This window comes from Crocinitomicaceae bacterium, assembly GCA_016708105.1.
Classification (GTDB): Bacteria; Bacteroidota; Bacteroidia; order Flavobacteriales_D; family Crocinitomicaceae; genus JADJGJ01.
Window position 1 is genome coordinate 634,386 of the sequence record JADJGJ010000001.1, and the last position, 230,686, is coordinate 865,071.

Annotated in this window: 186 protein-coding genes, 2 tRNA genes and 3 pseudogenes (2 of these 191 only partly in view); 112 read left to right on the top strand and 79 right to left on the bottom strand. The window is 37.1% G+C overall.

The features are described from left to right. The 5 genes in view from IPH66_02630 to IPH66_02650 are tightly spaced (at most 4 nt apart) and all read left to right on the top strand, a layout consistent with a single transcriptional unit that may run on beyond the window. A protein-coding gene (locus IPH66_02630; protein ID MBK7128247.1) for a Glu/Leu/Phe/Val dehydrogenase crosses the window boundary here: on the top strand, window positions 1-417 show its final stretch. The gene continues 858 nt to the left of window position 1, outside the view; 417 of the gene's 1,275 nt are visible here — the last part of the coding sequence; its start codon lies off the left edge, out of view; the stop codon is at window positions 415-417. 2 nt (window positions 418-419) lie between these two features. Next, window positions 420-1,538, top strand: a complete 1,119-nt coding sequence (locus tag IPH66_02635) for an NAD(P) transhydrogenase subunit alpha (GenBank protein MBK7128248.1) — start codon at window positions 420-422, stop codon at window positions 1,536-1,538. Window positions 1,539-1,542: 4 nt separating this feature from the next. Beyond that, window positions 1,543-1,857, top strand: a complete 315-nt coding sequence (locus tag IPH66_02640) for an NAD(P) transhydrogenase subunit alpha (protein MBK7128249.1) — start codon at window positions 1,543-1,545, stop codon at window positions 1,855-1,857. A 2-nt stretch (window positions 1,858-1,859) separates the two neighbouring features. After that, entirely contained in the window at window positions 1,860-3,257 is a 1,398-nt protein-coding gene (locus IPH66_02645) for an NAD(P)(+) transhydrogenase (Re/Si-specific) subunit beta (protein ID MBK7128250.1), read from the top strand. Next, the gene (locus tag IPH66_02650; GenBank protein MBK7128251.1) at window positions 3,258-3,659 is read left to right on the top strand and encodes a GreA/GreB family elongation factor; all 402 of its coding nucleotides are present in this window, start codon (window positions 3,258-3,260) and stop codon (window positions 3,657-3,659) included. It begins immediately after the preceding gene. 323 nt (window positions 3,660-3,982) lie between these two features. Here the strand turns inward: IPH66_02650 and IPH66_02655 are convergent, their stop codons facing one another. Then, on the bottom strand, window positions 3,983-4,552 hold the full coding sequence (locus tag IPH66_02655; GenBank protein ID MBK7128252.1) for a hypothetical protein: 570 nt from the start codon (window positions 4,550-4,552) through the stop codon (window positions 3,983-3,985). 504 nt (window positions 4,553-5,056) lie between these two features. On the opposite strand from IPH66_02655, the gene IPH66_02660 reads away from it, so the two are divergent. From IPH66_02660 to IPH66_02675, 4 genes are all read left to right on the top strand, one after another. Next, the gene (locus IPH66_02660) at window positions 5,057-5,638 is read left to right on the top strand and encodes an RNA polymerase sigma factor (protein MBK7128253.1); all 582 of its coding nucleotides are present in this window, start codon (window positions 5,057-5,059) and stop codon (window positions 5,636-5,638) included. Further along, window positions 5,628-6,614, top strand: coding sequence for a hypothetical protein (locus IPH66_02665; protein ID MBK7128254.1), 987 nt, complete (start codon window positions 5,628-5,630; stop codon window positions 6,612-6,614). Before IPH66_02660 ends, IPH66_02665 begins: the two co-directional genes overlap by 11 nt. Before the next feature lie 11 nt (window positions 6,615-6,625). Further along, window positions 6,626-8,053, top strand: a complete 1,428-nt coding sequence (locus tag IPH66_02670; protein MBK7128255.1) for a beta-lactamase family protein — start codon at window positions 6,626-6,628, stop codon at window positions 8,051-8,053. Between the two features lie 367 nt (window positions 8,054-8,420). Beyond that, window positions 8,421-9,185, top strand: coding sequence for a hypothetical protein (locus IPH66_02675; protein ID MBK7128256.1), 765 nt, complete (start codon window positions 8,421-8,423; stop codon window positions 9,183-9,185). A 49-nt stretch (window positions 9,186-9,234) separates the two neighbouring features. Here IPH66_02675 and IPH66_02680 read toward each other — a convergent pair whose 3' ends face one another. Then, window positions 9,235-9,423 (bottom strand): hypothetical protein, encoded by a 189-nt coding sequence (locus IPH66_02680; protein MBK7128257.1) that lies wholly within the window; start codon window positions 9,421-9,423, stop codon window positions 9,235-9,237. A 517-nt stretch (window positions 9,424-9,940) separates the two neighbouring features. Here IPH66_02680 and IPH66_02685 point away from each other — a divergent pair. From IPH66_02685 to IPH66_02740, 12 genes are all read left to right on the top strand, one after another. Next, on the top strand, window positions 9,941-13,543 hold the full coding sequence (locus IPH66_02685; protein ID MBK7128258.1) for a S8 family serine peptidase: 3,603 nt from the start codon (window positions 9,941-9,943) through the stop codon (window positions 13,541-13,543). Between the two features lie 3 nt (window positions 13,544-13,546). Beyond that, complete coding sequence (locus IPH66_02690; protein MBK7128259.1) at window positions 13,547-15,265, top strand: T9SS type A sorting domain-containing protein; 1,719 nt, start codon at window positions 13,547-13,549, stop codon at window positions 15,263-15,265. A 103-nt stretch (window positions 15,266-15,368) separates the two neighbouring features. Then, a complete protein-coding gene (locus IPH66_02695) occupies window positions 15,369-16,184 on the top strand; it encodes a T9SS type A sorting domain-containing protein (protein ID MBK7128260.1) in 816 nt (271 codons plus the stop codon). Window positions 16,185-16,199: 15 nt separating this feature from the next. Continuing rightward, window positions 16,200-16,934: a T9SS type A sorting domain-containing protein gene (locus IPH66_02700; GenBank protein MBK7128261.1), complete on the top strand. Its 735-nt coding sequence runs from the start codon at window positions 16,200-16,202 to the stop codon at window positions 16,932-16,934. 454 nt (window positions 16,935-17,388) lie between these two features. Beyond that, window positions 17,389-20,937, top strand: coding sequence for a S8 family serine peptidase (locus tag IPH66_02705; protein ID MBK7128262.1), 3,549 nt, complete (start codon window positions 17,389-17,391; stop codon window positions 20,935-20,937). Between the two features lie 11 nt (window positions 20,938-20,948). Further along, on the top strand, window positions 20,949-21,638 hold the full coding sequence (locus IPH66_02710) for a T9SS type A sorting domain-containing protein (GenBank protein ID MBK7128263.1): 690 nt from the start codon (window positions 20,949-20,951) through the stop codon (window positions 21,636-21,638). A 158-nt stretch (window positions 21,639-21,796) separates the two neighbouring features. Further along, complete coding sequence (locus IPH66_02715) at window positions 21,797-22,900, top strand: AAA family ATPase (protein ID MBK7128264.1); 1,104 nt, start codon at window positions 21,797-21,799, stop codon at window positions 22,898-22,900. 10 nt (window positions 22,901-22,910) lie between these two features. Beyond that, the gene (locus IPH66_02720; protein MBK7128265.1) at window positions 22,911-23,390 is read left to right on the top strand and encodes a 3'-5' exonuclease; all 480 of its coding nucleotides are present in this window, start codon (window positions 22,911-22,913) and stop codon (window positions 23,388-23,390) included. Between the two features lie 44 nt (window positions 23,391-23,434). Beyond that, entirely contained in the window at window positions 23,435-25,345 is a 1,911-nt protein-coding gene (locus tag IPH66_02725; GenBank protein MBK7128266.1) for a DUF262 domain-containing protein, read from the top strand. Between the two features lie 14 nt (window positions 25,346-25,359). Beyond that, window positions 25,360-26,277 carry a WYL domain-containing protein gene (locus IPH66_02730; protein ID MBK7128267.1) on the top strand — a complete coding sequence of 306 codons (918 nt, stop codon included), beginning with the start codon at window positions 25,360-25,362 and terminating at the stop codon, window positions 26,275-26,277. 306 nt (window positions 26,278-26,583) lie between these two features. Continuing rightward, the gene (locus tag IPH66_02735; GenBank protein MBK7128268.1) at window positions 26,584-27,090 is read left to right on the top strand and encodes a hypothetical protein; all 507 of its coding nucleotides are present in this window, start codon (window positions 26,584-26,586) and stop codon (window positions 27,088-27,090) included. Between the two features lie 267 nt (window positions 27,091-27,357). Continuing rightward, window positions 27,358-28,035, top strand: coding sequence for a hypothetical protein (locus IPH66_02740; protein MBK7128269.1), 678 nt, complete (start codon window positions 27,358-27,360; stop codon window positions 28,033-28,035). Between the two features lie 46 nt (window positions 28,036-28,081). Here the strand turns inward: IPH66_02740 and IPH66_02745 are convergent, their stop codons facing one another. From IPH66_02745 to IPH66_02760, 4 genes are read right to left on the bottom strand one after another with little or no spacing between them, the layout of a single operon-like run. Then, window positions 28,082-28,243 (bottom strand): UvrB/UvrC motif-containing protein, encoded by a 162-nt coding sequence (locus tag IPH66_02745; GenBank protein MBK7128270.1) that lies wholly within the window; start codon window positions 28,241-28,243, stop codon window positions 28,082-28,084. A 31-nt stretch (window positions 28,244-28,274) separates the two neighbouring features. Next, window positions 28,275-28,616 (bottom strand): hypothetical protein, encoded by a 342-nt coding sequence (locus tag IPH66_02750; GenBank protein MBK7128271.1) that lies wholly within the window; start codon window positions 28,614-28,616, stop codon window positions 28,275-28,277. Between the two features lie 52 nt (window positions 28,617-28,668). Next, a complete protein-coding gene (locus IPH66_02755) occupies window positions 28,669-29,601 on the bottom strand; it encodes a hypothetical protein (GenBank protein MBK7128272.1) in 933 nt (310 codons plus the stop codon). Continuing rightward, window positions 29,529-30,089, bottom strand: a complete 561-nt coding sequence (locus tag IPH66_02760; protein ID MBK7128273.1) for a hypothetical protein — start codon at window positions 30,087-30,089, stop codon at window positions 29,529-29,531. Before IPH66_02760 ends, IPH66_02755 begins: the two co-directional genes overlap by 73 nt. A gap of 119 nt (window positions 30,090-30,208) precedes the next feature. Between IPH66_02760 and IPH66_02765 the strand changes: the two genes are divergently transcribed. The 3 genes from IPH66_02765 to IPH66_02775 are packed head-to-tail and all read left to right on the top strand — an operon-like array spanning window position 30,209 to window position 31,538. Then, entirely contained in the window at window positions 30,209-30,775 is a 567-nt protein-coding gene (locus IPH66_02765) for a hypothetical protein (protein ID MBK7128274.1), read from the top strand. Window positions 30,776-30,783: 8 nt separating this feature from the next. Next, window positions 30,784-31,122, top strand: a complete 339-nt coding sequence (locus IPH66_02770; GenBank protein MBK7128275.1) for a hypothetical protein — start codon at window positions 30,784-30,786, stop codon at window positions 31,120-31,122. After that, complete coding sequence (locus IPH66_02775) at window positions 31,119-31,538, top strand: protein-export chaperone SecB (protein MBK7128276.1); 420 nt, start codon at window positions 31,119-31,121, stop codon at window positions 31,536-31,538. The genes IPH66_02770 and IPH66_02775 overlap by 4 nt, the downstream gene beginning before the upstream one ends. Here the strand turns inward: IPH66_02775 and IPH66_02780 are convergent. From IPH66_02780 to IPH66_02790, 3 genes are all read right to left on the bottom strand, one after another. Then, a complete protein-coding gene (locus IPH66_02780; GenBank protein MBK7128277.1) occupies window positions 31,525-32,199 on the bottom strand; it encodes a hypothetical protein in 675 nt (224 codons plus the stop codon). The genes IPH66_02775 and IPH66_02780 overlap by 14 nt on opposite strands. A gap of 35 nt (window positions 32,200-32,234) precedes the next feature. Then, window positions 32,235-32,576: a hypothetical protein gene (locus IPH66_02785; GenBank protein MBK7128278.1), complete on the bottom strand. Its 342-nt coding sequence runs from the start codon at window positions 32,574-32,576 to the stop codon at window positions 32,235-32,237. A gap of 87 nt (window positions 32,577-32,663) precedes the next feature. Next, window positions 32,664-32,840, bottom strand: a complete 177-nt coding sequence (locus IPH66_02790) for a hypothetical protein (GenBank protein ID MBK7128279.1) — start codon at window positions 32,838-32,840, stop codon at window positions 32,664-32,666. Between the two features lie 546 nt (window positions 32,841-33,386). On the opposite strand from IPH66_02790, the gene IPH66_02795 reads away from it, so the two are divergent. Together IPH66_02795 and IPH66_02800 are read left to right on the top strand one after the other, a co-directional pair. Next, window positions 33,387-37,325 (top strand): T9SS type A sorting domain-containing protein, encoded by a 3,939-nt coding sequence (locus tag IPH66_02795; GenBank protein MBK7128280.1) that lies wholly within the window; start codon window positions 33,387-33,389, stop codon window positions 37,323-37,325. Between the two features lie 23 nt (window positions 37,326-37,348). Further along, the gene (locus tag IPH66_02800; GenBank protein ID MBK7128281.1) at window positions 37,349-38,584 is read left to right on the top strand and encodes a T9SS type A sorting domain-containing protein; all 1,236 of its coding nucleotides are present in this window, start codon (window positions 37,349-37,351) and stop codon (window positions 38,582-38,584) included. 186 nt (window positions 38,585-38,770) lie between these two features. Here the strand turns inward: IPH66_02800 and IPH66_02805 are convergent, their stop codons facing one another. Continuing rightward, window positions 38,771-39,913, bottom strand: coding sequence for a T9SS type A sorting domain-containing protein (locus tag IPH66_02805; GenBank protein ID MBK7128282.1), 1,143 nt, complete (start codon window positions 39,911-39,913; stop codon window positions 38,771-38,773). 121 nt (window positions 39,914-40,034) lie between these two features. On the opposite strand from IPH66_02805, the gene IPH66_02810 reads away from it, so the two are divergent. The 8 genes from IPH66_02810 (at window position 40,035) to IPH66_02845 (ending at window position 49,489) form a co-directional block, all read left to right on the top strand. Next, window positions 40,035-40,496 carry a hypothetical protein gene (locus IPH66_02810; protein MBK7128283.1) on the top strand — a complete coding sequence of 154 codons (462 nt, stop codon included), beginning with the start codon at window positions 40,035-40,037 and terminating at the stop codon, window positions 40,494-40,496. Window positions 40,497-40,585: 89 nt separating this feature from the next. Continuing rightward, the gene (locus IPH66_02815) at window positions 40,586-40,726 is read left to right on the top strand and encodes a hypothetical protein (GenBank protein MBK7128284.1); all 141 of its coding nucleotides are present in this window, start codon (window positions 40,586-40,588) and stop codon (window positions 40,724-40,726) included. A 16-nt stretch (window positions 40,727-40,742) separates the two neighbouring features. Then, window positions 40,743-43,043: a hypothetical protein gene (locus IPH66_02820; GenBank protein ID MBK7128285.1), complete on the top strand. Its 2,301-nt coding sequence runs from the start codon at window positions 40,743-40,745 to the stop codon at window positions 43,041-43,043. After that, window positions 43,040-46,198 (top strand): DNA methyltransferase, encoded by a 3,159-nt coding sequence (locus tag IPH66_02825; protein MBK7128286.1) that lies wholly within the window; start codon window positions 43,040-43,042, stop codon window positions 46,196-46,198. The genes IPH66_02820 and IPH66_02825 overlap by 4 nt, the downstream gene beginning before the upstream one ends. A gap of 3 nt (window positions 46,199-46,201) precedes the next feature. Further along, the gene (locus tag IPH66_02830; protein ID MBK7128287.1) at window positions 46,202-47,056 is read left to right on the top strand and encodes a TIR domain-containing protein; all 855 of its coding nucleotides are present in this window, start codon (window positions 46,202-46,204) and stop codon (window positions 47,054-47,056) included. 16 nt (window positions 47,057-47,072) lie between these two features. After that, window positions 47,073-47,360, top strand: coding sequence for a hypothetical protein (locus IPH66_02835; protein MBK7128288.1), 288 nt, complete (start codon window positions 47,073-47,075; stop codon window positions 47,358-47,360). 16 nt (window positions 47,361-47,376) lie between these two features. Further along, window positions 47,377-48,435, top strand: coding sequence for a hypothetical protein (locus IPH66_02840; protein MBK7128289.1), 1,059 nt, complete (start codon window positions 47,377-47,379; stop codon window positions 48,433-48,435). Between the two features lie 4 nt (window positions 48,436-48,439). After that, complete coding sequence (locus tag IPH66_02845) at window positions 48,440-49,489, top strand: hypothetical protein (GenBank protein MBK7128290.1); 1,050 nt, start codon at window positions 48,440-48,442, stop codon at window positions 49,487-49,489. A 55-nt stretch (window positions 49,490-49,544) separates the two neighbouring features. Here IPH66_02845 and IPH66_02850 read toward each other — a convergent pair whose 3' ends face one another. Both IPH66_02850 and IPH66_02855 read right to left on the bottom strand, forming a co-directional pair. Continuing rightward, complete coding sequence (locus IPH66_02850; GenBank protein MBK7128291.1) at window positions 49,545-50,348, bottom strand: zinc ribbon domain-containing protein; 804 nt, start codon at window positions 50,346-50,348, stop codon at window positions 49,545-49,547. A gap of 6 nt (window positions 50,349-50,354) precedes the next feature. Further along, entirely contained in the window at window positions 50,355-51,164 is an 810-nt protein-coding gene (locus tag IPH66_02855; GenBank protein MBK7128292.1) for a zinc ribbon domain-containing protein, read from the bottom strand. Window positions 51,165-51,323: 159 nt separating this feature from the next. Between IPH66_02855 and IPH66_02860 the strand changes: the two are divergent. Both IPH66_02860 and IPH66_02865 read left to right on the top strand, forming a co-directional pair. After that, window positions 51,324-52,531: pseudogene (locus IPH66_02860) on the top strand (IS4 family transposase). Between the two features lie 224 nt (window positions 52,532-52,755). Then, window positions 52,756-52,899: a hypothetical protein gene (locus tag IPH66_02865; GenBank protein MBK7128293.1), complete on the top strand. Its 144-nt coding sequence runs from the start codon at window positions 52,756-52,758 to the stop codon at window positions 52,897-52,899. Window positions 52,900-52,992: 93 nt separating this feature from the next. Here the strand turns inward: IPH66_02865 and IPH66_02870 are convergent, their stop codons facing one another. After that, window positions 52,993-53,805 carry a hypothetical protein gene (locus tag IPH66_02870; protein ID MBK7128294.1) on the bottom strand — a complete coding sequence of 271 codons (813 nt, stop codon included), beginning with the start codon at window positions 53,803-53,805 and terminating at the stop codon, window positions 52,993-52,995. A 463-nt stretch (window positions 53,806-54,268) separates the two neighbouring features. On the opposite strand from IPH66_02870, the gene IPH66_02875 reads away from it, so the two are divergent. Together IPH66_02875 and IPH66_02880 are read left to right on the top strand one after the other, a co-directional pair. After that, a complete protein-coding gene (locus IPH66_02875) occupies window positions 54,269-55,405 on the top strand; it encodes a Fic family protein (GenBank protein MBK7128295.1) in 1,137 nt (378 codons plus the stop codon). A gap of 512 nt (window positions 55,406-55,917) precedes the next feature. Beyond that, window positions 55,918-56,784, top strand: a complete 867-nt coding sequence (locus tag IPH66_02880; GenBank protein MBK7128296.1) for a hypothetical protein — start codon at window positions 55,918-55,920, stop codon at window positions 56,782-56,784. A 179-nt stretch (window positions 56,785-56,963) separates the two neighbouring features. Here IPH66_02880 and IPH66_02885 read toward each other — a convergent pair whose 3' ends face one another. After that, entirely contained in the window at window positions 56,964-60,266 is a 3,303-nt protein-coding gene (locus tag IPH66_02885) for a choice-of-anchor I family protein (protein MBK7128297.1), read from the bottom strand. A gap of 351 nt (window positions 60,267-60,617) precedes the next feature. On the opposite strand from IPH66_02885, the gene IPH66_02890 reads away from it, so the two are divergent. Then, the gene (locus IPH66_02890) at window positions 60,618-60,905 is read left to right on the top strand and encodes a DUF1905 domain-containing protein (GenBank protein ID MBK7128298.1); all 288 of its coding nucleotides are present in this window, start codon (window positions 60,618-60,620) and stop codon (window positions 60,903-60,905) included. 58 nt (window positions 60,906-60,963) lie between these two features. Here the strand turns inward: IPH66_02890 and IPH66_02895 are convergent, their stop codons facing one another. After that, on the bottom strand, window positions 60,964-61,860 hold the full coding sequence (locus IPH66_02895) for a GAF domain-containing protein (protein ID MBK7128299.1): 897 nt from the start codon (window positions 61,858-61,860) through the stop codon (window positions 60,964-60,966). 176 nt (window positions 61,861-62,036) lie between these two features. Next, window positions 62,037-62,240, bottom strand: coding sequence for a hypothetical protein (locus IPH66_02900; GenBank protein ID MBK7128300.1), 204 nt, complete (start codon window positions 62,238-62,240; stop codon window positions 62,037-62,039). A 154-nt stretch (window positions 62,241-62,394) separates the two neighbouring features. Here IPH66_02900 and IPH66_02905 point away from each other — a divergent pair, with 154 nt between their 5' ends. Beyond that, window positions 62,395-63,726 carry an IS5 family transposase gene (locus IPH66_02905; GenBank protein MBK7128301.1) on the top strand — a complete coding sequence of 444 codons (1,332 nt, stop codon included), beginning with the start codon at window positions 62,395-62,397 and terminating at the stop codon, window positions 63,724-63,726. Here the strand turns inward: IPH66_02905 and IPH66_02910 are convergent. From IPH66_02910 to IPH66_02940, 7 genes are all read right to left on the bottom strand, one after another. After that, a complete protein-coding gene (locus tag IPH66_02910; GenBank protein MBK7128302.1) occupies window positions 63,705-64,019 on the bottom strand; it encodes a hypothetical protein in 315 nt (104 codons plus the stop codon). The two genes, IPH66_02905 and IPH66_02910, sit on opposite strands and share 22 nt — an antisense overlap. Further along, entirely contained in the window at window positions 63,992-64,753 is a 762-nt protein-coding gene (locus tag IPH66_02915) for a hypothetical protein (GenBank protein MBK7128303.1), read from the bottom strand. The genes IPH66_02910 and IPH66_02915 overlap by 28 nt, the downstream gene beginning before the upstream one ends. Before the next feature lie 5 nt (window positions 64,754-64,758). Continuing rightward, window positions 64,759-65,709 carry a phosphoribosylaminoimidazolesuccinocarboxamide synthase gene (locus tag IPH66_02920; GenBank protein ID MBK7128304.1) on the bottom strand — a complete coding sequence of 317 codons (951 nt, stop codon included), beginning with the start codon at window positions 65,707-65,709 and terminating at the stop codon, window positions 64,759-64,761. 86 nt (window positions 65,710-65,795) lie between these two features. Further along, on the bottom strand, window positions 65,796-66,461 hold the full coding sequence (locus IPH66_02925) for a response regulator transcription factor (protein MBK7128305.1): 666 nt from the start codon (window positions 66,459-66,461) through the stop codon (window positions 65,796-65,798). 25 nt (window positions 66,462-66,486) lie between these two features. After that, window positions 66,487-67,308 (bottom strand): hypothetical protein, encoded by an 822-nt coding sequence (locus tag IPH66_02930; GenBank protein ID MBK7128306.1) that lies wholly within the window; start codon window positions 67,306-67,308, stop codon window positions 66,487-66,489. Between the two features lie 123 nt (window positions 67,309-67,431). Beyond that, a complete protein-coding gene (locus tag IPH66_02935) occupies window positions 67,432-67,671 on the bottom strand; it encodes a T9SS type A sorting domain-containing protein (protein ID MBK7128307.1) in 240 nt (79 codons plus the stop codon). 12 nt (window positions 67,672-67,683) lie between these two features. Beyond that, complete coding sequence (locus IPH66_02940) at window positions 67,684-68,454, bottom strand: hypothetical protein (protein MBK7128308.1); 771 nt, start codon at window positions 68,452-68,454, stop codon at window positions 67,684-67,686. A 317-nt stretch (window positions 68,455-68,771) separates the two neighbouring features. Here IPH66_02940 and IPH66_02945 point away from each other — a divergent pair, with 317 nt between their 5' ends. Then, window positions 68,772-69,593 (top strand): response regulator transcription factor, encoded by an 822-nt coding sequence (locus IPH66_02945; GenBank protein MBK7128309.1) that lies wholly within the window; start codon window positions 68,772-68,774, stop codon window positions 69,591-69,593. A 266-nt stretch (window positions 69,594-69,859) separates the two neighbouring features. Here the strand turns inward: IPH66_02945 and IPH66_02950 are convergent, their stop codons facing one another. The 3 genes from IPH66_02950 to IPH66_02960 all read right to left on the bottom strand — a co-directional run bounded on the left by IPH66_02950 (window position 69,860) and on the right by IPH66_02960 (window position 77,786). Beyond that, window positions 69,860-75,100, bottom strand: a complete 5,241-nt coding sequence (locus IPH66_02950; protein ID MBK7128310.1) for a PAS domain S-box protein — start codon at window positions 75,098-75,100, stop codon at window positions 69,860-69,862. Between the two features lie 310 nt (window positions 75,101-75,410). Continuing rightward, on the bottom strand, window positions 75,411-75,848 hold the full coding sequence (locus tag IPH66_02955; GenBank protein MBK7128311.1) for a hypothetical protein: 438 nt from the start codon (window positions 75,846-75,848) through the stop codon (window positions 75,411-75,413). A gap of 57 nt (window positions 75,849-75,905) precedes the next feature. Continuing rightward, window positions 75,906-77,786 carry a T9SS type A sorting domain-containing protein gene (locus IPH66_02960; protein ID MBK7128312.1) on the bottom strand — a complete coding sequence of 627 codons (1,881 nt, stop codon included), beginning with the start codon at window positions 77,784-77,786 and terminating at the stop codon, window positions 75,906-75,908. A 463-nt stretch (window positions 77,787-78,249) separates the two neighbouring features. On the opposite strand from IPH66_02960, the gene IPH66_02965 reads away from it, so the two are divergent. Further along, window positions 78,250-78,753, top strand: coding sequence for a helix-turn-helix domain-containing protein (locus IPH66_02965; GenBank protein ID MBK7128313.1), 504 nt, complete (start codon window positions 78,250-78,252; stop codon window positions 78,751-78,753). A gap of 58 nt (window positions 78,754-78,811) precedes the next feature. Beyond that, a pseudogene (locus IPH66_02970) lies at window positions 78,812-79,300 on the top strand (IS630 family transposase). A 15-nt stretch (window positions 79,301-79,315) separates the two neighbouring features. Here IPH66_02970 and IPH66_02975 read toward each other — a convergent pair. From IPH66_02975 to IPH66_02985, 3 genes are all read right to left on the bottom strand, one after another. Beyond that, a complete protein-coding gene (locus tag IPH66_02975) occupies window positions 79,316-79,714 on the bottom strand; it encodes a hypothetical protein (protein MBK7128314.1) in 399 nt (132 codons plus the stop codon). 503 nt (window positions 79,715-80,217) lie between these two features. Continuing rightward, the gene (locus IPH66_02980; GenBank protein MBK7128315.1) at window positions 80,218-80,673 is read right to left on the bottom strand and encodes a hypothetical protein; all 456 of its coding nucleotides are present in this window, start codon (window positions 80,671-80,673) and stop codon (window positions 80,218-80,220) included. A 209-nt stretch (window positions 80,674-80,882) separates the two neighbouring features. Further along, window positions 80,883-81,191 carry a hypothetical protein gene (locus tag IPH66_02985; GenBank protein MBK7128316.1) on the bottom strand — a complete coding sequence of 103 codons (309 nt, stop codon included), beginning with the start codon at window positions 81,189-81,191 and terminating at the stop codon, window positions 80,883-80,885. Window positions 81,192-81,491: 300 nt separating this feature from the next. Between IPH66_02985 and IPH66_02990 the strand changes: the two genes are divergently transcribed. Then, complete coding sequence (locus IPH66_02990) at window positions 81,492-81,767, top strand: hypothetical protein (protein MBK7128317.1); 276 nt, start codon at window positions 81,492-81,494, stop codon at window positions 81,765-81,767. 4 nt (window positions 81,768-81,771) lie between these two features. Then, window positions 81,772-82,140, top strand: a complete 369-nt coding sequence (locus IPH66_02995; protein ID MBK7128318.1) for a LytTR family transcriptional regulator DNA-binding domain-containing protein — start codon at window positions 81,772-81,774, stop codon at window positions 82,138-82,140. Window positions 82,141-82,207: 67 nt separating this feature from the next. Here IPH66_02995 and IPH66_03000 read toward each other — a convergent pair whose 3' ends face one another. Further along, on the bottom strand, window positions 82,208-82,756 hold the full coding sequence (locus IPH66_03000; protein ID MBK7128319.1) for a hypothetical protein: 549 nt from the start codon (window positions 82,754-82,756) through the stop codon (window positions 82,208-82,210). A gap of 258 nt (window positions 82,757-83,014) precedes the next feature. Here IPH66_03000 and IPH66_03005 point away from each other — a divergent pair, with 258 nt between their 5' ends. Continuing rightward, window positions 83,015-83,824: a 2,3,4,5-tetrahydropyridine-2,6-dicarboxylate N-succinyltransferase gene (locus IPH66_03005; GenBank protein ID MBK7128320.1), complete on the top strand. Its 810-nt coding sequence runs from the start codon at window positions 83,015-83,017 to the stop codon at window positions 83,822-83,824. Window positions 83,825-84,652: 828 nt separating this feature from the next. Here the strand turns inward: IPH66_03005 and IPH66_03010 are convergent. The 5 genes from IPH66_03010 to IPH66_03030 form a co-directional block, all read right to left on the bottom strand. Then, window positions 84,653-85,207: a transposase gene (locus IPH66_03010; GenBank protein ID MBK7128321.1), complete on the bottom strand. Its 555-nt coding sequence runs from the start codon at window positions 85,205-85,207 to the stop codon at window positions 84,653-84,655. A gap of 303 nt (window positions 85,208-85,510) precedes the next feature. Continuing rightward, window positions 85,511-85,774, bottom strand: a complete 264-nt coding sequence (locus IPH66_03015) for a hypothetical protein (protein ID MBK7128322.1) — start codon at window positions 85,772-85,774, stop codon at window positions 85,511-85,513. 43 nt (window positions 85,775-85,817) lie between these two features. Beyond that, window positions 85,818-86,549: a hypothetical protein gene (locus tag IPH66_03020; GenBank protein MBK7128323.1), complete on the bottom strand. Its 732-nt coding sequence runs from the start codon at window positions 86,547-86,549 to the stop codon at window positions 85,818-85,820. Further along, a complete protein-coding gene (locus tag IPH66_03025; GenBank protein ID MBK7128324.1) occupies window positions 86,546-86,965 on the bottom strand; it encodes a hypothetical protein in 420 nt (139 codons plus the stop codon). Before IPH66_03025 ends, IPH66_03020 begins: the two co-directional genes overlap by 4 nt. Next, window positions 86,950-87,543: a nitroreductase gene (locus IPH66_03030; protein ID MBK7128325.1), complete on the bottom strand. Its 594-nt coding sequence runs from the start codon at window positions 87,541-87,543 to the stop codon at window positions 86,950-86,952. Before IPH66_03030 ends, IPH66_03025 begins: the two co-directional genes overlap by 16 nt. Before the next feature lie 500 nt (window positions 87,544-88,043). Between IPH66_03030 and IPH66_03035 the strand changes: the two genes are divergently transcribed. Together IPH66_03035 and IPH66_03040 are read left to right on the top strand one after the other, a co-directional pair. Further along, the gene (locus tag IPH66_03035; protein ID MBK7128326.1) at window positions 88,044-88,334 is read left to right on the top strand and encodes a DUF1778 domain-containing protein; all 291 of its coding nucleotides are present in this window, start codon (window positions 88,044-88,046) and stop codon (window positions 88,332-88,334) included. Between the two features lie 4 nt (window positions 88,335-88,338). Next, window positions 88,339-88,836: a GNAT family N-acetyltransferase gene (locus IPH66_03040; GenBank protein MBK7128327.1), complete on the top strand. Its 498-nt coding sequence runs from the start codon at window positions 88,339-88,341 to the stop codon at window positions 88,834-88,836. A 287-nt stretch (window positions 88,837-89,123) separates the two neighbouring features. On the opposite strand, the gene IPH66_03045 is transcribed toward IPH66_03040, so the two are convergent. Continuing rightward, window positions 89,124-89,600, bottom strand: coding sequence for a DUF255 domain-containing protein (locus IPH66_03045; protein MBK7128328.1), 477 nt, complete (start codon window positions 89,598-89,600; stop codon window positions 89,124-89,126). A 57-nt stretch (window positions 89,601-89,657) separates the two neighbouring features. On the opposite strand from IPH66_03045, the gene IPH66_03050 reads away from it, so the two are divergent. The 3 genes from IPH66_03050 (at window position 89,658) to IPH66_03060 (ending at window position 93,078) form a co-directional block, all read left to right on the top strand. Then, window positions 89,658-90,674: an AMP-binding protein gene (locus IPH66_03050; protein ID MBK7128329.1), complete on the top strand. Its 1,017-nt coding sequence runs from the start codon at window positions 89,658-89,660 to the stop codon at window positions 90,672-90,674. Between the two features lie 277 nt (window positions 90,675-90,951). Beyond that, window positions 90,952-92,220 (top strand): TCR/Tet family MFS transporter, encoded by a 1,269-nt coding sequence (locus IPH66_03055; protein ID MBK7128330.1) that lies wholly within the window; start codon window positions 90,952-90,954, stop codon window positions 92,218-92,220. 12 nt (window positions 92,221-92,232) lie between these two features. Then, entirely contained in the window at window positions 92,233-93,078 is an 846-nt protein-coding gene (locus tag IPH66_03060) for a DUF2911 domain-containing protein (GenBank protein ID MBK7128331.1), read from the top strand. Window positions 93,079-93,229: 151 nt separating this feature from the next. Here IPH66_03060 and IPH66_03065 read toward each other — a convergent pair whose 3' ends face one another. After that, the gene (locus IPH66_03065) at window positions 93,230-95,050 is read right to left on the bottom strand and encodes a M23 family metallopeptidase (GenBank protein ID MBK7128332.1); all 1,821 of its coding nucleotides are present in this window, start codon (window positions 95,048-95,050) and stop codon (window positions 93,230-93,232) included. Window positions 95,051-95,181: 131 nt separating this feature from the next. Between IPH66_03065 and IPH66_03070 the strand changes: the two genes are divergently transcribed. From IPH66_03070 to IPH66_03090, 5 genes and pseudogenes are all read left to right on the top strand, one after another. Continuing rightward, window positions 95,182-95,514 (top strand): hypothetical protein, encoded by a 333-nt coding sequence (locus tag IPH66_03070; GenBank protein MBK7128333.1) that lies wholly within the window; start codon window positions 95,182-95,184, stop codon window positions 95,512-95,514. After that, window positions 95,515-95,802, top strand: coding sequence for a cell division protein ZapA (locus IPH66_03075; GenBank protein ID MBK7128334.1), 288 nt, complete (start codon window positions 95,515-95,517; stop codon window positions 95,800-95,802). A gap of 81 nt (window positions 95,803-95,883) precedes the next feature. Next, the gene (rny, locus tag IPH66_03080) at window positions 95,884-97,425 is read left to right on the top strand and encodes a ribonuclease Y (protein MBK7128335.1); all 1,542 of its coding nucleotides are present in this window, start codon (window positions 95,884-95,886) and stop codon (window positions 97,423-97,425) included. Beyond that, the gene (locus IPH66_03085; GenBank protein MBK7128336.1) at window positions 97,415-98,101 is read left to right on the top strand and encodes a class I SAM-dependent methyltransferase; all 687 of its coding nucleotides are present in this window, start codon (window positions 97,415-97,417) and stop codon (window positions 98,099-98,101) included. The genes rny and IPH66_03085 overlap by 11 nt, the downstream gene beginning before the upstream one ends. 264 nt (window positions 98,102-98,365) lie before the next feature. Further along, a pseudogene (locus IPH66_03090) lies at window positions 98,366-99,573 on the top strand (IS4 family transposase). 84 nt (window positions 99,574-99,657) lie between these two features. Here IPH66_03090 and IPH66_03095 read toward each other — a convergent pair. Further along, a complete protein-coding gene (locus IPH66_03095; GenBank protein MBK7128337.1) occupies window positions 99,658-100,557 on the bottom strand; it encodes an NAD(P)/FAD-dependent oxidoreductase in 900 nt (299 codons plus the stop codon). Between the two features lie 69 nt (window positions 100,558-100,626). On the opposite strand from IPH66_03095, the gene IPH66_03100 reads away from it, so the two are divergent. The 11 genes from IPH66_03100 (at window position 100,627) to IPH66_03150 (ending at window position 115,410) form a co-directional block, all read left to right on the top strand. Then, entirely contained in the window at window positions 100,627-101,592 is a 966-nt protein-coding gene (locus IPH66_03100; protein MBK7128338.1) for an SDR family NAD(P)-dependent oxidoreductase, read from the top strand. 211 nt (window positions 101,593-101,803) lie between these two features. After that, window positions 101,804-103,165: a hypothetical protein gene (locus tag IPH66_03105; GenBank protein MBK7128339.1), complete on the top strand. Its 1,362-nt coding sequence runs from the start codon at window positions 101,804-101,806 to the stop codon at window positions 103,163-103,165. Between the two features lie 72 nt (window positions 103,166-103,237). After that, window positions 103,238-104,488: an oligosaccharide flippase family protein gene (locus IPH66_03110; protein MBK7128340.1), complete on the top strand. Its 1,251-nt coding sequence runs from the start codon at window positions 103,238-103,240 to the stop codon at window positions 104,486-104,488. After that, window positions 104,485-105,387 (top strand): hypothetical protein, encoded by a 903-nt coding sequence (locus IPH66_03115; protein MBK7128341.1) that lies wholly within the window; start codon window positions 104,485-104,487, stop codon window positions 105,385-105,387. The genes IPH66_03110 and IPH66_03115 overlap by 4 nt, the downstream gene beginning before the upstream one ends. Before the next feature lie 105 nt (window positions 105,388-105,492). Beyond that, window positions 105,493-106,695 (top strand): hypothetical protein, encoded by a 1,203-nt coding sequence (locus IPH66_03120; GenBank protein MBK7128342.1) that lies wholly within the window; start codon window positions 105,493-105,495, stop codon window positions 106,693-106,695. Further along, window positions 106,688-107,716, top strand: coding sequence for a glycosyltransferase (locus IPH66_03125; protein ID MBK7128343.1), 1,029 nt, complete (start codon window positions 106,688-106,690; stop codon window positions 107,714-107,716). The genes IPH66_03120 and IPH66_03125 overlap by 8 nt, the downstream gene beginning before the upstream one ends. After that, window positions 107,713-108,963 (top strand): O-antigen ligase family protein, encoded by a 1,251-nt coding sequence (locus IPH66_03130; protein ID MBK7128344.1) that lies wholly within the window; start codon window positions 107,713-107,715, stop codon window positions 108,961-108,963. Before IPH66_03125 ends, IPH66_03130 begins: the two co-directional genes overlap by 4 nt. Beyond that, window positions 108,960-110,177: a glycosyltransferase family 4 protein gene (locus IPH66_03135; GenBank protein MBK7128345.1), complete on the top strand. Its 1,218-nt coding sequence runs from the start codon at window positions 108,960-108,962 to the stop codon at window positions 110,175-110,177. The genes IPH66_03130 and IPH66_03135 overlap by 4 nt, the downstream gene beginning before the upstream one ends. A 58-nt stretch (window positions 110,178-110,235) precedes the next feature. Next, on the top strand, window positions 110,236-111,444 hold the full coding sequence (locus IPH66_03140) for a DegT/DnrJ/EryC1/StrS aminotransferase family protein (GenBank protein MBK7128346.1): 1,209 nt from the start codon (window positions 110,236-110,238) through the stop codon (window positions 111,442-111,444). Window positions 111,445-111,481: 37 nt separating this feature from the next. After that, window positions 111,482-112,069: a sugar transferase gene (locus IPH66_03145; protein MBK7128347.1), complete on the top strand. Its 588-nt coding sequence runs from the start codon at window positions 111,482-111,484 to the stop codon at window positions 112,067-112,069. Window positions 112,070-112,269: 200 nt separating this feature from the next. Next, window positions 112,270-115,410 (top strand): SprB repeat-containing protein, encoded by a 3,141-nt coding sequence (locus IPH66_03150; protein ID MBK7128348.1) that lies wholly within the window; start codon window positions 112,270-112,272, stop codon window positions 115,408-115,410. Between the two features lie 74 nt (window positions 115,411-115,484). Here IPH66_03150 and IPH66_03155 read toward each other — a convergent pair whose 3' ends face one another. The 8 genes from IPH66_03155 to miaB all read right to left on the bottom strand — a co-directional run bounded on the left by IPH66_03155 (window position 115,485) and on the right by miaB (window position 123,293). Continuing rightward, window positions 115,485-116,291: a hypothetical protein gene (locus tag IPH66_03155; protein MBK7128349.1), complete on the bottom strand. Its 807-nt coding sequence runs from the start codon at window positions 116,289-116,291 to the stop codon at window positions 115,485-115,487. A gap of 119 nt (window positions 116,292-116,410) precedes the next feature. Next, window positions 116,411-118,066 carry a chaperonin GroEL gene (gene groL, locus IPH66_03160; protein MBK7128350.1) on the bottom strand — a complete coding sequence of 552 codons (1,656 nt, stop codon included), beginning with the start codon at window positions 118,064-118,066 and terminating at the stop codon, window positions 116,411-116,413. 28 nt (window positions 118,067-118,094) lie between these two features. Beyond that, window positions 118,095-118,361, bottom strand: coding sequence for a co-chaperone GroES (locus IPH66_03165; GenBank protein MBK7128351.1), 267 nt, complete (start codon window positions 118,359-118,361; stop codon window positions 118,095-118,097). Window positions 118,362-118,526: 165 nt separating this feature from the next. Further along, on the bottom strand, window positions 118,527-118,865 hold the full coding sequence (gene secG, locus IPH66_03170; protein ID MBK7128352.1) for a preprotein translocase subunit SecG: 339 nt from the start codon (window positions 118,863-118,865) through the stop codon (window positions 118,527-118,529). 8 nt (window positions 118,866-118,873) lie between these two features. After that, window positions 118,874-120,013: a hypothetical protein gene (locus tag IPH66_03175; protein ID MBK7128353.1), complete on the bottom strand. Its 1,140-nt coding sequence runs from the start codon at window positions 120,011-120,013 to the stop codon at window positions 118,874-118,876. After that, the gene (locus IPH66_03180; protein ID MBK7128354.1) at window positions 120,010-120,567 is read right to left on the bottom strand and encodes a hypothetical protein; all 558 of its coding nucleotides are present in this window, start codon (window positions 120,565-120,567) and stop codon (window positions 120,010-120,012) included. The genes IPH66_03175 and IPH66_03180 overlap by 4 nt, the downstream gene beginning before the upstream one ends. A gap of 39 nt (window positions 120,568-120,606) precedes the next feature. Next, entirely contained in the window at window positions 120,607-121,851 is a 1,245-nt protein-coding gene (locus tag IPH66_03185; protein ID MBK7128355.1) for a sigma-54-dependent Fis family transcriptional regulator, read from the bottom strand. Between the two features lie 5 nt (window positions 121,852-121,856). Continuing rightward, window positions 121,857-123,293, bottom strand: coding sequence for a tRNA (N6-isopentenyl adenosine(37)-C2)-methylthiotransferase MiaB (gene miaB / locus IPH66_03190; protein MBK7128356.1), 1,437 nt, complete (start codon window positions 123,291-123,293; stop codon window positions 121,857-121,859). 235 nt (window positions 123,294-123,528) lie between these two features. Between miaB and topA the strand changes: the two genes are divergently transcribed. From topA to IPH66_03230, 8 genes are all read left to right on the top strand, one after another. Then, window positions 123,529-125,952, top strand: a complete 2,424-nt coding sequence (gene topA, locus IPH66_03195) for a type I DNA topoisomerase (GenBank protein MBK7128357.1) — start codon at window positions 123,529-123,531, stop codon at window positions 125,950-125,952. An 11-nt stretch (window positions 125,953-125,963) separates the two neighbouring features. Further along, the gene (locus tag IPH66_03200) at window positions 125,964-127,121 is read left to right on the top strand and encodes a formimidoylglutamase (GenBank protein MBK7128358.1); all 1,158 of its coding nucleotides are present in this window, start codon (window positions 125,964-125,966) and stop codon (window positions 127,119-127,121) included. A 130-nt stretch (window positions 127,122-127,251) separates the two neighbouring features. After that, on the top strand, window positions 127,252-128,235 hold the full coding sequence (locus tag IPH66_03205) for a PorP/SprF family type IX secretion system membrane protein (GenBank protein MBK7128359.1): 984 nt from the start codon (window positions 127,252-127,254) through the stop codon (window positions 128,233-128,235). 103 nt (window positions 128,236-128,338) lie between these two features. Continuing rightward, on the top strand, window positions 128,339-129,967 hold the full coding sequence (locus IPH66_03210; protein ID MBK7128360.1) for an SUMF1/EgtB/PvdO family nonheme iron enzyme: 1,629 nt from the start codon (window positions 128,339-128,341) through the stop codon (window positions 129,965-129,967). Between the two features lie 89 nt (window positions 129,968-130,056). Beyond that, on the top strand, window positions 130,057-130,863 hold the full coding sequence (gene gldL, locus IPH66_03215) for a gliding motility protein GldL (protein MBK7128361.1): 807 nt from the start codon (window positions 130,057-130,059) through the stop codon (window positions 130,861-130,863). Window positions 130,864-130,927: 64 nt separating this feature from the next. After that, window positions 130,928-132,643, top strand: a complete 1,716-nt coding sequence (locus IPH66_03220; GenBank protein ID MBK7128362.1) for a hypothetical protein — start codon at window positions 130,928-130,930, stop codon at window positions 132,641-132,643. 20 nt (window positions 132,644-132,663) lie between these two features. Next, window positions 132,664-133,707, top strand: a complete 1,044-nt coding sequence (gene gldN / locus IPH66_03225; protein ID MBK7128363.1) for a gliding motility protein GldN — start codon at window positions 132,664-132,666, stop codon at window positions 133,705-133,707. Between the two features lie 247 nt (window positions 133,708-133,954). Then, the gene (locus IPH66_03230) at window positions 133,955-135,877 is read left to right on the top strand and encodes an ABC-F family ATP-binding cassette domain-containing protein (protein MBK7128364.1); all 1,923 of its coding nucleotides are present in this window, start codon (window positions 133,955-133,957) and stop codon (window positions 135,875-135,877) included. 53 nt (window positions 135,878-135,930) lie between these two features. Here IPH66_03230 and IPH66_03235 read toward each other — a convergent pair whose 3' ends face one another. After that, the gene (locus IPH66_03235; protein MBK7128365.1) at window positions 135,931-137,043 is read right to left on the bottom strand and encodes an acyltransferase; all 1,113 of its coding nucleotides are present in this window, start codon (window positions 137,041-137,043) and stop codon (window positions 135,931-135,933) included. Between the two features lie 102 nt (window positions 137,044-137,145). Between IPH66_03235 and lnt the strand changes: the two genes are divergently transcribed. From lnt to dnaJ, 3 genes are all read left to right on the top strand, one after another. Beyond that, window positions 137,146-138,753 (top strand): apolipoprotein N-acyltransferase, encoded by a 1,608-nt coding sequence (lnt, locus tag IPH66_03240; protein ID MBK7128366.1) that lies wholly within the window; start codon window positions 137,146-137,148, stop codon window positions 138,751-138,753. A 234-nt stretch (window positions 138,754-138,987) separates the two neighbouring features. Then, window positions 138,988-139,563 (top strand): nucleotide exchange factor GrpE, encoded by a 576-nt coding sequence (locus IPH66_03245; protein ID MBK7128367.1) that lies wholly within the window; start codon window positions 138,988-138,990, stop codon window positions 139,561-139,563. A gap of 14 nt (window positions 139,564-139,577) precedes the next feature. Continuing rightward, window positions 139,578-140,696, top strand: a complete 1,119-nt coding sequence (gene dnaJ / locus IPH66_03250; protein ID MBK7128368.1) for a molecular chaperone DnaJ — start codon at window positions 139,578-139,580, stop codon at window positions 140,694-140,696. A gap of 221 nt (window positions 140,697-140,917) precedes the next feature. Here the strand turns inward: dnaJ and IPH66_03255 are convergent, their stop codons facing one another. From IPH66_03255 to IPH66_03290, 8 genes are all read right to left on the bottom strand, one after another. Then, window positions 140,918-143,023 (bottom strand): OmpA family protein, encoded by a 2,106-nt coding sequence (locus tag IPH66_03255; protein MBK7128369.1) that lies wholly within the window; start codon window positions 143,021-143,023, stop codon window positions 140,918-140,920. After that, window positions 143,020-144,015 carry a PorP/SprF family type IX secretion system membrane protein gene (locus IPH66_03260; protein ID MBK7128370.1) on the bottom strand — a complete coding sequence of 332 codons (996 nt, stop codon included), beginning with the start codon at window positions 144,013-144,015 and terminating at the stop codon, window positions 143,020-143,022. Before IPH66_03260 ends, IPH66_03255 begins: the two co-directional genes overlap by 4 nt. Further along, window positions 144,015-147,743 (bottom strand): gliding motility-associated C-terminal domain-containing protein, encoded by a 3,729-nt coding sequence (locus IPH66_03265; GenBank protein ID MBK7128371.1) that lies wholly within the window; start codon window positions 147,741-147,743, stop codon window positions 144,015-144,017. Before IPH66_03265 ends, IPH66_03260 begins: the two co-directional genes overlap by 1 nt. A gap of 78 nt (window positions 147,744-147,821) precedes the next feature. Then, on the bottom strand, window positions 147,822-148,781 hold the full coding sequence (locus tag IPH66_03270; protein MBK7128372.1) for a type IX secretion system membrane protein PorP/SprF: 960 nt from the start codon (window positions 148,779-148,781) through the stop codon (window positions 147,822-147,824). A 20-nt stretch (window positions 148,782-148,801) separates the two neighbouring features. Then, window positions 148,802-152,281 carry a gliding motility-associated C-terminal domain-containing protein gene (locus IPH66_03275; protein MBK7128373.1) on the bottom strand — a complete coding sequence of 1,160 codons (3,480 nt, stop codon included), beginning with the start codon at window positions 152,279-152,281 and terminating at the stop codon, window positions 148,802-148,804. Between the two features lie 98 nt (window positions 152,282-152,379). After that, window positions 152,380-154,503: an OmpA family protein gene (locus IPH66_03280; GenBank protein ID MBK7128374.1), complete on the bottom strand. Its 2,124-nt coding sequence runs from the start codon at window positions 154,501-154,503 to the stop codon at window positions 152,380-152,382. Further along, window positions 154,500-155,495 (bottom strand): PorP/SprF family type IX secretion system membrane protein, encoded by a 996-nt coding sequence (locus IPH66_03285; protein ID MBK7128375.1) that lies wholly within the window; start codon window positions 155,493-155,495, stop codon window positions 154,500-154,502. The genes IPH66_03280 and IPH66_03285 overlap by 4 nt, the downstream gene beginning before the upstream one ends. A 10-nt stretch (window positions 155,496-155,505) precedes the next feature. Continuing rightward, on the bottom strand, window positions 155,506-159,693 hold the full coding sequence (locus IPH66_03290) for a PKD domain-containing protein (GenBank protein ID MBK7128376.1): 4,188 nt from the start codon (window positions 159,691-159,693) through the stop codon (window positions 155,506-155,508). 185 nt (window positions 159,694-159,878) lie between these two features. Between IPH66_03290 and IPH66_03295 the strand changes: the two genes are divergently transcribed. After that, complete coding sequence (locus tag IPH66_03295; GenBank protein MBK7128377.1) at window positions 159,879-163,286, top strand: T9SS type A sorting domain-containing protein; 3,408 nt, start codon at window positions 159,879-159,881, stop codon at window positions 163,284-163,286. 35 nt (window positions 163,287-163,321) lie between these two features. On the opposite strand, the gene IPH66_03300 is transcribed toward IPH66_03295, so the two are convergent. Continuing rightward, window positions 163,322-165,673, bottom strand: a complete 2,352-nt coding sequence (locus IPH66_03300; GenBank protein ID MBK7128378.1) for a prolyl oligopeptidase family serine peptidase — start codon at window positions 165,671-165,673, stop codon at window positions 163,322-163,324. Window positions 165,674-165,784: 111 nt separating this feature from the next. On the opposite strand from IPH66_03300, the gene IPH66_03305 reads away from it, so the two are divergent. The 5 genes from IPH66_03305 (at window position 165,785) to IPH66_03325 (ending at window position 172,314) form a co-directional block, all read left to right on the top strand. Next, window positions 165,785-166,234, top strand: coding sequence for a MarR family transcriptional regulator (locus tag IPH66_03305; GenBank protein MBK7128379.1), 450 nt, complete (start codon window positions 165,785-165,787; stop codon window positions 166,232-166,234). Next, window positions 166,231-168,633: a 3-hydroxyacyl-CoA dehydrogenase gene (locus tag IPH66_03310; protein ID MBK7128380.1), complete on the top strand. Its 2,403-nt coding sequence runs from the start codon at window positions 166,231-166,233 to the stop codon at window positions 168,631-168,633. Before IPH66_03305 ends, IPH66_03310 begins: the two co-directional genes overlap by 4 nt. Window positions 168,634-168,690: 57 nt before the next feature. Next, entirely contained in the window at window positions 168,691-169,869 is a 1,179-nt protein-coding gene (locus IPH66_03315; protein MBK7128381.1) for an acetyl-CoA C-acyltransferase, read from the top strand. Beyond that, the gene (locus IPH66_03320; protein MBK7128382.1) at window positions 169,869-170,318 is read left to right on the top strand and encodes a GNAT family N-acetyltransferase; all 450 of its coding nucleotides are present in this window, start codon (window positions 169,869-169,871) and stop codon (window positions 170,316-170,318) included. Before IPH66_03315 ends, IPH66_03320 begins: the two co-directional genes overlap by 1 nt. A 187-nt stretch (window positions 170,319-170,505) precedes the next feature. After that, the gene (locus IPH66_03325) at window positions 170,506-172,314 is read left to right on the top strand and encodes an acyl-CoA dehydrogenase family protein (GenBank protein MBK7128383.1); all 1,809 of its coding nucleotides are present in this window, start codon (window positions 170,506-170,508) and stop codon (window positions 172,312-172,314) included. 75 nt (window positions 172,315-172,389) lie between these two features. On the opposite strand, the gene IPH66_03330 is transcribed toward IPH66_03325, so the two are convergent. After that, window positions 172,390-172,803, bottom strand: a complete 414-nt coding sequence (locus tag IPH66_03330; protein ID MBK7128384.1) for a hypothetical protein — start codon at window positions 172,801-172,803, stop codon at window positions 172,390-172,392. Window positions 172,804-172,939: 136 nt separating this feature from the next. Here IPH66_03330 and IPH66_03335 point away from each other — a divergent pair, with 136 nt between their 5' ends. Continuing rightward, the gene (locus IPH66_03335; protein ID MBK7128385.1) at window positions 172,940-173,698 is read left to right on the top strand and encodes a hypothetical protein; all 759 of its coding nucleotides are present in this window, start codon (window positions 172,940-172,942) and stop codon (window positions 173,696-173,698) included. A gap of 85 nt (window positions 173,699-173,783) precedes the next feature. On the opposite strand, the gene IPH66_03340 is transcribed toward IPH66_03335, so the two are convergent. The 7 genes from IPH66_03340 to IPH66_03370 all read right to left on the bottom strand — a co-directional run bounded on the left by IPH66_03340 (window position 173,784) and on the right by IPH66_03370 (window position 182,656). Beyond that, window positions 173,784-174,335 (bottom strand): CPBP family intramembrane metalloprotease, encoded by a 552-nt coding sequence (locus IPH66_03340; GenBank protein ID MBK7128386.1) that lies wholly within the window; start codon window positions 174,333-174,335, stop codon window positions 173,784-173,786. A gap of 7 nt (window positions 174,336-174,342) precedes the next feature. Next, window positions 174,343-175,590: a DUF1704 domain-containing protein gene (locus IPH66_03345; GenBank protein MBK7128387.1), complete on the bottom strand. Its 1,248-nt coding sequence runs from the start codon at window positions 175,588-175,590 to the stop codon at window positions 174,343-174,345. 91 nt (window positions 175,591-175,681) lie between these two features. Further along, window positions 175,682-176,377 carry an ABC transporter ATP-binding protein gene (locus IPH66_03350; protein MBK7128388.1) on the bottom strand — a complete coding sequence of 232 codons (696 nt, stop codon included), beginning with the start codon at window positions 176,375-176,377 and terminating at the stop codon, window positions 175,682-175,684. Next, window positions 176,377-177,636, bottom strand: a complete 1,260-nt coding sequence (locus IPH66_03355; protein MBK7128389.1) for an ABC transporter permease — start codon at window positions 177,634-177,636, stop codon at window positions 176,377-176,379. Before IPH66_03355 ends, IPH66_03350 begins: the two co-directional genes overlap by 1 nt. Continuing rightward, a complete protein-coding gene (locus tag IPH66_03360) occupies window positions 177,633-178,712 on the bottom strand; it encodes an efflux RND transporter periplasmic adaptor subunit (protein MBK7128390.1) in 1,080 nt (359 codons plus the stop codon). Before IPH66_03360 ends, IPH66_03355 begins: the two co-directional genes overlap by 4 nt. A gap of 95 nt (window positions 178,713-178,807) precedes the next feature. Next, window positions 178,808-181,705, bottom strand: a complete 2,898-nt coding sequence (locus IPH66_03365) for a GH92 family glycosyl hydrolase (GenBank protein ID MBK7128391.1) — start codon at window positions 181,703-181,705, stop codon at window positions 178,808-178,810. Between the two features lie 3 nt (window positions 181,706-181,708). Then, complete coding sequence (locus IPH66_03370) at window positions 181,709-182,656, bottom strand: ROK family protein (protein ID MBK7128392.1); 948 nt, start codon at window positions 182,654-182,656, stop codon at window positions 181,709-181,711. Between the two features lie 274 nt (window positions 182,657-182,930). Here IPH66_03370 and IPH66_03375 point away from each other — a divergent pair, with 274 nt between their 5' ends. The 8 genes from IPH66_03375 to IPH66_03410 all read left to right on the top strand — a co-directional run bounded on the left by IPH66_03375 (window position 182,931) and on the right by IPH66_03410 (window position 193,146). Next, complete coding sequence (locus IPH66_03375; GenBank protein MBK7128393.1) at window positions 182,931-183,878, top strand: NAD-dependent epimerase/dehydratase family protein; 948 nt, start codon at window positions 182,931-182,933, stop codon at window positions 183,876-183,878. Beyond that, entirely contained in the window at window positions 183,878-185,752 is a 1,875-nt protein-coding gene (asnB, locus tag IPH66_03380) for an asparagine synthase (glutamine-hydrolyzing) (protein MBK7128394.1), read from the top strand. The genes IPH66_03375 and asnB overlap by 1 nt, the downstream gene beginning before the upstream one ends. Continuing rightward, complete coding sequence (locus IPH66_03385; GenBank protein MBK7128395.1) at window positions 185,742-186,893, top strand: glycosyltransferase; 1,152 nt, start codon at window positions 185,742-185,744, stop codon at window positions 186,891-186,893. Before asnB ends, IPH66_03385 begins: the two co-directional genes overlap by 11 nt. Then, the gene (gene wcaF, locus IPH66_03390) at window positions 186,890-187,435 is read left to right on the top strand and encodes a colanic acid biosynthesis acetyltransferase WcaF (GenBank protein ID MBK7128396.1); all 546 of its coding nucleotides are present in this window, start codon (window positions 186,890-186,892) and stop codon (window positions 187,433-187,435) included. Before IPH66_03385 ends, wcaF begins: the two co-directional genes overlap by 4 nt. 10 nt (window positions 187,436-187,445) lie before the next feature. Beyond that, complete coding sequence (locus tag IPH66_03395; protein ID MBK7128397.1) at window positions 187,446-188,195, top strand: glycosyltransferase; 750 nt, start codon at window positions 187,446-187,448, stop codon at window positions 188,193-188,195. An 80-nt stretch (window positions 188,196-188,275) separates the two neighbouring features. Next, window positions 188,276-190,315, top strand: a complete 2,040-nt coding sequence (locus IPH66_03400) for an Omp28-related outer membrane protein (protein ID MBK7128398.1) — start codon at window positions 188,276-188,278, stop codon at window positions 190,313-190,315. A gap of 191 nt (window positions 190,316-190,506) precedes the next feature. Beyond that, on the top strand, window positions 190,507-191,469 hold the full coding sequence (locus IPH66_03405; protein ID MBK7128399.1) for a hypothetical protein: 963 nt from the start codon (window positions 190,507-190,509) through the stop codon (window positions 191,467-191,469). Between the two features lie 261 nt (window positions 191,470-191,730). Continuing rightward, window positions 191,731-193,146 (top strand): MBL fold metallo-hydrolase, encoded by a 1,416-nt coding sequence (locus tag IPH66_03410; protein MBK7128400.1) that lies wholly within the window; start codon window positions 191,731-191,733, stop codon window positions 193,144-193,146. A gap of 36 nt (window positions 193,147-193,182) precedes the next feature. Here IPH66_03410 and IPH66_03415 read toward each other — a convergent pair whose 3' ends face one another. Next, window positions 193,183-194,775 (bottom strand): PspC domain-containing protein, encoded by a 1,593-nt coding sequence (locus IPH66_03415; GenBank protein MBK7128401.1) that lies wholly within the window; start codon window positions 194,773-194,775, stop codon window positions 193,183-193,185. A gap of 5 nt (window positions 194,776-194,780) precedes the next feature. Next, window positions 194,781-195,107, bottom strand: a complete 327-nt coding sequence (locus tag IPH66_03420; protein ID MBK7128402.1) for a PadR family transcriptional regulator — start codon at window positions 195,105-195,107, stop codon at window positions 194,781-194,783. Between the two features lie 298 nt (window positions 195,108-195,405). On the opposite strand from IPH66_03420, the gene IPH66_03425 reads away from it, so the two are divergent. Continuing rightward, window positions 195,406-196,851, top strand: coding sequence for a polysaccharide biosynthesis C-terminal domain-containing protein (locus IPH66_03425; GenBank protein ID MBK7128403.1), 1,446 nt, complete (start codon window positions 195,406-195,408; stop codon window positions 196,849-196,851). Window positions 196,852-196,980: 129 nt separating this feature from the next. After that, window positions 196,981-197,892: a leucine-rich repeat domain-containing protein gene (locus tag IPH66_03430; GenBank protein ID MBK7128404.1), complete on the top strand. Its 912-nt coding sequence runs from the start codon at window positions 196,981-196,983 to the stop codon at window positions 197,890-197,892. A gap of 203 nt (window positions 197,893-198,095) precedes the next feature. Here the strand turns inward: IPH66_03430 and IPH66_03435 are convergent, their stop codons facing one another. The 5 genes from IPH66_03435 to IPH66_03455 all read right to left on the bottom strand — a co-directional run bounded on the left by IPH66_03435 (window position 198,096) and on the right by IPH66_03455 (window position 203,806). Beyond that, the gene (locus tag IPH66_03435; protein MBK7128405.1) at window positions 198,096-199,223 is read right to left on the bottom strand and encodes an alpha/beta hydrolase; all 1,128 of its coding nucleotides are present in this window, start codon (window positions 199,221-199,223) and stop codon (window positions 198,096-198,098) included. 162 nt (window positions 199,224-199,385) lie between these two features. After that, window positions 199,386-200,171, bottom strand: a complete 786-nt coding sequence (locus tag IPH66_03440; protein MBK7128406.1) for a hypothetical protein — start codon at window positions 200,169-200,171, stop codon at window positions 199,386-199,388. 240 nt (window positions 200,172-200,411) lie between these two features. Then, window positions 200,412-201,797, bottom strand: a complete 1,386-nt coding sequence (locus tag IPH66_03445) for a beta-glucosidase (protein MBK7128407.1) — start codon at window positions 201,795-201,797, stop codon at window positions 200,412-200,414. Between the two features lie 4 nt (window positions 201,798-201,801). After that, window positions 201,802-202,842: a glycosyl transferase gene (locus IPH66_03450; protein MBK7128408.1), complete on the bottom strand. Its 1,041-nt coding sequence runs from the start codon at window positions 202,840-202,842 to the stop codon at window positions 201,802-201,804. Between the two features lie 40 nt (window positions 202,843-202,882). After that, a complete protein-coding gene (locus IPH66_03455) occupies window positions 202,883-203,806 on the bottom strand; it encodes a UDP-2,3-diacylglucosamine diphosphatase (GenBank protein MBK7128409.1) in 924 nt (307 codons plus the stop codon). Window positions 203,807-204,248: 442 nt separating this feature from the next. Here IPH66_03455 and IPH66_03460 point away from each other — a divergent pair, with 442 nt between their 5' ends. After that, on the top strand, window positions 204,249-205,151 hold the full coding sequence (locus tag IPH66_03460) for a T9SS type A sorting domain-containing protein (protein MBK7128410.1): 903 nt from the start codon (window positions 204,249-204,251) through the stop codon (window positions 205,149-205,151). 641 nt (window positions 205,152-205,792) lie between these two features. Here the strand turns inward: IPH66_03460 and IPH66_03465 are convergent. The 3 genes from IPH66_03465 to IPH66_03475 all read right to left on the bottom strand — a co-directional run bounded on the left by IPH66_03465 (window position 205,793) and on the right by IPH66_03475 (window position 206,684). Further along, a tRNA-Arg gene (locus tag IPH66_03465) sits at window positions 205,793-205,864 on the bottom strand. Window positions 205,865-205,971: 107 nt separating this feature from the next. Further along, window positions 205,972-206,043 (bottom strand) — tRNA-Met (locus IPH66_03470). A gap of 227 nt (window positions 206,044-206,270) precedes the next feature. Continuing rightward, on the bottom strand, window positions 206,271-206,684 hold the full coding sequence (locus tag IPH66_03475; protein MBK7128411.1) for a hypothetical protein: 414 nt from the start codon (window positions 206,682-206,684) through the stop codon (window positions 206,271-206,273). A 174-nt stretch (window positions 206,685-206,858) separates the two neighbouring features. Here IPH66_03475 and era point away from each other — a divergent pair, with 174 nt between their 5' ends. The 7 genes from era to IPH66_03510 all read left to right on the top strand — a co-directional run bounded on the left by era (window position 206,859) and on the right by IPH66_03510 (window position 214,348). After that, window positions 206,859-207,734, top strand: a complete 876-nt coding sequence (gene era / locus IPH66_03480) for a GTPase Era (GenBank protein MBK7128412.1) — start codon at window positions 206,859-206,861, stop codon at window positions 207,732-207,734. A gap of 23 nt (window positions 207,735-207,757) precedes the next feature. After that, window positions 207,758-209,065, top strand: a complete 1,308-nt coding sequence (der, locus tag IPH66_03485) for a ribosome biogenesis GTPase Der (protein MBK7128413.1) — start codon at window positions 207,758-207,760, stop codon at window positions 209,063-209,065. 3 nt (window positions 209,066-209,068) lie between these two features. Continuing rightward, window positions 209,069-210,076 carry a DNA polymerase III subunit delta gene (gene holA, locus IPH66_03490; GenBank protein MBK7128414.1) on the top strand — a complete coding sequence of 336 codons (1,008 nt, stop codon included), beginning with the start codon at window positions 209,069-209,071 and terminating at the stop codon, window positions 210,074-210,076. 178 nt (window positions 210,077-210,254) lie between these two features. Further along, a complete protein-coding gene (locus tag IPH66_03495; protein MBK7128415.1) occupies window positions 210,255-212,567 on the top strand; it encodes a TonB-dependent receptor in 2,313 nt (770 codons plus the stop codon). Between the two features lie 43 nt (window positions 212,568-212,610). Beyond that, window positions 212,611-213,129, top strand: a complete 519-nt coding sequence (locus tag IPH66_03500) for a hypothetical protein (protein MBK7128416.1) — start codon at window positions 212,611-212,613, stop codon at window positions 213,127-213,129. Between the two features lie 68 nt (window positions 213,130-213,197). Further along, window positions 213,198-213,569, top strand: coding sequence for a hypothetical protein (locus tag IPH66_03505; protein ID MBK7128417.1), 372 nt, complete (start codon window positions 213,198-213,200; stop codon window positions 213,567-213,569). A 107-nt stretch (window positions 213,570-213,676) separates the two neighbouring features. After that, window positions 213,677-214,348, top strand: coding sequence for a response regulator transcription factor (locus tag IPH66_03510; GenBank protein MBK7128418.1), 672 nt, complete (start codon window positions 213,677-213,679; stop codon window positions 214,346-214,348). Window positions 214,349-214,412: 64 nt separating this feature from the next. Here IPH66_03510 and IPH66_03515 read toward each other — a convergent pair whose 3' ends face one another. The 4 genes from IPH66_03515 to pbpC form a co-directional block, all read right to left on the bottom strand. Beyond that, window positions 214,413-215,957, bottom strand: a complete 1,545-nt coding sequence (locus IPH66_03515; GenBank protein ID MBK7128419.1) for a DUF4173 domain-containing protein — start codon at window positions 215,955-215,957, stop codon at window positions 214,413-214,415. Window positions 215,958-216,024: 67 nt separating this feature from the next. Then, window positions 216,025-216,318, bottom strand: coding sequence for a transcriptional regulator (locus IPH66_03520; GenBank protein ID MBK7128420.1), 294 nt, complete (start codon window positions 216,316-216,318; stop codon window positions 216,025-216,027). Beyond that, window positions 216,315-216,980, bottom strand: coding sequence for a hypothetical protein (locus IPH66_03525; protein ID MBK7128421.1), 666 nt, complete (start codon window positions 216,978-216,980; stop codon window positions 216,315-216,317). The genes IPH66_03520 and IPH66_03525 overlap by 4 nt, the downstream gene beginning before the upstream one ends. A gap of 103 nt (window positions 216,981-217,083) precedes the next feature. Beyond that, window positions 217,084-219,423, bottom strand: a complete 2,340-nt coding sequence (pbpC, locus tag IPH66_03530) for a penicillin-binding protein 1C (protein MBK7128422.1) — start codon at window positions 219,421-219,423, stop codon at window positions 217,084-217,086. A gap of 160 nt (window positions 219,424-219,583) precedes the next feature. Here pbpC and IPH66_03535 point away from each other — a divergent pair, with 160 nt between their 5' ends. Next, window positions 219,584-222,583, top strand: coding sequence for a histidine kinase (locus IPH66_03535; protein ID MBK7128423.1), 3,000 nt, complete (start codon window positions 219,584-219,586; stop codon window positions 222,581-222,583). A gap of 59 nt (window positions 222,584-222,642) precedes the next feature. On the opposite strand, the gene IPH66_03540 is transcribed toward IPH66_03535, so the two are convergent. After that, window positions 222,643-224,937 carry a UvrD-helicase domain-containing protein gene (locus IPH66_03540; protein MBK7128424.1) on the bottom strand — a complete coding sequence of 765 codons (2,295 nt, stop codon included), beginning with the start codon at window positions 224,935-224,937 and terminating at the stop codon, window positions 222,643-222,645. Window positions 224,938-225,200: 263 nt separating this feature from the next. On the opposite strand from IPH66_03540, the gene IPH66_03545 reads away from it, so the two are divergent. The 8 genes in view from IPH66_03545 to rplB are tightly spaced (at most 13 nt apart) and all read left to right on the top strand, a layout consistent with a single transcriptional unit that may run on beyond the window. After that, window positions 225,201-225,584 carry a 30S ribosomal protein S12 gene (locus IPH66_03545; GenBank protein MBK7128425.1) on the top strand — a complete coding sequence of 128 codons (384 nt, stop codon included), beginning with the start codon at window positions 225,201-225,203 and terminating at the stop codon, window positions 225,582-225,584. Between the two features lie 12 nt (window positions 225,585-225,596). After that, entirely contained in the window at window positions 225,597-226,067 is a 471-nt protein-coding gene (gene rpsG, locus IPH66_03550; protein MBK7128426.1) for a 30S ribosomal protein S7, read from the top strand. A 6-nt stretch (window positions 226,068-226,073) separates the two neighbouring features. Continuing rightward, window positions 226,074-228,209 (top strand): elongation factor G, encoded by a 2,136-nt coding sequence (gene fusA, locus IPH66_03555; protein MBK7128427.1) that lies wholly within the window; start codon window positions 226,074-226,076, stop codon window positions 228,207-228,209. A gap of 11 nt (window positions 228,210-228,220) precedes the next feature. Then, entirely contained in the window at window positions 228,221-228,526 is a 306-nt protein-coding gene (gene rpsJ / locus IPH66_03560) for a 30S ribosomal protein S10 (protein ID MBK7128428.1), read from the top strand. A 12-nt stretch (window positions 228,527-228,538) separates the two neighbouring features. After that, on the top strand, window positions 228,539-229,153 hold the full coding sequence (rplC, locus tag IPH66_03565) for a 50S ribosomal protein L3 (GenBank protein MBK7128429.1): 615 nt from the start codon (window positions 228,539-228,541) through the stop codon (window positions 229,151-229,153). A 1-nt stretch (window position 229,154) separates the two neighbouring features. Next, on the top strand, window positions 229,155-229,781 hold the full coding sequence (gene rplD / locus IPH66_03570; GenBank protein MBK7128430.1) for a 50S ribosomal protein L4: 627 nt from the start codon (window positions 229,155-229,157) through the stop codon (window positions 229,779-229,781). Between the two features lie 13 nt (window positions 229,782-229,794). Further along, the gene (rplW, locus tag IPH66_03575) at window positions 229,795-230,091 is read left to right on the top strand and encodes a 50S ribosomal protein L23 (GenBank protein ID MBK7128431.1); all 297 of its coding nucleotides are present in this window, start codon (window positions 229,795-229,797) and stop codon (window positions 230,089-230,091) included. Between the two features lie 12 nt (window positions 230,092-230,103). After that, a protein-coding gene (gene rplB, locus IPH66_03580) for a 50S ribosomal protein L2 (GenBank protein MBK7128432.1) crosses the window boundary here: on the top strand, window positions 230,104-230,686 show its 5' portion. 242 nt of this gene lie beyond the right edge of the window; only the first 583 of its 825 coding nucleotides appear in the window; its start codon is at window positions 230,104-230,106; its stop codon lies beyond the right edge, outside the window.

Below are 230,686 nucleotides of genomic sequence, written 5' to 3' on the forward strand. Positions count from 1 at the left end.
GACTCAGAGTTTTTTGCAATTCCATGTCACATTATAATTCCGGCCGCGTTGGGAAATCAAATTACAGAAGCAAATGCATACCGCATAAAAACATTATTAATTGCTGAAGGAGCTAATGGTCCAACGGATACAGTAGCAGAAGAAATTTTACTGAGCAAGGGCATCGATATCATTCCAGATATTCTTTGCAATTCAGGAGGAGTAATTGGAAGTTACTATGAGTGGCTGCAGAACAGACGCGCTGAAATATGGAAGATTGAAAAAGTGTTGCCATTGATTCAGGAAAAAATTGACACTGCGTTTAAGGAAACTGTAGCTGCTGCAAAAAAACACAAAACCGATTGGAGAACAGGAGCGTATGTTGTGGCACTGGAACGAATTGAGCGCACTTATAAACAACGTGGGGTGTTTCCATAACGATGAAAAAAATAGGATTGATAAACAAAAATCAACACAACAAAATTGTTGTACTGATTCCAAAACATGTTGCATTGCTAAAACACCACGCGCTTTTTTTTATTGAGTCAGGATCTGGTTTAGCTGCTGGTTTTAGAGACGAAGAATATGAAGATGCCGGCGCCGTGATATTGCATTCGAGCAAGGAAGTCCTTATGGTTTCAGATATCATTTTATGTTTTGATGAGTTGCCTGAAATATCACAGGTGGATGACAAAAAAACAATGATTACTTTTTTAAATGTGCTTTATGATTTTAAACCTCTCGCCTCTCTTACCGGAAAAAAAATAGACCTCTATAGTTTGGATTTGATGCCACGGACAACACTTGCACAGTCGATGGATATTTTGTCTTCGGTGGCTTCGATTTCAGGATACCAAGCAGTACTCATTGCGGCTGAAATGTTACCGTCTTGTCTGCCAATGATTACCAGCGCTGGCGGAACATTACGTCCTGCTAGATTTTTAATTCTTGGAAGTGGAGTTGCCGGTTTACGGGCCATTGCAACAGCAAAACGAATGGGTGCGGTCGTAAAAGCATTTGATGTTAGACGTGCGTCCAAAACAGAAGTGGAAAGTTTGGGCGCAGAGTTCATTGAAATTGATGGCGCTACCGAAAATAAAAATTCAGGAGGTTATGCTGTTGAACAAACGCAAGATTATCTGGACAAAATTGAAAAAGTAATTCACAATGAAGCAATTCAAGCTGATGCAATTATAACAACAGCAAAAATTCCGGGCAAACAAGCACCCTTATTATTGAAAGAATATTCAGTAAAACAAATGAAATCTGGATCTGTAATTGTGGACCTTGCGGCTGAGACAGGCGGTAATTGTGAACTTACAAAAAAGGATGAAATCCATGTTCAACATGAGGTAACTCTTGTAGGAATTTCTTCCATCATTTCGCGTTGTTCCAAATCAGCATCCATACTTATTTCCGGAAATTATTTTGCCTTCATCAGTCACTTTTTAGCCAATCCAAATCTTGCTGGGAAAGATGAAATATTAAATCAAACAAAGGTCATCGAAGACGGACTTCTGATCAATCAAAAACTTGTTCAACTAATCAATCAATATTAATTTAATGACAGAGTCTCTCATACTGACCCAAATTGATGGTTTATACATTGTTGTTTTCAGCTTACTGCTGGGAATTGAAGTAATCAAAAATGTACCTGCGGTTTTGCACACACCACTCATGTCAGGTGCAAACGCCATCAGTGGAATTATTGTAATTGGCGCAACCATTCATCTTCTTAACGCAGCTGAAGATGACTACTGGAATTTAGGGTTATCTGCCTTGGCCGTTTTATTAGGAACCGTAAATATTGCCGGCGGATTTTTTATCACGCATCGAATGCTAAGCATGTTTTCAAAACCAAAAAAAAATAAAATTTAATCATGACGTTACTCATCAATATTTTTTTTTTACTCGCATCTGTCGGCTTGATTTTAGGAATAAAATTAATGGGGAATCCAATCCGTGCAAAAATTGGTAATGCTGTTGCTTTGCTTGCCATGTTTATTGCTATTGTAGCGACAGACATTTTGTTGATTCAGGATTCTTATAAAACAACTAATTTAATTTTACTAATATCTACTATTTCTGCGGGAACACTGATAGGATATTATTTTTCATACCGTGTTGAAATGACTGCTATGCCACAACTGGTATCGCTTTTCAATGCATTTGGTGGAGCCTGTGCAGTAATTATTGGTTTCAATGAAGCACTAAACTATTATCACGAACCGAATATAATTTCTGCACTCGTTCTAATTTCAGGTGTTGTGTTAGGGGGTGTTTCTTTCTCCGGAAGTATCGTTGCTATGTATAAACTTTCCGGAAAAATCAGTCATGTAAATGGCGGACTCTATCGTTATGTTTCAAAGATATTATTAGTTGTGATGTTGTTGTTCACATTGAATCAGTTTTCAAATTCGAATGGCTCACTGAGCTTGCCCTTTTTCGTCATCCTGATTTCAGTACTTGCATTGGCTTATGGTGTTTCATTTACCATGCCTATTGGTGGTGCTGATATGCCAGTAATGATTTCTTTTTTAAATGCCATAACAGGAGTTGCTACTGCATTCTCTGGTATAATTTTTGACAACCCGGTGATGTTGATTGGTGGCATCATTGTAGGTTCCACAGGCATGCTCCTCACATTTAAAATGTGTAAAGCAATGAACCGATCGCTGAAGAATGTATTAGCAGGAAAAACAAAATCAGGCAATACAATTGGTGGAAGTAAATCAGATCATCAAGCGGATATCAAAACAATCACCTCGGTCGAAGTTGCATCCATGCTTGCATTCTCAAAACGTGTAGCTATTATTCCAGGTTTTGGAATGGCTGTTTCTCAAGCGCAACAAGCGTGTTATGAAGTACACAAAAAACTGGAGTCAAATGGTGTGCAAGTGAAATACATCATTCATCCGGTTGCAGGCAGAATGCCGGGACACATGAACGTGTTGCTTGCAGAGGCCAACATTGATTACCGCCACATTTTGGAAATGGATGAAGTAAATCAGAGTATGGATCAATTTGATCTGGCTATTATTATTGGTGCAAATGACGTTGTGAATCCCGCAGCAGAAGACGACGAGAATAGTTTAATTTTTGGAATGCCAATCATCAAAGCATACAAGGCAAAACAAGTGGTGGTGATGAAAAGAGGAATGTCAAGTGGTTACTCCGGCGAAACAAATACATTGTTTGAAAGAGGTAATTGCAAATTATTATTCGGAGATGCCAAAGATAGTTTAACGCATATTCTGGAAGAACTAAAAAAAATATAAATGAAAATCATGGAAGAGTCAGTGCTTATTGTGTCAAAGGAAGAATTACCGATTATAAAAAGGTTAATCGAAAAATATCCGGCTACCGATATTATTGAAAAACGTGGAAGACAAAAATTATACCGAGAGCTAAAGCTTGCTGAATTAAAATCAAACGATGAAATGCCAGCGGAAGTTGTTCGCCTAAACAGTATTGTTTCTGTTCAAACTTCGTTCGGAAGAAAAGACGGATTAAAAATTGTACTCCCTCAAGAAAGCAATTTGCAAAAGAAAAAATTATCTGTGATGTCATCTATGGGCACGGCCCTATATGGTTATGCTGAGGGAAGCAAAGTTTTATGGAACTTACCCAACGGTGAAGAATTTATAGTAATTGAACGAGTTATTAACGATAAAGAGTAAAATTGTTTTTACCTTTTTTTTAAACATGATTTGAATTGTTTTCGGTCTTGATATGCTGACAGGCAACAAAACGTGATACTTTTTTCAGACTGAAAATAGAATTTATTGAATCATCGAAAGCAAGAGGTAACCAAATCCGTTTCGGGAAAACCGGAACGGATTTTTTTGTAGTCTTTGAATCAAGACAATGTGAATTTACAATCAATTATACCTTTAGCCGAATTGCTATTTGCAGGTAAAACAGGTATTAAAACTACCGAGATTTATACTTATTTAATCCGAAATGCATTTTTGCGTGCTGCTGTTTAAGGTTGAGTTATAGACTAGTTAAACCTAAATGTATAACTCACCGCTGGCAAAATCGGAAACAAACTCAACTGAAACAATTTAATATTCGAATCAACCGATTTGTAATATAAAAAGAATGGATTTAACTTATTGTACACATTATAAATTCCAAACTGCCAACTTCTCAGTCCTCTTGGTTTTTCTTTTTTTAGGGTGATTCCAAAATCTAAACGATGATAAGCAGGTAAACGATACGCGTTCTTTCCATTATAAATATGAGCTTGAAAAGTATTATCCGCAATCAAACTTTGAGAATAATTAGCCCAGTTAAATCCAGCCACTACAAGATCATATTTACCTTGCGCTAATGTGATTGGATTTCCTGTTCCAAAAACCCACGTTGCCGACAAGGAAATGTTTTCATTGATATCGTAGGTTGCAACGACAGATAAATTATGTCGTCTGTCATATTTAAAATAAAAAGGGTCGCCATTATTTATTTCATCAAATTGTCTAGTATTTGTAGAAAGCGTATATGCAATCCAACCTTTTAATTTGCCTTTTGTTTTTTGTAATAAGACCTCAACACCTTTTATATCTACCAAAGAAATTGCAAAGAAGATGCATAAATCCGAGCGCACGTTGATATCAGGAGAAAGCTTTAATCAATAACTAAAACTTAAATCCTCCCCGACTGACCAGAAGAAGACTCCTGTATACGGGCATCTTGTTTCAACCTTCCAAATTTATAGAAAATTCCAATTTTGAAAGAAGTAAAGACGCTCTGAGCCGTGGCCACACTTTCATAATTACTGCCTGTTTGTATAGTTAAAACCCTTGGGGGTATAATATCTGACACTTCTAAAAATACCCTTAGATTATTGTTGAACATTTTCTTCGTTACTTTAACGGTCCATCTGGCCCTGGTGTTATGTGTGGTTGCATAATCACCAAGTTTAAAAATTCCCAATTGATTGGTAATCGTGATATTTCCCTTTAAATGGAAATTAATTATCACTGAAGAATGCCAGAAAATGTGAAATTCATCTGAATTCATGCAACCTTTGAAATTATTGTCGTATTTATGGTAGAGTTTACCTAAACACAGAATGACTGACACTACCAAATACACTGATACTAACCATTTAGTGGTTACCCGATGTAAAAAGGGCGAAAAAAAAGCCTATAAGGAGTTGTATGGTTTATACTCGAAAGCAATGTTTAATGTCTCTCTTCGGATTCTAAATAATAACGAAGAAGCAAAAGATGTGTTACAAGATTCGTTCACAAAGGCTTTCCAGAAAATTGCAAGTTTTGATGAAAAACATTCATTCGGAGTATGGTTAAAACGAATCACAATTAATAGCTCACTTGACGTCCTAAAAAAGCGAAAACTAAATTTTATTTCTCTTGAAGATGAACATTACATGGCATCTGAAATAATTGATGATGAAAACGCAGATGAAGATGATGAGGCGATCTATGATGTCGAAACAATAAGAGATTGCGTTTTAAAGTTACCCGACGGATATAGAACCGTGCTTTCTCTTTACTTATTTGAAGAATATAGTCATAGAGAAATTGCAGAATTTCTTAACATCAGCGAAGGCACTTCCAAATCGCAGTATAACCGAGCAAAGAAAAAACTGATTGACCTGATAAAACTTAATACTATTTCTGATGGAAGATAAACTAAAATTATTTGTTCATGCGCACAGGGAAGAGTTTAATAATATTGAACCTCCTACCCATTTGTGGAGCACGATTGAAGCTGGGATAAAAATAAAAAATGCACACTGGTTAAAAAGTAATTTGGCTTTAAAACTTTTATATTTCAGTTTCAGTGCCTCCTTGATTGCAATCCTGATATATTATGTCTCGACTAAAACAAATCAGGAAAATATAGATTTGAGTGGAGATAAAAACATTGTTACGACAGTGGTTGTAGACACATCCAAATTGCGTAATGATGAAGAGAATAATAAAAACAAAAATGAAAAGCAAGATACTCCGTTCATAGCAAGTAATCAAATAATAAAGGAACATGAGTTAATCCGAGTTAAGGTCGATTCTTCCAAAACGAAAGTGAACATCAATAATTCTCCTTTTATTCAATCAGAAGATAAGATTGTCAATACGATCGATACTAATGGAAGCACAAACCTCATCACAAATAGCGGGATCGATTCAATCCCTTTAAATATGGGAAGTATGCCTGTTACTTCCAAACGGAATAACTTTGATAAAACTATCAGACCCAACTGCAGACTTTGGGAAACTCCAGATTATTGTAACGTTCCTGATTCATTAAAACTTCCTGTTTCTATAAATTTTAAAGGCACAATTATCGATTTAAATTGTAACAAAGTTGGATTGAATACGAATGTAAAAGCGGTTTGGCTGACTCTAAATGTAGATAAAAGAACCATCTTCTCATTGGAAAATGACTTTAAAAACATACGGTTAATAAAAAAGAATGGTGAAGAAATGGTTCCGGTTGCGATGTCAGGTTTTATTACGAAATCAGGCTATATGTCAAGTTACAAAGGGAATGAGTTCTTTGTTCATTTTGACAACAGGCTCGATTTAATAATTTTCTTTCCGGGTGCTGAAATTGGCGACATAATACACATAGACAATTTTGTTGAAGCAGAAATCCGGAAGTAAACAAAAATAACATGAAAAATATTCTAATTATCCTGTGCATCATTGCAGATCATTGCTGTTTATCCCAAGATACGGATCAAAATAATTTCGCTAATCGGGTGGATGAATATATGCAAGCGCAATCCAATATCAATAATTTTAGCGGGGCAATATTAATTGCGAAAAACGATAGTATCCTTTTTAAGGGAGGGTATGGTATTGCTGACAGAGAATGGAATGTTCCAAATACGGCTGAAACAAAATTTCGTATTGCCTCAAACACAAAACAATTTACCGCTGCTTGTATCCTTCAATTAGAAGAGCAAGGCAAATTAAGTCTGAACGATACTCTCGGTAAATATTTTTCCGGTTTTGAATATGGCAATACTGTAACGATTCATATGCTTCTTACTCACTCTTCCGGGATTCAAGATTATTTTCAATTTAAAGAATTTGATCTTAAACCTGCTGTGATTTCCAAAGATTCTATGGTTTCCCTCTTAAAAAACAAGCTCTTTAATTTTTTACCCGGTACTGATTTAAATTATAGTAATTCGAACTACTTTTTGTTGGGAATGATTATTGAAAAAGTTTCAGGGGAGAGTTTTGAAAACTATTTAAATAAACATATTTTAAAAATTGCGGATATGCACAATACAGGTATAGATTGCTATGATACTATTTTATTAAATAGAGCTAAAGGATATAAAATTTCATCCAATGAATATTCAAATGCTTTTGACCAGAATTATACATGGGATTTGATGTTTGCTGTTGGCTCAATGTATTCCACTGTAGAAGATATTTATCATTGGGATATAGCATTAAGGGGAAATGACATTTTGAGTGAAGCATCAAAAAATAAAATGTACTATCCTTATGGGTTTTCCATTGCCAATGAGAAAAAAAAAGCTGACCCATCCAATACAATGCCTCAAAGTATAGACCCATTATGGTATCATTTGGGTTATGGTGTATGGGTTGACACATTTATGACTCATAAACGAGTATTCTCCAGAGGAGGAACTTCCGGCTTCCATTCGACAATTTACAGGTTTGTTGATGAGAATATAATTGTAATCGTGTTACAGAATAATGAAGAGAATCCTGATAAGATAGCTGAACCCTTGTCTGCTCTTGTGTTTGGTAAAGACGTAGTTATTCCATATAAACACATTCCCTATGAAATTGATCCAAATAAACTTAAAAAATATACTGGAAAATGGGTTGGAAATATTTATGATGAAAAATGGGAAATTGAACTAATGATTATGAACAACAAGTTTTTTAGAAGAATTGAAGGCTATCCGGATTTGGAATTAATACCTGAATCCGATACAAAATTCTTTTATGCCGACGGACAAGATAAAGTATTTGAATTTATCGAAAATGGGGAAAAGGAAATAGAACAGGCTTGGTTCACAGTTAATGGTATTAGGTTTGTGTTAAATAAAATCTAACAGAAGAGTGCTCGTATTAAATGAAAAGAGAATTCTTCATGAAAAACTACAACAAATAATCTATTATCGCTTATCTCACCTTCAAAATAAGCGAGACCACATCAACTCTTCAATAAATATTGAATATCCTCTACTAGATTTAAGTTCGATATTTGACCTAAAACGGGTACAATGCCTCATAATACCGTTTAGAACCTCTAAACGGTATTATTTTTGGTTTTGTTGTTAAAAAATATCCCCACAGATGAAGTAATTTATTTTCATTGAATAATCTTCAGATAGAAGGAAATCTTATCTTTAGAAAATGGTTTTGTCTTCTCTTTTAATTTTCTTAAGTACTGCACAACCAACTCAACATGGTTTTGCAATGTCTGATTCTTTAATACTGTGCACAACACTGCATTTTTCCTATTCTGAAACTGGAAAATTGATGGAACTTGAACAGAGAAATAATGAAGGTGACGCTGTCAGAAACACGATTTATTATTACAATGAAAATGACAATTTTGAAGGTCATGCCGTTTTATACGACGGAGTCATGTATGAATACTCTGAATTAAAATACAATGAATTGGGACTTTGTTTGAGTAAAAACATTTACGATAAATACTATGATATAAAGGATACGATAGTTTTCAAGTACAACAATAAAAATCAACTAGTTGAAGAAAGTCAATATTTAGACATCTTCAATTCATGGTATGGGACTTATTTTAGGTATGATGAGGCTGGAAATAGAACTCACATTATCAAGGGTTCAAATGTTGATAGTTCCGAATATGATTCATACATCCGTTTTGATTACGGAACAAAAAATGAATTGGTAAAAGAGACTCAGTATAAGCGCATAAACAATAGCCTTGTTTTAGATTTGTATCGAGTGCATGACTATGATGAGAATGGGTACAATATTAAAACTACAACTTATTTTGAAGATGGTACGATTGGAATGGAGTTGTTCATGAAGTATAATGTACAAGGGAAGGTTATTGAAATTGTACAATTAATGGAGCAAAGCTATGTAAGAGAAAAGCGGCTTAATTTTTATAATGAAAATGGCCAACTGATTGAATCGCAAATATTCAATGATGAATGTCAAAGTAAACATGCCTTTTGGGTTTATGATGAGTAAATTGTTATTCAGCGCTAGTTTGGTTTTTATGAGTTGCAAAATGAACTGCCTAAATATTTCTATAGTTTAAAATAATTTTCACTTGTTTGATGGTATAGTAATGACCATAGCGTTCTCCTAGTTCTTCACGGAACGCATCCATCCATGTGTTAAGAGTGCGTCCTGTTGTACCATACATGGCAGCCAGTTGCTTGTGTGTGTATGGCTTAATGTCCAAATCATTATTCTCGAATTCCATATCATCATCGTTTTGAGTAGTTAGTAATTGTATCTTTCTAAAAATTCTTTTTCATGTTTTGGTATGACGTTTCATAACGAATATAAATTACACTTGTTACAAAAAGTAACCCTTAAAAAAACTTAACGGTGCGGAATTATTATTCGCAATCAAGTCACAGATATGTGTGATTACATCATTGATTTTTTCTTTGATTGATTTGAAAACATCATAGCGTAAAAAACTACTTTGGCACGTCGGAAAACCGACATCTTTTTTTGAAATAATTGTCGGATATCCGACATGAAAACAAGGGTGAAATGTCGGTTATCCGACACGATGAAAATTCTGAAATAAAATATTGTAAATAAATTTCGGATGCACAAAAAAAAATGATGGTGAATTTAAACGGTTTATGAAAACGAGGATTAAGAATACTTCATGTTGACTGTGATTTCACTCATACTTCTTAAAAGTAAAATGAATTAAGTTCGCTCGAGTTGAATTTTATTCAGTTTCATTTAACCTAAAATTACTTATGAAAAAAATTAGCCAACTGATTCTTGGTTTTGGGGTCATGCTTTTTTGTTCTCCAAATTTAAATTCCCAAACCATTTATGCAAACAGAGAATGGGTTAGAGAGACGCCTGCTGTTGGAACAGGTATTTATCACACTTCAACAATTGTTGTTTCTGGTAAAGTTTATGTGACAGGGAATATTATTAATAGCAGTGGAAACACAGACATATATACCATCAAGTTGGATTCAAACGGCGACACTTTGTGGTCTAAGACCTATAACGGATCGGCAACTGGTTCAATGGACTATGGTATTGAATTGCAAACATCAAGTGATGGATATTTGTATGTAATTGGTGCAGCACAAAATTCTAGTTCTGGATATGATTATTGCCTGATTAAATACAGCCAATTGAACGGAACACAAGTTTGGGTTAGAAATTGGAATGGAGTTGGAAATGGAGATGACATTCCATCCGCAATGAAAGTTGATGGATCATCAGCTATTTATGTGACTGGAGGCAGTGAAGCAACCAATGGTTTTTCTGATTACGGTACAATAAAGGTGAGTAACTTAAATGTGTTGAATTGGGCTAAATATTATAACTACAACGGGTTACATGATGGGGCAACAACGATTTCAACAAATCTTACTGATGTCATAGTATCAGGAGGATCAGCTTCTGCAAGCAATGATTGGGATATTGCTACAATAAAATACAGTAAATTTTCAGGGAGTTCTGGAACACCATCAAGAACCAACATTCCTGGTGCAACTATGGTAGCTGCAAATGCCATGATTACAGATTCTTTGAATAATATTTACATTACAGGTTATGCAGAAGTTTCTGGGAATAAGAACATTCAAACTATTAAATTAGACTCAAACCTTACTTTAAAATGGATTACTGATTATGAAGAAAATGGTGATGACGTTGCAAGTGATATTGGAATAGACGGCAACAGTAACGTGTACATTACTGGTTATACTGAGGTCAGTGTAAACAAATATCAAGGAATTACCATCAAATATCAGGATGATGGTGACACACTCTGGACACAATTTTACGGTAACACAGTTACAGAAGATGGAGTTCAATTTAGAAAATTAGCTGTTGATTCAGATGGAGAAGTTTACCTCACGGGTTCGGTTTTGAATGGTGGTTCAACAGCCTTTGCGTTTGTAAAATACGACACAGATGGTAACAAAAAAGTTAGCCGTGATTATGAAGCTGATTCTCTGAATGATGATGGTTTCGACATTGTTGTTGATGCTGATTCAGTATATATCACGGGCTTCACCGAGACGATATCGGGTCAAACTATGACAACTCTCAAATTCGTTCTCAAAGAAAAGGATAATACACTTGAGCTTGATTCTATTTCCGGCACTCCATTATTTGTGCAAAGAGATTTGATTGTAAATGTTGATAGTGAATTTATCGACGAGAATCAAATTAATGATCTTGAAAAATACTACTGGAGTTTAGGAGAAATTTTTGATTCAGGTTTCGTAACTAATTTAGAGCGTGAATTGGAGATAGTTTGTGATAATGATCATTGTCCAATCACTGTGTATCGAATCTTTACAGATATGAGGACTACTGATACTATAAGTATCACAAGATTAGGTGATACGATTTCAATTCCCCAATTTTGGTCTACATTCGTTTTCGAGTTCCCAGATGGAATTGATGTTACAGCCGCATCGAATGCAATTGTTTCAATGTATCCCGATATTGAATATTCAACTTACAACTTGATTGGTCGACTGAATGATGTTCCAAATGATACTATGTATGCAGAGGAGCAAATAGGACTTCACACAGATCCAACTCCAACGTTCCCAGATTTTCATATTGATGCTGAGACAGCATGGGAATACGAAACAGGAAAACGATACATTAAGATAGGTGTAATGGACGGGCCAGTTTATTGGGAACATGAAGATTTTGGAGGTGATGATGAATCAACAACCAAAGTAAATGGTTGGGACTACTGTGCTATTCCGACTGTAAGTATTTACGCATCTCCAACAAATTTTATAAAACATCATAGTACGTCAGTTTGCGGCACAATAGGTGCAATTCGCAACAATGAAATAGGAATAGCCGGAATAGCCGGAGGTAGTTATTTGAACGGAGCTAATCTCGACAGCTCTGGTTGTGCGTTGCTCGCAATGGATATTTGCGGACATTCTGATACCGTAGTTATCCTCAGTCACAGTGCGAATGCTGTATACAACTCTGTCGTTTATGTGCCGGGTAGCGACAACAACTACGGCATTCACATAATGAATAATAGTTGGGCTGTCGGAAACCAGCCATATATCAGTCCTGTTAATCCTTGGTTTCTTGATACAAATATTGTTCTACTCAGGGAGTGCTATCATTTTGCAAATCGAAATGGTGTGGTGGTAACAGCTTCAAGAGGAAATTCTGGATATATGCAAGATGCAGGCACGTATCATTACAATTACCCTGGTACATTGGATGATGACTGGATTATTTGTGTCGGTGGTGTAGGAACGGACGGCAATTATCATGATGATAATGTTTCCCCAGAAGGCGGGTTCAAGACCTCAAGAGGCCCAGAAATTGATGTGTCTGGATTTTCGGCGGCTTCACATAACTGGACAACACAGGATTATAATGGATACAACACTTTTGTCGCTACTTCTGCTGCAACACCTTTCGCTACTGGTATTGCAGGTTTATTATTAAGTTATCTGAATTCAGAAACAGCAGACTATAATAATCTTGCTCCAGAAGATGTAGAATACATACTACAAATGACAGCATTGGACTGCGATACAATAACCAATCCTGGACCGGATACACTGACAGGTTACGGTCTTGTACAGGCCGGAGCGGCCATGATGCAAGTTGATAAAGACAAATATTCACTCGATCATTTTGGAACAGATGCCTTTCCTAACTCAACGACTTTTGCTTTATATTCTTCTAATGATACTGTAACACTATCTGAAAGATACCAAAATGTAGCAGGCGATTGGTTTTTGCCAAATACTGACTATGTTGTGGATACTTACGAAATTACCTCAATTTCAGGTCACATTGTTAATTTTAATGAGGAGATTATTGCGGCTTGGCCGAGACCAAGCTCTTCAAATGTGTTTATGATTTATGACGTTAACAATGTTGTTATGCCACGTGAACGAATAATTCTTGATTCAGTTGATAACTCATACGGCTATATGCGTGGATACATTTATTTTGTCAGTGATACGCTTGGGAACCCTCTTGGATGGTGGCCGATTGATACGTTAGCAGATTTCGATCTTACCTATTCAATTTTGAAATCTGACACAACTGTTTTCTTAAATAACGAAGAGGTGAGTCAAGGTATTTCAATCAATGTTTTTCCGAATCCATCGTCTCAAACTCAGACCTTGATATTAGAACTGGATCAACCTATTAACGGTGAAATTCGTCTTTTAGATATAAATGGCCGTGTAGTTCAAACAATTTATAGTGGTAATTTTGAACAAGGGCAAAACCAATTTGATGTGGATGTCAGCAATTTGCCAAAAGGAGTTTATGTCTACTCAATAAGATTTGCAGATGGAAACGGACACTTCCGCCGGATTATTAAAACGTGATAATTGAATTTTATAATTAGAAATATTTTTTTATTTGGTAAACTGATCGCCGTATTGCTTGCGATCAGTTTACCTCATTTAGCTGAAGGCCAAAAACCTTATTTGGATTGGGTTAACGGACATGAAACAGGATCTTCTGAAGGAGTTGCAATCTGCACGGATGTCAATGATAATGTTTTAACAGTCGGCCTATTTCATGGCACTCTCATTGTGCAAACAACAACGGGTGCTGATACCATCGTTTCACCAACTGCTGCGGATAATTGCTTCATTCAAAAATCAGATTCTGACGGTAACGTAATTTGGATAAAAGGTATAATTGGGGTAGGAACCAGTGAAATAGTAGGAAACGCTATTTTAAGTGATAGTGCCGGTTGCATATATGTAGCAGGCGCATATTCAGGCACTGTGGATTTTAATCCAAGTAACAATCAATTTCTTAAAACTACGTCCGCTGTTTCTGAAATATTTGTTTTAAAATTGGACGCATCTGGGAATTTGGCATGGGTAAAAACTATGGAAGGAAATCTTGCAGCCTATGGCAGTATCGCAAAAGATATTACGATTGATTTTCAGAATAATTTAGTACTTACAGGAGAATATTTCGGTACAGTAGATTTTGACCCAAGTGGGGCGAGTGAAATACCTCCGCCAGGTGGCAGTGTATTCATCCAAAAACTTGATTCAGCAGGAACTCTAATTTGGTTGAGAACAATTAATCCAACAACAGGAAATGCTATCATCACTGACCCAGTTGGCAATATTTATATAACAGGAGCAATTATTGGCAGTGCAGATTTTGATCCAGGAGTAGATAATTATCCATACAGTTCATCGACGATTAGTTATCCAGATGTTTATACATTGAAACTTGACCAAGACGGAAATTTTATTTGGGCGAATTGTTTCGGAGGTGAGAATTCTGATGTTGGGATTGATTTAGCGATTGACATGACTGGAAGTGTTTACACTCTCGGTACATTTTATGATACGGTAGATTTTAATTCTGGTACTAATGTTTATTTAGATTCTGCTGCGGGAAGTCAAGATATTTTTATTCAGAAAGTTGATGTATCAGGTAATTTTATTTGGTCGAAATCTATTGGCGGAGGATATTACGATTTTGGCAAGTCATTAACAATTGACGCTCAAGCGAATATTTTTATTTGCGGTTACTTTAATACTTCAACTGACCTGAATCCTGGGGTTGAAGAAGAGCTTGAGATTTCAAATGGTTTTTCGGAGATATTTATTGAGAAACTGGATTCGACAGGACTATTTATTTGGGGCGACGCAATTGGCGGCATATCAGGGGACTACGCAGAAGATTTGATTTTAGATCAACAATCTAATCTCTATATCACGGGTAGAATAACACAAACCGTGAATTTTAATCCGAATGGAAATCCTATCGAAATTACTGGTGATGGTATTACAGCTTATTCTGCAAAGTACTTTGAAGGATACGCCGGATTCGACGAAGTGCTTGAGGAACCAACTCTGATTATTTTCCCAAACCCTGCCTCCTCTTATATTAATTTAGCCGGTATTACTTCAGAAAAATTGATTGTTACAATATACTCGATTGACGGAAAAGTGATTCAAACTTTAATTCTTAATAGTGAAAATGTTGTGGATGTTTCAGAATTATCAACTGGAAGTTATATCATCCACGTCTTTACCGAATCAGGCATTCATTCTACTCAATTGGTAAAAATGTAATTACAAGAAATAATTCAATCGCTTAAATAATTTATTGAATTGATTTCGTGTCTTTCAACTTTTAGCCAGTAGCTTTCGTCTTGTTTACAACCAATCCAGTACCATGAAAAATTTATATTTTCAGCCGATATTATTCTTTGTGTTATTTTGTTTCAATCATTCGTCCATTTTCAGTCAATGTGATGATTTTGAAATGACCGTTACTGGTGAAAATCCTACTTGTTACAATTATTCAGATGGTGCGGTCACAATCAATGCAACCGGAGGAAATGGAGGCAATGAATATTCAATATCTGATTCGACAGGTGCAATAATGACATGGTATTCAGGAACGCCTAATACTTTGGTTTGGGGTTGGTATTATTGTTACGTCATTGATGATATGGGTTGTGAGTTATTTGACTCTGTTTATCTTGAAAATCCGGGAGAGCTGCAACCGATTGTTTACTTCACTGATCCAAGTTCATTGGCAGCTTGTGATGGCATTGCAACAGTTGATACTGTCTTAAATCATCAGGGTGGCTATTCAGGAATTGCTTATTTCTGGGATCCCGGAGGGCCGGACGGAATAGGTCAAAATGTTAAATCCGATTTATGTAACGAATATTTTACTTTGATTGTAAATGATTCAATCGGTTGTTGGGTTATGGCTGAATTAAGCATGGGTTCTGCATCTGTGACAACAAACGAATCAGAATCATTATTAATGATTTTTCCAAATCCTTTCACCGAATCAACATCAATTCAGATTGAACGAAGTTTGATTGGTGAAACAATGTTTATTTACAATCAACTTGGCGTGCTTGTAAGAACATTATTGATCCAGAATGAGCAAACAACGATTTACAAGGAGCAATTATCGCCAGGTTTTTATTATATTAGAGTTGGGAATTATCAGGGAGAACTTATCCTTGAATAAGGCAATAAAAAACACATGAACAACAAAAATTGTATTCCTTTAAACAGGTTTGAAGTACAATCAAAATCAACTCTTACGTCCTTAGGATTACTGCTTATTTTTGTTTTATTTTCAAGTTTTTCTAATGCTCAACCAACTGACGTAACCTGGAGTTTTCACATTGGCAATTTGAAAATCATACCCAGCTATCCGCTTCCTGGAGAAGAAGTAAAGGTGGCTTTTAATATTGGAACGTTTCAAGGAGCCAGTTATGAAAATGAAAACGCAATCATCAATGGTTCAGATATTGAAGCTTCTGTTTGCATGGGGATCTATGCGACTGCAAATACCGAGTTTTTTGTAGACACAATTAGTTTAGGGATGCTTTCTGAAGGAACTTATAATCTTCGACTAATTGGTAGGGGGGATTATGGTTTTACTGTTTGCGATGACTTTCCGGCTATTTACGATTCTGCTTATATCGATACAAGTTTCGTTGTTTCTTCCACCAATCGGATTGGCGAATCTGAATTTAGTATAAACGCATATCCTAATCCAACAAGCGATTTTATAAGACTTAATTCTTTCACTGATGATTTCTTTTTCATTGAAGTGTATAACGCAGCAGGGATTCTTGTTCTGACGGAGAATCCACAAAAAAAATCAAATAGTTATTACGAAATTGACCTGAGAAATTTAAGTCCAGGCATTTATCATTTGGTTTGTGTTGCTGATACTCGACGATATTTCACGAAAGTTGTGAAACAATAGTTTTCAAATTTTGGTGGGATTGGTAAAAAAATCCCCATCATCTCTGACAAGGATTTCCCAGTTATCAATTGTAAGCTAAAGATAAAAACTCCCTCTTTTGTTTCCCCATTCGGGCTTTTGAGACCCGTGACGTTTACCTAAGGGAGTGTTCAAAATTAAAACTAATTTCTAATATCCGTTGTTGGAGCTTTTGTTCATATGATTCGGCGATTTGAAATTTTTCATCGCTAATTCGGAATTTATGTCATGTGGAAAATACGGTATTTGTCATGCAAAAAATACATGAAAATAATGGATTAGAACAGTGATTTTTTATTTTCAAACGATTTACCGATTGCGGAAACTACGTTTTATTTTTGAGTGGATTCACTCATGTTTTTGACAAAAATTAGTCTTACGTTTACGCAGCATTAAACTGAAAGTCAGTTTCGTTTGTTCTCTAAACCCAAAAATTATGATTCAACTAAATTTCAGAGCCGTCAGCATCCTAATTGTTGCACTGTTTTCAAAAACGGCATTAAGCCAAATTCACCACACCAGTTTAGAGTGGGTAGATAGGAGTCCTGTTGTAGGCGACGCCCTTTATCACTCAGCAAGTATTGTTAATGGAGGCCATTTGTATGTTACAAGTAACGTGCGAAATATTAATGGCAATACTGACATCATGACTATTAAGTATGATACAAATGGAGATACTTTATGGGTCTCAACTTATGCGGGATCTGCCAATGGTGATGATTATGGTGTAGACATCAAGTTTCTTTCTGGGAATATTTGGGTAGTTGGAGCTGCAAAAAACACAGGTACAGGTTATGATTATTGCACACTCAGATACAATTCTACAACTGGTGCGCAAACTTATGTAAACAATTTTAATGGAGCTGGAAATGGTGACGACATTCCCACAGCTTTGCTGGTGGAAAGTTCTGCGGTTTACGTTTGTGGTGGATCAGAAGCGACTAACGGATTTTCTGATTTCGCTGTAAATAAATTAAATTTTGGCCCTGGTGGCACCTGGACAAAGTATTATAATTATGCAAATTTACATGACGGAGCTACGTCAATTATTTCATCTGGTACGAATGTTATTGTGACAGGTGGCTCAGCAGCAGCTGTTGGGGATTGGGATTTAGCAACTTTAAAAATCCATAAACTTACCGGTAGTATGACAGTGACTAGAACAAATATTACTGGGGCAACGATGGTTGAGGCAAACTCCATGACATCTGACTCTTTGAATAATATTTATATTACAGGATATGCAGAAGTTTCAGGAAATAAGAATATTCAAACTATAAAATTAGACTCAAATTTGGCATTGACTTGGATTGTAGATTATGTCGATTCGTATGACGATGTTGCAAACGATCTTGGAGTCGATGGTTACGGAAATATCTACGTTACGGGCTATACTGAACTATCTACAGGTGGAACAAATTTTGTTACGTTGAAATATGACCCAGCAGGGTCACTACTGTGGTCGTCTTTTACCGGTAATGGCTCTCAAATTGAAACCTGCGCTTCAGAAAAGATTGCAGTTACCAATGAAGGTGAAAGTTTTATAGCTGGTACAATCAATAATGGAGGTTCATCAAATATGCGTATTGTCAAATACAATACATCGGGTCAAGAATATTTTATTCGAGAATTTTCTACGGATAATGTTGACTATAGTGCGTTAGACATTCGTCTTAATGGCTCTGATATTTATGTGACCGGGGTTGCTGAGCGCATTGACACAACTGAATTAACAGTTCTCAAATATTCCATTTTAGAAACGTCAATTGATGCAGTGGTTGATTCGGCAGGAAATAACCCAAGAGTTAAAGGAGAAATCGTTGTTCGTTTTAATCCTGACTTTATTATTGAGGAGAACGTGAATAATAAAGATAAAATGCATGGTGAATTAGGTGACTTTGTTGATATTGTCTTGCTTGATCGAATTTCGGATAGTATTGGCTATGATGTTTCAAAATTTGAGTGCTATAAGGTGCATCCGAATAGAACAACAGCAGACACTATATCAATTTCACGAGGGGGACACGTTGTTCGATTAGCACCATTTTATGCAAGCTTTGGGATTATAATTCCTCCATTCGTTGATGATTCATTGGCTAAAAATGAATTTACATTAACTGACGGTTCAGTTTTATTCGCTGATTTCAACGCCATTTATGAATTGCATGCTGGGGCAAATGATACGGAATATCAAAACGGAAATCATGGAGCCCTCGTTGCAACAGTTGCTTACCCTGATGCAAACATTAACATCGAACCAGCTTGGGATATTTTTGTGGGGACAACTTCTATTAGCTGTGGCGTTTTTGATAGCGGAATTAGAAGAATGCACGATGATATATCTGACGGAACGTTTTCAAATTCTTCGGTTGTTGACGGTTACAATTACATTACAGGCTCACCGATATTGTTGAACGAGAATTCTGATGACATTGGTCATGGCACTGCTGTGGCAGGTATTATTGGTGCATGGAGAGATAACTCTTATGGTTCAGTTGGAGTTGCAGGTGGATCTGGAACGGGTGATGGTGTAGTCTTACACGATATGAAAATTTTTGCAGAAAATCTGAGCAATTGTTTTCCTATTGCAGCAACATCAACTCAAATTGCGCAGGCCATTGTTGATGGGGCAATCTCAACAACCAGTGGTGGATTAGGTCAATATATTCAGAATCACAGTTGGGGTGGGTTTCATAATTTTGAAGTTGAAGATGCGATGCAAACTGCACATGAGAATGAGGTATTTATTGTCGTCTCTTCAGGTAATGCTGAGTCAGGAATACCAGGTGATTGCAATTTTATTTCTTATCCGGCACATTTAAAGGATGACTGGATAACGCAAGTTGGAGCCAATGATACCACAGGTGCACGAGCCGGATTTAGTAATTGTGGTTCAACTAAACTTGATTTTATTGCACCAGGAGTCATTCAGTTATATTCACCACTCGATCATGAATTCAATACGTTTAATGATACACATGAATACGGTAATTCTTGTTCGAAGGAACTCAACGGTACAAGTTTGGCGGCTCCCCATGTGGCTGGAACTGGAGCATTAATGATAGGGTATTATAATGATGATATTCAGGCATTGTCATACATGGCACCAGAAGATTGCGAACAATTAATGCAATATTATGCAACAGATATTACAGCATTCCCCAATTCCCCAGGTGTAGACATGGAGACAGGATATGGTAGATTAAATGCCGGAAATACTGTCCAAGGTATTTCACTACCAGAATACAACATTTTACATTTTGAATTTGAAGACTCAACTTTTGAGAGTGTTTATATTAATCAAATCAGCTATGAAAATGAGGATGTTTACGGAATACTTCCAGGTGCCAATACACCATTGGCATCTGTATTAAATGTCACGAAATATGAATTTATTGCGACGAATACGCACTCCATTCCGAGCGGTTACAATTTAGTAAGTGGCTGGAAGCGTGATGCTCTTTCAACCGGTTATGGGGACTATAGTGTGCCGTCTGGAGGAACCATAGTACAGCCAATTCATCATTTTCCAAATGAAGTAGATGTAGAAATGCTAACATATGACGCAAATTCAGCGACGTTACATGGGTATGTTTATGAAATTTTTGCATTTGATTTGGACTCTGGATATTATATACCAGTTGGTTGGTATCCTCATGATACAGCAACCGCGGTGAAATTTGCATATACACTTTACATTCAAAATCCAAATGTTGGAATAGATGAGGAAACTATGGATTCAGGTATTGATGTATATCCAAATCCAGCTAACAACATGTTGAACGTTTCTATGGTGTCTTCTACGGATGAGATTTCATCAATTCAGCTTTATGATTTAGGAGGAAGACTGATTGAAACTTATAGTTTCATCCAAGGCTCACAACAAGTTTCGGTCAATGTTGAAGGTTTTACGAATGGGGTATATTTCGTCAAAGTATTATGTTCTGGAAAAGAATTCAATGAAAAAGTCGTAATTTGTCATTAACAAAAGGTTTGATGAAAGGAAAAGTATATAAATATTCTATATTTTTTTATTTATACGTGTTTGGCACAATGGGATTTGGGCAGCAAATTGACTCTATCCGCTATTCACCTTTATTCCCAGATTTGAACGACCAAATCGAAGTAGTTGTTTTTATGCGATACTCGAATTATGGTTGTATAAAGGATAGCAGTCACCTTGTTGATATGATTGGTAATCAATACCTCGGTAGTTCCTATACTTGCTGTATTCCAGGAATCGACGCAATTCATTACGATACAGATACATTTCAACTTAATCCAAACATGATGATACCTGGATATGTGGATTTTTATTACATGTGCGGGTATAAGATTACATCAGATTGTCCGGCATTTCCAATTCTTGTAAGCGGCGATACGATTCCTTACCCTTCTGACCTTGCATGGATTTCGATTCCGGTAGGCTATCAACTGGGGATAGAAAATACTGAAATAGACTTACTTCAAGTTTATCCAAATCCGGTTCAAAATGAAATTAACTTTTCTTTTGGCCAAATTGAAAACGCAGAAATATTTATCTACTCATTAGATGGAAAAGAAATTCTTCATCAAACAATTTTAGATGAAAATTCAATTGATGTTTCAGGATTATCAAGTGGAAATTATTTTATCAAAGTTATTTGTGAACGAGGTGTTTTTTCAGCGCAGTTTGTGAAGGAATAAAGTTCTATTAAAAATCCTCTTTTGTTTCCCTATTGGGGCTTTTGAGACCCGTGACTTTTGCAGGAGGGAGAAATCAAAGAAAAAAAAATCCAATCAATTTTCATTGCGCCATACTTTGGCACAGTGTGCGTTTAACTTTGACTTCAAATAATAACGCTATGAATCAAAAAAAAATATTACACAAAAAAGATAAAATAGAAGACCATTTTTACGCAGTGTCAAACTATGCTAGCATAATGACTACAAATGCCGCATTTATAGATGCCGGTCTTGTATTTGCGACAAAGAACGGTTTGTTCTCACAGAGGGTAGAAATGGAAATGGTTGAATGTGAAGAGGCATATAAGCAATTGATTTTAGGTCAGGAATCTAAATTCAGACAGGTAATTTTGAATAAAGCCTTTAATGGTGAATTTGAATTGAAAGATGTGGTTGTTGAGATACAAAATGATTTAATCTTTTCTATGGATATCCATTTGAGAGTTGTACAAATTTATTCTTCTTTGGCCGCAACGAAAAAAATGAATCAACTGATTTCGGAATTGCAGAAGTTTCAGAAAAAACGACCGAAGGACAAACCGGAAATGCACGTACTTATAAATTCTATGAAAGGATTGGATACCAAAAAAATGTTGATCTCAAATCCTAAACTGGATATTACTTTGAATTACAATGATGATTTGGCTGCGGTTCATCAAACCATACTTTCATCCTTGTCTAAAAGGAATAACAAAGGTTTGGTTTTACTACATGGTATTCCTGGTACAGGTAAAACGAGTTACGTTCGGTTTATCATCTCAAAATTGAAACATAAAAAAGACATAATCTTTCTACCGCCTAGACTTGCCAATTCACTTACCAATCCCGATTTAATCAAGGTATTAATATCAAATCCAAATTCAATTTTTGTAATAGAAGATGCAGAACAATTAGTATTGGACAGAGAACGAAACGAAGTTTCACCAGTTTCAGCCATCCTCAATTTAACCGATGGTCTTTTGTCTGATTGTTTGAATATTCAAATAATCTGTTCATTCAATACCGAACTTACAAAAGTTGACAAAGCACTATTGCGCAAGGGAAGATTGATTGCTCGTTATGAGTTCAAACCTTTGGCAACCGAAAAGGCACAGAAACTTTCCGATAAACTTGGATTTACTAAAGAAATTAACGAACCGATGACGTTAGCCGAAATTTACAATCAGCACGAGACTGATTTTCATCAGGTAGAGAGTAAAAGTCGAATTGGTTTTGTAGCTTAGTAGTGTCATGATCGCAGATTTTACAGCCATAGATTTTGAAACAGCTACTTATGAAAGATCAAGTATCTGTCAAGTTGGTTTGGTGAGTTTTGAAAATGGAGTAATTGTCAAAGAATTTAACTCCCTGATTAAACCTCCGGGAAACGAATATTATGAAAATTTGATTGATGTGCATGGTATCACTCCGCAGGACACGGCAAACGCTCCAACCTTTGCTCAAATTTGGCCAGAAATAATTGATTACATCCAATTTCGTGATGTTGTTGCGCACAATGGATTTTCATTTGACTTTCAATGTCTCGACAAAACGTTGGCTTTTTATCAATTGGAAGTACCGCCGTATTTTAAATTCTGTACATATAAAATTTTCAAAAGCAATTTGGCGGAATTAGCTAAGACCTATGGAATACCACTCAATCATCATGATGCTTTGAGTGATGCAAGGGCATGTGGTGAATTATTTATACTTCATTTAACGAAATTGATTTAACATAAGGTTAGGCAGAGAATGAGAAACTCAAAAAAATATTTACGATGACAGCATATAACTTAAAAAATTTATTTGGTACAAGGATCTTTCGTATTCCTGATTATCAAAGAGGATACTCATGGCAAGAAAAACAATTGGATGAATTGTGGGACGATCTTGAAGAAATTCATATAGTAGAGGGTGAATACAGGAAACACTATACCGGTACTCTTTATATTGAAAAAACGCTTCCACAAGAAATGGAAAAATGGTATTCAGGAGTAGAATTTTATAATGTTGTTGATGGGCAGCAAAGACTTACAACGATTAGCATTTTGTTGTTCGAGCTGATCAATGCCACACAAATTGGTTATGCAGAAGAAAATCGGGATGATCTTATAAAAACGTACTTATATAAATCAAATCTTTCCGGTGAAAACAGAATTTATAAATTTTGTTATGCGCTTACTGACAATAACTATAGTTTTTTATTGAATACAATTTATGAAGATAAAAAAGTGATTCTAAGACAGGGACATTTGAATCTCTACTCCAAAAATCTTATGTTGGCGAAGCAATTCTTTAGAGAAAAAATTGCGGGGCTTGAACATCAACAAAAAGATAATTTATTCAGAAAAGTTACGACTGCGCTGCAATTTGACATAAGAACAATTGAAAGAGATTTAGACGTTCAAGCAGTTTTTGAAACCATGAATAATCGAGGCAAACCTTTGTCGACACTTGAAAAACTGAAAAACAGATTAATTTATTTAGCAGAAAAGCTTTCAGGCCCTCCTGAAGATTTAGTGTTATTAAGAAGGAAAATCAATCAAGCTTGGGCTGAAATATTCAATAGTCTTGCACAAAATCCAGATTCAATTCTTGATGAAGATGTATTTTTATCTGCTCATCTTTCATTGTATAGGAAGCCAAAAGAATCGACATTTTCCGAGAACTTGGCAGAACAAAAGGTATTTGAAATGTTTTGTAATAAACCTGAAAAATATAGCTCAGATGAAAGTGGTAAACTCGAAGAACCAATTTCGTACAAGAAAATTGACGACTATATTGTAAAGCTATCCGAATTAGCGCCTATATGGTTCAAGATTCACAATTCAGACAATAAGATAATTAAACGAATCCTAATATTAAATAGTAGCAAGGAAATCAAAATATTTATTACTGCCGTCTTATACAAAATCAAAGACGATATTCGGGTAAATATCATTTTTGAGAAATTAGAGAAAATACTTTTTAGAAATCAAGTTCCCGGAATCGGAATAATGGATGAAAGAAATCCTGCAAATTGGGCTCGTGATCTATACAACAACGAGGACGATGCAAACAGGATAATTGATAGGCAGAATGAATTGTTAAGCATACCTGTTGATATCCAAAGCATCATCCGCTCATTTAATGCCTTATTCACGTATGTGCGCGGGGCAAATGGTTTTCACAGATGGAGCGCACTTAAGTATTTTCTTTTTGAATATGACAACTATCTGAAGTTAGTATCAAGAGAAACAAATGATAAGGTGCTTCTTTCTGAGTTTTATGAGACGACTATTGAACACGTTATTCCGCAAAGTTTCAAAGAAAATTGGCAAAGCGAATTATTATCTCTTACCGAAGTAGGTAATGATGAGAGAATTGCATTAATGCAGAAAGTAATTATAAACTCATTAGGAAATTTAACAATTCTGAAGAATGGTAAGAACTCATCACTTGGCAATAAAAGTTGGGCTACCAAAAAGGAACGATTCAGAACCGGATCGTACAACGAAATTGACATAAGCAGTTATGAGTTGTGGACGATTAACAGTATAATTCAAAGAGGTACTGAAATGTTGAAATTTCTTGAAACTAAAATTGATGGATTATCCTTTTCAGAGAGCGATATCGAAAAAATATTGTTCTATGAAGATTTCATTATTAATACAGTATATAACCGAAATCAAAATATCATAATTAATTGACGAATGATAATCTAATGTCCAAAGCCGCCTACATAGCCCGCTATGCTTTAATTCTAAAAAAATTGAAGGCGGCTCCTTATTCAACTATTGAAGAAATAAAGGACTTCATTGATCGAGAAAATGAACGAATGTCGTTTTTTGATGACAGAAATCAAATGTCATTTTCTACTCGGACATTTCACCGTGATAAAAAAGAAATCAGAGATCTTTTTGGAATTGAAATTGGATATTCACCTTCTTCAAAAGGTTATTATTTGCGGCAACAAGAAATTGAAAATGCCGGATTTTTGAGAATGGTGGAATCTTTTGAAATTTTCAATTCGCTCAATCAAAATAGCGGGAATACCCAATACATTTTTATGGAAAACCGTCAGCCGAAAGGAACTGAACATTTGTTCGGAATACTACATGCCGTAAAAAATGAAAAGTGTATTGAATTTTTGTATCAGAAATTTTGGGAAGATGATCCAACATTAAGACTTGTTGAACCATACGCCCTAAAAGAGTTCAAGAGCCGTTGGTATCTGATTGCTATTGACAGAAAAGACAAGCGTTTAAAAACATTTGGGTTAGATCGCATCAGTGAATTGACAATTTTGTCTGAGGGCTTCAAAAGAAATTTATCGGTTGACATCAATGAAATTTTCCGTCATGCTTTTGGTATCATTTGTCCAACCGATCAGCAGCCGCAGAAAGTTGTTTTGACTTTAGATCCAGAGCAAGGGAAGTACATTAAGTCTTTACCAATTCATTCATCACAAAAGATTCTTGTTGACAATGACAAAGAATTGCGGATTGAATTATTGATTTACTTAACCCATGATTTTTTTATGGAAATGCTTTCTTTAGGATCAAATGTACGAGTGATTGAACCCAAAGAATTTGGTAAGAAGCTGAAAACAGAACATGAAAATTCAGCAGAGTTGAGCTGATAAAATACGGTAATGCCGAAAACCGAAAAGTGTAGGCAACTTAAAAAATAAATTGTTATGGCTAATTTTTATTGTAAATGGTGTGGATCAAAGAGTCCAAGCGTTTCAAGTTTGACTTCAAATCCATGTTCAAAAAATCCAGAAGGTAAGAAACACGCATTGTATGAAGGCTCTGAAAAAGATAAATACACTTGCAAATATTGTGGTATTTCAAGTCCTTCAATGTCGAGTATGACGTCTAATCCTTGTTCAAAAAGTCCGACTAAGAAGCATCATCCTGCTTTATAAACTAAAATTTGTTTTAATATGAATAATACCATTGAAATTTTATGGACAGGCCCTTTTTCAAGTCAGGAAATTTTGAAAATGAATGGCCCAACGGACTTTGGCTTCTATCAGCTTTATGGGAACCACAATATTTATGGCAATAATGTCTTACTCTATTTTGGTAAAGCATCAAAGCAAAATTTTGCAACAAGGATTCCACAACACGATGATTGGTTTGGATGGGAAGACATACAACCGGAATACTATATCGGAAGGATTGGTGGGGAGATTCAATTAAATAATCAGGACTGGGAGGAACAAATCGATTATGCTGAGTCTAAAATAATTTTTGAGTGCCATCCAAGTTGGAATTCCAGTGGATTGAACCGAGCTGACAAAAAAGTTAAAGGCCAGAACGTTGTAATTCTAAATCATGGAGTAAGACGAAGTATTCCAAAAATTATCTGCGATCATTTTCTGGTGGAATCTGCAAGAAATCGTGGCAAGTGGAATGTTTATTCGACTGATTTGTTTAAGAAGGAATAGTTATAAAATCCCCATCATCTCTGACAGGGATTTTTTAGTTATCAATTGTAAGCTAAGGACTAAAAACGCCCTCTTTTGTGTCTCCATTCGGGCTTTTGAGACCCCTGACGTTTGCAGGAGGGAGGCGTAAATATAATAATTATCAACACTCAGATTTGAATCACCGCAAATGCATAAATTGCTTCTGGTACAATTTAAAGAGTGAGTTCACTGGTTTCGTGAACTTCATGCCTAGTTAGATGGACTGAAGGTATAAAACTACAAAAGATGTTTAGCGAACGAAATGAGCAAATAAAAGCAATGGCTGAAAATTTTATTTCAGATGGTTTGAAAAATGAAAATCCTGCGGGACTTTGTTTCACCACCTCGTTTGCATTAATGATCTATTTATATGCTAAAGGCATAAAAACTGAAATACGCTCGGGCACGTTTCCAAAACTCTTGAAGGATGGATCTGTGTTTAATGTTGCGCACTTTTGGTTGCAAGTAGACCAGGAGGGAACTGTGTTGGACGCTACGTACAATCAGTTTAACGATCAACCGAGTGATGGAGGTGTATATTTGGGTAGATTGGAAGACCATGAACTCACTCAAAAATACAAGGTCTATCCTGAAAAATATGAAGATTGGTTCCCGGAGGTATGGAGTGTGTGGTCAATGCCGTATGAAGATACTACGTATCCAATAAAGGGTGATATTGAAAGAAGTCTCACGTACTCTTTAAAAATTGCAACCCGTTTGCTGGAAGAATTGATTAAACTGAATGTTCAGGATGATTTTTTAGATGAACAATTCGGGCTTTTTTTTAAACCCGTTTACACCTTGCTCCATCACGTGAGAACTGGGAAGATTAACTTTAAGTTGGTGGAGACTGAAATGACAAGCGGTTTTGAAAATCTTATGCACAGAAGCGCTGTATGGGCAAAAGAAGAAGGTCTTCAGTAACCTTGCCTGAGAAGCAAATGCGCTACCTTACAGGGTAGGTTGCGGTTCAATTAGCGCTGGTTTGCTTCTTATGCTCCTCCAAAACTTTATTCAAATAATCAATTTGATCTCGTATTTCTGAGGCCTTTTCATAATCTTGATTGGCAACAGCTTTCGCTTTTTCGCTTTCGAACAATTCAATTTTAGCTAACAATTCTTTTTCGGTCATAGTTCTTATATGTATTAAGCATCAGGCGTGATCAATAACCACTGCTCCAATACCACAACTCAATTTCAATTTTATCATAGGCCGCTGCGGAATTAATAATGGCTTCAATCTGTCCTTCAATAAAGGGGTCTTTTTTGCGGTACCAAGGCGTAAAGCTCAGGTCACTCTTTTCTGGCTCATCGGGCGGAAGATTAGCTTCGTGAATGGCTCGCAGTTCTTCTCCGGTGACGGTTAGGTGATAATCAATTTCTCCGCCGCATAATTCTTCTCGAAAATTATATGCTTTGCGCAGTTTTTCTTCACTCCACCACGGAACTCGCAGCCTGAGAATTTGTTCGTCATTTTTATGGCAACAGATGCAGCATTCAATCATAGGTGTAAGGATTTTTGACACTAAATTTCATTGGGTAATTTTTCTCTTTTTTTTATACGTTCGGTATAAATATTTCCGCACGCCCTTTGGTGAGGCGGTTATAGTACGGTGGGTTTTTAATTTGATCAGTACTTGACAACATTAATGGCAAACGTGCTGCAAGACTCATAATAACCGGAAAGCTATACTTCGGGTATTTTATGGCGGCAAAAATCATAAGTGCTGCTCCTAATCCAATTCCCATTTTTTGGTTGTCGGTTAATTTAAGCGACGAGACTATTCTAGCAGCCCGTTCTATATTTTCTGCTTGTATATTTTTTTTGCTGTCTTCAAATCCTTGAGGAGCAACGAACCCATTGTAGATACCAATGAACAAATCCGAATTAAAGGAATCGTTTCCAACGATCAAACAGCGGGGCATCAATAAACTGGTAGTTCCAATCTTTAACGGAAAAGTACTCTCGAATTTATCTTGATCAGAAGTCTCTGTTTTTAAATAGGAGTATGAAATTTCTTGCAAAAAATTAGCACCCTTTACCGGGTGCGTATGAAATTTCATGGGTAAATAGCCACCGGAACTAATCTCTGATAGAACCGTGTTTGATTCGTCTGCATCGGGTAAATAAGCGTTCGATTTATTCAATTGGTCTGCTCGTGGTTTATCTTCAATGGCATTTCTAATAAACGAGACTTTCTCAACTAGGTAAATGACAGATTCTTTTTCACCTTGAGGTTTAACCCAAAGCATACCGCCCACTTCCTCATCAGCTTTGTACTTGTTTTTAAGCAATGAAACAACCTCTTCCGTGAAAATAAATTTAGACGGAGTGGTTAAAATGAGCAAATCATTTCCATTTGTATTTTTTGAATCAAGTAATCCAGTCTTACGATATGCTATTAAATGTGCCTCCATTATTTTTTCAATTTTGGTTGGTTCATTTTCACCATCTCCAAATCCACTTCCTTCCCATTTTTCAAATTCCAACAGGTACCACAATTTAAGCATTGTTTGGCACTGTAATTCTCTTGATGCACATTTAAAATTATCAACGAATCTTTCCGCCAGTATTTATCACAACGAGGACATCTTTTTTCACCAGGTTCTAATTTGGTTTTTAAATCACGGTCTGTAACGTGAACATGATCCAATGCGCCCATGCGATCTGTGCCGTATGGCCGAGTAAAAAATGGTTTGGTCAAAATGTAGTAATTGAAATAGGCGTCATCAAAATTGCGTTTAGGTTTTACCGCTTTTATTTTCTGGGTGATGTCTTTGAAGTCACCTGTGAACTCAAAATGATGACCACTGGTTTCAATAATGTAAATCGGAAATTTCTCTACCGGAATTTCAATCAATTCAGCTTCTACCTTGCCTTGAATTTTTGCCAGGTATTCTTTTGCCTTATTTTTATCATTGGTCAAAGCTGCAATCCATTTTAGGTTGGTGGTTTTGCAATGAATGGCGTATTTCATACTATTGGTGTTTGCGCGGAAAGTACTGGTGTTAGGACGTAATCTATTTACGTTGTGGGGAAACATTTTGGCATTGAGTTTCAGAAAAATCACTTTATTTGTAACACAATATCAGGAGAATGAAGTTTACTGTACACCATACATGCAGAAAAGACGGAGGAGAAAGAGAAGTACTGAAAAATTTCCCCTACCTGTCAGAATATAAACCAGAAGAGGGCAAAAAGCCTTTCTTAGGAGAAGGGTACTATTTTTGGGATTACAACTTCGAATATGCAAAATATTGGGGTAAATCTCATTGCAACAGTCAATTTTATGTCTGTGAAGTGGATATTACGATTGATCACGAAATGGACGGTTTTTATTTGGATTTAGCGGGTAACCGTAAAGATTTAGTAGGTTTTGTCGAACTCTTGGATGAATTCAATTTAATTCACCCTGAAGGAACCCAGGGTATTGACCTTTGTTACATTATTGACTATTTGCGTTCGCAATGTCCTGAAGAGGCTTTCCCTTATGAGGTTATACGTGCCGTAGATTATAGGAATGCTGATCTGGAGGGCATAAAAATTGTATTCAATGAAGATCGGAAAAACTTCACCATGCTGAATCCCCGAATCCTAATTTCTTTTAAAAACAAGCAAAAAATTGTATCTTTAACCGAACCTATTATTAAGTTTGCATCGTAGAACGAATTATGGAAGCGCTGGAGAAAGCAAAATTGGCCTTACGTGCGCACCTTTTAGCGAATAAAGAAAAGGTGGCAGCAGATTTACTTGCTATGCGCAGTAAATCAGAGGGAAATGACATTTTTAACTATGTCGAAGGTTTGTCAAATGCCTATAATTTAGGTGCCGTTTCTGTCACGAACGAAGTTTCATTTGAAGCGTTAATCACCGAGGTTGAATTGTATAAAGTTGAACTTGGTTGGAATGTGGAAGCTCATTATTCTCCGCCTATAATTGTAACCAAAGAACTAATAGAAAAAGACCCCGAAAGAAAATCGGGGTCTTTTTTTTGTAATATTGTAGTATGATTGAAGCAAAACCGGCATCATTTTCAATGGAATCATTCAGAGTACCAAAGTTTTCGTACGATGAAGGGAATCACATGACCACTGAGCTTAAACTTGCGTTTATGCCTTCTGGTGTTTTTGACTCAACTAAAAGTGAATTTCAAATCAGTTTGAATTTGGTTACGCATGATTCTCAAAATGAAAATAAAATCATCTGTGAAGTAAATTCTGTAGCTCTTTTTAAATTTGATCGACAAATTAAATTAGAAGAAATACCACCTTATTTTTATCAGAATGCCATTGCGATTATGTTTCCTTATATTAGGGCGTTCATAAGCACATTAACGCTGCAAGCAAACACTAAACTACTCAAACTTGGTTTAATGAATTTGTCTGATTTGGAAAATCCGTTAAGGGCAAATACTAAGGTGATTTGAGTTTTTTCGAAAATCTCCTTCGTTTCAATTTTTCTGTGTCTTTTTTCAAACCTAATTGATAAACCACAAAATTCATTGATTGTTTCCAAGATAATCTGGCATGAATAAAAAACAGCGCAGCCATAACTAGATTTATAATGATCCAGGTACAATTGACCTCAAAACCTATTACACATCCTAAAACAATCGAAAGGAAAAAAGCTAGACAGCAATTAGCGGAAATAAAAAAGGAATTCCATCGCCTTGAAAGCCATTTTTGATTTTCTTCAGTTATTTGTTCATGATCATACGAAATACCGGCAGATAAATCATCTCTATTCTCTGTGTGGTTCAAATGTTCCCTACCATTTTTAAGGTTGATTTTTTCCCAGATATTTTCTGAAAATTGAAATTCATAAGTTGATTTCCAACGGCAGAAATTCGCAAACTCCGTCAAGAAAAGTACAGTAAAAAGGCCAATTACATGACCAAGAAAAAGAACAAAAGCAATACTCAAAATACCTGCGGCGAGATCACCCAATTCTATTAGATCATTTGTAATCTTCTTTAGGTTTGGATCTAATTGATCTTTATAACCATCGGTCATAAAGCAAAGCAATAGCATAGAGCTAACTATGACCATTGGAGGATATAAGAATCTTAAGTTTCTTTCTTCAATCATGGGTCTGCTTAACGACTGTATGTTATGTCGCTCATTTATTTATCACCCTCAATCAGTTTGATCTCCGGTATCTCTTTCATCAAACCTAAATTCTGTTTTACCAGATGACTTGAATCATTCAACCTCTCAAAAACTTCTTTACAAATTTTCATTTTTTCAGAATCACTCATGTCATCAGTAAATTCTGGTAATTGACCAAGGTGCTTAATAATTTCACGCTCGTGCTTTTTTATTAGATCCGGGAAATACAATTCATAAACCATGCCGTCAATGATTTGTTCGAAATAAGAAGGTATTAGAAGCTCGGCAACATTGTTTGTACCAATTTTTTTAGCGAGGATAATAAAGTCCGCAAGTGCGCTAAATTTATTTTGCATTTTAAGGTCAGAAGATATTATCGGTAGTTCCGTTAAAGGAGTATAAAATATTTCTACCGAGTTGCAAAATGAACTGCCTAAATATTTCTATAGTTTAATAATTTTCACTTGTTTGATGGTATAGTAATGACCATAGCGTTCTCCTAGTTCTTCACGGAACGCATCCATCCATGTGTTAAGAGTGCGTCCTGTTGTACCATACATGGCAGCCAGTTGCTTGTGTGTGTATGGCTTAATGTCCAAATCATTATTCTCGAATTCCATATCATCATCGTTTTGGGTAGTTAGTAATTTGATCTTTCTAAAAATGCTTTTTCATGTTTTGTTATGACGTTTCATAACGAATATAAATTACACTTGTTACAAAAAGTAACCCTTAAAAAAACTTAACGGTGCGGAATTATTATTCGCAATCAAGTCACAGATATGTGTGATTACATCATTGATTTTTTCTTTGATTGATTTGAAAACATCATAGCGTAAAAAACTACTTTGGCACGTCGGAAAACCGACATCTTTTTTGAAATAATTGTCGGATATCCGACATGAAAACAAGGGTGAAATGTCGGTTATCCGACACGATGAAAATTCTGAAATAAAATATTGTAAATAAATTTCGGATGCACAAAAAAAAATGATGGTGAATTTAAACGGTTTAAGCTATTAAACGTGAATTCATACATTAGTGGTTGAGTTAATTCACTGATTGTTTTTCAAGTTTATTATGGCTAGTTTGGCAACGGATGGTTGAACATCCACATCTCGATTCTGAATTTTATTACTCTATTAAGTGGTTAAATATCCATAATTATGAAACAATTCTTTGCATATCTGACGCCTGTAATTATAGTCCTTTATTCGGCTAATAATTCGTTTGCACAAAAACTGTTACAAGAAAATTGGGAATCAAATTATACGCATCAAGATTCCATCTTTAACGTGTCTACTGATTTGGATGCAAATGGAGATGTATTTGTTACCGGTTATGTTGTCGATCTAACCGAAGGCAGAAACATTATTACACTTAAGTATGATAGCGATGGTACGTTGCTCTGGTCAAATATCTATCATTTTGGATCGGATGACCGAGGATTTAAAAATCTGTGTGACGGCACCGGAAATGTTTATACTCTTGGCAGAATTTCAAATGGAGGAACCTCTTCCTTAATAGTTTTGAAATATGATTCTGCTGGTAACCAAGTTTGGGCTTTCTCCCATACTATTGGTGTGACAAATGAACCCTCTGATATGCTAATCAATTCTGACGGAAACATTGTGATTTTGGGTGATGCACTAGTTGGTGGTCAGCATGATGTGATTTTAGCTGAGATCAACCCCTTTGGTAGCCTTGTAGCGAACTATCAATACGATAGTGGAGCAAATGACTACCCGGTTAATTTGGATGGAACGACCGGCAAAATTGCGTTGGGACTGACAATCGATGATGGGTTAACAATAAGCTCCAGATTAATTCAATTCAATAATAGTTTAACTGTGGACTGGTACAAAGACTTGACGTATGGTGGTCTTTACGAGGTTAGGGCTATTAAATACGATCAAAATAATGATTTAATTTCTTTAATTAATAATAATGACTCTTTGAATGAAGCTGTTCTCTTCAAATATTCTTCTATTGGAGATAGTTTATGGACAAAAAATTTGGATGCAGGAAATACGTATGAACCTGGGAAGAGTTTATTTATTGATGGCTTTAATAATGCAATTGCTACCTACGTTCACAATGGTCAGTCTGAGGTAAGTGTCAACCTTGTGAACGAGAATGGTGAGTTGGAATGGAATAAATATTATTATTCAGGTGGATTAGACTTTAAGAATTTTTCTGTGATTTCTGACAACACACGAATTATTGTTGCCGGTACTGAATCAAATTTGGTGACCAGTAATATGGTCATGTTTAGTTTGAATTATGATGCTGTTTTACGCTGGCAATACCATGAAAATGGTAACGGTGGTAATAGAAATCAGCTAACTGATTTTGATTTTAACACCAACAATCATATTCTTATGACTGGTCAAATAAAATACGGAACACTTTATCAAATAGCAGTGTTTGATCTGGTAGAAGAAGATGCTTTTAACGCACCAGATGTTTCGAATGCACCTACCGGAACGTTAGCTTATTTCCCATACTTCAACCAAACGAAGGACATTAACGGAAATACAATTGAAGGACTTTGCTTCTACGGCAATTTGAATTCAAACGGTAATTTCCTGTTTAATAAATCACTCATTCACACTGAAATTTTGAATGATGGTGACACCACGACAATAGATTCCGTAATTAGATGGGATTTTACTTTCATGGGAGATTTTAGACCACAGGTACCCACTGGAATAAACCCAAGTGGATATTATGTCAATTATTATTATGCCGATGTACAAAGAGAGAAAATTGACGCATTTAAGAAGGTTATTTATTCGAATGCTTATGAAAAGATTGATATGGAGATTGGCGCAAACTATTTTGGTAATACCATTTTTTTCATTGTTAAACCAGGAGCTGATTACCATGAGATCAGCTGGAATATAAATGGCGCTTCTGTCTCAGTCAATTCCGACGGATCACTCTCTTGTACTTCTAATGGTCATATTCAAACCTATCAGAAACCTATCGTTTATCAATTAGATTCGTTTGGAAATCCGGTTCAAATTGGCTATTCTACACCAACATATGGTTATGCGCTAGATGTTTCTCAAACTGTAGCATTTCATTTTCCAACCGGATTTTATGATACTTCAAAACCATTAATAATTGAACTCACGCAAACAGGAACAAGTCAAAACAAAAGTTCTGAAGATAATTTTAAGTGGTGCTCTTACATTAGATTGCCAAATGAGACTGCTTTTGGAGAAGCAAAAATTAATAAAATCGATACAGACGACAATAACAACTCTTATTATGTTGGTCAGTTAGAATCCAGTGGGCTTTCTGCTTTTCCAACAACCCCAGGTATCTTGGTTGATGTTCCACAAGGATATGTTGACATGACTGTTATGAAATTAAATAATGAAATTGAAATCGAATGGGCGACTTATTATGGGGGGACAGGTGGAGAAGCTGGTCTCTCAATAGCTGTTGGATTATCATCTACTTCACCAAAAGTATTCATTACCGGCACAAGTAACTCTTCTGATTTTCCTTTGGTTGGTCTGGTTGGTAGCTACTTACAAAATTCCACAGGAGAATCATGTATTGTTCAATTGGATCATGACGGAACTGCCGACTGGTCAACAAGATTTGAAGCAAAATTGAATGATTGTGAGATTGTAGAAAATAAAATATTTGTAGTTGGAACCTTCGGAATTCAAACACCACCGTTATTGGATGATGGAGTGAATTATTATTCTGAAAATGGAAAAGGATACATAGCAAATTTTAAACCAGGAGGTTTTTTCAGTCATGGAACGTATTTTGGAACAACAGCAGCCGACCCTGACGGGTACTGTGAGATAACGGCTATTGATTGGAACGGATTACAAAATTATGCCTTGACAGGTATCACTACTTCTCCAAGTTTTAATCATGTCAATGCGCCTGGAATTAATTTTACTACTTATGGTGGAATTCACACGGATGCTTTTATTGCCAGCGTTCATACCCTTGGAAATATTGATTTTGCTTATTATATCTATTCCCCACCATACTCCGAGGGGCCTTCTATTCCAATAGGTTATGATTTGTATTATTACCCTGAAGGAGATCGTGGCAACGACATTAAATTTTCACCAGATGGACAGTCGATTTACTTAGTGGGTGAAATTTTTAGTGATAATCTTTTTACTTATCCACCGCCAAGCGGAGACTCCTACTTCCAAGGCACTCGTTTTTGGGCTAAGAGCGTATTTGATCTTTCTCTGCGCCCTGCCGGATTCATCTTCAAAACTGATTTGTCGGGAACAATTCAATGGTCAACCTATTATAGTTATTGGGAATATCAAGATGAAGAATTTCCAATGCGTTTACAAGAAATAAGTTTTGCGCCAAATGGAAATTTCTTCATTTCTGGTCAGCAAACACGACATTATCTTTCAGATACTCCGCAGATGTCAGAATACAACATCCCTTTACCCTTGGCTCAACCAGTAGGCTTTTATTATTTTGATTCACCAACCTATACACCATACAAAGGAGGAACTTATCAAGAAAGCTTTATCATTGGATTCAACCAGACCGATGAACTTTTGTGGGCAACATATCTTGGAGGTTGGCAAACAGATCAAGTTAAGTCGATATCTGTGTCCAACAATGACCGGCTTTATTTTAGTGGGGCTGCATATACTATTAATAGCGTCGATGCCCTCGATCCCGACTTCATAGGTGCTAGTGCCACTGAAGAAGAAATATACAGCCTAGAAGACTGGGAATATAATACCGCTGCAGGCAGTAATGATTGGTTCAACGGTGATGGGGCTGGAGACCAGTGTGAATTCGCAGGATTTTTTGAGGTTTCGGGTTTGGATAATTCAACGTTGAGTGAATCAGAAGTAAATCAATCAGGAGAGATGACGGTTTATCCTAACCCAAATAGTACTTCTGTATTATTTATATCAATTGGGTCTGATATTGTTCAATCCGTCAAAATTTATTCAATTACAGGCGAATTAATTTACTGTTACAACCAAATAGGCATAAAATACGTTAATATTGAAGTGTTAGCCAGAGGAACCTATTTAATAGAATGCCAAGGTTCTGAAGGAATTTATAAATCGATGTTTGTAGTGAGTTAATGCGAAACACATTCATACTATATTTGATACTATCGGCAACGGGATTAAATGCTCAGTGGAATCTAATCTCGCCGTCTGTTGGATTAGATCATTCATATAAGGATGTGTTTTTTGTGAATGCAGATACTGGCTTCGTTGTTGGAGGAGTGCAAGGTGAAGGTGCTATACTTAGAACGACGAATGGTGGAATAGATTGGGATACCACTACAACATTTGAGCTGGTTGGAAGTACTTTTATTTCCCTCACTTCAATTTATTTTCCAGATGATTCGGTAGGTTATACTATTGGTTCAGGCAGAATTTTTAAGACCACAAATTGTGGTGTTGATTGGTTTGAAATTGATACCACTAATACCTTTAATTCCAATGCAAATACTGACATAATTTTTGTGAATGTTGACACTGGCTTCTATGGTTATACTGACTTTGGTTCGGCCTGTTTCAGAACGACAGATGGTGGCTATACATGGTTTCCTGACCCAATCCTTCCCGGAATAAGAAAATTTAATTGTTATAACGGAAACTATTTTGCCGGAACGAGTGGTTGGGCATTTTTAGATATAGCCACATTAACTTGGCAAATCTTTGACAATAACATCACGCCTTATTATCATTACGTGAATACAATAATATTTAACAACAGGATCTTTGTAATTGGTGATAAAATGGGTGGATCGTCTTTTGGAGTCCTCTCTTATTCTGACAATCTTGGCTTGGACTGGACAACACTTTATATTGATCCGGGAAGACTGGAGGAAATTACCCTAATCAACGATACACTTTGGCAGATGTGTGGAGAGTTCAATGGAACATTAAGAAGTATTGATGGTGGTAATTCATGGCATTATACGGATGCTGATAACTTTGAAACGGCTATGTACAAAGATTTTCATGAGTTTTGTTTTGTCAATGATACGGTTGGGTATGCCGTTTCTCAAAATGGAATTTACAAAACAACAAATGGTGGTGGAGCATCAATTGGTGATGCATTTTTCTTTCCACCGGATTTGGGTGTTTCAGAATTCAATATTAGCGCTATTCAGATTTATCCCAACCCAGCTCAACAAGAAGTTACTTTCACTGGTGTTTCAACGGAAAACTCCAATTTAATCATGTACTCATTAGACGGCAAAGAAGTCTTGCACAAGCAAATGCAAGGAGAACATAATGTAGATATTTCTGACTTGGAAAGTGGCATTTATTTAGTTAAATTGGTTGTAGATAATACACTGTACACTGCAAAATTTATTAAGAAGTAGAAACGAGCGACTCACAGAGTGCTGATGTATTGAGTCTATGAAACACTAAATAAAAATCCCCATCATCTCTGACAGGGATTTTTAAGTTATCAATTGTAAGCTAAGGATTAAAAACTCCCTCTTTTGTGTCTCCATTCGGGCTTTTGAGACCCCTGATGTTTGCGGGAGGAAAGTCAAAAATAATTATTATTCAACTACAAATTTTTGTTCTAATATTCTGCCGTCTGGATAGATCAATATTGCAAAGTAAATTCCCTTGGCAAAATGTGCAGTTTCAATTTGCGCTTGATTTTGACCGGAAATGTTAGTTGTCAAAATTTGCTTTCCGCGAATGTCATTAATTATCAAAACATTTTCTTGAGCCGTATTTTCAAAAACAATATACAAGTATGATTGAGCTGGATTAGGATAAATCAAAAACGCATTGTTGTTCTCAATAATTCCCGTAAAATCAGCCTCAAAACATGTCGTCGTATCTGAACAACCATTTTCAGTAATTACACAAGCGTAATGTCCGTTTTGAGTTGCGGTATAACTCTGATTTGTTGCACCACTTATTTCAGAAAATGAATCATCACAATCTACCCATTGGTAATCTGCAACAATTGAATTTGCTGTAAAAGTGACACCAGCTTGTGTAGCAACAACATTTACCTGTGGTTGAACATCTAAGTTAGTGATGACAACACTGTCACAGCCTGAGATTACCGAAACAAGATAGCTATTGTGTGTCAAATCTGAAGTGATTGTTGAAGCAGTCGTTCCATCAGGATAAGTGTAATCACTTCCATAACAAACTGAAATTGTTTCTTCAGTTTGATACTGAATGTCACCGGTAATTGAAATGTCAAAATCACATTGCGCTGGTTGAGTTACGCCTGCCCCAGTATTTACGCCGTTGATTTGAATTAAATAGGCAGTGTTTGAACTTAACCCAAAGGCTGAGGTAACATTAAAATTAGTTGATCCACCTCCACAAGCAGCTATTGGTGTATATGTTGTAACGTCACATTCCGTCGATGCGTTGATCATTGTTACGCTTATTTCTTGACCCATTGTAACATCAGGATTGAAAGTAAGATTACTTAATGAAACGGTTACAAATCCACCAGAAGAACCAGTCGTAAATTTGTACCAGACAGTCGCTGCATTTAATGTGCAAAAGTTATAGTCTGTTGTTGAAGTTGTCGTCGCCCCAATAGTCGTTCCTGACAGAGTAAGACCAGGGCAAAGTGGAATTGCATTAGAGCATAAATTGTTTGTTGGTTGCGCAAAAATTGCACAACTCATCAAGCAAAATGCAGGTATGAAAATTGAGAGAATATTCATAAAACAAAGTTAATTGACTAAATGTAGCAAAAATGTTGATAACGTTGGGAAAAATGATAGTATTAATTGCTTATTTTTTGTAAGATTTTGGGGTAATTCTAACTATATTTGAAAGATACCTATGGCAAAAAAAAAGAATTCAAATAGCACTGAAGAGTCGAGGAGTGAAAACGATTCAAAATTTGATCGTGAAATCTTTCAACGAGCCATTGAAAGTTCGGAGAATGATTTTGAAAAAAATCTGACTTATATAAGTGCCGGATCGTTGGGGTTGTCATTAGCTTTTATCGAGAAAATAGTTCCATTAGAATTTGCAAAGTGTAAAATATTTTTGATTCTTGGATGGACGTTGTTGACTATAACGTTAGCAACAAATCTTGCTTCACATTTAATTTCAATATTTTTTATTTCCAAATCAAGAGATGATTACGATTCTCAAAATAAGGATAGTGAAAAGAACGTAAAAAGTAGAAACAAAATTATTAGCGGAATAAACTGGGCTACTCTTGTTTTACTAATTCTTGGAATAGGATCAATAGTTTATTTTTCATCAATTAATATAATTTGTAATGGCAAAGGATAATAGCAAGAAAAAATCTGGTGGTAAGCGAGAAGGTTTTGGACGCACAATACCAAAACCAAAACCAGAAGTAAAACCTAAAACAAAGCAAGATGAGTAAAGGAAAGTCAAATGACAGTGGTAAAGGTGGTGAGGTAATTAAAGAGGGTAGAAATATTCCTGTGCCTCCGCCTGCATCTGGGAATCAAAGTGGAAATCAATCAGGAAGTTCATCTTCTGAAAAGGGCAAATAAACTTGTTCAGTCGGAAATGCCAAGTCTTGACAAAGCAGAGAATCTTGCAACGTTGGTCATTACCATCTTGGGTGTTGCATATCCAATTATTCTTGAAATTAATTCAAGATTGAACGATAAATATGGTTCAAGAATTATTGTTAAACTATTTGAACAATCTCGTGAGTACAGATATTTCATAGCTGTCCTTATCAGTTCACTTGTCGTTTTGCTACTATGGGTGTTAGACCGCCCTCCATTATTTGATTTCTCTTGCTTCAAACCAATAATATTAAATTCAGCTACCTTGCTGTTAATATTGTTCTCGATTGGCTTGACAATTTCATTTTTCCACTTGGTAAAATTGACGTTGATCTTTAATAATCCAGAAAAACTAATTAATTATCTCAAGTTTAAATGTCTTTCTGATGAATCTTCGGAGAGATTGTCTGAAATCGGCCTAATGGATATTTTTCTGCTTTCCATCAAGAAGCAAGATCATCCGGCTGCCTCAGAAATTGGTAGATTTTTTTACACAGCGTTTCAAAAAGAAAGAATAAAACAATCGGGTAAACCAGTGGTTTACCCTGATAGATATTATCAGTTGGTTTATAGAGCAATTGAAGAATTAAGAGTAATAAAGGATAATCGAAACAGATCAATTGAGGTCAGAACATCAGGTTCAATTTGGTTATTAGGTGAATTAAAGGATACTAAAATCTCTGATGAAACCTATCGATGGATATGGAGAAATTTGAGTTTGGCAATTGAGTATGATGATGATGAGTTAGTGATTCATCATTGGAAAACGGCACATCAATATATGGAGTATTCGTTCGATCGAATTTATCCTGAATTTGCACGAACACCTCCCTTCAATCAGCTTAATGAGGACGAAGTTGAGGAGAGAGAAAAGGAGAGAAATAAATTCCTTCGATTTCATATAGCCCTCGGTGGATTATTGATGTATAAACAAAGGTACAAGTGTATTTCTCGGATGTTTTCTTACACTCAAAGCGAACCACCAAGATATCCCTTGCTGCCAAATAACATGACAACGATTTTTGAAGTTTACAGTAAATTTCGGGATCGATACGATCAAGAATACAATTGGATTTCTAACATTTTTCCTTTTCCAGATTCAGAAGGTATTGGATCTGAAAATTTAATACGAAAGTGGGTGTTTCATTATTTGGCCGTTCTTTTTCTTCGTCAATTTACATTGCATAGTTATCTCATAATTGATAAACCAATTAATTTGCCTGAAATTCCAAAGAGTCAAAGTGAGAAAAGGCATTGGCTTGAAGGTCTGGAATATTTTGAGAAAACGGTATCATCCTATTTGGGCAATCAACAATTATTAGATGTTTTAGGGTTTAATTATTACTTTGATTCTGAAGAAGAGTACTTGCGTGATAGAACCTTGGGAGTTCAAGAAGGATGGAGCAACTTTTTTGAAAGATTAAGAACCAAGATATTGGAGCAGTTTCAAGTGGAAGGTCAGGAAATTGAACTTGATCAAACTAAAGTTAACCAATTCAAGGAGACGAGTAGAAAAACCTTGAATGAATTTCTTCAGTTAACTGCAACCATCTCAAACGAAGATTTGTCTGATACTAACTCAGTTCCAATAAACGAATGGAAGAGTGGCGGGCAGAAGGTAATTATGGACAAGGAAGCATACGGGGTTCTGGATGAAATATATTATCATGAACGGGATTCTTTTTTGTCAGATATATTAGTAGAAAATTTGCGAAATTTAGTTGGATACACATTTGAAGTCACCAAGACATTGACATTTAATATCAAACGTGAAGAAATGACTAAGGCTCTTGAATCCCTGAACCTAAACAAAAATCACATTATCGTAAATTTTGGGATGATGCTTTTCGACAATAAAGTTGAAGCCGGGACAAAGCACTTACTTGGAGAAACCGAAGTTATTAATTTTGGATTTTCAAGAGGAACGTTTCCAAGTCTATTTATTCTCTGTAAATCTGATCTGCCAAAAATTATTTGCAATCCAATCTCTGAAGAGGAGGTCAAAAAATATGACTTAAAGAAATTGAGTGAAAGATTTGAAGTTTATTGGAACGTGTTAGATTTAAACAAGTTTCCTGATGAAGTGGCGTTGGAATATCCGCAGGGCAGAGAGTTGAACGAGCTAAAAAGATCAGCTTTACTTTATCTTGAATTGGATTTTCAGATTAAATGGAAAAAAGATGCCAGAGTTTTGCAAATATTTGAATATTCACAGTATCATCACAAAGGAATTCCAGCCCCATTAGATCAAATTAAATTTGAATGGACTTGTAATCAAGAAAATATTAAAGAATGATTTTAGACCAATACATAACCAACATCAACAAACGCTACAAACTCGGCAACGCTACTGAGCACACCTTCAGAGGTGACTTGCAGCAGTTAATTGAAAGTTTGTTACCAGGCATCAGCGCAACCAATGAACCGAAGCGGCAATCATGCGGAGCGCCGGATTACATCTTGATGAAAAAAGATATTCCGGTTGGGTTTATTGAAGCGAAGGATATTGGTGATTCAGATTTGGACGGAACAAAAAAAACCGGAAACAAAGAACAGTTTGACCGTTACAAGGCATCACTCGGTAATATCATCTTTACAGATTATTTGAGTTTTCATTTGTATCGTGAAGGTGTGTTGGTGACAAAAATTTCGATTGGTGAACTTCAAGGAAATTCAATTGTACCTGTTTCAAAAAATTTCAATGAGTTTACCAATCTGATCACAGATTTTGGTTCGCATGTTTCACAGTCCATCAAAAATCCAAAACGGTTGGCTGAGATGATGGCGGGTAAAGCTCGGTTATTATCGGATGTTATTGAAAAGGCATTGAACAGTGATGATGATAACCATGAGAATAGTACGCTGCGTGAACAAATGAAAGCGTTTAAAGAAATTCTTATTCACGATATTACACCAAAAGGATTTGCAGATGTCTATGCACAAACAATTGCGTATGGAATGTTTGCTGCACGTTTGCATGATCCAACTTTACCAACTTTCAGCAGACAGGAAGCTGCGGAATTAATTCCAAAAACAAATCCGTTTTTGCGCAAATTGTTTGGTTACATAGCAGGGCCGGATATTGACGACCGCATCAAGTGGATTGTAGATAGTTTAGTAGATATTTTTCTGGCGTGCAACGTGCGTGAAATTTTGAAAAATTATGGTAAGTCAACCAAAATGGAAGACCCTATTATTCACTTCTACGAAACCTTTTTGAGTGAGTACGATCCAAAATTGCGCAAAGCAAGAGGTGTTTGGTACACGCCGCAACCAGTAGTTGATTTTATTGTACGTGCGGTAGATGATATTTTGAAATCTGAATTTGGTTTGAAAGAAGGTTTGGCAGATACCAGCAAAACAAAAATTAAAGTAAATCTTCAAGCAACAGACAAACGCTACAAAGACAATATCAAAACGGTTGAAGAAGAAATTCACCGTGTTCAAATTCTTGACCCCGCAACAGGAACAGGAACCTTTTTAGCAGAAGTGGTCAAACACATTCACAAAAAATTTGAAGGGCAAGAAGGTATCTGGAGTAATTATGTTGAAACACATTTGCTGCCCAGGCTGAACGGTTTTGAGTTATTGATGGCAAGTTATGCTATGGCGCATTTGAAATTGGATTTGCTTTTAACTGAAACCGGATTCAAACCTAAAAAGGAACAACGTTTCAGAGTTTACCTCACGAATAGTTTAGAAGAAAGTCACCCAGATACCGGAACGCTTTTTGCTAATTGGTTAAGCTCGGAGGCCAATGAGGCTAATCGAATTAAACGTGAGACGCCAGTTATGTGTGTAATTGGTAATCCGCCGTATGCTGTGAGTAGCACTAATAAAAGCGATTGGATTGATAACCTCATTAATGATTATAAGCAAAATTTAAAAGAAAAAAGTTATAATTCTCTTTCTGATGATTATGTAAAATTTATTCGATTTGGCCAACATTTCATTGAAAAGAATGGAAGTGGAATCTTGGCATATATTTCAAATAATAGCTTCATTGACGGAATCGTGTTTCGTCAAATGCGAAAGAGCTTAATGGAATGCTTCGACAAGTTATATATTTTAGATCTGCATGGAAACTCGAAGAAAAAAGAAACTGCCCCTGATGGTGGGGCAGACCAGAATGTATTTGATATTATGCAGGGCGTTTCAATCAATATTTTCATTAGAAAGGATGGAAAAAGAAATCAATCTCTTGGTAAAGTAGCGCACTTCGATCTATTTGGGAAGAGGGAAGTGAAATACGATTTTTTAATTAATAATTCTTTGAAAAGCATTTCCTGGTGTGAACTAAATCTAAATGCCCCAAACTATTCTTTTATTGCGAGGGATATTGACTTAGAAATTATTTATAATGAAGGGTTTGATTTATCTAAGCTTTTTGTCCAAAATAGCTCAGGGATTGAAACGAGGAAGGATTATCTGGTTGTGGCATTTGATGAAACAAAACTAAAACAGGTCATACAAGATTTTAAAGATCTCGATGAAGATAGTATTGCTAAAAAATATAATGTAAATAATGATAGTAGAGATTGGAAAATTGGTGCAGCCAAAAATGATATAATCCGAAACAATCCAAAGATTGAAAATATTCTTTCAAAACCATTTGATGTTCGTAAAATTATTTATACTGGCATTACCAAAGGTATCGTCGGTTATCCGATGTATAACAATTTCAAGCATTTTATAGACCGCGATAATCTGGGTTTGGTACTGAAAAGAGGCAGGTTACTTGGAAGTAATAGTAATTTCTCACATGTTTTTATTACCAATTGCCTCACGGACAAAAACTTTTTGGCTGACCAATCGTACGTACTTCCTCTTTATCTTTATTCCGACGCAGGGGGCCAACAAAGTATTGAGCAATCAGTCGAAAGAAGAGCAAATCTTGACCCTGCAACAATTGCTGATATTGCGAAGAGCATTGGAATCGAATTTTTTCCTGAAACCAAGTCCAATAGCAATTCGTTTAATGCCGTTGATTTATTAGATTATATTTATTCTGTTTTGTACTCACCATTCTACCGAGTGAAATACAAAGAATATTTAAAAATTGATTTCCCAAGAATTCCCTATCCAAAAGATCAAAAAAAATTCTGGCAATTGGTTGGATTGGGTGGTGAGTTGCGCCGTTTGCATTTGTTGGAATCTTTGACAGTTCAAAAATACATCACCAAATATCCGGTTGATGGAGACAACATGATCACCAAAATAAAATTTGAAAACGGAAAAGTTTTTATCAATGACACGCAATACTTTTCAAATGTGCCTGAAATTGCCTGGAACTTTTACATAGGCGGTTATCAACCCGCTCAAAAATGGCTAAAAGACAGAAAAGATCGTGAACTCAGCTACGATGATATTTTGCATTACCAAAAAATTATTGTTGCGCTGACAGAAACGGATAGGATTATGAAGGAGATTGATTTGGTTGGGGTGGAGTGAGATATGAGTGTAGAAAATTTAGTTCGACAAATTGCGTCAATTGACCGTGAGATTAACACAGTTGAAAAGAGTATCCATACCATTATTGAAAAGCTTAACCAAAAAACGAAGGAGGTAAACTCAATCTTTACAAAATTATCCAAAGAAAAGGACTTAAAAAGGGCAATTACCATTCGAGTTGATTTGCAAAGGAAACAAGAGGAAATTAATAGACTCGAAAAGGACAAAAGCACAAAATCAAAATCATTGGCTGATAAAAAAAGTAAAAAGTTAGAGTTACATAATAAACTTAACAAGGAAGAAGAAAAGGTTAGGGACAAGGCAAAAAAAGATCAGAAAGAAATTCTATCCATTCAACAGCAAATAACAAGAGAAATGGAGAAGCAAAAACGACAATCACTTCAAACAATTGATGTATTAAAACCAACTCAAATTCGTTCTATAGCGTATGATGTATTTGTATCTCATGCTTCTGAGGATAAAGATGAATTTGTTAGAGATTTCGTAGAATGCCTAAGAGAAAATGGTTTAAAAGTTTGGTACGACGAATTGACTTTAAAAATTGGCGACAGTTTAAGACGATCAATTGATTCTGGACTGAGTAATTCAAGATTTGGAATAGTAGTTTTATCCGAAGCATTCTTTCAAAAAGAATGGCCTCAAAGAGAACTTGATGGATTATTTGCGAGAGAGATAGACGGGAACAAGGTTATCTTACCAATATGGCATAAAATAAGTAAAAATGAGGTGTTACGATACAGCCCAATGATTGCTGATATGGTTGCATTAAACACCTCGAATTTTACAACGGCAGAAATTGCAGAAAAGATTTCTAAAAGAGTTCTGCAACCTGACTGAGTAGAAATATTGGAAAATGAAAAACAAAGAATTTATACAAGCACATCTCGTTGAGTCGAAGAAGCAAATTTCTGAATTGGCTGATAGAATTATGCTGAATGATGCTGACTTGGAAGATGACAAAAGACTCTTTGCCCCAATCTTACAGAAGACAGAAAATATAATATTATCTGACTATCTCATTGAGTTAGCAAATAAAAGAATTGAAGATTTGGAAGTTTATATTGGTGATACACCAGAATCGCAAGAGTACGCTGATCAATTAACCGTATATCTTCAATATCTACTGCGTGAAAAATTATAGAGGAATACAGTGATTTATGGAACAAAAAAAATGCTTCATTATTATGCCTTTTACAAAGGCTGCGCTTGGTGAACAAATTCTTGACAAGGCCGAGCTATCATATATCTATACCAACATAATAAAACGTGCGGTGTCTGAATATAAAGTGGAAGGCCAAGCTTTCTTTTCTCAAATTTCACGATACGAATCTAATGTAGGTTCAATAATCGATGGCATTGCATCGCAGCTTAACGAATCTGATTTGGTGATTGCAGATTTGACTGGTATGAACCCCAATGTTATGTACGAATTGGGTGTTCGACACACGCTACGCAGAGGTACAATTATTATTAGCCAAGATATAAAGTCACTTCCATCGGATTTGAGAGACTATATGTGTGTTGAGTATTCATTCTCAAAAAATACGATTGAGCAAGAAACAAATTATCACCATTTTTCCGAACAATTGCATATTTCAATTCGAGAGATTTTTAGTACGCACAAACCAGATTCTCCAGTTCTAAATTACTTGAATGGAAAAGGTCGTTACTGGAAAGAAGATGAATTGAAGACCTTGAAAAAAAATTTGGTCGTCAGTGCATATTTATTGGAGCAATTTGTGAAAATTCAGGAATGTATTCAAGCAATTGAAACTGAAGAAGGTAAATCGCAGTTAGAAGGTTATTTTGTTATTACTAATATATACTTGAATAATTTACAAGGCGCTCTTAATGACTTGACTATTGGAGTAGAAACTTCCATTTTATATGAAAATCTGCAAGCTGCCATTTCATTGATTTCGGACATTCAAAAAAAATCAAATATTGGTGAGACGTTGCCTGAAATATTCGCAATGATACCAGATTATGATCCAAATCTCTTTAGAAATTATAAGCAAACTTTCTTCGCTTCTCAATTTGTAAATCACTTCAAATTGAATGACCACGAATTTGAGCGGATATCAATAAAAAATGTGTTTTCCGAAGAAGGTGATTTTTACATTCACTTCGTTGGCGATTTGCAAGAGTATTTAGAAGTAAAAGCTGAAGAATTGGGGATCAGCGAGGAAGAGATTGATTACATTTTAAAAAATTAGAGTCATGATCAAGAATTTTTTATTCTTTTTATTTTTAGTTATTTGTGTTGTCACAATTTGGTGGCAAATTGGTTGGGTTTATGTTGATTCGATCACAATAGATAATCCGGAGATTAATTCAACTTCGGAATACAGAGGTACTTTTGGTGATAAATTCGGTTTTGTAAACTCGCTATTTTCGGCTCTTGCTTTGGCTGGAATTATTTATTCAATTTTTCTTCAACAACGTGAGTTATCATTGCAAAGAAAGGAGCTAAATGAGACCAAGGCTGAATTTCGTGACCAAAATTTCCAAACCGCTTATTTCAATCTTTTAAGAATGAATCGTGAGATAGTTGACGAACTGAATGTAACTTTTGTCAGGTTAAATCGAAATCTTGAAAAAAAAATTATAGATGCTAAAGGACGTTCATTTTTTAAGCATTTTAAAACAGAATTAAAAAGAATTTCAGATGCATTAAATGAACCGAAATTTATAGAATTCAATAAAGAGAGTGCATTGCATGAAATGGAATTAGAAGCAGAACAAGATTATTACGACTCAATAAATTCAGAAGGTCATACAGAATCTGGATTAGTAGAGTCTGAAACCAGCTACATGCACCAATTTACGTTGCAACATTATAAAATTTCCGAAGAAGAATTTAATTCATATAAGAAGTTACAATCAGAAAGGGAAAAGGTGGTTCGTATTTACGATTTTTTTCTTCGGAAATATGCTTTTGCCATTGGCCATTATTTTAGACACTCTTACCAAACATTGTTATTTCTTGACCATTCGGAAAAGGAAAAAATTAAAAATAGTAGTCCTATTGGTGAAGTAAAAGATCTTGAAAAGATAAGAGAAATCAAAAGTGAATTTCGTAGATATTCACAATTCTTTAAATCTCAAATGACTATACCAGAGGCCTTCGCGCTATTTTATAATTCATTCAAGTTTAAAAACGCTGAAATGTTATTGTCAAAATATCAAATTTTAGATTTCTTACCTGCTGAATTGATTTTGGACAAGCGGCATAACTTTCGTAAGGAAATTATACTTTTTGAAATTTAACGAATATTGTTCGGAAAAATCGATTCATAAAACGGAGATTATTTATGTATGAATATCATTCCCGTGCATCAACAATTTCATATCCCAAATAGGATGCACCCTTATGCCCGTCAAATTTTTCGATAATTACCGATTCAAAAACTTTACCAGGTTTTAAGTTCTTGCTAAAGGTTCTTGTTTCGTCTGAATCACTGAATAGGAATTTAATATCGATTTGACGTATGGTGATACTTTCATGTGTATTATACACCATTATTGATATTTCCCATTTACCAAAGAGAGTTTGTCGTGCATAGATTTCTTCACTATTAATGTATGCTTCCAAATCTTGTTTTGCCAGGCTTGAGTTTTCAATACCTAATGCTTCAAATAATTCTCTTTTTGCATCGTCTGGTAAAAGTTGATAGCCAACAAAACCTAAAACTAAAATAATCAAACCGGCAATTAGTAAAGGTTTTAAACAACCTGATTTCTTCTTCTGTGTAGTTTGGGAAGGTGGAATATTTTTATTGGCTTGGCTTGTTATTGATTCTTTTACTTCTGGTTTTGGTTCTTTTTTTGGTTCGTCTTTTTGCTCTGTCTTTTGATTAGATGATTGTGCAGTTGAAATTGGCTTTTGTATTGACGTTTCAACCTTTTGATCTTGATTTACTAATGGTTTTTCGCTAGGAATAATTGAAGGATTCAGCGACTGATCAACTCCGCAACTATTGCAAATTGTAACACCATTTTCTAATAAGTTTCCGCATTCAAAGCAAGGTGTTTTTTTTGAAATTTCCACAGGTGCTCCGCAATTCGGACAATTTTTCGCAAGATCGCTTATCTTGTTTTCACATTCAATACAAGTTATTAATGCCATAGAAAACTATTTTGAAACTTTACCTTCAATAACTCCAACTGCTACGAATGAGCCTTCACTCTTATTTGGTGCATCCATTGTAACAGTAGAGTAAGGGGCAATATTTGAATAGGATAAATACTCCCAATCAAAAACTTTATTATTCAAACGCTGATATTGAACTTCAACTCTTACCGTTTCCATTGTGTAGGGAGAATTATTGGTTACAGCTACTTGGATTTCATAAACTCCAGTCACTAATCGTTGACGATAATCTACATTGGCTCTAACGTATGAATCAAGATTATTCTCAACATCTTTCACTGAAATGTCTGACTCACCTTCATCGTCTTCATAATACTCATCCTCCGGTTCATAATCCACTTCTTCATCGTCGGAACTCGTCACTGTGTAATCTTCATCAGATTCTTCGGAGTTATTGGAACTACCTTCACTGTTACTTGAATTGAAGGATGGAGAGCTGTCCGTAGTTTCAGGTGTTTTATCAAATACTCCAGAAAGAAATAATGCTAAAAATATCACCGCAACTCCACCTAAACTGAACAATACAATTTTGGTAGTGTTGCTTTTCTTTGGTTCAGGTTTCTCTTGGGTTGGAGGAATGTAATTTGTTTCAGCGGTTTGTTTTTGTTCAATCGGTTTTTTGATTTCTTCAACAGGCTTCTTAATGGTTTCCTCAGAACTTAATTGAGATACCAATGTTTCAGCAGGAATACTTGGTATTGAACCTGTTGATTTGGGTTCACCGCATTTTGGACATGCCGCTGCAAATTCACTGATTTTATTGCCACATTTATTACATTCAATTAGAGCCATTTTCTGAAAAATTTCTTTAAAATAAACAATTTAATTGAAATCGATTAATCTCTATTAATATTGAAGAGCACTACTGTCCGATAAAAAAAATTTAAAAGCGGGATTTCCATAACAGATTTCCCGCTTTAGTGTAATTTGGTTTTGACGAACTAAATACACATGAATAAAAGTAACTACTTTTTTGGACAGTCGGTTTTCGGACAGCTGATTTCTTTAATTGACCCAACTCTTGTAAGCAGAGTGGTTAAGAACCGTAACTCTGATTATTATACCAAACGATTTGACACATCTGATCACTTAATCAGCATGTTGTTTTCAACTTTCGCCAATTGTTCATCGTTGCGAGAGGTTGCCGGTGCTATGCTTGGGCTCAAAGGAAAGACAAATCATTTTCAGTTAAAAAACATTCCGCACAAAAGCACGTTGAGTGATGCAAATGCTCGAAGGAGTCATGAGGTTTTTCAAGAGATTTATTATTTATTGTACAAAGAGTACTCAGGGGTTATCTCGGACAGCCGAAAACAATATGTATGGGAACAAAGGGTGGAAATTATTGATTCAACAACTATTTCATTGTTTCGTGATTTATTGAGCTGTGTTGGCAGAAAATCCTCCAATGGCAAAAGAAAAGGAGGCATAAAAGTACACACTCAAATTAATCTTCAGGAACAGGTTCCAAAACTGATTTGGTTTTCATCAGCGACAACACACGATAAAAAATTCCTTAAAAAACTTAAGCTGGAAAAAGGCAAAATAGCTGTGTTTGATAAAGGATATAATGATTATAAAACCTTTGATGAATTCACACAAAACAACATCTATTTTGTCACCAGACTAAAATCAAATGCAACCTATGAATTGGTTGTAGAAAATGATATTCCCAGCTATATTGACGCAGGTGTATTGAAAGATGAAATTATAAAAGTTGAAGTCAAAGACAACGGAAAATATCTCAAAACTACTGAACTCAGAAGAATTGCTTACTGGGATGACGAACACAAAAGATGCTTTGAATTTATAACCAACATACAAGGGATGAACGCAGGACACATCGCACTCATTTACAAAAAACGATGGCAAATTGAATTACTTTTCAAACAGCTCAAACAAAACTTTCCGCTAAAATATTTTTTAGGCGACAATGAGAATGCAATCAAAATTCAGATTTGGTGTACGCTAATAGTGAATCTGCTGTTGACCGTTATCCACAAAAAATTAAACGAAAATGGGCTTTCTCTAATCTGGCCAACTTTTGCAGACTGCATCTCTTCAATTACATTCATCTGATCAAATTTCTAGAAAATCCAGAAAAAGATTGGCTAGTTGAAATAGATCCACAACTTCAATTCGAATTTAGTTCAGCCTGAAAAGAGGGGGCTTACTTTTGAAATACAAGGCTTTTCATACGCAACCATGCGGGTTTTGAAAGGGTTTTTACGTACTTTTAGTTTTTATCGGACAGTAGTGATTGAAGAGATAGCATTTGTCTTACGGCTGCTTTTGGAAGTGTATTGAAATGATAAAATAATCGACTTTTTCGTTGATTTATATCGTCTAAATTCATTAAATTGTGCGTACTAAAACTCTAAATATGAAAATTCAAGCTATTAAGCCGGGGCCTAAAAGAAAAGCTGATTCAACAGGTAAACCTGATCAACGTCAAAGAGACAATAAAAGCACACCAGGGAATACTCCTTCATTGAAGCCAAGTAAGTCTACCATCAAGAAAAAGTAATGCTTGACTTTCTTACCATGCGTTCATTTTCAATAACAGTAAAGAAGATAGCGGAAATGGATGATTGAGAGATCAATTGAACTCTTGCAATATTCAAAATTCTGAAGCTACATTGAACCCCCTGGCATCAATATGATTCTCTATCATTAGTTTGTAGAGCTTATCATATTTGATCTTTTCAAAAAGTGAGGTCTTTGACCAGGTTGACTTTTCTTTTATTTTTTGCTCTTCATAAAACGGGATATCATATAAGTAGTTAGTTACTGTATGAGAATGATCAACTAAAGCAGAATGTGCTTCATTTCGTTTCGCCTCTAAAAGGTTATAATATCTAAAGACAATCCTTCTAATTTTTCTGAAGATGAATTTTTTTTGAAGACCGGTCATCCCTGATTTTTCCGTTTCATTTATTATAACGATTATTTCGTCAAAGCTATAAGATTGCTTTGACAAGAGGTAATGATTCATTGATTGAATGATCCCATAGAAATTATATTTTGCGACATTATCTTTTTCCAACAGATGCACTTTATATTCATTGTTGTTGATGATATAGGTGTAAAAGACATGGTACAAATCATAAAATTCAACACCATTCGATTCGTCAATCTGCTCTGTAGTCAATCTGCTCAATAGTTCTGGATGATGCTCTAAGAATTTGTCGACTTGTATAGATTCCAGATCCTTTTGTATTGCTTCTAAAATTGTAAGGCAAGATCTATAATCTATGTCATATTTTGCTATTTTTATTGAATAAATTGAAACAACTAGCGCCAGTATTCCTATGGCGACTGTTATTAAGACGTCCCATTGAAACTTGCCGTCTTCCCAAGCCCATAGTGAAGAGAATATAATCAAGAATGCAATACCAATTATGCTAAGTAGTGTGAGTAAATGAGTTCTCATTATTCCAAGATTTATTGATCAGGTAAATGAATTAATATACGGAAAATTTGGATAAGCAACTATAGTGAACTTATGGAATTTTTTGCCAGGAGCAAAATTCGCTCACTTTCGCAAAATCTATAAACCGAGTTGAACTTTGATAATATTTCTGTCACTCTGACTTCTCTTTCGGTTCGATAATTGCCATGAGGTCGTTTATCAGCTCCATGTCTTCCAGAAATTGGTTCGATTCTGTATACGTCCATTGTACTGTCGAACTTTTGTTCGAGTAAAATGGCGGTAGATGTAGTCTTCCGCCATTTTTTGTTTGAGAATGATGGTTTTTGGCTGTTTATAAAGCGGCTTATTCGCTTCTATTATTGGCATATCCAAAAATTGAGTCCACTCCTTTTTACCATAAAAATTCATAGTTAACGATGAGACTTTTCCCTTAACTATAAAAATTTATAGTTAACTTTGATCTATGAATATTAAGGACTTTAAATCAGGTAGGCACATTACCCAGGATGGGTACAAGAGCTTTTTGCCTGAAAAGGTCAATAAAGAGTGGGTGGTTAATTCTGCCAAGGTAAGCACCCTGTTGGAAGAAGCAACCAGTAAGGTAAGTGCCTTGAATTCTTATTCGCTGATGATTCCTGATGCGGATATTTTTATTCGAATGCACATTGTAAAAGAGGCAACCACATCAAGCAAAATAGAGGGAACACAAACCCATATTGAAGATGCTGTTTTGAGTAAAAATCAGGTTAACCCTGAACAGCGCAACGATTGGCAGGAAGTACAGAATTATATCCAGGCAATGAATTTTGCAATCAAAGAACTAAACAAACTTCCTTTGTCCAACCGTCTTCTCCGAGACACTCATCGTATTTTAATGCAAGGAGTGAGAGGAAAACATAAAGCACCGGGCGAATTCCGCAGGTCGCAAAACTGGATAGGCGGAGCTTCGCTAAAGGATGCCGATTATGTTCCTCCGCACAATAAAGACGTTGTGGAATTAATGAGCGACCTTGAAAAATTCCTGCATAATACCGATATAAATGTCCCTCACCTGATAAGGATAGCCATTGCACATTATCAATTTGAAACCATTCACCCGTTCCTTGACGGAAATGGTCGTTTAGGACGATTACTTATTACATTATATTTGGTAAGTAATAATATTCTGAAAAAACCTTCTTTATATCTTTCCGATTTTTTTGAACGCAACAGACAATATTATTATGACAATCTTTCGGCTGTGAGAACCAGGAACGATTTAACACAATGGATAAAATTTTTTCTTGTAGGTGTAATAGAAACCGCAGATAAAAGCGCTGCTGTGTTTGAGGCAATCATTAAACTAAAAGCAGATATTGAAAAGAAAAAAATATCAACACTTGGGAAACGTGAATGGCTCGCTAAAAAGACTTTAAATTATTTATATATGAAGCCCGTGGTAACAGTAAATGATATTATTGAAAAACTGAAAATTTCAAAACCAACGGCTAATGCTATCGTAAAGGATTTTATGCGGCTAAAAATTCTGAAAGAGCAAACCGGTTTTAAACGCAATAGGGTATTTATCTTTAATGTATACCTGAATTTATTTAAGAGGTAGTATCAGGCTGAAGAGTTATTGAATTCAGATTAACATTGGGAGTACTTTCTGAAATTGTTACCGGGATTTTCACATTTGTAAATCCTACGAATTGGATTCGAATGCAAAAAATCACCTGAAGCGAGTCTACTAATAGTGAATGATCCAATACTAACTGTTAATACTCCGGTAATAATTTTTAAGGAATCGCTTTTAGAAGTGATAAAAACATTGGCAAATTCCACAGGTTTATTTTCGTCGTCAACTACAATTCCGGAAATACTGCCTCACTGTTGTGCATTAATATGTACGCAGAGAAACAAAAAATGTATACAGAAAATAAATCTCATGGATGAATTATTTGTTCAAATGTTGAAATTTCTTCTACTATTTGGTTTATTCGGAAATTACGTTGAAGCTGAACGGTCAGACGCTCATGGGCTGAATATCATTTATTTACTTTCTCGCCAGACAAAATTTGTGTACTTTGCATTGGTTTTTTATCGTTAACTATTTTTAGACATAACTCAAGTATGAATTGTCTCATCAAAATAATTTCCTTGTCATGCGTTTGGTTGATAATGGCATGCACCCAAAATAATCAACATGAACCTGCAGGTGTTGAGTTGAATCCGGATGCGGTAACTGAGGAAAATGTTATTTCTGATTTGCTGGATGAACCTCCTGCTGATTGGCCAAAGAATTTTGCTCATGTTATTTTTGAAAATGACCAACTTGATAAATGTTGTGACTTATTGGTTTATCATATTAAACCTGATAAAATTGAATGTGTTGATCCCTTGATTTACGATGAAGCAAAAATTTCGAAACAATCTTTTAATCCGGTCAGAGATCAACTGATTTTTTATCTATCTGATGAAAGTTCAATGGCAGAGGTTATTGTTTTTCAACGTGACTCATTAATTGATGGATTATATCATGGTTTATTTTATTCTCAAGATGAATTTCAAAATGCAGGACAGCCCTTTTCTCAAATTTTACTTTTTGATATGGATCATCAAGCCTATTCAACGTTGGGAAATAATTGCGAAGATGAGTGGTCAGAAGAATCATTTGACCCAACTCCGGTATCTGAAAATGAAGTTGTCGGAATTACTATTTGCAAGGGGTCAAATTCAGAGGATGAAAAATTCTCATTTTCGGTTGAACTTTTGAAAAAAGGAAAATTGAGCGGCACAGCATTTGAAGATGTCGGCACTAGTTCTGCAAAATTTCAGTCAGGGACATGGGAGTGCAAATCAGGTAAATTGTATCTGACCTTTGTTATGAATGGATCAAAAATGTCTGATGACGGAATGCAAGATTTTACCTATGAAAAAGAACTGATAATGGACAATATGGAGACAATTGAAATTTACAAGAATAATTGCTCGCATTAAGTCTTGAAAAATTCTTTTCAAGTTTAATCACCTATCTTTTTTGATGGTCATCGAAGTTCAATCCGCAAATTATACTTTTCCCCGGACAGTAGTGATCACCTATGCATAATAAAAAAAAATCGCCCCGCAGGGCGACCTTTTTGTACATCACACATTAAAACAAAGGAAAATGAAATGGCTTAGTGATGCACAGTCAATTTCAGCACACTTGTTTTTTCACCGTCAGTTACATGAATGAAATAAATTCCTTCAGCCATAGTTGAAGTATTGATCATTATCTGATTTGAGTTTATAAAATCACTTGAATAAACAATAGCACCACGTGCATCTCTGATAACGAATGAAGCATTTGTTAATTCACCAAACTGGATATTCACCAAATCATGAGCCGGGTTAGGGTAGAGTAGTATGGTTGAATTTTCAGATTCTTCAACTTGTGTGAAGTTGACATTAATTTGAGCTGAACCGGTACAACCATCTGTATTGGTTACATACACTTCATACATACCGTCAGAATCAGGAGTGTATTCTTGCTGATCAGCACCGGTAATAGCAACACTTTCAAAATACCACTGATATGTGTCAAAAATCTGAGTTGACAATACAGCATCCGTTACAATAATAGTTGGAACCGGTGCAGAAAGTGTGGTAACAAAAATGCTATCACTGGTTCCCTGACATGATTCTGTTGTATTACTAAAATCAACTTGGTAGTAACCTGCCATGCTTGCGTAATACTCATCCATGGTTGCACCTGAAATTGCTGAACCATCATGCAACCACTGGTATGATAAAGTTGCAGTTGCATCAGCATAAAATAGAAGTGAATCATTTTCACAAAATGCGGTTTCATCATTTTCGGTTGCAACAATCAAACCTGAAAGTGAAGCGCAAGAATTTAATTCATACACAGTAACGGTGCTTGAAATTTCGTTAGCAAGTAAAATAAGTGCATTACCATTTGGTGAAGCATCTGCAGAGATGAAAATAATACCTTCAGCTCCTCTGTCAGGTCCGTTTGAAATGGCGTCGCGATTATTGTTGTATCCAACATATTGCGGATTATACGGATCATTCACATTGAAAATAAAAACACCACCTACACGCTCAAGTGAAACAAATGCAAAATAATTTCCTTCAACTTCTGCCGTGGTGATTCCTTCAACTTCAGGTCCTTTATCATCACTTCTGTTTTTCATTGAAACAGCTCCTGCAGTATTGCTTGCATTAAATAATTGTTGATAGTTTGGATCATTGGCAATGATAAGTTCAATAAGATCACCTGAATCATAAACTAAATTTCCGTTGTTGTCCCAAATAGAAAATGATCTTGTACCTAATGAATACAATTCTTCAAAATCACCATCATTCAAATCATCGCCCAGGGTGTTAGTTAATAATAAACGGCCTGCTAAATAATTACTTTGCGTAAATGCAGCATCTTCAAATTGCACTGGATCAAGCACTATATCTTTGATGCGGGTTTCTTCACTGAATCCTGAAAAATCACGTGAATCACCTTCATTGGCTGTAAACAAATAAGTTGTTCCGGAAATATTCAGTGTAGAAATTGCATCTGGCAAAAACAAACCTTTCACCGGAAAATTTGCAATATTGATTCCAGATGTTACGTTTGAAATATCCATACCTGAACCAAATACATTGTGATCAATTGTACCCAAAGCAACAACATCAATCAAGGTTTTTGTATTGATGTCAAAAATTGCCACAGCATTATTTTCTTGCAGGGTCACATATACCATTCCGGTCTCTTCAGAAATTGCTGCGTACTCAGGTTCAAAGTCCATTGAGGCGTTTGCTCCCGGTCCAAAAATTCTTATTCCTTCAGCAATGAGTGCAGCTTCAGTTCCGTTGAGTGAATTGAAATTGGCAAGGGTTACGTTTGCGTTTGTCATGGTGCTTGCAGGTAGGGTAATGTCAATGAATGCCACTGTTCCTTCCGGATCTGTCAGGTAATCATCTGATGGTTCACCTTCGCATGCAACGACCAGTAAAGTACCGTCAGCGTTGAAAGTACACATATCAGGCATTGCACCTGCATCTAATCTTTTTAACCAATTACCATTTGCATCAAAAAATGAAATGTAACCGTTCAGTTGTGGATTGAGGTTTTGAAGTGCCACGGCAACTAGTCCGTTATACACCGCAACTGAGTTGATATTTCCTACAGAATCCAAATTAATTGAAGTAATAGCAACAGGCGTTGAAGGGTCACTGAAGTCAACTATATCCAGATTATTGGCTACACTGTTTGCAATAAAAAGATGAAAAGATGAAGAGTCGTATGCAACAATTTCTGCTGAGTTTGATCCTTCAGCTCCATTGCTGTAACTAGTCAGTAAATTAAATTTAAGTTCATTTGTTGGGGCAGGAATTGTTCTGTCATTATCTGTGATATAAATAAAATACATTCCTGATCCGCCGGCAACGCAATTGGTTGGATTTTCAAGAGAAAGAATTATGTATTCTGAAGATTCTTCAATTCCATCATCCTGAATAGTTAGTGTAGCATCTTGTGTTCCGGTAGATGAAGCAGGGAATGTGATGGTAGTTGCTCCAAGTGTAAAGTCAGTTCCATCTTGTGCAGTTGAAGTATTGCGCACAATAAGATCAATAGAAGAAGCTGAAGCATTTGAAGTGGTAATTTCTACTTGAAAAGTTATGGTTCCGGCTGACTCATCATACGTCACATCAGTACTTGTAAATGATATTGATGGAGGTGTAGCAGAAGCAAAAGTAATAGCAGAAATTCCATCTGTTGCTGTGCCTGTTGCAAACGTGCGCGGAACAGAAAACGTATTAGTGCCCTGATCAAAAACACCGGTTGCAATGGTAAGATCTTCGTCAGGCGCAAGGAAAGAACTGAGTTGTAATTTTCCACCAGTATATAAATCATTGTTTGGAAGTTGATATCCGTCAGCACCTGCTGAAACTACTGCAGCACCATGATCAGGTCCGCTTCCATAAAAAACTGCATCAACCGGAACAGTTGAATTTGTGATGGAAGAAATCGGTAAATTAAAAACTGCTATTCCGTCAGAGCTTGCACCACCGTTACCTAAAACTCCGCTTGCGTTTGCATTGCCAATTCCGCCATCACCGCCGCTAACACCGGTGTCTATTACACGCAATTGCAAGCCGGTTGGTGTCATTGATGTGCCGCCAACGTAAACGACATCTCCAACTGAAACAGTTCCTGATGTAATTTCAAATGCATAGGTTATTGCTAAACCTTCAATCCACCCATCTGTTGTTGCTGTGCCATTATTACAAACAATTACTGTGTAGGGTGTAACTGAAAAATCAATATTGTCTACCGCTAAAAATTCAATGTATTCAAAGGGCGAATCTGTTCCTGCCGGGTTTTGCAGAAATTCAGAAATCAACAATCCGGGATTCTGTGATTTGGCCATTCCCAGGGTTAAAGTCAGGCACAAAAACAGGGTAATTTTTTTTATCATTTTTTTCAGATTTAAGAATTATGAGACAAAGCTATCTGTGTCAGATATCCTGATGTTTAAACCTGAATTACTATGATGTAGCAAGTTTGTTAAGCCATTGTTTTTTTAATGCCCAATATATATTCTGATAACAGAAAAAAGGGCTTGAGTAAGCATGAAAAGATTTAAAAGTCAGTGACCATTTAGAATGAACCACGCAATAGAAAAAAGTGTCGAGAAAAATATTTGCATAACATAGGTTCAATGGAATTTTGGAGAGACGCAATTGTTTTTTCTTATAGTGTCTTTTCTGCTGACTGCATAGATTTCTATCTTTACAAGCAATTCTTGACAAAAAAATCTCATATGAAAATTTCGTACGATTTTAGTTCCAGCGTTTGGAAATATGAATCAACAGCCGGATGGTATTTTGTCTCACTACCAAAAAAAATATCAAAAGAAATTAGAGAAAATTCGAAAGATCTTGAAGAAGGTTGGGGGCGATTAAAGGCTGAAGTATGCCTTGGAAAGAGTCAATGGAAGACAGCTATTTGGTTTGATACAAAAATGGATACCTATATTTTGCCGTTGAAAGCGGACATAAGAAGAAGAGAAAGGATTGAAGTAGGGCATGAGCTCTCAGTGAAAATATGGATTTAATGAACATCATTTTCTTTACCAAAAAGAATAATTACCCGAGATATTCAAAAACTAATCTTCATTTATTCTTTAGTAGCTGTTCAAGTTGGTTTTTAATTTTTTGCTTTTCGTAGGTTTCAAGCGCCATGGAAATTAATTGTGAGATGAACATGCAGAATTTTCGTTCCATCAAATCCCATCGCCGAGGAGCTCCAACGTGTTCAAAACATACCACACCTATCATTTCTCCTTCAATTCGCATGGGCACATCAATCATAGAAGTAATGCCGTACTTCTGTAAATAAGGCTCAACCAATTCTTCCGTTTTAGGATCTTCCAAAGAATAATTAGTTGCAATAATCTCTTGAGTTGCAAGTAGCCTAAAATATGCAGGCATGTCTTTACGCAATAGAATCATTTTATCTTCAAATGAATTTTGACTCAAGGTGTAATTACCAATGCATTCAATCATGGTAAATTCTTTGTCTGTTGTCCATGCATTGACACGTTCAACGCCAAGGGCTTTGGCAGATTCTATTAAAATTTCCTGAATAGATTTGGTAAGCTGACCATCTCGCAGGTAACGTGAGCGGGTCAATTTTTCAATGACATGAATTTTATTAAGTAATGCAGCATGTCCTTCAATTTCTTTGGTAATATCTTCTATCATTACGATAACGCGTTCACCACTCACTGCTTTGACTAAGGTTGCATTAAAAAAAACCGGTTTGCCAAATTTATTCTTGACTGAAATACCTTTCAACTGCGCGCGAGAATCCATCATTTTTGACGGATTGAATTTGAAATCAGGCGAAAGTTCGTTGACTTTTTTTCCAACCAGATCATTGATAGCGAATCCAAAAAATCTTGTTGCGTGTGGATTTGTGAATTCAATGGTGCCATCATTTGAACATACAACAACTCCCTGTTCCATGTTCTCAGCTATTAAAGCAAGTTCCTGAAATTCTAATTGCATACCGGCTAATTTACTCTACCAATATACCAATTTATTTAATTGAACTACAGAGTTTTGATGATTTTAAAGTGGAAATTGAGTGAACAATCAAGAACCGTGTATAGAAAAAATCGGTTAGCAGATGTCCTTTTATAAGACGATCTTTGAGATGAATGAGAAATTCATTCTGAAATTACTTATTGATTGATGGTTTCGTATGAAAAATTCTCACTCTTGCAAAAATCTGCTATGGCGTCATTTTTTTCCAATAGAAAATGATTGCAAAAAACCAAAATAGCTTGATTGAGTTTTTGATAGTAAAGATATTGTTCTTTAAGCTCATCCATATCATTATAACCATTATCATTGGCGATGTGATATCTTAAGTGACCGGCACTCACAAATTGATGATGATAGAGTATTTTTCCTAAAGTAGTCGTTCCTTAATAACTCTTCAAAATATTGACAATCAATAATATAATGTTGATAAATAGTGCTTTTTGTGTGATATAAATTGCAAGATATTTTAGATATTGGCTAAAAATCTTGCAGAATATGTTAGGAAAAAGCTCAGATCAAAACCAACGAAATTTATTCTCGCCACTGTTGTCGGATTTTATCGATATGCGTCATGAATTGGTTTTGTTATCAAATAAAATGGATTGGAAATATTTTGAAAAAGAATTCTCAGTTCATTATTCAAATACCGGTCAGCCATCAATGCCAATAAGATTTATGATTGGATGTCTTTTGTTAAAACACATTTACAATTTGGGAGATGAGACTCTGGCTAAGGCATGGGTGATGAATCCTTACATGCAGTATTTTTGTGGTGCATCAAACTTTCAACATATTTTCCCATGTGATCCAAGCGACTTTGTACATTTTCGTAAACGAATTGGTGAAGCCGGAGTGGAAAAAATATTTGTTCATTCAATAAATCTTCACGGAACAAAAGCAAAAAATCAGATGCTGTTATCTGATACAACTGTTCAAGAAAACAATACCACTTTTCCAACGGATGCAAAACTGGCAAAAAAAGTTATTGACAGGTGCAATGCCATTGCTAAGGAAGAAGGGATTAACCAACGCCAAACGTACACTAGAACAAGTAAACAACTTGTTCGTGACACGCACAATTCACATCACCCTAAAAGAATAAAAAAATCAAGAAAGGCAAAATTAAAACTACGCACAATTGCAAAAAGACAACTTCGAGAACTAGAACGTGAGCTTCCACAAGAAACACTTTTACAATACAAAGAAGACCTTGATTTATGTTGGAGAGCAATTACACAAACGCGGCTTGATAAAAATAAAGTTTACAGTCTTCACAAACCGTTTACCACCTGTATTGCTAAAGGAAAGGCGCACAAGCAATATGAGTTTGGTAATAAAATTGGATTGATGGTGAATCCAAAAACATTAGTTATCCTGGGGATAGAAAGTTTTTCTGGAAATCCGCATGACAGCAACACAATAGAACCACTCCTTAATCAAATAAAAAACAATCTAAATTATCTACCAAAAGAAATTGTTTATGACAGAGGTGGAAAAGGGAAAAAAACAATTTACGGAGTTGAAATAAGTACACCAACAAAACCTACAAAAAACACAACGCCTTATCAAAAAATTACGACCCGAAAAAAATTCCGTCGAAGAGCAGCCATCGAGCCAGTAATAGGACATCTTAAGACAGATCACAGAATGGAAAAAAATTACTTGGGCGGCGAAAGTTCATCAAAAATCAATGCAATGTTCGCAGCCACCGGATGGAATTTAAAGAAACTAATGGATAAATTAGTTCGTGATATTTTTGGCGATTTTTTAAATTGGTTCAGAGTCGATTTTTTAATTGTTCGGACTCAAATAAAATTTGGTTGGTAAGGAACGACTAAAGTAATCATGGTATAAGGTGTAGTATTATTTTCTTTGAATGGAAGATATTCAGGAACACTGTATCTGTATTGGTAACCTTTAGCATTTTTAGATTTTCTTCGGCTGATTGAAACAGAAGTGATGAGATAAGATGGTGTAGTGCAATTCGAACATTTATTATTATAAATAAAATCCATGTATTTCCAGAACGCTGCCTCTTCAACAGAAACATCCTCAAGCGTAGTTTGTAAAGAGATTATAGCACGATAGGGTTTTAACGTGTCATAATAATCAAACTGCAAGGCTGCTTGTGCACCCCAACTGGTCCCATTAACAATATTTTTGAAGTATCAATAAACGAAAGATTACGCACAAATTCAGTGATGAACTCAATATCCCCGGCATAGGATTTTTTTGTTGTGTGATTTGAAATCAGTTTCTGATTGGTTGAATCTGCCAACATGTATGAAGCTGAAATTACCACATATCCATTCTTCGCTAATAATTCAAACAATTCATGATTTTCAAATGGGTTACTTCCACTTCCGTGATGATAAACAAGGCATGGATACTTTTCTGCGTCAGGTAATTTACTTCGATATGAATCAGTTTGTAGCAGAAACATTTTCTGCGTTTTAGCCAATTGTGTTTTTGAAGGATTTTTGAACCTGATAAAAAAGTCTGGTTCCATTTGATAGCCGGCGACAATCTTTTGTAAATTCTGTTTCATCAAATAAATACTGGGTGACAACAATTCATTTGATTCGAATTCATTGAAGAAATCTCCAAAAACAAGACGTTTAGCTGAATCAATCTCCGTTACCGGATACCATATACCAACTAAAAAAGGTAGGGCATGTTTCTGGAAGATAACATCATTTTTATTAATTAAGGTATCAGAATATCCTGCATAGAAATTTGAAGTTTTATAACTAGAAGAACTTGATTGAGCAGACAGCGTTAATTCTATAAAAAACAAAAGGAAAACAGTGGTAAAAGCAAAGTAAAACCTAGAAATGAAGGCTGGTTTCAGCATCTTGATCATTGAATGTTACTCAGATAATGGAGCACATTTTTTTCAATGCGCTCGGCTTGATTTGAGTTGTCTGCTTTAATGAATTTTTCTCCTGTAATTTTTTCGTACAATTCAATGTAACGATCAGTAACCGTGTTCACAAATTCATCAGGCATTACAGGCATGGTTTGTCCTTCAAGTCCCTGAAAATTATTTGCTATCAACCACTCTCTCACAAACTCTTTTGAAAGTTGTTTTTGATGTTCTCCTTTAGCTTGTTTCTCAGCGTATCCATCAGCATAAAAATATCTGGAAGAATCAGGGGTGTGAATTTCATCAATGAGATAAATTTTGCCATTCTTCTTTCCAAACTCATACTTTGTATCAACCAAAATTAATCCTCTTTGAGCTGCTATTTGCGTGCCGCGTTCAAATAATGCATACGTGTATTTTTCAAGTTGTTCGTAATCTTCTTTTGAGACAATGCCTTTTGCTATGATATCTTCTCGAGAAATATCTTCATCATGATGTCCGCTATCAGCCTTGGTTGCCGGTGTGATGATTGGTGATGAAAATTTATCATTCTCTTTCATACCCTCTGGTAATTGAACACCGCAAAGCATGCGTCTACCTGCTTTATATTCACGCGCGGCGTGACCTGCCAGATAACCACGAATAACCATTTCTACTTTGAATGGTTCACATTTATGTCCAACAGCAACACAAGGATCAGGAGTATCCAACAACCAATTAGGAACAATGTCTTGCGTGTCTTTCAGAAATTTTGCAGAGAGCTGATTCAAAACCTGACCTTTGAAAGGAATGGGCTTTGGCAGAATATAATCAAACGCCGAAATGCGATCAGATGCTACAATAACCAGATAATCATTTTGAAGTGAATACACATCACGCACTTTACCGTGGTAAACAGAAATTTGTTTTGGAAATTGATAATCAGAAGTTTTTACACTTGTCATGTCAGAAAAATTGAGAGCACAAATGTAGCCAGAAAATAGCGGATGTCAGATTATCGGTTAATAAGTATAGCTATCTGGTTGAAAAATCAATAGGGGTTAATGTAGCCGTGTTTCACTGCATACATGACAATACCAATAGAATTTTTTGCACCAATTTTCTCTAGAATTTCAGATTTATATCGCTCTATGGTACGTTCAGATTTTGATAATATATCTGCAATTTCTTTTGTGCTGTGTTCTTGTGAGAGCAATTTGATTACTTCAACCTGATCAGGATCAAACTGAATTACAGACGAATCTTTTTTAAACCGAGGAGTGATTTTACCTTCATGCATTAAACTTCTGACCAGAATTTTTGATGTTCGATCATTGAGATAATACCCTGTGTTGAGTACGCTGATAATGGCTCGTTCCATTTCAGCGGGTTCATCATCTTTGGTGAGATAACCGCCTGCTCCGTTTTCTATGGCGTTAATGATTAATTCTTCATCATCATACATGGAAAGCATCAGAATGCCAACTTCAGGAAAACGTTGTCGGATAGTGCGAGCTGCGTCAATACCATTCATGTTGGGCATTCGGTAGTCTAAAAAAACCAAATGAACTTCCATATTATTTAATTGATTAAGCATGTCTTGCCCATCAACGGCTTCAATAACAACCTCAATATTAGAGAGAGAATTGAGCATATTAATAAGTCCTTTTCTAAAAAGGGTTTGATCTTCAGCTACTCCAATTTTGATTGCTTTCATTGATTTACATTTTTGAAAATAGTATTCACTTTTTTTTGCTGAGTGTAAACTTTTTATTGTCTTCACTAACCTTAGATTTCAAAATCATTTCTACTCTGGTTCCTTTAGGGTAGCGCTGTGAAAATTCTAAGTTAGCTCCAATTAATCCGGTACGCACGGCAAGATTTTTCATGCCCAGCGATTCTGATTTGAAATCAAGTTCTGCATCTGGTACAAATCCTTTACCATCATCTTCAATAATCAAACTTATTTGATCTTGTATACTCACCAATTTGACAAAAATATTTTCCGCTTCCGCATGTTTAATAATATTGTTCAGTAATTCTTGACAAATGCGATAAATAGCAAGTTCAACATCTTTGCTCAATGGCGTATGCATTTCTGTATCCGTTTCACATTGAATATTGAGTTTGGTAAGACTGCGAGTTTTTTTGCATAAATCATTCAGTGCGTTAGCCAAACCAAGCTCATTTAGTACGGGAGGCATCAAATCACGAGATATTTGTCTGACCCTGGCAACCAGGTTGTGAACGAGATCTTTTAGTTGATCAGTTTGCTCACTACTCAATGGAGGCTGGGCTAACTGCATCCTTATGTGAGTAAGTACTGACCCAATATCATCATGCAATTCAGCGGCAATTCGCTTCTGTTCTTCCTCACGCACATCAACCATTGCATTAATCAAATTTTGTTGATATTCGTTCTCTTTTTGCGCGGCATTAAGTTGCTGTTGAATAAATTTTTTCTGATAAGCTACGCTGAAAAGAAATATACCCAATGCCATAAGAGCCATGGCAAATGAACCAAAAATAATGATATATACATTTATTTCTTCTTCCTGGTACATGGGTTAAAATCTTACACAATGATAAGCATTTTTTTTGCAAACATGCCCGGTGAAAAATTGAAGCGAAGGAAGCAAAAAAGTGAAACCAGAGGAATGATCAAAAACAATCATGCTTTCTTGAAACTAGCTTAAAATAGCAATTCGCATCTCTTCATTTTCATCTTTATGTGTAATGCGCACCAGATAGATACCCGCGGCTAAATTTAATTTTAACTGTATTCCGTTACCGCGATCAGACAAATCATTTATGGTTGAGACAAGTTGACCGGCGGTACTATAAATAGTCAATTTGAATTTTGGCCATTGATTGCGCGTAAGCACGGTACAATGTCCGTTTTGAACAGGGTTAGGGAAAATGACCATAAGTAGATAGTACTAATAATCCATGCGGAAAACAACTGCTTCATCTTTGTTGCGATCATGAAAAAAACGATAAGACAAGCCAAAAGAAATTGTCTCCGGACACCAGATTGAAAGTTCAGTACTTAATGCCAAGTGATCATTAATTAAATAATTTATACCGGCAATAGTACAACCTGTAAACATGCGAAAGCCGGTTGGAAATAAATTTTGAATTCGTTCTGATGGCACTTTACTTAATTCATTGCCTTCATAACTTACGCCTATTCTCAACCTGATATAGTATTCAAAATTGTATTTTCTGAACAGATGCAATTGAGGATTGATGGAAAGAAAAAAACGTTGAGAACCATAATACGTGTTATCAAAGAGTATGTCAGAAAACGAGTATCCAAAGGCATAGCCAAGTGAAAAAGAAGAATCAATAGCCAGGGTATGACTGAATGAAAAAATTGGGCTGTGCTGATTGATGACGAATTGATGCTCACTGGTATCACTGTACGATCGCATAGAATTGTCTAATCTTAACGTGTTGAGGGAATAGCCGGAACCAATTCTAAAGCTGTGATTATAAAACGGACGTTGTGGATTAAATTCAACAGGATTCATACGTGAAGCAAGCATTTTACTAAGTGCAAAAGCAGAATCAGGTAGCATGATCAATGATTTTTCTTGAATACTGTCTCTGTCATTTCTTATGTCACCTGAGTGATTTGAAATATCTGGAGAACTATAACTGATGAGCGAGGTCATCAGAATAAAAAGTAGTGTTAGTTGGGTTTTCATACGCTGCAATTTTTTCTGAAAGATATCTGGCTAAGTGCTGTTGAAGTATTACCATTTACCAAACGATCATGCATGAATATTGTGCAATTCCGCTCTAATTCTAAGTTTTGACTATGCGTTGATGAAAGAAGATTTTTTTCAATGATGAAAAGGAGTTTTCAAACGATGGTAGAACGATAAAGAATTTGAGTTCAGAAAAAGTCAAAGTGAAAAAAGCGTTGGGTAAATGATATGGCACGATCGGAAAATAAATGCAATAAATGATACATTACGTTAATTTTTCCGTAATTTTCTGTAGAATTAAAATCCCAAAAGATATGGCAGAGGTAACATGTATTGTAGTTGATGACGAAATTCAGAATCAAGATGTTCTTGTTCGTATGATAGATCAGTTTTGCCCGTCAGTTCAGGTTTTGGGACGTGCACAAAGTGTTGATGAAGCAGTTACACTCATTAATAAAACAAATCCCAATGTTGTCTTTTTAGACATAGAAATGCCGGGCGGCAGTGGGTTCACCTTGTTTGATAAAATTCAACGCCCTAATTTTTACACCATATTTACCACGGCTCATGCAGAGTACGCAATTAAAGCCATCAAATTTGCTGCATTTGATTATTTGCTGAAACCAATCAATCTAACTGAACTGAAAAATGCAGTAGAAAAAGTTGCAGAACGTCTTAGGTCAGGTGAAAACAGAGGTGCAAGTGCTGAAAAAATGGCCGAGGTGCTTCGCTCAAACAGACAAGATCAAAAATATGATTTCAGTAAAATCGCCTTGCCAACTTCTGAAGGAATTGAGTTTTTTGACGTGAATGATATTCTGCGTTGTGAAGCAGAACGCGCCTATTGCTGTTTTCATTTGAAAACCGGAAAAAAAGTAATGGTATCACGCAGTCTCAAAGAGTATGAAGATATTTTAAACGAAGCAAATTTTTTCAGAATTCATAAATCAAACATGGTTAACGTGAATCACGTGACAAAATATCTGCGAGGCAAAGGTGGATTTGTTCAACTAACCGATGGATCTCTTGTTGCAGTTGCTATCAGAAAAAAAGATGAATTCCTCAAGTACTTAAGTGGCAACCGTGCCAAAGTAGAAATTGAAGAAGAGAGTGCTGATAATTTTCAACGAGTTTGATCCTCTCCTCAATCCTCTCCGAAGGAGAGGAAGGCCAGAGCACAAGGGTTTAGAAAAAGTGTGAACTAACGTCACTTCCTCTCTCCTTCGGAGAGAGGAGAAAATCGCAAGGGTTTCCAAATCGATCGTATTACCATTACGGTATTTCCTCCCCCTTAATCCCCCTCAGCGAGAGGGGGAAAGCTAGAGCACAAGGGTTTAGAAAAAGTGTGAACTTACGTCACTTCCTCTCTCTAGTGGAGAGAGGAAAGAGGAGTGAGGAGAAATCACTCCTCCTCATCACTATTCCCAATAATATCATGCGTAATGCGCAACATGGTGCCCGGTTGTTTTTCATTTTCCGGATCAAAGGTGTCAACAACCTCTACTTCAAAATTTTTATCCATGATGCGGTTGAGCAAATCAATGCGTGTTGTATTGATGCTCATGGCGTATGATTTTCTGTTTGCTTGCAATGAATCAGATTTCTTTTTCTCCAGTGAGGCTTGTCTGCCAATGCCATTGTCTTGTATAGTATATTCCATTCGGTTTTTTCTAACGGCAATGCCTAAAATTATTCTTGGATTCATTCCTGTTTCAGGAAAGGCGTGAATGATGGCATTTTCAATGTATGGTTGCAATAGCATTGGCGGAATCAAATACTCAGAAGTATCCAAGCCGGTCTCTACTTGTATTGTAAAAGTCATTTGCTCTTGCATACGCCGCTTTGAAATTCGGATGTATTGCTCAAGAAACTGAATCTCCTCATCTAATGAAATAAAATGGTGCATTGAATTCTCCAAAACCTTTCGCATCAATTTTGAAAAATCAGCAATATGGTTGAGTGATTCTTCTACATTGCCTTGAAGAATATAATACTGGAATGAGTTCAGTGTGTTATACGTAAAATGAGGATTTAACTGAGAACTTAAAAGTTGATACTGATACGCCATGGCTTGCTGCTGTTCACTTTTAATTGCTTCGTAAGAAATTTCTCGCTCAGTTACATCGCGCACTGAACCGTAAATTTCAAACACTTCACCTCGGTCATTCAGCATGGGGCGGGAGTAATCGTCAAACCAGCGATACTCTTTTTCTCCTTCCTTTTTTAAGCGGTATGTGATCAATGTGGGTTCTTTGGTATCTAATATTTTATTGATAGCGTGAGTAATTTTCATCACATCTTCAGGATGCACATAATTATACCAGAAATTTTCTCCACGCATCAAATCCAATTCGTTGCAACCAATCAGATTTGTTACTTGCGGACTCAGATATTTAAGCGCAAGTCTGACTCTTTGCCTACCTGAAACCGTTGCAACATAATAAAACTGATCAGATGCCTCAATGATTTGCGAATTCAATTTCACAATGTCAACCAAACGTTTGCGTTGATTTTCCAGATTGATCTCTTGTTTTTTCTTCTCGGTAATATCACGTATTAAACCCTGCACCGCATAAAATTGATTTTGCGCATCAAAAAGTTTACTCAGATTCACTGAAACAATTACTTCTGATCCGTCTTTATGAACCAGTGATGCTTCAAATTCTCTGATCTCTCCAACTATATTTTGTTTGGCAAATTTTAAATCACGAATTTTTGGCAGCACATATAAAAATGAAATATGTTTACCTATTACTTCCTCAGGCGTATATCCTAGCAGTTTTTCAACTGAAGGGCTAACCATAGTGATTATACCACCTGTTGTTGTTTGATAATAAATGTCTTGAATTGACTCAAATATCTTTCGGAATCTGAAATTACTTTCTTCTACTTCTTTATGTGTTTTTACTAATTCAGTAATGTCCAACATAGATCCGCTGATCAGATGTTTTGCTTGATTGGGTAATAGATGACTGTCAGATGCTCTGAGTAAGAAAAATTTAATGTCACCATTTGTATCAATAAGTTTTAATTCAAGGTCACGTGCGTTAAAATCATGCACAGCATTGTACACAATTTTTTCAAATTCAGTTATAGAATCAGAATGTATCAAACTATAAAGTTGTTTTTTTTGTATAGGCTCATTTTTATAACTCATTCCAAGTAAATTCTGCAGATTTTCATCCAAGTACGCAGTTTCATCTTGAATATTCCACTGCCATGCACCCATGCGGGCAATTACTTGAGCTTCTTTTAATAATTTACGCTGATTACCTAATTGTTCTTCTTGAATTTTGCGTTGATTGATATCTTTACCACTGGTTCTTATTCCAATCCAAGCCCCGTTTTTATCATATACCAATGTCCAGCTGAGTGAAAACCACGTAGCAGTTCCGTTTTTACTCACGGTTCTGAATTCAATCGGATCTCCTTCATACTTATTCACCAAAACCTCATACAATATTTTCATTACCCGGCTGTAATCATCGGGGTGAATAATAAGTTCGTAAAAGTTAGTTGCCGTGAGTAATTCATCTAGCGTGTATCCGCTGTATTTTTCAGCTGCCGGATTCATCCATATTGCTTTACCTTTGGTGTCTAACCAGGTCTCCCAGTTTGCTGTGTAATTGGCAATGGTTTTAAATTTTTCTTCACTGGCAAGCAGTTCTTCTTGATCTTGTCTTTTTGCAAGAATTACTGAAACAAGGTTTGAAAAGCGTCTCACCAAATTGATCTCTTTTTCATTAAGTACGATTGGAAAAGTGAGATTCAACAAGCCACTCACCTTATCACCCCTGAAAAGCGGAATCAAACATAAGGTTCGAATTTTTGTCAGTTTGGCAGCCCATGAACTCAAACTTCTCAACACCTTGTTTTGTGAATGATCTTTCACATAGGTATTGATTAGTTTTGAATCACTTGTAATCAGTTCTTTTTTACTATGTATAACTTGGGTGAATATACTATCAGAAACCAGCTCAGGTATAACCGACGCTAAATTTACTTTAGCACGTTTTTCTATTATTTTAATTGTTTCAAGACCAATTTGCTCCGCATATAATTGCAAATTATTTTCTGTTGGATAGTACCTGTAAATTCTACCCCTATGAGAACCCAAAATATCTTCAACATAGTTAAAAATTAATTGGGTCAAATTTTCATCAGAAACATTATGCACCAGGGCAGAATTGATTTTCTCAGCATGGTAAATTTCTTTAAAATTAGATTCTGATTCAAACTCTTGAAGCTTTTGTGCGGTAATATCGGTATGCGTAATTACAGCACCGTTTATTTTTCCATAAAGGGGTGATATTTTCATTCTGAACCAACGTCTTTCGGTGGCTGAATGACAAGGATATTCAAATTCAAAATTCTTTTTAAATCCGGTAAGAATTTGTTTGATGGCTTTCAGAATTGGCGTCACATTAGTTTCACCACTTGCCAAAGCATCATCACATGCTTTCAGGTAGTTGCTCCCAACCCCTGTAAATTCAGGCAGACCTTCATTTTCTTTTGCAAAATCTTTCCACGCCTTGTTGGTTTCAATGATGTTACCTTCTTTGTCAATTACAGCAATACTTTCATTCAGGGAGGTTAAAATTGAGCGCAAAAATGTTTCGCGCTCTGCCAGTTTTAGTTCTGATGATTTTAGCTTGGTTACATCTTGTGCGGTGACAATAATTTTGTTAACCACCCCCTCATTGGTATGACTGAAAAATACACCGGCGTGAATGTATTTTAATCTACCTTTACCTGTAATAATCCGATAAAGAAAAAGCTCAGGATCAACACCATTAATCATTTTCTGAAGTGCAGCCGCCAACACCGACTTGTCATCAGGATGAATATGCGAGTATATATTTTCACGTGTTGGTATAAAAGTATCCGGATCTACTTCAAATATTTTATACATTTCACTTGACCAGATTCTTGTTTCTGACCCCGGAGTAATAATAAAATTACCTGTTTGAGTAATTTCCATCACCCGGTGAAGCAATGATTGTTGGTCAGTCAAATTTTTTTGAAATTCTGAAATTTCTGTAATGTCATGTCCACTGCTGATGTATGAAATAATTCTGCTATTCTCATCGTGTATCACTGCATTTCTCCATGCAATTAGTCGTACCTGATTTGTTTTTGTCAGAATATATCCCTCAGAAACTTCAACAGGTAGACGTTCTTCTTCTACTAATTTTTTGAATTTGCTTATTCGTTTTGTAGATTCTGCATGGGGCACAAAATTCTCAAACCACGTTTTTCCTATTAGTTCGTCTTTTGAATACTCCATTACCTTGCATGCCTGATCATTTACTAGTTGAACAACTCCTTGTTTATCCAACATCAAAACAATAGAAGGCGACGTATTCAGATATAATTCAAATTTCTCTTTCTCTTTTAGAAGTTCTATTCGCGCTTCTTCTTGCTCTGTAATATCTCTACCCATTGATTGAATTTCAGTGAGCACGCCATTTTCATCATAAAAACCAAGTTCTGTCCATTCAAACCATTTTTGTGTTCCATGATATAAGCCAAGGTGAACATCCGAAATTTTAGAATTGGTCGGAGATAATTTATTTATTTTGTTTTGCAATCTGGGAATATCACGGACAATATTCAAATAATTAATTGAGAGAATTTCATCTTTTGTTTTGTGCATGAAATTTAGACATGCTGTGTTGGCAAATAGAACTTGCCCGTCAGGTTTCCAACGTATAATCAATTCGGTTTGGCTGTCAATAATCTGTCGGTAATTTTCTTCACTGATACGTAATCTGATTTCAGCCAAGTGTCTTTCAAGTTCATTCCCTAAACGGTGACTCAGGCTTTGTGAAATTTCTTCTACTTGATTTATTTCTTGCAGTTCATGATCATCCATGATTACTAAAACTCCAACCGGATGACCTTGTGAATTATGGAGCAATATCCCTAGGTATGAATCAACACCCATTTCGACCAGATCAGGATCATTCGGGAATTTTTTTTGCAGATCTTTTGGAATACAGAGTAAGTTTGATTCACTCAACAATTCACAGGGTTTACCTGAAAACGGGTAACAAAATGATGGTCTTTCAACTCCATTTTCTCTGAAGGATACTGTCTCAATAGAATGAATATTCTCTTTAAAAACACCAACAAAAACTATTTTAGGTTTGATTACGTGATAGAGTAAATCGGTAATTTCAGAGAAGTAATTTTCACCCACAGCAACGTCTGCAGTTTTTTTAAGTTCATTCAATGAAAGCGTATTTTGTTCACCTGATTTTAAAACATGATTGGGTATATGTTGGGTAATTTGCACCATTTCAATTTCATGTCTTGCTCGTTGAATTGCATAAGGCAAACGGTAGATCTCATCCAAGGAAATATAATCAGTCAAGCCACTCTCAAAGAGAAAAGTCATTTCAGCTTCATTCAGCAATTCACCAATTCCAACAACTACAATTTTTTTGTACTGCTTACATTGTTTCAAAAACTGACAGAGTTCATCTGAAAAATTATTGATTGCAATTAGAACGACACCTGATTCATTCGTGATTTGATTGAAGTGGTCAACAAGCTGCACATGATCAACACCCTGCTTGGTTAGTATAGGTTTTACTTTTTCAGAAAGATAAGTTGTATGATCTACCAGCCAAATGTCCATTTTTCTTTATTCAATTTCATTTCACTATTGATTCTGAAAAATAGGAATTATTTTTTGCATTGATGCTACCAATCGTAACAAATACTTTACACCTGAGAAATATATGTTCTGTTGTTTAATTAAAGTAGTTTTTTCTCCGCTTGAGGCGAGATCAAGAGGGGTGATCGCAAGCCGTTCATTAAAGTTAATACGTAATTATCATATTCTGCTGTCACCGTAATTTCTCCTCTTGAGAGAGGAAACAATGATTTGCCCTTAAAGCACACATTTTTTCACAACGTGTATTGGTGACTTTCTTTACAGAGCTGATTTACCCGGTAATTTTCAAAGCCGTTTCAGGTTGAAAATAGTTGATCATGTTTTTTGATTGAATTTTCACGTGATTAACCCAGTGCAATGCCTCAGTGATATTGTCAAATACCCGATATGGAACAGAAGGTTTGTATAGAAAGAGGTAATTTTTTGCCAAGGTTTTAGCTGCGAAAGATTTAGCCACAATCACAATGGCTGCCCCTTGGCTGAATCGCTCAGCACGGCGACATATTTTCCAAAAACGATATTCAGTATCCATCAAATCATGCGCAGTGATCACAAATGCTTTAATTTTTTGATGACGGTTGAAGCAAAATAATTTTTTCAGATGTCTCATGAAATTGGTGTTCAATAAACCGCGTTCAAGAAATTCAATGTGAACAATATCATCTTCAATAAAACTTATGGTGGCGTTATTTTCTGTAAGGTAAAGCATAGTGCGTATTTTGAATGGGATTAGATAATTTATTTATCACGCTGAAATTGGCATGAGTTATTGGATGATTTTTTGGGTGATTTTTTCATTTTCTGTTTCAACCACTACCAAATTTACGCCATGCGTTTCAGGCAATTGTACGGTATTTACACCAGGTGATAAGGTATAGTTGTATTTCAATACAGTCACATGACCACTCATGTCATACACGTAAACTTGTACTACCTGATCAGCTTGTAATTTATTATTCAGTTGAACAACTGAACCGCTTTGTGTAATAGTAACAGAGGCAGGCGCTGAATAATCAGGACTTGTTGAAAGTTGATTGTTGCTCAGCGAAAGTGTGAACCTATCGGACATCCCTGCCTCTGACCCAAAATGATAATCTTGTTCTTTTAAATTAATGGTTTCTCCAGTTAACCAGTCGGTCAACAGAATGGTATTGTAATCAACATACGTGGCAAAATCTTTTATTGAGATAGTGTACTCACCGGCACCGGTGAAGTTTGTGTATAAATCAAAACTGATTTCTGAACCGTTAGCTTCAAAATAATTTTTACGCATGATGTTGTCTCCGTCAGCAATTCCAATGGATGATGCTTTTTCTTTTCCGGTAGACAAGTGCAGGATATCCATGTTTTGATCAAATCCGCTGGTTGAACCGGTTTTTGAAGCTAATGACATCGTGCAGTAATGACCAGTTTGATTATTGGTAAGTTGTACTAAAAACCCATGTTGTTCTGGTTGATCAGTTTTCAGAAACATGCCACCTTCAACTTTAGCGGTATCAGTTATCAATAAAGTGCCAGGGCCGCTCACAAAAAATCCTTGTCCGGTTGCAATAATACCATTGGCTAATTCAGGACAGCTTGATGTATTGGTTGTTCCATCATACCATTCATAACTTCCACTTTCAGTTGAATACACGTAGAAATAATTGCTTACTCCGGTGCGTACTAATTTATTAAAATCAATGGAAGATACAAAAGGATTTCCTTTGGTATCCCAACCTGCTGAAACAATCAGTTCTTGCTCAATATTATCATTTAAAAAACCGGTCATACTTATGGTGGCTCCGTTAAAATTTGCAGAATCAGAACCAAGCAATACATCAAATCCAAGACCCGTTGAAATGGTATCATTCACATCAGTTACCGGCATCTCATTTCCGTTTTCATGGAAGCACATGGTGTTTGAACAAGTTTCTAACCAAGGTGCGCAACCATCAGGCAAAGTTGAACCGTAAATTCCAACTGTTTCATCCCACATACTCACGGTAGCATCTTTCACAGAGGCTGATAAGTTGCGAATTCCGGTAGCGCCTGCAGGAATATTGCGTTCAACTGTAAATTCTCCATCAAACCAAAACGACACGCCAACTTTGTTAATGCGTGCCGAATTTGTTTCAGAATAAGATGAGAAAATAAATTGGTTAGTTGTAGTGTTGTCAAGAATGAGTCCACCGTTGATTGGATACAAGGTACCGTTCAAACGATATGTTGCACCATAAAATGTCACGGCATAATTTTCATTGTTGATGGTAAGATCTAAGAGGTTGAGTGTATTTCCTCCGGCGTCAACATATTGTTCAGTCACACCATCAATAAACAGATGTCCGGCTGAGGCATTGAGAGTACCAATGATATCTGCATTTCCTTTCAGGTGTAATTCTTGTCCGGCTTGAATTGTCAGTTCACTGTTTGGATCAATCTCCAAATTGTTGACATACGACGCTTCAGTAATTTGCACAAAGTTGAATTGATTAATGTGTACATCATCATTAGAAGTTGGTACACAATTGCAATCCCAAACCAGTGGGTTATTCCATGCGCCTGAACTTATTGATTCAATATAGAGTTGCGCGTTTAACCAGCTTGACCCTGCAAATAACAAGGCCACCGCTAAAACTGATTTTAATATTGTAATATTTGTTTTCATAATGCAGATTTTTTTGTTTTATGTACAATCCTTTTTTCCTGATTGCCTGACCCAAAGGTTGGGTATTATTGTCTGCTGCTGAAATGAAAACTTCCCATCGGCTTATAACCAAAAAGTGGTATTTACTTATAGATTGATTTGCGCTAAACCTTTTATTCACGAACTATTCCGGAAGTCAACAAATTGAATTTACAACACGAATGTTTTTTCCGTAAGTTGTGTTTTAATACGTTTGGTTTACCCAACGTAGGCAGAATTGACCATGGAGATGTGAATGAATGATTTCTTATACCTTTCCCGCTGTATTCGCTTGTTTTGCCGCCAACCAAAAGACATATACATATATACCATTTAGTAATAATACCATTAGCTATTATAGAATAGTCTGATATTAACAAGTAAATTGTCAATATCTTTTCTTGAACTATATTAGACTAATGTATATATGCTATATATTTGAGGTATGGCAAATGCACTCTCTATTACGGTGAAAGAATCGCTTAAGGACTTAAGAAGTCTCTTAAAAAAATCTGCAGACCACCACGGTCCGAAAATAAAAATGCTTATTGAGATCAAGCGTTCTGATCGAGCATTAGGCAAGAATGAATTAGCGGAACTGATAGGTGTAAATCACAACAGTATTCAGACATGGCGGACTAAATATCAAAAGGGCGGTATATCCGAATTATTAAAGGATGGTAGAATTGGATTTAAGCCCTCCATAATAAGTAAGTCTGTGCATAAGAAAATTAAATTGAAGCTTTGTTCAGAGGATGCCGCATTTTCAAGCTACAAACAATTACATGCGTGGGTGGAAAATAATTTTATTAAAGGAGTTAATTACAACAGCTTGCGTCATTATGTTAAAAGGCACTTTGGCGCATCGTTAAAAGTACCCCGCAAGAGTCATATTAAAAGGATAAAGAAGCGGTTGCTACTTTTAAAAAAACTTCAAACGAATCTGTAAAGACAAAGTAAAACCACTATTGGGATGCTATAAAAGCATTAATATTTATTGCTAGGATGAGAGTCGATTTGGACTACTCACAAGAACAGGGCGGGTTCTAACAGCAAAGGGGGTAAAACCCGTTTGTACTTATCAACACAAATTCGAAAACACATACCTATATGGAGCATTCTCACCAATAAATGGAGATAGCTTTTTGTTGGAACTGCCTTATTGTAATACAGATTGCTTTCAATATTTTATTCAAGAATTATCAAAGCAGAATCCAAAAGAACTTAAACTAATCGTGCTTGACAACGGAGCCTTCCATAAGGCAAAGAAACTAATCATACCCGAGAATATCATTTTAATTTTTCTGCCGCCTTATAGTCCAGAACTAAACCCCGCCGAGAAAATTTGGTGGCAACTCAAACAAGAGTTCGTTTGCAAATCCTTTAATACCATCGATCAATTGGGCAAACACTTAGCCAAGGTTGTGAGGAGAATAATTACAACAAAAACAGTAAAGAAAATTTGTTCCTTCAAATATTTATTATGCTCTTTTTAGACTAAATTATATTGGCTAATGGTATAAATTCAATATAGAATGGATATAAGGGAAAGTGTAATGCCAGCCATCAATATCACGAATAGTAAACATAAAAAATGTCCCTGAAAAATAAAACAACCAGCCGCTAAATAACCAAAAGTATGGGTATGAGGTTAATTTAATAGATTCATCTAATTGAAATATCTGCAGAAAAAAGTAAAGTGAAAGCGCCAGCATGGCCAAACCTGCCAAACCGCGTGTAAAAAAATTCACCGTATCTAATCCTTCCAAATAAAATGAATCTAGCGCTGCAAAAGCAAGATAACATATACCAAAAATCCAAAGTGTTTTAGTGAGCCAGAGTTTCTTATAATATTTTACGCAAATGACCAGAAAAAAAATTAACTCGACCGTGCTAGATATGTGACCCATATACAAATTATGAATCTTATTCAGTGCCAAAACCGTTGAAACTGTCTCAAGCAACACAACTGCGATAGTCCAGCCGAGTAACACGTTCAGTACATCGCCAATTTTTTTTCGAAAATAAATCCCGGCGACAAAAGGAAATATCGCCGAGAAAGCCGAAAAATACATTAAAAAAATCCCAACCACACTACCTAAATTATTAGCTATTCAACAAATTGCGGCTACTGCACGCAGTCGGACATGGTGTTGAAAAATCCCCCACAATTCCCAAAATATCATTTTCATTTTGGTCAGCTGCGCAGATTATACTAGTTGTAATCATAGTTGTTCCAATTTATAGCAAAGTATAATGCCGATGCAATAGCTGTTTAGGACATTTCATGGCCTATTACAGATATGCTTTCGGTATTACTAATTCTAATTCATTGTTGGTGCGTAGGCCAAAGTAGATGCTAATGAACTCGTTCAACCAATTGTTTTTTCTAATCATGAATTTTTTTTCAAATCTACACTTCATTCTTTTCTATTGCATTCACCTTTTCAAATTGTTTTGCTGCCAACCAAAAAACATATACATATATACCATTTAAAAGGATATTCAAAATGGAATGAATGTAAGGGAAAGTGTAACCCCAACCTTCGATATCACGAATAGTGAACATAAAAAACGTGCCTGAATAATAAAACAACCAGCCGCTAAATAACCAAAAGTATGGGTAAGAGGTTAATTTAATAGATTCATCTAAATGAAATATCTGTAGAAAAAAGTAAAGTGAAAGCGCCAGCATAGCCAAGCCTGCCACGCCGCGCGAAAAAAAATTCACCGTGTCTAAGCCTTCCAAATAAAATGAATCTAGCGCTGCAAAAGCAAGATAACATATACCAAAAATCCAAAGTGTTTTGGTGAGCCAGGTCTTGTTATAATACTTTGTACAAATGATGATGAAGAAAATCAATTCCATACTGCAGTGGATGTGAAAAAGAAATAGGTTGTGAATTCCATTGAGACTGAGAACTGAGGCAAAAACTTCAAGTACAAAATTGAGCATCAAAAAATAACCCAATAGTCTAAGCCTAAACTCTAAACGTTTAAAAAAAAACAGCGCGGCACTGAGGGCAATCAGTGCCGAGCCTTGAGAACCACTTATTAGAATGGATTCAGTCATTAAATTCAGCTATTCAGTGAATTTCTTATACCACATCTTGTTGGACAAGGTACAGACAAATCCCCCACAATTCCCAAAATATCATTTTCATTTTGGTCAGCTGCGCAGATAACTAATTCTAATTCATTGTTGGTGCTTAGGCCAAAGTAGAAGCGGATGCCTTTTGCGTTGGTTTGTCTTAAAATGTCTTCAAGCAATTCTCTACCAAAAAACCGTGCTTTAATTTGCATGGGATATGCAGCTCTGAAATTTGCAGTTAAAGCTGCACCTTGTGCAATGGTGATTGGATCACCTTCTGTTCCGTTAAATGCCATAATGTTAAATTTTTAAGGTTCATCACGAATATAATAGAATATTGCAATCAACATGTCGTATCAACAGGGTTTAACCAATTTTCACGAGCTAATAATCTGATATTCTAACTGATTAGTCAAGTTTAATTTATTGCTAAGCCGGATTTCAAATTTTAGATATGTCGGAAATCCGACAAAAATATTTTTTTACGTGTCGGTTTTCCGACATTTTCTCTGTTTTTTTTGTCGGTTTTCCGACATAAAATTGCGTAGTTTCCGCCATTTTTCGTATGGTTCAAGTCGGTAACTTTGACAACAGCAATGAGCGATAAAAAATCAAAATACTACGTTAATGTAAAAACTGAAAGCGATGGTTCACATCAAATGCATACCACGTATTGTGCATTCAGACCAAGTGCTGAATCTAATCGCATTGAAGTAGGAAAATTCTCATCATGCAATGAGGCATTGATAAAAGCTCATGCCATTTTTGATCTTGTTAGAGCATGTCATTTCTGCTGTCACGCATGCAGCGAATTAAATGCAAAAAACAAATTAACTCAAAATGGAGATTATTTAAACGGAACAAAAAAGTAAGTGTATGACAGACAACAATAAATTAGTGATCAACACCCCTACCGGTTTTTTTCTTTTACCTGCACCTACTATTCTTTATTGTAAAGAAGATCACCATACCTGTACCTTTTATGTCACCGGAAATACCGTGGTGCCTTCTGATAAATCACTCTCATTTTTTGAAGCAAAATTAGAAGACTGGGATTTCATACGTATCAATAAAACACTCATGGTAAATGTGAGTCATATAAAAAATCTCAAACAAGAAGATCAAACCTATCTCATTCTCTCAGATGATACACGCATACCTTTAACTAATAAAGGCCTTGCTCTGGTCTACGATAAAATCTTTCAGTTCAAGCGACCCAAGACTGAACTCGCTATGGTTGATTAGCGGTTAATTTTCCCATCCCGGTGTCTTTTTGATAAGGCATCGGGGAGTGAGGATGAGCACGATTTCTTTATCCCAAAATTTTCATTGATCGCATCATCTCAATACAAGGTTGCAACCACAGCTTATATCCTTTTTTGGGGGTGATGAATTCGCCTGATAAAATCATGCCTTTATAAATAGTAAAGAAAAAAAAGCGATATTTTTTCTCAGGTGAACGATGCATAATACCTAAGAAGCCAACATCGCGTCCGTCAATCATATCAACTCCATTTGAAAGTTCTTTCAACTTTAAATCCTGACTTAAAAATTCAGAAAGATAAGCAGCCTTCAAGCCAGTTACGGTTGCATCAGTCATCTCACTTTTCTTCATATAAAACGCCAGAGTACTTTCACGCAATGAATCACCATAGGCAACTTTAGGCATGCGCTCAGTGGTAAAATTTGTTTTCATTTCATGATCAAGCAAAGCTGAAAAATGAGATGGAATTTTAATTTCAATTTTATCACTCATCAATTTTATAGTCCCTAATTGAATGTCAATTTTTTTAGCCATCACTAAAAAAGAATTGAATAAAATGCCTGCAATAAAAAACAAACGAAGAGATAGATGATGCATAAGAAAAGGTTTGGTCAAATATACAAATCTCTCCTCACTCCTCTTTCCTCTCTCCGAAGGAGAGATGAAGTGACGTTAGTTCGCACTTTTTCTAAACCCTTGTGCTCTGGTCTTCCTCTCCTTGGGAGAGGACTGAGGAGAGGAAAAAGCGGTAACATGACCACGCACTTCTTTCCTCACGCCTGCGATAAAGCTTTGGGAAAAGTGTGAGCTGTCTGATGTCCTAATTCCTCCCTATATTTGAAAAAAAATCACAGCATGCAAAGCATCATTGAACAAGCCTGGGAGAATAGGTCACTACTTGAAAATAAAGAAGTGCAACAAGCAATAGAATCAGTCATTGCGCAACTTGACTCGGGTGCGCTGCGGGTTGCTCAACCTGAACCTGACGGAACATGGAAAGTGAATGAGTGGATAAAAAAAGCAGTCGTACTTTATTTCCCTATTCGCAAAATGGAAACTATTGAAGTAGGACCTTTTGAGTTTCATGATAAAATGGCGCTCAAAAAAAACTATAAAGAAAAAGGAGTACGCGTGGTACCACATGCCATTGCTCGTTATGGTGCGTATATTTCAAAAGGTGTGATCATGATGCCATCCTATGTGAACATTGGTGCTTACGTTGATGAAGGAACCATGGTTGATACGTGGGCAACGGTAGGATCTTGTGCACAAATTGGAAAAAATGTTCACCTCAGTGGTGGGGTTGGCATTGGTGGAGTCTTGGAACCTTTGCAAGCTGCTCCGGTAATTATTGAAGACAATGCTTTTATTGGTTCTCGCTGTATTGTTGTTGAAGGGGTGCGCGTTGGTAAAGAAGCTGTACTTGGTGCTAACGTTGTATTGACCAAATCAACAAAAATTATTGATGTAACACAAAATGACCCCATTGAATTAAAAGGCTACGTGCCTGAACGAAGTGTCGTTATTCCGGGTTCATACACTAAAAAATTTCCGGCCGGTGATTATCAAGTACCATGTGCATTAATTATTGGTAAGCGAAAAGCAAGTACTGATTTGAAAACATCACTTAATGATGCCCTCAGAGAAAATGATGTGGCTGTGTAAAATTTATGTTTCGCGATTAAACGCGAAGCCACAGGGGTTTGTGGTCCACTAATGATAAAACCAGCCTCCATAATTACTCAATAAATTCAGTTTTCATTCTGAGCAACTATCAAGAATTCAATTCTCTGATCTATTTTTTTTTATACTCTGAAAGATTAACTTGATCTATTCTTTAAGTTTTATGGTAGATCCTCAACAGTGGTTGACAGATCCTCAATAGTGGCTGACAGATCCTCAATAGTGGCTTCGCGATTAATCGCGAAGCCACTGGGGTTTGTGTTCCACTAATGATAAAACCAGCCTCAATAATAACTCAATGAATTCAGTTTTCATTCTGAGCAACTATCAAGAATTCTATTCTCTGATCTATTTTTTTTATACTCTGAAGGATTAACTTGATCTATTCTTTAAGTTTTATGGTAGATCTCCACAGTGGCTGGCAGATCCTCAAAAGTGGCTGGCAGATCCTCCAAAGTGGCTGGCAGATCTTCAACAGTGGTTGACAGATCCCCAACAGTGGCTGGCAGATCCTCAATAGTGGCTTCGCGATTAATCGCGAAGCCACTGGGAAGTTACTCTGAAGCCACTGGGAATTTACTCTGAAGCCACTGGGAATTTACTCTGAAGCCACTGGGAATTTACTCTGAAGCCACTGGGAATTTACTCTGAAGCCACAGGGAATTTACTCTGAAGCCACAGGGAAGTTACTAGCCCCCACGGGAAGCTACTGGGGGGGTGTGATCCACAGCTGTTAGCCCCAAATTCTATAATCACTCACAGAATTCGGTCTTCATCCTGTACTCTATTGTCAGGAATTAATTTTGATTATCAGTCACTTTTTTTGTACTTTGAAGGGTTGTTTTTGATGTATTTTGTGATCCGCTGAAAGGCATTTTCATCTCTAATAACATGATCATAGAATCTACTTTGCCATGAAAATGCTCGATTGAATTTTCTTATTTCGAAAGTAGATCTTCCTTTAAACCATCTAATAACTCGAGAAATATTTTGATGTAACATTGGATTTTTTTCTCCACAAACTCCTCCTCTTTCTTTTATAAATTCTGAATGATTATAAGGATATTCAATCTTTGTCATTGGGCATTCAATGTGCCTGATATTTGACCTTTGAATTTTTAGAATACCATGAAAATGATCCGGCATCACAACAAATTCTTCAAGAAGAATGTAGTCAAATTGAAGTGGGATCGACCGCCAAATTTTGTCTACTACTAAACCTGCCTCGCTTAAAATCATTTTGCCATCTACAACTTCACCAAAATGATTTACTCTGCCCTCAACACAAATGGTAATAAAATATAAACCATTCCAACTGTAATTCCAATTTTTAAGTCGTGGTAATGTATCACCAAATCTCTTCATAATCCATCTCACCTTTGATATTCAACCGGTGCGAAACTACAATATTTTTCATACCAAAATTATTCCCATGAAAAAAAATTCATCTGGGTTGACAAAAAATTGATTGTAGTAGCTTTAAAAACTTTGGATCCTTTGGTTATAAAGTGAATGTCAAAAAATCACATCCCATTCTTGATTTTAGTTTGGAAAGTATCATAGTTCTGAAATGTGGCTTCCCTATTATATATCCAGAATAGTGGCTTCCCTATTACATATCCAGAACAGTGGCTTCCCTATTCTATATCCAGAACAGTGGCTTCGCGATTAATCGCGAAGCCACAAAGCCACAAAGCCACAAAGCCACAAAGCCACAAAGCCACAAAGCCACAAAGCCACAAAGCCACAAAGCCACAAAGCCACAAAGCCACAAAGCCACAAAGCCACAAAGCCACAAAGCCACAAAGCCACAAAGCCACAAAGCCACAAAGCCACAAAGCCACAAAGCCACAAAGCCACAAAGCCACAAAGCCACAAAGCCATGAAGCCATGAAGCCACAAAGCCACAAAGGCACTTGACCAATAGGCCACTGAGTAGTGAGGTTATTAGAATATTTAAATTATTTCTTTAGCCTTAATTTGCAGTAGCAGATTTTTCAGCCTTTTCAGGAAAAAAATATCGGAAATCCAAAGTTAGGTAACTGCCCTGTACTTTATCAATTGCAACTGTTTTGCCACCTTGAAATTCATAAGCCATCGCCATGCGCATAATGTAAGTAAATGGCTGATGAAAAGATGTGCCTACGTAAAAATATCCCTTGCCTCTCGTGCGATATTCAAAACCTAAATTTGCAAGCAAAGCACCTTGCATTTTACTATTGTAGGCACCTTCTTGGGTAAATAATTCTCCCTCGCCTAAAGGATAAACCGTGCGCACATTTGATGTAAACAGGGTGAGTGCTGTACCCAGTGAAGTGTTCATGTAAAACTGTTCGCCCAGCCGAATGTAAATTAAACATGAAAGCGGAATTTCATAACTCACTATACCAACTTTTCCGGTTGAGGCTAATCCTGAATCAGCCACCTCAAAATTTAACCCAAAAAATCGTTGTGTAAAATTTATTCCTGTTTCCAAACTAATCATGTTGTTCAATCCATGTCTCACCACCCCGCCATAACAATGCCCAAGTTTTTGCTTTATTGATGACACCAGTTGTCCCTCATTAAAATCTTGCGTATAAGTACCAATCATACGATTAGGTATTATGGGTTTATATTGCAAGCCAAAAGTGGTTACCCCTTTTTGGCTGAACAAATTTGTAGTCAGCAAGAGCAACATCACAACCAATAAATTTTTAAAACTCATAAAGTATCCCTCCCAATAAATGTAGTTGAATCAACTCGTTCGGCATCATTTTTATCAGGCATTTTGTCTTTATTTTTTACATATCCAATGAGGGCAAATACGGCAAGCAGCAGCACAAAAATAATTACACTGTATCGCAAAAAATTATTTTTCACCATGGGTACTTTCATTGCCCTTGTCACCATAGCGTTGGCACGGTTTGCCTCATCCATGCTGCTTTCAGCAACGGCAAATAAATACATTAAACCGGTGTCGGTTTCTTCTGTATCTTTTTCATACCAAGTTTTGGTTTTAAGCAATTCAGCTTCAAAAATTCCGGCTTCTTTTACTGTATTAAAACCAAACACCATGTAGTTTGGGTTTTCAGGGTGCCGCCTATAATTCACCAAACCAAATGATCCTATTTTTCTACCCATTTTGTAAAATATTCAATTGGTTTGCGTCGTGATTTTGGCCATTCCAAACCATCTTTTAAATAGCCAATATAAAACAGCCCCAAACATTTATCCTGTTCATTCAATGCTAAAAATTGATTCATTTCAGGCTTGTAAATCAACTCAGGGGTTGCCCAAAATGAACCTAATCCCCATGCTGTGCAGGTGAGGTACATATTTTGAATTGCACACGCAACGGCTTCAATTTCTTCCAACTCTGAAATTTTACTTTTATCATCACGTTTTAATGACACTGCCACAACAGCACCTGCAAGTAGCGGACGTGATTTTAATTTCTCTTTTTTCTCTGCGTTAAATTTTTCAGGCGGCGTAATTTGTTCGTAACATCCAGCCAAAAAGTCTGATAATTTTTTCAATCCATCACCTGTAAACACAGTAAATGTCCATGGTTGAGTTAAACCATGCGTGGGTGCCCATATTGCATTATTCAGTATAGTTTCCACTTGCTCACGCTGCACTTTTCTGCTTGAATACATTTCAGGCACCACCGTGCGTCGGTCTCTAATCACCGCTGTAATTTCACTCAAGTTGTATTTCATTATTCAATCTAATTTTTAATGTAAATTATATCTCACTCCACAAAAAAAAAATAGCTTCATCCGGTTTTCTCTATCATGTATTCTTAACCAACCTCATACAAACAATCATCATCAATTTCATCTAATCACATGTATTTCTAAAACAATTTTTGCTTTCGCATAAAGCTGTTTAACAAAGGTAGCCAATAATAAGTGAAGCATTATCAACAAAGAATTTTTCAGGGCGTGCCCCAGCATCATGTATCGTCTTTCAATATATGTTTATTGGGCTGGGTCGGGCTTTCCGTTACAAGTCCTCTGCCCCGCTAAAAACGCCGGTCATGCGGGCTTTCCACTGCAATCCCTCACGCGGTTTGGTGTTTAACTATAAAATCAATGAGGTTTCTTAAATTATCTATTCAAATGCATAAAATTAATTACTTTCAATATGTACAGATATTTTCCGTACATAAATCTGTTTGTACGGATTAATTGCGTATCTTTGTGAAAATTACGCTACAATGAAAACAGCAATAAAAGAACATGCCAGGTTTGACGCAAGGCTGCCTAAAGAACAAAAACAATTCTTTGAAAAAGCAGCATTTTTGGGTGGGTACAGAAATCTAACCGATTTTATAATTATTGCAGCACAGGAAAAAGCGAAGGAAATAATTAAAGAGAAAGAGCAGATAATTGCTTCTGAAAAAGACAGTCAAATATTCTTCAACGCCATAACCAAGTCAAAAAAACCGTCAAAAACTTTGAAAAATGCCTTAGTTGATTATAATGCATTTGTTTCCGGTTCAAAATAAATCTATGATAGAATTATTGAGCAAAAAGCATAACAAAAATGAGTTTGATTGCGAACAAGAATTGCTAAATAACTATTTAAAGTTTCAAGCCGGACAAGACATCAAAAGAAAATTATCTGCATGTTTTGTGTTGGCTGATAAAAAAACCTGGTGCATTCAGGGATATTATACCTTGTCTAACAACAGTGTACCGCTGAACAGCTTTCCTGAAGCAATCATGAGCAAGTTTCCTCCATCGTATAAATTTATACCAACCACTTTATTGGGACGCTTAGCCATAGATAAAAACTTTAAAGGAAAGGGCTTGGGTAAAATTTTACTTATAGACGCTCTGAAAAGAAGTTATGCACTATCAAAAGAAATCGGTTCGTTCGCAGTTGTTGTTGACCCTATTGACAAGCAAGCCGAATTGTTTTACAAAAAGTATGACTTTATAAAACTGCCTGATAGTGAAAAAATGTTCATTGCCATTAAAACTCTGCAATATCTTTTTGAAAAATAAACCGGCTAATCATCATGCTAAATTGTTTTCAGTGTCATGTGATGCGTTGAGGCTATAATTCTGAAAAATAAATCTAAATGATCAGTGCAGGTGCAAGCTAAAATCAAATTCCGCAGCAAGCTACCGATAATTAGCTCCATGGTTTTCTTAATCCAATTCTGATACGTTAATGGGATTAGCTAAAGAAACCCTTTGACATTTCCTTCAAATAAAATTGTCATCTATTGCTGTAAGAAAATAATTTTTCTATTCAACAATTCTCTCTTGCTTCAAAGAATAAAATGACACTATTTGTCTTTCTTACCAAAAGCCGTTTCACCCACTTTAATCAAAGCCTCAGGCTCTTGATAACCTAATGATTGGTGCACTACTTCTTCATCAGCGTTTATAAAATAAAGCGTTGGATAGGCTTCCAAATTAAATTTTGAACTCAGACGTGGTCCATCTGCATTTTTTTCCATATCCATTTTTACGTTAATGAAATGTTCATTGAAATAGGTACCCACTGCATCATCTGTAAAGGTATATGCTGTCATGCGTTTACACGGACCGCACCATGATGCAAATGCATCCAGAAAAATGAGTTTGTTATCATCCTCTGATTTTTTCAGTGCCTCAGCCCAGGTACCTTTAAAAAATGAAATACCAACTTGTGTTGACTCATCCACCTTTTTAAGTGAACGGCCTGAATATTCAACTCCTGTAGAGGCCATGGTCATTGTGCCTGCGCACATCATACCTATCATCCAAATCTTTTTTATCATACTTTGAGTTTTTATGGTGTTATCTTTGATCTTACTTTTATAACAAAATCTATTCCATTGTACAAAGGTATCTATATGACGGAGGGAATTACCGAATCTTACATTGAGGAGGTAAATAATTTTATTCGTTCATTTGAATCCTATGAACCACGTTTTGATATTCAAACCAGTGGTTCAACAGGTGCGCCTAAAACGATTTCATTTTCAAAAAATCAAGTCATAGCCTCAGCACAATTTACAGGCGCATTCTTTCAATTCAATTCAACTGATGCCGTATTACTGAATCTTTCACCGCGTTTTGTTGCAGGTAAATTAATGATAGCGCGTGCACTTACCTATAAAATGAAATTGTTGCTTGCGCCGGTGAGTGAAAATCCTTTACTGCACATGGATAAATTTCCGTTCCCAATCAAACTGGCTGCCTTTGTTCCGCATCAGGTTGAAGCTATTTTAAACAATGAACGTACCAGGAATTTATACAATCAAATTGAACATGTTTTAATTGGTGGTACACATATTCATCCACAACTTGAAAAGCACATTGCACGGCAAAATAATAAAGCCTGGGCAAGTTTTGGTATGACTGAAACTCTTACTCACATTGCCCTCCGTCTTATTGATGGCAAAACCAAAGACTATACTTGTCTTCCGGGATATCAAATCAGTACTGATCAAAACCAATGTTTGGTGGTTGAACCTAACGCGGTTGTTGAAAAGCAATTGTTCACGCATGATATCATTGAACTCACCACACAAAACTCATTCCATTGGCTGGGCAGGTTTGACCATGTAATCAATTCAGGGGGCATTAAAATATTCCCTGAAACGGATGAAAAATTAATTGCATCTCTGCTCTCTGATCACCCTTTTTATATCAGCTCAGCATCAGATGTGAAATATGGTGAAATCCCCGTTTTAGTAGTTGAAAATTTGTCGCTTTCATCAGCACAAACTGATCATCTGCTCGCAAGTATTGCTGCTATTTTACCCGCATATCATGCACCTAAAAAAATTATTACCCTTCAAAATTTTCAGCGCACAGCCAACGGAAAACTTATACGCACTAAATTTTAAGAGGGCTTAGGGCATAGAGATTAGGAGTTAGCACTTAGGCGTTAAGATTTTGGAGTTAGAGATAGACAGAGATACTATAGATTTGGTGTTAGACAGAACACTTTTTTCCCCTAACCCCTAATCCCTAATCCCTAATCCCTAACCCCTAATCCCTAACCCCTAATCCCTAACCCCTAATCCCTAACCCCTTTTTTAATACCTTTACCCAAATTTTCAAGGAGTGGACAACCTGAATAATTCCGGATTAACTGATGATAGTCAGCTTCTGGACCAAGGCATAGTTAATGACGCAGCGCAATCCAGGCGATCGTTAACATTTATTTTCTTTACCGTTTTGGTAGACGTTATTGGTATTGGACTTATCATTCCTGTTATTCCAACGCTGTTACAAAAACTTTCAGGTGCTGATCTCTCACAGGCAGCTTGGATTGGAGGTCTGCTAATGATATCATTTTCCGGCATGCAATTTTTATTTGCTCCTGTGTTGGGTGAGTTAAGTGATCGTTTTGGTCGCCGTCCGGTTTTGCTTTTTGCGTTGTTTGGTTTGGGCATAGATTATTTTTTGCATGCTTATGCGCCTTCGTTGGGGTGGTTATTTGCCGGACGTCTCATTGCCGGCATTGGAGGTGCAAGTTTCACGGTTGCGACATCGTATATTGCCGACGTAAGTTCGTCTGAAAACAAGGCAAAAAATTTCGGTCTTATTGGTGCTGCCTTTGGTATTGGTTTCATTCTCGGACCGGTCATAGGAGGTTTTTGTGCGCGGTGGGGTGTTCAGGTTCCTTTTTTTGTAGCAGGCATTTTAACTCTTCTAAATTTTGCTTACGGGCTTGCTTTTATTCCTGAATCTCTTCCTCCGGCCCGACGCAGAAAAATTAATTTCATGAAGATGATTCCTTTTGTTTCACTAATTAATCTTGGAAAATATAAACCCGTATTAGGAATGATTATGGCTTTTTCATTAGTCAATCTGGCCGGACAAGTAATGCCCGCAATTTGGTCATTCTTCACCATGAAAATGTATAATTGGAATGAAACATGGGTAGGCATCAGTTTAGGTGTGGTTGGATTATTAGTGGGTATTGTTCAAGCCGTACTCATCGGCATTATTGTCAAATCACTTGGCAGTAAAAAAGTTATTATGCTAGGTTTTTTCTGTTGGACTGTTGGTATGATTCTTTTCTGTTCTGCCATGTATGAATGGATTCTGCTGATTGCTTTATTTCCTTATGTGCTGGGCGGTATAGCAGGGCCAACTATGCAAGGTATGTTATCAAATTCAGTCTCACCATCTGAACAAGGAAATTTACAGGGCACACTCACGCAACTCATGAGTTTAAATACGATCATTGGACCACTCATGTACACAGCATTATTTTATCAATTTACCACTGCTACGGCTACATTATATTTTCCAGGTGTTCCTTTTGCTGCTGCAAGTATTTTTGTTGTCATCGCATTTATCATCATCACGTTTGCTTTGAGAAAATTTAATGAACCTGTGAACAATAAATCTTCATCTGAATTAATAAAAGAAATACACTAAATAAATACAACTATGATCAAACCAATTTTATCTGCACTAATTCTAACGGTATCAACACTTGTCATAGGCCAAGAATTGCCTAAACTCAGTCCGCTTTCAAAATCTGAAAACACCGTGGGTTTAACCAAAATTTCACTTGAATATTCTAGACCAAGCGTACGTGGTCGGGTAATTTTTGGAGAACTGGTTCCATACAATGAAGTTTGGAGATTGGGAGCTAATGCACCATCTAAATTTACCTGTTCATCTGATCTTATGTTTCCATCTGCAAACAACGCGGTGTTGCCAGCGGGTACGTATGCCGTTTTTGCTTTTCCTTCTGAAAATAAAAATTGGCAAATAGTTTTCAATACTGATACTGAGCAATGGGGTGCTGGAAATTATGATTCGTTAAAAAATATAGTGACAGTTCAAGTTACCGCACAAGATTGTCAACATACTGAAACCTTGTTGATGGAAATTAATGATATCACCACTTCAGGTGCAAGTCTCATCATTGCTTGGGATAAGCTGAAAGTGACAGTTCCTTTCACAGTAGACACCGATGCGTTGGCTAAAAAAAATATTGATGCCGCTGTTGCTGAAGGCAAAGATTTGGATAAAGTGTATGCATCTGCTGCCAATTATTATTTCAATATTAAAAATGATCTTACCACTTCGCTTGACTACATTAACAAATCAATTGAACTGAATAAGTCGTATTCTAACGTTTTCTTAAAAGCCCGCATTTTGTATGCGCAAGGTGATAAAAAAGAGGCGATGAAATTAGGTAAAGAAGCGGCAGCACTGGCTGAAGAAGCAGGCAAAGATACCTGGGTTGACTATATCAACGAAACCATTTCAAGCTGGAAAGATTGAAGTTGGCGAGGTGATATATACTATTCCACAAATTGAATTGTCACCATATTTTTATCCTGAGCGTTTGGGCGAATTTATTTCGCCCAAACTTCAGTATATGCAAATCAAAATACTTCCTGCATATTTTTTCGCATGTGAATTAGCTTTGTCGTCAATAAACGACTGTCCACGCCATATCAGTCACATTTCCTTTGGTGTCTGTTGCGGTGATACGTAATTTGTTATTGCCTGTGCGCAGCAAAGGTTTACTATGTTTGTCAATCGGAATGATGTAGCGTTGTTCTCGCCGATCGTATTCCATCAAAATCCATTTACCGTTGAGGTAGGCTTTGTATTCTGAAACGCCTGAAAGGTTATCGGTGATGGTGACTTGCATGTTTCTGAATTTGGTAATTATTTTTCCTTCAGTAAAATCTACCGGAGTAATAATAGGCGCAATAGTGTCTACCACCAAAACAAATTTTCCAAAATTTCGTGGATTGGCTTCAACCCAGCCATCAACATAATCTCCACCAACATAAGACAATTTATTTTTATCATTGATTATACCAACAGCCAGTTTGTAAATCGGAAAATTATTACGCAAAGCAGGTACTTTAATTCGCACATCAAATCGCTCTTGTATAGGAATACTATTTTCACAAAACTGAAATATGTTGCTTAGTTTGGTTGAATCTGTAATGCGTTTAAAAATTTTTTGCACCGGTTCATAAAATGTAGCGGGTTCCATCAGTACTTGAAAATCATCGGTTAGATATACATTGACAGAATCAGGGAAAAAATAATCATCAGTTTTTTCAAATGGATTTTTTGAAAATGTGCCTGTTGGTTTTTGAATTGAAAAACTCAGAGTTGTTTTATTCCCGTGAGCATCATACGCATTGAATGTGTAGTTACCTTCACATTGTTCCCATGCAATAATTCCATTCGTTTTTAAATACATGGCAAGTGGGTTGACAACAGTTTTAAAATGTTTGTGAATGTGTCGGTTGTTGTCATTGAATTCTGCGTAATCTTGATGAGTATTTAAAAATCGGTTGTGATCAAAATCTACTGATTCTATTTTCATTTCGTGTAAGGTAGTTTGATCTTTGGCAAGTTCAGTATGATAAATACCACACACGTTGCCGGCGCCATTTAATTTATCATTGGTATTGAAGCCAAAAGCCAGAAATGCATTTTCAGTGAGTAGACTGTTAATCTCAATTGGATTGCCTTCATTGACAATAATTTTTCCATCAAGAAGTTTACAAGGCAGATACATAGATTTACCCGGAATCATATATCCTTTTTCAGTCACTGCATAAAGTTTGATACCTGTAATGGTTGGCTTTGTAGTGTCAGGAATTTTAACTCGGAAACACTTAAATAAAAGTGGGTTTAGCGCATGTTCTGTTTCTGTTTCTCGTATTTCAAAATGAAGATGCGGAGCTGAGGAGCTACCTGAATTTCCGGATAAGCCAATGATTTGACCCTTCTTTACATAAATAGAATCTGCTCGTACATCTTCATCTAAAATATATTTCTCATTTTTTGCCTGATGCAAGTAAGCTATTGAATCAATTTCATCATTGAATGATTGCATGTGCGCATACACGCTGGTGAGTCCGTTTGGATGATCAATATACACTGCAAGACCATAACCCCAGGGTGAAATTCGAATGCGTGATACAATACCATCTTCAATTGCATAGAGTTTTTGTCCTTCAGCGCCAAGTGTTTTTATATCCAATCCTGTGTGAAAATGATTATCGCGCATTTCACCAAAATTTCCTGCAAGAATCAAATCAATATTCATGGGCGCATGAAAATCATAGGTATCATACGGAATATTTTTTGGCGTATAGGTTTGTGCTGATATGTCTTCAAAGAAAAAAAATGACACAATACAAAACATGCATCTTACAATAAATTTTGTCTCTGCAAAAATTGATTTTGCAAGATTAGGATTAGATGCAGTGCGTATTTTCATTTTGTATGCAGATAATTTTAATTGTACCAAATTTAATACCATGATAACCCTGTCTGACAGGCAGCCTAGGCAGCTTATTAAAAGAGCGTTTTTAATATTTAAAGCCGGACAGCTTTGAAAATGGCGTAAGTATGCCTAAATTTGCTCTTATTACATTGACAAGAGGCACTATGTCAGACACCAAAGAATTGATTGAGCAATTGAATGTAAGGGTTGATAAACTCATTCAACGCATAGCTGAATCCAATGCGCTTTCTGCAAAGAAAGATGCTGAAATAGTCTCTCTCACTGAACAATTGCGTCAAAAAGATCAAGCAGTTGCTGACCTTTCAGCCGAGCTTACATCCCTCAAAGATGAAAGGAATAATACAGTAAAACTTGAAAATGATCAATTGAAAGTGCGCATCAATGAAATGGTAAGGGAAATTGACGAATGTATTTCTTTACTGAAGGTTGGAAACTAAATGGATAAGACATCACTGAAAATAATTATTGCCGGAAGGACTTATCCACTTACAATAAACAAAGAGGAGGAGGAGGCTGTGCGCGCTGCAGCAGAACGTATCAATGCAAATATTCAGAAATTGCAAGGTACCTATGCTGTAAAAGATATGCAAGATTTGCTGGCCATGACAGCACTGCAATTAGCCGTTCAGGTTCGCCATCAGGCTGAAGCTCCCACTCTCATCAACCCTCAGTTTGAGGAAGACATCCAAAAAATAATTTACAAAATTGACGCACAGTTGCACTAGTAGCTTGTGTCTTTGCAGTTTCCCGATTGGTGCTCATTTACCTGACACTGACGGGATTTTTATTTATTTAATTTTAAAACTATGGATCTGATAAGCATACTCATTGGTGCCGGTGCCGGAATAGTGGCGGGTATCGTGATCATGGTGCTTCTCTCCAAAACAGCGCTCAAAGCAAAAACCGAGGCAATACGGAAAACAGCTGAAGACGAAGGAGAAGCCATCAAAAAAGACAAGATTCTTCAGGCTAAGGAAAAATTCCTGCAACTGAAAGAAGAGCATGAAAATGCAGTGCGTTCAAGAGAGCGAACAATTCAAAGTGCCGAAGATAAAATCAAGGCAAAAGAAAAAAATCTCAATCAAAAAACTGAAGAAACCAACCGCAAAAGCAGTGAGTTGGATAATCTGAAAAAAGAAATTGCATCGCAATTAGAGGCCATTGAGAGTAAAAAAGCTGAAATTGGAAAGTTGCATCAGAAACAAGTTACTGAGCTTTCAAAAATTTCCGGTCTTTCACCTGAAGATGCTAAAAAACAAATGATGGAAGCCATCAAAGATGAAGCGCGTACCGATGCAATGGCTTATATCAAAGAGATTGTTGATGAGGCCAAAATCAATGCCACACGTGAAGCTAAAAAAATTGTGGTACAATCTATACAGCGGGTTGCTACTGAGCAGGCTATTGAAAATTCTGTTTCTGTTTTCAATATTGAGAACGATGAAATGAAGGGTCGTATCATTGGTCGTGAAGGACGTAACATCAGAGCTCTAGAGGCTGCTACAGGAGTTGAAATCATTGTAGATGACACACCTGAGGCAATCATTCTCTCATGTTTTGATTCTGTAAGACGTGAAATTGCCCGTTTGTCATTGCATCAATTAGTTTCTGATGGTCGCATTCACCCGGCACGCATTGAAGAGGTGGTAGCAAAAACCAAACGACAACTTGAAGAAGAAATTATTGAAACCGGTCGTCGCACGTGTGTTGATTTAGGCATTCATGGCTTGCATCCTGAATTAATGCGCATGATTGGTCGCATGAAATATCGCTCATCGTATGGGCAAAATTTATTGCAACACAGCCGCGAGGTTGCCAATTTATGCGCCATCATGGCATCAGAACTTGGACTCAATGCCAAGGTTGCAAAACGTGCCGGTTTATTGCATGATATTGGAAAAGTACCTGATGATGAACCTGAATTGCCACACGCAATTTTAGGTATGAAGCTGGCTGAAAAGTATGGTGAAAAAGCAGATGTGTGCAATGCCATAGGTGCTCACCACGATGAAATTGAAATGACCTCCATGATCTCACCTATTGTACAGGTATGTGATGCCATCTCAGGAGCTCGGCCAGGTGCGCGGCGTGAAATTGCTGAATCATATATTAAGCGGATTAAAGAGCTTGAAACTATTGCTCTCAATTTTGACGGAGTGGTTCAATCTTACGCCATTCAAGCCGGACGCGAGTTACGCGTGATGGTAGAAAGCGAAAAAGTAAATGATCAGCGTGCTGAAGAATTATCCTTCATCATCTCTCAAAAAATCCAAAATGAAATGACCTATCCGGGTCAGGTAAAAGTTACGGTAATCAGAGAGAAGCGAGCGGTTAACTATGCTAAGTAGGTTGGATAAAGAGCATATAAATGATATCATCCGGTGGGATGTAAAAAACTGGAAAAATGCGCTACCTTTTTGGGAAGCGCATTTTTCAATTAAACCCGGAATGCATGTGCTGGTGCTTGGAGACAGAGAAGGAGGTTTGAGTTTGTATTTTGCTTTAAAGGGGTGTGTTGTCACGTGCACCGAATTAAAATCTCCGCTTGAAGAAGCGAAAATAATTCATCAGAAATATGGTTTGTCTGAAGTGATAACCTATGAAAAGGCTGATATGTCACAATTGCAATATCATGATGCACAGTTTGATATTGTTGCATTTAAATCAGTGATTGGTGCATTGACTGAAAGTGAATCTCAGACCGGCGCTATCAATGAAATGAAGAGGGTACTCAAAACCGGGGGAGCAATATTATTTGCAGAGAATTCAAGTGGAAGTATAATGCACAAAATATTGCGCAGAAAATTTGTCAAATGGAGTAAGTATTGGAAGTACAATTCGGATAAAGATTTTTCAACGTGGCAAAAAAAGTTCTCCTCAGGTTCAATAAAAAAATACGGATTCTTTGGATTGTTTGGCAGAACTGAAAAACAAAGAAATATTTTGGGTGTTATTGATGCAGCTATTTGTAGAATGTTGCCTCCCTCATGGCGCTATATATGCTTTGGTTTTTTTATCAAATAGACATTCCTGATTTTAGCTGGAAATAAATCCCGTGCATAAGATCTGTTGATCGTAAAACATTGATTGATGCATTGTGTTGTGCCAGTTTATTTAATGATTCATCAGAAAGATAATACGTAGGATAAACAAATGTATCTGCTTTAAATATTTTAAATGTTTTGTCTATAATTTTTCACTACTGTCCGATAAAAAAAATTTAAAAGCGGGATTTCCATAACAGATTTCCCGCTTTAGTGTAATTTGGTTTTGACGAACTAAATACACATGAATAAAAGTAACTACTTTTTTGGACAGTCGGTTTTCGGACAGCTGATTTCTTTAATTGACCCAACTCTTGTAAGCAGAGTGGTTAAGAACCGTAACTCTGATTATTATACCAAACGATTTGACACATCTGATCACTTAATCAGCATGTTGTTTTCAACTTTCGCCAATTGTTCATCGTTGCGAGAGGTTGCCGGTGCTATGCTTGGGCTCAAAGGAAAGACAAATCATTTTCAGTTAAAAAACATTCCGCACAAAAGCACGTTGAGTGATGCAAATGCTCGAAGGAGTCATGAGGTTTTTCAAGAGATTTATTATTTATTGTACAAAGAGTACTCAGGGGTTATCTCGGACAGCCGAAAACAATATGTATGGGAACAAAGGGTGGAAATTATTGATTCAACAACTATTTCATTGTTTCGTGATTTATTGAGCTGTGTTGGCAGAAAATCCTCCAATGGCAAAAGAAAAGGAGGCATAAAAGTACACACTCAAATTAATCTTCAGGAACAGGTTCCAAAACTGATTTGGTTTTCATCAGCGACAACACACGATAAAAAATTCCTTAAAAAACTTAAGCTGGAAAAAGGCAAAATAGCTGTGTTTGATAAAGGATATAATGATTATAAAACCTTTGATGAATTCACACAAAACAACATCTATTTTGTCACCAGACTAAAATCAAATGCAACCTATGAATTGGTTGTAGAAAATGATATTCCCAGCTATATTGACGCAGGTGTATTGAAAGATGAAATTATAAAAGTTGAAGTCAAAGACAACGGAAAATATCTCAAAACTACTGAACTCAGAAGAATTGCTTACTGGGATGACGAACACAAAAGATGCTTTGAATTTATAACCAACATACAAGGGATGAACGCAGGACACATCGCACTCATTTACAAAAAACGATGGCAAATTGAATTACTTTTCAAACAGCTCAAACAAAACTTTCCGCTAAAATATTTTTTAGGCGACAATGAGAATGCAATCAAAATTCAGATTTGGTGTACGCTAATAGTGAATCTGCTGTTGACCGTTATCCACAAAAAATTAAACGAAAATGGGCTTTCTCTAATCTGGCCAACTTTTGCAGACTGCATCTCTTCAATTACATTCATCTGATCAAATTTCTAGAAAATCCAGAAAAAGATTGGCTAGTTGAAATAGATCCACAACTTCAATTCGAATTTAGTTCAGCCTGAAAAGAGGGGGCTTACTTTTGAAATACAAGGCTTTTCATACGCAACCATGCGGGTTTTGAAAGGGTTTTTACGTACTTTTAGTTTTTATCGGACAGTAGTGATAATTTTTAATTTGAGAAGAAGTTCATGAATTTTATTTTCAATATCTGTTTCGTGCATTTTGTTAAAAGCATTTTCGTGAATACCCACCAGTAAAAGATTTTCTTTGTAATGTGTTTGATAAGAGATATCCGTAATGCGGTGAACAACCGGATGATTGGTCATGCGCAGATATGAAATTTTTTGTTTTGCCGGTTGATTGAGTGAGATCAGAAAGTGTATATATTTCACGGGGCTTGCAGTAATTTCATATTCTTCGGTTGATGTAGTCAATTTTTTTATCTGTGAAACAGACGTGAGAAAAATTTTGTCGAATTCAACCAAATGTCCATTGATGGATAGCGATGGTTTAGTCTGCAAGTTTATCAGATCAATAGTTGAGTTTAATTGAATTTGAATTGCCGGAAAATCTTTTATTTTTTCTACCAGTTGGTTAACTAAAATGCCTGAACCTTTCTCAGGGTAATGGTTTTTTTTATTAAAAATTTTGAAGTTAATTGCCGGATCATTTTTAAGATTGCGTATAGCTTTCCAGTTTAATTTAAGTAAATATCGACCAAATACTGAATACGATTTGAGGGTATTATGCCATGAGTATGGAATGCGCAGTTGTTTGCCAGAAAATTGAGGTGAAGGGCGCATGGGTTTGAGTACTATCCCAAGATGAGTTTGAATGAATTGATAAACAGAGGGGACATAGGACCAGATATGACAACCACATTCAATTTCATGTCCTTCAGGAGAGCGTTTTGTTTGCCATGATCCACCGGGCTTTTCAGCCATGTCATAGATGACAATTTCAGCTTTTGGATTTTGTTTTGCTATAGATATTGCCTTGAGCAACGATAAGGGGCCGGCGCCAACAAAGGCAATTTTTAATTTCATAATATTCTTTATTCTCTGAGGTAGTTCAATTTTAGTAACTTTGCGGCATTCTTGCTCCAAATATACTGCGTGGAAAAAACAGAAACAATTTTAGTTACAGGAGGTGCCGGGTTCATTGGCTCAAATTTGTGTAATCATTTGATTTCTGAAGGATATAGGGTGCGCTGCTTAGATAACCTTCTTACTGGAAAGCGTGAAAATATAAAACATTTACTGGATCATCCGTTTTTTTCTTTTATAGAGGGAGATATAAGAGATTTCTCAATTTGTAAGACGGTGATGAAGGACGTGGATAAAGTATTACACCAAGCTGCCTTAGGGTCTGTACCTCGTTCAATTGAAAACCCAATACCTACTAATGAAATTAACTGTCAGGGTTTTTTAAATGTGATTACTGCTGCAAAAGAAGAAGGGGTTAAAAGGTTCATTTATGCATCGAGCTCATCCGTGTATGGTGATTCATCAGCAAGCCCAAAATCAGAAGAAAATCTTGGAAAGCCTTTGTCGCCCTATGCGGTTTCAAAGCTTACTAATGAACTTTATGGTAGAATTTTTCATACTCTATATGGGACTGAAACTATTGGGTTAAGATATTTCAATGTATTCGGTTTAAATCAAGATCCAAATGGGCAGTATGCTGCTGCTATTCCAAAATTTATTCATCTGTTGAAAGAGGGAAAATCTCCGGTGGTATTTGGAGACGGAAACCAAACCCGTGATTTTACCTACGTGAAAAATGTGGTGAATGCCAATATGCTGGCTTTACATACTGAGAATAAATCATGCTATGGTAAAATGTATAACGTTGCTTGCGGATATTCTCAAACGGTGAATCAGGTGATTGCACAGATTAAAAATGTGCTCACATCCTGCGGCTATGATTTTTCTGCAGTTCAAACAGAGTATCGTGATGAGCGCAAAGGGGATATACTAAACTCACTTGCATCCATTGATTCTATTCGTCATGATTTGAATTATAAGCCAATCTATACCTTTGATCAGGGAATTGCCGAGTACATCCGGCAAACGTGTTGAGTTTGTTTTACGTGATGGTCAGTGTGTTGTGTCCATTATTTTCTTTGGCTTGTTTATTGATTGAGAATACATAGGGTATTGCGCACATCAGGTTGTTAGTTATTAGTTGCAAGCTATGTAACCATTGATTAACATCTTGCTTATGTTTGAGTAACTTTTGATTAATACACTCAAAAAAAATTGTTGACAGCAACTTCTCAACAAATAAAGTATGCCAAAAAAAGAAAATCTACTTCACTTGTTCAGCACTCAAAAGTCTATTGAATTTTTCTACATTTCATTTTTGGTATTACTTCCATTTGGTGCGTTTTTTATACCGGTTTCAATTGGCTTGATGACGCTCTATCCACAACTGATTTGTCTACTTCTTTTATGTGCTGTTGCATTGATGAATTTTAATAAACTGGAGAAAGGTCTATCAAAGCGTTACCTATGGTTTTGTTTGATTTGGCTTGGCTATGCGCTGGTATTCATTCCATTTGTAAAAAGTGTTCCGGATGCAATCATTGATATACGCAGTTTAATCATGATGTTTTTAACGAGTTTAGGATTTGTCTTTGTGAAAAATCGCTCGGGTTTTGAAAGATGGCATCAAATCACACTGACCTTGTTTAAAATGATTTTCTTTTTCATTTTCGTGGTGTCTCTTTTTGAAATGCTGGCAGGCATTCACATGCAGGGTGCATTCACAACAAAAATTATTGAAAGAGGTATCATTGATCAATTAGTTTACACCCCGGTTTTTTTACTTGATAATCCTAATACGGTTTTCGTTTATCTTTTACTTTTTGGAATGCTGATTATTATTATGGAACCTGTATCACCGGCTAAAAAGTGGTTGAAGTGGTTTATTTTATTAGCATGCTTCATTGTATCATACGTAAGTTTTGCACGCATAGGGAATCAAATTTGTCTCTTTATTGCCTTGTGTATGGCAGTATTTGATATCGTAAACTATTTGAAGAAAAAAAATCTTAATACACGCTATCCACTGATATTTATGATTGCAGTTGGCGCTATTGTGTTTATTCCAATGGAAAAGTATTATGGTCCTATCTGGAAGTTTAAAGAAACCGGAAAAGAACTTGATAATATGAATGAAATGATTTCCATGTCTCAGATTTCCAAACAGAATAAGATTGAAATGAACTCTAATAAAATTCGAGTTGCTTTGATAAAAAATGGATTGGATTATACCTTGCAAAGCAGACTGATTGGTATTGGTCCTGGTCAGTTCAGATATAAGGAGCGCACAAATGATAAAAAATATTATACAACAACAGTAGAGGGCCCACATTTTTGGTTTATAGAAATAGTTAGTCAATATGGTATCCTTATTTTTTTAGGTTACTTATTTTTTCTCTGGATGATTTTTTTCAATGCTGTCAAGCAAGTTAAAAAAGATGCCGAAAAATCATTTTATATTATTTTGTCTTTGTTTGTTTTCTGCGCTATATCGGTGATGCCAAGTGCATTTTTAATTCTGGATATTAACTGGATTTTTATCCTAACCTTAATAATTTTGGTAAGTGAATATCAGAGTTCGAAACCAATTACAGGCATAAAAGTTTGATACGATAAACTAATTTTACTGGTTTACGTAGAACAAACGCGCGATTTTGCTAATTGCAATGACGTAAATAGGGTGGCACAGAATAAATCTTTTTCAAAAAACTTTCTTATTCTTTTTTCAGGAAATGGAATTGGACAGTTGTTGCCTATTCTTTTTGCTCCAATTATTGGTCGCTTATTCACTGAAGAAGATCAAGCCATTCAAGCCAATTTTCTTGCCATTGTTGGTTTAATTTCTATTATTTCAGGGGGTAGATATGAAAAGGCTTTTGTACTTCCGGCTGAAAAATCTAAAGCCATGAATTTATTTGGTCTGGCTTCCAGAATTACTATCGTATTAAGTGTTTTGTCACTTGGGTTTTATTTTTTCAGAGATCAAATTGACACTTTGTATGAAAATGGTAAAATGGCAGATTACATGATTTTTGTATTTGTTGCCGTGCCAATTTATGGGTTCACAAATATTCTCAATGATTGGTTGGTGAGGGCAGGCCTTTACAAATCAATCACTACAAGTGGTATTGCAAGATCGGCCTTTGTGAGTTTATTCAGCGTGTTATTTGGGTATTTATCATTTGGGGCATCCGGTCTCATTTTTGGGGCACTCATTGGAATGTTTGTCTCTGTTGTCATGATGTTTATTTCAGCGCGAGATAGCCTTGAGTTTAATTTGATTTCCAAATCAGGCATGCGTGATGTTGCAAGTGAATACAGAGATTTTCCATTGATTAATTCAGCTCATGCTTTCACTGATATTTTGTTCGGTCAATTTATTCTCTATTTGGTGATGACTCGTGAGTACGGTCTTGCTGAGTTTGGTTTGTTTGCCATGATGACAAAATATTTGGGGGCAAGCATGAAATCTGTTGGAAATTCAGTGGGTCAATTGTATTATAAAGAAGCAAGCGATTTACATGCCGCCGGAAAAATTGTACAACCTGTTTTTTTCAGATCGGTTAAATTAGTTTTATTGTTTGCCGTTCCTCTTTTAATTCTTATTCTATTGGCAGGCCCTGTATTATTTGAATGGTATCTTGGTCCGCGATTTTATGAATCAGGTGTGATAGCGCAGATTATGATTTTTCCGATGTTCATCAATTTTGTCGTGTCGCCGGTAAGTGGTACCCCTCTCATTTATCGCAAACAAGGAATGGCTTTTGCTTTCAGTCTTGTTGCTTATATTTCAGGTATTGCGGTAATCATGTGGGGAAGTTTATCAGGCTTAGAGTTCTATGATACCCTAAAATTGTACGCTGCAGTTCAAGCAGTATATTACATTTGGTTATTCATCTGGTATTATTCTTTAATCCGTTCGTCACGATGAGAATTCTATTCACCGGTTTGCCTTATTTTGGAAAAAATCTGGTAAGTGATCTCAACCGGATTGATCCGGATAATCAATATATTTTTTGTGATACGTATTACTCCATAAGCGGTAAAATTAAATTTGCCTTGCTCGTCAGATTTGCTGATCGGGTAGTATCATTCAACGGTGCTTCTTCAAAAAGCAAAGCGCTTGATCTTGCATTGAAGTATAAAAAGAAATTAATTATGCAGTGGCATGGTTCTGATGTTTTGACTTTGCAATCAGGTATCAAAAATGGAACCGTAGAAAAAAAATATATCGAACATGCTGTATCAGCAACCGATGCTTCATGGCTGCAACACGAATTGATTGAAGCAGGTGTGAAGGCTAGTCTGCATCCGTTTAAATATGTTGAAGCAGGTTCATCCGGTGCATCATTTAAATCCAAATCTGTATTATCCTATTTGGGTGAAGGGCAAGAAAAATTTTACGGTATTGATTACATTCTTGAACTGGCTGTGAAATATCCCGACATCCATTTTCATTTAACCGGCACAAAAGGTAACGCTGTTAATGCGCCAACTAACGTGCATTTTTATGGCTGGGTGTCTAAGGCGGTGATGCAATCTCTTTTGAATGAACATCCAATTTATCTTCGCTTAACTGAGCATGATGGTTATTCTCTTTCAGTGATGGAGGCCATTGCTAACGGGAATTATGTGATCTGGAATCAACCACACGTGCGTGTTTTCGTTGCAAAAAATTCTGATGAACTAATAAATATTTTTCAGCAAGTCTTGCTTTCTTTTGATCAAAATCAAGGTGCCAGATTGGATGAAAATATCACATGGGCGAAAGAGCATTTAGATAAAACAAAAATTCTTCAGGCGTACTCTCAGTTTCTTAAAACATGTTGATATAGGCTGATGAAATTGTTTTGCGAATTGGATACAGGGAGAGAATAGCAGAGATTTGGCTAACTTTGAAAATAAAAATTGGCTCACGAAAAAAAACATATAGTATTGATAACAGCGTGGTACCCGCCTTTACAGAGTGTTGCGGTGAACCGAATGAGTGCGTTTGTAAATTATCTCGACAAAAATAAATTTTCAATTTCAGTAATTACATCAGGTACCGCTGAGGTTCATGGAGAAACCTTTGAAGGGACAATTCACGTTTTTCGTATTAAACCAAAAACAGGTTTTTGGAAACCAAAATTTAATACGGCTGATTCAAAATTGGTGCATTATTCTAAAGTTGCCCGCAATGTGATGTACCATCGGCTATTTAGTCATGCGGATAAAGACTGGATAAAAGAAGCTGTTGATGGGTTAAAAAAATTGCATAAAGGACAAAAAATTGATCTGGTGATCAGTTCATTTTCACCGGTTGAACCACATTTGGCCGCACTAGAATTTTGTAATGTAGAAAGCGAGGTTAAGTGGATTGTTGATATGCGCGATGAGATGAGTCAGAATCCGCAGGATGATCCCAAAATCAGAAAAAAATATGCACTCATTGAAGCAGCAATCAGCAAACGCACAAATGCTCTTATTTCTGTTAGTGAACCCATTGTTGATTATTTTAAACTAAGTGTGCCCGGGTTAAAACACTATCTGGAAATTCGGAATGGATACGATCATGAAATGCCTTCATTAGAATATAATTTTAATGATGAGTTTACCATGCTGCATGCGGGTAGCTTTTATGGTGTCAGAAAACCTAATACCTTATTCGCTGCGCTGGAAAATCTTGATCGTAAAAATTTATTGCCTCAAAATTGGAAGATGATTTGTGCAGGTGCCTCACATAATTTCAGCATTCCAGCAAAGTTCAAAGATCATGTTCAAATTATTGAACGGGTTCCGCAAATAAAAAGTATTGAGTTGATGGCAAGGGCTGATCTCAATTTACTTATACAACCTCCAACGGGTCGAAAAGGAATTTTTACCGGAAAAATTTTTGATTATCTTTCTGTTGGCAAACCGATACTTGCTATTGCAGATAACGATGATGTTGCAGCGCAGTTAATTCAAAACATGCACGCCGGTTTTTGCGCAAATTTTAATGATTTAGCTGATATTGAAAAAAGTTTAGTGCAAGCAATAGACATGTGGAAAAATAAGATTCCTTCAAATATTGATCAGGAGGAAATTAAAAAACTGCATCGCAAATATCAGGTTGAAAAATTACAAGCGTTAATTGAACAAGTTATTCATGAGTAAAAAATTGCTTGTCATAGGGTCTGATTCTCCACACGTGATTAGGTTCATGAATCTAGTTAATCATTATTTTTCTGAGATAGTTTATGTTGGTGAGCAAAATTTGCAATCGGATATTCCTATTCGTCAATATGCCATCAGTGTGAGTTCATCAAATCCTTTACGAATTAAAACTAATTACCAAAAATTAAAGCGTGTTATCTTGGATGAAAAAGCAGATGTGATTCATGTGCATCAGGTGAATCGTCTGGCTTATGCAACTGCACGTATCTGTAAAAATACTGGTTTAAAATATATTGTCACGGCATGGGGAACTGACGTTTTAGTTATGCCCAATCGAAATGCATTGTACCGTTATTTGGTAAAATATGTATTGCGAAATTCTTTTTGTGCAACCGCTGATTCAGGTGAGATGATAAGTGCCATCAACAAATTGGCATCAGGTATCCAAACTGATCTTGTGTTTTTTGGAATTCAACCTATTCAAAGCCTACATAAAGAGAATATTATTTATTCAAATCGGTCACTCTACGCTTTGTACAATATCACAAGAGTAGTAGATTTATTTAACGACTTTTATCAATCACATAAGGATTGGAAATTAGTCATTGCGGGAAGAGGAGATGAGCTAGAAAGTTTGAAGAAGAAAGCGCAGGAATTTGGGTTGAATGGGGTGGTTGAATTTGTTGGTTGGCAAAATGCAGAACAGAATAATGTTTGGTATGGCAAAGCCAAAATCTACATATCAATTCCTGTTTCTGATGGTACTTCAGTGAGTTTGTTAGAAGCAATGTCTGCAGGATGTATTCCTGTGGTATCTGATTTGCCTGTATCACATGAATGGATCAATGATAATGAGAATGGTATTATCACAAATTTTAAAGACAATCCATTTGAACGTGCTCTAAAACTTGATGTATCAATTGTTGCTGAAAAAAATGCCAGGATAATACAGGAAAAAGCAACTGCTGAAATTGCTTCAAATGCATTTGTTTCTTTGTATCGTTCACTGATTATAGAATGATAAATAGTATAAAAAAAAATATTGCAGAAATTGGCTGGATGATCTTTGTATTCACTCTGGTTGCCTGCGGATATTATACTTCTCCGGCAATTGGGGTTTTGATTGTATCTATTGGATTAGATTGGATACTAAACAAGAATTTCAAGTTTGTCTTTAGTCAGATAAATTTTTTGTTTATTCTGCTATTCATATTTTATGCTTTGAGTTTGTTATGGTCTGAAAACCCTGAAACCGGGGGTAAATTGCTTGAATACAAAATGTCTTTTTTTGTTTTTCCAATTCTACTTTTTTTCCAGAAGTCAACGTTGAATTTTCGGTTTCTGATTGTCGGATTTTTGTTTGGGTCAATCGTTCTGATGCTTGAGCTTTTAGTCCCTTATTGGATGGGATATGAGCAATCATTGTATGAAACTTCACGTAGATGGGCAAATTTACACCCAACTTATGCTGCTACTTATCTTTGCATAGCAGGAATAATTTGTGTTTTAATTGCTGCTAGAGTTAATACTTCTTGGCAAAAGTGGCTTGCAGTAGTTGGTTTTTTCTCTATCTGTTTTGTGATTTATATGATCGGTTCTTTTGCCGCAACTCTTTTTACCGGAATCATGATTCTTGCCCTCGTTGCGTACTTATTTTCTCTCAGGACAAACCGCTGGATCGCGATTTTAATTCTTGTTGTCTGTATTCCTGTTTCAGCTTTAATTTTCTACAATTCAAAAAAGTTCAGCTACGATATTGAAGTATTAAATGAAACTTATCGGGAACTAAAAATGGGAAAAGCTGAATTCATGCGTATAAATCAACTTAGTGATGCAGGCACAAAGCATAGATTACTTTTATGGATGGTTTCGTTTGAAATCATTGCTGAAAATCCAATACTTGGTGTTGGTTTAGGTGATATGGACGATGAAATAAGTGAAAAGTGCGAGGAGCATCAACTTGAGGTTCTACAAAAAAGTCAGATGAATCCACACAATCAATTTCTTCAAATTGGGATTGATTTAGGTTTGTCCGGCCTCGTTTATTTTCTTTTGTTGATTTTTCTTATTGGCCGACATGCAATTGCTAATACTAATCATCTTTTGTTATTACTCCTTTCTTGTCTCATTTTCAATTCCTTTTTTGAATCAGTTTTGCAAAGACAGCAAGGCATAGTTTTTTTTACATCACTGATATCACTTTTAATTGTCTATTCTGAAAATTGGAAAAGTAATTTAAACCTGAAACTAATTTTTGCCCGTAAATGAAATTATTAATTCTAACACAATATTTTCCGCCGGAAACCGGTGCCCCGCAAAATCGGTTATACGAATTGGCCAGACGATTGAAAGAAAACGGTGTTGAAGTAGAAATTCTCACGGCATTGCCTAGTTATCCGAAGAATGAAATTTATGAAGGATACAGAAATTGTACGGAAATGACTGAAATTCTTGATGGAATTTTGGTGCATCGAACCTCTATTTATGTGACAACATCAAAAGGCATAGTTGAGCGATTGAAAAATTATTTTTCTTTTGTAAGATCATCACGAAAGTATGGAAAGAACCTGCACCCTTTTGATTTTTTATTGTGTGAATCTCCTCCGTTATTTCTAGGATACAGTGCTATTTATCTTTCAAAGAAATTAAAAGCAAAATTGATATTCAATGTCTCAGATTTATGGCCTGAAAGCGCAGAGAAGATGGGAGTTGTCAACAACAAGTTTCTTTTGAAATTAGCTTATGGATTAGAGGCTAAGTGTTATAAAAAATCTTTTTTAGTTACCGGTCAAACACAAGGTATCGTTGCCAATATAAAAAAAAGATTTCCTGCTGTGAAGGTGCATTGGTTACCTAATGGTGCTAAAATGGAAAATTTTGATGAAGCAAATATTTCAACCATTGATTTCAGAAGTAAAAATGGAATCGAAAGGAGTGATCTTGTCTTTTTTTATGGAGGTATTATCGGTCATGCTCAAGGATTAAAGATTATTCTGGATGCAGCCGCTCAATTTCTTGACAAAAAAATAAAATTTGTCATCATGGGAAGTGGGCCAGAAAAAGAGGCTTTAATGCAATATAAAAATGACCATGGGTTGCATAACGTTATCTTCCCTGAACCAGTGGGAAGAACTCAGATGCAGGCTGTACTCAGTGAAATTGATATTGCCTTGATTCCTTTGAGGAAACTTGATATTTTTACCGGAGCAATTCCCTCAAAAATATTTGAAGCCCTTGCAATGAAAAAGCCATTGCTTTTAGGTGTAAATGGTGAAGCTTGTGAACTATTCATTAATCAGGCAAATGCTGGATGGCATTTTGAGCCTGAAAATTTAAACGACCTGTGTGAAAAAATCAGACAGATAGGTGATGATCCATCAAAAATAAGAGATTACGGAATAAATGGCAGGAATTTTGTTTCTCAGAATTTTGATCGAAATAGAATTGCAGATGACTTTCTTAAATTACTTTCTGCAACTTGAATTCAAGTTTGATTAACGTTGCAATAAAAAGAGATATTATCTTTACAAAAAACAATCTATGCTCCCCTTCTCACCACCGCGTATTGATCAAAAAACAATTGATGCTGTTACCAAAGTTTTACTTTCTGGTTGGATTACGACAGGGCCAACTACCAAAGAATTTGAAAAAAAAATTACTGAATATATCGGCTGTCGCAAAACTATTTGTTTCAATTCTGCAACTGCCGGAATGGAATTGGTGCTGCGTTGGTTTGGTGTGAAAGAAGGAGATGAAGTGATTGTGCCCGCATACACGTATTGTGCAACGGCTAATGTAGTTTTGCATTGTGGAGCCAAACCGGTGATGGTGGATATTGATCAAAAAGATTTTAATATTTCAGTAGCGGAAATTAAAAAGCATATCACGCCTAAAACTAAAGTGATTATTCCGGTTGATATTTCTGGTTGGCCTGCGGATTATGATGAAATCAATGCTTTGGTTACTGATCCTGAAATTCAAAAAATGTTCACACCACAAACTGATGAGCAAAAGAATCTTGGACGCATCCTCGTCATGTCTGATGCTGCCCATAGCATCGGGGCTACTTTGCATAGCAAAAGGCATGGCAGCACAACCGATGTATCTGTGTTCTCATTTCACGCAGTAAAAAATTTAACCACTGCTGAAGGTGGTGCTGTTTGTCTCAATCTTCCTGCACAATTTGATTGTGATGCAATTTACACTGCGCTCAATATAAAATCACTTCACGGACAAAGTAAAGATGCACTAGACAAAACAAAAGGAACCTGGCGGTATGATATTCTTGAACCCGGCTACAAATGCAATATGATGGATATTCAAGCTGCAATTGGAATGGTTGAACTGGGTAGGTATGATGAAAATTTGGAAAGACGAAAAAAAATCTTTGACTTTTATAATCAAACTTTCAGCAAATACAACTGGGCTATCTTACCTGCTTATAAAGATGCGGTAAAAGAAAGTTCGTATCACTTATATCTATTGCGTATTAAAGGGGCAACTGAAGCGCAACGTGATTTGATTATTCAAAAAATTACTGAAAAAGAAATTTCTGTAAACGTACATTTTCAACCGCTACCATTACTCACTGCATACAAAACAAGAGGATATCAGATGGATAATTTTCCTGAGGCGTGGAATAAATATCAGAATGAAATAACCTTGCCTGTTTATTTTGATTTGACTGATGAAAATTTGCAAAACGTTGCCAATGCAGTGATAACCTCAGTTGAAGAAATCATGAAATAATTTTTCACAACACACATGAACTTTTGGCATGTATCCAATCAGCAAAAGAATATTTGATATTGTTTCATCTCTTTTGATGCTCGTGATCTTGTCATGGCTTTTTCTTTTCATTGCAATCTGGATTTTGCTTGACAGCCGCGGTGGAATTTTTTATAAGCAAGAAAGAGTAGGCCTGATGGGTAAAAATTTTCATCTGCTCAAATTCAGATCCATGCGCAGTGGTGCTGATAAATCTGGTCAGCTAACTATTGGTAATGACAATCGTGTAACTCGTGTCGGTCGTTTCATACGTAAAACAAAACTGGATGAATTCCCCCAACTTTTAAACATCATCAAAGGAGATATGAGCGTTGTGGGTCCTCGCCCGGAAGTTCCAAAGTATGTTGCACTTTACACTGAAGAACAGAAAAAAGTTCTTTCTGTAAGACCGGGTTTGACTGATTATGCATCTCTTCAATATTTTGATGAACAACGCATTTTAGGAGCTTCTTCTGATCCTGAAACTACCTATGTGAAAGAAGTTATGCCTGAAAAAATTCGTCTTAGCCTAAAATACGTTTCCGAACGGTCTTTTTCTGTGGATATAAAACTCATATTCAAAACAATAGCCAGAATTTTTCGTTGATTTCCGAACGTATTTTTCTCTTAAACGTTTAGTCACCAATCAATCTTTACCACTTCTGATTTAAATCGAGTAATTGGTCGAAATTTATTGACTTAACCAGCCAACTATTTGTAATTTCCCAACGTTAAGCATTTGAAGAAGAACGAAGGGAAACCCAACCTTCACGAAGGGAAGAAAAAACTGCAAGATAATATCGTTGTATGGCATTCAAAATCAAATCATTCGTTGCGCTGGTTCTATTTATCAGTGTAAATTATAATTCAAACTCTCAGGTCATCAATCTTGGTACCGGTGCAAACGTTCATACTACTACTCAATCATCTCCTGTCAATATTTGGTATCGGCGTTGTGTTAATCAAACAGTGTATACCGTTTCTGAGTTGAATGCTGCTGGAATTACCGGTCCGGCAACCATCAGACAATTGGCGTACTACGTTACGCAAGCTCCTGTTTATGCTATTCCCGGATATACCATTTCTATGAAACACACTTCTGCCACCAATGCAAGTGGAAATTTAGAAGGAGGTTATACGGTTGTTAAAAATGCATTCTCCTATACGCCAACTGCTGGTGGGTGGGATTATTTGGCTTTAGACACTCCATTCAATTGGAATGGTACACAAAATATTGTCGTAAGAATTTGCTGGTCACAAGTGCAACCGAATTACAATGCATCCGGTCAGTGCCGGGTTTACAATACATCTCAAGGATATAAATATCGCTGGGATGATAATTCAGGAGGAGCGTGTGGATTAGTGCCAAACACTACTAACACAAACAAACCTCAGATCAGTTTTATTTTTGACACGCTCACTGTTTGGACAGGTGCACAAAATTCAAATTGGAATGTGGCAAATAACTGGACAAAAGGAATTCCAAATCAATTTATGGATGCAAAAATTCCTGCAGGCACTCCAAATAATCCAAACATCAGCAGCAATGTTTCATGTGATGAATTAGTTCTTGAAGGACAACTCACGCTCGCAGCAAATGGTACCTTGAATATTTATAGTCACTTCGCTAATTCTGGAACCTTTGTTGACAATGGTGGCACTACCGTGATGAAAGGAAAAAGTCCGAGTAATATTTCAGGTACAATGACTATTTCAAATCTGCGTATTGAAAATTCTTCTGGTACTTCTGTTACTTCTGGTGCACTAACTATTGGAACTGAATTGCAGGTAAATAAATCTCATTTCAATACCGGCAACGCGGTCATTTTGAAATCTGATGCAGTTGGTACTGCACGTATTGCTGAACTGAAAACGAGTTGTGATTATACACTTACCATGAACGATTCGTATGGTGATGGTTGGAATGGTGGTTACCTAACAGTGCTTGAAAATGGCGTTTCAATTGGAACATTTGCTGCATCCGGTTATGGCACTGTGGCTGGTTTTACAGTTAGTAGTGGTTCTACCGTTACAATTAATTATACAGCCGGATCATGGGAAAGTGAAAACTCTTTTTCTCTGCAAGATGCTTTTGGAACTACTATTTATTCTGACGCCGCTCCTATTTCTTCGGGTACAGTATACTCAGGCACAGCAACCGGGCCATGGGCTGATTTAATTTCTGGTTCAATCTCAATGGAAAGATACATTGATGCCGGTGAAACGTATTGGAGAAATTTTTCTTCTGCTGTAGAAAATGCAAACGTTGGTATGTACCTGGATGATTTTGTCACGGCTGGTTTTCCTGGTTCTCCATGGCCAAGTTTTCCATTCAATTCAATTTATACTTATGATGAAACCCTTGGACCCGGAGATGGCTGGGTAGGATGTACCGGCACATCACAAATTATGGGGGTTGGTGAAGGATTTTATGTTTGGTGTGGTGATACCATTACCGGTACTGATCCGTTTACACTTGACTTGAATGGTAAACCAAATCAAGGTCCAATTTCTCTCCCGGTTTCGTTTACAAATTATGGAATGACAGATGAAGATGGTTGGAATATGGTTGGTAATCCTTATGCATCTACGATTGATTGGGATTCTCCTAACTGGACCAAAACAAATATCGCCGATGCAATTTATATTCAAGATCCCGACAATCAGCAATACGCCGCTTACGTTAGTGGTGCAGGCACAAATGGTGGTACTCGTTATATCGCTTCACAGCAATCTTTCTGGGTGTATGCAAGTGCTGCTTCTCCTGTGCTAACGGTATATGAATCTTGCAAATCAAATGTTGATCAGGCATTTTTTAAAACAGGGAATTATTCTCCGGGAATGACAATTCGTATTGAAGGAAATGGGTATACTGATGAAACCGTTATTAGACATGTTGATGGTACAAATGATGCGTACGAAATAAATTTTGATGCTGTTGAACGTTGGGGTGGATGGGGTGAAGTGCCGCAACTGAGCGTAGTAAATAATGATCAGATTGACTTCACTATTCATTCATTTGATTTGGGTACGCAAGATTGGGTTGTACCTGTAAGAGCCTGTGTTTTTCAAAACGGAACGTACAATCTTGTTTTTGAAAATACAAGTGAATTAGATGTTGCTTGTTTGCGTTTGGAAGATACTTATACCGGTTTAATGTATGATATTTCTGAAGGAACTTCATTTCCTTTTGATATGTCAGACACTACATGGAATGCAAGATTTTTATTGCATATCGGAAAAAAATATCCTGCTGAAAATTCTTCTGCAGTATGTTACGGAGCTGAGAATGGTGAATTTGAAATCAACTTGTACAATTCAGCCAATTTTGACTATACCTTGAGTGATGGCACCAATATTATTTCAGGAAATGCCATGGGTGATCCTTTAGTCATTTCTGATTTATCTGCAGGAAATTATACGTTGGAAATCCCTTCACTGACTAATGTGTGTGATCAACAAGTGTTTTCATTTACCATTGGTCAGCCTGATGAATTGAGTATTGCTGAACAAATCACAGATGAAGTGAATGGCCAAGATGGAAGTATTGAAGTAAATGTTTCAGGCGGCACAGCTCCTTATCTATATTACTGGAACAATGGTTCAACAAATCAAAATCTCTTCAACTTAACTGAGGGAGAATACACACTTGAGATCACTGACCAGAATGGATGCATGGCAGAAGAATATTTTATTGTTGGTTCGTATGTAGGTGTTGAATCTGATGAAGCGGTTGTGAGATTTGTTTACATTCCACAAATGAATATAATTCAGATTCTAGGCACAGATGAAGTCTTTTATCTAATCAACTCAGCCGGACAACAAATTGCCATTGGCCAATCTCAAACCGGAAATCAAACCAAAGAAATTACGCTGCCTGCTGATTTGGCAAGCGGTGTGTATATTCTGCGTTCTGAAAATTCTCAATTTAAATTTGTGAAGCAATAAGGTGAGCTTGCTAATTGTAGACTAGTCAACATTTACATCAAACTTTAAAAAAATTTGAAAGAATTGAATAAGGGCTATTTGTAACTAAACATTTTCTTTTCTAATACTTCCCCGTTCTGATCTTCAAAAATCACTTCATTGATTAACCCCTCAGTGGTATAGTGAATGCGCGTTATATTAGAAATTTTCTGTCCATCTTCACCTATCAGATTATTTTGGATTGAAGCAAGTTGTCCCTTGGCATCGTAGAGATAAATATCTTCTTCAGAAAAACCGGTGAGTGCGCTTACTTTTTTTAGTAGTTTACCTTCTTCAATAGTGTAAGTGGTTACACTGCCTCCGGGTGTTAGATCGGTTTGTATTACATCATTTCCACGGCGCTCAATTTTATAGATTACTGAATCTTTTGTTACCAATGTATCTTGTTCAACAGAGCCCATTCCAAGGTATTCTTTGGTTCTGATTTTTTCTTTACTCACTATGTACTGATCAAAAATGAAATAGTGATAAAAAGTATATGTGCGCAGGTTTCTTGAGTCAAAATCTGTTCTCTCATAACGGTAAATATTGTAGACAGAATCTAACTCATATTTGCCCATTGATTTTTTTCTGTCTTCCAAAATGAAAAACTCTGTGTAGATAATATTGAAGTTGATGCGGTCAGTATTTATTTTTCCTTTTTTATACGTTGCAGTATGTTCTTCAACTAAACCATATTGTTTTGAAGCACGATAGGTGACTATTTCCATGTTGGTGTAAATAGATTTCATGAAAAGAGACAAGCTGCTTGAGTTGAGAGATGAGTACAGATCTGAATCAATTTCCTGCGCTTCCATTTCAGCGCAGCTCAGCAGCAATATAAAGACAAATATATTTTTCACGTGATCAATAATTATTGACAGAAAGATAAAAAAAAATCCCGGAATCTGATAGTTGATTCCGGGATATATGTAGTCGCTCTATTTTATCATCCAACATGATCAGACGGAAAAACAGATCGTCAGGAAAGGCAATTATTACACATCATTCCGCCCATTCCGCCCATTCCGCCGCCGCCCATTGGCATAGCCGGTTCCGGTTCAGGGATGTCACCAATCACACATTCGGTAGTCAAGAACATAGAAGCAATAGATGCTGCATTTTCAATAGCAATGCGTGTTACTTTGGTTGGGTCAATGACACCGGCATCAAATAAATCTTCAAAAACTTCAGTTCTTGCGTTGTACCCGAAGTTGCCTTTACCTTCCATCACTTTTTGCACAACAACTGCTCCTTCACCTCCGGCATTAAGAACAATCTGACGTAAAGGTTCTTCAACAGCTCGTTTTACAATGAGAATTCCGGTTGATTCATCTTCATTGTCACCTTTCAATTTGTCTAATGCAGGGATGGTTCTGATTAAGGCTACACCACCACCGGCAACAATTCCTTCTTCAACGGCAGCACGGGTTGCAGACAGTGCATCATCAACTCGATCTTTTTTCTCTTTCATCTCAACCTCGGTAGCTGCACCAACATAAAGTACAGCAACTCCACCGGCTAATTTTGCCAAACGTTCTTGTAATTTTTCTTTGTCGTAATCAGATGTCGTTGATTCAATTTGCGCTTTGATTTGTCCAATTCTGGCTTTGATATCTGCTTTTTTGCCGGATCCGTTGATAATGGTTGTATTGTCCTTGTCAATATCAATTTTAGAACAAGTACCTAGCATGCTTATGTTTGCGTGTTCAAGGGTAAGTCCTGTTTCTTCTGAAATCACAGTTCCGCCGGTTAGTATCGCAATATCTTCTAACATGGCTTTTCTTCTGTCACCAAATCCAGGAGCTTTTACAGCAGCAATTTTTAATCCTGCTTTTAGTCTGTTAATTACTAAAGTTGCTAACGCATTGCCATCAACATCTTCTGCAATGATCAACAACGGACGACCTGATTGTGCAACCGGTTCAAGTACCGGCAATAATTCTTGAATATTAGAGATTTTTTTATCGTAAATCAAAATGTACGGATTGTCCATTTCAACAATCATTTTTTCAGCATTGGTCACAAAATAAGGAGAAAGATAACCACGGTCAAACTGCATTCCTTCTACTGTTTTTACCTCGGTTGCTGTACCTTTAGCTTCTTCAACGGTGATTACTCCTTCATTTCCAACTTTAGCCATCGCCTCGGCAATGAGGCCTCCAACAAACTCATCATTGTTTGCAGAAATGGTTGCTACTTGTTTAATTTTATCATTGTTTGAACCTATTTCCTGCGAGTTTTTCTTCAAGGTTTTTACAACGGTTTCAACTGCTTTATCAATACCGCGCTTCAAATCCATCGGGTTAGCTCCGGCGGCCAAATTTTTAAGTCCACCTGTGATAATTGCTTGTGCAAGCACTGTAGCGGTTGTAGTTCCGTCTCCGGCAATATCAGCAGTTTTTGAAGCAACTTCTTTTACTATTTGAGCACCCATGTTCTCAATAGAATCTTTGAGCTCAATTTCTTTGGCAACACTTACACCATCTTTTGTAATGATAGGTGCACCGAATTTTTTGCCAATAATTACGTTTCTCCCTTTTGGCCCCAACGTAATTTTTACCGCATTTGCCAATGCATCAACGCCTCTTTTTAAACGGTCACGCGCGTCAATGTTGAATAAAATTTCTTTTGCCATGTTTGTAATCTTTTTAAATGTTAATCAATTAAAGTATTCCGTAGATATCTGATTCACGCATGATGAGATAGGTTTTGCCTTCCATCTTTATTTCAGTACCTGAATACTGTCCATAAAGAACGGTGTCTCCTTTTTTAACGGTCATTTTCTCATCTGCTTTGCCCGGCCCCGCAGCAATCACTTTTCCTCTTAGTGGTTTTTCTTTGGCGGTATCAGGAATAATAATGCCGCTGGCTGTTTTTTCTTCTGCTGGTGCAGGTTCTATCAGAACCCGGTCTGCTAGTGGTTTTAACATATCGGTATAATTTAATTTTTTTGATTTTGGTTTACGCATGTTTTATGCCATCCCATTTTTTTTGTTTTTTCTGTGTCAAAATTTCTTGCTTTGATTTAATAGAGAAAAAAAAATGTCAGCATGAATGACACACTGACATTTGGCCTTTGATTATATTTTTAATTATTAGGGATTACCTGGCACATTGAATGGTTGTGCCGGTGCCGGTTGTCCTACATTATCGTCTACTGCATTTGGATCGGCTTCAATATCTGAAGGTGTTCCCTCGGTTGCTCCGCTTGTTTGAACTGCGTCTTTTGCCATGATAAGGCAAATCAGTGCAATACCTACAGCAAGTCCCCATGTGCCTTTTTCAAGAATGTCTGTTGCACGTTTTGCTCCGCCTAATTGTACAGCTGACCCAAAATCAGCATTTAATCCTCCGCCTTTTGGATTTTGAACTAATACAAATAGAATCAGACCAAGGCTGCCAAGTATGATAAGTACAGTAAATAGTGTTGTCATTGTGGTAATTATTTTGTTTGTTCTTCCCTGATTTTTTGAATCTGGGTTGCAAAGAAAGTCTTTTTTTCGGGATAAACCAAACTTAATTGCTCATAAGCTTTGATTGCTTTCACATAATTTTTTTGCAAAACATAGATTTTTGCCAGCGTTTCAGTTACCAATTCGGGTGATTCTTGTAGGCTTTCCTTGGCTTTTTTGGTTGGATTATAGAAACTTGCTTGGGGTTTTGAAATGCGAGGCTCTTCTTGAATGAATTTGTTCAGAATGGCATCCACATCTTTTCTGGTTAGCGTTCCTTTGCGTGCAGCTTCAGGCTGTTTTTCAACTTGAGTTTCTGCTTCTTTTTCCTGCGCAAGTTCTGTTGTATGTTCAGATTCTGATTTGTATGGTAATATGCCTTTTTGTTTGTAAATGAGCCACTCAATGAAAGTCAAATCGGCTAGATCAACTTTACTTTGTGGGAGTTCTTCCTGAGCTTCTGGTGTCTTGGCTGTAAGCGCCTCAGCAACAATTTCAGGCTCAGTTTCACTGTGATGTGCTTTCTCCTCGGTTTTTTGCTCTCTTATTTTTTCTTCTTCTGCCAGTTCTGCTTCATATACAATGCTTACCAAGTCTGGCGCAGTTTCTGTAATTGAAACATCTGTTGAAAACTCTGGTAATTTTTGATCTTCTTCAATTTGTTTTTCCTCCGTTTCAATTTTTATTTCTGGTTCGCTAGCTGAAATTTTTTGAGGCTCAAATTTTTCTTCAGGTTTGGTTTCTGTTAAGATATCTTTTTCACCTTCATGAATGATCTTTTCAGATTGCAGATTTTCTGTTTTTTCAGTTTCTGCAATATGTTCAATGTGTATTGATTGATTGTTAGGTTGTACAATTTCCAGTGATAATGGTGTTTTGTTCTGGTCAATTTTTTCGCCCGAATGAATGAGATGATACATTCTCTCTCTGTCTGCAACATAAGCAGCCGTATGATGTAATGCCTGATCAAAACCCAAATCATGTTGTTGCGCCAAGGCTTTTAAATAAATCAAGTGTAAGGTGCTGCTGTACGCAAACTTGTCACGTAAATTGATCAGTTCGGTCACATCCAGCTCACCGGCTTTTTCAGGCTGCCTGACAACATCTGCTATGATATCTGCATTGATCACCAGTTACTGCTTAATTTGTTGATGATATCTTGTGATAATTTATTATTGATGTCTTCAAGCAATGATTCTTCAACTGATGACAAATCCTGGTCTGCATTATAATCTGAGAATTGGCTGAAATTGCTTTCAAAACTTTGTTTCTCATCTTTGTTGTTTATAACCGCAACCTGAATACCCACGGTAAGTCTGTTCAATGCTGCAACTTCGTCTGATTGAACTGAAACAGGTGAGGTATTGTATTGAGAAATGACACCTGAAATTTCAATATCGGCATTTTGATTCACCAAATTTAATTTGCTTCTCGACAAAATAAAATTTTTCAGATAGTTTGTAAATGTCGCACCATAACCCGCCGGAGCATTGGATGCCTGTTCTTCAAAAATTTCTACTGAGAATGTATTGGCGTCAATACTTCCATCCAGCATAGAGTATTCAATTCTGCAACTTGTCGCAACTAAAACAAGGATCATAGACATCAAGGCAGCATGAACTGAGATTAATTTTTTTTTCAGTGGATGCATAGTTGCCTTTTTATTTTTTCTGAATGGTTTCATCTACCGATTTTGTTAACGACACTTTGATTTATCTATTGCTTAAAGGTTGTATTCTTTGATTTTTCTATATAACGTGCGTTCAGATATTCCCAAGTCTTGGGCTGCGTATTTTCGCTTGCCGCGGTGTTTTTCCAATGCTTTTTTGATCAGTTCTTTTTCTCTGTCTTCCAAAGAGAGAGATTCTTCTACTTCGGCATGAACTTCGTAATCTTGATTGTAATCTGATGAACCAAAATGTGGCGAAGCTTTTTCAACACGTATTGGTTCAGGCACTATAGATTCAACTTGAGGCGTAATATCACGATAAAGTTTATCAATGAGTTGTCTTTTTTCATCTCCTGCTAGGGTTTCAGCCGAACCATGTTGTAATAATTCAAGCACAATTTTTTTAAGATCAGTGAGATCTTTTCGCATATCAAACAACACCTTGTACAATAAATCACGCTCATTCAAATCACTGAATCCATCTCCTGTTTTTGCAATTGCCGGTAAAGTTGAATTGGAATAATCAGTAAGATAATTGCCTAATATTTCAGGTGTGATTTCTCTTTCACTTTCTATGACTGAGATTTGTTCTGTAATATTTTTAAGCTGTCTGATATTTCCCGGCCAGGCATAATGTGTGAGCATGTTCACAGCCGCTTCTGTAAGACGAATGGCGGGCATTCTATACTTCTCAGAGAAATCTACAGCAAATTTTCTGAACAGTAAATGAATATCCTCTGATCGATTTCTCAACGCAGGCAATTGAATAGGTACAGTACTCAAACGGTAGTAAAGATCTTCTCTGAATTTTCCACTTTGAACGGCCTTGAGCATGTTTTCATTAGTAGCTGCAACAACACGCACATTTGTTTTCATTATTTTTGATGAGCCCACCCGAATATATTCTCCGGTTTCTAAAACTCGCAATAATCTCACTTGAGTAGGGTGGGGGAGTTCTGCTACTTCATCCAGAAATATCGTGCCTTGATCTGCTACTTCAAAATATCCCTTGCGTTGATCATGTGCTCCGGTGAATGAGCCTTTCTCATGACCAAATAATTCGCTGTCAATAGTTCCTTCTGGTATGGCGCCACAGTTTACTGCAATGTATTGTCCATGCTTTCGTGAACTTAACTGATGAATGAGTTTTGGAATTACTTCTTTTCCTGTTCCGCTTTCACCGGTGATAAGTACGCTCATATCGGTTGGCGCCACTTGAATAGCCACGCTGAGTGCACGGTTTAATCCTGCAGAATTTCCTAAGATGCCAAATCGTTGTTTTATATTTTGTACGTCCATCTTACTTATTTATTGACAACTGTTCCTCTGGCGGTAGCGCTTGTAAACTCTGTGATTTTTACTGTAACATAATCTCCCGCTTTAAAATTTCCTTTTGGAAAAACAACAGTTAGATTTTGTGAGTTTCTGCCATATAATTCTTGATCTGATCGCTTGGATACTCCTTCCACTAAAACTTCATATTCACTGCCAACTGTCTGCGCATTACTCTGGTATGATAATTCTTGTTGCAATGTTTGCACTTCGTTGAGGCGTCGCATTTTTGTTTCCTCGGGTATATCGTCCGGATAGTTCCTTTCCGCAAGGGTTTTAGGTCGCTCAGAATAAAAGAACATATAGGCAAAATCAAATTTGCACTCTCGCATCAAACTAAGCGTGTCTTTATGCTGGTCTTCGGTTTCTCCGCAGAATCCGCAAATCACATCGGTTGAAATTGCACAATCTGGCATGTATTTTCTGATTGCAGCAATGCGGTCAAGATACCATTCTCGTGAATATCCTCGGTTCATTTTTTGCAAAATCTCACTGTTTCCTGATTGCACCGGAAGATGGATGTATTTGCAAATGTTTGCATACTTTGCCATGGTTTCCAACACTTCATCGGTCATGTCTTTTGGATGTGAAGTCGAAAATCTTACCCTCAGCAGCGGACTCACCAAAGCCACTTTTTCAAGTAACTCAGCAAAGTTTACCGTTGGCTTTTCTGCATCAATAATTTCATTCTTTTTAGTAATGTTCCAGCGGTAACTATCTACGTTTTGTCCAAGTAGTGTCACTTCACGATATCCGTCTTCAAATAATTTTTTTGCTTCTGCTATAATAGATTCTGGATCTCTGCTTCGTTCACGTCCTCGGGTGAAAGGCACTACACAAAAAGAGCACATATTATCACATCCGCGCATAATTGAGATAAAAGCTGAAACTCCGTTTTTGTCCAGCCGAACCGGTGAAATATCAGCGTAAGTTTCTTCTCTAGATAATAAAACATTAACGGCTTTTTGACCTCCTTCTACTTCTTCAATAAGTCTCGGTAAATCACGGTATGTATCAGGCCCTGCAACTAAATCAACCAGTTTTTCTTCTTCCAGTAATTGTGTTTTTAATCGCTCAGCCATGCAACCTAATATGCCAATGATTAAAGAAGGCTTTCGTCTTTTTTGTTTTTGATATTGGTGAAGTTTGTTGCGCACACGCTGTTCTGCATTGTCTCTTATTGAGCAGGTATTCATCAATATCACATCTGCCTCCACAGCGTTGCGCGTTGTTGAGAATCCTTGTTGTGATAAAATGGATGCAACTATTTCGCTGTCTGAAAAATTCATTTGACAACCATAGCTTTCTAAATACAATTTTTTATTCCCTCCATTGCTGGTTTCAAGCATAGTTGCACTTCCCTGCAAGGCTTCGTCTAATTCTTTTGACCCGGTCTGTCTCAATTCCATCTGCTGTATTTTACCGCAAATTTAGTGATATTTCAATGGTTGTATGCCAATCTGGCAGATAATTTATTAAACCTTATTTCTAATCCGAGATTTTTTTTTCAAAAACTTTATTATTATAAATAATAAGGAGGCTTTCTTTTACCTTCTTATCATCGTCCTTAACGCTGACATCAATTTCTATTTATAATTTTGTCGTGCTTAAGCCCCTTAAGGTTAAGTATTGTTTGAATAAATTATGGGAAAAAATCTCGTTATTGTTGAGTCTCCTGCAAAGGCGACTACGATTGAAAAGTATCTCGGTAAAGAGTATATTGTAAAATCAAGTTTCGGACACGTTCGTGATCTGGCAAAAGGTGACAACTCAATTGACATTCAGAAAAATTTTGAACCTACTTACATAGTCTCACCTGATAAAACTAAGGTGATTACTGAATTAAAAAAATTAGTGAAAGAATCAGATATGGTTTGGCTTGCTTCCGATGAAGACCGTGAAGGAGAAGCCATTGCATGGCATTTGAAAGAGGCTTTGGGTTTGAAAGAAGGAAAGTATAAGCGAATTACCTTCAATGAAATTACCAAAGGTGCAGTGCTTGAAGCAATCAATAACCCACGTGATATTGATGAAGATTTAGTAAATGCGCAACAGGCTAGAAGGATTCTTGACCGCCTTGTGGGGTTTGAATTATCTCCTGTTTTATGGAAAAAAGTGAAACCGTCTCTTTCTGCCGGCAGGGTTCAATCTGTTGCTGTTAGACTCATTGTTGAGCGTGAAAATGAAATTGAAAAATTCCAATCGTCAGCTTTTTACAGAACTGATGCATCATTTTTGAATAGCAATAAAGTCAGCTTTAAGGCAAAACTTGAAGATAATTTTGATGAATACAATAAGGCGGTTGATTTTGTAAAAGCGTGTAATGGTTTTGACTTCAAAGTGGCTGATATCGCAACCAAACCGGCAAGTAAATCTCCGGCGGCTCCTTTCACTACTTCAACTCTCCAGCAAGAAGCCAGTTTAAAACTTGGTTTTTCAGTGTCGCGTACCATGACTGTCGCGCAAAAATTATACGAAGCCGGTTATATTAGTTACATGAGAACTGATTCAGTGAATCTTTCTGAAACAGCGCTCAATGCTGCTAAGGCTGAAATTGAACAAGCATACGGTAAAGAATTTCATCAACTCAGAAAATACAAAACAAAATCAGCCAACGCGCAAGAAGCTCACGAAGCTATCAGACCAACTGATTTTTCTCGTCGCTCCATTGATGGTGAGCGTGATGAAGATCGCTTGTATCAATTAATTCTGAAACGCACACTGGCTTCTCAAATGGCTGATGCAAAGCTTGAAAGAACGGTTGCAAAAATTACCGCCCCGCAAAATAAATATTTTATAGCCAACGGTGAGGTGATCAAATTTGAAGGTTTTCTAAAAGTGTATCTTGAAACAAAATTGGATGAAGAAGAAGAAGAAATGGAAGGTATGCTGCCTGCATTGGCAACAGGTGAATCAGTTAACCCAAAGGAAATTTCATCTTCTGAAAGGTATACAAGACCACCTGCACGTTATGTTGAAGCAAGTCTGGTAAAAAAACTTGAAGAGCTGGGTATTGGTCGTCCTTCAACGTATGCACCAACCATTTCTACCATTCAAAAAAGAGGTTACGTTGAAAAAGGTGAGCGCGAAGGTGCTGAACGAAAGTATCGCGTAGTTTCTCTTCAGAATTCTAACGTAGAGGAAAAGTTATTGAGTGAACGCACGGGTAGTGATAAAGGTAAGTTGATACCTACTGACATTGGCCGAATTGTAACTGAATTCCTGGTTCAGAATTTTGGAAATATTTTAGATTATAATTTTACCGCAACCGTTGAGAAAGAGTTTGATGATATTGCGCAAGGATTGATGAAATGGACAAAAATGATTCATGAATTCTATAACCCTTTTCACTCAGCTGTTGAGAATACGCTTGAGCATTCAGAACGTGCAACCGGTGAAAGATTGCTGGGCATTGATCATGTTTCAGGGAAAAATGTCTACGCTCGTATAGGTCGTTTTGGTCCAATGATTCAAATTGGTGAGCAAGATGATGAGGAAAAGCCAAAATTTGCGACTGTAAAAAAGGATCAAAGTATTCAAACTATCTCTCTTGCTGAGGCGTTGGAATTATTCAAATATCCAAAAACTATCGGCGAATTTGAAGGGCATGAAGTGAAAATAAGTTCAGGCAGATTTGGACCGTATATTCAACATGATAAAAAATTTGTTTCAATCAGCGCTAAATTGGGTGATTCGCTTGAGAGTATGACTATTGATCGTGCAATACAATTGATTATTGCCAAGCGTGAAGATGAGAAAAACAAAACCATTAAAATTTTTGATGAAGATCCATCCATGCAATTGTTAAATGGCAGATACGGAGCCTATCTCAAAATTGGAAAAGACAATTTTAAATTGCCAAAAAATAGCGAGCCATCTTCATTGACTTATCAGGAGTGCCTTGATATTGCTGCAAGTCAATCAAAATCACCAAAATCAAAATCTGCGGCAGCAAAATCAAAAACATCAACTACTGCTGAAAAAAAGCCGGTTGCAAAAAAGAAGTCAACGTCAAAAAAGGTAAGCGCTTCAGCAAATAAAATAACAGCAAAAAAAACTAAAAAGTAAAATTTCAGGTGATGAAAGATATCAGCATTTACTTTACTGAATTTGCGCAAAATCAAAGCTATTCTAAAGGGCAGGTTGGTGAAAAAGTCAGAATAAATTCAGATGCTGATTTTGAATTACCGATTGCAGGTAGCATTGCATTGATTTTTGTACCTGAATATAGAAATTCTAACTACAAAAAACCGGAAAAATTAATAGAACAAATTCGCCAAAAATTCTTCAATCTCATGGCAGGCGAATGGCAGTATAAAATCTATGATTTGGGCTGTATTCATCCCGGCAAAACACCTGAAGATACCTATGTTGCCTTAGCTGAGGTAGTGCATGAATTGGTTAAAGCAAAAGTTTTTCCGGTGATCATCGGGGGCAGTAATGATCTTACTTACGCGATATACCGTGGCTACCAACATTTAGAGCAAACAGTGAACATTGTAGACATTGATGCTTCACTGGATATGGGAAATCCTGCAGATGAAATTTCTGCTGCGAATTGGCTGAGTAAAATTATTGTGCACAAACCAGGATATCTTTTTAATTATTGTCTGCTTGGTTATCAATCTTATTTTTTAAATCCAGATGAAATGACCCTTCTTGAAAAAATGTATTTTGATGCATTTCGGTTGGGAGAATTTTATTCAGATGAAAAAATGGTAGAACCATTAGTGCGTAATGCGGATATATTGAGCTTTGATCTCAATGCAATCAGATCATCCGATTATCATGGGAACAGTGCCGGCATGCCTCATGGATTCTATGGCGAAGACGCTTGTCGTATTATGCGTTATGCCGGTTGGAGTGATAAGCTCACCAGTATGGGCATGTTTAATATTACTGAGTACGATGGATCTTTGCGGTATGATGCCAATCTTATTGCTCAAATGATATGGTATTTTGTAGAAGGCTTTCATCAGAGAAAAAAAGATTATCCTGTTGGCTCTAAAGCCAGCTATACCAAATACACCGTGTCTCTTGATGATTTTAAAGATCAGATCATTTTCTACAAAAGTGATAAAAGCGGAAGATGGTGGATGGAGGTACCATACCCCAAAGTTGAAGGTATGAAATATCAACGCCATTTATTGATTCCTTGCACCTACGAGGTTTACGAGAAGGCACTGCAAAATGAAATGCCAAATCTTTGGTGGAAAACTTTCCAAAAGTTATCCTGATTATCAACAGAATGATGTTTGTTAATCAAAATTGTTTCAAAAAAAATAACACCATTTAAACTTTTTTTACTTATTTTAGCGCCTTGTTGGTGTATTCTGACCCCAAAAAAGTGTGAAAAATAAATTAATTATGAGAAAGATTTTATCTTTTTTTATGTGCTTTTCTATCGTGTCTATCTCAATGGCACAGCAAGATGCGCAGTATTCGCATTACATGTTTGATCGCATGTCTTTCAACCCGGCCTCAACCGGTTTTAAAGGCTATTGTGCAACAGTAATCTATCGCAATCAATGGGACAGAGTTCAGGATGCTCCTAACTCTACCTTATTGAATTTACAGGCAAATATCCCAAAAATCAGCAGTGGGGTTGGTTTGTCTTTCACCAATGATGCCATTGGATTCACTAGAAATAACACGGTTAGATTATGTTACGCACGGCACATTCCAACCAGTTATGGTGTTTTCAGTGCCGGTGCTTCGCTTGGAATTGTTAACGTAAGCTTTTCACCAATGTGGGTGCCCCCTACAACAACTCCTGATCCAAACCTGCCTGCTGCAACTGCCGGAACAGGTTTTGATATGAACCTTGGCTTATACTGGCACTCAACAGGCGATTATCCTTATTATGTTGGAGTATCGGCAACACACGTTTTACCTGCTAGCCTGAACATTGGGTCAAGTCTGGGTACAACCACTAGCTATAGCGTTGCACGTCACTATTACATTATTGCCGGATATGACTATGATTTAGGTGCTACCATTGGTAGTCCAAGACCGTTCATGTTGCGTCCTTCAGTGCTTGTTAAAGCTGATGGGTCAACCATGATCTTTGACATTAATGTATTAGCTGAATATTATCTTAGCACATCAGCATATCTGTGGGGTGGTGCATCATTCCGTATGTCTGACGGTGTTCCTATTATGTTAGGATATGCTTTTGCACCAAATAACCAACCAACAAAAAACTGGTTAAAATTTGGTTACTCATTTGATATAATGACCAACCCGCTGAAACAATATGGCAAAGGAACACACGAACTGATGATCAACTATTGCCTGTTTCCTCCTCCTCCGGTTGTAGCAAGACACGGAAATCCGTTTATTTTGCAATAGAAAAAAATAATTCTGTAACCAAATTGCAAGATTGACGTTAAAAAGAAACCAAACCTGAACCTGATAGTCGTAAAATTAAGATTGGTAGAAAAAACAAGGTAGCATGAAAAAATTATTGTTTTTGGGAGTAGTAGGAGTTGCAGCGGTCTTTACCGCATGTGATTCCGGAACTGGTCACCTGACCGGTGTACAGGGGCGCAGGGCGTATTATCCTGAGATACCACTTGGAATGGTTTACATTCCGTCTGGTTCTTATACAATGGGTAATGGCGACCAAGATGTGCCTTTCCTACATCAGGCCAGATCACACGTGGTTTCTATACACGCGTTGTATATGGATCAAACTGAAATCACAAACAACGAGTATCGTGAGTTTGTGTTTTGGGTGAAGGATTCTATCATGCTTGAAAGAATCTATTCTCGTGGTCTGAATGCAAGTTGGACAAATAGTATTGAAGGCAGCAATATTACTCCTGAAATTGATCCAGGTCTTTTGGGTGATATGTTGAATTATCCGGATATCTATTATGATGAAACATCTCAGACCTGGTATAGTTTTGATCCAAATGATCCTTTCGCAAACCTTTCAGATCAAGAGATGCGTGCCAGATTCCCGCTTTCATGGAGAATTAAAGGGATTAAAGATGAGCAAGTTATTCCGTTGATTTCAGATATGTACTTAAGACCTACAGAACGCTGGTATAAGCGACGTGAAATAGATGTAAACCAGTTGAGATTTAAATATTACTGGATTGATTTACCTGAAGCGGCTAAAAAAGGTCGTGTTAACATTGTCCGCAATGGATACGACAAAGACGGTAACTTTACTAATCCGACGCTTAAACCTCAGCATCGTGACCTGAAAAATCCTGAGCATCCATTTACCGGTCAGCCAGTCGGGCAAGATGAAAACCTGGGTTATTTCAACTCAAAAGGTCAAAACAATGCAATTCGTTCTCATGAAGATCGTGGGCGTTTTATCATTGCTGAAGAAATCAACGTTTATCCTGATACATTGTGTTGGGTGCGTGATTTCACATACTCTTTCAATGATCCAATGACTAACATGTATTTCTGGCATCCGGCTTATGATAATTATCCGGTGATTGGAATTACTTGGGTGCAAGCTCGTGCATTCTGCGTTTGGAGAACACAAAAATTGAATAACTGGCTTGAAGCAATGGGTGCACTTTGGGTACAAGATTTCCGTTTACCTACTGAAGGTGAGTGGGAATATGGTTCACGCGGTGATCTGAAAGATAGCCCGTATCCATGGGGAGGTCCATACATTCGTAACTCTGCAGGTTGTATGCTAGGAAACTTTAAACCAATGCGCGGACGTTATTTTGATGATGGTGGTTTCTACCCTGTTAAAGCGTATTCATATAACCCGAATGGTTACGGATTATATTGTATGGCTGGTAACGTGGCAGAATGGACTGAAACAGCGTATGACGAATCAGTTTATGAATTTGCGCATGACCTGCAAACAGAATACAGATATTATGCAATGGACTGGGATCCACCTTCAATGAAAAGAAAAGTTATTCGTGGTGGTTCATGGAAAGATATTGGATTCTATCTGCAAACAAGTGCCAGAACTTACGAATATCAGGATACATCTAAATCATACATCGGATTCAGATGCGTTCAAACTCATATCGGTCGTGGTGGTAGAGACTTCTCACGTGAGGGAGGAGAGGAGTTGAGATCAGATATCGAGTTGCGTTAAAAGAGTAAATTATAAACCAAATAAATAAATGTTAAACTAATAAAAGCAAGGAAACTATGAGACCAGGAACCAAAAAATGGAAATTATTTATGGCAAAGCTGTACGGTATCGGTGCAGCAGTTGTAATCGTTGGTGCGATGTTTAAAATCATGCACTGGCCAGGTGCAGGTGCGATGCTTGTAGGAGGATTGAGTACAGAAGCCGTAATCTTTTTCTTTTCAGCATTTGAACCTTTACATGAAGATCCAAAATGGGAGTTAGTATATCCTGAACTAGCTCTTGCACACGATGAAAATTTTGACTTGCATGCCTATATAGATGAAAAAGGTGCGCATGGTGGTGGTCACGGTGGTGGCGGTGGTAGCGCCGGAACCGGAATTACCGAAAAATTTGACAGCCTGTTAGAAGAGGCAAAAATTGATGCAGATTTATTAAATCGCTTAGGTGATGGTATTCGAAACCTGAGTGAAAATGCGGAAGGTTTGAAATCAGTTTCAACTGCTGCAGCTGCTACTGATTCTTATGTAGCAAGTCTTGAAGGTGCATCTAAACAAGTTAAAACACTTTCTGCTACTTACGAAAAAGCTTCTGAATCATTATTAGGGCTTACCTCAGGTACTGAAGAAGGTGCAAACTTTGGTGATCAAATTAAGAAAGTGTCTACAAATCTTGCTGCGTTGAACAACGTTTACGAACTACAATTAAAAGGTTCAACAGCGCATCTTGAAGCAACTGAGAAATTCCAATCAGGTGTACTTGAAATGATGGATAATCTCAATTCTTCTATTTCTGATACTAAGATCTATAAAGAAAATATGGCCATGTTGTCTCGCAACTTGACTGACCTTAACCAGGTTTATGGCAATATGCTTAAAGCTATGACTATTACCAGATAATAACTTTGTTACTTTCTGGAAAAAAGGAATTAATTAGTTAACTAACTAAAAAAACTTAATAATCATGGCAGGAGGAAAAGAAACCCCAAGGCAGAAGATGATCGGTATGATGTACCTCGTACTTACCGCACTTCTAGCTCTTAACGTTTCGAAGCAGATTGTCGCTGCTTTCGTAACGCTAAATGACAAGTTGGATGCATCGGCAACGATCATCAACAACAAAAACGAGGACACGCACGCTGAATTTGACAAAAAGCGCGCTGCATTGCAAGCAACCAAAGGGGATATGAAACTCTTTGAATTGTGGCAAGGAAAAGCCGTTGAACTAAAAAAGGAAACAGCGATTATAGTTGGCTATCTTTTAGGTGAGTGCAACGAGATGATTAAAACCTCTGAAGGTGCTGATTGGGTTGAAGAAACGGATGAAGCAGGTAATATTACCAAGTTGAAACCTCTTATGGAGATTAGCGGAATGGATAATTATGATATTCCAACTAACATGTTTGTTGGTGGAAATCCGAACAGTCCGGTGCAACGAGGGTTGGATATCACCGTGAAACTTCACGAATATCGTGATAAAATTGCGGTTATGATGGGAACGTATAAAGTAGGTAACAAGGATTGGTCATTTACGCCTCCATCAGATCTTACGGGACTTGGTGCAGCGTTGGCTACTTGTAACCCTGCAGACACTGCGAAAATTGCTCAGTTTTATAGAGCGCTTACCTACCCAGAGAAGCTTCATGCACATGAACATGGCGCTGAGGATCAACCATGGGTTTCTGTGATTTTTGACCATGCACCTATTGTAGCTGCGGCAGCAATGTTCACTTCATTGAAGCTTGATATTAAAAATGCTGAGTCAATGGTGACAGAATATATGCTAGGCAAAGTAGAGGCTCCAGTGTTTAACTTTAATAAAATTGAACCTTTGGCATTTGCTCGTACCGGCTACATCAATCAAGGAGATTCACTTAATTTAAGTGTTATGATTGCGGCTTATGACTCAAACGAGGTATCCAAAATTAAATGGGGTATGGACGCTGACACTAACAATGAGGCCAATTGGAAAGAAGTTACGGGAAAAATAGGATTGTCTGGTTCTTCGCCTGGTTTTCACAAGGTTAAAGGTGTGATTGGAGTTAAAGAAAAAGGAGAGATTGCATGGAAACCTTGGGAATTTAGCTATACTGTTGGTCAACCAATGGGGGTTGTTGCTCTTCCTGAAATGCGTGTACTTTATGCCGGTTATAATAACGTAGTTGAAGGTACTGCATCCGGTTATGATCCAAGCACCATCACATTGTCTGGCAGTGGTTGTTCATTGTCTTCAAAAGGAAATGGGCAGTATATCGCAACTTGTACCAGAGGCACTAAAAAGGCGACTATTTCTATCAGTGCAAAAAAAGATGGAGGTGGATCAGTTAGCCTTGGAGCTTTTGATTTTGAGGTGAGACCAATGCCAAATGCGACGGTTTATTTCGGTGACGTTACTATGGGTGGTACTGCGTCTTACACACAGGCTTCAAATCAACCTGGTGTAACAGTCGCTTATGATCCTTCTGTTCCGCTAAAAGGGGTAAAATTTTCTATTAGTGGAGGTCAAGTAAAGGTTGATGGAATTGCAGGTGTTGGGGGATTGACAAGTGGCGGACAGTTTGACTCCAAATCCAAGAGTTTATTAAAACAATCCAAAGGGAAACAAGTAACTATTATTGTTGACTATAAAGGTCCTGATGGAATTGGTAAAAAAGGAGGAGTGTCTTTTACAGTAAAATAGTTTAACTAAAAAGTGAGAGTATGTTGAGTTTGAGAGGGAAAATTGCGTTATTGGGAATTGCGCTTCTGGGTGAAGTGACCTTTGCCCAAGATGAAATTAGAGGACCGATAGCAAACCCTGCGCCCGGTGTATTAGACGGTGTGTACGTGCAAGAGCATGTGCCTACTAAAAAGGTAGTACCATATGAGTACGTACGAGAAGCTGATGTTGCTTGGGCTAAGCGGGTTTGGCGAGTAATTGATTTACGAGAGAAATTCAATCACCCTTTATATTATCCCCTTGATGACTTTCAGGATGCCATGAATGAACTTGATTTTACGCAGTGGCTCCGGAATCCAACTAGATGGAGTTTATGGACAATTATCCGATATCATATCATGACGGGTGATTTAACATTATACTCTCCTTTTCATCCAGATTGGCAAACATGGAGAGACGGAGACTTATTCAAGTATCCCTATACCGCTGAGAAATACGGTTTGGGTCCAGGCGGTACTTTCATTTCAGATTCTGTGTTCAGAAAGAATGTAAAGGCCATGGAGTATTTGGGTTATGAAGAGTTTAGTGCAAATCCAACGCCGATAAAGAGTATCTCAGACCCTTTGTATGACTCTGTTGATGCCACAGGTATGACTGTTTATTATCCAAACGAATTCTTTTGGTATGAAGCCAAGGACATTGTTCAGTATCGAGTTAAGGAAGATTGGTTCTTTGACAAAGAAAGATCTGTAATGGATGTTCGAATTATTGGTTTGTGTCCTGTTGTATATAAGATGGATGATAAAGGAAATATAGAAGGTTTCAAGGAACTCTTCTGGCTCTACTTCCCAGAGTGTCGTTATGTATTCCAAAACTTCTTTGTGCAGAATAAAGATAATGATGCGCAGAGAATGTCTTATGACGACTTGTTCTGGAAACGGATGTTCCAAAGCTATATCGTGAAGTCATCGAATATCTATGACCGTGAAATAGACAGTTACAAAGCGGGTGTTGATGCCTTGCTTGAGTCAGAGCGAATCAAAGAAGAGATTTTCATCTTTGAACATGACCTCTGGAATTTCTAATACAAAATTTAAAATAGAAAAAACCGTCTCCTTCTGGAGGCGGTTTTTTTTTGCTCATAATTCATAATCGGTGATATTATAATGGGGATTTAGGATTGATAACGCCTCAGAATTATTCAGTGTTCTACTATTGATAAAAAAAACAGGTAAATGGTATGTTTTGCAAGTCGCTATTATTATTTCAAGCTTCTATTGCATAATGTCATGGTAAACTAAAATATCATACCAAATGCTATAACTTTGCAGCATGATTAGATTAGCTGACTTGTCGTATTACCTGCCACAGGGATTTTTATATAAAAATGTTTCCATGTTTTTGGACAGAGGAGATAAAATTGGTCTCACCGGTAAGAATGGTGTTGGAAAATCTACTCTTCTAAAAATTATTGCGGGCGATTTGCAGCCGACTGAAGGAAGTGTTTTGCGTGAAAAAAATCTGCAAATTGGTTTTCTAACCCAAGAACTGAAAATTGAAAAAGATAAAATAGTTAGAAATTACGTTGAAGAATCTAACGTTGAAGTTAACAGATTGAATGAGCAACTTGATGACGTGAATCATCAATTAGCAACGCGTACGGATTATGAGTCAGAAATCTATCACGATTTGATGGAACGCGTGACTCAAATTAATGACAGACTCACCGTGTTAGATGCCTATCAATTAAAAGAGAAAACTGAAACAGTATTGAAAGGTCTCGGATTTAAACCGAATGATTTGGATATGCCTTTGTCACAATTCAGTGGCGGATGGCAAATGCGGGCAGAATTAGCCAGATTACTTGTCAATAATCCGGATGTACTATTGATTGATGAGCCAACAAATCATTTGGATATTGTATCTATACAATGGCTTGAAAATTATCTAAAACAATTCAAGGGTGGATTAATTCTCATTTCACATGACAGACGATTTTTGGATAATGTTACCAACCGGACAATTGAAATCGCTAATCAACGCTTGTATGATTATAAATGTAATTACTCCAAATACCTTGTTTTGCATGCTGAAGAAATGGAGCGTACCATGCAGGCAAAAAAGAATCAGGATAAAGAAATTAAACGCACCGAAGATTTAATTAATAAATATCGCGCAAAAGCCAATAAGGCATCCTTTGCGCAAAGTTTGATAAAAAAACTAGACAAGGTTGAACGCATTGAAATTGATACCATAGAACGCAAGGCATTCAATCTGAAATTCTCACTTGCCAACGCATCCGGGAGAATGGTGCTTGACATTAAAAAGATGTCAAAAAAATTTGGGAATAAAATCATTTTTGACAACATGGATCTTGTGCTGGACAGAGGTGATAAGGTTGCCCTGTTGGGACCTAATGGAGTTGGAAAATCTACCCTGATCAAAGCAATCAACAAAGAAATTAACTATGAGGGTGAAATAATATTCGGTCACAACGTATCAATCGGATATTTTGCGCAAGACTCAGCTGAAAAACTCAACGGAGAAAAAACTGTTTTTGAAACCATAGATGAAATTGCAACCGGAGAAAAAAGAAAAGATATAAGAAATATTCTAGGTGCTTTTTTATTCGGTGGGGAAGAGATTGACAAAAAGGTGAAAGTACTTTCAGGAGGTGAACGGACTCGTCTTGCGATATGTAAATTGCTATTTCAGGATTTTAATTTCTTGATCATGGATGAGCCAACAAATCACCTTGATTTGAATAGCAAAGACATTCTGAAAGATGCCCTCAAAACTTATGAAGGCACCATTCTTCTTGTATCACACGACCGTGATTTTTTAGATGGATTGAGCACCAAAATATGGGAGATACAAAATGCACAAATCAGAACGCACTATTTTGATGTGAATGAATTTGTAGCACGCCTTAATAATGAGTTTTCAGGTAATCTATCAGAACAAAAAAAGCAAGATCAATCAACGGGTGATCATCGCAACCAGCACGAGAAACAAAAGGCAGACAAATCTCAACTCAGAAAACTTGAAAATCAATTGCGTAAATTAGAAAATGATATCGAAGCGCATGAAAAAAATCTGGCTGAAAAAAATGCTGCACTTGAACAAGTAGATTTTAGTGATACTGAAAAGTATCAAAAAATTGCGAGTGAGTATCAAGTATTGAGAACATCACTAGATCAATTGATGCTTGATTGGGAGGATGTGCAAACCAAGCTAGAGGAGATGCGCGAGTGAGAGCTTCAATCAATTCTGCAACTACTCTGCAAAATTGTTCTTTATGCGCTGAATTATTCTTTTTTAAATTCGCGTCTAAATCTCAGCAAGGGTTTTTCAAAAAAGTTATAACTCAGGTCAGCCACAATCCATGAGAGAATAAAACTGAGTGCGGTGAATCCTGCTTTTACGGCAACTGAGTTGATTTCAAAATCTAACGAATCAATACCAATCACAATGAGAACGTTGATAATGGATTGATAAATAATCATTCCAAAACTTATTTTTCCGAGATGAGAAATCAATTTATTATTTCTGAGTTTAATTGCAGAATTTTTGCCAAAGGTTTGTTCAAGTACGATGAATGAAAATATGACGCAAGTGAAAACCGGTGCTAAGCTAATCCAAACAAAATGATCGCTAAGCAAATAGGTGAATGCAACAACTATGAGGCCCGCTATATAAATTGGAACAATAAGTCGTTTGGGAATATTTTTTACTCGTTCAATCAGTTTGTCATTGTTACGTACTTTAATTGCCAGAAATATGCCACATCCAATGGCAACACCAAATGATAGAAAGTCAAATTGAAAAGGAAGATCAACAAAATAGTGAACAACTCTTGCTGCAATTCCAACTATAACGGCTGCAAGAGCAATTTTATCCAGATGTTTTTCAAAATTTTTCAGTATGATTCCTATCACAAGATAGTATTGCGTGAACATGTACACAGTCCACGCAATGAGCAAATAGATATACTGCTCTTTTGTAAATCCAGTTAAAGTGCCCGGTAGATGAATGAAAAAATCTGTGAACGAAGGCGTATTAACGGCAATCAGTTTCAGAATTTTGATGATCATGGGGTGTAATAAAAATGCGAATAGTAACGCGATGATGAACAATGGCGCAATGCGCAGCACCCGCCTGATATAGAAACTTTTTAGTGAAAAAGATTGGTTGTATTTATATTCTCTCAATCCATGTGATGCAAGCAAGAAGGAAGAAAGGAAGAAAAAGAAATCAAGGCTGTTTGTGGCAAGAATTTCAAATAAATTAGTCATCTCGCTGTGAAATCCTTCGGTATCTGTTCTGGTAAGATAGAACACACAAAAAAGAAAAACAGGGATAAAAGCAAAGAAGCGCAGGGCATCGAGGTCTTTAAAATGTAGCCTTTTATCTTTTGGCATCGTGCAGTAGTTTGATCAAATATAGATGAAAAAACATCGTCTTAACATGAACTTAGACTGCTTTATGCACTGAGTTGTCTGAATAAGTTTAATTTTGTTGCCATGGAAATACAGCACCGGTACTTGTTTTTACTGACTCTTTCAGGAGCCATTGCTTTAGGCATCAGTTTTCCCTTCACCGGCGGTTTTTTTCCCATCGTTTTTATTGCATTTGTTCCTGTGATTTTAGTGAACAATGCCCTGAACAAGGAAAAAAAATTTAGGTTCATAAAACGACTTGGATATAATTTCCTTTATTTTCTCATCTTCAATATTATTACAACCTGGTGGATTTCTTACGCATCACCTGAAGGAGGCTACTTTGCCGTGTTAGTCAATGCGGTGCTCATGACCTTGCCCTTCTTTTTTTCATCATTTATTGCAAGACAATTGGGTGAAAATCGTGGCTTGATTGCCCTTGCGGTGTTGTGGATGTCATTTGAATACGCACATTTTTATTGGGAGCTTTCATGGCCATGGCTTAATTTGGGACATGTTTTTGGAAATCAACCAAAACTCATTCAATGGTATGAATACAGTGGTATAACCGGAGGAACACTTTGGGTATTATGCTTGAATATTCTAGTCTATTTAGTGACCAGAAATATTTGGATCAGAAAAGAAAGTTTAAAGATTCAAACACCTATTTTTTTATTCATAGGGCTTGGCCTCTGTATTCCAATTATCAGCAGCTTGGTTATTTATTATTCTTATGAAGAAAAAAATGATCCGGTAGATATTGTTGTAGTTCAGCCTAATATTGAAGCGCATCATGAAAAATTTTATACTCCATGGACCGTGCAACTTGAAAAAATGTTTAGGTTGGCTGATGAACTGGTGACGCAGGATGTTGATTTGGTTTTATGTCCTGAAACAGCTATTAATATTGGTTTGGATGAAATGCAATTGGAAGATGAACAGGCCATCAAATATGTAAAATCATTTCAGCGTGTCAAGTATAATGTGCCGGTAATTATTGGCGCATTTACTCAAAAGTTTTTTAAAGAAGAAAATTCTCCTGCAACCAGATTTTATTCAGGATTTTGGTATGAAGACTACAACTCAGCCCTGTTGGTTGACACATTGAAAAACACAGAAATTTATCACAAATCAAAATTAGTATTGGGATCTGAAAAATTGCCTTTTGTTGGTATGTTTCCTTTCTTAAAAAAATATTCAGTTGAACTTGGAGGAACCTCAGGTATGCTTGGACTTGGTGATGAACCAAAAAATTTCACAGCCAGTGGAGTAATCTTTGCTCCGGTGATTTGTTATGAATCAGTTTACGGTGAGTACGTGAGTTATTATACCAGAAAGGGAGCTGAAATTTTAACTGTAATCACAAATGATGGTTGGTGGCAAGACAGTCCAGGACATAAACAACACCGTATGTTTTCTCAAATCAGGGCTATTGAAAATCGCAGAAGTGTAGCAAGATCTGCCAATACAGGAATTTCTTGTTTTATTGATCAGCGAGGAGAAATAATAAGTGAACTACCATACAATACGGCCGGGGTGCTTAGGGAAAAAATAAATCGCAATACTACCTTTACTTTTTATGTTACCTATGGAGATTTATACGGGCGGATTTCGCTATTCATGGCAATCGGTTTGTTCATCTACGCAGTAGTAAATTACCTCAAAAAGCGAGGAATAAAAACGGGGGTATAATATCTTATCCGTCAAAAAAAAATATGGCTAACAAGAACCAGTCTCTGCACCAACAATCGGCGGCTTCTGCGTACTGTCAAACAGGCATTTTGTCACTGATTTGATTCTTTTAAAAGACATAAGTGCCAATAAATTCTGAAACTTTGTAACAAACCCCTAATTTTGCGTGACACATTGACGTAAATCTGGCATTGGCAGTACATTTGTTGTATGCCGCAACAAAACCACGCAAGCATGGCAAGAAAAGATAAACAAAACGAAGAATCACAAGCTGAAGATCAATTGAAAGAGCAGCAACAAACAGGTGCGGCAGGAAATGAAGAACAGATTGCAGAACAAAATGCTGAATCCGATAATCAACCGCATGCTGAATCTATAGAGCAAAAAATGGCTGAACTGAATGATAAATATGTCAGACTCTATTCAGATTTTGATAATTTCAGAAAGCGCACTGCTAAAGAAAAAGCAGATTTGATATTGCACGCCGGCGGAGAAGTGATTAAAGACTTGCTGGTGGTATTAGATGATTTTGAGAGAGCTGTTGCAAACAATGAAAAAGTTGATTCGGCTGATGCTTTGCGTGAAAGTTTCAAATTGATTCAACATAAATTAGTTAATATTCTACAGCATAAAGGACTTGAGCTTTTAGAATCAAAAGGAGAAGTTTTTTCTGCAGATCAGCACGAGGCTATTACCAACGTGCCGGTTCAGGATGAATCACAAAAAGGAAAAATAATTGATGTGATAGAGCGAGGTTATAATCTCAGAGGCAAGACACTTCGTTTTGCTAAAGTAGTAGTTGGACAATAACAGAGTACGAAATCATGAGTCAGAAAAGAGATTATTACGATGTACTTGGCGTTTCAAAAAACGCAGATGAACAGGAAATAAAAAAGGCCTACCGCAAAATTGCCCTTAAATTTCACCCGGACAGAAATCCGAATGATAAAGAAGCAGAAGAGAAATTCAAAGAAGCAGCAGAAGCTTATGAGGTGCTGAGCGATTCAGAAAAGCGTTCAAGATATGACCGTTTCGGACATCAGGGAGTTGGTGGTGCTTCAGGTGGAGCTGGTTATGGTGGAATGAATATGGAGGATATCTTTGATCAGTTCGGAGATATTTTTGGAAGCTCCTTTGGTCGTGGATTTGGTGGCAACGGAGGAGGCCAGCGCATGACACGCGGTTCTGATTTGAGAATAAAAATCAAATTAAATCTCAAAGAAATTGCCACCGGAGTAAAGAAAAAATTGAAGGTTAACAAATTAGTAAACGCTGAAGGTGTAACATTCAATACCTGCAAAACCTGTAACGGATCTGGTAGAATTTTACGTGTTACACAAACCATGTTGGGTGCCATGCAAACACAATCAACTTGTCATACTTGTCACGGAACCGGAAAAATCATTGATAAAAAACCTGCCGGTGCTGATGCGCAAGGGCTGAAAAGACAAGAAGAAATTGTTGAGGTAAACATACCTGCCGGTGTAGGTGAAGGAATGCAACTAAAAGTTGGCGGGCAAGGTAATGCGGGTCCATTTGGAGGATATCCCGGAGATTTATTAGTAGTAATTGAAGAAGAACGCCATGAATTTTTACAACGTGACGGAGAGAATCTTCATGCTGAGGCATTTATATCTTTTACTGATGCTGTACTTGGCAATAATATTGAAGTACCGTTGATTGAAGGTAAAGCAAAAATCAAAATAGACCCAGGAACACAAAGTGGAAAAATGTTGCGTCTCAAAGGAAAAGGACTTCCTAATCTCAATGGATATGGTAATGGTGATTTATTTGTGCATATCAACGTGTGGACTCCAAAAAAAGTGAGTTCAGAAGAAAAATCCATGTTGGAAAAACTAGGTAAATCAGAAAATTTTATTCCAAAACCAGAAGGCAGAGAACAAGGATTTTTCAAAAAGATGAAAGACTTTTTTCAGGGGTAGATAATCCTTGAAAGATTGTTTTTTTTTCCTCTCCTCAATCCTCTCCAAAGGAGAGGAAGGCCACTGCACAATGGTTTCCGAAAAGCGCGAACTAACGTCACTTCTTTTCCTCTCCCTTAATCCACCTCAGAATGGGGGAAAACCAAACTGCTAGGGTTTCCGAAAAGTGCGAACTAACGTCACTTCCTCTCTCTTGTGGAGAGAGGAAAGAGGAGAGAGGACTAATGCTCTTCCAATACAAAAAACGCCGTTCTTCTATTCCGCTGGTGATACTCTTCTTGTTTGTCTTTATCCGGAATAGAGTAGATATAATCGGGAGTTAATGTTACTACATTTCCGCTTTCATCTTTCACTTCAGCAGGCATGGTTTCTCCATATCCTTTAGCAACTAATCGTTCAGCCGGTATGCCTTGAGAAATTAAATAGTCAACTACTGACTGTGCTCTGCGGTTTGACAAATCTAAATTGTATTTGTCACTTCCACGTTCATCGGTGTGTGAGCGAATTTCAATTTTTAGATTGTGATTTAGTTCAAGAAATTCAATCAACCTATCTAGAATTTCTATTGAAACAGGACGCAAGTTTGCGCTGTCATAATCGTATTCAATTCCTTCAATGGTGATTTCTCCTTCAGGTATTTTCTCAAGATAAAAATCTTGACGGTAAACTTTTGAGTAGAGTTGTCCTTTTGTCATTACAACCGCTTTATCTGCAAAGTATCCTTTAGCGCTTGCTCTTAAAAATAGTTCAAGATTTGGAATGAGTTCATGTTCGTAATATCCTTTCTCATCTGCAACCAATTCAAAGTGTTCCCATTGATAACTTACATCTTTAAATTCAATTCGCGCATTTGGAATCACTTCTTCAGTTACTTCATCATACACATATCCTTTAATTTTAAATACCGGAGGAGGTTGTAGTACATTGTAAATTTTGTAGCAATGAGAACACAGGGTGTAGAGTGAATCACATTCAGCACAATCACTTCGGTTGGATGTAATAAATCCGTAACGCATTTCTGAGTCTGTGATATAATAACTATCATCATGGGCAGAGTTGATTGGTATTCCAAGGTTCACCGGCATCTCGTAAAAATCTGATTCAGGATCGTAATTGCTTTTGAAAATATCTAAACCTCCCATTGAGGCGTGTCCGTCTGAACTAAAAAAGAGTGAACTTGAAGGCTCATGAAAAAACGGACTTAGTTCATCGTACTCTGAATTTAATGGTTCACCAACGTTATACGCTTCTCCCGTCGGAGATCCAACTTCATCTAAGGCAATGCGCCAAATGTCAAATCCTCCGTATCCTCCGGGTCTGTTGCTTGAAAAATAAAGCCATTTTCCGTCTGATGTGACAAAAGGATTGATACTTTGAAATCCATCCATGTTGACAGTTGAATCTAATTTAAGCGATTCAAAAAATTTCATATCAATCATACGCGCCAGATAGATATGTTTATCCTTCCGGTTTTCATCACTCCAACGGGTATAATAGACAAAATTGTTGAAGATTGCTCCTGAGGCATCGTGCCTTGCTGAGTTTAACGGTCTACCAAAATTGTGTGCACGATCCCAGTTTCCATCTGATGCTTTTTCTGACCAGTATAAATCACATAAATACCTTGAGTCTTGTGTTTCAGGATCAAGAATTACGCCACCTTCACGCGCACTGGTGAAAATAATTTTGTCATATCCATCTCCCCAATACATGGCTGCAAAAGACGAAGTTCCTTTATTGAAAATTACGGTATCACTGAGCGTTACTTCTATTTTTTCTTCAGGCTCTTCAACTTCTAATGCATATCGGCAGCCAGATATTTCTCTGAATGCACGCTTGAGCATGTTCTCATCTATTCCCGGTATTGAAACGTACTTATCAAAAACTGTTTGTGCAGTTTCGTAATCTCCAAGATACATTAACATCAACCCGTAATAATAATAGTCATCTTGATATTCAGAATTTTCTGCAGAAATTTTAAAATAGTTTGCTGCATTAGCGTAGTCTTGACTTAACCGATAACACATAGCCATTTGATGGTTTACATATTGTGTTATGCTAACCGTTTTTTCATTTGGTGTCTGGGCTGAATCTTTTTTTATTTTCTGATTTGACAGGGTTATTTCATATGGCAATACTTGAGTAGACATACCAAGAGTATCATCCAGTACCATGTGATAATATCGCAAGGCAGTTGCATAATCACGTTTTTCATAGGCGTCATCTGCCTTATATAGCCATACTTTTTTTGATTGAGCGAAAAGAGTACTGCTCAACAACAAAGTAAATATCAAAGTTGATACAATTCTGTAAGTGCGATTCATCATAAACGCGGACATATTTTTACATTCTGCGACTGAGCGTTTTGGTGCATGTAAGTGAATGACAATTCAAATCCTCCTCTTCCGGTTGAAGCATCTGACAGAGAAGAAAAATTAATATCATAAGATAATTTGGCGATGTAATTTGTTTTGCGCGCACCAATATAGATTACAGCAGCATCTTTGTTTCTGTAAATTAATCCACCTAATAAAAATGTTTCAGCAGCCTTTAAATATAATCCTACATCTCCTGCAAAAGTTAATTCACTGAATTGTAGTTGACGCATATAAAGTGCTTTTGGAATTATATAAAAAGTTTCAGTGAGGTTGATTCTGACTCCGGTGTGTCCATATATGCGCAAAGGAAGGGTGTTATCGTCTGCAAAAAAAGTTTCATTGGGTTGTAAGATATTAAATGCAGAAACACCAATGAAAGGATTCAGTTTAGATTGTTGTTTAGAAAAATAGTACAACATACCAAAATTTAATTCGGGTACAATAAATTTTTGACCATTAAAATTTTCACCGTTGGAAAGTGTATTATCAAAACTTCCGCCGTTTACTGTGGTGTATTGATTATCGAAAGTATGTAATTGATGTTCTACAGATTTTTGCGTTAACCCTACTTGCAAACCAAATGACAGGTTATGATTTTTTTTCTTATCAATTGAAATAGTATACCCGCATGAAGTAACAAATTGCAAGGCGTTGTAATTCCCGAAACCGGCTCGGTAATTAACAACCTGCGCACCAAATCCCCATTTTTTATAAGGCATATCAAAACTAAGCAAGCCTGTTGTATAGGGTTTAAAATTTACCGCCTTCCATTGCGTGCGATAGTGCCCATGAATGCGCCAGTTTCCTTCAACAACACCTGTCATGGCAGGGTTGAGATACAAAGGGGCTGCATCATACATTGACAAGTGAAAATCCTGTGCGAATGAACGCATACCTGTCAGGCAAAAAATCAGGATAAAATACGTGTGTAATTTTTTCATTATCTGATCAGGGTTACGTCTCCTTCTTGAATAATTGGTTCTCTGCCGGGTGCAACATGAACAATGAATGTCCAGGTATAAACACCAATTGGCGCATCTTCGTTATTGTATGTTCCGTTCCAACCTTCGTTTGGATCGGTAGTTGAAAATACCAGTTGTCCCCAGTTGTTATAAATCTTGAAATCTACTGCTTCAAATGGTCCTCCGCGAATAATGTAAATATCATTTTCATTATCGCCATTTGGAGTGAACGCGGTTGGTAATACCGGCCACAAAATTACCTGAATAGTTTGGGATGTTGTATCAACACAGCCTGCAGTATCAGTAACCTCAAGCGTGATGGTATAAACTCCGCCGTTGGCATATTGATGAATTTCATTTTGATTATTTCCTCCAATTTGGTCACCAAAATTCCAGTACCATTCGTCAATTGCTCCAACTGTTTGATCTGTATAATAAACATTTTCAAGTGCCAATGCAGGCACAGGGTCAACAGTAAACGCCGCATCTGGTCCGGTTAAAACATTAATATTTGAAGTGGTCGTTCCAACGCATCCTGAATCAGAAGTTACACTTAACATTACAGGGTAAGTGCCTGCTAAATCAAAAATGTATGAAGGGTTTTGTTGACTGCTTGTTCCTTCTCCGCTATTAAAATCCCAATCCCAACCTACAATATTGCCTGAGGCTAAAAATGAAATATCTTCAAACTGTACCGTCTCTCCTTGGCATGCATACTCATTTTGGAATAAAGCCACCGGCACTGGATTTACATATACAGCTTTTGTGATTGTGTCGTAGCAATTGTTTGATGATTCCACAATGAGTGTTGCGTAAAAAGTACCTGATCCCATATAAGGGTGAATTGGATCATTTGCAATAGAAGTATTTCCATCACCAAAATCATATTGCCATGATACTATTGTGCCTGAAGAAATAGTAGATTCATCAACAAAATAAGTGTTCTCTGCGGCGCAAGCTGAAGAGTTGCTAAAGTCTGCTACCGGTGCATCTTTATAAATAATGTGTACGGTATCTTTATCGGCAATACATCCAAAATCAGCTGATGTAGTTAAAATAAGATCAACTGAACCGTTACTTAAATCCAGTGCTGAAGCATAATAGTATGGATTAAGAATTGTGTTGGTTGGATCAAAATTTCCTGTACCGGTTGAAGTCCATGTTCCTGATGAAGCAGAACCTGCAAGCAAGCCTCCCAGTGCAACTGGTTCGTTGGCACAGAATGATTGATCTGGCCCTGCAAAAGCAACCGGTGGATCAATAAAAAATATTTCCAGTGAATCTTCTTCCACCGGACAAATACCTCCGCTAGTTTCAAAATGTACCATAATTGATCCATTAATTGTATCTGCAGGATTTACATTGTAGGTTGTGCTTTGAGATGTTGGACTTGAAACAGATCCAAACCCATCAACCGTCCACAAAACAGAATAACCTGTTGTTACTGTTCCATCAAGACTCAATACAGGAAGATTGGCACAAATAGAATCATCAGAAATAATATTTATTATAGGCTGATCAAGAATTGTCACCATCAAACTATCTGCAACAGCCAGACAGCCTCCATTGCCGGTTGATGTAAGCACAAGTGTCAAACTTGACAAGGTAGTATCAGATGAACTCATGGTATACGTTGAACTCAAATCTGTTTCAGACGGAGAAAAACTTCCAGACCCAGAGGTTGTCCAAATTCCGGTAGAAGATGCTCCGGTAACTGAACCTGCAACTGGTACATCAGGTTCACTTGCACAGGTGACTATGTCTGGTCCAGCAAATACTACCGGCGGTTCAGTGAAGTAAATTACTACAGTATCTTTATCATCAGGACATGAGAAGAAACTTCCTGACGATGTAATGATCAACAAAAGACTATCTTCCAAAACATCGGCCGGTGAAGCAACATAAAATGTATTCAAATCAGATGGATCATCAAATGCGCCACCGGTTCCACCAGACCAAAGAGATCCAACAGCATATTGTAATGTTCCGTTCACCGGAATATCAGGAATATTGTTTCTGCAATAATATTGATCAGCACCGGCAGTTACTTGAGGAGATTCAATGAAGGTTACTTTCATGGTATCAAATTCAGGCAGACAATTCCCCGTTGATTGCAAAACAAATGTTAGATAACCTTGTGTGTAATCTGAAGGAGAAGGTGTATAAGTACCATTGAGATTCGTTGGATTTGCAAAAGTTCCGGTACCATCTAAAACACTCCAGATACCGGTAGTAACACCACCACTGACACTGCCTGTAAGATTAATGTCTGTGTTGCCTTTACAAAGCGTTTGGTCAATTCCGGCATCAACATAAACACGTCGGATAAATGAAGACATGTAGTGATATAGACATCCGGTGGTTGCGCCTCCGTTTATAATACCTAAAGAAAAATAATCTGTTGAATTAGTAATAAGATTTGCTGTGCCAGCAGGAATTTGTGCAGTCGTGTAGCTTATTTGCGCACCCATCCAAGCCCCGCCTGTTCCGGGCACCGGACTGAAAGCGCCAGCAGGAACAAGTGCGGCTGAACCATTCAACGTAAAATCATCTTCAGAGCCTGCAGGACATAAAATATCAAGAAGAAAACTTTGTCCATTTGGTCGCGCAAAACTTACCTGATCTGAACCGGCACAATTTAATGGGGGAAGAATTGCTTCACCTAATTCACATCCGTAACCGGACATGTGAAGCATATAGATTGGTTTATCTGCCGTGACATAAGTTAGCTGGTAATCTGTGATAAAAGAATAGGTGTCACCTTGATTTAAAATGGTTGTTACACTTGTAACGCCGTCATTAATCGTTACGGTAGTAAAATTTTCTACTGCCATGGCATATAATGATTCATCAGAGCCACCATTTAAAAATCCTTTATTGACGATATAATCTGTGCCAATTACATCAGTTGGAACAATTTGGTCACCCATCAAATCATAACAGCCACCGCCGCCTGAAGGATTCACAGAGTCATCTGATACGGTAACTGAAACAGGCTTATCTGAAACAATAACTGTTCCTGCTAAATTGTTGCCAAGCACATTTGTATTTCCAACCATATTTTGAACGGTATACACGTTGCCCTTAACTGGCAGAACAACTGAAAATGTTACCCCCGCAGGATGACCGACTATGGCACATTTTGGCGTAATCCAAATAGTGGTATTATCTTCAGAAGCTACAATTGAAATTTGTTGCCGTGGTTGAGTTACTAGGGCATCTCCGTTCAAATCACCTCCCAAGGTTTGGTTATTCCACTTGGTTTGAAATGGAGCAACAAACTCATAGCCCAAACCATTATTTCCTTTGAGTGAATAGGTTTCCGGATTGTAGAATTGTGGAGATCGTGTGATGATGTCATACACTACCGTGATGGGATAATCTGATGTAATGTGAACTCCGGTATTGAGCAAGGCATCGGCCGGTTTACTCTCTAAACTATTCATGATATGCGTTACATATTTTGTGAACAGTGAGTTAGCAGGTACAGTAAAAATTGTATCATACGAGCTGGCAGGTTGCTGAATACGAACCGTGGTAGGATTACCAAATGTTGATATTTCAAATGCAATTGGATCTCTCCACCAGTGGTCAGGTGTGACCCACGGAGCAGCAAACCAGAAATTAGTATCAATCTGAGCTTTGAGCTCTTGACCACCCGCTATGATGAAAAGCGCAATCAACAGTAGTTTTTTTAGTAGTTTCATATGGCGTCAAACTATTGTTTTTTCATTTATTATCTTTTTCTATCTTCTCTAACTCCTACGGCTAAAAAGATCTTCACACTATTCCTGTTTCTTTTTATTATTCTCTTCAAATATTCCGTTATTCAAATCTTCGTCTTCTTGATCTAGTGTAGGTTTTGTTTTAGTTACCACAAAAGTCAACATGAATTCATGTGTTCCATTATTAAATGTTTTTACTTGTCCAAGTGAATAATCAAAAGCATATCCAATATTGAGACGTTTCCAGAAATTTGCTCCTATCACAATTCCTACTGCATCTTGTGTACGCATTGTTAGGCCTGCCCAATATTTATTTTTATAGGTTGTTTTGAACATGGCAGATAATTGGAGCGGAGCAGGTTTTACATATTGCATCATGACAGACGGTTCAAATTCAAATTTTTTCTTTTTGGTTCTGAAAGTGTATCCGGCAACTGCGCTGTAGTGTTCAACCAGACCATAGTTGAAACCGGTAAAAGAGACTGATGAACCAAGAACTTGACGCATGGATGCTGAAACAAAAAATTTATTTGAATACACATATAAACCAAATCCAAGATCAATAGCATTAGTCGACAGAATATTTCCGTTCAAAACATCATCTACCGGATCTGCAAGTTGGGTGTCGTATAACTTAATGTTGTACTGCATATAGCCGGGACGCACGCCAAATCCCATTCTTATTGAATCAGACAATTGGATGTGATAGGCATAACTCAAGTAAATATTAGTGTTTTGAATCAATCCGCTTCTGTCAGACATGAGGGATACACCATATCCATGTTTTTTCTGGTTTGCGTATGAGCCATAAAAGTTTGCATGTAGTGTAACCGGTGCACCATCAAACCCTGCCCATTGATTTCTGTATCCAATATTTGCTTTATGGACATTTTCACTGCCAGGTAAAGCAGGATTATAATAGTACTCATTCAGTAAATAGTTGGTGAAAACATATTGCTGTTGTGCAATGGTAAACTGGCAACTAAGAATAAAAATTATACTGTATAAAAATTTCTTCATGTCTTTTTTGAATCAATTCATTAATTGTTTTCAGTTAAAATAAGTAACGGACCTTGATACACTTCTTCATCGCTGATTTTGATCAGATAGAAATACGTGCCTTCCGGTAATTTTTCACCGTGATAGGTGCCATCAAACGGCTCATTATATCCAATGGCTTGATAGACGGTTTGCCCCCATCTGTTTACAATGATAATTTCAGCAGTAGGATTTAGCAATGGAATAAAATTCAATTTCCATACATCATTATTACCGTCTCCGTTTGGTGAAATGGCATTCGGAATTAATTTTTCAATTTCGTTAGTAACCGTGTTGATTGTAATATCTGTTTTAGCGCTATCTATACATCCCATTATTCCAATTGCATACTGTGTTACCGTATAAGTGCCATTTTCAAAATATACGTTGGTTGGATTTTGATCATAGGATACATTGCCATCACCAAAATAGTATTGCCAGTTCACTGCGTAAGTTGAGGTGTCTATAAAAGTGAATTCTGCACCAACATTTAATCCATTTGATGTATTGTAGTAAAATCCTGCTGAAGGTCTTGGGGGAATATTGATAATTTCAACCAGGGTATCAGAACATCCATTTACTGTTTCAACAATATGTGAAATCACAAAATTTCCTGATCCAATAAATAGTTGCGAAGGATCTTCTGTGGCTTGACTTCCTTGGCCACCAAAGTCATAATACCAATATGTGATTGGATCAGCTGTTGTTGTTGAGGCATCTGTAAAATCTAAAATTACAAGGTTATTATCACAACTTGAGGTATAGTCAAAATCAGCAACTGGTAGTTCAAAAACGTCAACAGATTTAATGGTGGTATCAGAACATCCTGCATCACTAGTTACAATCAACTCAACGTCAAAGCTACCTGGCGCAGAATATAAATGAGAAGGATTTTGTGATGTTGAAGAAAAACCATCATCAAAATTCCACACCCAGTTTGCAATAGTTCCAAATCCGTTCAACGAAAAATCTGTAAAATACATGGTGTCTTCTAAACACACATCACCAAAATTAAAATTAGCAAACGGAGGTGCAATAAAGGTTATTTGAACTACATCAGAAACTGAAATACATGTTCCATTATTTGTAGATGTGAGCGTAAGAGACATGGTGCCTGCAAGCACCTCAGAAGCACTTGGTGTATAGGTAGCATTCAAAGTATTTGCATCAGGGTTAAATGTTCCCGTTCCTCCGCTCCAAGTTCCTGTTGTTGTAGCACCACCAACCGTTCCGGACAAATCAACAGAAGGCTCATTAGTACACGCAAGTATATCACCGCCGGCATAAGTTGTTGGAGAAGGTGTAAAAATTACAACCACGCTGTCTTTTGATTGAGTGCATGATCCATTGTTTGTACTCTGAAAATAAATAGTAATTGATCCACCGGCTACATCAGTTGGAGTTGGTGCATAAGTGCAGTTGAGTGTCAGATTATCAGGCGAGAATGAACCGTTACCACTGGTAGTCCATTTTCCGGTTGTGGTTGAACCGTAAACAACTCCTGAAAGTGCAAAACCTGGGTTATTTGCACATGCATAAATAGTATCATCTACTGCATCAGCAAAAGGAGAATCTGTGATTGTTACAATCATAGTATCTGTTACCACGTTGCAGGTAGTTGCACCGGTTGATGTCAATACCAATGTAACACTTCCCGCTGTAGTATCTGCAGCTGAGGGAACATATACAGCGTTCAAGGTAATGTTGTCAGGAATAAAAGTGCCAGATCCAAGACTAGACCAGACACCGGTTGTTGATCCTCCATAAACAGATCCATCTAAGGTAACGTCTGCATTGTTTGCACAAACAGTTTGGTCTGCTGATGCATTCACAATTGGAGCAGGGTCAACGTGAAGAACTAGGGTATCTTTCATTACAGGACATGGCCCGGTAGATGTGAGTATAATATTGATTGGAGAAATGATGGTATCAAGTCCGCTTGGAATATAGACATTATCAAGTGCTGTGAGTCCTGATGAAAATGTTCCGTAACCAGAACCCCCCCAGATACCGGTAACAGATCCGCCACCAACAATTCCGTTCAGAGTGTAAGGCACATTGGCACAAATAGTGTCTTCTTCAAGACCTGCATCAACAAACGGATATGATTGGAATTCTGAAAGCCATGCGTACGATAAATCTGTTCCTGATTCTCCATGCACAACAGCAAGTCCAAAAATATCTCCACTATTTGTTACAAGATGGTATGAGTTCACCGGTACATCCGTTGTGTTGAAATATTTCTTAGCGACAACAAATTCTCCTGATGTTCCGGGTACAACGGTAAAATCACCTGCAGTGAGCAATGAGGCATTTCCGTTAATTTCAAATTGATCTTCAAATCCTGCTCGGGTGTAAACAATTAATCCTAACGAATCAGATTTTGTTCTGGTAAAAGTTTGTTCGTATTTGCCTGCACAAAAAATGGATGGCACTTGTGCACCGGCCATACTGCATCCAGATCCTGTGACATGCCAAACGTAAACAGGTTTATTGGTGTGAATATAATTGATGTCATCAGTAAGTGAATAGGTATATGTTTCGCCCCAGTTAATTACGGTTGATGTTGTTCCACTGTTATCAATTGTAATATTGGTTGAATTTTGAGTTGCCATGATGTACACCTTTTCTCCTGATAATGTTCCTTTGTGAATGATGTAATCTGTTCCAATGTAATCAGTGGGAGTAATTTGATCAGCTACGCTAGATGTGCATCCACCGGTTGTGAGTGCGCCTGAAAATAAGGTAACAGCAATTGGTTTGTCAGAAGAGATAATTGATCCGGCAAGAGAAGTAGTGGCGTTGACATCCGTATCTCTTCCGCTGTAAGTTTCGCCTTGATCCAAATTGATGCTGTAGGTGACATTGGCCACGTGTCCGGTTATATTTGTTCTTGGCGTGATTAAAACGGTAGTGTTATCTTCAGTAGCAACAATCTCAAACGAACTGAAAGTTGCAGGCGCAACAACTGCATTATTCCATGTTTTTTGAAAAGGTGTATAAAAGTTGGTTCCAATACTTTTATTTCCTTTGAGTGAAAACATTTCGCGATTACTGGATGCTGCAACTTCATAATATGCGGTGATATTTGCCGTAGATGAAATTTTTAGTCCGGTTGTATTGATGGTGTTGGCTGAAGGGCTTTCAATTTGAGCAATGTAAGGGGTGAGATTGATGCTGTCATTGTCATTAGCTGCCAAGTTAACGGTTAACGGAATAAATGCTCCGTTTGCAGGTTGGCTCACGGTAATAGTAGCCGCATCAGAATATGATTGAAATTTCAGATAGATGGGTGACTGGCCTTCGGCACTTGAGATATCAGGAGCAGCAAACCAGAAAACAGTGTCTTGTTGTCCATATACCTGAAAGTGCAGTAGCAGCACAAGAAAGAGGTAGAAGTATTTTTTCATCATTTCAATAATCATCAGAGCTTTAATCTTTTTCGTTCCACAAACTTCACGGAAATCTGTAAATATAAACATTCTCAGATTTTTATAGATGAGTTGCCAGTACTTATCTCAAGACGAAAAAAAACCTCAATGGTTGAAGATTGAGGTTTATTCAAAAAAAAATGGTACGCTTAATTTTGTTCAAGGACAAAGAAGGCAGTTCTTCTGTTGCGCTGGTGGGCAGTCTCTCTTGAGTTTTCATCAGGCAATGCTTCAATGTAAGCCGGTGTCAATGTTACGATTGTCCCGTCTGGTCCCGGTACTTCTGCCGGCATTGTTTCTCCATAACCCTTAGGCATTAATCTTTCTCTTGGTATACCGTGGTCAACTAAATAATCAACTACACTTTGGGCTCGTCTTTCAGAAAGCCTGAGATTGTAATCGTCATTTCCACGCATGTCTGTATGTGATCTTATTTCAATAGTCAGGTTACTGTTTAATTCAAGAAACTCAATGAGGTTATCAAGAATTTTTTCAGATTCTGGTCGCAGGTTGGCACTGTCAAAGTCGTATTCTATTCCTTCAATAGTAATCTCACCTTTAGGAATCTTTTCAAGATAAAAGTCTTGCTGATAATTTCTTGATTCTGTTTCACCAAGAGTAAAAACTACTGCCTTGTCTGCAAAATAATCTGTTTGAGATGCTCTCATGAATAATTCAAGATTGGGCACAAGCTCATGCTGGTAATAACCGTTTTCATCAGCTATAATTTCAAAATGCTCCCATTTATAATTGGCGTCTTTGAATTCTATTTTCGCTCCCGGAATAATTTCATTGGTAGTTGCGTCATAGACATACCCACTGATAAAAAATTTCATCTCAGGGCGCTCAATCTGATAAATTTTATTGCAGTGTATGCTCAGGTTATATATAGAATCACATTCAGAGCACGCTTCGCGATCTGATGAAACATAACCAATTCTGAGTTGTTCATCAACAATATAATAACTATCATCACGACTTGAATTAACCGGAGCGCCAACATTAACTGATTCGCTCCACCATTCAGTTTCTTCATTCCATTTGGTGGCGTAAATATCAAGTCCACCAAATCCAATATGTCCGCCCGAAGCAAAATAAAGTGTTTGGGTAATATCATGGTAAAACGGAGTGATTTCATCATCAAACGTGTTCACCTGATTACCCAAGTTCACTGGTTCAGTTGTCTCACCATTTGGTCCAAGTGTGGTCATCCAGATATCCATGCCGCCTTCACCGCCTGGACGGTTAGTGGCAAAAAACAATGTTTTACCATCAGATGACAACGAGGGGTTCATTGATCTAAACCCATCCATGTTTACGTTGTTGTCCAAGGCAAATGGAGCTAGCCACGTGTTATTGAATTTTCTGCTGGCATAAATTTTAGTTTCATTTCGGTTATCCGGATCCATGCGTGTGAAAAAAATCGCATTGCCGTCTTCTGAAATTACTGCACTTGCTTCATGATACTCTGATGAGTTGATTGAGAAAGGAAATTTTTCAATTGCTCCAAATGATCCGTCTTCATTGAGCTTGACAAGGTAGATGTCTAACATATACAACTCAAGTGGATTCTCATTTTCTGATACTATTGAATCTGGTTTGTCTTCAATGCGAGCGCTTGAAAAAATCATGTACTCGTCAGAGACAAATTGTAATCCGAAACTTGTACTGCCGCCATTAATTACGTCTCCGGGATTTGTAATTGTTATCCCCTCTTTTGTGTTGTTGGGGTTCATTGCAAATTGACAACTTGCAATTTTTGAATTGGATAGTTGATAGTATTGGTTGTCAGGATCATTATTTAACGACTGAAATCCTTCAAACTCAGTCATGGCCTCTCCAAATTTACTGTTGTACATCAGCGAAACGCCATAGAAATACTGAACGTAAGGAAATTGTTCAAGTGGGTATTTCATTGCTGCCGCATACCATATTTCTGCATTTTTGTAATCATCTGCCAAACGGTAAGCATCAGCTAATTTATGAATTAACTCAATTTGTTTAGCAGTAGGGTTTTCAGGCGGCTTAACGGTACCATCCTCATTTTTTTCAGGCTCTTTATACGCAGGAGAAATTTCATAAGCATAATACAGTGCCTCTTCTCCCTGCTGCACTTTGTATAAGACAAATGCGTAATAATAAACTGCGTTTGAATATTGACCATTTGCCATGGCCGCATCTCCCATTCTGATAAGTTCATTATCAGTTTGCGCTACCGAACTAGTGGTGAGCACAAGTAATGATATAGCTGATAAAATAATTCTCTTCATCATAATCTAGGACAAGTTGGAACCGGATTTGGATTAGGTGTACTGAAAATGTATGTAAGTGAAATTTCAGTTCCTCCTCTGCCGCGTGATACATTATTTAAATCTGACGTATTAATGTCGTAGCTTATTCTTCCAATGAATTTTGCATACTTGGCTCCAAACTCCAGAATTGCAGCATCCTTGTTTCTGTAGGTGACTCCACCCAATAAAAATAAATCCTTGTTTGGAAGATAAAATTGTGCCTGTGCTGCATAGGTTAGCTCCATCGCTTCTTTTTGATATTGGAAAAAAACTTTTGGCATGATAGAAATTGTTGGAGTAACAACAAATCTTGCACCTAAGATACCTTCAGTGCGCAAAGGCAATTTATTGTTGCTTGCGCCTAAAAAAGATTCTTTGGGATTATTGATATGGTAAACCGTAATGCCCCCAAAAGGGTTAATCATGCTCATTGGATCAGCATAGTAATACATTGCCCCGGCAGTAACATCTAAATTTAAAATGCCATTACCCGAAAAATTTTCGTTGGATGACAATGCTGTGTTGAAGTTTCCTGCGCCATCTGTTTTTACATATTGATTTGCAAACGTAAGAGCAGATGAATTAATTGATTTTTGAAAAAAACCTACCTGAACACCAACACTGATAAAACTGAATTTGCGTGCGCCAAAACTAATTTTATACGCTGCAGATGGTAATACGCTCACAACATTGTATCCACCTGTGCCGGCTCTGAAATTTGCAATTTGACCTCCGTATCCCCATTTTCCTTTGTTGACATCAAAGCTTATTAGTCCGGTAGTGAACGGTTTCGTTGCAACAGCCATCCATTGATTGCGGTAATGCCCGTGAATGCGATACTCTCCTTTGAACACTCCAGTCATTCCCGGATTTGCATTCAAGGCAGCCGCATCATATTGTGAGAGATGGAAATCTTGAGCATAAATTTGAAATGCAAGAAATCCGAATGTGATTATAACAACTAATTTTTTCATGATTTCTGCCTTATCTTATAAGTGAAACATCTCCTGATAAACTGTGTTCTTCATCGTCATAAGTTTTGACGACAGCCACGTAAACATAAACACCAACCGGTTGGTCAACGCCATTGTATTTGCCATCCCAACCCAGTGAGGTAGGATCATTGGTCTCAAATATTACTTGCCCCCAATTATTATAAATTTTAAAGTTCACTTCTTTGAAATTACCTCCCAATATCATTAGCCAGTCATTATTATTATCACCGTTTGGTGAAAAAGCTGAAGGCACTTGTGGCCCGTGATAAATTGGTACAACAACTATTGCCGTGTCTACACAACCTGCAGTATCTGTCACAATGAGCATAACATCATACTGTCCTTCGTTTTGATACGGGTGAGCTGGATTTTGTTGGTCAGAAGTATCGCCATCACCAAAACTCCAATCCCAGAATTCTAAAGGTGCGCCATTTGGATTTGATTCATCAGTAAATTGTATATCAACCAATAAATTTCCGCTTGGTGGGTTAGCTGTGAATGCGGCATCAGGGCCTGGTAAAATATTTACACTTACCACGGTATCATTGCTGCAACCAAATCCGCTGGTTACCGAAAGTGTAACATTATAAACCTGAGATGAGCCATATTGGTGAACAGGGTTAACATCTGTAGAAGTACCTCCATCACCAAAATTCCATGCCCATGTTGCAATGGTATCTCCGGTTACTGAAGAAGCATCATAAAAATAAGTGCCACCTGGCAAGCATGGTGCAGGTAAATCAAACGCAGCAACAGGAATGAAATGAGAAGTGACAGGCAGAATCAGCGTGTCTTCACATCCGTTGGCTGATGTCACTATGAGTTGTACAGGGTGAATTCCTGGACTAGTAAAAGTATGAGTTGGGTCAGTTTGAGTTGATGTTAGACCGGTCTCAAATGTCCATTCATATCCAACAATTGGATCAACACTGGTTGAGGTATTTGTGAATGGAATGGTGGTTCCGTAACACCCTTCTACAAAGGTAAAATCTGGAGTAGGGGAAGGAACAATAACAAGGTCAAGCGTGTCATATAATGCATTGCAGCCGCCATTATCTATAGTCTGAAAATAAATCTGTACCGTACCGTTAGATTCATCTGTTGTGCCGTGATTATAGAATGTCAAGGCTGATGAATCATCCGGAGTAAAGTTTCCATCGCCGGTTGTTTGCCACCAGCCATTTCCGGTTGATGAGTTAGATTCAAGTTGAAGTGGGAATCCGGCGCAAATCGTGTCATCGTAAACCAAATTCATTGTTGGTGGTTGGTGAAACGTGATATAGAGAGAATCTTGATCATCCGGGCAACCTGAAAAATTGAACGTTTCAATGTACAATGTAATTTGTCCGGAAGAAACATCAGTCGGGTCAAATGTATAAGTAGCGTTCAGAGAAGAAGGATCATCAAATGAACCTGCTCCGTTTGTTGTCCAAATTACATTAGCTGCAAATTGAACACTTGCATTCAATATTACGTAGAGTGAATCTTCACAAACATCAATATTACCTCCCGTATTGATTTCAGGCGTATCCAAATATTGAATATTGATGGTGTCCGTTTGAGCAGGACAATTTCCATTTCCTGTTGAAGTAAGTACGAGTTGAGTAAATCCGTTGTTTAACTCAGCTAATGACGGAAAGTAAGTTGCATTTAAGTTGGTTGCAGAAGGAACAAATACTCCTCCATTAGGTGTCCACACCCCACCGGTTGCACCAATAACAATACCGTTCATGTCCAATCCTGGATTTGAAACACACATTGCGGTGTCTAATCCGGCATTAACAATAGGCAAAGATTGAATGTTTAGATTTTGAACTATGGTGTCTGAACATCCTGCATTATTTGTAACAACAAGTTGCACCGGCATGGTTCCACCTGCAGAATAAGTGTGATTAGGATTCTGCGCAGTACTTGTTGATGCATCACCAAAATCCCATTCATAACCTGTAATGGATGTTCCGGCCGAAGTTGAAGATTGATCCACAAAGGCAACATCTGTTCCAACGCAAGTTCCTGCCGGTAAATCAAAGTCAGGAATCAAATCAGAAATTGTTATTGGTGAAGTAGTTGATGTTTCACAGTCAGTGCCCTTTTGAGCAATTAAAGTAATCGTATAATTTCCGAAAGATGGATAGGTGAAAGACGGGTTTGAAACTATACTGGTGTCACCCGGATCACCCGTTCCAAAATCCCACCAGAAACCATTGGCGCCAGGGTCACTATTATTCACGAAATTTATCGTTGAGCCTGAGCAGAAATCAGTTGTTCCAATGATTGCCTGTGGTGCATCGTCCACATGAATAAGTTTTACAATTGTGTCTTTACAACCTAATGAACTTGTAACAATCAATTGCACATTGTAGTCTCCTGAAACAGAATATCCGTGTGTTGGATTTTGTAAGGTGGTAGTTGACATATCGCCAAAATTCCACTCCCATTGAGTGATCGTACCGTTGACATTAGATGACATGTCAGAATAATTTATCAAGACATTTGTGCAGGTTGTGTCTAAATCTGCAAAATCAGCTGTGACATTTGATATGAGTAAATTATAGGTGGTTGTGTCAGCACAGGTTGTGCCTTTCTGAGCAATAAGTGTAACAGTGTAAGATCCATATCCATAACCTGAATAGTCAAAAGTAGGATCTGCAACATTGCTGGTATCATCAGGAAAACTGGTTCCGAAATCCCACCAAAAACCATTTGCCAGAGGATCACTATTATTGTTGAAGGTCACATTTGGACCGTTACAACCGGGCATTGCTGTTATTGCTGCCTGAGGAGGTACTTTGACATACAATTGTTTGGTGATGGTGTCTGAGCAACCAACGTCAGTGTGCACTATCAACTGAACAGTTTGGTTTCCTGAGGATGAATAGGCATGATTTGGGTTTTGTAAAGTAGAAGATTGTCCATCACCAAAATCCCATTCCCATGCATTCAATGTTCCATTAAAAGCTGGAATAGAAAGATCTTGAAATGCAGTAGATTCTCCGATACACACAGTATCAGGATGAGAAAAATCTCCGGTCAAACCAGATATCACTAACGTGTAGTAAGCTGTATCAGCGCATAGTGTTCCTTTTTGTGCCATGAGCGTTATTGGATATGTACCCATCGCACCATAGTTAAATGTTGGTTCAAAAACTATACTCGTGTCTGCAGGATTTCCGGTTCCAAAATCCCACCAAAAACCGTTAGCTCCGGCGCCACTATTATTGATAAACTGGATATTGGTGCCTGAACAGCCATCAACTGCTCCAATACCGGCATCCTGAGGAGGAGGACAGTTGAGTACATTGAACTGAAAGTCACGCGTAATTTTTCCAATTTTTATTCCATCACGATACTCTTCAATCATGACCCCAACAACAAACTGACCTTGTATAGGAGGGATACCGCTAATAATACCGTTTGAATTAATGGTAAGTCCTGGCAATGAACCTGCTGTTGGATCAAGAGGATCGGTTGCACTATATCCGGCAAGCCAAGTAACAGTGTTAAAAGTAACGTTGTCAGGAGGTGTACCAAGTGCATTGATACCCGTTAAGTCATTGTAAGGCGTATAAAAAGAATACACTAGTGAATCTCCGTCTGAATCAGTTGCAGAGAAATCTAAATTTATATCATAACCTTGGCATACGAATACAGGAGGGAAGTTTGAAATAACCGGACTCGAGTTGGTAAGCCAAAGATTGTTGTCAGGCACATATGCATAAAATGTTTCTCTGGCAGAACCCGGGGCGCTTATGTTGTCAATTGAATTATTCCGGCAACAAAGACCCGTTGGAAAAGCACCGCCTGCAATAGCACTCATCCAAAGATGATAGCCACCTGTTCCAGGCGGTAACGAAACCACACTTGAAAAAATAGCTTCTTCAACACAAATTCCGGGATCAAAAGCACAAGTATCAATTGGCGGATCTAAGACAGTTCTACCTTGCATTGGCAAGCTGTACAAGCCCGGAGTTGGTGTACCACCGTTTCCATATCGCACATTGATCTGAACAGTTGCAGGGAAATCGAAGCAACTTGGACAACAATCACGATAAAGTTTACAGGTAAGTAAATAACTTGATCCACCTAAATGCTGGTATAGGATCTCTCCTCCGATGATGTGTGTACCAAAAGATTTTATAGACGCAATGAGCGCCAGAAGCAGTAGAAGTTTTTTCATCTTCACTCAGTTTTCATAGAGTTCAACCAGCGAAATTATTAATAAACTAGTAACAAAGCAAGTTTTAGACGGGTAATCTAAAAAATAAGGCAATTGGTCTGTTTTAGATTGTATTTTATCTGATTAATCCTTGGCTTCAACCGAAAATTAGCTATCTTAGCTGTTTGATTGAAAAAAAACTACTTATGATGAGAATCTACGCATTGCTTTTTATTGCGGTTCTTCTATCTGTTAATTCTATTGCTCAAATCAATGTGCAATGGGAAGCAAGATACAACCATTCAACCGGAAATTTTATTGATAACGCTGTTGATCTTGCATTGGATGCCAGTGGGAATACCTACGTTACCGGTACTTCATACAACGGAACAAGCTATGATATAGTCACCGTTAAATATGATTCAGATGGAAACGAGCTTTGGCAAACATCTTATGGCGGAACAGGAATTGACGAGGCAAATGCCATTGTGCTTGACGGTAATAATGATGTCATTGTTACAGGATCTCGCTATGTTAGCGGAAGTGATTATGATCTATGCATCATTAAATACGATGGCACAACAGGTGCAATTGATTGGTCAGTGATTAATAGTGGGTCAACACTTTATGATAGTGGAGAAGATGTTACGGTAGACGCTTCAAATAATGTCATTGTGGTAGGTTCACAATCAGTGAGTAGTTCTGATGTAAACTGGGTTGTACATAAATACAATTCTGCCGGAGTTTTTCAATGGACACAAACCGGAGGTGGAACGCTGAATGACATGGCAAAAGTGGTAGTCACTGATGCGGCCGGAGTTATTTATGTCGCCGGTCATAGAGAAAATTCAACAGCAACAACCTACTTTGATTTTTTAATACTTAAGTTTAATCCTGCCGGAGGTGCACCAATTGTGAATGTTACTCAAGATTCCGGCTATGGAAAATTGGATACACCTCACACCATGAAATTGGATGGATCAGGTAATATCATTGTTGGTGGGCAAGGGTTTTCTACAGTTATTGAAGAAGAAGATTATCTGCTAATGAAATTCAATAATAGTGGAACATTTCAGTGGCTTCAGATGTATGGAGGAGACGCCGAATCACTTGACCGCATCAATGCCTTGGATATTGATTTAGGAACCAATAATATTTATGTAACGGGAAGAAGTAAATCAGTTGCAACCAGTGAAGATTATGTTACGCGCGCTTATAATAGCAGTGGAACTCTTCTTTGGTCACAAACTTATTCAAGTCCCGGACTTGAGTTTGATGAAGCCACAGATATTTCAGTGGGTGGCAGCGGTAATTTATATGTTACCGGGTACAGTTATCTTACGGGTAATAACAATGATTATACAACGCTTAAATATGATCTCAGCGGAAATCTGCAATGGGAAACAAGTTTTGACGGACCATCTTCATTATCTGATCAGGCAGTGAGAATGAAATTAGATCCTATTGAGAATATATTTGTCACAGGAAAATCACACGGAGGCCCCTCAACTAATTTAGATTATAGTACCATAAAATATTGTCAGCTTGAAACTGTTGGCGGGGCTGATGAAGCAATTTGTAACGGTCAGACAGTTGACCTCACGGCAAGTGGTGGAATCAATATCACTTGGTCAGTTTTTTCCGGTGACATGACCAGTTTAAGTTGTACCAGTTGTGCTACGGTTACAGTTGATCCAAATGTTACGACAACTTATTTGGTTAGCAGTGAAAGCGCATCTGGTTGTATTGATTATGACACAGTGGTTGTGGTGGTAAATGCAATTCCAACTCCTGTAATTTATGCTGATGGACCCTTGAGTTTTTGTATTGGTGGTGATGTAGTTTTGTCAACTGACACCTATTCGTCTTACCTCTGGAGTACAACTGAAACATCTAATGCAATTACGGTAGCAACAGCTGGAACCTACACGGTGACAATTACAGATGGCAATGGGTGTCAGAACTCAGCTAATGCCGTGGTTGGCATTTATGCTCTACCCACAGTTGATGCCGGTGCTGATTTTAGTGTTTGTCCGGGCGAAGGATATCCATTAAACGCGACCGGGGCAGTTTCATATTTATGGAATGTTGACGTAACTCTTTCTCAATTAAATATTCCCAACCCAACGGCTACACCAACGGGGGGCACAAACTATATCGTTACCGGAACCGATGGAAATGGTTGTCAAGATAAGGACACTGTAGCTGCATCATTATTTACACTTCCTTCAGTAAATGCAGGGCCTGATGGTCAGGTGTGTTTGGGAGATTCTTGGCCAATGAATGCTACCGGTGCAAGTACTTATTTGTGGGCAAGTCATCCAACACTTTCACAACTTGATATTCCAAATCCTCTGGCAACACCAACAACGCAAACAGAATATTTCGTGACCGGAACAGATGGAAACGGTTGTTCCAATATTGATTCTGTAACTATCTCAACCATAAATTTACCCGGCATAAGTGCGGGAGTGGATAAAACAATTTGTGAAGGTGATAACGTTCAGATTTTTGCCACAGGAGGAATTTCTTATGTATGGAATTCTGATCCAACTTTGTCAAGTGAAACTATTTCAAATCCTTTTGCCTCGCCGTTAGTCACTACAACATACACCGTTGAAGGAACGGATATTAATGGGTGTTCAAATACTGATCAAGTGGTGGTAAATGTGAACACACTCCCGAATGTTTCAGCAGGTGCTGATACCTCTGTTTGTGTTGATGGAAGCATTCAATTACTTGCTACGGGTGCAGTTGATTATACATGGTCTCCAAATGCATCTTTGTCAGCAACCAATATTGCAAATCCAATTGCTTCACCTACCGGACCAACAACTTATTTTGTAACCGGAGAAGATGCAAACGGTTGTGAAAATTCAGCTCAGGTTACTGTAACTATAAACCCACTGCCAACGGTTAGTGCAGGATCTGATGTTGCAATATGTATTGGTGATAGTACACAGTTGAACGGAACAGGTGCCACCATCTACGTGTGGACATTTGATTTGACTTTATCAGATTTTATCATTGCAGATCCATGGGCAGAACCTTCAACGTCAACTTGGTATTATCTGACAGGAACAGATGCTAACGGATGCTCAAATTCAGACAGCGTGCTTGTTACGGTGAATCCTTTACCAACGCCACCGGTTATTGCTATTGACAGTGTTTTCATTTTCTCAAATTATCCTGACGGAAATCAATGGTATGTAAATGGAAACCCAATTGTTGGTGAAATAAATGATACGGTGAATTATGTCACCGTGGGACAAAATGGAGGATACACCGTTCTTTATACTGATGCTAACGGATGTTCATCTTTTTCTGAACCTTCTAACGTGATTATTATTTATGATGTGGGTGTTCAAGAAATGGAACAGGCTTTTGATGTTCACTTGTATCCAAATCCAACATCAGCCATTGTGAATATGGTACTTGAAAATGGTGCAGATTATATGATGCTGGTGGCTTTGGATGGAACAGTAATTATGGTACAGACAAATATAGCGGCAGGAAATTCTGAAATAGATTTAAGTGATCTTTCTGACGGCGTGTACTTGATTCAACTTGTCAAAGATGATTCAGTTGTTACCAAAAGAATAGTGAAAAACTAATTAAAAAAAGAGCGGAGCAAACAAGTCCGCTTTTTTTATTTTGATCCACCAATTTCTTGTTCAAACACTTCAAAAATTCTGCGGTACTCATCATGCCAGCTTGATGCTTCAATAAAGGCATGCGCTTCAACCGGATAACCTATGAGATCCCAATTTGTTTTACCTAGTTCAATGAATCGTTGACTGAGACGGACAACATCTTGATAGTGTACATTGTCATCTATTATTCCATGCAACATGATTAAGCGATCTTCCAAATTCTCAGCAAAATAAATTGGCGAACTTTTTCTGAATGCCTCCGGATCTGTTTCAGGTGTGTTTAAAATATTTGACGTGTAGTCATGATTATAGTGAGCCCAATCTGTAACTGACCGCAATGCTGCACCACATTTGAATTTTCCCGGTTCAGTGAGCAAAGCCATTAAGGTAATAAAACCACCATACGAACCACCATAAATACCAACCCTGTTTGAGTCAATTCCATATTCACGGATTAAAAGTTCTCTACCATCAATATAATCAGAAAGATCTTTGCCCCCCATGTGTCGGTAAATATCAGTTCTGAATTTTGAACCATATCCTTCACTTGCTCTGTAATCAATATCAATAACAGTGTAACCCAGTTGAGTTAATAGATGATGAAACATGTATTCACGATGATAGTGACTCCAATAATTGTGTGCATTCTGAAGGTAACCGGCTCCATGTACAAACATTACTGCGGCATTATTTTTTTTATCTTTTTCAGGCTGGTAGACACGTGCATAAACTGTGGTGTTATCTTTTGCTTTAAAGTTTATCACTTCAGGGTCAATCCACGAAATAGCATTGAATTCTTGAGTAGTTGAATGAGTAATTTGTTTCATCACCGTGTTCTCTGTCAGCGGAGCGTAATACAGTTCCCATGGTTTGTTTTTGTACGAATATCGGATGGCTAGCCATTTTTCATCCGGTGAAATTGTTACTTCGTGATAACCATCTTGTGTGAGAACAGGTATCATTTTTTCTGTGGCAATTTCCAGTAGGTAAAATTCTCTGTTGCCCGGATGATTTTTATTTGCCGTGATATAAAATTTTGATTTATCTGAAGACAATTTGGCATCGTGAATTTCATAGTTGCCTTTTGTTAGTTGTTTTGTGCTCCATTGTGATGTTGTATTAGTAATTTGTTCTGCAATGTAGATATGAGAGTATCCTGTTGCTTCAGACTGAAAATAGATTTTTGAATTATTAATCCATCCAACATTTCCGGCTTCACCTTTCCATCCAGAAATACCAGGACCACCAATCCATGTTGAATCGTGCTGATGATCAATCTCAGTAATTAGACCACTTGTTGTATCCATAACAGCAATCCACCTGTCTTTATTATCGTACGATTTTATTTCAAATAAAAATTTATCACCCGCGTCATTAAATCCATGCGGATGTATAATCATATCTTTCGCTTTTTCAGATTCTGCTTTAAAATTTTCTTGCTCATAGTATTTCAAAAATTCAGGTCGGCTGTGCGCGCCGGTGAGTTGTGAGAAGTCAATCTTGTAGCAAGAATCAGTGTGCGTGTTCAACAGATAAATTTCATGGGTTGGATTTTGAGAACCAACTTTTGGGCGCGCTGTGATTGATTGGGAGTAGCCGTCTTCAGTTAGGTAATTTTCAATGTGTGTTGGAGCGTCTTCAGGATATTGATCCAATGAATAAACAAGATGAGATTGTAGATTATTCAGAAGCATAAAGCTTGGATATTTTCCTTCCAGATAAACTGGTTTGGGCTTTGTGATACTGTGGTCATCAGAGAATTTTTTTCTATTTTCCTGCTCTTCATTTTTCCTGCGTATCACTTCAAAAATTTCTTCTTGTTGTGATAGCAGAAAGCTTTCTTCAACTTTAGCAGAAGGAGCATTACCGCTAACAAAATTGGTCAGCTGGGTCCATTGCCCCAATTCTGTATCAATCAAATAAAGTTGATTATTTTGTCTGATAATTACTTTACTCGCAGATATTAATTGGGTGATGTAATAATTTTCAAAAATTGACAGAATTAATTTCAGTTCTTTTCCTTGTAATTTAAAAAGTTGATGGTCTTTTTGAAAGTATACCGTGGTCTGATTTTTGAATGACGTAAATCCATCAACCGGTAAATGTAGGGTTTGATCTGCGCTTAGTTTTTTTATTTCCTGCTCTTTTAAATTAAATTGATAATACCACGGTTGCTGATTATTTTCTCTTTGCCATCTGAAGTAAATCGTTTGACCGTCTGGTGACCAAATAGGATTGAATGGTTGCTGTCCAATAAAGTCATTCCCTCGCATGATTTCCTTTAAATCAGGCATCTGCGCATAGATGGCGTGACTAATTATTAGCAGTAGTATTAAACTTATTCTCATAATCGCTGATTATTGTTGATTTTGCTAAGTAAACTAAAAAAGAGGAATAAATTTTTATAACTATGCGTGCATAATAAAAAATATATTTAACTTTACTCAGAATCTGATGATATGAATAGGGAGCAACTTTTTGAATTTTATGTGCGCAATAACTGGTTTAAAATATCCAGATATTACAATCAGGTTGCGGCAAAATATAAGATGACCTTTTCATGGGGATTCATTCTTATTAATGTTGAAAAAGAAGGAACGCCAAGTACATCATTGGGTCCGAAAATGGGAATGGAACCAACCAGTTTGTCACGCACATTAAAAAGTATGGAAGATCGTGGTTTAATTTATCGTGAACCTGATAAAGTAGATAAACGAAAATCACTCGTGTTTTTGACAGAGAAGGGTTTAGAAAAAAGAAAGATTGCAAGAGAAGTTGTACTTGAATTCAATCAGAAACTTTATGATATGTTGCCGAAAAGTAAGGTAGCAGCGTTTTTTGAAGTAAGCACTCGTATTGATGAATTATTGAACGAATTATTAGTAGAAAATAAAGAGAATCAAAAATGAACAGAAAAATTAAAAAGGTTGCGGTACTTGGATCCGGTGTAATGGGTTCAGCTATTGCTTGTCACTTTGCTAATATCGGATGTGAAGTTCTGTTGCTAGACATGGTGCCAAAAGAACCTAATGAGAAAGAAAAGGCCGCCGGTCTTACTCTTGAAAAAGCGCAAGTTAGAAATAGAATTGTGAATGATTCACTGTCGGCTTGCATCAAGTCAAAACCTTCACCGTTGTATAATTTCTCTTTTGCAAAAAGAATTTCAACCGGAAATTTTGATGACGATTTTCAAAAAATTAATCAGTATGACTGGGTAATTGAAGTTGTTGTTGAGCGATTAGATATTAAAAAAATTATTCTTGAAAAAGTTGACAAATTCAGAAAGCCCGGAACCTTGGTGTCGTCAAATACATCTGGTATTCCTATTCACATGATGTTGGATGGAAGAACTGAAGATTTTCAGAAACACTTTTGCGGAACACACTTTTTTAACCCTCCAAGATATTTACGTTTGCTTGAAATAATTCCTACACCAAAAACTGATCAGGCCATAATTGAATTTCTGATGCATTATGGCGCGCGTTTCTTGGGTAAAAAAACAGTGTTATGTAAAGACACGCCGGCTTTTATTGCAAACCGTGTTGGGGTATATTCTATCATGTCTCTTTTTCATGTAGTAGAAGAGATGGGATTGACCATTGATGAGGTTGACAAATTAACCGGCCCTGTACTTGGCAGACCAAAATCAGCAACGTTCAGAACATGCGATGTTGTTGGTCTTGACACGCTGGTGCATGTCGCAAATGGTCTTGCCGCCAATTGTCCAAATGATGAAGAAAAAGCAAGTTTTATTCTACCTTCTTATGTAAGTAAGATGGTTGAAAATAAATGGCTGGGATCAAAAACAAAACAAGGTTTTTATAAGAAGGTGAGTAAAGGTGCAGAGAGTGAAATACTCTCACTCAATCTTAAAACATTGGAATACGAATCAAAAAAGAAAGCAGATTTTCCAATTCTTGCCCAAACAAAATCAGTGGATGATTTGGCAACGCGCACAAAAATGTTGTTGGGCGCACCTGACAAAGCCGGGCAGTTTTTCAGAAAAATATTCTCAGGTTTATTCTCTTACGTTTCTTATCGTTTACCTGAAATTACAGATGAACTCTATAAAATTGATGATGCATTAAAAGCCGGCTTTGGGTGGGAATTAGGCCCGTTTGAAACATGGGATATTGTTGGGATTGAAAAAGGTGTTGCCATGATGAAGGAACATGGAAAAAATCCTGCATCATGGGTGTTAAAAATGATAGAGGCCGGAAACAAATCTTTCTTCAAAATTGAAAATGGAAAGAGACTATTCTACGATATTGCCAGCGCAAGCTACAAAATAATTCCGGGGACTGAAGGACTGGTTTTCATTGATAATTTACGTGATACTAAAACAGTTTGGAAAAATGCGGATTGTCATTTGATAGACTTGGGTGATGGCATTTTGAATCTTGAATTCCATACCAAAATGAATACCATTGGCGGTGGAGTATTGCAAGGTATCAATAAAGGAATTGATCTTGCTGAAACAGAATATAAAGGACTGATAATTTCAAATACCGGACAAAATTTTTCAGCGGGCGCAAACGTTGGATTAATTTTTATGATGGCTGCAGATCAGGAATATGATGAGTTGAATTTTGCCATCAAACAATTTCAAGATACCATGATGCGCGTGCGTTATTCGTCATGTCCGGTAATTGTTGCACCGCACAATATGGCCTTAGGTGGTGGTTGTGAAATGTCAATGCATGCTGATAAAGTAATTGCACATGCTGAATTGTACATGGGACTGGTTGAATTTGGTGTTGGGCTGATTCCTGGTGGTGGCGGAACTAAAGAATTTGCAAAACGACTTTCAGAAAGCTTTAAGCCGGGTGATGTGCGCATCAATAGATTCAGAGATAGTTTCCTTACAATTGGACAAGCCAAAGTTTCTACCTCTGCTGAAGAAGCTTTTGAACTGGGGTATCTGAGACGTGGAATTGATGAAATAGTTGTTGATCGTGATTACCAATTAACAAGAGCAAAAGAGGCCTGCCTTGCTCTTTATAACGCAGGATATACACAACCAATGAAACCAAAAAATATTTCTGTTCTTGGGCAAGAAGGATTGGGAATTGTTTATGTTGGCGCCAACACCATGCGCGAAGGAAATTACATATCAGAACATGATCAATACATTTCTGAAAAACTTGGATTCGTGCTTGCCGGAGGTGATTTGTCTGAAGTGTCTGAAGTAGATGAACAATATTTACTTGATTTGGAGCGCAAGGCGTTTTTAGATTTATGTACCAAGAAAAAAACTTTAGAGCGCATTCAATCTATTGTAACAAAAGGAAAAATTTTACGGAATTAAGTTTAAGTCCGGCGAGAATATTCAAAGCGCACGGAATCACCCCAACAAACATTATTTATGAAAACAGCATACATAGTAAAAGGATATCGCACCGCGGTTGGCAAGGCAAAAAAAGGAGGATTCAGATTTGCCCGTCCTGATGATTTGGCAGCAGACGTGATTAAACATCTTGTTTCACAAATTCCAAATCTAGACAAAAACAGAATTGATGATATCATTGTAGGTAATGCCATGCCTGAAGCTGAACAAGGCTTAAATGTGGGAAGATTAATTTCTCTCATGGGATTGGATACAGACAAAGTACCGGGCATGACCGTAAATAGATACTGTTCATCAGGACTAGAAACTCTTGCCATTGCCAAAGCAAAAATTGAAACCGGAATGGCAAGTTGTGTCATTGCCGGAGGAACAGAATCCATGTCTGCAATTGAGATGGGAGGATGGCGTGTAGTACCAAATCCAAAAATTTCAAAAACACATCCTGATTGGTATTGGGGAATGGGAACAACAGCTGAAGCCGTTGCCGCACAATATAAAGTGTCGCGTGAAGATCAAGATCAGTTTGCTTTGCAATCACACTTGAAAGCACTCAAAGCGCAAGCTGAAGGTAGATTTAATGATGATATTGTACCTATCAATGTGAATGAAGTTTATCTTGATGCAAACGGAAAACGTCAAGAAAAAATTAATGTCATTTCTCAGGACGAAGGCCCAAGAAAAGAAACAACAATTGAAGCGCTCTCATCGTTAAAACCTGTTTTTGATACCAAAGGATCAGTGACAGCCGGAAACTCATCACAAATGTCTGATGGCGCCGCTTTTTTAATGATGATGTCTGAAGAAATGGTGAAAGAATTAAATCTACAACCCATTGCAAAATTACTTTCATACAAAGTAGTTGGAGTAGAACCGCGCATCATGGGAATCGGTCCGGTTGATGCTATACCTGGCGCAGTAAAAATGGCCGGATTAAAATTGAATGATATTGATCTGTTTGAACTGAACGAGGCTTTTGCTTCTCAATCTTTGGCCGTGATTCGTGAAACAGGAATTAATCCTGAAATTGTCAATGTGAACGGAGGAGCCATTGCATTAGGTCATCCACTGGGTTGTACCGGCGGAAAATTATCTGTGCAAATTATTAACGAATTGAAAAAACGAAATAAAAAATACGGAGTAGTTACCATGTGCGTTGGAACCGGACAAGGAGCTGCCGGCGTTATTGAAGTGCTTTAATGAACAAAGAAATTGAAATAAAATTACTTGATCCAAAAGACATTCGTGCATTGCGTTTGAAAGTGCTTTGGCCGCATAAAGAAACCATTGAAAATTGTTCTTTACCTACAGACACTCAAGACGGAACTTTTCATGTTGGTGCGGTGATGAATGGAAAAGTAGTTGGCACCTCTTCCTTTCTGATTGATATCAATCAGAAATTTGAAGAGAAAAATCAATATCGGTTGCGTGCAATGGCTACAGATCCTGATATACAAAGTAGCGGAACAGGTGCGGCAATTATTGCTTTTGGCATTGAAGAATTAAAAAAGCGCGGCGTAAAATTACTTTGGTGTGATGCTCGTTTAAAGGCTTGTGGATTTTATGAGAAATTGAATTTTAACGTGCTGGGTGATATTTATGAAGTACCGGTAATTGGTCCGCACAAGTTGATGTATTTTGTTCTGTAGGGGTTAGGTTATAGGAGTTAGGGCTTAGGGTGAAATGGGCGGTGTTTATGCCGATAGAGGTTGGGGCTGAAAGGTTAGATTATTAAAAATGACAAATGGTAAAATAAAAATGAAATAAAATAATGAAAAAGCGGATGGTAAAAATTGCAAAGGATTAGCCGGATTGCTTTATAAAAAAAAGAAAAATATGAGTAACGAAAGAAAACCAATTAAAGGAGGAGAATTCATCATCAGAGAATCTTTGAGTTCAGAAATTTTTACTCCTGAAGATTACAGTGAGGAGCAAAAAATGATTGCTCAAATGAGTCTTGATTTTGTGAAGCAAGAAGTATATCCTGTGGTTGATCGCTTAGATCACATGGAAGAGGGATTGATGGTTAAACTACTTGACAAAGCCGGAGAGCTTGGCATGTTAGGCATGTCTGTACCACAAGAGTATGGCGGAATGGGAGTAGACTTTATTACTTCATTGCTGGGGACAGAATATACAGGACGCGGTCACTCATTCTCTGTTGCGTACGGTGCGCATACCGGAATTGGAACACTTCCATTGTTATATTATGGAAACGCTGAACAGAAACAAAAATATATACCCAAATTGGCAACCGGAGAATGGAAGGCGGCCTATTGTCTTACTGAACCCGGATCAGGATCAGATGCAAATTCTGGCAAAACAAAAGCTGTACTTTCTGCTGATGGAAAACACTATGTTTTGAATGGTCAGAAAATGTGGATCACCAATGCCGGATTTGCGAATTTATTCACCGTTTTTGCAAAAATAGATAACGATGAAAACCTTACCGGTTTTTTAGTAGAGGCAAATTCTGAGGGCATTACATTGAATGCTGAAGAGAAAAAAATGGGAATCAAAGGATCATCAACTCGTCAAGTGTTTTTTAATAATGTAAAAGTTCCGGCTGAAAATTTACTTGGAGAAAGAAATCAAGGGTTTAAAATTGCCTTGAACATTTTGAATATTGGCCGCATCAAACTTGCGGGCGGCGTATTGGGTGGTTCAAAGGCTGTTATCAATCATGCGGTACGATATGCGAATGAGCGTGAACAATTTGGACGTCCAATTTCCAAGTATGGTGCTATTCGTCATAAACTGGGTGAAATGGTTATACGCACCTTTGCGCTTGAATCTGCAACGTATCGCTCAGCAGCAGATATTGAAGGAGCAATTGATGCCTATGTAAAAGATGGAATGGATAAACAAAAAGCTACACTGAAAGGTATTGAGCAGTTTGCACCTGAGTGCGCCATGCTGAAAGTTGTCGGTTCTGAAACCTTAGATTTTTGCGCTGATGAAAGTGTGCAGATCTATGGAGGTATGGGATATTCAGCTGAGTCGCCGGTTGAGCGCGCTTATCGTGACTCACGTATCAACCGTATTTTTGAAGGTACAAATGAAATTAATCGTCTCTTAACGGTTGATATGGTATTGAAAAAAGCCATGAAAGGAGAACTTGATTTGATGACCCCCGCAATGGCCGTTGCAAATGAACTCATGAGCATTCCTGACTTTGATTCTGAAATCGGAAATCTTTTTGACACAGAAAAAAAATATCTGCGCAATTTCAAAAAAGCGGTATTGATGGTAGCCGGTTCTGCAGTTCAAAAATTGATGATGGAATTAAGTAAACAGCAAGAAATTCTGATGAATATTGCCGATATGCTGAATGATATTTATGTTGCAGAATCTATTTTATTGAGAGTTGAAAAAATGGTAGCCAAAAAAGGTGAAGCAAGTTGTCAAGAATATATTGCTATGGTGCGCACCTATATTTTTGATGCCGCAGACCGTATTAATAAATCAGGTAAAGATGCCTTGATGGCATTTGTTACTGAAGATGAATTGCGCATGATGATGATGGGCTTAAAACGCTTCACAAAAGTTGAACCGTATAATACAAAAGAGGCACGTCAGGCAATTGCACAAAAACTGATCAACAAAAATGAATGGTGTTTTTCTGATGCAGTAAATCAGGGATAAACATGAAAATTAAATCGTAAAAAAAGCCGCAGGACATGCGGCTTTTTTTATTTATTTCGGAATGTTATTAGCAGATCATTTTTTTGCCCACACCGTAACAACTGCTTTTCCTTTTTGGGTTGGTACACTTTTGTAATTCAAGTTAATTTTATGAATGACACGTTGGTTACCCGGTAAATCTATTACTCTTGTTTCTGATCCTGCCGGAAAATTTTTATCAAATACAATGTTTTCATTGTCGCCATTTCCAAAAATAATATTGATGTTCATCAAATGAATGGGGGCCTTTAAAATACGCAACTGAATTGCAGTAAAAATACCTTCATTGGCGGTAATTAAAATTTCATCATGATCACCACGTATGTCAACAGCGCGAGAACCAATGCGCTCCCATGCCTGATTTAATTTATTTAAACTTTTCCCTGCTTCTGATGATGCGCTTGCACCAAGGGCAAATACACAGGCTAATGCTAAAAATAGAGTTTTCATAGTAGTTTAATTTTAAAGTGAAGTTATATTACTGCTTTGACTTAATCAATAATAAAAGGTTTAATTCTGAATATTTTTTTGTCCACGGGATATTTTAACTGAAAATTTATAACTTGTTGGCATCTAATTCATCGTTATGGAAAATATTAGTTTCAATCTACAGTCTTCAGCAGTAAATTATGATGTGCATTTTATTGACGGAATTGTATCTGTGAGTATGATCAGAAAGTTGAAAGAATGCAGATATGATCAGGTAATAAAAATTGTACAAAAGCATACCACGTTTGGAGGTGGTGATGAAGTTTCGTTTCGCATCTATTTTATAGAAGACGGAAAAGAAAAGTCATTCCCCTGGGTGCAGGCCAATGTCAATGCTGATTCTACTAAAGCATGCATCACGCACATGAAGTTGGTTTTTCCGCAAACAGTGCAGTGGGTTGATCAGCGTGAAGAAAGAAAATTGGCGTCTGATGGAAGAAACAAATATGATTTACAATTTTTGCCTCTAGGATATGCCGGAGCAGGATTGCCTCGCGGACTTCAATTGTGGATTTATCTTTTTGGATTATGTGTGCTTATTTTTCCACTGATATATATTGTGAAAGTATTGGCAACCGGAGGCTATAGAGTGTACACAGATTCAACAGGCGTTGAGGTAAAAAAGTTCTTCTCCAAAAAATGGGCATGGGAAAATATTGCAGAAGTTGATTTAACCAATGTGCGTGTAGTGGATTCTAATAATTATTCTGCCAGTCAAGTTATGCGCATGAAAATTTCAGGCCGTGACGGCAAGAAATCAAAATTTGTAATGCGTTATGATCATGCAATTCCTTTGCTAAAAGAAATGGCAAAGCATAATTTGGTTTCAGAAGAATTGACAAATAAGTTTGCTTAGTTTGGCTGTTTGTCGGCTATCAATACAGAATTAAACAACAAGTCTGTTCAAAACATACAATCAATAAAATCAGATCTAAATGCACTCAAACTGTTCTTCGGTGATAGAACAGTAAAACCAGATCATACGAAAAATGTCCTGCGATGGCGTGCCATATTGAATACTCTCTTGCTGCCCAACCAAGCAACGCTATAAATAGAATGAGACTTGCGGCAAAAATATTTACCGGAATATTCTTCAATGAAAAGTAGCCATGAATGAGCACAAAAAAAATTGCGGTGATCCAAATACCGGCGTAGGGTTGAATAGCGCCTCTAAAAAAAACTTCCTCACCAAATCCGGCACAGAATGCCAGAAATATTGCCTGCATTTTTGTGAATTTTAAGTGAGACAACATGCTTCTATATTTAGCCAATGATTTTTCAAAGTAGGGCAATTCAGTCAGGTAAATTACGCCAAGGGCGAATAAAATTCCGGCGGCCAGAAAAAATTGTAATGTAAAAATATCTTCATGGTGAAATGAGAAAATGTTGATGAAATTTTGTCCGGTAAAATAGAAAATCACCCAAGCAAGCAAAGGAAAAAAGATGAGGGTGACCAACCCAAGAAACCAGATTGAACGGAACAAGTTGCGCATGTTTCTGCTATTTCTCAAACAATTTTTTGTAGTGACGATGAAGCACTGATGAATCTGTTCCACTTAAAAAAGACGAATAGGTGAGATGCGTAAGTAAAAAGCGTTTATCACGTATCCAAGGGGGAAGAAATTTTGGTTTTACAATCAACCCCATTTCATCCATAAGTTTTAGAGCAGGGATATCAGATAGATCTAGTTTTCCGCAGAAGAGCAGATCAATGTATTCAAATTTTCCGGCACCAACTACCACACTTAAAAAATTCTGTACACGCACTAATCCTTCAAGATAAACGATGTCTTTTGTAAATGGTGCTCCGCCTTGAATATTTCCTCCGCGGAAAACACGTTTTGCACTATCAAATGCTTTTTGTTTATCATCTGTTTTATCAAGATAATTACGATAAAGCTCAATAAAATCTGCACCATCAATTACCATCTGCGTTGCCAACACTCTGTCTGATAGGCGGCGCGTGCGTTCAAGATCAATACAACCGGTGATGAATTCAGAAAAAACAGCCAAACCTTCTTGTGTTTCTGTTGTTCCGCAATGCCCTGCCCCAAGTATTTTTATTTTATCCTGATGATGTCCGTTAATGGATGTTGCCACATGAATGTAAACCTCATGTTCAATTAATTGTTGAATATCTTTATCAGTAAAGCAGGCTTCAGGATTTATTGCAATGCGTCGTCTGCCGGCAATTGCGTTAGATGAAATGGAATCATCCATCACTATTTTTGGTCCTTCATTTCCAAACATTGTTTGAACGGCTTTTTGCATTTCGTCTGCCAAGGTAGTGGGCAGAACACATGCTTGCGGGGGCGCTCCTAAATCAAAGTTGCGAACATGTTCAAATAATTCTCCAAAGTGTTTTGCCAAATCAAGAGCTGTACTTTGACCATCAGGCAAAATATCTTTAGGGCAACCGTACATGTTTTTTGAATGCGTGAAAAATTCATTGGTACCTCGGTTCTCTAGCAGTAGAGCGCTACTTTCAAGTTTGTTTGCAATTCTGTCTGCCCAATTATCTATGATATCATTTCCGCCAAAAAGCGCTCTTGCTTTTTTTAATTCATCAATTACCGGTTTTGAATCAAAGGGAGCATATTCAACCTGTGGAAGTTTTTGAGCTTTATTTCTGAAAAATTCTTTCTCAATTTCATTAGACCAAGCAATGTTGCGCAGAATATTGATTTTGCCTGCCGCATTATCTAAAGCGTCAGCAATGGCAATGATTCGTTCAGCTTCTTTTTTCATAACCTATTAGCTTTAAACGAAGATAAATAAAATTGTGCCAAGTGGTTTGCGTGAAATGATCCTTTCCGTAGGCTCAGGTCGCGAACTGAGCCTACGGAAATGCTGTTTTGATTCCGGAAGAAATAATTTTTCCGTCTTCCATTTCAATAATACGATCAGTGCGTGTTGCAAATTCATTGTCATGCGTCACAATTAAAAGTGACTGCTGATAAACGGATGAGAGTTCCTGAAAAATTTCAAATACTACTTCGCTGTTTTTTTTATCTAGATTTCCGGTTGGCTCGTCTCCCATAATGATTACCGGATTATTGATTAATGCCCGCGCAATAGCCACACGTTGTTTTTGTCCTCCTGAGAGTTGATTGGGTTTTTTTAATGCTTCTTTTTCAATGCCTAATATTTTCAGTTTTTGAATTGCATCATGTTCAACTTCTGCCACTGTTTTTTGGGCTAGTTTAATGCCCGGCAACATGACATTTTTTAACACCGTAAATTCATTCAGCAAATAATGAAATTGAAATACAAATCCAATTTTTTCATTGCGCACCCTTGCAAGTTCAGCTTCTTTTTTATTGGACATACTCACCCCGTCAATCATCAGATTGCCTTCAAAATCTGTATCCATGGTTGAGAGAATATAAAGTAAGGTTGATTTTCCGCAACCTGATTTTCCGATGACCGAAACAAATTCACCTTTTTTCACATCAAGAGAAACCTGATCAAGCACTTTAATAGTGACAGGGTCATGAAAAAATTTAGTGATATTTTCAGCTTGTAAACTATACATTATTTTCCTCTGATAATAACAACGGGATCAACTTTACTAGCCTTTCGTGATGGGAAATACCCGGCAAGGTAGGTTGTGACAATTGAAAAAATTCCGCCAATCAAATAAAACTTCAAATTATAAACCACAGGGTATGTTGTGATATTTGGTAATGCTTCTGTTTCAAACGGAATTTGATTGATAGCGGCAGTTGCAAAAAATCCAAAGAGCAATCCTAGAAATCCTCCAAAAATTCCAATACTCAAAGCAATAATGATGAAAATCCGATTCACATCTTTTCCACTGAAACCGGTAGCTTTAAGTATTGCAATGGAATCCATTTTTTCATAAATCATCATGTTGAGAATATTGTAAATTCCAAATCCGGCAACAATGAGCAAGGTTATACCAACGGCGTAAGAAATTAATGTACGCACAAAGGTGCCGGTTTCAAATTGTGAATTTGCGGTTTCAATATCAATGGCTTCTACATTAAAAAGCTCACTGTATTCTTTAGCTAATTCGGGTGCAAGGCTCATGTCATGCAATTTGATATTAATGTCAGTAATATAGGAGGCAGACTCACCCAACAATTTTTGACATGTTGATACGGAGGCATAACTTTGTACCTTATCAAGTTCCATTAAACCTGATTCAAACAAACCAACCACTCTCAGTGAAACGCGTTCACCAAAAGGTGTTGTAACCTGAATTGCGTCACCCGGTTCTACCATCATGATTTCAGCTGCCGCTTTGCCAAGTATAATGCTGTTTGGAACATTGATTAAATCCTGATAATTTCCGGTTGTGATATAATCACTAAATGCAAAAAGACTATTTTCTGCTACGGGTTCAATTCCACTGATACTACCCATTAGATTTACTTTACCCAAATTGTAGAAAACCTGGGCAGTCACTTTGGGCGCAACACCAAGCACTCTGGAATCTTGACGCAGCGCATTCATGATAGCAAAACTGTTTTGAATTTCCGGGCGTTCAAGTTTGGGTCTGATTGATTGAATAAAATGATAGTGCTGTTTGTAATCTTTTGTTTTTTGCACAGGTTGAATTTCTGTAGGGGTAATTTCTTTATACAATCTCACATGCGGAGTACGGTTGATCATCAAATTATCCAGCAAATCATTCAAGCCTTCCATAAAACTGAGCAAGGCAATAAACATGGTGATGCTAAAAGTAACTCCAACGGCCGCAACCAAGGTCTGTTTCCACCTTGCGAAAAGTAGTGATCGGGCTACGTTGAACAGCAACTTAACATTCATTTTGCCGGTTTTTGAATTATATCAGAAGCAGATATGCCGCTCAGAATTTCTATCATTTTAAAGTCTTTCAATCCGGTTTCAATCTTGATTGTATCACCTGCTTGATTGATAACAAGTGAATCATGGTACACAAAATTTCTAGGTATAAGCAGGGCATTATCTTTCTCCATCACAACAATATTCGCTTCAGCATTCATGTTTGGATATAGGATATCAGGTTTTGAAATGAAAACTGCATTTGCTGTAAAAGTTTTGGTTGCCGGATTTAAAATAGGATTGACTGAGGTAATTTCTGCTTCAAAAATTTCATCAGGATAACTGTCTAACGTGAGGTAGACTTTTTGTCCCGGTTGAATGCGCGTAATGTCACGTTCATCAATTTGCAATTCAATAAAAAATAAACCGGCGTCACCAATGGTTGCAACGGGTGTTGCCTGATTTACCATTTCACCTTCGTCGCGCAGAATACTGTAAACAATTCCATCTATCCTGCTGGTTACCGTTAGATCATTGAGGTAGCTTGAACTAATTTGCAGATTTTTTTTTGATTGGGCTGAATTGAAATTAATTTGTCTGTTTAGTTCATCATATCTGCTCAGCGCTGCGTAATAGTTCACTTTTGAATTATGATAATTTAACTGACTTTGCTCAAGTTCCACATCTGAACCAAGCCCGTTTTCATGTAAGTTGATTTGTCTTTGATACAAAACTGAATCAGTTAACATTTTGTCTTTGGCTAATTCTATAGAAAGTTTTGCATCATTAAGTTTGCTTTTGTTTGCATTGATATCACTGTAATCAGCGGCAAGCATGGCGTTTTCTCGGTTAAGCTCTTGTACTTCATTATAAATTTTCATGATTGCTTGACCGGCGTGAATGGTATCGCCTTCTTTTACAAAAATTTCATCAATGATGCCACCAATATTGGGGTAAATATCATATTGATCTTTGCTTACTACAATACCTGAAGCGTAAACAGATTCTGTAATAGGGAGATTTACTGCTTGTGTTGTTTCAATGTCTTCGCTGCATGAAACCAATACTACAAGCAGGGCAATAAGTGGGTTAGATCTCATATTGGCAAAGGTAGCCAATTGATACGTTGCCAATTAAAGACATTCATCAGATTTCAATATGATCTTATTTCATGATGACGAACGCGGTCAAAATCTCATTCAAATGAAATTTCATCCACAAAAATCCATGAATTGTTTCCGGCACCCAAATGCCAGTCCGGAATTTTTCCAACGCTCTCACAAACAATTCGGATGTATTGCGTATTGATTTCTTTTTTCAGAGAAATTTTTTGGGTATAAGTTCCGTATTGGTCTGATGGAAAAGTATTCTGTACCGTTTGCACCGTAAACCAATCTTTGCCATTTTTTGAAACCATGAAGTGAATTTGTGCCGGATACCATATCCATGATTTAATGTCTTGCAACACACTCACAGAAATTTTACGAATATCTTTTTTCTTTTTGAAATCAATCATGATGTCAGCATCTTGTCCTAAGAAACCCTGCCAGGCTCCGGTTCTGAAATCTGAGCTGCCATAAACACCATCAATTAACGCGCGCTCACCACCACCTGAATATTGATTGTCATACCAAGTATTATATTCAATGCGCCAGCTTGCGTTCATTTTACTAAATGTTGATGTGACCAAATAGCTTGGATTAAATTTTCCAAATGCACGCGCTTTAATGGTTGTGGTATTTTTTAGGACAATAGGTTTTTCATATTTTGCAGATTGAGTTGTTGGCTCTGTTCCATCTGTGGTATAATAAATTTCTGAATAAGGTGATGCGTTTTTCAGTACTACTTTTTTCTTTCCATAAAATGTCATGCTGGCATCTTCAACAAATGGAGATGGCGTAAGCGGATTTTCATTCACCTTCAAAAAAGGAGGATTTCCAAAATAAGGTTCTTGCAAATTGGTCATCTCAAAACTAAGTGTTCCACCCTCCATGATTTCATGATGATGAATGTAGTTTCTGTCAAGTACTACACCGTTGAGTGTTACTTTTTTTACATAGATATTTGCATCATTCCATTCAGTGGTTTCAATTTTAAATTGTTTTCCGTTGTCAAGATTTATCTGAGCAGATTCAAACAAGGGTTTCCCCAATAAATAAATGTCTGATCCCGGCGCAAGAGGGTAGAAACCCATTGAGCTAAACACGTACCATGATGACATTTGTCCACAGTCTTCATTTCCGCTTAATCCATCAGGGTGGTTGAAATAAAGTGTAGTCAGAATTTGGTGCATATAACCTTGACCTTTCCATGGGTTGTTCGTGAAGTTGTATAGGTATGTCATGTGATGACTTGGTTCATTGCCATGCGCATATTGCCCAATTAATCCTGTGATATCAACCTGATGTCTGCCTGTTGTTTTTGAATCAGCAGAGAACAAGTCATCCAGCCAATTTTCAAGGTATTGTTTGCCTCCCATTAATTCCATTAAACCATGCACGTCATGAGGTACAAAGAGAGAATATTGCCAGGCGTTTGCTTCAGTATAATCAAATGTTACTTCATCAGGTTTGAAATTATTTTTCCAGCCACCGTTGTATCTTGCCTGCATGAAGGTAGAAGTTGGATTGTAAATATTCTTATAGAATTGTGATCGTTGATAAAAAACCTGCGCCAAAGAGTCAAATCCTAACGAGTCAGCCATCACAGCAATACACCAATCATCGTAAGCATATTCAAGAGTTTTTGAAACTGATTCTGCTGTATTTTCTGAAGAAACAAAACCTTGCTGACGATACTCAGCCAAACCATTTTCATTTTGCATGGCACTTTTGACCATTGCTTGTAGAGCCACTTTATGATTGAAGTTGCGAATACCTTTCACGTATGCATCAGCAATAACAGAAACTGAGTGATATCCAATCATGCAATTTGTTTCGTTGGCGGCCAGCTCCCACACCGGCAAAAGCCCCCCTTGCAGAAAGTGATTGAGAAATGTGTTGATCATATCAGCCGTGCGTTCACGCTGAACAATCGTGTACAAGGGATGCGTTGATCTGAAAGTATCCCACAATGAAAAAATGGTGTATTGTTTGCGTCTATCACTCTGGTGTATTTCTTGATCCATTCCTCGATATCGTCCATCAAAATCAGAAAACATATTGGGTTGTAAAAAGGCATGATAAAGTGATGTATAAAAAATTGCTTCACGATCTTTATCCTCTGTAGTGATATTCATTTTTTGCAACTCGGTTTCCCACAATTGTTCGGCTTCACGCTTATATTGATCAAAATTCCAATGTGGCATTTCTTCATTCAGATTCTTTCTGGCACCATTGATGTCAACAAATGAAATTCCTACTTTGATTTGTAAAAATGGAGTTTCATTTCCAAAATTCAAAATAAGTTTTGTTGCACGGCCGTCTTTGTTTTTTTTGAACTCTCTCTCAATAGGTGCTGAAGATAATTTGATAGTAAAATAGAAATGTTGGTTTGTTGCCCAACCGGCAGAGATTCTTTTTCCAATCAATGTTGAATCGTTGAGAAACATGAGGTCTGAATCAAGCAATTCATCGCGATGCTCAAGATCAATAATTAATTTTTTTTCTGCTCCTTGAGGATAGGTATACTTGTGAATACCGCAGCGAGTAGTTGTTGTTAGTTCAGCGTAGATATTATTTTTTTTCAGATGAACAGAATAGTATCCGGCATGAGCAGATTCAAGCAAATGAGAAAAAACTGAGCCATAACCTGATTTGTTTCCGGCTGCAGCGCCATTGTCCCATTGATTTTCACCGGTGAAAGGCATCAACAAAAGATCACCGTAATCTGAAACGCCGGTTCCGCTTAAATGAGTATGACTAAACCCATAAATTACGGAATCAGAATAGTGATATCCTCCACAACCATCCCAGCCATCAAGTCGGGTATCAGGTGAAAGTTGAATCATACCAAAAGGTACCGTTGCCCCCGGAAACGTGTGACCATGTCCGCCGGTTCCAATAAATGGATTTACGATTTGATACAAATTTTGAGCGTGCAGATTTTGTACTAGATGAGCAAATAGGAACAGAACCAGTGCACGTGCAAACATAGATCAGGATTTGGCAAGATGATTTTTTACTGCAGCAACTGCACCCAATACAGCTCCATGCTTTTCATTGATTTCAGAATTTTTTAATTTCACTTTGTCGCGAATATTTGGCAAAGTATAAAGGCGCATATATTTTTCAATTCGTTTGCGTAAAAAATTTCCACTTTTTGCTATTCCACCGGTGAGGTAGATGTTTTCAAAATCAAATAAATTAGCAAGTGCCCCTAAGGCATAACCTAAATCATGGGCCACTGAGTCAACAACTTCTAATGAAACGGGGTCATCTTTTTTAGCTGCTTTAAAGATTTCAAGCGGCGTTAATGTACTAGGTGAAAGGGCGTGCAGCAATGAACCACCGCTGCTAAATTCTAATTTTTCTTTTGCTGTTCTGATAATTCCTTTTTTACCTGCATAGGCTTCAAGACAACCGTTGTTTCCGCATTTGCATTCACGCCCATCTCGGTGCACAATCAGATGCCCAATTTCACCTGCCATGGCGTGATCTCCGGTATAAAGTTTTCCGTTGATATAAATTCCCATACCAACACCGGTACCTAAGGTTATAACGGCAAAATTTTCTGATTGCCGGGCATCACCAAAATGTTTTTCTCCAATGGCCGCCGCATTAGCATCATTGACAAGATAAGCCGGTTGAGAAAATCTACTCTCAAATATATTTCCAAGTGGGATAATGTCTCCCCACTTATTCAGGTTAGGTGCAAATTCAATTTGTTGTAAATCACAATTAACGCTGGGTGCACCAATGCCAATGCCGTTGATATTTCCTTTAAAATGGGTTTTGATATCCTGATAAATTGTTTCGGCCAGCATGCTTGGTGTGTCCATGTTTTTTGTCTTCACAGATGACTCATATTTCAGTCCGTTATCATCATCAACTATGCCGTAAACTATGTTGGTGCCACCTATGTCAATTCCTAAATATGTACTCATCTTACTTTCATTTTGGGTATTGCAAAGTTACGCATTCATTGAATTTACTTATGATAAGCGCACACAGAAAACTGTGTTCATTTCTTTCTGATTCAATAAATTAATTCTTTGCAACTATATTAAACGATTAACCTGTCGGGCTAAAGATATTAATAAACTGCTAAATGAGAATACACCTTTTGTGGTATTATTTTAATTCTGTACCTACGTGTATTCAGTATTTCTGAGTAGTTTTACCTATTAGAATTGTGTAAACAGCTAATTTTGAATCTGCATGAGAAAAATATTAATTACCGGTGGTGCTGGAAATATAGGGAGCGCGCTTTGTAACGCACTATTGAAAGATTCTGCAACTCACGTAACTATTGTAGACGATCTTTCTACAGGGAGTATCAGTAAAATAAATCGTCAACACGGTAATTTGTCATTCATCAAAGCAAACGCAAATAACAGGCAAGAGATGTCTGAAATTATGATATCCAACCGCTTTGATTATGTATTTCATTATGCAGCCGTGGTTGGCGTTAAACGCACGCAAGAAAATCCTATTCGTGTGCTTGAAGATATTGATGGAATAAAAAATATTCTGAGTCTCTCAAAAAACACCGGGGTGAAGCGTTTCTTTTTTTCAAGTTCCAGTGAAGTGTATGGTGAGCCTGTAAGCATTCCGCAAAATGAAGATACCACACCACTTAATTCAAGGGTTCCGTATGCTGTTGTAAAAAATGTAGGTGAAGCATTTTGCAGATCATTCAATCAAGAATATAACCTGGATTATACTGTATTCAGATTCTTCAATACCTATGGTCCAAATCAGACCACTGATTTTGTCATGAGTAAATTTTTGTACAGCGCATTGAGAAATGAAGATATTACCATTTTTGGTGACGGCGGTCAAACCAGAACATTTTGTTACGTTGATGACAATATTGAAACTACCGTAAAATCGCTCAATGAAAATTTATTTGTCAATGATGTGGTAAATGTGGGCGGTGATGCAATTATTTCTATTCTTGAATTAGCTAACTTGATCATTAAATTGACGGATAGTAAATCAAAAATTATTTTTCTGCCACCGCTGAAAGATGGTGATATGACCAGACGCCAGCCTGATAACAGTAAAATGAGAAAAATACTCGGTCGTGATCTCATTTCTGTTGAAGATGGAATTTACAGGATGATCAAACATCCTGATTTCAGAAAACAAATGAATTTAGAATAATGTGTGGTATCAATGGTGTTTTTCATTATCACGGCTCAGCGAAAAAAGAAGGTGAGCTGAAAAAAATGAATCAGGTACTCGCATATCGTGGGCCTGATGCTGAAGGAGTTTTTGAAGATCAACAAATTGAATTAGGGCATCGCCGACTTTCTATCATTGACTTGAGTGAAAGTGCAAATCAACCGATAATTTCTTCAGATGGTAATTGGGTCATTGTTTTCAATGGTGAAATTTATAATTACGCTGACATCAAAAAACAACTTCCTGAATACCCTTTTAAAACGCAAGGTGATACAGAAGTGGTGTTGGCTGCATTTCAAAAATGGGGAGAGCATTCACTGCGTTTGCTGAATGGAATTTTTTCATTTGCTATTTGGAATAAAATTACAAAACAACTTTTCATTGCGCGTGATAGATTAGGCGTGAAACCACTTTATTATTTTTCATCCAATGAGGTGTTCATGTTTTCAAGTTCAATTAAAGCAATTTTGAGTACAGGAAGAAGTAAAAATAAAATTTCAAAAAGTGGGTTAGTTGATTTTCTAAGATATCAAACAGTACATGCTCCTGCTACTATTATATCAGATATTTATGTTCTCATGCCGGGTACATTCGCATATATTTCTGAGGAGGAGAATTTTCAACCGGAGCAATATTGGAGTTTGACCAACTCAACAAAAAAATCATCTAACAATAAGCTTGAAATTATAAAAACCGTGAGAGAACAGGTTGAAAAATCGGTGAGCATGCAATTGGTTTCCGATGCGCCATTTGGAGCATTTTTATCAGGCGGTATTGACAGTTCAATTCTGGTTGGCGTTATGGCTTCTCAGCGCTCACAACCGGTCGATACGTTTTCTGTAGTTTTTAAAGAAGATAAATTTTCTGAAGGCAAATATGCCGAATTGGTTGCAAAAAAATTTAACACACGACATCATGAAATTGAACTTAGCGTGGAGGCGTTCAGAGACTTGATCCCTGAAGCGCTGACGTCAATGGATCATCCAAGTGGAGATGGACCTAACACCTACGTGGTTTCAAAAAAAACCCATGATGCCGGTATAAAAATGGCTCTTACAGGTTTAGGTGGTGATGAGTTGTTTTGCGGTTATTCTATTTTTAATCAGATAAAACAAATTAGTTCAAAAAAGTGGTTGAGAAGTTTTCCTGTTTACGCACGTCGTCCTTTGGCGAGTATGTATAGGAACCTCAAAGGTACTGTGGCGGCTGATAAAATTGCAAGCGTTATGTCTCTGGCTGAATTTGATACGGAAAATATTTATGAATATTACCGCAGAGTATTTAACGAAAAACAAATTCAACATCTTTTGAAAAACAATGATAAAGTACCGGTTTCAGTTTTTCATTTGGTGAAAGAACAAGTTGGATACAATCAACCGGGCTGGAATTTACCACTCATGAGTAGAGTATCAGTTGCTGAAATGAGTACATACATGCAGAATGTCTTGTTAAGAGATGCAGACCAAATGGGCATGGCAAATTCACTTGAACTCAGGGTGCCTTTTTTAGATCATGAATTGGTTGAACTTGCTCTTGGAATTTCTGACGGACTAAAATCAGGTGGCATACCTAAAAAATTACTGGTTGAATCTTTCCAAGATATTTTACCTCAAGAAGTGTGGAATAGAGAGAAAATGGGATTTGTCTTACCCTATGAAATTTGGATGAAAAATGACTTGAAAACATTTTGCGAAGAAAGATTGAATTGGCTTGGCAACACTCCATATTTTAATGAACAAACACTCACTAAATACTGGAACCTGTTCTTGAATGGTAACAAAATGGTTACTTGGTCACGTATATGGACACTGGTAGTTCTCTCTAATTGGATGAAAGAAAATAATGTCAACTGAGAAAAAACGGATATTAGTTTGCGTTGATTGGTACGAACCTGGTTTCAAAGCGGGTGGACCAATCAGAAGTGTTGCCAATTTAGTGAAGGCGCTAAAAACCGAATTTGATTTCTACATTTTAACTAGTGCATTTGATCTTGGAGAAACGGAACCTTATCCCGGTATTGAACTCAATCAGTGGCATGACCAGGATGGAGTATTTATCAAGTACATGGACAAACGTGCCATGACCATGGCTTCAGTCAAAGGAAATGTTGAAGAAATTCATCCGGATATCCTATATCTCAATTCACTCTTTTCAAAGTTGTTCACGATTGCACCACTCATGGTGGCTAACCGCAAAAATATTCCGGTAGTACTTGCCCCCCGCGGAATGCTTGGAGCTGGAGCACTTGATATTAAAAAAAGAAAGAAAAAAATGTTTATAACACTCGCTAAATTTATGCGTCTGTATAAGCATGTTATTTGGCACGCTTCAACGGAGATGGAAAAAGAGGAAATTGAAAAAGTATTTGGAAAAAAGGCAAGAATTAATATCGCAAGAAATATTCCTGTTGCTCAATCAAAATCCTTGCAAGAAGTACTTGACCATAAAAATACCGGAATTTGTAGGTTTGTTTTTATCAGTCGAATTTCCGCAAAAAAAAATCTACACTTGGCCATTGAGTCAGCAAAAAAATTAAAAAACACCATGCCTATTTATTTTGATATTTATGGTCATATAGAAGAACCTGAATATTATGATTCTTTCAAGCACGATATTAAAGATCATGGGAATGTGAAAATTGAATACAAAGGCGTGTTGAATCCATCAAAAATTGCAGAAGTATATTTGCATGCTGATTTTATGGTAATGCCAACACGTCATGAAAATTACGGGCATGCAATTGTTGAAGCATGGGCAAATGGATGTCCCGTTATCATTAGTAAATACACCCCATGGAAGAATCTCAATGTGCAAGGACTTGGGTGGGATGTGGATATTACCAATCCTGATAATTTGACCAGGGCAATGCAAGAATCTATTGACATTGATTTTTCATCATATATCTCAATGGTAAGATCTTCATATAATTATTTTGCTGAAAAAATTTGTGATGATGAGGTGATGAATGCCAACCGAAGCCTTTTCAATTTATGAAAACTGATTTAGCACAATATGATAATAGTTGGTATAAACCCGGAAATCCGGTAAAGAGGGTTTTATGGTATTTTTTTAATATTTTTTTCTTGCAGAACCCATGGAATCCATTTAGCGGATTAAAAAAAATGGTGCTGCGTTTGTTCGGTGCAAAAATCGGAAAAGGAGTGGTCATCAAACCTTCAGTCAATATCAAATATCCATGGAAACTTAAAATAGGGGACTACGTTTGGATTGGTGAAAGTGTCTGGATTGATAATCTTGGCAACGTTGAAATTGGATCTCATGCCTGCATATCTCAAGGAGCATTATTACTTTGTGGAAATCATAATTACAAGAAACAAAAATTTGATCTGATAGTTGGTGACATAAAATTAGAGGATGGAGTATGGATTGGCGCAAAGGCCATTGTAACCGCAAAAGTAATTTGTCATTCTCACGCTCTACTCACAGCCGGATCAGTTGCTACTTCTAACCTGAACGCATACGGTATTTATCAAGGAAATCCTGCTGTGCTGGTGAGAGAACGTAAAATTCAATAACATGAGTGAACTGCGGGTATCTATTATAACGGTTTCGTTCAATGCTGAAAAAACAATTCGTGATACCATTCAATCGGTTGTTTCGCAAAATTATCCTCAGATTGAGTATGTCATCATTGATGGCGCATCCAAGGATAACACAATCTCAATCATAAAATCATTTGGAAATGCCATCACCAGATTGGTGAGTGAACCTGATAATGGAATTTATGATGGAATGAATAAAGGCATTGATTTAGCTTCTGGTGATATTATAGGGATTTTAAATGCAGATGATTTTTATTCCGACACCGCAGTCATAAGTAAAGTAGTGGATGTATTCAATTCAAAAAATGTAGATGCGGTATACGGTGATTTGGATTATGTTGACCAGCATGACACGGCGCGTGTAGTTAGAAAATGGAAGTCGGGTATTTATTATAAAGATGCTTTTCTCAAGGGATGGATGCCTCCGCACCCCACATTTTTTGTTCGTAAATCATGTTATGAGAAGTATGGAAGATTCACAAATAAATTGAAATCTGCTGCGGATTATGAATTGATGTTGAGATTCATTCATAAGCATCAAATCAACATCGCATATTTGCCACAAGTATTGGTGAAAATGCGTGCAGGTGGAAAAAGCAACGCTTCAATAAAAAACCGAATCAAGGCAAATCGTGAAGACAAACTTGCCTGGAAATTAAACGATCTGAAACCGGAACTTTTTACGTTTATTCGCAAGCCTATCTCTAAACTGACTCAATTTTTCAAACGTTAGGATTTCAAGTTACTCATGAATCATTGCATTCAAGGGATTAATTTTTAAATATCTTTACTAGGATATTAAATCTCAATGCCATGAAAAAATTTTACCTAATTACCACTGTCGGATTTTTTGCGAATCTTGCAGTAGCTCAATCAATGAATGAGAATTTTGATGCGTATACAGCAGGTTCGTATATGGGTGTCAATTCTCCATCTGCTTGGTCAACTTGGACCAACTCACCGGGCACTGCTGAAGATGTGCAGGTTTCAAGTGCACAGGCTTTTAGCGGTTCAAATTCAATTTATTTTTCAGGATCAAGTTCTGGCGGAGGCCCGCAAGATGTGATCGTTGATTTTGGAGGTGAATACAACACCGGACAATTTGTTTTTGAAATCATGATGTATGTCGTTTCTAACAAAGGAGCATACTTCAATTTTCAGGGTAATTCAACAGTTGGTGAAGTATGGTCACTGAATTGTCAAATGGTTCAAACGGGTGAACTATATTTGGATGACGGTGCAGGAAATTATATTCAAACTACCTATCCAACCGGTGCTTGGTTTAAGCTTACGCTTGACATTGATCTCAATACCAATGCATGGGAATTACTGATTGATGATGTGTCACAAGGTGTTTTGCAAAATTCAGTGAATCAATTGGCATCTATTGATATTTTTCCGGTGAATGCAAGTTATGGAGGAAACAATCAATGTGGTTATTATATTGATGATTTTACATTTAATCATACTCCGTATGTATTACCTGCAACCAATGGTGCGGTAACTGCAATTAATAATGTGGAAGGGCTTGCAAGTTCATCAGTTCAACCTTCAGTTACAATTCGCAACTTGGGAACAAACACCATTACTTCATTTGACGTGACCATTGATTATAACGGAAATCAGATCACTGAAAATGTGAGTGCGGTTAGTATTCCTTCACTGGCAACTTATGATGTTGACTTTACCGGTGTTTTAAATCTTGTTTCAGGTAGTTTACCGGTTGTAGCCACTATTTCAAATGTGAATGGTAGTCCAACGGATGGAGATGCAGCTGATGATTCAAAAACAGTAATGATTGATCCGGTTGTGCCTGCACTTGGTAAAATGGTTGTTGCTGAAGAAGGAACAGGTACATGGTGCCAGTGGTGTCCGCGCGGTGCTGTTTTCATGGATATGATGAGTACGAAATACGATGGTTTTTTTGCTCCCATTGCAATTCACAACGGTGATCCAATGACCAATGTTCCTTATGATGACGCTGTGGGTACATTAATCTCAGGTTATCCAAGTGCCCTGGTTGATCGTCAGCCTGAAATTGATCCGTCTGAATTAGAAGGTGCATTTATGGACCGCATTGTGATTGATCCAAAAGCATTTCTTGAAATTGGGGCACAGTACAACTCTACTACCGGTTTGCTTGAAGTAGCTATCACGGCTGATTTTCAGCAAAACGTTACCGGCAATTATAAATTGGCTTGTGTTATCACAGAAGATGGCGTTACAGGTACCGGTTCTGGCTGGTCACAGTCAAATGCTTACGCAGGTGGCGGAAGTGGCGTAATGGGAGGGTTTGAATTATTGCCTAATCCTGTGCCGGCATCACAAATGGTATATGACCACGTGGCGCGTATTATTTTACCCGGCTTTAATGGATTGTCTAATTCGTTCCCAAGTAGCGTAACGGCAGGTGAAACTTTCACTATTAATTTTAATATTGATGTTCCTTCAACGTGGGATACTAATGAGTTGAATATTGTTGCTATGTTGATTGATCCTTCAGGTGATGTTGATAATGCCGGATTTGCAACGCTTGATGATGCAATTGCCAATGGTTTTTCTGATTCAGATACTGAAGTTGGAATTGAGGATATGGATTCCTCTTCTCCGGTTGCGGTTTATCCTAACCCTGCCTCTGATTTTGCTTATATCAATACCGGTAATGTGAATAATGAAGTGGTGATCATGCAGATTTATGATCTCAATGGAAAATTAGTTGCAGAAAAAAATTACGGTGAAATTTCCGGTGAAATGATTCTTCCGGTTAACCTTTCAATGCTTGAAGCGGGTGTTTATACTGTTCGTGTTTTGACCGGTGATACTGCTCAAATTTCAAAATTAGTGGTGGAATAATTCCCCCCTTTTATCTTTTGCAAATCGTCTGAGACTATAGGTTTCAGGCGATTTTTTATTTCGGCTGATCAACAAGTAAACAAGCAAAACAAATAGGCTCTTTAACAAACTTTAGCTGATAAAAACCAAATCAGCCGTTTGATTTCTGAATAGCTTTCTGTAACTTTAAAGTCTATCAACGTTTGAGAAGTATGCAAAAACTATTGTTTATACCTGTTTTATTCAGTGCAGTTTTGTCTTTTGGACAAGATAGTTTTGATGACCATCTCATTGAAGTGAAAATTCTCAATGACACCAATGTGCTGAAGTTTGTAAAAACACCGGGCTTGTTTGAAGAAAGATGGGACACGTTAGCACAACCAAATTTTTGGAAAGAAATCATGTCTCTCAGTCCTGATTCATGTTTGTTGAATGTAGCTCAAACACGTCAGGTACTTGAAAGGATGAAACTAAGTGATTGGGAGAAAAAAACGGATGAAGAAAAAGATGCTTATCGTCAGGTGCTGCGTGACAAATATGGTTTAGCCACTGAAACCAGAATATTTATGACCACCGGTAAGAGTGATTTTTATCGCTTTGATCTTGTACTGCCAAATATTTCAAGAGGCATAGATGCTTTTGCAAAATATAATACTGACCCTTGGTATGCACAAGCTATTCTCATGATTGAAAGTCCGGGCAGTTTGCATGGCAAGTCAAATGCCGGAGCCGTTGGACCTTTTCAATTGATGAAAGGTGTTGCAATTAATCGCGGCTTGCGGGTTGATAAATATGCTGATGAACGCAAAGATTTTGACCGCGCAGCGTATGCATCTTCCAATCTTATTCAAAAAGCCTGTATTCCTGAAGCTAAGCGAATACTCGCAAAATTTGGAATTGAGGTGAGTGCTGATGATGAATTCAGTTTGTGGTTCAGATTAACGGTATTACACATTTACCATGCCGGCGCAGGGAATGTAGATGGCGTTGTTACCAATGTTATCAAACCAACGCAGGCAGGTATTCCGTTAATCACTGCTTTTTGGACATCTGAGTACGGCAATTTTAAAAATTCATCCCAGAATTATTCTCAACTCGCACTAGCTTCTTTATTGGTGCTTGATCATTTGATCCATCAGAGTTGTGAAGAGATTACAGATTGCAAGCAAGAGTAGTCTGCTTAGCTCCTCATGTAACTTAAATCACGCATCAACTCACGGTAAGTTTGTAGTTTTGTGTCAGAAATTATCACACATAAATCCGTGATAATACTGATACGATTTGGACTTTTTTTAAATCAAATGCGTTATGGTAAAGATTGGCATTCTCAGAATAGTGTGAATTGATATTTCTGAAATGCAGGGGAATTAATAAATTTGTTTGTTGTAAATTTTTTGAGAAAGAAATTTACAGCAAACCAAAACCAAAAAGACACTATGAAGATTGAACAGATTTACACCGGCTGTTTAGCCGAGGCTGCTTATTATATTGAATCAAACGGAGAAGCAGCAGTCATTGATCCGTTGAGAGAAACAGAGCCTTATCTTGAGCGTGCTGAATATGACAAGGCAAAAATCAAATACATTTTCCTTACACATTTTCATGCAGATTTTGTTTCAGGTCAAGTTGATTTGGCAAATAAAACAGGCGCAACCATTGTGTTTGGCCCAACGGCAAAAGCGGATTATAAAATTCACGTTGCAACAGATGGAGAAGAGTTTAAAGTTGGAAATCTTACTCTGAAAGTTTTGCACACACCCGGTCATACACTTGAATCAAGCTCTCTTTTATTGTTAGATGAAGACCGCCATGAGAAATGTGTTTTTACCGGTGATACTTTATTTATTGGTGATGTGGGTCGTCCTGATTTGGCTATCAAACAAGGTGAATTAACAGAAGAAGATTTGGCAAGAAAATTATTTCAATCACTTCGCACAAAAATCATGACATTGCCTGATCATGTGATTGTATATCCAAATCATGGTGCAGGTTCAGCATGCGGTAAAAAAATGAGCAAAGAAACTTTTGATGCACTTGGCAATCAAAAAGAAACCAATTATGCATTGCGGCTAGATATGACAGAGGACGAATTTGTCAAAGAAGTGTTGACCGGACTTTCTGCTCCGCCACAATATTTTCCAAAAAATGCGGGCATGAATAAAAAAGTAAATACTTCAGTTGATGATGTGATCAAAAGAGGAACTACTCCACTAAACCCTGAAGAATTTAAACAACTGGCAAAAGAAAAAGGGGCTTTAATTTTAGATGTGCGCTCGCAAAATGAATTTGTGCATGAGCATATTCCGGGTTCTATTTTTATTGGTCTTGATGGACAGTTTGCTCCATGGGTTGGTGCATTGATTCTTGACATTGAACAAAAAATAATTCTGGTTGCTCCTTTCGGTAGAGAAGAAGAAGCGGTGAAACGCCTTGCTCGTATAGGTTATGACCATGCGCTAGGCTATTTGCACGGTGGAATAGAAGCATGGAAAGAAGCAGGACTTGAAACTGATGCCATTAAAAAAATTACCGCAACTGAGTTTGAAGAAGTGTTTAAGAGTCAAAAAATTCAGGCACTGGATGTCAGAAAAAAATCAGAATATCAGGCTGAGCATGTTGATGGTGTTTTGAATTCTCCGCTTGATTCAATCAATCGAGATATGCAACAATTAAATCCTGAGCAAACATATTATGTTCATTGCGCAGGTGGGTATCGTTCAGTGATTTTTGAATCTATTCTCAAGTCGCGGGGATTTCACAATTTAATTGATGTAGCCGGCGGATACAGTGCTATCAAAAATGAAACAAAATTGAAATGTACTGATTACGTTTGCCCTACGACTTTGTTATAAAATAAAAAAAACGGGATCACATGATCCCGTTTTTTTTTACTGTTTCATTTGTCTTTGCAAAATACATTCTTTGCACAACAACCGGTTAGGCGTGGCGTACCAGGTAGTGTTGGCAAATGATTTTTCACCATACCTGTTTTCACCGGTAATGTCAACATCAATACGATCAATATTGTTGCCTAGGTGTACCTCTTTACCCATCGGAATTTTTATTTCAATTTCTACTTGTTGTCTTCTGAGTTTATCAGATACCGGAATTTTAAAATAAGGTGATAGGTTAAGATGTTGGCCCCTTACTTCCAGATGATAATCTACCTGTTCAGCTTTTGTAATAGCGTCTTTTGTAGAGAGACCATTGCTCTTTTTGTAAATGGTAATTTCAAAATTTCCGCTGTCTGCTTTTTGCACAAGGTTTAATTCAGGATAACCAAGATAAATGTGCTCATCTTTTACCTGAATCATTTCTGTTGTGTTCCAAACATCTTCATAAATAATATGATTTGAAAATACATTGTCAGGTGCAACATCAATTAAAAGTACCTTGCTAGTGTCAGTATAAGGAACACTGTATTCAACTGATGTGGTAGTGCGCATACTCATGCCTAAATTGATACCCGTTATTACCAGTAATCCTACTGCAATAAACCAGGTGATAGACGAAGTAATTGCAAGCGCCTTGAATGACCGTTTAATATTGAATAATACTTTTGCCCCCGTCATCATGATAGATAAAATTGGAATTAGCGTGACAATTAAAACAGAGATAAACACCAAACTACTTTGAATAGATCCCGGATATAAAATAGACAATAAAGTACTGAGACTTTCAGTATGCTCAACACCGGCCAAAGGCAGCAAACCTGTATCACCAAAAAGCACCACAAAAAGCACAATTAAAGCAAATGCACCACCTACGATAAAACAGAAACCGATCAATTTTGAAAATGCTTTCACTACGGTAGATCCGGCTTTAACACCTTTATCAAACGTATCGTTGAATTGCCTTTTTAATTTTCCACTTTTTGCTTTGTCCGTAATATCTTGTTTCAACTTTTGAAATTGTCCTTTGATTGTTTCAATGTTGATTGTTTGACCGCGCATTTGTAATTTGTCTGATGTTGATTTTGCTTCAGGTATAACAATAAGTAGAACCAGATAAATCAACAATCCTGATCCACCTATGATGGTGAGAAAAACAAAAATTAAACGTACTATTGATACATCTAGATTAAAATAATGTGACAAACCGGCACACACTCCACCAAGTGTTGCGTTTTCAGTATCTCGGTACAATCGTTTTTCATTATTGCTGCGAGTACTTGAATCAGATCCTGATTTGTCATTTGTGTTCTCTGTTGTTTCAGCAGATCCGCCATAATCTTCAGGACTACCCATAATTCCAATCATCATATCCACATCTTTTTGGGTAACAACTTGGCGTCCGTTGATGAGATAACTTTGAAATAGCTCCGCAATGCGTGATTCAATATCCTGCATTATTTCTTCACGCTCATCTTCTGACGCAAAATTTTGTTTGATGCGGTTTAGATACTGGTAAAGTTGTTGGTACGCTTCTTCTTCAATATTAAAGACAAAGCCACCGATGTTTACTGAAATTGTTTTGTTCATAACGGTTATTGTTTCGAAACCTGTTGAACTGCCTCTTGCAGTTCATCCCAGGTTTGTTTGAGTTCTTTTAAAAAATTTTTTCCTTCTTTGGTCAGCGCATAATATTTGCGCGGTGGACCCGCAGTTGATTCTACCCAATTGTATTGAAGCAACCCATCATTCTTCAAGCGTGTCAGCAGTGGATATAAGGTTCCCTCCACGACAATGAGTTTTGCTTTTTTTAAGGCTTCAATGATATCACTTGGGTATGCCTCTTGTTTTGAAAGCACGGTGAGAATACAATATTCAAGTATTCCTTTTCTCATTTGTGCTTTGGTATTTTCCAAATTGATCATACGATGTGTGATTGTCTGGACAAAGATATAAATTAATTATAGTACTATGCAATACAAAGTACTGTAAAAATTCGAAATAAATTATAAATGATTATAAATCAAGTGTATGTAGAATTAATTTTTTTTAAAACGGGATAAATAATTTGATTATTCCATTCGTTGCCGTAGGCGCAGGTTGCGACCTGCGCCTACGGAGGGTGAACCATGAACTGCCCAAGCGGCTAAATTTGAAATATGCCATCACGCTGTGCTAAAAAAACAAAACACAATATTTTTCGTATAGAGCAAGCACCATATGTCAGTTCAGCGTCAATTTTTACCGGGACTTTTCCTAATCATTTTGCTTAACCTGTTGGTGAAACCATTTTTTATTCTGGGAATTGATGCTGAAATTCAAAACAGAGTGGGCGAAGAGGTGTACGGAAATTATTTTGCCTTGCTGAATTTTTCATTTCTGTTTAACATACTTCTTGATTTAGGTATAACCAATTTTAATACGCGCAACATTGCACAGAACCCGCAACTGGTGGCAAAACATTTTGGAAAAATTTTACGCATTAGAATTTGGTTATTTTTTCTTTACGCCCTTATCAGTGTTGCAGCCGGAATAATATCAGGCTTCAAAAGTTATGAGTTTCAGTTGTTGCTGATATTAGTATTTAATCAGTTTTTAGTTGCAGTAATTCAATTTTGCCGTTCAAATTTTGGTGGTTTGCATTTGTTTAAAACGGATGCTTTTGTTTCAGTTCTTGATCGTGCATTACTCATTCTATTTTGCATCATTCTATTATGGTCAGGTTGGTTTGAATATGATTTTAATATCAGCTGGTTTATCTATGCGCAAACATTGGCTTATGCAATTACAGCGGGTGTTTCATTGATACTGATGATAAAAGGTACATGTTTGTTTGATTTCAAATTGAAGAAAAGTTTTTCTTTAGTAGTTCTGAGAAATTCATTGCCATACGCACTGCTGATTTTACTGATGATGTTGTACAACCGATTAGATGCAGTTTTACTTGAACGGCTTTTACCTAACGGTGATTATCAGGCTGGAATTTATGCTCAGGGTTTCAGGTACCTTGACGCGGTAAATATGTTTGCCTTATTATTTGCCGGTGTTTTATTGCCGGTTTTTGCAAGACAATTAAAATCAAACGGACAGGTTGGTGATGTTTTAAATCTATCTCTAAGGCTACTTATGTCTGCTGCAATAGTTGTAGCGCTGGTTGGTTTCTTTTTCAGATCTTACTTACTTGATTTGCGTTATGAAAATGTTTCTGATAAATCCATCACCAGTTTTGGATTTTTGATACTCAGTTTTATTCCTGTTTCACTCACATATATTTACGGTACCCTGTTAACTGCTGCCGGCAAGTTGAAACAGTTAAATTTTATGGCGGCCGGCGGTTTAATTTTAAACGTGATCATGAATTTAATTCTGATTCCGCGTTATGAAGCTGAAGGAGCTGCAATGGTGGCTTTGGTGACTCAATGCCTTACTGCCCTGACTCAGATTTTGATTGCACATAAGGTGTTGAATTTGAAATTTGAATTAAGTGTATTTGTCAGATTTCTTTTATTGGCTGCAACGTTAACGGGCTATGTGTTTTTTATTTCTCCACATATCAACCATGTGATGCTATCATGCATGTTGTTTTTATTGCTTGCCGTGATTCTTGTTTTAGCTTTCAGGTTAGTGAAACCCGCTGATTTGAAAGAATTGATAAGATTCAAATAGATTGATCAGGTTGCTGGGATTAACTCATAATTAAAGGCAACCGGGTTTAAGCTATTGTGAAGATTTTTTCGGTCGTTCATGAATTATCAAATATCGTATTATATTCGTGGAATAAACAATTAACAACCTATGAAAAGAAAACATTTAATTTACGTTCCTGCTCTGGCTTTTTTGACAGCCTGCGGAGGAGGTGAAAAAACTGAAACAACAGAAACACCAAAAGATTCAGTAGTTGCTGAAATTCAATACGGTCCTTTGAAAACCAAAGAAGAAGTTGCCGAAACAGAACGTATAGAAACGCTTGCAGATTTTAACGCCATTGCCGATAAAGCAAGCGTGATTCGTTACGTATCTTCAGAATACAATAAACCGTTTCCAACTGAATTGCTGGATGCATACAACCTGCAAGTACTTTCTTTGTCAAACATGACCGGGGATTTACCTGCTGAAATCAGCAAATTCAAAAATCTAACCACCTTAGTTGTGAGCGGTGATTTCACCACCTTGCCTGAATCAATGAGTGAGCTTCAAAACTTGAAAGTAGTTTCATTGGAGTATTGCAAAAAACTTGACATGGTGCAAGCATTTAGCGTATTGTCAAAATGCCCGAACATTCAATACCTGGATATTAGCGGATGCGGTTTAAAAGAATTACCTGCAAGCATTGGCGATTTTAAACAATTAGTTGAACTCAGAATTGGCGATAATGATTTGACTGCTTTACCAGAATCAGTTTACACTTTATCTTCATTGAATGAATTGAGAATTGGTGAAAACACCAGACTTGATTATACCGCTGTGCTTACATCAGCAAAAGCATTGCCTGCATTAAATGAATTGTGGTTGCAATATTGTGGCTTTACCGCTTTACCTGCTGTTTTAAATGAGTATCCGGCGTTGGAAACCATTCATTGGAGTGAAGAATGGAAAGATAAAAATTCAGATCAAATTATAGCAATTTGTGAAAAGGAAAATAAAAAATTTGCTAAACTGAAAATTACCTGGAACACCATGTCAGGAATGTATTACGATATTTTCTAAGGATAAAAAGCATGGATGAAAAGGCGGGAGAATATCCCGCTTTTTTTTTGGGGTATAAATATTTTCACACACTATTAGTTTGAATGCGATTGAACCTACGGATTTTGTTGGTTCAAATCTTTTGGCTTTATATGGGCGAATGCGAATAACCCTGCGAATAATTTTGGTGCAAATCTATTGACGGATTCTATTCGTTATTTTTATTAGGTGGCTTTAATTAGGGCTGCAAGGTGTTCAACAACGGGTAGGCAATCTTGATAATCAGAATGGTCAATTTCACGATTACTTAATGCAACGGCGTTATGTGAATACATGTTTGGTGGGGCAATTGCAGCCGGATGTTCTGTCAAACCTAAACGTTGTTCATAACGTGTTTCAGGATTTTCTCCGGTAAAAAATTCCTTTACATTTTCGATTTTCTCTCGTATTGATTTTTCTGTGTTTGATATTTGTAATGCTTTGTCAAAACGAGAGTAAAAATTATGTACTTCACGCACGCAATATTTTAAACCGGCATAATATGGACCGAGGTAGAGACTTTTAATTATTTCTCTTCCCTGCTGATCAAAAGTTTTTAAATCACATTGTGTTACTTGTCTGCGTTCAATGTCAGGTGCAAGCATGATAAATTGATCAAGAAAATATTGATTTGATTTGTTTTCAAACGCGCTGCGATAATCTGCCAATTTAAAATCTGCTATTTGAAATTCTTCATCGTTGATACCGGCAAGCATAGCACAAGCAAGTAGATTACCCATGCTGTGTGCAAGTAACGTAAGTTCAGCCTGTGGGGCAAGTGTTTTGATGCGTCCCAGTAAATTGGCTAAAGCGGTGCGAGATGCAAGAGCCTCAGTGCGGTCAGATTCATAACTCACCACGTTGCCATTTGATGGCCATGAAAAGCCAACTACCGCAGTGAGATTATTGGTGTCATTTTCAAGTTTTAATTTTTGGTCAGGTGCAAATGGATCAGTGATGAGATCAAGTTGCGTTGCCTTATTTTTTTCGCTTGCATAGCCTAATGTTTTACACAGGATACCAAACCAAGTGTGTGTTTCATGCAATGCTACATTATAGCCGTGTACGCAAACAAGTATGCGTTTGACACTTTTGAGTGAAAGAAAATTTTTAAAAACCGTTTGTTCTGAATCTATGACATACACCTCTTCAGGGAAATAACCATCATCAGTAGTGGCAAGATAGTGAGACAGGTATTCATCCATGTTGAGCCAGTGGTAGCCGCCTTTTTGGAGTTGAATGCGTTTGTCACGTTCAATGTTGCGACCTAATTTGTCGCGATCACGGTTGGTAGCAAAATATCTGATAAACATAGTTTTGTTTTTTTACTAGTGTATGACAAGATAGAAATTTATAACGAATGAAGGAGTGAAAAATAAGTTGTAAACTGAAAATCACTATTGTCCTGTAGAGAAGAAAAATATGCAGAGAAAAATTTCCTTGACATCAAAAAAGACAGGTAAATTAATTTGGATTTATTGTTTGGATTTAACCAGATTCAATTTCATTTCACGCAGCATTTCAATGTCAAATATTGGTGCGCTCAAGGCATGTGTTTTTAAATCGTAAATGCACATATTTTGATCGTCTTTGTCATTTAATTCATTGTCATGATTGTTGTCAATATGATAGGTGATTATAATTTTACTGTCATTGTGGATGCTTTTCCAAGAGATAAAATCAGTTCCATCTTCAGTGAGCTGATAAAGCTGTAAAATTTTCAGATCATACAAATAAAGAGTAGTGCAGGTGTAATTATTATTGGTTGGTTTTTTAACCTGAATAAATAGCAATGAGTTGAAGGCAGGATGAACGATGGATGAGTTTTGTTGAACATCGTCTTCATCATTTTCATAATAGTAATCATCACTATAATTAAATGTTTCCAAATCATTGGTGATGGAACGTTCAACGGTTTCTATTGTAATAATTTCTACCGGGGATTCAAAAATTAGCATGGGTTTGGTGCTGGTATCAGTTAGCACGGCAATGTTAAAGTGTACGAATTCATAATCAAGTTTATCACGCTCAATCTCTTCATAAATTAATGGGAGCGCAACATTTTTTGTGCTGGCAAAATGGATGGGTTTATCAAACTGTATTTGCAAATTTTCATACTCATATTTTTCTTTTTCACTGAGACTGGTATCAGTATTTCGTTCTACCATTTCATCTAGATTATCAGAACCGGAAGTTGTTTTGTTTTGATTATTACAAGCTAGTAAAACAAAAGCTAAAAGGGTACAAATATTTTTAGTCATTTAAAGATGTTTTGAGTGAAGTAAAGATAACATATTTCTTTAATGCCGCTAAACCAGATTACCGCCAGCGATTGAAGCGGATAGCTCAGGTGTTTGTGTGGTTTGTGAAACTGTTTTTTTGGTATGCGACCGGCGGAAGCAGATTAAAAAAACCTAGTTGAACAACCGGACAGACGTGTGACTATGAGCGCAAAGCGCGCCCGGGCGGCATAAGTGAGATAAGGATGTTTGTACTGATATTTATTTTTTATGGGCTTGAAGGAATTGTGCAAACCAATGGTATGATTTTTTTGGAATGCGCTTTTGTGTTTTAAAATCAACATGAACTAAACCAAAGCGCTGTGTGTAACCCTCAGCCCATTCAAAATTATCAGTAAATGACCAAACGAAATAGCCTTTTAATTTTTCAAAATGTTGATGTGCCTTGTGTACCTGATGCAGGTATGAGCCTAGGTAGTTGATGCGTTCAGTATCATAAACGGCGCCGTTTTTCAGTTGATCATGAAAGGATGCACCGTTTTCAGTGATGATGATTTGGCGCACGTTTTTATAATGACTGAATTTTTTTACCATTTCATAAATTGATTCAGGATACACTTCCCAATTCATGCTGGTGTGATAGACTTTACGGCGTGACGCAGGAACAAGATTTGCGCGCAGGTAAGGAATATAAAAACGATGTGTTGCCACTTCACGGGTGTAATTTTGAATGCCGATGAAATCAAAATCAAAGATCATTTTTTCATGATCACCGGGTTGGATAAAGGGTTCAATTTTTTTTAGTAAGGGAAGTGATTCATGCGGGTAACCAAGCCCCAGTGATGGTTCAATAAAAATGCGATTCAATAAGGTATCAATGCGTTTTGCCGATGCCTGATCAGCCTTTGACATTGAACGCGGCGTGATATAAGAACATGAAAATGTGGTGCCAATGATTGCATGCGGTTGATGTTTGCGAATGATACGAGCTCCGGCCGCCTGACAAAGAACTGCGTGATGAACTGCAGGTAAAAAATTGGACAAGCCTTTTTTACCGGGTGCGTGCGTGCCCAAATAATAACCTGCACCGGTGAATACGATGGGTTCATTTAATACCATCCAATGTTTTACAAATGGAGAGAAATGTTTTACGCAAATGCTTACAAAGTTTTCAAACCAGGTAATAATTTCACGGTTTTTCCAGCCTCCTTTTTTTTGAAGTGCCAAGGGCAAATCCCAATGATATAAAGTAACCCAAACTGTAATATTGTGCTTTGCGCAAAATGAAAATACGTTTTTGTAATAGTCAATACCGTTAGGGTTTACATAACCTTCACCACTGGGTAAAATACGCGACCAGGCAATAGATGTGCGAAAGTGTTTGACGCCCGCTTGCTGCATGAGTAATATATCATCAGTATACCGGTAATAAAAATCATTACCTCTTTCAGGTGTATGCCCGCGCGCAATTTTTTTGTAACGTGGTTTTGAAAATTCATCCCAAATAGATGGGCCTTTTAGCGTGGGTGCAATGCCTCCTTCAGATTGTGGTGCAGAGGAAGAAACGCCAAAAATAAAATTAGACGAAAATTGTGTGTGGTGAATTGAACGTGCATGTTCATTCAACAAAGAATCAGCTTGAACCATAAACTTACTGGAACAGGTAATAACTGCTGTGTGCCGGCAATTCTTCTACGGCCTGAGCGGTGGCATGATTGGTTATGATGGTGTCAATAATTTCATCTGTATTGTCAGGATAATTTACTTTGACTACCTTTTTACTGTCAAGCCATTTTTGTATTTCAGTGTGAAATTTTTTGTTGAGTTTGTTGATTACCGTTACCCCCATTGATGATAACATGGCTGCATTACAATGTTGCTCATATTGTTTTTTCATGGGAATAACCAGCAGTTTTTTGCCCAGAAAAAGTGCTTCGCTGGTAGTGCCAAAACCTGCATTACACAGCACACCGCGACAAGATGCAATGCTTTTGAGGAATGGTTTGGTTTTGATTGGCCGAACGGTAATGTTGCCTGATTTATATTTTTTTTTGCTGTTTTTTGAAAAAACTTGCCACTTGATGTTTTCAAATTTTGACAAATTTTCAATGATGCGTTCATCACTATAAGAGGGAAGATAAACGGTGTAGTGTTTCTTTTTTGTTATTTCAATTTCACGCACCTCTTTGCGTATGATGGGGGTGAAAATATTTTTGTCAAGACTGTGGAAATGAAAACCATATTGAAATGTTGAAGGTGCGTAATGTTCAATTACCATTTTGCCTAACCGATCAGATTTTTCAGGACGAGGAGCAAGCGGGTGAAGCGTTGCTGCCTGATTGCTTAGACCGATGCACACTTTTTTTGCACGCAGAGCAGCCCAGCATGATACGGGTTCAAAATCACTGATGATGAGATCATATTTTTTTATATTCAGCGAGCGTATTTCACGCAACAACCTCACTGAATTCATTTTCCAATATGTGCGCCATATATCAATGCCGCCTTGTTTACCAAAAACAAAAGACAGTCCTTTGAAACGGTATTTTACATCAAAGGGCAATTGAATATCAGATGAAATACCACTGACTAGAATATCAACTTTGCCCCTGCGCTGAAGATGCGGAATAATTTCAATGGCGCGGGTGATGTGTCCGTTGCCGGTGCCTTGTACAGCGTATAATATTTTCATAATTATTTTTTAGTTTACATGAAGATTTAATGGGCAGCAATTAAACTACAAGCGTAGTAACCTGATACATTTCTACCGTTTCATGTTCAGTTTGTTTGCAACGTTCAAAATCACGCAACATTTCATCAAACAATTGGCTTGTGCTCATTTGCATCATAGGGTCGTTTTCATCATCATGATCAGCAAGAAAATCTTCATCACGATACTGGAATAATTTCCACTCACCCCGGGTATATTCCAGCGCTGTCAGATTCTCAATCCAATCACCTGAATTTAGATAATTGACCTGACCTTCAGAAGTAGTTATAACTTTTATTTCAGGTTGATGAATATGTCCGCAGAGTACATTATCATATCCGTTTTTAATAGCAATTTCAGCCGCAGTTTTTTCAAAGTCATTAATGAATTTTACAGCTTGCTTAACACTGTTTTTAATAGACTTGGAGAGCGAAATTCTGCCGCGCCCCATTTTTTCAGAAACCCAGTTGCAGAATGCATTAATCAGGATGAGCAAATCATAACCATGAGAACCTAAACGAGCAAGCCATTTTGAATGTTTCATGGTTACATCAAAAACATCACCGTGAAAAATCCATGTTTTTTTTCCGTCAAGGTTGAGTAAAAGTTTATTGTCAATCACTAAGGACCCCATTTTGAAACCGGCAAATTTTCTCAACATTTCATCATGATTACCGGTGATATAATATACTTTAACGCCTTTGGAAATCCATTTAATAATTTTATGAATCACCTTCATGTGCGATTTGGGCCAGTATCTTTTTTTGAATTGCCACATGTCAATAATATCGCCATTAAGCACTACCATTTTTGGCTTTACACTTTTGAGATAACGGAGCAGTTCTTTACTATGACAGCCGTAAGTTCCCAAATGAATATCAGACAAAACAAGTACATCAATTTTACGCTTTTTGGTTTTGGTTTTTTTCAACGATACTTTATCCATACTGCCTCATTTATAATATTGACAACAAGAGTACGGCAAGCGTATTAAGGAATTATGAAGACCGCTTTAAGTCTTCTCTATTTATTAAAATTGGGTTGTTGATAGGTAAGTGATTCATGTATTGTTTTTAGCACAAGAAGTCGAATAGGGGCAAGGGAACAAGATGAGAATATGAGATGTTTAAGAAGTAAGCCATACGCTGCACAGTTATCACAATTTTGCAAGTGTAGGTAATATTGAAGTTATGAATAGGGAGTACTGATTGTATCTTCAAGTAAAACGATATTATTCCATTGCATTCGTAATTTCGTCAAATTGTATTTTGTTATGAACTGCCACGGAAAAAATTAACGTGCGACTTATTTAATTTTTATTCCGTTAACCTGTTTTTTCAATTACGCCAATCGCCAACGGAATATCAAGAATTTACGTATTATAATTTATGGTCAGAAAGTTTTTAATGCTACTCACGTTCACGCATACATTTTTATTTGCGCAATATATTCCGTTTCCAACGGATAATACAGTTTGGGTGAATCATCAATATAGCACTGGTGGTTGGTGGCCACCTGAATATACGGCTGAATATTTGAGTGTGATAGATAATTTCTGTGTAAACAATGAAGATACTTTGATCAACACTTCTTTGTATACCAAACTTATTTTTTGTGATGGTGCCTATAGAGGCGCAATACGTGACAATGGAGGACAAATATTTTTTGTGAGTAAGGATTCTATGAACGAAATGCTTGTGTATGACTTTACTGTTGATGTCGGAGATACCCTATTAAATATTTATTCAGACTGGACGTGGTTTGATACACTCTATATATCCGATGTTTCAAGTATGTCTGTTGGTGGTTTATACCGTAAAACAATTTATTTGGAAGATAAAAATCACAATGAATTACCTGATTATTGGATTGAGGGTATTGGTTGTTCAGCCGGGTTATTGGTTGCTCCGTCCTTGAACAATAACCTTTCAGGAATTTTTGTGAGATTGTATTGTTTCAGTTCCAATGATTCTACCTTCAATTATAATTATTCTTACACAGGCTCCGGCGGCTGCCAATTGAATTATTTATCAGACGATAATTTTTTTGAAGAGCAATTCTATATCTTTCCCAACCCGACAAATGAAGTATTATACATTCAAATCCCCAACTTAACAGAGTCGTTCGAAATCACTATTTACAGTGCTCTTGGAGACAAAGTGTACAGCGCGAATGCTGAACCAAATATGTCTAAATTATCAGTCCCTGTGATTGATTGGAAGCCAGGAATTTATTTTGTTACTGTGAAAAATTCAATGGGTGTTTACTCAAGGAAATTTATTAGGAGTTAACATGAGCACAACTAATAAAAATGAGGCATTTGATTACGATGCAAAGTGTCTGAATTTCTCTGTACAGCTAAAATATTTTAGGTTCAGTCATGGCTCGTGTTTCGATCTACGCTCTCACACTCACACTCACTCTGATTTTTTGTAGGAGTAATCTGAAGAGTATAGAGCCGATTCACAGTCACCTTAATAAAACTTGAAATTTGTATGTTTCAGAAAAATCACTGACAGTGTGAGCGTGAGTGAACAGAAAAAAAATCAGAGTTAATCTTTTTCGCTCTTCACACTCACACTCACACTCACTCTGATTTTTTGTAGGAGTAATCTGAACAGTATAGAGCCGATTCACAGTCACCTTAATAAAACTTGAAATTTGTATGTTTCAGAAAAATCACTGACAGTGTGAGCGTGAGTGAACAGAAAAAAAATCAGAGTTAATCTTTTTCGCTCTTCACACTCACACTCACTCTGATTTTTTGTAGGAGTATTCTGAAGAGTATAGAGCCGATTCACTGTCACCTTAATAAAACTTGAAATTTGTATGTTTCAGAAAAATCACTGACAGTGTGAGCGTGAGTGAACAGAAAAAAAAATCAGAGTTAATCTTTTTCGCTCTTCACACTCACACTCACTCTGATTTTTTGTAGCCCCCCCAGGAATCGAACCTGGATCTAAAGTTCCGGAAACTTTCATTCTATCCATTGAACTAGGGAGCCAAATACAGAGTGAGAGCGGAGTGTGAGAGCGACTCCTGAATCACGCTCTGTCTAAAAACAACAAAGTGAGTGCAGCGCTCTCGCTCTCACACTCACTCTGTTTTTAGTAGCGGGGGCCGGACTCGAACCGACGGCCTTCGGGTTATGAGCCCGACGAGCTACCACTGCTCCACCCCGCAATATATTTTTTCAATTCTTTGCTTGCTATTGTCTGCTTTCGTTCAATAACTGAAATTTCAGACTTTGCAGATACACGCTCTTCAATGTGCAATGAGTGCGTATTTGCGGGTACAAATATAGTTACTCTTTGCTAACTACGTTTCGTTATGGTTAAATTATTTTAATTATTAGACGCAGATTGGTTGCTTTAAGTTCTTTTGAAAGCCCCTCTAGGCAAAAGGTTCTGTTAAATAGCAGATTTTCTGAAGTGGGCTGCGTGTTGTTCAAGTAACCATTCCACTGCTTTAGTCTCTTCTGTCATTACATTAACCAAATCTTTTGAACGGAATAGTTTGATATAAGTGTGAACTCCTAATTTCTGACCAAAGTTTTTTACCATCAATACTTCTGCAATGCGTAAGCGCTTGATATTTTTGTTTTCGGTGGCAAATTTTTTTGCTTCAGGTGATATGGTTAAAAAATCTTGCCTCAAGTCTATTAAGGTGCAGTATTTTTCTTCACCAAAAAGTGATTTTCTGATGGCTGTGATCTCATTCATATCGTCAAGACTAACAGGTGTGTCTTTACTGTACCTGATAATCATTATCGGTCCAGTACGTTCAATAGTTCCTGCCGAAAACCGAATGGGTTCTATGTTCACAATTCTCAGTCTATTAAGTAATTTGGGTCTACTAAAGTAAAAAAAAATTGATTTGGACAATAGTTTTTTTGAATTCCTTTCCGTCGGCTTTCAAACATTGTTTGCAACAAAATAATTCTCAGCTTATTAGATATTATCTGAGTACCATGCATTATTCGTACCTTTGCGCATCTTATGAAACACAAAGCGGGTTTTGTTAATATTATTGGTAATCCCAACGTGGGTAAATCAACCCTCATGAATAAATTGGTGGGTGAGCGATTATCTATTATTACAAGCAAGGCGCAAACTACCCGACATCGCATTTTTGGTATTGTCAATGAACCGCATTATCAAGTAGTTTTTTCTGACACGCCGGGGGTACTGCAACCTCATTATAAATTGCATGAAAACATGATGCAATTTGTTTCATCTGCCTTGCAAGATGCCGATGTGTTTTTATTTGTGACAGATATTTTTGAGACAGATTTTAATCATCCTGAAACGCTTGAGAAATTAAAAAAAACAAAAATTCCGGTTCTTTTACTGGTAAATAAAATAGACTTAGGAGATCAGAAAAAGGCAGAAGAGAAAGCCCTTTATTGGCATGAGCAATTGCCTAATGCTGAAATTCTCCCAATATCAGCGCTTGAAGGATTTAATCTTGAGCCAATCTGGAAACGTATCATTGAATTATTGCCTGAAAACCCACCGTATTTTGACAAGGACGAATTGACAGATCGTCCGCTGCGTTTTTTTGTCAGTGAGATGATTCGTGAGAAAATTTTTGAAACTTATAGCAAGGAAATTCCCTACGCTACCCAAGTGGTAGTTGAAGAATATGTTGAAGGAGAAAAACTGGATCGCATTCGCGCAATTATCTACGTTGAACGGGCAACACAAAAAGGAATCATCATTGGTCACCAGGGCAGTAAATTAAAAACTGTAGGCATTGCCGCACGGCGCGAAATTGAAAAATTTATTGGTAAACAAATTCATCTTGAACTTTTTGTTAAAGTAGATGAAAACTGGAGACAGAACGAACAGAAATTAGAACGGTTCGGATATTGAATAATTGTAATTGATTTAAAAAGATGTCAAATATATTAGCCATAGTAGGCAGACCCAATGTAGGAAAATCCACCTTGTTCAACCGCTTGGTTGGCTCTCGCACTGCTATTGTAGAAGAGATGCCGGGTGTAACGCGTGATCGTATTTATGGTGTAAGTGAATGGAACGGGATAGAGTTCAGCGTAATTGATACCGGCGGCTACGTGCGTGGATCAGATGATATTTTTGAAGGTGAAATTCGAAAACAAGTTGATATTGCAATTGAAGAATCTGAAGTGATCTTATTTGTGGTTGATGTTACTACCGGTGTTACTGATTTGGATATTTCAGTGGCTGATTTATTGCGCCGATCAAAGAAACCGGTTTTTTTGGTGGCTAATAAAGTAGATACACCTTCTCGTGAAAATGATGCGCTTGAATTCTATTCATTGGGGCTTGGAGATTTGCATCATATTTCTGCAATTAATGGTTCAGGTACAGGTGACTTGTTGGATGAAGTGGTAAAAAAATTCTCACCTGAAGGCGCTCCTGATGACGACAGTGGTGTGCCAAAAATTGCGGTAGTAGGAAAACCTAATGTAGGTAAATCTTCTTTCATCAATGCAATAACAGGTGAAGACCGAAACATTGTAACGCCAATAAGCGGAACAACACGTGACGCTGTGGATACTCGGTATAAATTATTTGGTTTTGATTTTAGATTAATTGATACAGCCGGTATAAGAAAACGCGCTAAGGTGCATGAAGATATAGAGTATTACAGCGTAATGCGATCTATCAGGAGCATTGAATATTCTGATGTCTGCATTTTTATGGTTGATGCAACTGAAGGTATACAGAGACAAGATTTGAGCATCTTTTATATCATTGAAAAAAATCACAAAGGAGTAGTGGTAGTTGTGAACAAATGGGATTTGGTTGAAAAATCAAATAATACCATGAAAGATTTTGAAGAAAAATTACTCAAACAGCTTGCACCGTTTAATGATGTACCCGTTATTTTCACATCTACAATTACCAAACAACGTATTCATAAAGTGCTTGAAAAAGCAATGGAAGTTTTTGAAAATAGAACAAAAAGAATTGCTACTCATAAACTGAATGATTTTGTGCAAGAGATGATGGAGCGCAATCCGCCACCCGCGGTTAAAGGAAAATATGTGAAGATAAAATTTGCAACACAATTACCTACCCATGCGCCTTCATTTGCTTTCTTTTGCAATCTTCCGCAATATGTCAAAGATCCATACAAACGATTTGTTGAAAACCGTTTGCGTGAAGAGTTTAATTTTGAAGGTGTGCCTGTGAGAATATTTTTCAGAGCAAAATAGATCATGAAATTTGAAGAGCTAGTTTCATCCATCAAAAAAAGATCATTTAAACCGTTGTATCTTTTACACGGTGAAGAACCTTATTATATTGATCAAATAGCTGAACTGGCAAGCCAAAATATTTTGAGTGATGGCGAGCGTGATTTTAATCAAACCATTTTTTACGCCCGAGATACGCAGCCAATGGCTGTAATTGACACCGCTTTGCGATTACCCATGATGAGCGAGTTTCAAGTAGTCATTGTTCGTGAGGCACAAGATTATTCCAAGGCAAGTCAATGGGAACAATTTGAAAAATATTTTGATAATCCGGCTCCACAAACCATTCTCATCTTTGCTCACAAATACAAAACGCTTGACAAGAGATTCAGATCATATAAACTTTTAGAAAAAAAAGGAATCATTTTTGAATCACCCAAAGTGAAAGATTATCAGGTGCCTGATTGGGTGAAAAATCATGTCATTGCAAAAAAATATCAAATTACTGACAAAGCGGTTGCATTGATTTGTGAATTCATTGGCAGTGATTTAGGTCGCATTGCCAATGAGGTTGAAAAGCTGATGACCATTGTACCTGTGGGAACTCAAATCAACGAAAAGCACATTGAGCAACATATTGGCATCAGCAAAGATTATAATGTTTTTGAACTGGTCAATGCGGTAGCTGACCGCAATGTGATGAAGGCTAATCGCATCGTAAATTATTTTGGTCAGAATCCAAAAGCAACACATAGCGTAGTTGTGATTGCCAATTTATTGGCTATGTATCAGCGTATGTTCAAGGCGCACTTTGCGCAAACTGAAGATCCGGCAAAACTGGCCTCACTGCTTAAAGTAGCCCCCTTTGCTGCTAAAGAAATAGTGAAGAATAAAAAGAAGCATCCGGCAAAAATTATTTCTCGAAATTTTAGCATCCTACGAGAGTATGATATGTTGTCAAAAGGTGTTGGCAGTGCCGGTTTACCTGACGGTGAGCTGATGAAAGAACTGATTTTTAAATTGCTTCATTAACAACCGTTCAATTGGCTTTATCCACCGTTAGCTAAGTAATGTGCCTAACCCACTGTGAGTACAATGGAATATCTTATCTTTGGAACTTTCAATGAAACTGTGAAAAATGTACCGTACAATATTGGTTTTCAATTTCAGTTCTTGTTGATGCATACTTTTAACTTTTAATTCAACATTCATGCGTTACCTGAGTGCACTTATTTTGTTATTCGTCTTTTCTGCTTTTGGATTCTCACAAACCGGTACCGTGCGTGGTATTGTTAAAAATGGAGATGATGGAAACGCAGTTCCTTTTGCAAAGGTGATGTTGATGGGGGCAGATAAAAATGCTATCACTGATGGAGATGGTTTGTTTTCTATTCCTCAGGTTCCTTCAGGTAAGTACACTTTGCGTGTTACATCAACCGGTTTTGCAGATTATACAAAAGAGATTGAAGTGATAGCCGGAGGCATGCTTGATGTTGAAGTTGAATTAACATCAGGTATTAATTTGGATCAGGTTGAAGTGGTTGCTGAAGACAAAGAGAAAATTACTGATCCACGAACATCTGTTGTCAAAATTACCAACACTGATATTAAACGCGTACCTGTTACCGGTGGTACTGCTGACATTGCCGGATATTTTCAAACAGTGCCCGGTGTGGTTTCAACCGGTGACCAAGGCGGACAGGTGTACGTGCGTGGTGGAACTCCAATTCAAAATAAAGTTCTTCTTGATGGAATGACCATTTACAATCCCTTTCACTCAATTGGGTTTTATTCTGTTTTTGAAACTGAACTGATTCGGTCTGCAGATATTTATACCGGAGGATTCAATGCAAAATACGGCGGAAGAATTTCGTCAGTTATGGATATTTCATATCGTGATGGTAATACTAAAAGATTCAGTGGTGCTGTTGGTATTTCACCTTTCACATCTCAGCTTTTGCTTGAAGGTCCTATAGGTAAATCGCAAAATGTATCGTATGTTTTTACAGGAAAAGCGTCTCTTTTAGAGGCTACTTCAAAAACGCTATATCCTTACATTAATGATGGGGAAGGATTGCCATTTAATTTTTATGATTTCTACGGAAAAATTACCGTGCATGGTGATCAGGCAAATAAGTTCAGTGTGTTTGGTTTTTCTCACAATGATCAGGTAACTTATCAGGCCGTTTCTAACCTGCAGTGGAATTCGTTTGGAGCAGGCTCTAATTTCATTTTTGTGCCAACTAATTCTGAACTGTTCATGAAAGGTCGTTTCAATTTTTCAGGTTACAATATCTTGCTTGAAGAAGAAAATCTGGCTGACAGAAGTAGCTCAATTATTGGTTCTGAACTTGCGTTTGATTTTACCTACCATTTGCCGGGAAAAAGTAAATTGGAATATGGTTTTGGATTCAACTATTTTCAAACTGAATTCAATACATTCAATGAAGTGAATCGCCGAATTGAAAATAATAATAGCTCAATAGAAGGTGGTGCCTATATCAATTACAGATATGTTTCAGCTAATCGTAGATTGGTGCTTGAACCGGGTGCGCGTTTTCAAGGTTATGCATCCGTTGGACAGGTAACTATTGAACCTCGCTTTAGTGGTAAATATAATATTACTGATGAGTTCAGATTAAAAGTTGCAGGTGGATATTTCACCCAGAATTTTACTTCATCTAATTCTGATAAAGATGTAGTGAATTTATTTTACGGCTTCATTACCGGACCTGAAAACCTGCCCTCAAAATTTGTTTTGCCTGATGGCTCTGAACGTGAAGTAACAAATGGTCTACAAAAAGCGTGGCATGGTATCTTTGGAATTGAAGTAGATATTTCAAAAAGACTAACCATGAACATTGAGGGTTATTACAAATACTTTTCACAAATGACCAACGTGAATCAAAATAAAATATTTGAAGATAACGCGGTGAATTTTGATGTTGATGATGTCTATAAAAAGGATTTCATCATTGAAAGCGGAATTGCTTATGGTGGTGATATCGTGTTCACTTTCTCTACTAAAAAATTCTACTTGTGGGCTGTATATGCATACGGAAAAGTAACGCGCTGGGATGGCTTTCAAACCTACTACCCGGTGTTTGACCGAAGACATAATGTTAATCTGATTTCAACTTACAATTTTGGAAAAAAAGAGAGCTGGGAAATTTCAGCGAGATGGAATTTGGGTACAGGTTTCCCATTCAAACAAACAAATGGTGTATACGAAAAACCAACAATTGATCAAGTTGATAGCGAATATTGGACAGGTAATGCATCAAGCCTTACATTTTTATATGATGATGAAAATAATGGACGACTACCAACATATCATCGTTTGGATATGAATATCAAAAAAACCATTTCACCTGAAAAAAATAAAAATTTGAAATTTGAATTTATTGCCGGTATCACAAATATTTACAGCCGCCAAAATATCTTCTATGTAAACAGGGTAACCAATCAAAAAGTATATCAGTTGCCTATTATGCCTAGTCTTGCGTTTACCATGAAGTTTTAATTTTTGGAACGTGCTTTGCTCTGACAATCTCAAATAACAGGGTATGACGCGTTGGAGCATTTTATTTTTTCTTCTTATTCAGTTTGTCTTCATGGCAATGGCCTCAGAGCCATCTGAATTTAATTTATCATCAGAATTTAAACTAAAAGATTTGAATCGCAGAGCTCAGCATCCGGTGGGATTTAATCTTTATGGTTTTGGCCCAATGTCAGGAGCTGGAATAACCATGGATGCATTTATCACCCCAAAATTTGCATTTGAAACCGGTGCAGGTTTTCGTGATTTTGATCTCAATCACGCCTTTACCATAGGTGCGCGTTATCATTTGCTGGGTAAAACTATGTTGAATTTGACACCTTATATTGGAATTTATACTGCTTTTCATTATAACGGAACATCGTTGCAGAATCATGCTGTGTATATTCCGGTAGGTATACACAGAATCAAAAAGAATGGCTTTTGCTGGTCAGCTGAAATCGCATGGCAACGCAATGTTTTTAATGGCAATCATTTGTCAGGTGGTTTCAGAATTGGGTATCGTTTCAAAAAGAGAAATAAGTAGTCGACATTGTCATCTTGGGTATTTGAATATCTTAGTAAATACTTAATTAAACAAAATCCGTTTTATCTATGAAAAATGCCATTATTGCAATTGTATTTATTTTAAATGCTCTTGCTTTTGGACAACAAACTTGTCAAGAGTTTTTTGCGAGTGGAATCACCTTAAAATATACCGACGGCAAAGAATGGTATGGTCCGGTGCTGGTGAAAAATGGAATGTTTATTGAAAAATTCGGTGTTGGAAATATCGTCATAAAGTCTGCAATAAATTGGATATCTGATTGCAGTTTTACCATGACAATCATAAGTGCTAAAGGAAACACAAATTTACAAAAAGGGCAATCCATGACTATTGTAATTGATGAGGTGGTTGGTACAAAGGCTTACTTTCATTATGAAGGTGATGAAGTATCCAAAACCATGTTTTACATCAAAGTATAGCCATTGGTTTAATCAAGGCAATGTTTATCGCAGGTGAAAAAAAAATTTCATTTAATCAATCTCTCTGATTATATTTGTATAGGTTTATTTAAAATCATTCTAAATAAGTGAAATTAGTCCTTGCAGATAGTAATGAACTTGCGCGGGTTGGCCTCAGAGCCATTCTTCGTGGAAATGACATTGAAATTGTTGGTGAATCAGAATCAAGTGACGAGTTATTAAGTCAGGTTAAATCTTTTGAGCCTGACTTGATTTTGATTGACTACACCAGTAAAGGCTTTACCATTGATGTTGTACCGCAAGTATTGGTGCAATTTCCCAAATTAAAAATTATTGCCATTACACCTGAGCAATCAGGAACCACCTTGATTCATGCCATCAAAAGTGGTGTAATGTCATACGTAAAAAAAGATTGTAGCCTGGGTGAAATTGTTGATGCAGTAAAAGAAACAAATAGTGGTAATAAGTTTTTTTGCGGACAGATTTTGGATACCATTCGCAAAGAACGAATTGACGTGGAGCAATTAGCTGAAATAGAATTTTCATGTGACCCAATTGTGCTATCTGAACGAGAAATTGAAATCATTACGTTGATTGCTGAAGGTCTTACTAATCCTGAAATTTCGGAAAAGCTTTTTCTCAGTAAACACACGGTGAATACGCATCGCAAGAACATCATGGCTAAATTGGGCGTAAAAAATACTGCTGGAATTGTCATGTTTGCAGTAAAGCAAAATTATACGACACCTAATAAATTTCTATTCACCGGAGAAAACTAAAAGCGGATTGACAGTTTAATTTTTCAACCCGCTTTTTGAATTATTTAGTTAGGATAAATTTCAATTATCGTAAACTTCTTTCTTCACTGTGTGATGGATACCGGCTGGCCTGATCATCCGTTTCTCTATTCGAGTCTATTTCATCTGATGCAAATTTAAATTTTTCAAGTTCTCTCAAAAATAAATAGTCATGTAAACAAAATGATCGCCAAGCTGTTGGCACAACAGTAGTGCGCATGCGATTTCTTGTATATTTTACTGATGTACATAAGGTATGATAGAAATCTGTATCAGTTATACCATATTTAACGTGATATTGTAATAATGCCGGATGCGTATCATTTCCAATACTGTAGAGATAATCAAAATCAAGACGACTTAATTCTATATTCTTTAAATTATATTCCGTGATTATTTTATTCCAGTTTATTGTAAAGAAAATTACAAGCAGAAAAAGTATACTCACAGCACTGCTTCTGATTAAAAACCAAAAAGATTTTATTTTCACTAGTTTGATCAGACATACTATGAGTGACACGATACAAATGAGTAGGTAAAACAAGACACCAATTCTTTTGTGGGTTAAACCGAGATAGCTGATGTAATCCATGTTTTTAAGCGTGGTTGTGATAATCATTCCGCAGTTTACCAATAACCAAATCAAAGCGATGTTACGTGGGGTTTTAGCCGCAAAATTGTTCACGCCTCTGAAAAATAAACTGATCACCAGCACAACCAAAAAAATTGAAAACATCAGAGAATAAACTCCTTCATGTACGGCCTCAGAATAATCTGAAAATGATCTCTCATTGGATGATAGGGCGGTTAGCTGATAAATATCATTGATTAGATAAACGGTGCCCAGCAGGCTTAGCATACCGGCAATGGCAATGGTGGCAATGTATTCACTTTTTTCTCCTAAATAACGCTGAAGAAAATCTGAGTATCCGGCCGGCACATCATTTTGAAAAGTTTGATCAAATTCTGAAATAGCTTGGTTGCCGTGATAATAATACAAACCATAAAGCAACCAAGTAATGAGAAGCCAAAAGATTAAAAAATCCCATGAAATCCAATCTAGTGTAATGAACGCAGTCAACTCATAAAAACTGGGATCAGCTAATTGATAGAGTTTTAAAAAACAAATGAAGATTATTAGGCCGGTGGTTACTATCAGCACAAGTTTTAATCGGCGACTCATTCTATTTTCTTGATCACCTTTTTTGAAAAAGATTAATATAAAATCAACAAATCCCTTACTAAATGAATAAAGAATTTGACTTAATGAAAATATAATACTAACAGAGGCTGATCTGTCTTGAACTGAAATGAAATAAATTGTTGACAATACATACAATATTATGGGAACAGTGCTGCCTGAGAGGAATACTGAGAAAGCTGATATAAACCAAATGATGCCGCTCAGGTACCAACGGAATGCGTTTTTATGAGGAGAAACATTGTTTGTCGGGCTTTTAAAATAATGATACCATGCCAGTACTGCGCTAATACCGGTTATGATGAAAATATTGAGCCCCCAAAGTTCTTGGTAAATAAGGTTAGCCACCAAGAGTGACCAACCAAGGTAAAGCATGTGTTGTCTTTTCATATTTAGTTTATTTTAGTGTTAAAAAGTAAAAGCACTTTGAAAAACAAAGTGAATGTTTAAAAAAATATCAGATTTTTTTAATGAGTTTTTCCAATGCTTGAATATGTTCTGAAAATGCTTTTTTTCCGCTGCGCGTTAGTTTGTAACTGGTGTTGGTTTTTTTACCTATGAATTGTTTTTTTACATCAAGATATCCGGCTTTTTCGAGCCCGTTGATATGTGATGCCAAATTACCATCTGTGAGACCAAGCAATTCTTTGATCTCATTGTAATCAAGACGGTCATTGACCATCAGCATAGACATAATGCCTAACCTGACTCTTGATTCAAAAGCCTTATTGAGTTTGTCAATGGAGCTCACTTTTTCTTTTGATAGTCGTAACGAAAGTATATAATTGTGCCGTAAATAATATGCAAGATACCAAATCCTATTGCCCAAAAATAAATTAATCTGAGAGCACCCGCAGAAGTGTATTCTAGAGTAGCAAAAGCCAGCAACCCGAGTATCATCTCAGCTACGGCAAGTATTTTAATATCAGCATGTACATATTTGGATGCATTTAACAACGCTAAACCATAAAAAATCAAGGTGGCTGGTGCAGCAATTTCATAATAGCCTTTGTATAGTCCAATCAACACAAAAAGACCTCCAAAAATCAGCGGAACCATCAAACTAATTACCAACCTGATTGACAAAGGAGAAAAAAGTGATTGTCCGGTTTTGCGTGATTTTATCCAAGTAAAAAAGAATCCAAATCCAAATGCCAAAATCAATACCATGATGGCTATGATGGCTAAATGATAGATCAGGTTATACTCTGCCTGCCGTAAGGTACCACTCATGTAGTTTGTTAAATACATCTGCTCATAATGCTGAAGTTCTGATATTGCCAGCCATGAACCAATCAGTCCGCATAAGCCCGCCATTATTCCTGATAGTCCGCTCAGCGATAAAAACTTGGATGATTGCTCCATCATCTTTCTGATCTCTCTGAGATCTTCCAATGCGCTTTTTTCTGTCATATTAAAAAGTACTTTGAGAAACAAAGTTAAAATTATTCAATCTGACTGCAAGTTTTTTCTGCTGAAAATTATTATTCGTTAACAAGTCAAGATTAAATGGTGTTTATTCCACCTCATTTGTCACCGTAAATTCTACACTTGCACTAATTCCGTTTTCATCAATAATGGTTAACATGTGTTTACCCGGTGAAGGCAACAATACCATCTCATGCAAGTGTTGGGTTGTTCCTAAAAACGTGTCATCCAAATGCCAGAACAACATCATGTCTTTTTGCTTATGCGTTGCTGACATAATTACCTTTTCACGTTCTTCATTCATGTTTAACGGTACATAAATACTGCTGAATTTTTTTGGGTAGAGAATAACCAGATCTTTCATTTCTTTTTCATCTGTACATCCTTCCATAATCGGTGGCTGGTCAATATAATTTGGATCATGATTACGATAATAATAAGCTGCCTCTGCCGGTAAAATGAACCAGTTTCTTTTCACTGCTTTTGATAAATCATAACAATCAGAACTCACCGTATACATTTGCGTTTCATCCAAAAAAATTTGTTTGTGATACGGACAGGCTGATGTATTCATACACGTTTTGGGTAACCACGTCATGGTTTTTTGATCACAATAATCTCCGGCGCGATATCCGCTTTTGCTGCACACTTCGGTTTCAACCATCTGGTCATAAGGTTTATCAAACCAGTCTGATTTTGGCAGTGAAGAAAAAACATCAAATAATATGGGTGCTGCTACTTCTCGTCCAATTAATCCCGGACGCCCTTCGCCATCTGCATTTCCAACCCAAACACCCACTACATATTTTGGCGTAACACCAACAGCCCAGGCATCTCTGAACCCAAAACTGGTTCCGGTTTTCCAAGCAATTTTTTGGGATGTTGAAAATAATTCCCAATTAATATCTTCCTCCGGACGTGCAACTTCAATCATGGCTTGAAAAGTATAATAACAAGCAGCAGCACTCAGTATAGCATGCTCATCACTCGTGTCGGCCGTGCCTTGCATGTAATATGCTTTCCTGTTTATGCCTTGTTTTCTGTCAGGAAATTGATTAACCGTACGCGCCATCATAGCGTAGGCTGAGACCAAGTCCCATAAATTTACTTCAGCTCCTCCTAATATAAGTGACAATCCATAATGATCAGGACTTTTAGTAAGGGTACTGAATTTTAATTTTTGTAGTAGCAATTGAAATTTGGGTACGCTATATTTCGTTAGCATGCGCACAAGCGGAACGTTTAAAGATTTTGCCAAAGCAACATCTGCCGCAACAACTCCATCATATTTGTAATTATAATTCTTTGGGCTATACCCTGACATCACGGTTGGAATATCCTGCACAAGCATACTTGGAGTTAAGTCACCTGACTCAAGCATACCGGCGTACAAAAAAGGTTTGAGAATACTGCCTGTGCTGCGCGGTGCAGAAATGATATCTACATCGCTGCCATGTTCTGTTTCAAGTCCTGGGACATTTCCAGTGTACGCGAGCACTTCTCCGCTATTTACATCCATCACCAAAACGGCTGCGTTGAAAATTTGATTTGTACGCAATTGCTCATGATGAAATTTCACTATTTCATTTACCCTTTGCTGTACTGAAAGATCAATGGTTGTATGAATAATTTTGCCTGAACGTCCGTCGGCTATTGCGCGGTTCATGAGTTGTGGTGCGTAGGCTGGCATGGGGTGAGGTTCATCGGGCAGTGGTTCAAGTTTTGAAAGTTCCCAGGTCATTGAATCCATTTCACCAATTTCAAAAAGACGGTCAAGCAACCTATTTCTTTTGGCAATTAATTCATCTCTGTTTTTACCCGGATGCATGAGTGATGGAGCATTTGGAAGCACGGCCAGTGTAGCGCTTTCAGCCCAGGTGAGTTCGTATGCAGGCCGTGCAAAATATCTCCAGCTTGCTGCATCTAACCCTACCACATTTCCACCCATCGGAGCATTGCTTGCGTACATGGCTAACAATTCATCTTTGCTGTATTTCCATTCTGCCCTTGTTGCCCACCATATTTCTACTATTTTCTGCCAGATATTGCGATCTTGTCCTTTGCGTGACATGCGCATCAATTGCATGGTGATGGTGCTTCCCCCGCTTACTTTTTTTCCTCCCTTGATGTTCTGCCACAAGGCTCTAGACATACCACGAACACTAAGTCCCCAATGTGAATAGAAATTCCGGTCTTCAAATTCAAGCAAGGCTTTTTTAAATTTATATGGTATGGTGTCATTAGCCGGAAATCTCCATTGCCCATCTTCAGCAATGGTTGCACCCAACAAATTTCCATCTCTATCATATAACACGGTGCAAGTTGGATCTTCAAACAATTTTTCGGGTAAACAAAATAGCCACAGTAATAGCAGAGTACCTGAAAGTACTGTCAGTAAATTCCGGTGCCGGCTGATAAATTGCCTAATACGATTTCTTTTTTTTATCACCTTTTGTTTCTGCACTTGTTTTTTCAGAATATATTTAGTCTCCGAAAGCTAAGTATATTTTCAATGGGTACATCTTGTTTTTATTAAACGATTTCATTTGTCTCTTAATCGTTGTCATACCTCCTTAATTGTTTTCCTTTTGCTTTTCATTTTATTAATAAGAGCAGAGAATGGCAAGGCACAGGCGTATAACTTCAAACATATTTCTATTCAAAATGGCTTGCCGCAATCTCAGGCTTATGATTTAGCATTTGATCAGAATCATCGTGTGTGGATTGCAACTCAGGGCGGAGGTTTGTGCAGGTATGACGGTTCTGAGTTTGTTGTTTTTACCAAATCTGATTCGCTTATTTCTAATCGTATTTATTGTGTTGAAATTAATCAGGATGAATATGTGTGGATTGGTCAGCGTGGTGGAGTAACCCAATATACAACTGAAGGAGAATTTGTGCAAAATTTCAGATTTCCCAATCAGGCAATTGTTGTAAACGATATTTTAATTTCACCTGAAAAAGAAATATTATTGGCTACTGATCAAGGGCTCTGGTTTATCGCAAAATCTGGTATTGAAAGATATGATTGGAATGGCGAATCAGATGTTGCGATCAATAAATTTTTTGAAGATTCATCTAAGCAAATCTGGCTTTGTACTCCAGCGGGTTTATTGAATCTGAAAAATCCTTTTGATAAGTTAAATCAGTCTCGTGGTTTACCGGTTGATCAAGTGGAATGCGTAATTGAAATGGATGATAATTGGATTATCGGAACTTACGGAGGCGGACTTGCAGCGTACAATAAAAATACCGGGATGAAGGATTTGGTTGGTGATGGTTTATTTGAGGATGAAATTGTGACAACCTTATATCTTTCACAAGGCAATGACTTATGGATTGGTACCCTCAATAGTGGAGTCTTTGTCTACAATCAATCATCCGGATTATTAAAAAATTACAACGCTCAAAATGGCTTGGCTAATAATCATGTGCGGGCAATCATAGCCGATAAATGGAATAATGTTTGGATTGGAACTAGCGGAGGAGGAATTTCCATTTTTCAGAATAGTCCTTTCATCAAGTATTCAGTTGAATCAGGGTTGAACGGAAATTACATTTATTCTGTTGCCGCGTTTAATCAAAATATTTGGCTCGGCACAGAGGGTACCGGTGCCATTCGCGTGAATGATACTTCAGTCACACTTTTTGACGAATCAATGGGATTTTGTTCTGATAAAGTTCGTTCCGTTTTTATTGATCAAGATGGTGATACCTGGTTTTGTACTGAGTCATCAGGGCTTGGTATTTTCTCTCCTCAATTAAATAAAGATACCATGGTGATGTATAACCAGTCAAAGGGGCTGACATCAAATTGGGTAAAAAATTGTATCCAAAATCCTTCAACAGGCGAAATTTTGATAAGTACGCTAAACGGTGGTATACTTCGTATTTCAAAAGGAATAAATTTTCCTTTTCAAATTGGATTCAGACGCTTAAAAATAAAATCCGGACAATTGCCTGAACGCCTTTCGTTGATTTTTTTTCATGGCAACACATTATGGTTTATTGGAGATGAGAATACTACTGGGTATATTCTCAATGGTGAAGTGCATAGTTTTGACATTCCTGGTGTTAATTTGCGAAGTGCCGTGTCGGTTGATAGTTGTATCTGGTTTGCAACTTCTGACAATGGAATTCTTAAGTACACCATGTCAGGTGATTCAGTTATTTCAGAAAATTGGATAACTACTGCGCAGGGGCTTGCATCTAATAATATCTATCAGCTGACATTGAGTGAAAATGAATTATGGGTAGGCACTGAACAAGGCCTTGACCGCTTGTATTTGACGTCTGATTTTAAAGTTGATCACATTATTCATTACGGATCAGCTGAAGGGTTTGAAGGAGTTGAAACAAACACAAATTCATCATGCAGAGATAACTTGGGAAATCTCTGGTTTGGTACAGTGAATGGACTGTATGTGTATAAAGGGGGTGAAATAAATTATGCGCAAAAAGACCCTCCATTTCTTATGCTTACTGATTTTAAAATTTTTTACGAGTCAATAGAAAATACGGTTTATGCTGATTATTTTGACAAAGGAAAATTTACTAAGAAATTATTGCTTCCATTTGATCAGAATCACGTTGGATTTAGTTTTAAAGCAATTCATTATACACATGCTGACAAAATAAAATATCGCTGGAAACTTTCTGGTATTGATCGCGATTGGACTCCCCCGGGAAAATCGCATGAAGTGCCATACAGCAATCTTCCTCCGGGTAAATATTCTTTTTCTGTTCAAGCTTCTATTGATGATTTGTGGGAAGCTGAACCGGTAGTAATTGAGTTTGAAATTGATCAACCTTACTATGAAAAATGGTGGTTTAAATTAATTTATTATTCAGCAATATTTTTGTTGCTGAGTTTGATCTTTTTGTTTTTCTTTTTAAGGCAAAGAGCAAAAAATAAAAGACTGAGAGATCGCTTACAAATGGAAAAAAACATGATTGAATTGGAGCAAAAAGCATTGCGCTTGCAAATGAACCCCCACTTCATTTTTAACGTGCTTAACTCAATTCACAATCTCATCATTTTAAATGATCCGGATAAGGCAAGATACGCCCTGGCAAAATTTTCTAAACTCATGCGACGAGTGCTTGAAAATTCTCGTGAAAAATTTATTTCCATTGACAATGAAGTGGAGACGTTGGAAAACTATATTCAGCTTGAAAGATTAACATCAGGTACCGATGTTGAATTATCATTTGTCATAGATGAAAATTTAGATACCAATGAAGATATTCTTCCTCCTTTACTCATTCAACCTTTTGTTGAAAATGCGCTGATTCACGGTATAAGAAACGCCGAAAATAAAACAGGAAAAATCATTGTTGGATTTCAGCTGGTTGGTGATCACTTATTAGAATGTTCGGTTGAAGATAACGGACAGGGTAGGGCAGAGGCTGCAAAATTTGTTGCACAAAAAGAAAACTATCACAAATCTACTGCACTGAAAGTAACCCAAGAAAGGCTGGCTTCTCTGAATAAAAAATCCGGAATTAATCCTTTTGAAATTATTGACCTCAAAACGGCTGATGGCAATGCAGCAGGCACTCGGGTAGTCATCCGTATTGAAATTTAACTAAGTGTTTTTTTCAAAAATCAAATGATGCTTTCGGATTATAAAAAGTTGATTTCTCGTCAGTCTATGTTCAGTATTTCCATTTTGGCAAACTTGAGTAAGAGTTGTTTGTTTCCAACTTGCGGAAAAAACACAGTTGCTTTAACCGGTGGTTTTCCCTCAACACCTACAACTTTGCCCTTTCCAAAACGCTCGTGCATGACGTTATTTCCAACTTTAATTTCGCTGAGATCCGACTGTTTTACATCAAATGATTTTTGTTCTTGCGGTTGTGATTTTGATTCTTCAGATAACTGATCATTACTTGTTTTTCGAGAAGAAAAAAGTGGTGGTTTTGTTCTTCCTATTTTTCTTTCAAGATTGAATTGATTCATGGATACACCGCCTCCGCGCGTTGGATTTGAAATGTCAAGATATTCAGATGAAATCTCTTCAATAAATCTGCTGGGTTCACTTGTTATAATATTGCCATAACGATAGCGGCTGGTAGCGTAAGTTAGTGTTGCCTGTTTTTGTGCTCTGGTAAGGGCAACATAAAATAATCTGCGCTCCTCTTCCAATTCTGCTCGTGAATGTAAGGCCATTTGTGAAGGGAATAAATTTTCTTCTAATCCTACAATATATACAAACGGGAATTCTAATCCTTTTGAAGCGTGAATAGTCATCAAATTGATGTGATCTTTATTCTCATTGTCTTCTTCATCTGCGTCTGTAAGCAAAGCAATGTCATTCATAAAATCATTAAGAAATCCCACCGCATCTTCTGGCTGGTTTTCAGTAAATTCTTTTATACCTGCAAGCAATGCCTGAATATTTTCATATCGTGATACGCCCTCGGGTGATTTGTCATCATATAATTCTTTGAGTATTCCTGAGTGCCGTGCAATTAGTTGTGCCAATTCATGTGCGTCTGTTTTGTGTAGTTGCACACTGAAACTTTCTATCATGGTAACAAAGGCAGAAATTTTATTGAAACTGGCAGCAGGTATATCAGCTGGATATTCCCGTGGTTTTGACATCACATCCCAAATCCCGGTGTTGTGATGGCTGGCAGCAATGATGATTTTTTCAATAGTGGAATCGCCTATTCCGCGTTTGGGATAATTGATCACTCGTTTTAACGCTTCTTCATCGTGTGGGTTTATGGCCAATCTGAAATATGCAGTGATATCTTTAATTTCTTTCCGCTGATAAAATGATAAACCTCCGTATATTTTATAAGGTAGATTCATTTTTCTTAGTGACTCTTCAAATGCCCTAGATTGAGCATTGGTGCGATACAGAATCACAAAATCAGAATTATTTGCGCGTTCGTTGACTTTGGTTTCGTAAATGTTGTTGGTGACTGTTTTCCCTTCTTCATTATCTGTTAACGTGCGTATTACTTTTATTTTACCGCCTGCCTCATTGGCTGTCCACACTTTCTTTTTAATTTGATCTTTGTTTTTTTCTATGATGCTGTTTGCTGCGTCAACAATTGTTTGAGTTGAGCGGTAATTCTGTTCCAGTTTGAAAATTTTATAATCGGGATAATCATTTTTAAAGTTCAAAATGTTTTCAATATTGGCTCCTCTGAAGGAATAAATGCTTTGTGCATCATCTCCTACAACGCAGAGGTTATTAAAAACGGCAGCAAGTTTTTTTACAATCAGGTATTGAGAATAATTCGTGTCTTGATACTCATCTACTAAAATGTATTTGAATTTGTGTTGATAATAATGCAATACTTCAGGGTGATCTCTTAATAAAAGATTTGTTTTGAAGAGAAGATCATCAAAATCCATTGCACCGGCCATAAAACAACGCTTTTCGTATGCTCGGTATACTTCAAATAGACGTGGTTTCGCGCTCATGCGGTCTTCTCCAACTATTTCTGCGTTGGCTTCATATTCGGCTGCTGATATCAAATTATTTTTTGCACTTGAGATTCGGCCATGAACTAATGAAGGTTTGTAGGTTTTATCATCTAAGCCTAATTCTTTGATAATGGTTTTGAGTAAACTGCGTGAATCTTGTGTGTCATATATCGTAAAGTTTGATGGATATCCCAATTTTTGACTGTGCTGTCTCAATATCTTGGCAAATACGCTGTGAAATGTACCCATGGATATATTTTTTGCCTCAGAATCACCAACAATTTGCGCAATTCTGATTTTCATCTCTCGGGCTGCTTTGTTGGTGAAGGTCAATGCCAATATTTTAAATGGGTCAACCCCTTGACTAATTAAAAAAGCAATCCGATACGTCAAAACCCTTGTCTTACCTGATCCTGCTCCAGCAATTACCATGGTTGGTCCCACAGTATTGCGCACAGCTTCTATTTGTTCTTTATTCAATGATTGCAAAAAATCCATAATACAAAGGTAAAACCTCCAATAGAATTTGACTTAACACACGTACCCTTTAATGACATTTGTGAATAACTATTAACTTGCTGATAATCAGTTTGACTATTATAAACTTTCGCTTATTCATCCAGAAAGTCCCGAAAAATCTCAAATTAATTTTAAACAAGTGTTGGTTTATTAAAAAAACTATATACCTTTGCGCTCCCATTTTTTGCGAACATTGGGTCGATTTTATACGAAAACATTAGAAAAAACAAGCAATAGTTACTATGCCAACCATTCAGCAGTTAGTAAGAAAAGGAAGAACAGCACCGGTTTATAAAAGTAAATCTGCCGCTCTAGATTCTTGCCCTCAAAAAAGAGGTGTTTGCGTGCGTGTGTACACAACCACTCCAAAAAAACCAAACTCAGCAATGAGAAAAGTTGCAAGGGTAAGATTAACCAATAAAAAAGAGGTCAACGCTTACATTGGGGGTGAAGGACACAACTTACAAGAACACTCAATCGTGTTGGTGAGAGGTGGAAGGGTGAAAGATCTTCCTGGTGTTCGTTACCACATCGTTCGTGGTGCGCTTGATACTGCCGGTGTTGAAGGAAGATTACAAAGAAGATCAAAATACGGGGCTAAACGCCCTAAAGCAAAAAAAGCATAAGCTCTATTAGTCATGAGAAGAAGACAAGCAAAAAAGCACTCTATTTTACCTGATCCTAAATTTAAAGAGGTGGTGGTAACAAAGTTCGTGAACAGCATGATGCTTCACGGTAAAAAAAGTACTGCGTTTAAAATTTTCTACGAAGCAATGGATATCGTTGGGACTAAAGTAGAAAATGAAAGCCCATTGGACATTTGGAAAAAAGCAATGGAAAATGTTTCTCCTAACGTTGAGGTTAGATCTCGTCGTGTTGGTGGTGCTACCTTCCAAATCCCTTCTCCTGTTAGAGATGCGCGCAGACAGTCTTTAGCTATGAAATGGCTTATCACTTTCTCTCGTAAACGGAACGAGAAAACCATGGCATCTAAACTTGCTTCTGAAATTATCGCCGCTTCTAAAGAGGAAGGCGCTGCTTTCAAGAAAAAAGAAGACATGCATAAAATGGCGGAAGCTAACAAAGCGTTCTCGCACTTCAAATTCTAATTCGTCATGGCTAAAAGAGATTTATCATATACAAGGAATATTGGAATCATGGCTCACGTAGATGCTGGTAAAACAACAACTACAGAGCGTATCCTTTATTATACAGGTATCAGCCACAAAATTGGTGAGGTGCATGAGGGTGCAGCAACCATGGACTGGATGGTGCAAGAGCAGGAAAGAGGTATCACCATCACTTCTGCTGCAACTACTTGTTTTTGGAATTATCCAACCGTACAAGGACAAAAAGTAGCTAATACAAAAGAATATCGTATTAACATTATCGATACTCCTGGTCACGTTGACTTCACTGTTGAAGTTGAACGTTCTTTGCGTGTTCTTGATGGTGCGGTTGCTCTTATCTGCGCTGCATCAGGCGTTGAACCGCAATCTGAAACTGTTTGGAGACAAGCGAATAAATACGGTGTTCCGCGTTTGTGTTTTGTCAATAAAATGGATCGCGCAGGTGCTGATTTTTTCCGCTGCATAAACGAAGTAAAAAATCGTCTCGGTGGTAATCCGGTGCCTCTTCAAATTCCTATTGGTGTTGAAGAAACTTTTAAAGGAGTGATCGATCTTCTGGATATGAAAGGTATTATCTGGAATGAGGCTGATAAAGGAATGACGTATGAGGTGATTGATGTTCCCGCTGATATGTTGGCTGAAGCCCAGGAGTGGAGAGATAAATTGATTGAATCAGTTGCTGAATCTGATGAAGCATTGATGGAAAAATTCTTCGAGAATCCGGAATCAATCACTCGTGAAGAGATTATGTCGGCTATCCGTAAGGCAACTATCAATATGACAGTGCAACCAGTATTATGCGGATCAGCTTTCAAAAATAAAGGTGTTCAGACTATGCTGGATGCTGTGATGTCTTACCTTCCATCTCCTTATGATAAAGGAGCCGTTGAGGGCATTAATCCTGATACGGATGAAACTGTAAAACGCAATCCTAATCCAGATGAACCAATGGCTGCGCTTGCATTTAAAATCGCTACTGACCCATTTGTTGGAAGATTGTGTTTCTTCAGAATGTACTCTGGTAAAGTTGATGCAGGTTCATACGTTTACAATACAAGAACTGAGAACAAAGAACGTATTTCACGTCTTTTCCAAATGCACGCTAATAAACAAAATCCAATTGAATTTGTTGAGGCAGGTGATATTGCTGCTGGCGTTGGATTTAAAGATATCAGAACCGGAGATACTTTGTGTGATGAGAAAAATCCTATAGTTCTTGAATCAATGGATTTCCCTGATCCGGTTATTGGTATCGCTATTGAGCCTAAAACTCAGGCTGACGTTGATAAATTAGGTCTTGCTTTAAGTAAATTGGCTGAAGAGGATCCAACCTTTAAAGTATCTACCAATGAAGATTCTGGTCAGACTATTATTTCTGGAATGGGTGAGTTGCACCTTGAAATTTTGGTTGACCGCCTGAAACGCGAATTCAAAGTTGAGGTAAATGAAGGTGCTCCACAAGTAGCATACAAAGAACGCGTCACTGCTGCCGTTGAGCATCGTGAAGTGTATAAAAAACAAACTGGTGGTCGTGGTAAATTCGCTGACATCGTTGTAAAAGTGATGCCTCAAGACAACGCTGAAAAAGTTGGTCTTGAATTCATCAATAATATCAAAGGAGGTAATATTCCTCGCGAATTCGTTGCTCCTGTAGAAAAAGGATTTAAAGAATCCATGAAAAATGGTGTTCTTGCAGGATTTCCAGTAGATAGTCTTAAAGTTGAGTTGAATGATGGTTCATATCACGATGTGGATTCAGATTCTCTTTCATTTGAGATCTGCGCGCGCATGGCGTATAGAGCAGCATTGAAACTTGCAAAACCTGAATTGTTGGAGCCTATCATGAAAGTTGAAGTGGTTACTCCTGAAGAAAATATGGGTGATATCGTGGCTGACTTAAACCGTCGTCGTGGTCAAATGACCGGAATGGATGACAGATTAGGAGCAAAAGTTATTCGTGCTGAAGTTCCGCTTTCTGAGATGTTTGGATATGTAACAACCTTACGTACTCTTTCATCAGGCCGTGCTACATCAACTATGGAATTCTCTCACTACATGCCTTGTCCTAAAAACATCGCGGATGATGTGATTGCAAAAGTTAAAGGAAAAATTGAAGCTTAATAATATTAACAATGAGCCAGAAGATCAGAATAAAACTTCAGTCTTACGACCACAATTTAGTAGATAAATCTGCTGAGAAAATTGTGAAAGCCGTTAAGGCAACTGGTGCTGTTGTGAGTGGTCCTATTCCACTGCCTACACACAAACGTATTTATACCGTGTTGAGATCACCACACGTAAATAAAAAAGCACGTGAGCAATTCCAGTTGTGCGCGTATAAAAGACTGATCGACATTTACAGTTCTTCATCAAAAACGGTTGACGCCCTGATGAAACTTGAACTGCCAAGTGGAGTGAACGTAGAAATTAAAGTTTAATAGATAGAAAGTATGCCAGGAATTATTGGAAAAAAAATCGGGATGACTAGCATCTACAGTGCCGAGGGTAAGGCAACACCATGCACGTTGATTGAAGCTGGTCCTTGTGTTGTGACACAAGTGAAAACCGTCGAAAAAGATGGATACAATGCTGTCCAACTAGGTTTCGGAGAAAAACGCGTAAAAAATACGCCAAGCGGACTGAAAGGTCATTTTGAAAAAGCTAAAACAACACCAAAACAAAAACTTGCCGAGTTTAAAGGTTTTGATAATCTGAACCTAGGTGATGTTGTGAACTCCTCTTTCTTTGCAGAAGGTGATTATGTTGATGTAATCGGAACAACAAAAGGTAAAGGTTTTCAAGGTGTAGTTAAACGTCATGGTTTTGGTGGTGTGGGTGAAGCTACCCACGGTCAACATAACCGTCTCAGAGCACCTGGTTCTATTGGTGCATGTTCATACCCTTCTAGAGTATTTCCCGGAATGAGAATGGGTGGACAAACAGGTAATGGCCGTGTTAAAATGCCAAACCTGCAAATAGTAAAAGTATTAACTGACAAGAATATCATTTTGGTGAAAGGATCTATTCCTGGACATAATGGAGCTTTTGTTCTAATTCAGAAATAACATGGACGTTAAAGTAGTTGATATAAAAGGAAAAGAGACAGCTAAGACAGTGTCATTAGTTGATTCTATCTACGCAATTGAACCTAACGATCATGCGATTTATTTGGACGTTAAGCAACATCTTGCGAATAAAAGACAAGGAACTCACGATTCAAAAGAACGTGGTGAAATCACAGGGTCTACTCGTAAATTGAAAAAACAAAAAGGGACTGGTGGTGCCAGAGCTGGTAGCATCAAAAATCCTGAATTCAGAGGCGGTGGTCGCGTATTTGGTCCACATCCAAGAAATTATGAGATTAAACTGAATCACAAGGTAAAACGTCTTGCTCGCAAATCTGCTCTTTCATATAAAGCGAAAGAAAACAATATTATCGTGTTGAATAATATTGATCTAAAGGCAATTAAAACTAAAGATTTCATGAAGGTTTTAACTGATATGAATCTTGCGTTTGACAAGGTACTTTTCGTTTTACCTGCAGAAAATAAAAATGTGTTCCTTTCTTCACGCAATATTCAAGGAGCAAATGTGATTACTGCAGATAGTTTGAATACATACGAAATTCTCAATGCCAATAAATTGGTGATTGTTGAAGATGCAGTAGGAAAAATCGAATCTATTTTGAACTAATGAACAGATAGTCATGAGCAACATCATTATAAAACCAATTTTGACAGAGAAGGCGACAAATGATAGCGAGGTTAAAAATCGCTTTGCATTTGAAGTATCGCTCAATGCGAATAAAATTGAGATTAAAAAAGCCGTTGAGAAAATGTACAATGTTCACGTTAAAGGTGTGCGTACATTAACTTATGGTGGAGGTAAACCAAAGAAAAAATATACCTCTAAAGGAGTTTCTGAACAACCAAATCCGGTGTGGAAAAAAGCCGTGGTTTCTGTTGTTGAGGGAGAAACAATCAATTTGTACGATAATATCTAAGCAATTAATAAAATGGCAGTTAGAAAATTAAAACCTATCACCCCAAGCCAGCGTCACAAAATTGCGCGGGATTTTTCAGGGCTTTCAAAAGTAGCTCCTGAGAAGTCTTTAGTGACTACTAAAAAACGTTCAGGCGGCCGTAACAATACGGGAAAAATGACCATGCGCCAAATCGGGGGTGGACATAAAAAGCAATATCGCATTATTGACTTTAAAAGAGACAAAGCTGGTATTCCTGCTACTGTGAAAACAGTTGAGTATGATCCAAATCGTACGGCAAACATTGCTCTCCTCGCTTATGCAGATGGTGAAAAAAGATACATCATAGCACCGGAAGGATTAAAAGTTGGAGATGTAATCGTATCTGGTAAAGGTGTTGCACCTGAAATTGGAAATACTCTTTTTCTTGGTGAGATTCCATTGGGTACTGTAATTCACAATATTGAGTTAAAACCAGGCAGAGGAGCTGCTCTTGCCAGATCAGCAGGTACTTCGGCTCAGCTTGCCGCAAGAGAAGGAAACTACGCAGTTATTAAATTGCCTTCAGGCGAAACTCGTATGATTCTTACTACATGTATGGCAACTGTGGGTATAG

Bases quoted from the DNA above. Each gene is read 5' to 3' on its own strand.
- IPH66_02635 (MBK7128248.1), top strand. From the start codon at position 420: ATGAAAAAAATAGGATTGATAAACAAAAATCAACACAACAAAATTGTT.
- IPH66_02640 (MBK7128249.1), top strand. From the start codon at position 1,543: ATGACAGAGTCTCTCATACTGACCCAAATTGATGGTTTATACATTGTT.
- IPH66_02645 (MBK7128250.1), top strand. From the start codon at position 1,860: ATGACGTTACTCATCAATATTTTTTTTTTACTCGCATCTGTCGGCTTG.
- IPH66_02650 (MBK7128251.1), top strand. From the start codon at position 3,258: ATGAAAATCATGGAAGAGTCAGTGCTTATTGTGTCAAAGGAAGAATTA.
- IPH66_02660 (MBK7128253.1), top strand. From the start codon at position 5,057: ATGACTGACACTACCAAATACACTGATACTAACCATTTAGTGGTTACC.
- IPH66_02665 (MBK7128254.1), top strand. From the start codon at position 5,628: ATGGAAGATAAACTAAAATTATTTGTTCATGCGCACAGGGAAGAGTTT.
- IPH66_02670 (MBK7128255.1), top strand. From the start codon at position 6,626: ATGAAAAATATTCTAATTATCCTGTGCATCATTGCAGATCATTGCTGT.
- IPH66_02675 (MBK7128256.1), top strand. From the start codon at position 8,421: ATGTCTGATTCTTTAATACTGTGCACAACACTGCATTTTTCCTATTCT.
- IPH66_02680 (MBK7128257.1), bottom strand. From the start codon at position 9,423: ATGGAATTCGAGAATAATGATTTGGACATTAAGCCATACACACACAAG.
- IPH66_02685 (MBK7128258.1), top strand. From the start codon at position 9,941: ATGAAAAAAATTAGCCAACTGATTCTTGGTTTTGGGGTCATGCTTTTT.
- IPH66_02695 (MBK7128260.1), top strand. From the start codon at position 15,369: ATGAAAAATTTATATTTTCAGCCGATATTATTCTTTGTGTTATTTTGT.
- IPH66_02700 (MBK7128261.1), top strand. From the start codon at position 16,200: ATGAACAACAAAAATTGTATTCCTTTAAACAGGTTTGAAGTACAATCA.
- IPH66_02705 (MBK7128262.1), top strand. From the start codon at position 17,389: ATGATTCAACTAAATTTCAGAGCCGTCAGCATCCTAATTGTTGCACTG.
- IPH66_02710 (MBK7128263.1), top strand. From the start codon at position 20,949: ATGAAAGGAAAAGTATATAAATATTCTATATTTTTTTATTTATACGTG.
- IPH66_02715 (MBK7128264.1), top strand. From the start codon at position 21,797: ATGAATCAAAAAAAAATATTACACAAAAAAGATAAAATAGAAGACCAT.
- IPH66_02725 (MBK7128266.1), top strand. From the start codon at position 23,435: ATGACAGCATATAACTTAAAAAATTTATTTGGTACAAGGATCTTTCGT.
- IPH66_02730 (MBK7128267.1), top strand. From the start codon at position 25,360: ATGTCCAAAGCCGCCTACATAGCCCGCTATGCTTTAATTCTAAAAAAA.
- IPH66_02735 (MBK7128268.1), top strand. From the start codon at position 26,584: ATGAATAATACCATTGAAATTTTATGGACAGGCCCTTTTTCAAGTCAG.
- IPH66_02740 (MBK7128269.1), top strand. From the start codon at position 27,358: ATGTTTAGCGAACGAAATGAGCAAATAAAAGCAATGGCTGAAAATTTT.
- IPH66_02745 (MBK7128270.1), bottom strand. From the start codon at position 28,243: ATGACCGAAAAAGAATTGTTAGCTAAAATTGAATTGTTCGAAAGCGAA.
- IPH66_02750 (MBK7128271.1), bottom strand. From the start codon at position 28,616: ATGATTGAATGCTGCATCTGTTGCCATAAAAATGACGAACAAATTCTC.
- IPH66_02760 (MBK7128273.1), bottom strand. From the start codon at position 30,089: ATGAAATACGCCATTCATTGCAAAACCACCAACCTAAAATGGATTGCA.
- IPH66_02765 (MBK7128274.1), top strand. From the start codon at position 30,209: ATGAAGTTTACTGTACACCATACATGCAGAAAAGACGGAGGAGAAAGA.
- IPH66_02770 (MBK7128275.1), top strand. From the start codon at position 30,784: ATGGAAGCGCTGGAGAAAGCAAAATTGGCCTTACGTGCGCACCTTTTA.
- IPH66_02775 (MBK7128276.1), top strand. From the start codon at position 31,119: ATGATTGAAGCAAAACCGGCATCATTTTCAATGGAATCATTCAGAGTA.
- IPH66_02780 (MBK7128277.1), bottom strand. From the start codon at position 32,199: ATGATTGAAGAAAGAAACTTAAGATTCTTATATCCTCCAATGGTCATA.
- IPH66_02785 (MBK7128278.1), bottom strand. From the start codon at position 32,576: ATGCAAAATAAATTTAGCGCACTTGCGGACTTTATTATCCTCGCTAAA.
- IPH66_02790 (MBK7128279.1), bottom strand. From the start codon at position 32,840: ATGGAATTCGAGAATAATGATTTGGACATTAAGCCATACACACACAAG.
- IPH66_02795 (MBK7128280.1), top strand. From the start codon at position 33,387: ATGAAACAATTCTTTGCATATCTGACGCCTGTAATTATAGTCCTTTAT.
- IPH66_02805 (MBK7128282.1), bottom strand. From the start codon at position 39,913: ATGAATATTCTCTCAATTTTCATACCTGCATTTTGCTTGATGAGTTGT.
- IPH66_02810 (MBK7128283.1), top strand. From the start codon at position 40,035: ATGGCAAAAAAAAAGAATTCAAATAGCACTGAAGAGTCGAGGAGTGAA.
- IPH66_02815 (MBK7128284.1), top strand. From the start codon at position 40,586: ATGAGTAAAGGAAAGTCAAATGACAGTGGTAAAGGTGGTGAGGTAATT.
- IPH66_02820 (MBK7128285.1), top strand. From the start codon at position 40,743: ATGCCAAGTCTTGACAAAGCAGAGAATCTTGCAACGTTGGTCATTACC.
- IPH66_02825 (MBK7128286.1), top strand. From the start codon at position 43,040: ATGATTTTAGACCAATACATAACCAACATCAACAAACGCTACAAACTC.
- IPH66_02830 (MBK7128287.1), top strand. From the start codon at position 46,202: ATGAGTGTAGAAAATTTAGTTCGACAAATTGCGTCAATTGACCGTGAG.
- IPH66_02835 (MBK7128288.1), top strand. From the start codon at position 47,073: ATGAAAAACAAAGAATTTATACAAGCACATCTCGTTGAGTCGAAGAAG.
- IPH66_02840 (MBK7128289.1), top strand. From the start codon at position 47,377: ATGGAACAAAAAAAATGCTTCATTATTATGCCTTTTACAAAGGCTGCG.
- IPH66_02845 (MBK7128290.1), top strand. From the start codon at position 48,440: ATGATCAAGAATTTTTTATTCTTTTTATTTTTAGTTATTTGTGTTGTC.
- IPH66_02850 (MBK7128291.1), bottom strand. From the start codon at position 50,348: ATGGCATTAATAACTTGTATTGAATGTGAAAACAAGATAAGCGATCTT.
- IPH66_02855 (MBK7128292.1), bottom strand. From the start codon at position 51,164: ATGGCTCTAATTGAATGTAATAAATGTGGCAATAAAATCAGTGAATTT.
- IPH66_02865 (MBK7128293.1), top strand. From the start codon at position 52,756: ATGAAAATTCAAGCTATTAAGCCGGGGCCTAAAAGAAAAGCTGATTCA.
- IPH66_02870 (MBK7128294.1), bottom strand. From the start codon at position 53,805: ATGAGAACTCATTTACTCACACTACTTAGCATAATTGGTATTGCATTC.
- IPH66_02875 (MBK7128295.1), top strand. From the start codon at position 54,269: ATGAATATTAAGGACTTTAAATCAGGTAGGCACATTACCCAGGATGGG.
- IPH66_02880 (MBK7128296.1), top strand. From the start codon at position 55,918: ATGAATTGTCTCATCAAAATAATTTCCTTGTCATGCGTTTGGTTGATA.
- IPH66_02885 (MBK7128297.1), bottom strand. From the start codon at position 60,266: ATGATAAAAAAAATTACCCTGTTTTTGTGCCTGACTTTAACCCTGGGA.
- IPH66_02895 (MBK7128299.1), bottom strand. From the start codon at position 61,860: ATGCAATTAGAATTTCAGGAACTTGCTTTAATAGCTGAGAACATGGAA.
- IPH66_02905 (MBK7128301.1), top strand. From the start codon at position 62,395: ATGTTAGGAAAAAGCTCAGATCAAAACCAACGAAATTTATTCTCGCCA.
- IPH66_02915 (MBK7128303.1), bottom strand. From the start codon at position 64,753: ATGCTGAAACCAGCCTTCATTTCTAGGTTTTACTTTGCTTTTACCACT.
- IPH66_02920 (MBK7128304.1), bottom strand. From the start codon at position 65,709: ATGACAAGTGTAAAAACTTCTGATTATCAATTTCCAAAACAAATTTCT.
- IPH66_02925 (MBK7128305.1), bottom strand. From the start codon at position 66,461: ATGAAAGCAATCAAAATTGGAGTAGCTGAAGATCAAACCCTTTTTAGA.
- IPH66_02930 (MBK7128306.1), bottom strand. From the start codon at position 67,308: ATGTACCAGGAAGAAGAAATAAATGTATATATCATTATTTTTGGTTCA.
- IPH66_02935 (MBK7128307.1), bottom strand. From the start codon at position 67,671: ATGGTCATTTTCCCTAACCCTGTTCAAAACGGACATTGTACCGTGCTT.
- IPH66_02940 (MBK7128308.1), bottom strand. From the start codon at position 68,454: ATGAAAACCCAACTAACACTACTTTTTATTCTGATGACCTCGCTCATC.
- IPH66_02945 (MBK7128309.1), top strand. From the start codon at position 68,772: ATGGCAGAGGTAACATGTATTGTAGTTGATGACGAAATTCAGAATCAA.
- IPH66_02950 (MBK7128310.1), bottom strand. From the start codon at position 75,100: ATGGACATTTGGCTGGTAGATCATACAACTTATCTTTCTGAAAAAGTA.
- IPH66_02955 (MBK7128311.1), bottom strand. From the start codon at position 75,848: ATGCTTTACCTTACAGAAAATAACGCCACCATAAGTTTTATTGAAGAT.
- IPH66_02960 (MBK7128312.1), bottom strand. From the start codon at position 77,786: ATGAAAACAAATATTACAATATTAAAATCAGTTTTAGCGGTGGCCTTG.
- IPH66_02965 (MBK7128313.1), top strand. From the start codon at position 78,250: ATGGCAAATGCACTCTCTATTACGGTGAAAGAATCGCTTAAGGACTTA.
- IPH66_02975 (MBK7128314.1), bottom strand. From the start codon at position 79,714: ATGGGTCACATATCTAGCACGGTCGAGTTAATTTTTTTTCTGGTCATT.
- IPH66_02980 (MBK7128315.1), bottom strand. From the start codon at position 80,673: ATGGAATTGATTTTCTTCATCATCATTTGTACAAAGTATTATAACAAG.
- IPH66_02985 (MBK7128316.1), bottom strand. From the start codon at position 81,191: ATGGCATTTAACGGAACAGAAGGTGATCCAATCACCATTGCACAAGGT.
- IPH66_02990 (MBK7128317.1), top strand. From the start codon at position 81,492: ATGAGCGATAAAAAATCAAAATACTACGTTAATGTAAAAACTGAAAGC.
- IPH66_02995 (MBK7128318.1), top strand. From the start codon at position 81,772: ATGACAGACAACAATAAATTAGTGATCAACACCCCTACCGGTTTTTTT.
- IPH66_03000 (MBK7128319.1), bottom strand. From the start codon at position 82,756: ATGCATCATCTATCTCTTCGTTTGTTTTTTATTGCAGGCATTTTATTC.
- IPH66_03005 (MBK7128320.1), top strand. From the start codon at position 83,015: ATGCAAAGCATCATTGAACAAGCCTGGGAGAATAGGTCACTACTTGAA.
- IPH66_03010 (MBK7128321.1), bottom strand. From the start codon at position 85,207: ATGAAGAGATTTGGTGATACATTACCACGACTTAAAAATTGGAATTAC.
- IPH66_03020 (MBK7128323.1), bottom strand. From the start codon at position 86,549: ATGAGTTTTAAAAATTTATTGGTTGTGATGTTGCTCTTGCTGACTACA.
- IPH66_03025 (MBK7128324.1), bottom strand. From the start codon at position 86,965: ATGGGTAGAAAAATAGGATCATTTGGTTTGGTGAATTATAGGCGGCAC.
- IPH66_03030 (MBK7128325.1), bottom strand. From the start codon at position 87,543: ATGAAATACAACTTGAGTGAAATTACAGCGGTGATTAGAGACCGACGC.
- IPH66_03035 (MBK7128326.1), top strand. From the start codon at position 88,044: ATGAAAACAGCAATAAAAGAACATGCCAGGTTTGACGCAAGGCTGCCT.
- IPH66_03040 (MBK7128327.1), top strand. From the start codon at position 88,339: ATGATAGAATTATTGAGCAAAAAGCATAACAAAAATGAGTTTGATTGC.
- IPH66_03045 (MBK7128328.1), bottom strand. From the start codon at position 89,600: ATGATAAAAAAGATTTGGATGATAGGTATGATGTGCGCAGGCACAATG.
- IPH66_03060 (MBK7128331.1), top strand. From the start codon at position 92,233: ATGATCAAACCAATTTTATCTGCACTAATTCTAACGGTATCAACACTT.
- IPH66_03065 (MBK7128332.1), bottom strand. From the start codon at position 95,050: ATGAAAATACGCACTGCATCTAATCCTAATCTTGCAAAATCAATTTTT.
- IPH66_03070 (MBK7128333.1), top strand. From the start codon at position 95,182: ATGCCTAAATTTGCTCTTATTACATTGACAAGAGGCACTATGTCAGAC.
- IPH66_03075 (MBK7128334.1), top strand. From the start codon at position 95,515: ATGGATAAGACATCACTGAAAATAATTATTGCCGGAAGGACTTATCCA.
- rny (MBK7128335.1), top strand. From the start codon at position 95,884: ATGGATCTGATAAGCATACTCATTGGTGCCGGTGCCGGAATAGTGGCG.
- IPH66_03085 (MBK7128336.1), top strand. From the start codon at position 97,415: ATGCTAAGTAGGTTGGATAAAGAGCATATAAATGATATCATCCGGTGG.
- IPH66_03095 (MBK7128337.1), bottom strand. From the start codon at position 100,557: ATGAAATTAAAAATTGCCTTTGTTGGCGCCGGCCCCTTATCGTTGCTC.
- IPH66_03105 (MBK7128339.1), top strand. From the start codon at position 101,804: ATGCCAAAAAAAGAAAATCTACTTCACTTGTTCAGCACTCAAAAGTCT.
- IPH66_03115 (MBK7128341.1), top strand. From the start codon at position 104,485: ATGAGAATTCTATTCACCGGTTTGCCTTATTTTGGAAAAAATCTGGTA.
- IPH66_03125 (MBK7128343.1), top strand. From the start codon at position 106,688: ATGAGTAAAAAATTGCTTGTCATAGGGTCTGATTCTCCACACGTGATT.
- IPH66_03130 (MBK7128344.1), top strand. From the start codon at position 107,713: ATGATAAATAGTATAAAAAAAAATATTGCAGAAATTGGCTGGATGATC.
- IPH66_03135 (MBK7128345.1), top strand. From the start codon at position 108,960: ATGAAATTATTAATTCTAACACAATATTTTCCGCCGGAAACCGGTGCC.
- IPH66_03140 (MBK7128346.1), top strand. From the start codon at position 110,236: ATGCTCCCCTTCTCACCACCGCGTATTGATCAAAAAACAATTGATGCT.
- IPH66_03150 (MBK7128348.1), top strand. From the start codon at position 112,270: ATGGCATTCAAAATCAAATCATTCGTTGCGCTGGTTCTATTTATCAGT.
- groL (MBK7128350.1), bottom strand. From the start codon at position 118,066: ATGGCAAAAGAAATTTTATTCAACATTGACGCGCGTGACCGTTTAAAA.
- IPH66_03165 (MBK7128351.1), bottom strand. From the start codon at position 118,361: ATGTTAAAACCACTAGCAGACCGGGTTCTGATAGAACCTGCACCAGCA.
- secG (MBK7128352.1), bottom strand. From the start codon at position 118,865: ATGACAACACTATTTACTGTACTTATCATACTTGGCAGCCTTGGTCTG.
- IPH66_03180 (MBK7128354.1), bottom strand. From the start codon at position 120,567: ATGAAACCATTCAGAAAAAATAAAAAGGCAACTATGCATCCACTGAAA.
- IPH66_03185 (MBK7128355.1), bottom strand. From the start codon at position 121,851: ATGGACGTACAAAATATAAAACAACGATTTGGCATCTTAGGAAATTCT.
- miaB (MBK7128356.1), bottom strand. From the start codon at position 123,293: ATGGAATTGAGACAGACCGGGTCAAAAGAATTAGACGAAGCCTTGCAG.
- topA (MBK7128357.1), top strand. From the start codon at position 123,529: ATGGGAAAAAATCTCGTTATTGTTGAGTCTCCTGCAAAGGCGACTACG.
- IPH66_03200 (MBK7128358.1), top strand. From the start codon at position 125,964: ATGAAAGATATCAGCATTTACTTTACTGAATTTGCGCAAAATCAAAGC.
- IPH66_03205 (MBK7128359.1), top strand. From the start codon at position 127,252: ATGAGAAAGATTTTATCTTTTTTTATGTGCTTTTCTATCGTGTCTATC.
- IPH66_03210 (MBK7128360.1), top strand. From the start codon at position 128,339: ATGAAAAAATTATTGTTTTTGGGAGTAGTAGGAGTTGCAGCGGTCTTT.
- gldL (MBK7128361.1), top strand. From the start codon at position 130,057: ATGGCAAAGCTGTACGGTATCGGTGCAGCAGTTGTAATCGTTGGTGCG.
- IPH66_03220 (MBK7128362.1), top strand. From the start codon at position 130,928: ATGGCAGGAGGAAAAGAAACCCCAAGGCAGAAGATGATCGGTATGATG.
- gldN (MBK7128363.1), top strand. From the start codon at position 132,664: ATGTTGAGTTTGAGAGGGAAAATTGCGTTATTGGGAATTGCGCTTCTG.
- IPH66_03230 (MBK7128364.1), top strand. From the start codon at position 133,955: ATGATTAGATTAGCTGACTTGTCGTATTACCTGCCACAGGGATTTTTA.
- IPH66_03235 (MBK7128365.1), bottom strand. From the start codon at position 137,043: ATGCCAAAAGATAAAAGGCTACATTTTAAAGACCTCGATGCCCTGCGC.
- lnt (MBK7128366.1), top strand. From the start codon at position 137,146: ATGGAAATACAGCACCGGTACTTGTTTTTACTGACTCTTTCAGGAGCC.
- IPH66_03245 (MBK7128367.1), top strand. From the start codon at position 138,988: ATGGCAAGAAAAGATAAACAAAACGAAGAATCACAAGCTGAAGATCAA.
- dnaJ (MBK7128368.1), top strand. From the start codon at position 139,578: ATGAGTCAGAAAAGAGATTATTACGATGTACTTGGCGTTTCAAAAAAC.
- IPH66_03255 (MBK7128369.1), bottom strand. From the start codon at position 143,023: ATGATGAATCGCACTTACAGAATTGTATCAACTTTGATATTTACTTTG.
- IPH66_03260 (MBK7128370.1), bottom strand. From the start codon at position 144,015: ATGAAAAAATTACACACGTATTTTATCCTGATTTTTTGCCTGACAGGT.
- IPH66_03265 (MBK7128371.1), bottom strand. From the start codon at position 147,743: ATGAAACTACTAAAAAAACTACTGTTGATTGCGCTTTTCATCATAGCG.
- IPH66_03270 (MBK7128372.1), bottom strand. From the start codon at position 148,781: ATGAAGAAATTTTTATACAGTATAATTTTTATTCTTAGTTGCCAGTTT.
- IPH66_03275 (MBK7128373.1), bottom strand. From the start codon at position 152,281: ATGTTTATATTTACAGATTTCCGTGAAGTTTGTGGAACGAAAAAGATT.
- IPH66_03280 (MBK7128374.1), bottom strand. From the start codon at position 154,503: ATGATGAAGAGAATTATTTTATCAGCTATATCATTACTTGTGCTCACC.
- IPH66_03285 (MBK7128375.1), bottom strand. From the start codon at position 155,495: ATGAAAAAATTAGTTGTTATAATCACATTCGGATTTCTTGCATTTCAA.
- IPH66_03290 (MBK7128376.1), bottom strand. From the start codon at position 159,693: ATGAAAAAACTTCTACTGCTTCTGGCGCTCATTGCGTCTATAAAATCT.
- IPH66_03295 (MBK7128377.1), top strand. From the start codon at position 159,879: ATGATGAGAATCTACGCATTGCTTTTTATTGCGGTTCTTCTATCTGTT.
- IPH66_03300 (MBK7128378.1), bottom strand. From the start codon at position 165,673: ATGAGAATAAGTTTAATACTACTGCTAATAATTAGTCACGCCATCTAT.
- IPH66_03305 (MBK7128379.1), top strand. From the start codon at position 165,785: ATGAATAGGGAGCAACTTTTTGAATTTTATGTGCGCAATAACTGGTTT.
- IPH66_03310 (MBK7128380.1), top strand. From the start codon at position 166,231: ATGAACAGAAAAATTAAAAAGGTTGCGGTACTTGGATCCGGTGTAATG.
- IPH66_03315 (MBK7128381.1), top strand. From the start codon at position 168,691: ATGAAAACAGCATACATAGTAAAAGGATATCGCACCGCGGTTGGCAAG.
- IPH66_03320 (MBK7128382.1), top strand. From the start codon at position 169,869: ATGAACAAAGAAATTGAAATAAAATTACTTGATCCAAAAGACATTCGT.
- IPH66_03325 (MBK7128383.1), top strand. From the start codon at position 170,506: ATGAGTAACGAAAGAAAACCAATTAAAGGAGGAGAATTCATCATCAGA.
- IPH66_03330 (MBK7128384.1), bottom strand. From the start codon at position 172,803: ATGAAAACTCTATTTTTAGCATTAGCCTGTGTATTTGCCCTTGGTGCA.
- IPH66_03335 (MBK7128385.1), top strand. From the start codon at position 172,940: ATGGAAAATATTAGTTTCAATCTACAGTCTTCAGCAGTAAATTATGAT.
- IPH66_03340 (MBK7128386.1), bottom strand. From the start codon at position 174,335: ATGCGCAACTTGTTCCGTTCAATCTGGTTTCTTGGGTTGGTCACCCTC.
- IPH66_03345 (MBK7128387.1), bottom strand. From the start codon at position 175,590: ATGAAAAAAGAAGCTGAACGAATCATTGCCATTGCTGACGCTTTAGAT.
- IPH66_03350 (MBK7128388.1), bottom strand. From the start codon at position 176,377: ATGTATAGTTTACAAGCTGAAAATATCACTAAATTTTTTCATGACCCT.
- IPH66_03355 (MBK7128389.1), bottom strand. From the start codon at position 177,636: ATGAATGTTAAGTTGCTGTTCAACGTAGCCCGATCACTACTTTTCGCA.
- IPH66_03360 (MBK7128390.1), bottom strand. From the start codon at position 178,712: ATGAGATCTAACCCACTTATTGCCCTGCTTGTAGTATTGGTTTCATGC.
- IPH66_03365 (MBK7128391.1), bottom strand. From the start codon at position 181,705: ATGTTTGCACGTGCACTGGTTCTGTTCCTATTTGCTCATCTAGTACAA.
- IPH66_03370 (MBK7128392.1), bottom strand. From the start codon at position 182,656: ATGAGTACATATTTAGGAATTGACATAGGTGGCACCAACATAGTTTAC.
- IPH66_03375 (MBK7128393.1), top strand. From the start codon at position 182,931: ATGAGAAAAATATTAATTACCGGTGGTGCTGGAAATATAGGGAGCGCG.
- asnB (MBK7128394.1), top strand. From the start codon at position 183,878: ATGTGTGGTATCAATGGTGTTTTTCATTATCACGGCTCAGCGAAAAAA.
- IPH66_03385 (MBK7128395.1), top strand. From the start codon at position 185,742: ATGTCAACTGAGAAAAAACGGATATTAGTTTGCGTTGATTGGTACGAA.
- wcaF (MBK7128396.1), top strand. From the start codon at position 186,890: ATGAAAACTGATTTAGCACAATATGATAATAGTTGGTATAAACCCGGA.
- IPH66_03400 (MBK7128398.1), top strand. From the start codon at position 188,276: ATGAAAAAATTTTACCTAATTACCACTGTCGGATTTTTTGCGAATCTT.
- IPH66_03405 (MBK7128399.1), top strand. From the start codon at position 190,507: ATGCAAAAACTATTGTTTATACCTGTTTTATTCAGTGCAGTTTTGTCT.
- IPH66_03410 (MBK7128400.1), top strand. From the start codon at position 191,731: ATGAAGATTGAACAGATTTACACCGGCTGTTTAGCCGAGGCTGCTTAT.
- IPH66_03415 (MBK7128401.1), bottom strand. From the start codon at position 194,775: ATGAACAAAACAATTTCAGTAAACATCGGTGGCTTTGTCTTTAATATT.
- IPH66_03425 (MBK7128403.1), top strand. From the start codon at position 195,406: ATGTCAGTTCAGCGTCAATTTTTACCGGGACTTTTCCTAATCATTTTG.
- IPH66_03430 (MBK7128404.1), top strand. From the start codon at position 196,981: ATGAAAAGAAAACATTTAATTTACGTTCCTGCTCTGGCTTTTTTGACA.
- IPH66_03435 (MBK7128405.1), bottom strand. From the start codon at position 199,223: ATGTTTATCAGATATTTTGCTACCAACCGTGATCGCGACAAATTAGGT.
- IPH66_03440 (MBK7128406.1), bottom strand. From the start codon at position 200,171: ATGACTAAAAATATTTGTACCCTTTTAGCTTTTGTTTTACTAGCTTGT.
- IPH66_03445 (MBK7128407.1), bottom strand. From the start codon at position 201,797: ATGGTTCAAGCTGATTCTTTGTTGAATGAACATGCACGTTCAATTCAC.
- IPH66_03450 (MBK7128408.1), bottom strand. From the start codon at position 202,842: ATGAAAATATTATACGCTGTACAAGGCACCGGCAACGGACACATCACC.
- IPH66_03455 (MBK7128409.1), bottom strand. From the start codon at position 203,806: ATGGATAAAGTATCGTTGAAAAAAACCAAAACCAAAAAGCGTAAAATT.
- IPH66_03460 (MBK7128410.1), top strand. From the start codon at position 204,249: ATGGTCAGAAAGTTTTTAATGCTACTCACGTTCACGCATACATTTTTA.
- era (MBK7128412.1), top strand. From the start codon at position 206,859: ATGAAACACAAAGCGGGTTTTGTTAATATTATTGGTAATCCCAACGTG.
- der (MBK7128413.1), top strand. From the start codon at position 207,758: ATGTCAAATATATTAGCCATAGTAGGCAGACCCAATGTAGGAAAATCC.
- holA (MBK7128414.1), top strand. From the start codon at position 209,069: ATGAAATTTGAAGAGCTAGTTTCATCCATCAAAAAAAGATCATTTAAA.
- IPH66_03495 (MBK7128415.1), top strand. From the start codon at position 210,255: ATGCGTTACCTGAGTGCACTTATTTTGTTATTCGTCTTTTCTGCTTTT.
- IPH66_03500 (MBK7128416.1), top strand. From the start codon at position 212,611: ATGACGCGTTGGAGCATTTTATTTTTTCTTCTTATTCAGTTTGTCTTC.
- IPH66_03505 (MBK7128417.1), top strand. From the start codon at position 213,198: ATGAAAAATGCCATTATTGCAATTGTATTTATTTTAAATGCTCTTGCT.
- IPH66_03515 (MBK7128419.1), bottom strand. From the start codon at position 215,957: ATGAAAAGACAACACATGCTTTACCTTGGTTGGTCACTCTTGGTGGCT.
- IPH66_03525 (MBK7128421.1), bottom strand. From the start codon at position 216,980: ATGACAGAAAAAAGCGCATTGGAAGATCTCAGAGAGATCAGAAAGATG.
- IPH66_03540 (MBK7128424.1), bottom strand. From the start codon at position 224,937: ATGGATTTTTTGCAATCATTGAATAAAGAACAAATAGAAGCTGTGCGC.
- IPH66_03545 (MBK7128425.1), top strand. From the start codon at position 225,201: ATGCCAACCATTCAGCAGTTAGTAAGAAAAGGAAGAACAGCACCGGTT.
- rpsG (MBK7128426.1), top strand. From the start codon at position 225,597: ATGAGAAGAAGACAAGCAAAAAAGCACTCTATTTTACCTGATCCTAAA.
- fusA (MBK7128427.1), top strand. From the start codon at position 226,074: ATGGCTAAAAGAGATTTATCATATACAAGGAATATTGGAATCATGGCT.
- rpsJ (MBK7128428.1), top strand. From the start codon at position 228,221: ATGAGCCAGAAGATCAGAATAAAACTTCAGTCTTACGACCACAATTTA.
- rplC (MBK7128429.1), top strand. From the start codon at position 228,539: ATGCCAGGAATTATTGGAAAAAAAATCGGGATGACTAGCATCTACAGT.
- rplD (MBK7128430.1), top strand. From the start codon at position 229,155: ATGGACGTTAAAGTAGTTGATATAAAAGGAAAAGAGACAGCTAAGACA.
- rplW (MBK7128431.1), top strand. From the start codon at position 229,795: ATGAGCAACATCATTATAAAACCAATTTTGACAGAGAAGGCGACAAAT.